General features: G+C 64.0%; 206 protein-coding genes, 2 pseudogenes and 1 riboswitch (1 of these 209 running past the window's edge). Of the genes and pseudogenes, 92 read left to right on the top strand and 116 right to left on the bottom strand.

The genetic code is table 11. The annotated features are described in order from the left end of the window. The first annotated feature begins 166 nt into the window (after positions 1–166). A complete protein-coding gene (gene rimO / locus KUW17_RS08745; protein ID WP_222478083.1) occupies positions 167–1,585 on the top strand; it encodes a 30S ribosomal protein S12 methylthiotransferase RimO in 1,419 nt (472 codons plus the stop codon). Positions 1,586–1,688: 103 nt separating this feature from the next. Here rimO and KUW17_RS08740 read toward each other — a convergent pair whose 3' ends face one another. Next, on the bottom strand, positions 1,689–2,519 hold the full coding sequence (locus KUW17_RS08740; protein WP_222478081.1) for a sulfotransferase family 2 domain-containing protein: 831 nt from the start codon (positions 2,517–2,519) through the stop codon (positions 1,689–1,691). A 288-nt stretch (positions 2,520–2,807) separates the two neighbouring features. On the opposite strand from KUW17_RS08740, the gene KUW17_RS08735 reads away from it, so the two are divergent. After that, a complete protein-coding gene (locus tag KUW17_RS08735; RefSeq protein WP_222478079.1) occupies positions 2,808–3,062 on the top strand; it encodes a CDGSH iron-sulfur domain-containing protein in 255 nt (84 codons plus the stop codon). A 45-nt stretch (positions 3,063–3,107) separates the two neighbouring features. Here KUW17_RS08735 and KUW17_RS08730 read toward each other — a convergent pair whose 3' ends face one another. From KUW17_RS08730 to KUW17_RS08710, 5 genes are all read right to left on the bottom strand, one after another. Next, positions 3,108–3,383 carry a DUF6455 family protein gene (locus KUW17_RS08730; RefSeq protein ID WP_222478077.1) on the bottom strand — a complete coding sequence of 92 codons (276 nt, stop codon included), beginning with the start codon at positions 3,381–3,383 and terminating at the stop codon, positions 3,108–3,110. Then, positions 3,380–3,640, bottom strand: coding sequence for a DUF6455 family protein (locus tag KUW17_RS08725; RefSeq protein WP_222478075.1), 261 nt, complete (start codon positions 3,638–3,640; stop codon positions 3,380–3,382). Before KUW17_RS08725 ends, KUW17_RS08730 begins: the two co-directional genes overlap by 4 nt. Positions 3,641–3,670: 30 nt before the next feature. Then, complete coding sequence (locus tag KUW17_RS08720; RefSeq protein WP_222478073.1) at positions 3,671–3,934, bottom strand: DUF6455 family protein; 264 nt, start codon at positions 3,932–3,934, stop codon at positions 3,671–3,673. A gap of 89 nt (positions 3,935–4,023) precedes the next feature. Continuing rightward, positions 4,024–4,416, bottom strand: coding sequence for a YigZ family protein (locus KUW17_RS08715; RefSeq protein WP_222478071.1), 393 nt, complete (start codon positions 4,414–4,416; stop codon positions 4,024–4,026). A gap of 2 nt (positions 4,417–4,418) precedes the next feature. Then, positions 4,419–5,132: a M48 family metalloprotease gene (locus KUW17_RS08710; protein WP_222478069.1), complete on the bottom strand. Its 714-nt coding sequence runs from the start codon at positions 5,130–5,132 to the stop codon at positions 4,419–4,421. A gap of 149 nt (positions 5,133–5,281) precedes the next feature. Here KUW17_RS08710 and KUW17_RS08705 point away from each other — a divergent pair, with 149 nt between their 5' ends. Beyond that, entirely contained in the window at positions 5,282–5,518 is a 237-nt protein-coding gene (locus KUW17_RS08705; protein ID WP_222478067.1) for a hypothetical protein, read from the top strand. A gap of 3 nt (positions 5,519–5,521) precedes the next feature. Here KUW17_RS08705 and KUW17_RS08700 read toward each other — a convergent pair whose 3' ends face one another. Further along, positions 5,522–5,803, bottom strand: coding sequence for a DUF167 domain-containing protein (locus KUW17_RS08700; RefSeq protein ID WP_222478065.1), 282 nt, complete (start codon positions 5,801–5,803; stop codon positions 5,522–5,524). Between the two features lie 197 nt (positions 5,804–6,000). Here KUW17_RS08700 and KUW17_RS08695 point away from each other — a divergent pair, with 197 nt between their 5' ends. Together KUW17_RS08695 and KUW17_RS08690 are read left to right on the top strand one after the other, a co-directional pair. Further along, a complete protein-coding gene (locus KUW17_RS08695) occupies positions 6,001–6,579 on the top strand; it encodes a nitroreductase family protein (protein WP_222478063.1) in 579 nt (192 codons plus the stop codon). Then, a complete protein-coding gene (locus KUW17_RS08690) occupies positions 6,576–7,265 on the top strand; it encodes an EI24 domain-containing protein (protein WP_222478061.1) in 690 nt (229 codons plus the stop codon). Before KUW17_RS08695 ends, KUW17_RS08690 begins: the two co-directional genes overlap by 4 nt. A 318-nt stretch (positions 7,266–7,583) precedes the next feature. On the opposite strand, the gene KUW17_RS08685 is transcribed toward KUW17_RS08690, so the two are convergent. Together KUW17_RS08685 and mce are read right to left on the bottom strand one after the other, a co-directional pair. Then, positions 7,584–7,859, bottom strand: coding sequence for a DUF1467 family protein (locus tag KUW17_RS08685; RefSeq protein WP_222478058.1), 276 nt, complete (start codon positions 7,857–7,859; stop codon positions 7,584–7,586). 56 nt (positions 7,860–7,915) lie between these two features. Then, the gene (mce, locus tag KUW17_RS08680; protein ID WP_222478056.1) at positions 7,916–8,320 is read right to left on the bottom strand and encodes a methylmalonyl-CoA epimerase; all 405 of its coding nucleotides are present in this window, start codon (positions 8,318–8,320) and stop codon (positions 7,916–7,918) included. Positions 8,321–8,508: 188 nt separating this feature from the next. On the opposite strand from mce, the gene KUW17_RS08675 reads away from it, so the two are divergent. Then, complete coding sequence (locus KUW17_RS08675) at positions 8,509–9,228, top strand: response regulator (protein WP_222478054.1); 720 nt, start codon at positions 8,509–8,511, stop codon at positions 9,226–9,228. Between the two features lies 1 nt (position 9,229). After that, positions 9,230–9,373 carry a hypothetical protein gene (locus KUW17_RS08670; RefSeq protein ID WP_222478052.1) on the top strand — a complete coding sequence of 48 codons (144 nt, stop codon included), beginning with the start codon at positions 9,230–9,232 and terminating at the stop codon, positions 9,371–9,373. 264 nt (positions 9,374–9,637) lie between these two features. On the opposite strand, the gene KUW17_RS08665 is transcribed toward KUW17_RS08670, so the two are convergent. From KUW17_RS08665 to KUW17_RS08645, 5 genes are all read right to left on the bottom strand, one after another. Next, positions 9,638–10,870 carry a DUF1501 domain-containing protein gene (locus KUW17_RS08665; RefSeq protein WP_222478051.1) on the bottom strand — a complete coding sequence of 411 codons (1,233 nt, stop codon included), beginning with the start codon at positions 10,868–10,870 and terminating at the stop codon, positions 9,638–9,640. A 15-nt stretch (positions 10,871–10,885) separates the two neighbouring features. Continuing rightward, positions 10,886–12,271 (bottom strand): DUF1800 family protein, encoded by a 1,386-nt coding sequence (locus tag KUW17_RS08660; protein WP_222478049.1) that lies wholly within the window; start codon positions 12,269–12,271, stop codon positions 10,886–10,888. A gap of 231 nt (positions 12,272–12,502) precedes the next feature. Beyond that, entirely contained in the window at positions 12,503–14,287 is a 1,785-nt protein-coding gene (aspS, locus tag KUW17_RS08655) for an aspartate--tRNA ligase (protein WP_222478047.1), read from the bottom strand. A gap of 318 nt (positions 14,288–14,605) precedes the next feature. Further along, positions 14,606–15,259 (bottom strand): aminotransferase class IV family protein, encoded by a 654-nt coding sequence (locus tag KUW17_RS08650; protein WP_222478045.1) that lies wholly within the window; start codon positions 15,257–15,259, stop codon positions 14,606–14,608. Further along, positions 15,202–16,407, bottom strand: coding sequence for an aminodeoxychorismate synthase component I (locus KUW17_RS08645; RefSeq protein WP_222478043.1), 1,206 nt, complete (start codon positions 16,405–16,407; stop codon positions 15,202–15,204). The genes KUW17_RS08650 and KUW17_RS08645 overlap by 58 nt, the downstream gene beginning before the upstream one ends. A 199-nt stretch (positions 16,408–16,606) precedes the next feature. On the opposite strand from KUW17_RS08645, the gene carB reads away from it, so the two are divergent. Then, a complete protein-coding gene (gene carB, locus KUW17_RS08640) occupies positions 16,607–19,978 on the top strand; it encodes a carbamoyl-phosphate synthase large subunit (protein WP_222478041.1) in 3,372 nt (1,123 codons plus the stop codon). Between the two features lie 184 nt (positions 19,979–20,162). On the opposite strand, the gene KUW17_RS08635 is transcribed toward carB, so the two are convergent. The 3 genes from KUW17_RS08635 to KUW17_RS08625 all read right to left on the bottom strand — a co-directional run bounded on the left by KUW17_RS08635 (position 20,163) and on the right by KUW17_RS08625 (position 22,693). Beyond that, positions 20,163–20,867 (bottom strand): trypsin-like serine peptidase, encoded by a 705-nt coding sequence (locus KUW17_RS08635; protein WP_222478039.1) that lies wholly within the window; start codon positions 20,865–20,867, stop codon positions 20,163–20,165. A 640-nt stretch (positions 20,868–21,507) separates the two neighbouring features. Then, positions 21,508–22,236 carry an arsenical resistance protein ArsH gene (gene arsH / locus KUW17_RS08630; protein ID WP_222478037.1) on the bottom strand — a complete coding sequence of 243 codons (729 nt, stop codon included), beginning with the start codon at positions 22,234–22,236 and terminating at the stop codon, positions 21,508–21,510. Continuing rightward, positions 22,229–22,693 (bottom strand): hypothetical protein, encoded by a 465-nt coding sequence (locus KUW17_RS08625; RefSeq protein WP_222478034.1) that lies wholly within the window; start codon positions 22,691–22,693, stop codon positions 22,229–22,231. The genes arsH and KUW17_RS08625 overlap by 8 nt, the downstream gene beginning before the upstream one ends. A 371-nt stretch (positions 22,694–23,064) precedes the next feature. Here KUW17_RS08625 and KUW17_RS08620 point away from each other — a divergent pair, with 371 nt between their 5' ends. Continuing rightward, positions 23,065–23,670, top strand: a complete 606-nt coding sequence (locus KUW17_RS08620; RefSeq protein WP_222478032.1) for a thymidine kinase — start codon at positions 23,065–23,067, stop codon at positions 23,668–23,670. 37 nt (positions 23,671–23,707) lie between these two features. Here KUW17_RS08620 and KUW17_RS08615 read toward each other — a convergent pair whose 3' ends face one another. The 7 genes from KUW17_RS08615 to KUW17_RS08585 form a co-directional block, all read right to left on the bottom strand. Continuing rightward, a complete protein-coding gene (locus tag KUW17_RS08615; protein ID WP_222478030.1) occupies positions 23,708–24,661 on the bottom strand; it encodes a 2-hydroxyacid dehydrogenase in 954 nt (317 codons plus the stop codon). Between the two features lies 1 nt (position 24,662). After that, positions 24,663–25,001 carry a tRNA-binding protein gene (locus KUW17_RS08610; protein WP_222478028.1) on the bottom strand — a complete coding sequence of 113 codons (339 nt, stop codon included), beginning with the start codon at positions 24,999–25,001 and terminating at the stop codon, positions 24,663–24,665. Beyond that, on the bottom strand, positions 24,994–25,809 hold the full coding sequence (gene proC, locus KUW17_RS08605) for a pyrroline-5-carboxylate reductase (RefSeq protein WP_222478027.1): 816 nt from the start codon (positions 25,807–25,809) through the stop codon (positions 24,994–24,996). The genes KUW17_RS08610 and proC overlap by 8 nt, the downstream gene beginning before the upstream one ends. Before the next feature lie 40 nt (positions 25,810–25,849). Beyond that, positions 25,850–26,350, bottom strand: coding sequence for a YbjN domain-containing protein (locus tag KUW17_RS08600; RefSeq protein WP_222478024.1), 501 nt, complete (start codon positions 26,348–26,350; stop codon positions 25,850–25,852). 291 nt (positions 26,351–26,641) lie between these two features. Beyond that, the gene (locus tag KUW17_RS08595) at positions 26,642–27,718 is read right to left on the bottom strand and encodes a DUF2652 domain-containing protein (protein WP_222478022.1); all 1,077 of its coding nucleotides are present in this window, start codon (positions 27,716–27,718) and stop codon (positions 26,642–26,644) included. Between the two features lie 154 nt (positions 27,719–27,872). Next, positions 27,873–28,424, bottom strand: coding sequence for a 2OG-Fe(II) oxygenase (locus KUW17_RS08590; RefSeq protein WP_222478705.1), 552 nt, complete (start codon positions 28,422–28,424; stop codon positions 27,873–27,875). A gap of 266 nt (positions 28,425–28,690) precedes the next feature. Continuing rightward, the gene (locus tag KUW17_RS08585) at positions 28,691–28,936 is read right to left on the bottom strand and encodes an accessory factor UbiK family protein (RefSeq protein WP_174146461.1); all 246 of its coding nucleotides are present in this window, start codon (positions 28,934–28,936) and stop codon (positions 28,691–28,693) included. Between the two features lie 97 nt (positions 28,937–29,033). Here KUW17_RS08585 and lgt point away from each other — a divergent pair, with 97 nt between their 5' ends. The 5 genes from lgt to KUW17_RS08565 all read left to right on the top strand — a co-directional run bounded on the left by lgt (position 29,034) and on the right by KUW17_RS08565 (position 33,223). Next, positions 29,034–29,933, top strand: coding sequence for a prolipoprotein diacylglyceryl transferase (lgt, locus tag KUW17_RS08580; protein ID WP_222478020.1), 900 nt, complete (start codon positions 29,034–29,036; stop codon positions 29,931–29,933). Then, on the top strand, positions 29,930–30,997 hold the full coding sequence (locus KUW17_RS08575) for a class I SAM-dependent methyltransferase (RefSeq protein WP_222478018.1): 1,068 nt from the start codon (positions 29,930–29,932) through the stop codon (positions 30,995–30,997). Before lgt ends, KUW17_RS08575 begins: the two co-directional genes overlap by 4 nt. Next, positions 30,994–31,749 carry a peptidoglycan editing factor PgeF gene (gene pgeF, locus KUW17_RS08570; protein WP_222478016.1) on the top strand — a complete coding sequence of 252 codons (756 nt, stop codon included), beginning with the start codon at positions 30,994–30,996 and terminating at the stop codon, positions 31,747–31,749. Before KUW17_RS08575 ends, pgeF begins: the two co-directional genes overlap by 4 nt. A gap of 289 nt (positions 31,750–32,038) precedes the next feature. Continuing rightward, a complete protein-coding gene (locus KUW17_RS23320; RefSeq protein ID WP_261397115.1) occupies positions 32,039–32,173 on the top strand; it encodes a hypothetical protein in 135 nt (44 codons plus the stop codon). A 267-nt stretch (positions 32,174–32,440) separates the two neighbouring features. After that, a complete protein-coding gene (locus tag KUW17_RS08565; RefSeq protein WP_222478014.1) occupies positions 32,441–33,223 on the top strand; it encodes a Hint domain-containing protein in 783 nt (260 codons plus the stop codon). A gap of 40 nt (positions 33,224–33,263) precedes the next feature. On the opposite strand, the gene KUW17_RS08560 is transcribed toward KUW17_RS08565, so the two are convergent. Continuing rightward, positions 33,264–33,698, bottom strand: coding sequence for a CBS domain-containing protein (locus KUW17_RS08560; RefSeq protein WP_222478012.1), 435 nt, complete (start codon positions 33,696–33,698; stop codon positions 33,264–33,266). Between the two features lie 161 nt (positions 33,699–33,859). After that, the gene (locus tag KUW17_RS08555; protein WP_174146456.1) at positions 33,860–34,360 is read right to left on the bottom strand and encodes an Lrp/AsnC family transcriptional regulator; all 501 of its coding nucleotides are present in this window, start codon (positions 34,358–34,360) and stop codon (positions 33,860–33,862) included. A gap of 252 nt (positions 34,361–34,612) precedes the next feature. Between KUW17_RS08555 and trxB the strand changes: the two genes are divergently transcribed. The 8 genes from trxB to KUW17_RS08515 all read left to right on the top strand — a co-directional run bounded on the left by trxB (position 34,613) and on the right by KUW17_RS08515 (position 44,690). Further along, positions 34,613–35,554 carry a thioredoxin-disulfide reductase gene (gene trxB / locus KUW17_RS08550; protein WP_222478010.1) on the top strand — a complete coding sequence of 314 codons (942 nt, stop codon included), beginning with the start codon at positions 34,613–34,615 and terminating at the stop codon, positions 35,552–35,554. Between the two features lie 5 nt (positions 35,555–35,559). Continuing rightward, a complete protein-coding gene (locus tag KUW17_RS08545; protein WP_222478008.1) occupies positions 35,560–35,898 on the top strand; it encodes a ribonuclease E inhibitor RraB in 339 nt (112 codons plus the stop codon). 80 nt (positions 35,899–35,978) lie between these two features. Further along, complete coding sequence (locus KUW17_RS08540; protein WP_222478006.1) at positions 35,979–37,658, top strand: adenylate/guanylate cyclase domain-containing protein; 1,680 nt, start codon at positions 35,979–35,981, stop codon at positions 37,656–37,658. Between the two features lie 599 nt (positions 37,659–38,257). Next, positions 38,258–39,967, top strand: coding sequence for a bifunctional sulfate adenylyltransferase/adenylylsulfate kinase (locus tag KUW17_RS08535; protein ID WP_409996773.1), 1,710 nt, complete (start codon positions 38,258–38,260; stop codon positions 39,965–39,967). Positions 39,968–40,219: 252 nt separating this feature from the next. After that, positions 40,220–40,885, top strand: a complete 666-nt coding sequence (locus KUW17_RS08530; RefSeq protein WP_222478002.1) for a hypothetical protein — start codon at positions 40,220–40,222, stop codon at positions 40,883–40,885. A 352-nt stretch (positions 40,886–41,237) separates the two neighbouring features. Then, the gene (locus tag KUW17_RS08525; protein ID WP_222478000.1) at positions 41,238–41,954 is read left to right on the top strand and encodes a hypothetical protein; all 717 of its coding nucleotides are present in this window, start codon (positions 41,238–41,240) and stop codon (positions 41,952–41,954) included. Positions 41,955–42,195: 241 nt separating this feature from the next. Then, positions 42,196–42,387 carry a hypothetical protein gene (locus KUW17_RS08520; RefSeq protein ID WP_222478721.1) on the top strand — a complete coding sequence of 64 codons (192 nt, stop codon included), beginning with the start codon at positions 42,196–42,198 and terminating at the stop codon, positions 42,385–42,387. 320 nt (positions 42,388–42,707) lie between these two features. Beyond that, positions 42,708–44,690 (top strand): acyltransferase family protein, encoded by a 1,983-nt coding sequence (locus KUW17_RS08515; protein ID WP_222477998.1) that lies wholly within the window; start codon positions 42,708–42,710, stop codon positions 44,688–44,690. 136 nt (positions 44,691–44,826) lie between these two features. On the opposite strand, the gene KUW17_RS08510 is transcribed toward KUW17_RS08515, so the two are convergent. The 3 genes from KUW17_RS08510 to KUW17_RS08500 form a co-directional block, all read right to left on the bottom strand. Beyond that, positions 44,827–45,711 carry a PhzF family phenazine biosynthesis protein gene (locus KUW17_RS08510; RefSeq protein ID WP_222477996.1) on the bottom strand — a complete coding sequence of 295 codons (885 nt, stop codon included), beginning with the start codon at positions 45,709–45,711 and terminating at the stop codon, positions 44,827–44,829. 132 nt (positions 45,712–45,843) lie between these two features. Continuing rightward, positions 45,844–46,068 carry a DUF1150 family protein gene (locus tag KUW17_RS08505; RefSeq protein WP_222477994.1) on the bottom strand — a complete coding sequence of 75 codons (225 nt, stop codon included), beginning with the start codon at positions 46,066–46,068 and terminating at the stop codon, positions 45,844–45,846. A gap of 5 nt (positions 46,069–46,073) precedes the next feature. Further along, the gene (locus KUW17_RS08500) at positions 46,074–46,487 is read right to left on the bottom strand and encodes an Hsp20 family protein (RefSeq protein WP_019298576.1); all 414 of its coding nucleotides are present in this window, start codon (positions 46,485–46,487) and stop codon (positions 46,074–46,076) included. Between the two features lie 181 nt (positions 46,488–46,668). Between KUW17_RS08500 and KUW17_RS08495 the strand changes: the two genes are divergently transcribed. Continuing rightward, a complete protein-coding gene (locus KUW17_RS08495) occupies positions 46,669–46,893 on the top strand; it encodes a YdcH family protein (RefSeq protein WP_174148795.1) in 225 nt (74 codons plus the stop codon). Positions 46,894–47,082: 189 nt separating this feature from the next. On the opposite strand, the gene KUW17_RS08490 is transcribed toward KUW17_RS08495, so the two are convergent. Further along, a complete protein-coding gene (locus tag KUW17_RS08490; protein WP_222477992.1) occupies positions 47,083–49,122 on the bottom strand; it encodes an NADH:flavin oxidoreductase in 2,040 nt (679 codons plus the stop codon). Positions 49,123–49,360: 238 nt separating this feature from the next. Here KUW17_RS08490 and KUW17_RS08485 point away from each other — a divergent pair, with 238 nt between their 5' ends. Then, entirely contained in the window at positions 49,361–50,644 is a 1,284-nt protein-coding gene (locus KUW17_RS08485; protein ID WP_222477990.1) for a uracil-xanthine permease family protein, read from the top strand. Between the two features lie 44 nt (positions 50,645–50,688). Here KUW17_RS08485 and KUW17_RS08480 read toward each other — a convergent pair whose 3' ends face one another. Continuing rightward, positions 50,689–51,003 carry a DUF1272 domain-containing protein gene (locus KUW17_RS08480; protein WP_222477988.1) on the bottom strand — a complete coding sequence of 105 codons (315 nt, stop codon included), beginning with the start codon at positions 51,001–51,003 and terminating at the stop codon, positions 50,689–50,691. A gap of 210 nt (positions 51,004–51,213) precedes the next feature. Here KUW17_RS08480 and purE point away from each other — a divergent pair, with 210 nt between their 5' ends. Beyond that, positions 51,214–51,702 (top strand): 5-(carboxyamino)imidazole ribonucleotide mutase, encoded by a 489-nt coding sequence (gene purE / locus KUW17_RS08475; protein ID WP_222477985.1) that lies wholly within the window; start codon positions 51,214–51,216, stop codon positions 51,700–51,702. Beyond that, a complete protein-coding gene (locus KUW17_RS08470; protein ID WP_222477983.1) occupies positions 51,695–52,771 on the top strand; it encodes a 5-(carboxyamino)imidazole ribonucleotide synthase in 1,077 nt (358 codons plus the stop codon). Before purE ends, KUW17_RS08470 begins: the two co-directional genes overlap by 8 nt. A gap of 189 nt (positions 52,772–52,960) precedes the next feature. Here KUW17_RS08470 and KUW17_RS08465 read toward each other — a convergent pair whose 3' ends face one another. From KUW17_RS08465 to KUW17_RS08430, 8 genes are all read right to left on the bottom strand, one after another. Then, entirely contained in the window at positions 52,961–54,109 is a 1,149-nt protein-coding gene (locus tag KUW17_RS08465) for an alpha-D-ribose 1-methylphosphonate 5-triphosphate diphosphatase (RefSeq protein ID WP_222477981.1), read from the bottom strand. Beyond that, positions 54,106–54,882 (bottom strand): esterase/lipase family protein, encoded by a 777-nt coding sequence (locus KUW17_RS08460; RefSeq protein WP_222477979.1) that lies wholly within the window; start codon positions 54,880–54,882, stop codon positions 54,106–54,108. Before KUW17_RS08460 ends, KUW17_RS08465 begins: the two co-directional genes overlap by 4 nt. Positions 54,883–54,927: 45 nt before the next feature. Next, positions 54,928–55,785 (bottom strand): DMT family transporter, encoded by an 858-nt coding sequence (locus KUW17_RS08455; RefSeq protein WP_222477976.1) that lies wholly within the window; start codon positions 55,783–55,785, stop codon positions 54,928–54,930. A gap of 58 nt (positions 55,786–55,843) precedes the next feature. Beyond that, complete coding sequence (locus tag KUW17_RS08450; RefSeq protein ID WP_261397114.1) at positions 55,844–57,157, bottom strand: alpha/beta hydrolase; 1,314 nt, start codon at positions 57,155–57,157, stop codon at positions 55,844–55,846. A gap of 94 nt (positions 57,158–57,251) precedes the next feature. After that, positions 57,252–58,145 (bottom strand): HNH endonuclease, encoded by an 894-nt coding sequence (locus KUW17_RS08445; protein ID WP_222477974.1) that lies wholly within the window; start codon positions 58,143–58,145, stop codon positions 57,252–57,254. 88 nt (positions 58,146–58,233) lie between these two features. Next, positions 58,234–59,883 (bottom strand): chaperonin GroEL, encoded by a 1,650-nt coding sequence (gene groL / locus KUW17_RS08440; protein ID WP_222477973.1) that lies wholly within the window; start codon positions 59,881–59,883, stop codon positions 58,234–58,236. A gap of 75 nt (positions 59,884–59,958) precedes the next feature. Then, on the bottom strand, positions 59,959–60,246 hold the full coding sequence (locus tag KUW17_RS08435; RefSeq protein ID WP_019298592.1) for a co-chaperone GroES: 288 nt from the start codon (positions 60,244–60,246) through the stop codon (positions 59,959–59,961). Between the two features lie 226 nt (positions 60,247–60,472). Continuing rightward, positions 60,473–61,168: a DUF2161 domain-containing phosphodiesterase gene (locus KUW17_RS08430; protein ID WP_222477971.1), complete on the bottom strand. Its 696-nt coding sequence runs from the start codon at positions 61,166–61,168 to the stop codon at positions 60,473–60,475. 150 nt (positions 61,169–61,318) lie between these two features. On the opposite strand from KUW17_RS08430, the gene KUW17_RS08425 reads away from it, so the two are divergent. The 3 genes from KUW17_RS08425 to KUW17_RS08415 all read left to right on the top strand — a co-directional run bounded on the left by KUW17_RS08425 (position 61,319) and on the right by KUW17_RS08415 (position 64,356). Beyond that, entirely contained in the window at positions 61,319–62,302 is a 984-nt protein-coding gene (locus KUW17_RS08425) for a TraB/GumN family protein (RefSeq protein WP_222477969.1), read from the top strand. Between the two features lie 34 nt (positions 62,303–62,336). Further along, positions 62,337–63,317: a TraB/GumN family protein gene (locus KUW17_RS08420; protein WP_222477967.1), complete on the top strand. Its 981-nt coding sequence runs from the start codon at positions 62,337–62,339 to the stop codon at positions 63,315–63,317. Positions 63,318–63,435: 118 nt separating this feature from the next. Beyond that, positions 63,436–64,356 (top strand): manganese-dependent inorganic pyrophosphatase, encoded by a 921-nt coding sequence (locus tag KUW17_RS08415; protein WP_222477965.1) that lies wholly within the window; start codon positions 63,436–63,438, stop codon positions 64,354–64,356. Between the two features lie 76 nt (positions 64,357–64,432). On the opposite strand, the gene KUW17_RS08410 is transcribed toward KUW17_RS08415, so the two are convergent. Then, complete coding sequence (locus KUW17_RS08410) at positions 64,433–65,125, bottom strand: hypothetical protein (RefSeq protein ID WP_222477963.1); 693 nt, start codon at positions 65,123–65,125, stop codon at positions 64,433–64,435. A 157-nt stretch (positions 65,126–65,282) separates the two neighbouring features. Between KUW17_RS08410 and KUW17_RS08405 the strand changes: the two genes are divergently transcribed. From KUW17_RS08405 to KUW17_RS08380, 6 genes are all read left to right on the top strand, one after another. Then, entirely contained in the window at positions 65,283–66,158 is an 876-nt protein-coding gene (locus KUW17_RS08405) for a TIGR01459 family HAD-type hydrolase (RefSeq protein WP_222477961.1), read from the top strand. A gap of 211 nt (positions 66,159–66,369) precedes the next feature. After that, positions 66,370–66,813 carry a MaoC family dehydratase gene (locus KUW17_RS08400; protein WP_222477959.1) on the top strand — a complete coding sequence of 148 codons (444 nt, stop codon included), beginning with the start codon at positions 66,370–66,372 and terminating at the stop codon, positions 66,811–66,813. Between the two features lie 688 nt (positions 66,814–67,501). Then, positions 67,502–68,434, top strand: a complete 933-nt coding sequence (locus tag KUW17_RS08395; RefSeq protein ID WP_222477957.1) for a bifunctional riboflavin kinase/FAD synthetase — start codon at positions 67,502–67,504, stop codon at positions 68,432–68,434. Then, on the top strand, positions 68,431–68,913 hold the full coding sequence (locus KUW17_RS08390) for a YcgN family cysteine cluster protein (RefSeq protein WP_222477955.1): 483 nt from the start codon (positions 68,431–68,433) through the stop codon (positions 68,911–68,913). Before KUW17_RS08395 ends, KUW17_RS08390 begins: the two co-directional genes overlap by 4 nt. A gap of 154 nt (positions 68,914–69,067) precedes the next feature. Then, positions 69,068–69,274, top strand: coding sequence for a hypothetical protein (locus KUW17_RS08385; RefSeq protein ID WP_222477953.1), 207 nt, complete (start codon positions 69,068–69,070; stop codon positions 69,272–69,274). A gap of 90 nt (positions 69,275–69,364) precedes the next feature. Next, positions 69,365–70,399, top strand: a complete 1,035-nt coding sequence (locus KUW17_RS08380; RefSeq protein WP_222477951.1) for a threonine aldolase family protein — start codon at positions 69,365–69,367, stop codon at positions 70,397–70,399. Positions 70,400–70,417: 18 nt separating this feature from the next. Here KUW17_RS08380 and KUW17_RS08375 read toward each other — a convergent pair whose 3' ends face one another. Further along, entirely contained in the window at positions 70,418–71,011 is a 594-nt protein-coding gene (locus KUW17_RS08375; RefSeq protein ID WP_222477949.1) for a 2-hydroxychromene-2-carboxylate isomerase, read from the bottom strand. 201 nt (positions 71,012–71,212) lie between these two features. Here KUW17_RS08375 and soxC point away from each other — a divergent pair, with 201 nt between their 5' ends. Continuing rightward, entirely contained in the window at positions 71,213–72,496 is a 1,284-nt protein-coding gene (soxC, locus tag KUW17_RS08370; RefSeq protein WP_222477947.1) for a sulfite dehydrogenase, read from the top strand. Next, the gene (locus KUW17_RS08365; protein ID WP_222477945.1) at positions 72,483–73,001 is read left to right on the top strand and encodes a c-type cytochrome; all 519 of its coding nucleotides are present in this window, start codon (positions 72,483–72,485) and stop codon (positions 72,999–73,001) included. The genes soxC and KUW17_RS08365 overlap by 14 nt, the downstream gene beginning before the upstream one ends. 13 nt (positions 73,002–73,014) lie before the next feature. On the opposite strand, the gene KUW17_RS08360 is transcribed toward KUW17_RS08365, so the two are convergent. Together KUW17_RS08360 and KUW17_RS08355 are read right to left on the bottom strand one after the other, a co-directional pair. Beyond that, complete coding sequence (locus KUW17_RS08360; RefSeq protein WP_222477943.1) at positions 73,015–73,773, bottom strand: nuclear transport factor 2 family protein; 759 nt, start codon at positions 73,771–73,773, stop codon at positions 73,015–73,017. Positions 73,774–73,851: 78 nt separating this feature from the next. After that, on the bottom strand, positions 73,852–74,646 hold the full coding sequence (locus tag KUW17_RS08355) for an alpha/beta fold hydrolase (protein WP_222477941.1): 795 nt from the start codon (positions 74,644–74,646) through the stop codon (positions 73,852–73,854). Positions 74,647–74,818: 172 nt separating this feature from the next. Between KUW17_RS08355 and KUW17_RS08350 the strand changes: the two genes are divergently transcribed. The 3 genes from KUW17_RS08350 (at position 74,819) to KUW17_RS08340 (ending at position 77,332) form a co-directional block, all read left to right on the top strand. After that, positions 74,819–75,841 carry a ribose-phosphate pyrophosphokinase gene (locus tag KUW17_RS08350; RefSeq protein ID WP_222477939.1) on the top strand — a complete coding sequence of 341 codons (1,023 nt, stop codon included), beginning with the start codon at positions 74,819–74,821 and terminating at the stop codon, positions 75,839–75,841. Positions 75,842–76,229: 388 nt separating this feature from the next. Then, a complete protein-coding gene (locus tag KUW17_RS08345) occupies positions 76,230–76,772 on the top strand; it encodes a hypothetical protein (protein WP_222477937.1) in 543 nt (180 codons plus the stop codon). 281 nt (positions 76,773–77,053) lie between these two features. Then, positions 77,054–77,332 (top strand): hypothetical protein, encoded by a 279-nt coding sequence (locus tag KUW17_RS08340; RefSeq protein ID WP_222477936.1) that lies wholly within the window; start codon positions 77,054–77,056, stop codon positions 77,330–77,332. A gap of 350 nt (positions 77,333–77,682) precedes the next feature. On the opposite strand, the gene KUW17_RS08335 is transcribed toward KUW17_RS08340, so the two are convergent. Both KUW17_RS08335 and KUW17_RS08330 read right to left on the bottom strand, forming a co-directional pair. Beyond that, positions 77,683–78,440 (bottom strand): IS5 family transposase gene (locus KUW17_RS08335; RefSeq protein ID WP_222477934.1). Its coding sequence is split into 2 segments (ribosomal slippage): positions 77,683–78,104 and positions 78,104–78,440, totalling 759 coding nucleotides; the frame shifts between segments, so codons are not numbered across the junction. Between the two features lie 81 nt (positions 78,441–78,521). Next, positions 78,522–79,544, bottom strand: a complete 1,023-nt coding sequence (locus tag KUW17_RS08330) for a LacI family DNA-binding transcriptional regulator (protein WP_222477932.1) — start codon at positions 79,542–79,544, stop codon at positions 78,522–78,524. Between the two features lie 113 nt (positions 79,545–79,657). Here KUW17_RS08330 and KUW17_RS08325 point away from each other — a divergent pair, with 113 nt between their 5' ends. From KUW17_RS08325 to KUW17_RS08300, 6 genes are all read left to right on the top strand, one after another. After that, positions 79,658–81,169 carry a tripartite tricarboxylate transporter permease gene (locus KUW17_RS08325; protein ID WP_222477930.1) on the top strand — a complete coding sequence of 504 codons (1,512 nt, stop codon included), beginning with the start codon at positions 79,658–79,660 and terminating at the stop codon, positions 81,167–81,169. Next, positions 81,166–81,621: a tripartite tricarboxylate transporter TctB family protein gene (locus KUW17_RS08320; RefSeq protein WP_222477928.1), complete on the top strand. Its 456-nt coding sequence runs from the start codon at positions 81,166–81,168 to the stop codon at positions 81,619–81,621. Before KUW17_RS08325 ends, KUW17_RS08320 begins: the two co-directional genes overlap by 4 nt. Before the next feature lie 41 nt (positions 81,622–81,662). Further along, on the top strand, positions 81,663–82,622 hold the full coding sequence (locus KUW17_RS08315; protein WP_222477927.1) for a Bug family tripartite tricarboxylate transporter substrate binding protein: 960 nt from the start codon (positions 81,663–81,665) through the stop codon (positions 82,620–82,622). A 72-nt stretch (positions 82,623–82,694) separates the two neighbouring features. Then, positions 82,695–84,116, top strand: a complete 1,422-nt coding sequence (gene sauS, locus KUW17_RS08310; RefSeq protein WP_222477924.1) for an acylating sulfoacetaldehyde dehydrogenase — start codon at positions 82,695–82,697, stop codon at positions 84,114–84,116. Then, complete coding sequence (locus tag KUW17_RS08305) at positions 84,113–85,627, top strand: AMP-binding protein (protein WP_222477922.1); 1,515 nt, start codon at positions 84,113–84,115, stop codon at positions 85,625–85,627. Before sauS ends, KUW17_RS08305 begins: the two co-directional genes overlap by 4 nt. Positions 85,628–85,860: 233 nt before the next feature. Further along, on the top strand, positions 85,861–86,262 hold the full coding sequence (locus KUW17_RS08300; protein ID WP_222477920.1) for a helix-turn-helix domain-containing protein: 402 nt from the start codon (positions 85,861–85,863) through the stop codon (positions 86,260–86,262). Here KUW17_RS08300 and KUW17_RS08295 read toward each other — a convergent pair. Continuing rightward, positions 86,259–86,609 (bottom strand): H-type lectin domain-containing protein, encoded by a 351-nt coding sequence (locus KUW17_RS08295; RefSeq protein WP_222477918.1) that lies wholly within the window; start codon positions 86,607–86,609, stop codon positions 86,259–86,261. The genes KUW17_RS08300 and KUW17_RS08295 overlap by 4 nt on opposite strands. 345 nt (positions 86,610–86,954) lie before the next feature. On the opposite strand from KUW17_RS08295, the gene KUW17_RS08290 reads away from it, so the two are divergent. The 3 genes from KUW17_RS08290 to KUW17_RS08280 all read left to right on the top strand — a co-directional run bounded on the left by KUW17_RS08290 (position 86,955) and on the right by KUW17_RS08280 (position 91,259). After that, positions 86,955–88,451 (top strand): methyl-accepting chemotaxis protein, encoded by a 1,497-nt coding sequence (locus KUW17_RS08290; RefSeq protein WP_222477916.1) that lies wholly within the window; start codon positions 86,955–86,957, stop codon positions 88,449–88,451. 280 nt (positions 88,452–88,731) lie between these two features. Further along, positions 88,732–90,162 carry a Na+/H+ antiporter NhaC gene (gene nhaC / locus KUW17_RS08285; protein ID WP_222477914.1) on the top strand — a complete coding sequence of 477 codons (1,431 nt, stop codon included), beginning with the start codon at positions 88,732–88,734 and terminating at the stop codon, positions 90,160–90,162. 74 nt (positions 90,163–90,236) lie between these two features. Then, the gene (locus tag KUW17_RS08280; protein ID WP_222477912.1) at positions 90,237–91,259 is read left to right on the top strand and encodes a GlxA family transcriptional regulator; all 1,023 of its coding nucleotides are present in this window, start codon (positions 90,237–90,239) and stop codon (positions 91,257–91,259) included. 2 nt (positions 91,260–91,261) lie between these two features. On the opposite strand, the gene KUW17_RS08275 is transcribed toward KUW17_RS08280, so the two are convergent. Together KUW17_RS08275 and KUW17_RS08270 are read right to left on the bottom strand one after the other, a co-directional pair. Further along, a complete protein-coding gene (locus tag KUW17_RS08275; RefSeq protein WP_222477910.1) occupies positions 91,262–92,479 on the bottom strand; it encodes a PAS domain-containing protein in 1,218 nt (405 codons plus the stop codon). A gap of 128 nt (positions 92,480–92,607) precedes the next feature. Continuing rightward, positions 92,608–94,203 (bottom strand): class I SAM-dependent methyltransferase, encoded by a 1,596-nt coding sequence (locus tag KUW17_RS08270; protein ID WP_222477908.1) that lies wholly within the window; start codon positions 94,201–94,203, stop codon positions 92,608–92,610. Positions 94,204–94,361: 158 nt separating this feature from the next. Between KUW17_RS08270 and KUW17_RS08265 the strand changes: the two genes are divergently transcribed. Further along, the gene (locus KUW17_RS08265; RefSeq protein ID WP_222477906.1) at positions 94,362–94,877 is read left to right on the top strand and encodes a hypothetical protein; all 516 of its coding nucleotides are present in this window, start codon (positions 94,362–94,364) and stop codon (positions 94,875–94,877) included. A 374-nt stretch (positions 94,878–95,251) separates the two neighbouring features. Then, positions 95,252–96,289: an alpha/beta hydrolase gene (locus KUW17_RS08260; protein ID WP_222477904.1), complete on the top strand. Its 1,038-nt coding sequence runs from the start codon at positions 95,252–95,254 to the stop codon at positions 96,287–96,289. Positions 96,290–96,507: 218 nt separating this feature from the next. Here the strand turns inward: KUW17_RS08260 and KUW17_RS08255 are convergent, their stop codons facing one another. From KUW17_RS08255 to KUW17_RS08230, 6 genes are all read right to left on the bottom strand, one after another. Then, positions 96,508–96,921, bottom strand: coding sequence for a F0F1 ATP synthase subunit epsilon (locus tag KUW17_RS08255; protein ID WP_222477902.1), 414 nt, complete (start codon positions 96,919–96,921; stop codon positions 96,508–96,510). 56 nt (positions 96,922–96,977) lie between these two features. Next, positions 96,978–98,402 carry a F0F1 ATP synthase subunit beta gene (gene atpD, locus KUW17_RS08250; protein WP_222477900.1) on the bottom strand — a complete coding sequence of 475 codons (1,425 nt, stop codon included), beginning with the start codon at positions 98,400–98,402 and terminating at the stop codon, positions 96,978–96,980. A gap of 21 nt (positions 98,403–98,423) precedes the next feature. Then, positions 98,424–99,299, bottom strand: coding sequence for a F0F1 ATP synthase subunit gamma (locus KUW17_RS08245; protein ID WP_222477899.1), 876 nt, complete (start codon positions 99,297–99,299; stop codon positions 98,424–98,426). A 15-nt stretch (positions 99,300–99,314) separates the two neighbouring features. Beyond that, positions 99,315–100,853 (bottom strand): F0F1 ATP synthase subunit alpha, encoded by a 1,539-nt coding sequence (atpA, locus tag KUW17_RS08240; RefSeq protein WP_222477897.1) that lies wholly within the window; start codon positions 100,851–100,853, stop codon positions 99,315–99,317. Continuing rightward, positions 100,854–101,414: a F0F1 ATP synthase subunit delta gene (locus KUW17_RS08235; protein WP_222477895.1), complete on the bottom strand. Its 561-nt coding sequence runs from the start codon at positions 101,412–101,414 to the stop codon at positions 100,854–100,856. Between the two features lie 373 nt (positions 101,415–101,787). Further along, positions 101,788–102,534 (bottom strand): methyltransferase domain-containing protein, encoded by a 747-nt coding sequence (locus tag KUW17_RS08230; RefSeq protein WP_222477892.1) that lies wholly within the window; start codon positions 102,532–102,534, stop codon positions 101,788–101,790. 55 nt (positions 102,535–102,589) lie between these two features. Here KUW17_RS08230 and gloB point away from each other — a divergent pair, with 55 nt between their 5' ends. From gloB to KUW17_RS08215, 3 genes are all read left to right on the top strand, one after another. Then, positions 102,590–103,363, top strand: coding sequence for a hydroxyacylglutathione hydrolase (gene gloB / locus KUW17_RS08225; RefSeq protein ID WP_222477890.1), 774 nt, complete (start codon positions 102,590–102,592; stop codon positions 103,361–103,363). Positions 103,364–103,539: 176 nt separating this feature from the next. Next, positions 103,540–105,864, top strand: coding sequence for an ATP-dependent Clp protease ATP-binding subunit ClpA (gene clpA, locus KUW17_RS08220; protein WP_222477888.1), 2,325 nt, complete (start codon positions 103,540–103,542; stop codon positions 105,862–105,864). Further along, positions 105,864–106,853, top strand: a complete 990-nt coding sequence (locus tag KUW17_RS08215; RefSeq protein ID WP_222477886.1) for a M23 family metallopeptidase — start codon at positions 105,864–105,866, stop codon at positions 106,851–106,853. The genes clpA and KUW17_RS08215 overlap by 1 nt, the downstream gene beginning before the upstream one ends. Positions 106,854–107,162: 309 nt before the next feature. Here the strand turns inward: KUW17_RS08215 and KUW17_RS08210 are convergent, their stop codons facing one another. The 3 genes from KUW17_RS08210 to KUW17_RS08200 form a co-directional block, all read right to left on the bottom strand. Further along, positions 107,163–109,004, bottom strand: coding sequence for a peptidoglycan -binding protein (locus tag KUW17_RS08210; RefSeq protein WP_222477884.1), 1,842 nt, complete (start codon positions 109,002–109,004; stop codon positions 107,163–107,165). A 3-nt stretch (positions 109,005–109,007) separates the two neighbouring features. Then, the gene (locus tag KUW17_RS08205; RefSeq protein WP_222477882.1) at positions 109,008–110,198 is read right to left on the bottom strand and encodes a biopolymer transporter ExbB; all 1,191 of its coding nucleotides are present in this window, start codon (positions 110,196–110,198) and stop codon (positions 109,008–109,010) included. Positions 110,199–110,276: 78 nt separating this feature from the next. Beyond that, entirely contained in the window at positions 110,277–110,807 is a 531-nt protein-coding gene (locus KUW17_RS08200; protein ID WP_222477880.1) for a gamma-glutamylcyclotransferase, read from the bottom strand. A 67-nt stretch (positions 110,808–110,874) separates the two neighbouring features. On the opposite strand from KUW17_RS08200, the gene KUW17_RS08195 reads away from it, so the two are divergent. Next, complete coding sequence (locus KUW17_RS08195) at positions 110,875–111,873, top strand: DUF2125 domain-containing protein (protein ID WP_222477878.1); 999 nt, start codon at positions 110,875–110,877, stop codon at positions 111,871–111,873. Between the two features lie 82 nt (positions 111,874–111,955). Here KUW17_RS08195 and KUW17_RS08190 read toward each other — a convergent pair whose 3' ends face one another. The 5 genes from KUW17_RS08190 to KUW17_RS08170 form a co-directional block, all read right to left on the bottom strand. Next, a complete protein-coding gene (locus KUW17_RS08190) occupies positions 111,956–112,774 on the bottom strand; it encodes an extensin family protein (protein WP_222477876.1) in 819 nt (272 codons plus the stop codon). Beyond that, a complete protein-coding gene (locus KUW17_RS08185; protein ID WP_222477874.1) occupies positions 112,771–113,691 on the bottom strand; it encodes a prephenate/arogenate dehydrogenase family protein in 921 nt (306 codons plus the stop codon). The genes KUW17_RS08190 and KUW17_RS08185 overlap by 4 nt, the downstream gene beginning before the upstream one ends. Then, positions 113,688–114,773: a histidinol-phosphate transaminase gene (gene hisC / locus KUW17_RS08180; protein ID WP_222477872.1), complete on the bottom strand. Its 1,086-nt coding sequence runs from the start codon at positions 114,771–114,773 to the stop codon at positions 113,688–113,690. The genes KUW17_RS08185 and hisC overlap by 4 nt, the downstream gene beginning before the upstream one ends. A gap of 123 nt (positions 114,774–114,896) precedes the next feature. Beyond that, positions 114,897–116,543 carry a peptidoglycan-binding protein gene (locus KUW17_RS08175; RefSeq protein ID WP_222477870.1) on the bottom strand — a complete coding sequence of 549 codons (1,647 nt, stop codon included), beginning with the start codon at positions 116,541–116,543 and terminating at the stop codon, positions 114,897–114,899. A gap of 170 nt (positions 116,544–116,713) precedes the next feature. Next, positions 116,714–118,138: an aminotransferase class V-fold PLP-dependent enzyme gene (locus tag KUW17_RS08170; RefSeq protein ID WP_222477868.1), complete on the bottom strand. Its 1,425-nt coding sequence runs from the start codon at positions 118,136–118,138 to the stop codon at positions 116,714–116,716. A 104-nt stretch (positions 118,139–118,242) separates the two neighbouring features. Here KUW17_RS08170 and KUW17_RS08165 point away from each other — a divergent pair, with 104 nt between their 5' ends. Beyond that, on the top strand, positions 118,243–118,704 hold the full coding sequence (locus tag KUW17_RS08165) for an Lrp/AsnC family transcriptional regulator (RefSeq protein ID WP_222477866.1): 462 nt from the start codon (positions 118,243–118,245) through the stop codon (positions 118,702–118,704). Positions 118,705–118,747: 43 nt separating this feature from the next. On the opposite strand, the gene KUW17_RS08160 is transcribed toward KUW17_RS08165, so the two are convergent. The 4 genes from KUW17_RS08160 to KUW17_RS08145 form a co-directional block, all read right to left on the bottom strand. Next, positions 118,748–119,320 (bottom strand): PA14 domain-containing protein, encoded by a 573-nt coding sequence (locus KUW17_RS08160; RefSeq protein ID WP_222477864.1) that lies wholly within the window; start codon positions 119,318–119,320, stop codon positions 118,748–118,750. 164 nt (positions 119,321–119,484) lie between these two features. Continuing rightward, the gene (rpsD, locus tag KUW17_RS08155) at positions 119,485–120,105 is read right to left on the bottom strand and encodes a 30S ribosomal protein S4 (RefSeq protein ID WP_222477862.1); all 621 of its coding nucleotides are present in this window, start codon (positions 120,103–120,105) and stop codon (positions 119,485–119,487) included. Between the two features lie 218 nt (positions 120,106–120,323). After that, positions 120,324–121,385, bottom strand: a complete 1,062-nt coding sequence (locus tag KUW17_RS08150; RefSeq protein ID WP_222477860.1) for a Hint domain-containing protein — start codon at positions 121,383–121,385, stop codon at positions 120,324–120,326. A 198-nt stretch (positions 121,386–121,583) separates the two neighbouring features. Next, positions 121,584–122,501, bottom strand: coding sequence for a LysR substrate-binding domain-containing protein (locus tag KUW17_RS08145; protein WP_222477858.1), 918 nt, complete (start codon positions 122,499–122,501; stop codon positions 121,584–121,586). A 208-nt stretch (positions 122,502–122,709) separates the two neighbouring features. Here KUW17_RS08145 and katG point away from each other — a divergent pair, with 208 nt between their 5' ends. Beyond that, positions 122,710–124,911 (top strand): catalase/peroxidase HPI, encoded by a 2,202-nt coding sequence (gene katG / locus KUW17_RS08140; RefSeq protein ID WP_222477857.1) that lies wholly within the window; start codon positions 122,710–122,712, stop codon positions 124,909–124,911. A gap of 185 nt (positions 124,912–125,096) precedes the next feature. On the opposite strand, the gene KUW17_RS08135 is transcribed toward katG, so the two are convergent. The 6 genes from KUW17_RS08135 to KUW17_RS08110 all read right to left on the bottom strand — a co-directional run bounded on the left by KUW17_RS08135 (position 125,097) and on the right by KUW17_RS08110 (position 132,905). Beyond that, positions 125,097–126,920 carry a BCCT family transporter gene (locus KUW17_RS08135; protein WP_222477855.1) on the bottom strand — a complete coding sequence of 608 codons (1,824 nt, stop codon included), beginning with the start codon at positions 126,918–126,920 and terminating at the stop codon, positions 125,097–125,099. A 77-nt stretch (positions 126,921–126,997) separates the two neighbouring features. Beyond that, positions 126,998–128,008, bottom strand: a complete 1,011-nt coding sequence (locus tag KUW17_RS08130; protein WP_222477853.1) for an Ldh family oxidoreductase — start codon at positions 128,006–128,008, stop codon at positions 126,998–127,000. 12 nt (positions 128,009–128,020) lie between these two features. Next, positions 128,021–128,650, bottom strand: a complete 630-nt coding sequence (locus KUW17_RS08125) for a DUF3726 domain-containing protein (RefSeq protein WP_222477851.1) — start codon at positions 128,648–128,650, stop codon at positions 128,021–128,023. Further along, entirely contained in the window at positions 128,647–130,335 is a 1,689-nt protein-coding gene (locus tag KUW17_RS08120; RefSeq protein WP_222477849.1) for a hypothetical protein, read from the bottom strand. The genes KUW17_RS08125 and KUW17_RS08120 overlap by 4 nt, the downstream gene beginning before the upstream one ends. 3 nt (positions 130,336–130,338) lie before the next feature. After that, positions 130,339–131,322, bottom strand: coding sequence for a membrane dipeptidase (locus KUW17_RS08115; protein ID WP_222477847.1), 984 nt, complete (start codon positions 131,320–131,322; stop codon positions 130,339–130,341). Between the two features lie 137 nt (positions 131,323–131,459). Beyond that, complete coding sequence (locus KUW17_RS08110; protein WP_222477845.1) at positions 131,460–132,905, bottom strand: aldehyde dehydrogenase family protein; 1,446 nt, start codon at positions 132,903–132,905, stop codon at positions 131,460–131,462. Positions 132,906–133,009: 104 nt separating this feature from the next. Between KUW17_RS08110 and KUW17_RS08105 the strand changes: the two genes are divergently transcribed. Further along, complete coding sequence (locus tag KUW17_RS08105; RefSeq protein WP_222477843.1) at positions 133,010–133,894, top strand: LysR family transcriptional regulator; 885 nt, start codon at positions 133,010–133,012, stop codon at positions 133,892–133,894. Positions 133,895–134,164: 270 nt separating this feature from the next. Here KUW17_RS08105 and KUW17_RS08100 read toward each other — a convergent pair. From KUW17_RS08100 to KUW17_RS08010, 19 genes and pseudogenes are all read right to left on the bottom strand, one after another. Further along, a pseudogene (locus tag KUW17_RS08100) lies at positions 134,165–134,675 on the bottom strand (ABC transporter ATP-binding protein); the annotation flags it as partial. Further along, a complete protein-coding gene (locus KUW17_RS08095; RefSeq protein ID WP_222477839.1) occupies positions 134,672–135,721 on the bottom strand; it encodes a FecCD family ABC transporter permease in 1,050 nt (349 codons plus the stop codon). The pseudogene KUW17_RS08100 and the gene KUW17_RS08095, both read right to left, overlap by 4 nt. Continuing rightward, complete coding sequence (locus tag KUW17_RS08090) at positions 135,718–136,728, bottom strand: ABC transporter substrate-binding protein (protein WP_222477837.1); 1,011 nt, start codon at positions 136,726–136,728, stop codon at positions 135,718–135,720. Before KUW17_RS08090 ends, KUW17_RS08095 begins: the two co-directional genes overlap by 4 nt. 142 nt (positions 136,729–136,870) lie before the next feature. Further along, positions 136,871–137,064: riboswitch (cobalamin riboswitch) on the bottom strand. A gap of 266 nt (positions 137,065–137,330) precedes the next feature. Further along, positions 137,331–138,944: a chemotaxis protein CheW gene (locus tag KUW17_RS08085; protein WP_222477835.1), complete on the bottom strand. Its 1,614-nt coding sequence runs from the start codon at positions 138,942–138,944 to the stop codon at positions 137,331–137,333. Then, on the bottom strand, positions 138,941–139,432 hold the full coding sequence (locus tag KUW17_RS08080; protein WP_222477833.1) for a chemotaxis protein CheD: 492 nt from the start codon (positions 139,430–139,432) through the stop codon (positions 138,941–138,943). Before KUW17_RS08080 ends, KUW17_RS08085 begins: the two co-directional genes overlap by 4 nt. Then, complete coding sequence (locus KUW17_RS08075) at positions 139,423–140,277, bottom strand: CheR family methyltransferase (RefSeq protein WP_222477832.1); 855 nt, start codon at positions 140,275–140,277, stop codon at positions 139,423–139,425. Before KUW17_RS08075 ends, KUW17_RS08080 begins: the two co-directional genes overlap by 10 nt. A 28-nt stretch (positions 140,278–140,305) precedes the next feature. After that, positions 140,306–141,838, bottom strand: a complete 1,533-nt coding sequence (locus KUW17_RS08070) for a PAS domain-containing methyl-accepting chemotaxis protein (protein ID WP_261397111.1) — start codon at positions 141,836–141,838, stop codon at positions 140,306–140,308. Between the two features lie 316 nt (positions 141,839–142,154). Further along, on the bottom strand, positions 142,155–143,204 hold the full coding sequence (locus KUW17_RS08065; RefSeq protein ID WP_222477830.1) for a permease: 1,050 nt from the start codon (positions 143,202–143,204) through the stop codon (positions 142,155–142,157). Positions 143,205–143,259: 55 nt separating this feature from the next. After that, positions 143,260–143,577 (bottom strand): ArsR/SmtB family transcription factor, encoded by a 318-nt coding sequence (locus KUW17_RS08060; RefSeq protein ID WP_222477827.1) that lies wholly within the window; start codon positions 143,575–143,577, stop codon positions 143,260–143,262. Between the two features lie 158 nt (positions 143,578–143,735). Continuing rightward, positions 143,736–145,751 (bottom strand): putative 2-aminoethylphosphonate ABC transporter permease subunit, encoded by a 2,016-nt coding sequence (locus KUW17_RS08055; RefSeq protein ID WP_222477825.1) that lies wholly within the window; start codon positions 145,749–145,751, stop codon positions 143,736–143,738. A gap of 5 nt (positions 145,752–145,756) precedes the next feature. Further along, positions 145,757–146,863 (bottom strand): putative 2-aminoethylphosphonate ABC transporter ATP-binding protein, encoded by a 1,107-nt coding sequence (locus tag KUW17_RS08050; protein ID WP_222477823.1) that lies wholly within the window; start codon positions 146,861–146,863, stop codon positions 145,757–145,759. A gap of 137 nt (positions 146,864–147,000) precedes the next feature. After that, on the bottom strand, positions 147,001–148,020 hold the full coding sequence (locus tag KUW17_RS08045; protein ID WP_222477821.1) for a putative 2-aminoethylphosphonate ABC transporter substrate-binding protein: 1,020 nt from the start codon (positions 148,018–148,020) through the stop codon (positions 147,001–147,003). 222 nt (positions 148,021–148,242) lie between these two features. Further along, entirely contained in the window at positions 148,243–149,814 is a 1,572-nt protein-coding gene (locus tag KUW17_RS08040; RefSeq protein WP_222477818.1) for an SGNH/GDSL hydrolase family protein, read from the bottom strand. A gap of 172 nt (positions 149,815–149,986) precedes the next feature. Continuing rightward, positions 149,987–150,979 carry a C45 family autoproteolytic acyltransferase/hydolase gene (locus KUW17_RS08035; RefSeq protein ID WP_222477816.1) on the bottom strand — a complete coding sequence of 331 codons (993 nt, stop codon included), beginning with the start codon at positions 150,977–150,979 and terminating at the stop codon, positions 149,987–149,989. Between the two features lie 5 nt (positions 150,980–150,984). Further along, positions 150,985–152,436 (bottom strand): biotin carboxylase, encoded by a 1,452-nt coding sequence (locus KUW17_RS08030; RefSeq protein WP_222477814.1) that lies wholly within the window; start codon positions 152,434–152,436, stop codon positions 150,985–150,987. Between the two features lie 39 nt (positions 152,437–152,475). After that, positions 152,476–155,220, bottom strand: a complete 2,745-nt coding sequence (locus tag KUW17_RS08025) for an aminotransferase class I/II-fold pyridoxal phosphate-dependent enzyme (protein WP_261397110.1) — start codon at positions 155,218–155,220, stop codon at positions 152,476–152,478. A 50-nt stretch (positions 155,221–155,270) separates the two neighbouring features. Then, on the bottom strand, positions 155,271–156,239 hold the full coding sequence (locus KUW17_RS08020) for a carbon-nitrogen hydrolase family protein (RefSeq protein ID WP_222477812.1): 969 nt from the start codon (positions 156,237–156,239) through the stop codon (positions 155,271–155,273). A gap of 278 nt (positions 156,240–156,517) precedes the next feature. Continuing rightward, entirely contained in the window at positions 156,518–157,096 is a 579-nt protein-coding gene (locus tag KUW17_RS08015; RefSeq protein ID WP_222477810.1) for a UbiX family flavin prenyltransferase, read from the bottom strand. Next, positions 157,093–158,601: a UbiD family decarboxylase gene (locus KUW17_RS08010; RefSeq protein WP_222478699.1), complete on the bottom strand. Its 1,509-nt coding sequence runs from the start codon at positions 158,599–158,601 to the stop codon at positions 157,093–157,095. Before KUW17_RS08010 ends, KUW17_RS08015 begins: the two co-directional genes overlap by 4 nt. Positions 158,602–158,814: 213 nt before the next feature. Between KUW17_RS08010 and KUW17_RS08005 the strand changes: the two genes are divergently transcribed. The 7 genes and pseudogenes from KUW17_RS08005 to KUW17_RS07980 all read left to right on the top strand — a co-directional run bounded on the left by KUW17_RS08005 (position 158,815) and on the right by KUW17_RS07980 (position 164,477). Next, a complete protein-coding gene (locus KUW17_RS08005; protein WP_261397108.1) occupies positions 158,815–159,279 on the top strand; it encodes an SCP2 domain-containing protein in 465 nt (154 codons plus the stop codon). Further along, positions 159,279–160,256 carry a peptidase U32 family protein gene (locus KUW17_RS08000; RefSeq protein WP_222478695.1) on the top strand — a complete coding sequence of 326 codons (978 nt, stop codon included), beginning with the start codon at positions 159,279–159,281 and terminating at the stop codon, positions 160,254–160,256. The genes KUW17_RS08005 and KUW17_RS08000 overlap by 1 nt, the downstream gene beginning before the upstream one ends. Before the next feature lie 4 nt (positions 160,257–160,260). Continuing rightward, on the top strand, positions 160,261–161,166 hold the full coding sequence (locus tag KUW17_RS07995) for a U32 family peptidase (protein WP_222477808.1): 906 nt from the start codon (positions 160,261–160,263) through the stop codon (positions 161,164–161,166). Then, positions 161,163–162,401, top strand: coding sequence for an NnrS family protein (locus tag KUW17_RS07990; protein ID WP_222477806.1), 1,239 nt, complete (start codon positions 161,163–161,165; stop codon positions 162,399–162,401). Before KUW17_RS07995 ends, KUW17_RS07990 begins: the two co-directional genes overlap by 4 nt. Positions 162,402–162,728: 327 nt before the next feature. Then, a pseudogene (locus tag KUW17_RS23495) lies at positions 162,729–162,926 on the top strand (helix-turn-helix domain-containing protein); the annotation flags it as partial. Next, positions 162,927–163,325, top strand: a complete 399-nt coding sequence (locus KUW17_RS07985) for a cupin domain-containing protein (protein ID WP_409996772.1) — start codon at positions 162,927–162,929, stop codon at positions 163,323–163,325. A 42-nt stretch (positions 163,326–163,367) separates the two neighbouring features. Then, positions 163,368–164,477, top strand: coding sequence for a CaiB/BaiF CoA transferase family protein (locus KUW17_RS07980; protein WP_222477802.1), 1,110 nt, complete (start codon positions 163,368–163,370; stop codon positions 164,475–164,477). Positions 164,478–164,735: 258 nt separating this feature from the next. Here the strand turns inward: KUW17_RS07980 and KUW17_RS07975 are convergent, their stop codons facing one another. The 5 genes from KUW17_RS07975 to KUW17_RS07955 are packed head-to-tail and all read right to left on the bottom strand — an operon-like array spanning position 164,736 to position 169,451. Then, positions 164,736–165,287 (bottom strand): DUF3833 family protein, encoded by a 552-nt coding sequence (locus KUW17_RS07975; protein WP_222477800.1) that lies wholly within the window; start codon positions 165,285–165,287, stop codon positions 164,736–164,738. Then, positions 165,284–166,510, bottom strand: a complete 1,227-nt coding sequence (locus tag KUW17_RS07970; protein WP_222477797.1) for an MFS transporter — start codon at positions 166,508–166,510, stop codon at positions 165,284–165,286. Before KUW17_RS07970 ends, KUW17_RS07975 begins: the two co-directional genes overlap by 4 nt. Continuing rightward, entirely contained in the window at positions 166,510–167,019 is a 510-nt protein-coding gene (locus KUW17_RS07965; protein WP_261397107.1) for a hypothetical protein, read from the bottom strand. The genes KUW17_RS07970 and KUW17_RS07965 overlap by 1 nt, the downstream gene beginning before the upstream one ends. Further along, positions 167,000–168,169, bottom strand: a complete 1,170-nt coding sequence (locus KUW17_RS07960) for an SAM-dependent methyltransferase (protein WP_222477795.1) — start codon at positions 168,167–168,169, stop codon at positions 167,000–167,002. The genes KUW17_RS07965 and KUW17_RS07960 overlap by 20 nt, the downstream gene beginning before the upstream one ends. After that, complete coding sequence (locus KUW17_RS07955) at positions 168,108–169,451, bottom strand: NAD(P)/FAD-dependent oxidoreductase (RefSeq protein WP_222477793.1); 1,344 nt, start codon at positions 169,449–169,451, stop codon at positions 168,108–168,110. Before KUW17_RS07955 ends, KUW17_RS07960 begins: the two co-directional genes overlap by 62 nt. Positions 169,452–169,597: 146 nt before the next feature. On the opposite strand from KUW17_RS07955, the gene KUW17_RS07950 reads away from it, so the two are divergent. Both KUW17_RS07950 and KUW17_RS07945 read left to right on the top strand, forming a co-directional pair. Then, entirely contained in the window at positions 169,598–170,371 is a 774-nt protein-coding gene (locus KUW17_RS07950; protein ID WP_222477791.1) for a DUF1365 domain-containing protein, read from the top strand. After that, on the top strand, positions 170,368–171,093 hold the full coding sequence (locus KUW17_RS07945) for an SDR family NAD(P)-dependent oxidoreductase (RefSeq protein WP_222477789.1): 726 nt from the start codon (positions 170,368–170,370) through the stop codon (positions 171,091–171,093). The genes KUW17_RS07950 and KUW17_RS07945 overlap by 4 nt, the downstream gene beginning before the upstream one ends. An 18-nt stretch (positions 171,094–171,111) precedes the next feature. Here KUW17_RS07945 and KUW17_RS07940 read toward each other — a convergent pair whose 3' ends face one another. The 3 genes from KUW17_RS07940 to KUW17_RS07930 form a co-directional block, all read right to left on the bottom strand. After that, positions 171,112–171,747: a ChrR family anti-sigma-E factor gene (locus KUW17_RS07940; RefSeq protein ID WP_222477786.1), complete on the bottom strand. Its 636-nt coding sequence runs from the start codon at positions 171,745–171,747 to the stop codon at positions 171,112–171,114. Next, the gene (locus KUW17_RS07935; RefSeq protein ID WP_222478690.1) at positions 171,744–172,262 is read right to left on the bottom strand and encodes a sigma-70 family RNA polymerase sigma factor; all 519 of its coding nucleotides are present in this window, start codon (positions 172,260–172,262) and stop codon (positions 171,744–171,746) included. Before KUW17_RS07935 ends, KUW17_RS07940 begins: the two co-directional genes overlap by 4 nt. 184 nt (positions 172,263–172,446) lie before the next feature. Beyond that, positions 172,447–173,337, bottom strand: coding sequence for a LysR family transcriptional regulator (locus KUW17_RS07930; protein ID WP_222477784.1), 891 nt, complete (start codon positions 173,335–173,337; stop codon positions 172,447–172,449). A gap of 114 nt (positions 173,338–173,451) precedes the next feature. Between KUW17_RS07930 and KUW17_RS07925 the strand changes: the two genes are divergently transcribed. Together KUW17_RS07925 and KUW17_RS07920 are read left to right on the top strand one after the other, a co-directional pair. Further along, positions 173,452–175,002 carry a proton-conducting transporter membrane subunit gene (locus tag KUW17_RS07925; RefSeq protein WP_222477782.1) on the top strand — a complete coding sequence of 517 codons (1,551 nt, stop codon included), beginning with the start codon at positions 173,452–173,454 and terminating at the stop codon, positions 175,000–175,002. A gap of 11 nt (positions 175,003–175,013) precedes the next feature. After that, on the top strand, positions 175,014–177,428 hold the full coding sequence (locus KUW17_RS07920; RefSeq protein WP_222477780.1) for a YbcC family protein: 2,415 nt from the start codon (positions 175,014–175,016) through the stop codon (positions 177,426–177,428). A 165-nt stretch (positions 177,429–177,593) separates the two neighbouring features. Here the strand turns inward: KUW17_RS07920 and KUW17_RS07915 are convergent, their stop codons facing one another. Next, a complete protein-coding gene (locus tag KUW17_RS07915; RefSeq protein WP_222477779.1) occupies positions 177,594–178,613 on the bottom strand; it encodes an AraC family transcriptional regulator in 1,020 nt (339 codons plus the stop codon). Positions 178,614–178,773: 160 nt separating this feature from the next. On the opposite strand from KUW17_RS07915, the gene KUW17_RS07910 reads away from it, so the two are divergent. From KUW17_RS07910 to KUW17_RS07870, 9 genes are read left to right on the top strand one after another with little or no spacing between them, the layout of a single operon-like run. Further along, complete coding sequence (locus KUW17_RS07910; RefSeq protein ID WP_222477776.1) at positions 178,774–180,138, top strand: NAD(P)/FAD-dependent oxidoreductase; 1,365 nt, start codon at positions 178,774–178,776, stop codon at positions 180,136–180,138. Beyond that, a complete protein-coding gene (gene peaA, locus KUW17_RS07905) occupies positions 180,114–181,634 on the top strand; it encodes a quinohemoprotein amine dehydrogenase subunit alpha (RefSeq protein ID WP_222477774.1) in 1,521 nt (506 codons plus the stop codon). Before KUW17_RS07910 ends, peaA begins: the two co-directional genes overlap by 25 nt. A gap of 16 nt (positions 181,635–181,650) precedes the next feature. After that, positions 181,651–183,075, top strand: a complete 1,425-nt coding sequence (peaB, locus tag KUW17_RS07900; protein WP_222477772.1) for a quinohemoprotein amine dehydrogenase maturation protein — start codon at positions 181,651–181,653, stop codon at positions 183,073–183,075. Continuing rightward, positions 183,072–183,395, top strand: a complete 324-nt coding sequence (qhpC, locus tag KUW17_RS07895) for a quinohemoprotein amine dehydrogenase subunit gamma (RefSeq protein WP_222477770.1) — start codon at positions 183,072–183,074, stop codon at positions 183,393–183,395. Before peaB ends, qhpC begins: the two co-directional genes overlap by 4 nt. Positions 183,396–183,408: 13 nt before the next feature. Next, a complete protein-coding gene (gene peaD / locus KUW17_RS07890) occupies positions 183,409–184,488 on the top strand; it encodes a quinohemoprotein amine dehydrogenase subunit beta (protein WP_222477768.1) in 1,080 nt (359 codons plus the stop codon). After that, positions 184,485–186,224 carry an ABC transporter ATP-binding protein gene (locus tag KUW17_RS07885; RefSeq protein ID WP_222477766.1) on the top strand — a complete coding sequence of 580 codons (1,740 nt, stop codon included), beginning with the start codon at positions 184,485–184,487 and terminating at the stop codon, positions 186,222–186,224. Before peaD ends, KUW17_RS07885 begins: the two co-directional genes overlap by 4 nt. Continuing rightward, complete coding sequence (locus tag KUW17_RS07880) at positions 186,221–186,877, top strand: S8 family serine peptidase (protein ID WP_222477764.1); 657 nt, start codon at positions 186,221–186,223, stop codon at positions 186,875–186,877. Before KUW17_RS07885 ends, KUW17_RS07880 begins: the two co-directional genes overlap by 4 nt. Further along, positions 186,874–187,866, top strand: coding sequence for a helix-turn-helix domain-containing protein (locus KUW17_RS07875; RefSeq protein WP_222477762.1), 993 nt, complete (start codon positions 186,874–186,876; stop codon positions 187,864–187,866). The genes KUW17_RS07880 and KUW17_RS07875 overlap by 4 nt, the downstream gene beginning before the upstream one ends. 15 nt (positions 187,867–187,881) lie before the next feature. Further along, positions 187,882–189,285 (top strand): aldehyde dehydrogenase family protein, encoded by a 1,404-nt coding sequence (locus KUW17_RS07870; protein WP_222477760.1) that lies wholly within the window; start codon positions 187,882–187,884, stop codon positions 189,283–189,285. Positions 189,286–189,414: 129 nt separating this feature from the next. Here the strand turns inward: KUW17_RS07870 and KUW17_RS07865 are convergent, their stop codons facing one another. Genes KUW17_RS07865 through KUW17_RS07855 form a run of 3 tightly spaced genes read right to left on the bottom strand, consistent with a single transcriptional unit; the run spans position 189,415 to position 192,931 of the window. Beyond that, the gene (locus KUW17_RS07865; RefSeq protein WP_222477758.1) at positions 189,415–191,592 is read right to left on the bottom strand and encodes a xanthine dehydrogenase family protein molybdopterin-binding subunit; all 2,178 of its coding nucleotides are present in this window, start codon (positions 191,590–191,592) and stop codon (positions 189,415–189,417) included. 1 nt (position 191,593) lies between these two features. Continuing rightward, the gene (locus KUW17_RS07860) at positions 191,594–192,055 is read right to left on the bottom strand and encodes a (2Fe-2S)-binding protein (protein WP_222477756.1); all 462 of its coding nucleotides are present in this window, start codon (positions 192,053–192,055) and stop codon (positions 191,594–191,596) included. Between the two features lie 36 nt (positions 192,056–192,091). After that, complete coding sequence (locus KUW17_RS07855; protein ID WP_222477754.1) at positions 192,092–192,931, bottom strand: SDR family NAD(P)-dependent oxidoreductase; 840 nt, start codon at positions 192,929–192,931, stop codon at positions 192,092–192,094. A 164-nt stretch (positions 192,932–193,095) separates the two neighbouring features. On the opposite strand from KUW17_RS07855, the gene KUW17_RS07850 reads away from it, so the two are divergent. Beyond that, complete coding sequence (locus KUW17_RS07850; RefSeq protein ID WP_222477753.1) at positions 193,096–193,989, top strand: AraC family transcriptional regulator; 894 nt, start codon at positions 193,096–193,098, stop codon at positions 193,987–193,989. A 144-nt stretch (positions 193,990–194,133) separates the two neighbouring features. On the opposite strand, the gene torT is transcribed toward KUW17_RS07850, so the two are convergent. Beyond that, a complete protein-coding gene (torT, locus tag KUW17_RS07845) occupies positions 194,134–195,186 on the bottom strand; it encodes a TMAO reductase system periplasmic protein TorT (protein ID WP_222477751.1) in 1,053 nt (350 codons plus the stop codon). Positions 195,187–195,280: 94 nt separating this feature from the next. Between torT and KUW17_RS07840 the strand changes: the two genes are divergently transcribed. Continuing rightward, positions 195,281–198,208, top strand: coding sequence for a response regulator (locus tag KUW17_RS07840; RefSeq protein ID WP_222477749.1), 2,928 nt, complete (start codon positions 195,281–195,283; stop codon positions 198,206–198,208). On the opposite strand, the gene KUW17_RS07835 is transcribed toward KUW17_RS07840, so the two are convergent. Further along, positions 198,189–198,881 carry a response regulator gene (locus KUW17_RS07835; RefSeq protein ID WP_222478688.1) on the bottom strand — a complete coding sequence of 231 codons (693 nt, stop codon included), beginning with the start codon at positions 198,879–198,881 and terminating at the stop codon, positions 198,189–198,191. The genes KUW17_RS07840 and KUW17_RS07835 overlap by 20 nt on opposite strands. Positions 198,882–199,070: 189 nt before the next feature. Between KUW17_RS07835 and KUW17_RS07830 the strand changes: the two genes are divergently transcribed. From KUW17_RS07830 to KUW17_RS07815, 4 genes are all read left to right on the top strand, one after another. Beyond that, the gene (locus KUW17_RS07830) at positions 199,071–200,015 is read left to right on the top strand and encodes an ABC transporter substrate-binding protein (RefSeq protein ID WP_222477748.1); all 945 of its coding nucleotides are present in this window, start codon (positions 199,071–199,073) and stop codon (positions 200,013–200,015) included. Between the two features lie 70 nt (positions 200,016–200,085). Beyond that, positions 200,086–201,117, top strand: coding sequence for a glycine betaine/L-proline ABC transporter ATP-binding protein (locus KUW17_RS07825; protein ID WP_222477746.1), 1,032 nt, complete (start codon positions 200,086–200,088; stop codon positions 201,115–201,117). Continuing rightward, positions 201,114–203,078: an ABC transporter permease gene (locus KUW17_RS07820; protein ID WP_222477744.1), complete on the top strand. Its 1,965-nt coding sequence runs from the start codon at positions 201,114–201,116 to the stop codon at positions 203,076–203,078. Before KUW17_RS07825 ends, KUW17_RS07820 begins: the two co-directional genes overlap by 4 nt. A gap of 4 nt (positions 203,079–203,082) precedes the next feature. Further along, a complete protein-coding gene (locus tag KUW17_RS07815) occupies positions 203,083–204,105 on the top strand; it encodes a GlxA family transcriptional regulator (RefSeq protein ID WP_222477742.1) in 1,023 nt (340 codons plus the stop codon). Between the two features lie 75 nt (positions 204,106–204,180). Here the strand turns inward: KUW17_RS07815 and KUW17_RS07810 are convergent, their stop codons facing one another. After that, entirely contained in the window at positions 204,181–205,704 is a 1,524-nt protein-coding gene (locus tag KUW17_RS07810) for a PLP-dependent aminotransferase family protein (RefSeq protein WP_222477740.1), read from the bottom strand. Between the two features lie 132 nt (positions 205,705–205,836). On the opposite strand from KUW17_RS07810, the gene KUW17_RS07805 reads away from it, so the two are divergent. Then, complete coding sequence (locus tag KUW17_RS07805) at positions 205,837–207,420, top strand: ABC transporter substrate-binding protein (protein WP_222477738.1); 1,584 nt, start codon at positions 205,837–205,839, stop codon at positions 207,418–207,420. An 81-nt stretch (positions 207,421–207,501) separates the two neighbouring features. Here the strand turns inward: KUW17_RS07805 and KUW17_RS07800 are convergent, their stop codons facing one another. Beyond that, a complete protein-coding gene (locus KUW17_RS07800) occupies positions 207,502–208,419 on the bottom strand; it encodes a LysR family transcriptional regulator (protein WP_222477736.1) in 918 nt (305 codons plus the stop codon). A gap of 268 nt (positions 208,420–208,687) precedes the next feature. Here KUW17_RS07800 and KUW17_RS07795 point away from each other — a divergent pair, with 268 nt between their 5' ends. The 4 genes from KUW17_RS07795 to KUW17_RS07780 all read left to right on the top strand — a co-directional run bounded on the left by KUW17_RS07795 (position 208,688) and on the right by KUW17_RS07780 (position 211,988). Then, entirely contained in the window at positions 208,688–209,488 is an 801-nt protein-coding gene (locus KUW17_RS07795; RefSeq protein ID WP_222477734.1) for a hypothetical protein, read from the top strand. A gap of 97 nt (positions 209,489–209,585) precedes the next feature. Beyond that, on the top strand, positions 209,586–209,738 hold the full coding sequence (locus KUW17_RS07790; RefSeq protein ID WP_222477732.1) for a hypothetical protein: 153 nt from the start codon (positions 209,586–209,588) through the stop codon (positions 209,736–209,738). Between the two features lie 266 nt (positions 209,739–210,004). Further along, the gene (locus KUW17_RS07785) at positions 210,005–211,222 is read left to right on the top strand and encodes an NfeD family protein (protein ID WP_222477730.1); all 1,218 of its coding nucleotides are present in this window, start codon (positions 210,005–210,007) and stop codon (positions 211,220–211,222) included. 1 nt (position 211,223) lies between these two features. Continuing rightward, positions 211,224–211,988 carry a slipin family protein gene (locus KUW17_RS07780; RefSeq protein WP_222477728.1) on the top strand — a complete coding sequence of 255 codons (765 nt, stop codon included), beginning with the start codon at positions 211,224–211,226 and terminating at the stop codon, positions 211,986–211,988. 102 nt (positions 211,989–212,090) lie between these two features. Here the strand turns inward: KUW17_RS07780 and lpdA are convergent, their stop codons facing one another. The 8 genes from lpdA to KUW17_RS07740 form a co-directional block, all read right to left on the bottom strand. After that, positions 212,091–213,449, bottom strand: coding sequence for a dihydrolipoyl dehydrogenase (lpdA, locus tag KUW17_RS07775; RefSeq protein ID WP_222477726.1), 1,359 nt, complete (start codon positions 213,447–213,449; stop codon positions 212,091–212,093). Beyond that, the gene (locus KUW17_RS07770; protein WP_222477724.1) at positions 213,450–214,724 is read right to left on the bottom strand and encodes a dihydrolipoamide acetyltransferase family protein; all 1,275 of its coding nucleotides are present in this window, start codon (positions 214,722–214,724) and stop codon (positions 213,450–213,452) included. 3 nt (positions 214,725–214,727) lie between these two features. Beyond that, positions 214,728–215,741: an alpha-ketoacid dehydrogenase subunit beta gene (locus KUW17_RS07765; RefSeq protein WP_222477722.1), complete on the bottom strand. Its 1,014-nt coding sequence runs from the start codon at positions 215,739–215,741 to the stop codon at positions 214,728–214,730. Position 215,742: 1 nt separating this feature from the next. Next, positions 215,743–216,978: a 3-methyl-2-oxobutanoate dehydrogenase (2-methylpropanoyl-transferring) subunit alpha gene (locus KUW17_RS07760; protein WP_222477720.1), complete on the bottom strand. Its 1,236-nt coding sequence runs from the start codon at positions 216,976–216,978 to the stop codon at positions 215,743–215,745. A 775-nt stretch (positions 216,979–217,753) separates the two neighbouring features. Next, positions 217,754–217,903: a hypothetical protein gene (locus KUW17_RS07755; protein ID WP_222477718.1), complete on the bottom strand. Its 150-nt coding sequence runs from the start codon at positions 217,901–217,903 to the stop codon at positions 217,754–217,756. A gap of 129 nt (positions 217,904–218,032) precedes the next feature. Next, positions 218,033–219,073, bottom strand: a complete 1,041-nt coding sequence (locus KUW17_RS07750) for an ABC transporter substrate-binding protein (protein ID WP_222477716.1) — start codon at positions 219,071–219,073, stop codon at positions 218,033–218,035. Further along, a complete protein-coding gene (locus tag KUW17_RS07745; RefSeq protein WP_222477714.1) occupies positions 219,070–220,461 on the bottom strand; it encodes a sensor histidine kinase in 1,392 nt (463 codons plus the stop codon). Before KUW17_RS07745 ends, KUW17_RS07750 begins: the two co-directional genes overlap by 4 nt. Beyond that, positions 220,454–221,125, bottom strand: coding sequence for a response regulator transcription factor (locus tag KUW17_RS07740; protein ID WP_222477712.1), 672 nt, complete (start codon positions 221,123–221,125; stop codon positions 220,454–220,456). The genes KUW17_RS07745 and KUW17_RS07740 overlap by 8 nt, the downstream gene beginning before the upstream one ends. Positions 221,126–221,280: 155 nt before the next feature. Between KUW17_RS07740 and KUW17_RS07735 the strand changes: the two genes are divergently transcribed. The 3 genes from KUW17_RS07735 (at position 221,281) to KUW17_RS07725 (ending at position 224,328) form a co-directional block, all read left to right on the top strand. Next, on the top strand, positions 221,281–222,258 hold the full coding sequence (locus KUW17_RS07735) for a Bug family tripartite tricarboxylate transporter substrate binding protein (protein WP_222477710.1): 978 nt from the start codon (positions 221,281–221,283) through the stop codon (positions 222,256–222,258). Between the two features lie 87 nt (positions 222,259–222,345). Continuing rightward, positions 222,346–222,777 (top strand): tripartite tricarboxylate transporter TctB family protein, encoded by a 432-nt coding sequence (locus KUW17_RS07730; protein ID WP_222477708.1) that lies wholly within the window; start codon positions 222,346–222,348, stop codon positions 222,775–222,777. A gap of 12 nt (positions 222,778–222,789) precedes the next feature. Continuing rightward, positions 222,790–224,328 (top strand): tripartite tricarboxylate transporter permease, encoded by a 1,539-nt coding sequence (locus KUW17_RS07725; RefSeq protein WP_222477706.1) that lies wholly within the window; start codon positions 222,790–222,792, stop codon positions 224,326–224,328. A gap of 462 nt (positions 224,329–224,790) precedes the next feature. Here the strand turns inward: KUW17_RS07725 and nuoG are convergent, their stop codons facing one another. After that, a protein-coding gene (nuoG, locus tag KUW17_RS07720; RefSeq protein ID WP_222477704.1) for an NADH-quinone oxidoreductase subunit NuoG crosses the window boundary here: on the bottom strand, positions 224,791–225,703 show its final stretch. It continues 1,499 nt past the right edge of the window; 913 of the gene's 2,412 nt are visible here — the last part of the coding sequence; its start codon lies beyond the right edge, outside the window; the stop codon is at positions 224,791–224,793.

Genomic DNA, 225,703 nt, shown 5'->3' with positions numbered 1-225,703 from the left:
TTTGCCGGAGGCAAACCTTTGGTTTGACGGGGAGGGTCGGGCGCTGCCCGGCCTGCGGCCGGGCAAGGGGAACTGCCCCCCGGTGCACAGAGGGTGCACAGGGGGTGCACGGCCAGCACCCCCCGTTTTCCTTGCCTCCTGCCGCATTCCTGATATATGCGCGCGCATGACCAGTACCCCGTCCAGCAACCCGCCCAGCCTCCGCCCCGACCTTGCCCCGGAACCGCAGTTCCGCGAGGCGCCCCGTGACGGCCAGCCGACCCTCGGCATGGTGTCGCTCGGCTGCCCCAAGGCGCTGGTGGACAGCGAGCGCATCCTGACCCGGCTGCGCGCCGAAGGGTACGGCATCTCGCCCGATTACGCCGGCGCCGACGCGGTGATCGTCAACACCTGCGGCTTCCTCGACAGCGCCAAGGCGGAAAGCCTGGAGGCGATCGGCGAGGCGCTGAAGGAAAACGGCAAGGTGATCGTGACCGGCTGCCTGGGGGCAGAGCCCGATTACATCCGCGAGCATCACCCGCGCATCCACGCGGTCACCGGCCCGCACCAGTATGAGCAGGTGCTGGACGCGGTGCATTCCGCGGTGCCGCCCAGCCCGAATCCTTACGTGGACCTGCTGCCCTCAGCCGGTGTGAAACTCACCCCGCGGCACTTCAGTTATCTCAAGATTTCAGAGGGTTGCAACCACAAGTGCAAATTCTGCATCATCCCGGACATGCGAGGGCTACTGGCGTCGCGCCCGGTGCACGCGGTGCTGCGCGAGGCGGAAAAGCTGGTGGAGGCCGGGGTGCGCGAAATCCTGGTGATTTCGCAGGACACCTCTGCCTACGGGCTCGACCGCAAGTATTCCGCGCATCCCTGGAAGGGGGAGGAGGTGCGCAGCCATATCCTCGACCTTTCCCGCGAGTTGGGCAAGCTAGCCCCGGCGGAGGACCTGTGGGTGCGGCTGCACTATGTCTACCCCTACCCGCATGTGCGCGAGCTGATCCCGCTGATGGCGGACCCCGAGAATGCGCTTCTGCCCTATCTGGACATCCCCTTCCAGCACGCCCACCCGGACGTGCTGCGCCGCATGGCCCGGCCTGCAGCGGCAGCCAAGACGCTGGACGAGATTAACGCCTGGCGCGCGACTTGCCCGGATATCACCCTGCGCTCCACCTTCATCGTCGGCTTCCCCGGCGAGACCGAGGCGGAGTTCCAGCACCTGCTCGACTGGATGGACGAGGCGCAGCTGGACCGGGTCGGCTGTTTCAAATACGAAAACGTTGACGGCGCCCGCTCCAACGACCTGCCGGACCACGTGCCGGAAGAGGTGAAGCAGGAGCGCTGGGAGCGCTTCATGGAAAAGGCCCAGGCGATTTCCGAAGCCAAGCTGGCGGCCAAGGTCGGCCAGACCATGCAGGTAATCGTGGACGACATCGACGAAGACGGGATCGCCACCTGCCGCACCAAGGCCGACGCGCCGGAGATCGACGGCAACCTGTTCATTGACGAAGGAACAGAGAGCCTCCAGGCGGGTGATCTGGTCACGGTCGCCGTGGACGAGGCCGGCGAATATGACCTGTGGGGGCAAATCGCCGGATAGGCGGCTTGTTCAAGGCAGTCTGCCCCACCTCCACCTATGGCTTGGTTGCGATATGCCTGACGGCTGTCACTGCCGAGCCCCCCGGCACAGGTCCTATTGAAAGCTACGCGCCGGCGCTGCCTGCGCCGAACACGGATTCATAAATTCTGACATCGTGCTCACAGGACGCTTCCAGCAATGCTTGAATGTGCTTCGGCTGCTCGCGAAACTTTGGGTAGCCCGATTTGGGAGACCTGCGCAGATGGTCAATGCTGACCGAAAGCCCTGATTTCCTTGACACTTCCCCGGCGAACCCTGCCATGTCCGACACATTTCCCACGACATCAAAGGTACGAAGGTTTTTTATTGCTGCGTCGACCCGGCCTTTAACGAACTGCCCATCCGTTTCATCGGCTCCCCGCTCCAGCCGCACATTGCCGCAGAAGTACCGTGTGTAAGAACCGGGGTTAGTGGATTCGATCGATTTTTGAAGCCAGTCTTCCAGGCTCAAATCGGTTCCGAAATGTGCCTGGTGATCCGCCTTGTGCCGGTTGTAGTAATACTGGGACAGTTTCCGGTCAAACGGATCCCGGATCAGCGTGATAAAAAGGTCATTTTTCGTTTTGGCCTTCGCAACGGAATCCGAATAGGGGAAATGCCCGGTCAACAGAAAATACCTTCGGAGCATGAATTTATACATGAAAACATGCTCCCTGTGGACTGCAAGGTTTTCGTCCATCAAATCCGAAGACGATTTGCTCGTATGCGAGTCCAAGTGAAATACGATGTTTCTCGCGGTGAGGTTTTTCTTCCGGTATGCGCTCTTCAGCGCATCTCTTACGCTTGAGCCCCCGCATTTCGGGACGTGAAAGAAAACGATACGCTTCAGGTCAGAGGAACCGCTGACTTCGCTCTCGCTCTCTTCAGGTTTTTGGCTAAAGAGTCGTGAAAGCACTTCCCACTCCGTTCAAATCTTGATGCCCTGGCACAAGCGCCTGCTGACGGCACTTTGCAGAAGCGGCTATAGCAAAGTCCGGCTGATGTCGACAGTTCGGTTCGCGGGTCTTTTGCGGTGCCGGGCGCAGTGTGGACTATTGCAAACACCTGGCAGCGGCCTGAACCGCAACCGCATCCGCGTCATTCCTGGCCGGCCGGCGCGGAAACCAAACGGGCAACTTGACCAAACGCCTTAGCGGGGCAAAGTTCGGATACAGACCCCAACCAGCCAGGGAGAGCCCCAGCCATGCCGAATGACAGCACTCCGGAACCGGAGATCGCGCAGAAAGCCCCCTTCCCCGTCGAGGTGAAGGAGGGAAAGACCTATTTCTGGTGCGCCTGCGGCAAATCCAGCCGCCAGCCGTTCTGCGACGGCTCGCACAAGGACACGGCGTTCGAACCGGTCAAGTACAAGGCAGAGAAAGACGGCAAACTGTTCTTCTGCGGCTGCAAGCATTCGGGCAAGAAACCCCTGTGCGACGGCACGCATTCCAAGCTGTAGTGAAGCGCCGGCAGGCGCAGCGCGCGACAGAAGGCCGCGCGGCTCCTAGGGCATCAGCCGCTTGAAGACATCCGCGCTGGGGCAGAACTCCGGCACCGCGGGCGCATCATCGCGGCGGGAGGAGAGCCACAGGGCGCAGGACTTGCTGCAGCCGGCGCCGCGGCATCCGGTGACCATCCTGGCATAGTCCAGCCCGCTGAGCCGCCCGTCCTGCACCGCCCGGTCCAAGTCGACGCCCGCAGCCTCGGCCACCGACCGCATCAGCCACAAGTGGCGGAAGATGTTTCCGAGGCCCTCTGCCTCCGCTGCCATGTCCTTCATCGGGCCAGTTCCTTGAGGCGCTTCAGCTCTTCGGCATTGCGGCAGCCTGGCATCGGGGCGCTGGCACGCTCATGCTCCGCCAGAAACGCCGCGCATTGCTCCGGCGCTTCGCAGCCCCGGCAGGCGGTGACCATTGCCGCCCATTCCTGGTGCCCGATCCGGCCCGCGGCAAAGGCGCCGGACAGATCGGCGCCGACGGTGTCGCCCATCTTTGACAGCAGCCGCAAATGGCGCAGCGGCTCACCCAATGGATTCATGGTTTGCACTCCTTGGCTGGGACAGCGCGCTCAGGCCTGCTGCTCATTCAGATAGCCGAGCAGGTCGCGGTTGCGGCAGAAATCCGGCGCGTCTGCGCCCGGGCGCAGCCCCTCGGCCAGCCACTTGCGGCAGGCGCCGACGCCGCCGCAGCGGGTGCAGCGCAGCACCGCTTCGGCGATCTCGTCAAAGCGCAGGGTGCCGGCCACGGCCTCCTCTTCCAGATCCAGGCCCACGGCGCAGGCCATCCGGTCGAACAGTTCGGCGTGGGTTTTCAGGTCGGCTTCGGCGGTCATCGCGCAGTCCCCCGTAATCATGCATTGCCGGGGCAGCTTAGCGATTGGGAACAGCCAGGAATTTGACCCAGGTCAACCAGACGAAATTTTCACGCAGGTTTCCCGCCCTGGTGGTCCAGATAGGCGCGCACTGCATCCTGCACCCGGCGGAAACGGTCGCCGCCGAGCTTCTTGCCGCCGTACCAGCGGGTGACGATGATGACGTGACCGGTGATGCCTTCGCGCTCCATCATCCGCAGAATCACCATGCCCGCGCCGCTTTCGCCGTCATCGGCCTTGAGCCCGCCGCTGGGCAGCACTGCCGCCCAGGTGTTGTGGGTCGCCTTGGCATAGGCGCGGTCGGTTTTGAGGTCCGCCAGGACCGCATCCACCTCCTCGCGCGAGGAAACCCGCGCGCCCGTTACCGCGTATTTCGAGCCGCGGTCGGTCAGCACCACGCCAAGTTTCTCCAGCGCGGGGGCAGTGCGGTCCTTGGCAGCCACGGTCAGTTCAGGCCGTTGCGCGCAATGGTCGCCTGCACCACCCGCACCCGGTCCGGGTTGGCCGGGTGGGTGCCCAGAAAGCGGTCGCCCGGATCCGGCAGCCGGTTGAAGAAGCGCACGCCGACGCTGGGCCGGTAGCCGGACTTGTGGGTGATGATGGTGCCCAGCTCATCCGCCTCCAGCTCGAAATCCTTGGAATAGGTGCGGGCGCCGACAAAGCCGCCGATATCCTGCGCGGTGGAAACGCTGGCAGAACCGCCCCCCGCCAGCGCGGTGATCAGCCCGGCGCCGGCGCTGACCAGCGCCGAATTCGTTGCCTGCCGCGCCAGGTGGCCGCGAATATGGTGGGCCGCCTCATGCGACATCACAAAGGCCAGTTCGTCGTGGTTGGCGATCTGCCCCAGCATCCGCTGGGTGAAGGTGATCACCGGGCGGCCGTTGCGGTCCAGGCTCTGATAGGCATTCGGCGCGGCCTTGGGGTTCGGGTCGATGCGGATCAGGAAGTCGCAGTTCAGGCCCTGGGTGCGCTTGCGGCACTCGCGCTCCGCCACCGGCTCCACCCGGCGGCTGACGGTGGCAAAGGCGCTGCGCGCCTCGCCCGGCGCCATCCCCTGCACCGGCTGCCGCTGCGCAGCGGGAACAGGCTGGGATGCAGGCTCAACCACCATGTTGCAGGCGCTGGCAGCAAGGGCAAACAGACACAGAAAACGGCGCATGGCACATCCTTTTGCAATTCGTCCGCACATTATCCCGCAAGCTCCGGGGATGGCAATTGCCCGGCGGCGGAACCTTGCCGGTAGATTGGAATGATCGCCTGTGTTTGCAAGGTCTTGCCAGCAGCCGGGCCGCGGTGCAGGCTGGGGCCATGTTTACCATCGAACATGAATTCGACTCGACGGTGATCACCCTTGTTGACGAGAAGGGAACTCCGCTCAACGAGGATGTGACCATCAATTCCTTCGCCGAATGCGTGACGGTCGAGCAATACGATCCCCGCACCGACAGCGTGCAGAAAATCACCCTCTCGCACCTGCAGGTGCGGGACCTCGCAGCAGCGCTTGACCTGCCCGAAGGCGTCTACCGTCTGGTCGGAGAGGAGTAACCCTCAGCCCGGCCCGGTGTAGACAAAGATCTTGTCGCGGGAGGCTGCGCCGCGGCGCAGCTCAAGGTTCGACGCCGCGGTGCCCATCGCCATGGCCAGCAGGCTGCGGATGGCCTCGGTCGCCTTGCCGTTTTCCGGCGCCGTAGTGACAGAGATTTTCAGCACGCCCTCCGCCTGCACAATGGCATTGCGCGCCGCCTTGGGCGTGGCGCGCACGGCAATTTCCGCGCCCGGCACGCGCAGATGGCCCAGATCCGGCAGGTCTTTCTTCCTTGGCTTTCCCATGGCGCCACACATGCCCTGTGCGGGCTGCAAAGGCCATAGACTTTGCCGCCCTTCCGCGGCTATCACCCTGCCAGCGAAACCCCAGCCCCGCCGCCTGCTGCATTTCCGGCACAGATGGCACGCAAGGCCCAATGGCTCTTGAAAAAACACCCAACGCCGCCGAGATAGGCAGCAACAGATGTAAAAAGGTTTCACATATGCCTGCACGCAATGACGCCGCCCTCGAATTCCTGCTGTCGCGCCGCTCGCGCCCGGCCAAGACGCTGGTGGCGCCCGCCCCCACCCGGGACGAGCTGCTGCCGATCCTGACCGCCGCCGCCCGCTCCCCGGATCATGGCAAGCTGGAGCCCTGGCGCTTCATCGTGGTGGAGCAGCCCGCGATGGCGCGCCTTGCCGCTCTGACAGAGGACGCAGGCAAGCGCCTCGGCAAAAGCCCGGAGGACATCGCCAAAGGCCGCAGCCAGTTCGACCAGGGCCAGCTGGCGGTGGTGGTGGTCGAGGTGCAGAAGGACAGCCCCAAGGTGCCCGCCGTTGAGCAGACCTATTCCGCCGGCGCGGTCTGCCTGGCGCTCTTGAACGCGGCGCTGGCCTCCGGCTGGGGCGCCAACTGGCTGACCGGCTGGGCCAGCCATGATGCGGGCTTCTGCGCTGCCGCCTTTGGCCTGGCGGAAAACGAGCGCGTCGCCGGCATCATCCACATCGCCACCGAAAGCGCTGCCCCGCCCGAGCGCCCGCGCCCGGACCTGGACGCCATGACAACCTGGATGAGCGCATGATCTTCACCGCCTTTTTCAAGACCCTCGGCCAGACCGGCGACCCGCGCTTCCGCAAGGTGCTGTTCCTGGGGCTCGGCCTGTCTGTTGCGCTGCTGTTTGCCGCCTATGCGGTGTTCCTGATGCTGATCCAGTGGCTGGCCGGACCGGAGGTCACCCTGCCGGTGCTGGGCGAGGTCACCTGGGTCGATGACCTGCTGTCGATCGGCTCGCTGTTGCTGATGCTGCTCTTGTCGGTGTTCCTGATGGTGCCGGTGGCCTCTGCCATCACCTCGATGTTCCTCGAGGAGGTCGCCCAGGCGGTGGAGGACAGGCACTACCCCGCCCTGCCGCCGGCGGCCAAGGTACCGTTCTGGGATGCGGTCCGGGACACGGTGAACTTCCTCGGCCTGCTGATTGCGGCCAACATCCTGGCGCTGTTCCTCTATGTGCTGTTCCCGCCTGCGGCGCTGTTCATCTTCTGGGGCCTCAACGGCTTCCTGCTGGGGCGCGAATATTTCACCCTTGCCGCCGCCCGCCGCGTCGGCACCGCCGAGGCCAAGCGGCTGCGCCGCCGCCACTCCACCACCATCTGGGCGGCCGGCACGCTGATGGCGGTGCCGCTGTCGGTGCCGCTCTTAAACCTGGTGATCCCGATCCTGGGCGCCGCCACCTTCACCCACATCTACCACGCGCTGGCGCGCCGCTAGGCCGGCGCCAACCTCCCGGCCGCAGCCGGGTCAAGGCCGGCGCCAGCCGCCCGCGCGGCACGCGCGGGTTGCCTTGACGCGGCGAAGGGCGGAATACACTCGAACGGGCGTCTTTAAGTGCAGACCTGCACTTAAAGCGCTTCTCAGCAAATCTCTTCTGACTGCCTGTTGGCACCCCGGCCCGCTCCGGCCCGGCGGGCTGGCCGCCCCCGCGCCGCGCGCCAGCGCGGCGCCATGCCCAACCGGCGCAGAGGCATTGCAAAGCCTCAATGCAGGACGGGAGTGTCTGTTGACTTGTTTGCCGGATGTCCGGACGGTTCACTGCCGCTCCGGCAGCATCCCCATCCAGTCGAAATCATGCACCGAGACCGCGCCGGAAATGATGATCCCGGCAATGACCGCCCAGAGCACGGCCGCCACGCCGGTGGTGATCCAGGCTTTCTGCTTCAGGAAATGCTTCTCCGGCGCGCCTGCATGGGTTCCGGGCACCACGTCGCCCTTGTCGCCCTGGGTCTCCAGCCGGATCGGGATGATCACCAGGAAGGTCAGGAACCAGATCACTGCATAAAGCACGATCGCTGATGTAATGCCCATGGCGCCGGCCTTTCGTTATTGCCCTGCCCCGCAGCCGGGGCAGGACGCTCATAACGTCAAACCTGCTCGAGTTCCACCAGGCAGCCGTTGAAATCCTTCGGGTGCAGGAACAGCACCGGCTTGCCGTGGGCGCCGATCTTCGGCTCGCCGGTGCCCAGCACCCGCGCGCCCTGCGCCTTCAGATGGTCGCGCGCCGCCAGGATGTCCTCCACCTCGTAGCAGACGTGGTGGATGCCGCCCGCCGGGTTCTTTTCCAGAAAGCCGTTGATCGGCGAGTTCTCTCCCAGCGGATAGAGCAGCTCGATCTTGGTGTTGGGCAATTCGATGAACACCACGGTGACGCCGTGATCCGGTTCATCCTGCGGCTCCCCCACCTTGGCGCCCAGCGCGTTGCGGTACTGGGCCGAGGCCGCCTCCAGATCAGGGACAGCAATGGCAACATGGTTCAAACGGCCGATCATCTTTTTCGTGCTCCTCTCACAAACGGTCCTTGGCCATGGTTATGGGGCGGATGCTGCGCCGCGGCAAGTGCGCCAATCCGCGCGCGGCCTGCCGCCCGGCTGCCGATCTGGGCCGGCGCGCGCGCCGTTAACCTGTAATTAGCCTCGATTCCCTAGCGTGGAGGCCTATCCCGCAAGGAGGATACGTTATGGATGATTCGGAACTGTTTGCGGCGGCCCAGCGCCTGCCGACCACACGGCGCCCGCTGCTGGGGCTGACCATCCTGGTGGTCGAGGACAGCCGCTTTGCCTGCGAGGCGCTGCGGCTGCTGTGCCTGCGCAGCGGCGCCCGCATCCGCCGTGCCGATTGCCTGAAGTCCGCCCGCCGCCATTTGCAGGTCTACCGCCCGTCGGTGCTGATTGCCGATGTCGGGCTGCCCGACGGCTCCGGCCTCGACCTGATCCGCGAGCTGGCGGACGCCAGCCCGCGCCCCAGCGTGATCCTTGCCACTTCCGGCGACTCCAGCCTGGCGGATGCGGCGATCGAAGCCGGCGCCGCCGGTTTCCTGGAAAAGCCGATCACCTCGCTTGCCGCCTTCCAGCAGGCGGTGCTGTCCAGCATGCCACCCGACCGCCGGCCTTCCGGCCCGCGCGCGCTGGCCGACGAAACGGTGGAACCGGACCTGATCGCCTACCGCGACGACATGGCCCATGCCGCCGATGTGCTGAACATGGGGCAGGAGGAAAAGACCCTGGCCTATCTGGCCCAGTTCCTGGGCGGCGTCGCCCGCAGCGCCGGCGACAACCCGCTGGCCGAAGCCGCCGACCGGCTTGCCCGCTCGCGGCAAAACGGGCGGCCGCTGACGCAGGACGCGGCCGCCCTGGCCGGGCTCGTGCAGGAGCGGCTGGAACGCCGCGCGGCGATCTGACATGGCCGAAGCCTGCATCATCGCCCTCGCCACCCTGATCATCGTGCTCTACGGCCAGGTCCGGCTGGAAGCCCGGGCCATCCGCCGGAACCGCAGCAGCGATGCAAACACCCGCCCGCTGATCCTGCATTCGGGCAGACCCTGACGCTTACCCGGGCCGCGGGTCCAGGCCGCCAGCGGCCATCGCAGCCAATAGCGGCCCTGCCGCATGCAGAAGCCGCATCATGCCCCCCCGCGCCTGACGCGCCGCGCTTGCTTGCACCGCCGCTCCCGCCACCATCCAGCCCGGAAAATCTCCCGCGCCCGCAACGCAACCGCACCGCTTGCGCCGTACTGCTTGGCGGCCTTGGGCCCGCGCCCTGAACGGGCCGGACCGGCGGGAGCCGCTGCCTGACAGCCTGCCGGGCTGCTAGAGCAGCAAACCGGGATCCCTGCCCATGGCCAAACCGGGGAACACATCGGTTTCCAGCCCGCTCTTGCCAGCCCCGGTCAGCCCGTGCAGGAGCCAGGCCAGCTGACCGCGCACATCCGCGGTCGGCATCAGGTCGCGGCGGTCATAGAGATCCGCCTCTGCCAGCCCCGGCCAGCGCCCCAGAACCCGGCCGCCGCGGACCGCGCCGCCCGCCAGCAGCATCGCGCCGCCGGTGCCGTGGTCGGTGCCGCCGGTGCCGTTCTCCCGCGCGGTGCGGCCGAACTCGGTCACCGCCGCCACGGCGGTCTTGCCCCAGATCTCCGGCCCCAGGCCGCTCTGCAGCGCCAGAATGGTCTCCGCCAGCCGCCCCAGCGCCCCCTTCAGCGCCCCGGCCTGGCGGAAATGGGTGTCCCAGCCATTGATGGAGAAGGCCGCAATCCGGCTGTCGCCGCGCAGCTGCTGCGCCGCATAGGCGGCAACCTCGCTGTGCGCCTTGCCTTTCGGTGCCGTCATCATCGACGCCATCATGTCTTCGCCGGCTTCCGCGCTGTCGCCCTCGCCGCCGTCCTCGCCGCCCAGGGCCATGTCCTGCCGGGTCAGCTCCAGCGCCTCGTTCAAAGCGGCATGGAACAGCGGATCGTCCTCCATCAAGAGCCCCGCCAGCCGCTCCGCCTGCGGGCTCATCAGCAGCCCGGCCCCCGGCGCCCACTGCGACACCGGCGCGCTGCCCTCCAAGATCAGCATCCGCTCCTGGCCTATGGCAAAGGCGGTGCGCGCCTCCACTCCCGGCATCTGCTGCAGCAGCCGGTTCAGCCAGCCGCCTTCCGCCTGGCCCAGCCCCGCGGTGCCGGCCTCCAGCAGGTCCTGGCCGTCGAAATGGCTGCGCCGGTCGCGGTAGGGCGTCGACACCGCCTGCACAAAGCCCAGCTCGCCCGCGCGCCACAGCGGCAGCAGCGGCGCCAGGCCGGGGTGCAGCGCATAGAACCCGTCCAGATCCGCGGCCCCCGCGGCCGGGCCGCCGGACAGGCTCTGGCGCAACCCGGCATACTGCGGGTCGCCATAGGGCTGCACCACGTCCAGCGCGTCCATGCCGCCGCGCAGGATGATCACCACCAGCCGGGTGTCCCAGGGGGCGGCGGCAAAGGTAACCGGGGTCAGCAGCGGGCTGGCCGCCAGCGAACAGCCCAGCACGGCGGAACGGGTCAGAAGGGAACGGCGGGTCAGCTGCATCTGCAAGGTCTCCTGTCAGCGGCGCTGGAACGCGGGAGAGGACAGGATCAGGCCGATCCCCTCGGTTTGGGTTTCCGCCGCGCGGGCGGCAAATTGCACCCGTTCATTGGCGTATCCGCCCAGGGCAGCATCCGCAAAATCCCGCGGATCCGGCAGCCCCTGCGCCAGCCGCCGCGGCGCCGCCATGGCCCAGCGCAGACGCGCGGCCAGCGCCTGCGGCGTGATCCAGGCCGCGTCTTCCTCTGCCCAGCCGTCCGGGCCGCTGGAAAACTCCCAAGCCTGCCCCATCGGCGTCAGCGGCGCCAGCAGCAGGCGGTTCAGCTGCCGGGGCTTCAACGCATCGATCCGCTCTGCCGGCACCGCCAGCGCCCGGCAGGCAGAGGCCACGAAATCAAACGGCGGCTTCACGTTGCGCAGCTCAGGCGCCCAGGCGGCGTTATGGCCCAGAAGCGCTTCATAGACCGCCATCAGGCCGCCGCCGCTGGCCTGATAGCGGTCCGCCAGATAGTCCACCAGCGCCGCATCCGGTGTGTCCGAGACAAAATGCACCGCCAGCTTCCAGGCGATATGGCGCGCAGTGGCGGGATGGCGGGCCAGGTCGCGCAGGGCGCTCAGCACCTGCTGCAGCTGCGGCTTTCCGCCGCCGTAGGTTTTGCCCAGCACGGTCTCAGCCCCGGGCTCAGCCATCCCGGGCCGGAACACAAACCCCTTTTCGCGCGAAATGCTCAGCCCGGTGAACAGCTCCGCCAGCTGCCGCACATCTGTCTGGCTGTACGGCCCGCCGACGCCCAGCGTGTGCAGCTCCAGCACTTCGCGGGCCAGGTTTTCGTTCAGCCCCTCAAGGCGCTTGGCCCGCTTGGCGGCGCGGCTGCCTTCCCCGGCAGAGCGGAACTGATCCAGATAATGCAGCATCAGCGGGCTGGTGACGGCGGCGATCAGCAGGTCCTCGAACCGCCCGCTGACATGCGGCCGGATCACGCTTTCGGCATAAGGCGCGGCCAGAACCCGAAGTGCCGGGGTCTTTCCCTGCGCGGTGAAATGGTCGGCCCAGAACAGCACCAGCCGCTCGCGGAACCCGTCGCGGGTGTGGATATGGCGCAGCAGGCGCTGGCCGTGCCAGCCGATCCGGGCCTGATTCTGCGCCCGGCGGAAATCCTTGAACGCCTTGTCCGCGGCCTCATAGCCGGACTTCCCCGCCAGCCGGTTGCGCTGCCGCCGCAGCTTCTGGAAGGTCCCGGCGCCGGCCGCAGCTGTGGCAAAACCGCTGACCGGGAAGCGCTCGGCGGCCTCATCCGGGCCTTGCAGGCGCTCCAGCATCTCCGCAGCCGAGGCCGGGGGCGGCAGCAGCGGGGACAGCCCTGCACCAAAGCGGATCTCTGCCAAATCTCCGTCAAACCGCATCGTTCCGCTTTCCCTCTGCCCTGCTGCTGCGCCTGCAGGTTAGAGCATCGCCGCCCCTGCCCACAGGTGAATTTCAGGTGATACGCAGATCTCCGCGTGTTCCGTCGCCGGCCCGGCAGATTTTTGAAACCCGGTTCTTCCGGCCGGAAATGCTAAAGCGCCCGGAAAGACCCCGGCTCAACAGAAAAGGCCCGGGCAACTGCCCGGGCCTGTTCAGGAAACATGCGGAGATTACTGGTCCTGCGGGATCAGCCGCAGCCCCAGTTCCATCAGCTGCTCAGCCATCGGCTCCGACGGCGCCGACATCATCAGGTCCTCGGCGCGCTGGTTCATCGGGAACATGATCACTTCGCGGATGTTGGCTTCATCGGCCAGCAGCATCACCATGCGGTCGATGCCGGCCGCGCAGCCGCCGTGCGGCGGGGCGCCGTACTGGAAGGCGTTGACCATGCCGCCAAAGCGCTTCTTCACCTCGTCTTCGCCGTAACCGGCAATTTCAAAGGCCTTGAACATGATCTCCGGCTTGTGGTTCCGGATCGCGCCGGACACCAGCTCATAGCCGTTGCAGGCGAGGTCGTACTGGTAACCCTTGACCGCCAGCGGATCGCTCAGCAGCGCGTCCATGCCGCCCTGCGGCATCGAGAACGGGTTGTGCTCAAAGTCGATCTTGCCGGTTTCCTCGTCCTTCTCGTAGATCGGGAAGTCGACGATCCAGGCAAAGGCAAAGCGGTCCTTGTCAATCAGGCCCAGTTCCTCGCCGATGACGGTGCGGGCCTTGCCCGCGACGCCTTCAAACGCCTTCGGCTTGCCGCCCAGGAAGAAGGCCGCGTCGCCGACGCCCAGGCCCAGCTGCTGGCGGATCGCCTCGGTGCGCTCAGGCCCGATGTTCTTGGCCAGCGGGCCCGCGGCCTCGATCCCCTCGCCCTGGTCGCGCCAGAAGATATAGCCCATGCCCGGCAGGCCTTCGCCCTGGGCGAACTTGTTCATCCGGTCGCAGAACTTGCGGGAGCCGCCGGTCGGCGCCGGGATGGCGCGGATTTCGGTGCCTTCGTTTTCCAAGAGGTTTGCGAAGATCGCAAACCCGGAGCCGCGGAAATGCTCGGAGCAGTCCTGCATCTTGATCGGGTTCCGCAGGTCCGGCTTGTCGGTGCCGTACCATTTGGCGGCATCCTTGTAGGAGATCTGCGGCCACTCATGCGCCGGGTCCACCTTGCGGCCCTGCCCGAATTCCTCGAACACGCCCGCCATCACCGGCGCGATGGTGTCAAAGACGTCCTGCTGGGTGACAAAGGACATTTCCATGTCCAGCTGGTAGAAGTCCGCGGGCGAGCGGTCGGCGCGCGGGTCCTCGTCGCGGAAGCAGGGCGCGATCTGGAAATACTTGTCAAAGCCCGACACCATCATCAGCTGCTTGAACTGCTGCGGCGCCTGCGGCAGCGCGTAGAACTTGCCCGGGTGCAGGCGCGACGGCACCAGGAAGTCGCGCGCGCCTTCGGGGGAGGAGGCGGTGATGATCGGGGTCTGGTATTCGTTGAAGCCGATGTCCCACATCCGCTTGCGGATCGACTGGATCATGTTGGCGCGCAGCACCATGTTGCGCTGCATCTTCTCGCGGCGCAGGTCCAGGTAGCGGTAGCGCAGGCGGGTTTCCTCCGGGTATTCCTGCTCGCCGAACACCATCAGCGGCAGTTCCTCGGATTTGCCCAGCACCTCGATGTCGCGGATGAAGACCTCGACCTCGCCGGTCGGGATCTTGGGGTTCACCAGGCTCTCGTCGCGCGCCAGCACGTTGCCGTCGATGCGGATGCACCATTCGCTGCGGACCTTCTCAATCTCGGCAAACACCGGGCTGTCCGGATCGGCCATCACCTGGGTCACGCCGTAGTGGTCGCGCAGGTCGATGAACAACAGGCCGCCGTGGTCGCGGACGCGGTGGACCCAGCCCGAAAGGCGGACGGTTTCACCGACGTTGGATTTGTTCAGTTCGGCGCAGGTGTGGCTGCGGTAGGCGTGCATGGCTCGGCCTTTCGTTATGCGGGTCGCGGGTCCTTCGGGACCGTCATTCGGGAGTAGCGCAAAAGGGCGCTTGAATTCGTCCGGGGTGGTACACAAGGTTGCAGCCCGCTTGTCAAGCAAACAGGGCCATTTCCGCGCACACTGACGCCTGAAATCGGCGGTTCCTGACGCCGGCGGCGATCTCCCGCCCCGCCGCTGGCGCGCCGGGACCTCCAGGGTTGGGCCGGGCGCCGCGCACCGTCAGGTGCGCTGCCGGGCCCAAGGGCAACGGCCCGCAGGCGCCAGCCAGGGGCCTGTTGCCCGCGGGAGCGCTGCCTGTCAGACCAGCCGTGCCGGGATCAGTCCGCGCAGGGAATTACCCATATGAATGGCTTTTGCGTCCTTCAGGTCCAGCAGTTCCAGAACAGCCTCCTGGCACTCCCCCCGCTCCAGCAGAACCTGCCGCAGGATGCCCGGCAGCAGGCCGCAGGAAAGCGGCGGCGTCACCATCCGGCCATCGGCACGGGTCACGAAGAGATTGGTGATGGTGCCCTCGCAAACCTCGCCGCGCCGGTTCAGGAACAACAACTCGTCCACGCCTTCCGGCAGCGCTGCCCGTGCAGTGTCATAGAGCGCGCGGCGGGTGGTCTTGTGCTGCAGCCAGATATCCCCGGCCTCCAGCCGGGTCTCCGCGATGCCGAGGCGCCATTCAGACGGGTTGTTTCCCAGCGGTGCCGTGGTCAGCTCCAATTGGCCAGCCGCATCCAGCGTCAGGCGGCAGCGCAGCCGCGCATCTCCGGCGGCCTCAGCCAGAACCTCCTGCGCCTGCTCAGGTTCAAAGGGAATGCCAAACGCCGCCGCGCTGCGCCCCATCCGGGCCAGATGCGGCTGCAGGTGCCGGAACTCTTCGCCCGGATGCCAGCCCAGCGTCTCGATCAGGCGGAAAGCGGGATCGTTCTGGACGGCGTCACGCGGGCGAACCGGGCTTTCCATAGCGCTTCCTCATATTCGGAGTCCGCGGTGCTGTCCCAGACCACGCCGCCGCCCACATTGAGCGTCGCGCGGCCGTCTTCCAGCATCAGCGTGCGAATTGCCACGTTGAACTCGGACGCGCCATCCGGCGCCGCCCAGCCGATGGTGCCGCAATAGATGTCGCGCGCCCAGGGCTCCAGCTCCGCCAGGATCTCCATCGACCGGATCTTGGGCGCGCCGGTGATCGAGCCGCAGGGGAACAGCGCCGCAAAGATCTCTGCCAGCCCGGCATTAGGCCGCAGTTTCGCCCGCACCAGCGACACCATCTGATGCACGGTGGCATAGCTTTCCACCGCAAACAGCTCCGGCACATGCACCGAGCCTGTCTGCGCCACCCGGCTGATGTCGTTGCGCAGGAGGTCGACGATCATCAGGTTCTCGGCGCGGTTCTTCTCGTCCTGGCGCAGGAAGTCGCGGCGGCGAGCGTCCTCGACCGGATCGTCGCTGCGCGGCTGAGTGCCTTTCATCGGGCGGGTTTCGATGACGCCCTCGGCATCGGTGCGGAAGAACAGCTCCGGCGAACGCGACAACAGGTCCGGCAGCCCGTTCTGTTCGACCAAAGCGCCGTGGCCCACCGCCTGTTTGGCCTGCAAGGCAGCATAAAGTTCTTCGGCAGTGCCATAGGCGTCCGCATCAATCGGGAAGGTCAGGTTGGCCTGGTAGATGTCGCCCTTGCCGATGTTGCGGTTCACCTCAGTGAAAGCTTCGGCGTAGCGGTCATAGGACCAGCGCGGGGTAATGCCCTCCAAACCCGCTCCGCCCGGCTGAAGGCCGGGCAGCGCCCGACCCTCCCCACGGGAGGGCGCTTTCGCACCCTCCCAGGGCCGCGCGCTGCCCTTTGTGTTTTGCGGCAGCGGCTCATCATAAACCCCGAAGCAGATCAGCGGCAGCCGCCGCTCCTGCGGCATCCTCGCCGCCAGTTTCGGTTCCAGCGCATAGCCCAGTTCATAGGACGCATAGCCCGCCAGCCAGTGCCCGGCGTCCCGCGCCGCATCCAGCGCCGCCAGCGCAGCAGGCACCTCTTCCGGCCCGTCCGCGCGGATCATGCGCAGCGGCTGGTCAAAGCATGTGCCGGCCCCCTTGGGGCCCCGGTCAAAGCGAATCCGCACTGAAAAAGTCTCCGCGAGTTTCTTGCCCCCACATATATCTGTTCGCTATGCGAACAAAAGGGGTGGATGCGGCATTTCCAATTCCGTTTCCGATACCCCTTGAACCTTTCGGCGCGGTCCCTATAACGCAGGACAATTTGGGCGCACGCCAGCGCCCGTGATTCAAAGCTGCCCGCGCGTCAACCAAAGGAATATGGCCATGCCCAAGAGAACGGACATCCAGTCGATCATGATCATCGGAGCCGGTCCGATCGTCATCGGGCAGGCCTGCGAGTTTGACTACTCCGGCGCCCAGGCCTGTAAAGCGCTGCGCGAAGAAGGCTACCGGGTCATTCTGGTGAACTCCAACCCGGCCACCATCATGACCGACCCGGGCCTGGCGGATGCCACCTATATCGAGCCGATCACGCCCGAGGTTGTCGCCAAGATCATCGAGAAAGAGCGCCCCGACGCACTGCTGCCCACCATGGGCGGGCAGACCGGCCTCAACACCTCGCTGGCGCTGGAAGAGATGGGCGTCCTGGAGAAATACGGCGTTGAGATGATCGGCGCCAAGCGCGACGCCATCGAAATGGCCGAAGACCGCAAGCTGTTCCGCGAAGCGATGGACCGGCTCGGCATCGAGAACCCCAAGGCCACCATCGTCACCGCGCCGAAGCGCGAAAACGGCACCGCCGACCTGGATGAAGGCGTCCGCATCGCGCTGGAAGCGCTGGACGAGATCGGCCTGCCCGCGATCATCCGCCCCGCCTTCACCCTCGGCGGCACCGGCGGCGGTGTGGCTTATAACCGCGACGACTACATCCACTTCTGCCGCTCCGGCATGGATGCCTCGCCGGTGAACCAGATTCTGGTGGATGAAAGCCTGCTCGGCTGGAAAGAATACGAGATGGAAGTGGTCCGCGACAAGGCGGACAATGCGATCATCGTCTGCTCCATCGAAAACGTCGACCCGATGGGCGTGCACACCGGCGACTCGATCACCGTGGCGCCGGCGCTGACGCTGACCGACAAAGAATACCAGATCATGCGCACCCACTCGATCAACGTGCTGCGCGAGATCGGCGTCGAGACCGGCGGCTCCAACGTGCAGTGGGCGGTGAACCCCGCCGACGGCCGCATGGTGGTGATCGAAATGAACCCGCGGGTGTCGCGCTCCTCGGCGCTGGCCTCCAAGGCGACCGGCTTCCCGATTGCCAAGATCGCGGCAAAGCTGGCGGTCGGCTACACCCTGGACGAGCTGGACAACGACATCACCAAGGTGACGCCCGCATCGTTCGAGCCGACCATCGACTATGTCGTCACCAAGATCCCGAAATTCGCGTTTGAGAAATTCCCGGGCTCCGAGCCGTATCTGACCACCGCAATGAAATCCGTGGGTGAGGCGATGGCCATCGGCCGCACCATCCATGAATCGCTGCAAAAGGCGCTGGCCTCGATGGAATCGGGCCTGACCGGCTTTGACGAGGTGATGATCGACGGCGTCGGCGCCGGTGCGTGGGAACCCGCAGGCGACAAGGCCGCGGTGATCAAGGCGATCGGTCAGCAGACCCCCGACCGGATGCGCACCATCGCTCAGGCGATGCGCCACGGCCTCAGCGACGACGAGATACAGGCTGTCACCAAGTTCGACCCCTGGTTCCTGGCCCGCATCCGCGAGATCGTCGAGGCCGAGGCGGAAATCCGCGCGGGCGGCCTGCCGTCGGACGCAGCCGGCCTGCGCGCGCTCAAGATGCTGGGCTTCACCGACGCCCGCCTCGCCAAGCTGACCGGCCAGAAAGAAGCAGACGTCCGCAAGGCCCGCCGCGCGGCAGGCGTCAACGCCGTGTTCAAGCGCATCGACACCTGCGCCGCAGAGTTCGAGGCGCAAACGCCCTACATGTATTCGACCTACGAGGCCCCGGCCTTTGGCGATGTGGAATGCGAGGCGCGCCCGTCGGACAAGAAAAAAGTCGTCATCCTCGGCGGCGGCCCCAACCGGATCGGCCAGGGCATCGAGTTCGACTACTGCTGCTGCCACGCCTGCTTTGCGCTGACCGATGCGGGCTATGAGACCATCATGATCAACTGCAACCCGGAAACGGTGTCGACCGACTATGACACCTCGGACCGGCTGTATTTCGAACCGCTGACGTTCGAGCACGTGATGGAAATCCTGCGGGTCGAGCAGGACAACGGCACCCTGCACGGCGTCATCGTGCAGTTCGGCGGCCAGACCCCGCTGAAACTGGCGAACGCGCTGGAGGCTGAGGGCATCCCGATCCTGGGCACCTCCCCCGACGCCATCGACCTGGCCGAGGACCGCGAACGCTTCCAGGCGCTGGTCAACCAACTGGGCCTGAAGCAGCCGAAGAACGGCATCGCCTCCACCGACGAGCAGGCGCTGGAAATCGCAGGCGAAATCGGCTTCCCGCTGGTGATCCGGCCGTCCTATGTCCTAGGCGGCCGGGCGATGGAAATCGTCCGCGACATGGACCAGCTCAAGCGCTACATCGCCGAGGCGGTGGTGGTTTCCGGCGACAGCCCGGTGCTGCTCGACAGCTACCTGGCCGGCGCGGTGGAGCTGGACGTGGACGCGCTCTGCGACGGCAAGAACGTGCATGTGACCGGCATCATGCAGCACATCGAAGAGGCCGGCGTGCACTCCGGCGACAGTGCCTGCTCGCTGCCGCCCTACTCGCTCGGCAAGGACGTGATCGAGGAGATCAAGGCGCAGACCAACGCCCTGGCGCTGGCGCTGAACGTGGTCGGCCTGATGAACGTGCAGTTCGCGATCAAGGCCAACGAAAACGGCGAAGAGGAGATTTTCCTGATCGAGGTGAACCCGCGCGCGTCGCGCACCGTGCCGTTTGTCGCCAAGGCCACCGACAGCGCCATCGCCTCCATCGCCGCCCGCGTGATGGCCGGCGAGCCGCTCACCAACTTCCCGATGCGGCCGCCCTACGGCCCCGATGCCGGCTATGACGTCAACACCCCGATCGCCGACCCGATGACCCTGGCCGACCCGGACATGCCCTGGTTCTCGGTCAAGGAAGCGGTGCTGCCGTTTGCCCGTTTCCCGGGCGTCGACACCATCCTCGGCCCGGAAATGCGCTCCACCGGCGAAGTCATGGGCTGGGACCGCTCCTTTGCCCGCGCCTTCCTCAAGGCACAGATGGGCGCCGGCATGGTGCTGCCGTCCAAGGGCCGCGCCTTCATCTCGATCAAGGACGCCGACAAGGGCAAACTGATGCTGGAAGCGGCGCAGATCCTGGTCGAACAGGGCTTTACCCTGGTCGCCACCCGCGGCACCCAGGCCTGGCTCGACAGCCAGGGCGTCGCCTGCGACCTTGTCAACAAGGTCTACGAAGGCCGCCCCCATGTGATCGACATGCTGAAGGACGGCGACGTCCAGCTGCTGATGAACACCACCGAGGGCGCGCAAGCCGTTGAGGACAGCAAGGAAATGCGCTCCGTCGCGCTTTATGACAAGATCCCCTATTTCACCACCGCGGCCGGTTCCAACGCCGCCGCCCGCGCCATCAAGGCGCAGGCCGAAGGGGATGTCGAGGTGAAGTCTCTGCAAGGCTAAGCCCTGCGCTGACGCCCTGCCGTCACGGATTGAAACAGGAAAGCCCCGGAACTTCCGGGGCTTTTTGCTGTGCGGTGCGGCCCTGACGCCGGAAACGGAAACAGCCCCGAAGGGAACAGAGCGGGGCTGTTTCGCATTCTGATGCCGCGCTCCGGCAGCAACAGTATCTGTGCGCGGTCCTGTGTCAGCCCGCCTGGCGGATCAGCGCCTGCAGTTCATGCCCCAGGGGCGCCGCCAGCGACACGCCCTTGCCGCCCATCCGCGCCTTGGAGGAAATCACCGACACCAGCTGCGGCAGCCGCCCGGGCCGGGTCTGCAGCACCGGCGAGCCGGACGCCCCGAAATCAACCCGGCAGCTGGTCACGACCGAGGTTTGCCGGGCCGCGATCACATGGCAGGCGCTTTGCAGCCGGGGCGAGGTGGCATTGCTGTGCGAATAGGACATCACGTCCACCCGTTCGCCCTTTTCCGGCGCCGCGGCCAGCGACAGCGGCCGCACCAGATCGCCGCTGATCGCCCGGTCCAGGCGCAGCACGGCAATATCGGTGCCGGTCTGGAACTGGCCGGTCTGGCCGTGCCGGTAGCCGGGGTGGATGACCGCCTTGGCGACCCGCCGCGCGGCCTTGGACTGGCGGCCGTTGAGACCCGCCTCGAAGGTGATACTGCGCGGGCTCACCGCCCGGCCATGGCGGATATCATACATGCAGTGCGCGGCAGTCAGCACCAGGTCCGGCGCAATCAAAGTGGCGGTGCACATGGCCCGGCCGCCGATGTTGAGACGGCCCACTGCCTCCCAGCCAGGCACCCCCTGCACAGCGCCCTGCCCGCCTGCGGCTGCGGCGCTGCATCCGATGGCGATAGCGGCGGCAATTCCAAGTAATCGTCTCATGACTCACACTCCATGTTCCCACACCGCCATGTTCGGTGAGTCCTGAGGCTGGAATGCGGCCTGCTGCGGTGCCGCGCTGGCAGAAAGATGCGCAGAATGAGACAGGCTTAACAGAGAGTTAACAGGCACCCGTTTCGCCGCGGCAGCGGCGCGGAAACCCCTTATTTACTTAACGGACGCGCTCAATTTTCGGAAAAACCATATAAAAACAACGGAAAATCCTTCCTGTTCCGTTAGGAAAGAAATTCAGGATTTTCGCTGGTTTTACGGCGCAAGCGGGCATCGCCGGTAACTTCACGATCCAATTGCGGCGGAAATGAGCCTTAACAAATGGCTAAACACCGGCGCCCGGCTCCGCCCAATTGCTTAACCGCAGCCCGCAGCTTTGGGGAGAACAGGCGGGAACCGGCTCACCCGGCGCCTTGCGAAACCCGCGGCTTGCCCCCGCAAACGGCGCACGGCACAACTGAAAATCCCGCTCCCTCGCAAATGGACCCCGTGCATGCGCCTCACCCTGATCCTGACCGCCCTGCTGGCCGTTGCCGCCTGCGATGTGCCGCTGATACCGCTGATCTGAAGCAAAAAAGCCCCGGCATCTGCCGGGGCCTCGATTAACTTTCCTCGGGCAAACACGCCCCGCTTATTTCTGCGACACCCGCTTGTGCACCTCTTCGGCGCTCTCCACCCGCTCCGAATAGCGGTCCACCAGGTAATCCTTGCGGCCGCGCACCAGCCAGGTGAACTTCACCAGCTCTTCCATGACATCCACCAGGCGGCGGTAGAACGGGCCTTCGGGCAGGCGCTCGCCCTCTTCAAACTCCAGCCACGCCTTGGGGATCGAGCTTTGGTTCGGGATCGTCACCATCCGCATCCAGCGGCCCAGGATGCGCATCTGGTTGACCGCGTTGAAGCTTTGCGACCCGCCCGACACCTGCATCACCGCCAGCGTCTTGCCCTGGGTGGTGCGGATGCCGCCCTGCAGGGACAGGGGCAGCCAGTCGATCTGCAGCTTCATGATGCCGGTCATCGCGCCGTGGCGCTCCGGGCTGGACCAGACCATGCCCTCGGACCAGACCGCCAGCTCGCGCAGCTCCGCCACCTTGGGATGCTCCGCCGCGCCCGCATCATCCGGCAGCGGCAGGCCGGAGGGATCGAAGATCCGCGTCTCGCAGCCCAAGGCCCGCAGCACCCGCGCCGCCTCCTCCGCTGCCTTGCGGGAGTAGCTCACCGCGCGCAGGCTGCCGTAAAGCAGCAGGATACGCGGCGGGTGGCGCGGATCACCCGGCGCCGCCAGCATGTCCACGTCAACCGGATGCAGCTGATCCGCCGCTATTCCGGGCAGTTCGCTCAGGTCGGGGCTGTCAGGCACTTTCTTCTTCCAGATGCAGTTTCATATCCAGCAGCACCTGCTGCAGCAGCACCGTCTCGCGCAGCAGCCGCTTGGCCTCATTGACGGTGATGATGCCGTCTTCCATCGCGGCCTGGTATTCGCACATCAGCTGGGCAAACCGCTGGCTGAGGGCAATCACATCCGAATTGACGCCGCCGCTGCGGCCGGTTTCCTCGGCGCTGCCGTTGCCATTGTAGGACAGGGTGATGTTCTTCAGGTCCGCCAGCGCCGACGTCACATGCGGAAAGGACGACGCGCTTTCCAGCTTGGCCACCGCATCCACCGGCATGAACCGGTCCGCGTGTTCGGCGTTATCCGAATAATAGCGCCCCAGCGTCGCCTTGGATTTCCCGGTGATCTGGCAGGCGGCTTCAATGCCCACATCCTTGACCAGCGCTTCCGTGTGCTTCTTCAGATACGTCCCGATTTCAGCCATATGCATCCTACCTGGCGTGACCGCCGCCCCCGGTTAGGGGAACGAAGCGGTTAATTTCCCATGTCCGAGTTGTAGAGGAATTGCGATACCTTATCCATCCCTCAGGTTTTCAGGGATTTAGCTAGTGACATGATGCGATTGGCATCGGTTGTCCAGCGAAGCAGGCGGGTGAGTGACGTCCTGCTTTCAGGGTAATTGGTCTGCCCGGTACTTGCGCTCTCCGGGGCATCTGGCGTTGGCCGTCAAAGGGGTTTTGTTCCGCCCCGGCCGCGCCTGCCCCGGGAGCCTTCCTGTTGCCGAATGCAACCAGGCCCGCACTTCCCGCACGAATCCGGTTTTCCCTGCCCGGCAGGGCGGCTAAACCCGCCGCCATGGCCAAGCTCTATTTCAATTACTCCACCATGAACGCGGGCAAGTCGACGGTGCTGCTGCAGGCCTCGCACAACTACCGTGAAAACCGCATGGACACTTACCTGCTGACCGCGCGGCTGGATGACCGGGCCGGCAGCGGCAGGATCGCGTCGCGCATCGGCATCGGCGAGGACGCGGACATGTTTGCTGCGGGCGACGACCTCTATGCCCGCATTGAACAGCGCCTGGCCCGCGGCCCGCTGGCGGCGATTTTTGTCGATGAGGCGCAGTTTCTGGAGCCTCAGCAGGTCTGGCAGCTGGCCCGCGTGGTCGATGACCTGCGGGTGCCGGTGCTGGCTTACGGGCTGCGGGTGGATTTCCAGGGCAACCTGTTCCCCGGCTCCGCCACCCTCTTGGCGCTGGCCGATGAGATGCGCGAGGTGCGCACCATCTGCCACTGCGGCAAGAAGGCCACGATGGTGGTGCGCCAGGACGAACAGGGCCGGGTGATGACCGAGGGCGACCAGGTGCAGATCGGCGGCAATGAGACCTATGTCTCGCTCTGCCGCCGCCATTGGCGCGAGGCCACCGGCGACACCCCGAAAGACAGAACAGCCGCCCTCTAGGGCGGCTGCGTCTTTCCGGTTGGCGGATCAGCCGGGGTTACACCCGGTTCGGCAGCACCTCGCCGGCCAGATAGGCGGCAACGTTGTCCAGCGCCATATGGCCCATGTTGCTGCGCACCTCCTCGGTGGCGGTGCCCAGATGCGGCAGCAGGGTGGCGTTATCCAGATCAATCAGCGCCTGCGGCACCTTGGGTTCGAACTCATAGACGTCCAGACCCGCGCCGCCGATGCGGCGGTTTTGCAGCGCGTCGATCAGCGCCGCCTCCTCCACCACTTCGCCGCGGGCGATGTTGATCAGATGCGCATGGGGCTGCATCGCGTTCAGCACCTCGGCGTTGATCAGATGCGTGGTTTCGGCGCCGCCCGGCACCGCCACCACCAGGAAATCCACCTCGCCCGCCATCGCAATCAGGCTCTCGGCGCGGTCCGCGGGGAAGTCCAGATCCTTGGGGGAGCGCGCCACATAGGACACGTCCATGCCAAAGCCGAAATGGCAGCGCCGCGCAATCGCCTGGCCGATCCGGCCCATGCCGGCGATGCCGACGCGCTTGCCGGTGGCGTGCAGGCCCAGCATCTGGGTCGGGTGCCAGCCCTCCCAATCGCCCTTGCGCAGCATCCGCTCGCCCTCGGAGGCGCGGCGCGCCGACATCAGGATCAGCGTCATCGCGATATCGGCGGTGGCATCGGTCACCGCGCCCGGCGTGTTGGTCACCTCGACACCCGCCGCCCGCGCGGCCTCGACGTCGATGTGGTTGTAGCCGACGCCGAAGTTGGCCAGCAGCTTGCAGCGGGGCGTGCCCGCCTTGGCAAAGATCTCCGCCGTGAACCGGTCGCCCAGCGTCGGCACCACGATGTCGAACTCGGACAATGCGCGCAGCATCTCCGCCTCGCTCATCACCGCGTTGGTCTCGCGGATTTCCAGATCAGCAAACGCCTCCCGCGCCCGTGCCGTGACCGCTGCCGTCATCGGCCGCGCAATCCAGATTTTCATTTCAGTGCATCCTCCCGCCCAGCGGTACCGTTCCATCGGGACCCGCCAGGAATATCTCTCCGTTTTCATCCGGCAGGCCCAGAACCAGGATCTCTGACATGAACTTGCCGATCTGCCGCGGCGGGAAGTTTACGACGGCCAGAACCTGCTTGCCCACCAGCGTTTCCGGCATGTAATGCGCCGTAATCTGCGCTGAGCTCTTTTTTACGCCAATATCCGGCCCGAAATCGACCCAGAGCTTGATTGCAGGCTTGCGCGCCTCGGGAAACGGCTCCGCGCGCACAACTTCGCCGACGCGGATGTCGACCTTCATGAAGTCATCAAAGCTGATCTCAGCCACGCGACAGCTCCTTGGAGCGGTTGGTTGCCGCCGCCACCGCGCGGTTCAGCAAGGCCGGGAAACCGTCGTCATCATCCATCAGCACCTCCAAAGCGGCCTGGGTGGTGCCGTTGGGGCTGGTCACATTGATGCGCAGCTGGCTTGGGCTTTCCTCTGCCGCCTCTGCCAGCGCGCCGGCGCCGGCAACAGTTGCTTTGGCGAGCTTCATCGCCAGTTCCGCAGGCAGCCCCTGCGCCTCGCCCGCGGCGGCCAGCGTTTCGATCAAGTGGAACACGTATGCCGGGCCGGAGCCGCTGACGCCGGTGACGGCATCCATCTGCCCCTCGTTTTCCAGCCGCACAACCTGGCCCACGGCCTGCAGCAGCCCCGCGGCGCGGTCCAGATCCGCATCGCCCGCATGGGCATTGCCGATAATCGCGGTAATGCCCCGGCCCACGGCGGCCGGCGTGTTCGGCATCGCGCGGACAATGGGCGACTGCGCGCCCAGAACATCCTCAAAAGTTGCGATCGAGGTGCCGGCGGCAACGGAAATAAACAATGTGGAACCATTGCCGTAGCTCTGCAGCGTCGGCAGTGCTTCACCCATCATCTGCGGCTTCACGGCGATCAGAACGATTCCCGGCGCCGCGGGCAGCTCTGCGTTGATGTGAACGCCGGTGCCCTTCAGCCAGTCCGACGGGTTCGGGTCGATCACCCAGACCGAGGATGCGGGCAATCCGCCCTCCAGCCATCCGGCCAGCATCGCCGATCCCATCTTGCCGCAGCCCAGCAGCACCAGGCCGCGTGCAGCAATATCCTGCATATCCATCTTAAGCCCCTCCCCTTGGTGTCAGGTTCAGGGCTCAGGTTTACGCCCGGCCGTAAGCCTCTGCAATGGCGACCTGCATCGCATCCTGCGGGCTGCGCTGGCCCCAGACCGCCAGCTGGATCGCCGGATAGTAGCGCTCCGCATTGGCCACCGCGGCGTTCAGCATCGCGTCGATCTGCTGCGGGCTGGCCATCTGGCCGCCGGACAGCATCAGCCCGTAACGGAACAGCATCAGCTTGTGGTCCTCCCAGTAGGTGAAGGAGCCTTCCCAGCACTGGTCGTTCATCCGGTTGATCAGCTCGTAAAGCCGCGGCAGCTCTGCCTCCGGCGGCTCCATCTCAAAGCTGCAGACCAGCCGCAGGCATTCCTCATAGCCCGACCAGGCCAGCGTCAGCGAATAGGTGCGCCACTGCCCTTCCACCGACATGGCGATCTGATCGTCCCCGACCCTGTCGAAATCCCAATCATGGTGCGACGCCAAAGTCTCAACGATGTCGATCGGATGGACGTCTTCTTCCAGGTGAAGCTCGGATAGTGCCATGATGCCACCTCTCTGATTGCCTAGCTAACCGGGCACAGCGGCACCCTATAGCTGGTTTTTTGTGCTATGGGCCGGGGAGGCATCCCCGCTCCCATACTAGATATGGTGGGCCTGAATTGATGTTCTGGCAACCTTTATTTTGGGGATATCTGCAATAACTTGTGGATGAACTATCCACAGACCCCCAAATGCCGGCATCGCGACTATGGGGCGGGCAAACCCAAAGGTAAACCCCGGACGGCCTTGGACGGGTCCGGAAATTGCGGTCTCTGAAAGCCTGCGCAGCCCGCCTCAGGACGGTTCCGCCAGCTCCGCATCCAGTGCGTCAAAAGAGACAGGCCAGAACTCCGACAGGAAACCCACCGCCTCCTGCTCCGAGACCTCCGACCGGTTGCCTGCACCGTCATAGGCCCGGCCCATGGTATAGCGCAGCGCGGTGCCGTCCCCGTCTGGCGTCAGATGGTAGGTTTCGGGCAATTCGATGCCGTCGCGGCCCGGGTCCTTGATCCGGGTCGAGAAATACTCGAACGGCTGCCAGTCGGTGACGCGGTAGACAAACTCCGCCAGGGAATGGCCGCAGTGGTAGACCGACCCGGCCCCCAGGCGGCCGTCCGGATTGTCCATCTCCATGGTGCTGACCTGATCCATCCAGCGCAGTTTGAACTCGGGCGCGGTCAGCGCCTCCCAGACCAGCTGCGGCGAGGCCTTGAACCGGCGCCGGTAGGTCCAGATCCCGTCCGCCTCCTCCAGGAAATCCCGCTCCTGCCCGGCCCGGAACCGGTCCCAGGCGCGGGCCAGGTCATAGACCTGCATGGACACGTCGCCGAAATGCTCAAACGGCTGCGAATAGGGCTCCATCGCCGCCTGCAGCTGCATCGCCTCTACCGCCGCATCGCTGAACAGCGCATAGCTGCGCACGCCGGTTTCCGCCGCCGCCTCTGTCTTGGTCATCCGGTGCACCAGGATTACGTCGGCGCCGGACAGATCCTTGACCGGCCCCACCTGCATCTCGTCAAAGGCGCCGTAGTGGACGATCACCTTCAGGTCCAGCCCGCCCGCATTGGCGCAGGCGCGGCAAGGACAGGTGGTGTTGGCAACGATATCCTGCCGCCGGGCGGCAAAGGCGTTATAGAGGTTCTCGCAGAACGTGAGCAGCAGATCGCCGGAGACCAGCTCAGCCTGGGTCGAATAGGCCAGTACCGCGTCGCCTTCCAGCTTCCAGAAGTGCAGCGGCTCGCCGACCTGCTCCGCCACCGCCTGCAGCAGCGACTGCAGGATCGGGTTGGCATGGTCCAGCTCCGACGAGGTCAGGAATTGCGTGTACCCGGAAATATCCGCAATCAGCATATAGCCGTTTTGTGCCGTCATCGTACCTGTCCCCTGCAAATCACACATGGGCGCCGCACGGCTGCCCCGGGGCAAGTATAGCAGAACACATCACAAATTGCGCATAGAAGACGGATTGGCGCCGCCTAGGCTGCCAGGCGCAGCCCGGCCGGCCCTGGCCGGGCCGGCGCAAAGTTCAGCGGAAGGCCGGCCCGTGCGCCCAGACGGTCAGCGACTTGCGCTCGCCGCGGGTGACCGGTGTCACCTGATGCAGCAGGAAGCTGGGGAACACCGTGGCGCTGCCCTGCACCCGGCTGGCCGCCACCACATGGGCGCCCGGCATGATCTCCAGATCGCCGCCGTCATAGGAGCCGGGCTTGCTCAGCTGCACCACCAGGCTCAGCTTGCGCTTGCCCGCCACCGGCCCGTCGCCGATGTCGGAATGCCAGGCGAAATGACCGCCGTCCTTGGCCTTGTAGCTGGCCGCCTGCGGGCTTTCGGCAAACTCGCGCAGGTCGAACCCGAACCGCTCCTTGTTGGCGCGGCGCACCACAGAGATCAGCCGGTCCATCACCCAGCTGGTGCCCGGCACATCGTCCAGCCACACCACGCTGCCCCGGCGCAGGTTGTGATCCCGGGTCTGCCCGACCAGCAGCGCCTCGCTGTCCGGCGCCTCTTCCGCCTTGCGGATGATTTCCGCGCACTCCTGAGTGCTGAACGCCCCCGGCACCGTATAGACAGACACCATGCTGTGATCCCTCTGATGAAGCTGAGGCAGCATGTACCGCGCGGCCTGCAAACCGCTGCGCAGTTTTCGACCCCGCGGGCGGAAAGCGACCTGTTTTTGCGTCCGGCCCGGCAAGGCAGCCATGCGCGGAATACAGACCCTGCCTGCGGGCGGACACCCCGCCCCCGCCCAAGACGCCCAGGACACGAAAAAGCCCGCCGCAGCATCACGCCGCGGCAGGCTCTGTTTCACCGCAGGGCGGGCAACCCGCCCGCCAGCGCCTTGGCTTACTTCTGCGCTGCCTCCAGCGCGTCCAGCCGCGCCTTCAGCGCCTCGTTCTCCTCGCGCGCCTTCTGCGCCATCGCGCGCACCGCGTCAAACTCCTCGCGGGTGACGAAATCGCGGTCGGCCAGCCAGCGGTCGATCATGCTTTTCATCGCGGTCTCCGCCTCGTCCTTGGCGCCCTGGGCCACGCCCATCGCATTTGTCATCAGCTGCGAAATATCGTCCAGGATCTTGTTGCGGGTCTGCATGTTCTTCTCCGTCTCGGGGTCAGCACCTATATGGGCAAGCAGGCGACCGGCTGCAAGCCGTTGACTTCCCCCAAAGAGCAGAGGCATTCAGACGCACATGCAGGCCATGATCCAATTCCCCGACCTCTCGCCCGAGATCTTCTCGATCGCCATCGGCAGTTTCGAATTCGCCCTGCGCTGGTATGCGCTGGCCTATATCGCGGGCATCGTCATCGCCTGGCGGCTCGCCGTCGCGGCGCTGCGCCGCCCCGCGCTGTGGCCCGCCGGGCAGCCGCCGATGAAACCGCAGCAGGTGGAGGATCTGCTGACCTGGATCATCATCGGTGTGATCGCGGGCGGGCGGCTCGGCTTCGTTCTGTTCTACCAGCCGGCCTATTACCTGGCGCACCCGGGCGAGATCCTGAAGATCTGGCAGGGCGGCATGGCCTTTCACGGCGGGTTGATCGGCGTGATTCTGGCCACCCTGATTTTTGCCGCCCGCCACAACATCCCGAAACTGCAGATCTCCGACCTGGTTGCCCACACGGTGCCGCCGGGGCTGCTGCTGGGACGGCTCGCGAATTTCGTCAACGCAGAGCTCTGGGGCCGCCCGACGGACTTGCCCTGGGGCGTGGCCTTCCCCGGCCAGGCGGCACAGGACTGCGGCCAGGCGCTGGGAGAGCTTTGCGCCCGCCACCCGTCGCAGCTCTATGAAGCGCTGATGGAGGGGCTGATCCTTGGCGCCGTGCTTCTCTATCTCGCCTGGCGCCGGAACGCCTTCCACACCCCGGGCCGCCTCTTGGGCGTGTTCCTGGCGGGCTACGGGCTTGCGCGGTTCATTGTCGAGTTTTTCCGCCAGCCGGACGCCCAGTTCGTCACCCCCGGCAACCCGCTGGGGCTGGCCTGGCACATTGACGGCATCGGCCTCACCCAGGGCCAGGCGCTGTCGCTGCCGATGATCGCGGTCGGCCTCTGGTTCCTGATCCGCGCCCGCCACGCGGCCCGGAGCACGGCATGAGCCTCAGCGACCACCTCGCCGCCCGCATCCGCGCCGATGGCCCGATGTCCGTCGCCGACTACATGGCGGACTGCCTGCTGCACCCGCAGTTCGGCTATTACACCACCCGCGACCCGCTGGGCGCCAAGGGCGATTTCATCACCGCGCCGGAAATCAGCCAGATGTTCGGCGAGCTGATCGGCCTCGCGCTGGCGCAGGCCTGGCTCGACCAAGGGTCGCCTGCGCCTTTCACGCTGGCAGAACTGGGACCGGGCCGCGGCACCCTGATGGCGGACCTCTTGCGCGCCACCCGCGGCGTGCCCGGCTTCCACGCCGCCATGCAGATCCATCTGGTCGAGGCCTCGCCACCCCTGCGCGCGGCCCAGGCCAAGGCGCTGGAGGGCTACGCGCCGCAATGGCTCGGCACGGCGGACGCCCTGCCCGCCCAGCCGCTGTTCCTGGTGGCAAACGAGTTTTTCGACGCCCTGCCCATCCGCCAGTTCATCCGCACAGGCGGCCACTGGAGCGAAAGACGCATCGGCCTCGCGGACGGCGCGCTTGCCTTCGGCCTCAGCCCCGCCGCGCCGCAGCCCGCGCTGGCGCACCGGCTGCAGGACACCAGCGAGGGCGATCTGGTCGAACTCTGCGAACCCGCGGTTCCCGTCACCCAGGCCATCGCCGCCCGAATCGCTGCCCATGGCGGCGGCGCCCTGATCGTGGATTACGGCGACTGGCGGGCGCTGGGGGACACCCTGCAGGCCCTGCGCGCGCATGAACCCGCCGGCCCGCTGCAGGATCCCGGCCAGGCCGACCTCACCGCCCATGTGGATTTCGAGGCGCTGGCGATGGCCGCAAAAACCAAGGGTTGCGGCTTCACCCGCCTCACCCCCCAAGGTGTGTTCCTCGAACGGCTGGGCATCACCGACCGCGCCCGCGCCCTGGCCGCCCCGCTGCAGGGCGCGGCGCTGGACTCCCTGATCGCCGCACATCGGCGGTTGACGCACCCGGAGGAAATGGGAAACCTGTTCAAAGTGCTCGGCCTCTACCCGCCTCAGGCCGCCCCTTTGCCAGGATTGAACCCATGACGCTTGAAATTCTCACGTCCGATCTGCTTGGCCCGGTGCGGCACGGGTTCTTCACCCGCAGGGGCGGCGCATCCTCCGGCATCTACCGGGGTCTGAACTGCGGCCTCGGCTCCACCGACCAGCGCGAGGCGGTGCAGATCAACCGCAACCGCGTGGCTGCCGCGATGGAGGTGCCGCCGGAGAACCTGAGCGCGGTGCATCAGGTCCACAGCGCCGATGTGCAGGTGGTGACGGAACCCTCGCAGGACCGGCCGCAGGCGGACGCAATGGTCACCAATGTGCCCGGACTGGCACTTTCGATCCTGACCGCCGACTGCCAGCCGGTGCTGTTCTGCGACCCCGGGGCGGGCGTCATCGGCGCCGCCCACGCGGGCTGGCGCGGCACCCTCGACGGGGTGCTGGAAGCCACTTTGGAGGCGATGGAAGGCCTCGGCGCGCGGCGTGAAAACACCGCCGCGGTGATCGGCCCGACGATTTCCCAGCGCGCCTATGAGGTCGGACCGGAGTTCTTCGAGGACTTCATGATGCAGGACGACGGCTATGCCCGCTTTTTTGCCAACGGCGAGGGCGACCGCTACCTGTTCGACCTGCCCGGCCTCGGCCTGCACAAGCTGCGCCAGGCCGGTATCGGCGCCGCGGAATGGAGCCGCTACTGCACCTATTCCGACCCGGAGAAATTCTTCTCCTACCGCCGCGCCACCCACGCCAAGGAGGCCGACTACGGCCGCCTGATCTCCTGCATCCGGCTTTAAGGCCCCGTTAACCAGCGCAATTGTGGCGGTTTTGAATAAATTCCGCCCCATTCCCGGCCGCCGTCCCGGCACCGGCACGCGCCAGTCCCGCATTTCCCTGTGAAATCAGATGCTTGAAAAAGACCCCGGATCATTCCCGGCGGGGCAGCTCCATGCGCCGCCGGGGCGCAAAATGCCCCCGCCACGCCATAATCAGGGCGCAAAGATTACCCATAAAAAGGTCAGACCAGCAAGAACAGCAGCCGCCCGGCGTCAGGGTGCAGCTGCCGGGCGAAGGACAGACCTGATTATGAAAATGAACAAGCGCTTCATTGCCTCCATCATCCGCTCCGCCAAGAGCGAAACTGCCCCCCTGCCCTGGGCCGCCGCCCGGCGCGGCGCGGGCCGGGCGCGCAGCGGCGGCGCGATGCGGAAACTGGGTTAACGCCGGGGACGGATGCCCCGGCAGCGGCAACCCCTGGCGCAGCCGCGCCAGCCCGGCCTGCCGCCTAAGGGGCATCCAACCGGCCTTGTCCGATACCGTGCGGCGGCGGCTCCGGCACGCCGCCCCGCATTAACCAGTTTGCTTCAGATTTTTTGACAATTCGAATTAAATCCTGCCAATTAGGGCGCATACATATCGTTCAAGCACGTCTGTGTTGCCGGTGGGGGCCGATGCATGCGGGCAGTTTGAAAGGAGAGGTCTGCTGTCATGACCATCCCCCAGTCGCTGCAGCGCGCTGCAGCCAACGCCGTCGAGGCCACTGCGATCCTGCAGGATCCCGCTGCGCTGCGCAGCGCCAGCAAGCCGCAGCTGCGCCGCTATGAGGTCAGCTGCCTGCTGCCCGGCGGCGCCATCGCCGAAACCCGCCACATTGCCCCGGCCCTGCCGCTGTTCGAAAACGCTTTCTGCGCGTTCTCCCGCGGCTCGCTGGTGGACACCGCAAGCGGCCCCATCGCGGTTGAGGACCTGCTGCCCGGCGACGAAGTCCTGACCGAGGACGGCGGCAGCCAGCCGCTGGTCTGGGTCGGCCGCACCTGCGTGCTGCCCGGGCGCGCCGGCGGCAGCCCCCGCAGCTGCAGCCTGACCAGTTTCATGGCCGACAGCCTGGGCCTGCAAAAGCCCGCCGCCAGCCTGGTGGCCGGCCCCGCCGCACGGCTGCTGCGCACGCCGCCGCACATGCAGGGCAGCGGCAGCAGCAAGCTGCTGACCCTGGCATCGGAATTCCAGGACGGCATGAGCATTTTCGAGACCGCACCGCCGGCGCCTGTCGACCTCTACCACCTCTGCCTGCCGCGCCATGCGGTGATCACGGTGGCCGGCCTGCCGTTTGAATCCTACCACCCGGGGCCGGACGCGCTGAAGCTGGCGAGCTATGCAATCAAGACGCTGTTCCTGAACCTGTTTGCCCATACCGACAGCATCCAGGGCTTCGGCCCGCTGGCGCACCCCCGGGCCGACAGCATCAGCCGGCCCGGGCCGGCAATCCTGTAATCCGGGACCGGCGGCCCCCTCATCGGGCCGCTGCGGCCGCTCAGTTCATGCCGCGGACGTAGCGCACCAGCTGGTCGGCGTTGAAGTGCTCCTCTTCGATGATCGCCTTCATCAGGTCGCCGATCGACACGATCCCGGCCAGCTGCCCGTCCTTCAGAACCGGCAGATGCCGCACCCGCTTCTTGCTCATCAGGGCCATGCAGGCCTCGGCGCTCTGGCCGGGGTCGACACAGGTGAAATCGGTGGCCATGACATCCGCCAGCGGTGTCGCGGGCGAAGTCTTGCCCGCCAGGAAGACATTGCGGGTATAGTGCCGCTCGGTGAAGATGCCGGCCAGCTCCCCGCCGGACACCACCAGCACCGAGCCAACGTCATGCTCTGCCATCAGCTCCAGGGCATCGACCACCATGGCCTCGGGCGGAAGCGTGTGGAGCGTCTTGCCCTTGCCATCAAGAATTTGCTGAACAATTGCCATCGCCGCACCTCCAGTCGGCGGAACAACGGCCGGCTCAAACCGATTGCACCGGCAAGCCCCGCCTTACCAGCATCCCGGGTTTCCCCGTTCTGTCAATGACTTGGATCAAGATGCGGGGCATCAGCCCCCGGAACGGGCAGCCTGCCGGCAGCGGCTTTGGCTCAGGCCTCGCGCGCCAGCCGCTCCTCCAGCACCTCAAACGGCACGCCGGGCTCATCCTTGGCGCCGCGGATCACCAGCGAGGTCTTGACGCTGGCCACATTCGGGGTGGTCAGCAGATCGCCGGTCAGGAAGCTCTGGAAGGTGCTGAGATCGGGGGAGACGCATTTCAGGATGAAATCCACCTCGCCGTTCAGCATGTGGCACTCGCGCACCAGCGGCCAGCTGCGGCATTTCTCCTCAAAGGCGCTCAGCTCCGCCTCGGCCTGGCTCTCCAGCCCCACCATGGCAAAGACCTGCACCTCGAACCCCAGCTCGCGCGCGTTCACATCCGCGTGGTAGCCGTGAATCAGACCGGCCTCCTCCAGCGCCCGCACCCGGCGCAGGCAGGGCGGTGCGGAAATGCCGACCCGCTTGGCCAGCTCCACGTTGGTCATCCGCCCATCGGCCTGAAGCTCCGACAAAATCTTGCGATCAATCGGATCAAGACGGGTTGTGACCATGCCGGAAACTCCTGTGAACTTTGCGTTTCTTATAGCACCGCCGCCGGGCTGCGCAATATTGTTTCATCGCCGCGCAATATTCTTTGCAGAGCGGGCGCGCAAGCCACAAATCCGCCCTGCCGCCGCAAAACCGCATCCCGCGGCATACCGCGCCAGGGATGACAGCCGGGGGTTTAAGCCTGCGGGTCCTGCCGCTATATGCATTGCCTGACGGCGGCAAGCCCGCCAGGCTGCATTACGTGGGGAACACACATGAGCGAGACGCGCCACACCAAGGTTCTGATCATCGGCTCCGGGCCTGCCGGCTATACCGCGGGGGTCTATGCCGCCCGGGCCATGCTGGAACCGGTCCTGGTCCAGGGGATCGAGCCCGGCGGCCAGCTGACCACCACCACCGAGGTCGAGAACTACCCCGGCTTCACCGAGGTGCAGGGCCCCGACCTGATGATCAAGATGCAGGAGCACGCCCAGGCGATGGGCTGCGAAGTGATCGGCGACTACATCACCTCGCTCGACACCTCCGCCCGCCCGTTTGTGGCCAAGGCCGACAGCGGCACCACCTACACCGCTGACGCGGTGATCCTGGCGACCGGCGCCCGCGCCAAGTGGCTGGGCCTGGAATCGGAAGAGAAGTTCAAGGGCTTCGGCGTCTCGGCTTGCGCCACCTGCGACGGCTTCTTCTACCGCGGCCAGGAGATCGTGGTGATCGGCGGCGGCAACACCGCCGTGGAGGAGGCGCTGTTCCTCACCAACTTCGCCTCCAAGGTGACGCTGATCCACCGCCGCGACGAGCTGCGCGCCGAGAAGATCCTGCAGGACCGCCTGTTCAAGAACGAAAAGATCGAAACCCTGTGGTTCCACACCCTCGAAGAGGTCGTCGGCACCGACAACCCGCTGGGGGTCGAGGGCGTCGTGGTCAAGAACGTGCAGACCGGCGAAGTCAAGGAAATCCCCTGCAAGGGCGTCTTTGTCGCCATCGGCCACGCCCCCGCCAACGAGCTGGTCAAGGACGTGCTGGAGCTGCACAACGGCGGCTATGTCAAGGTGAAGCCCGGCTCCACCGAGACCTCGATCCCCGGCATCTACGCCGCCGGCGACCTGACCGACCACAAGTACCGCCAGGCGGTCACCTCGGCCGGCATGGGCTGCATGGCGGCGCTGGACGCCGAACGCTTCCTGGCCGAGCAGGAGTAACCGGGATGCCGCACGATTTCGACGCGCAGCGGGCCGGAACCGTTGCGGCATTCAACGATCTGCAGGCCGAACACGGCCTGCCGGAGGTGGCGGACGTGGATTATTTCTTCGTCCCCGCCCGCACTGGCGCCGACTGGCGCCCGCTGGCCGAGGAGCTGAGCCGCGAGGGCTACAGCTGCAGCTGGGTCAGCGCTGATGAGGCCGAAGGCGGCAGCCCCTATCTGGCCGCCACCCTGCCGGACCAGATCATCTCTGCCACCGGCATCTGGATCGGCGAGGAAGTCGCCACCCGCGCCGCCCTCTCCCGCGGTTTTGCCCCCGACGGCTGGGAGCTGGAGGGCTGAACCCGCCCGAAACCCGCCATTGACCCCGGCCCCGCCGCCCCGCAGTCTGCATCCCGGAAACCGCGAACAGGAGGACCGGGGTGGCAAGCGCGCTCTGGCAGGGCAACTGGATCACCCGCACCCGGATCACCACCGGGCTGGTGCTGCTGGCCTATGCCTTCTTTCACTTCATCAACATCGGCCTGGGGCTGCTGTCGCCGGAATGGATGGATGACTTCCAGGACGCGCGGCAGGTCATCACCCGCAGCCTGCCGGGCAGCCTGATCCTCTATGCCGCGCTAATCCTGCATCCGGGCCTGGCGCTCTGGAATCTGGCCAAGCGGCGGACGCTCAAAATGCGCTGGGGCGAGGCGCTGCAGACCGTGCTCGGCCTGCTGATCCCGCTGCAGCTGCTGGCGCATGTGGTCTTCACCCGCTACTCGCACGAAATCTACGGCGTCAATGACGAGTACCCCTATCAGATCGTGCTGATGTGGGCCTCGCCCGAGGCCTGGCAGCAAAGCCTCTTGCTGCTGGCGGTCTGGATCCACGGCTGCATGGGGCTGCACTACTGGCTGCGGCTCACCCGCTGGTGGCGCCCGCTGATCCCCTGGATGGCGGGGCTTGCGGTGTTCATCCCCGGCTTCGCCCTCGCCGGCTTCCTGACCGAGGGCCGCCGCATCCACGGCCTGTTCGTCGAGGGCACCGAACGCGCCGCCCTGATGGAGGATTTCAACTGGCCCAGCCAGCAGGCCTTTGCCGAACTGTTCGAGGCTGAGCGCCTGTGGCTCGCCATCTTTCTCCTGCTGCTCAGCCTCACCGCTGCCGCCTTTATCCTCCGCAAGCTTGTGCGCCGCCGCCGGGCGGTCGCCATCCGCTACGCCTTCGGCCCCGAGATCCGCGCCGAGCGCGGCATGACGCTGCTGGAGATGTCGCACGCGGGCGGCGTCCAGCACACCTCGCTTTGCGGCGGCAAGGGGCGCTGCACCACTTGCCGGGTGGTGGTGGATCAGGGCGGCGAGACCCTGCCGCCGCCCGCCCCGCCCGAGGCCCGCAGCCTGGCCCGGGTCCAGGCGCCCGCCAACATGCGGCTCGCCTGCCAGATCCGCCCGCAGGCGCCGCTCACCGTCACCCGCATGTTCCGCCCCGACGGCCGCAAGGGCCGCGCCCATGCCAGCCAGGGCACAGAACAGCAGCTGGCCATTCTGTTCCTCGACATCCGCGGCTTCACCGCCCGCGCCGCCGGCCAGCTGCCCTATGACGTGGTGTTCCTGCTGAACCGCTTCTTCGACGCCATCGTGCCCGCCATCACCAGCTGCGGCGGCACCGTCGACAAATACCTGGGCGACGGGCTGCTGGCCCTGTTCGAGGCCCCCGCCCCGGCCCGTTCGGCCGAGGCCGCGCTGGAGGCCGCCGCCGCCATCGGCAGCGCGCTGCAGGAGTTCAACGCGCAGCTGGCCGCGGACGGCGAGCCGGAAATCCGCATCGGCATCGGCGTGCATCTGGGCGAGCTGGTGCTGGGCGAGATCGGCAGCGCAGGCCACGCGCCGCGCACCATCATCGGCGGCAGCGTCAACGCCGCCAGCCGGCTGGAAGCCAAGACCAAGGAACTGGGCGTCGAACTGCTGATTTCCGCCCGGGTGCTGGACGCGGCCGGCTACGACTCAGCCCGCCTGCCGCTGCAAACCTTCCAGCTGCGCGGCGTTTCGCGGCCGCTGGCCGCCCTGCCGGTGGCCCATGCGGCGGCGCTGCCGCGGACCCTGGCCGGAGAACAGAATTAGGCGCCCGGCCCGCCGCGCAAAACGAATGTTTCCCGCAACGCCCCCGCCCCGCGCCAGCCATCCGGCGCAGCCGGCAAATGGCGGACAACCGCCCCCGCCGCCGCATCCGTGGCAGCCCTGCAACGCAGCAAAAAATCGCCAATTCTCGGCAATTCACCCTTTGCATCCGGGCCGAACCATGCAATGCGTTCACGCGTGAACACACTTTGACCTGCTGACTGCTGCCTGAAACCGTGCCTGAAACCGCGACCCTTTCCACCCCGGACGAGGAAGACCTGCTCTTCCGCCTCCTGCGCCAGCTCGACGCGGCGCCGGACGCCTCGCAGCGGGTGACGGCTGCGGCGCTGGGGATTTCGCTGGGGCGGCTCAACACCCAGCTGCGGCTGGCGGCAGAGGGCGGCCTGATCACCGTCAGCGCCCGCCCCGGCCCCGACAAGCGGCAGCGGTTCGCCTATACGCTGACCACCCGCGGCGCTGCGGAAAAAGTGCGGCTCACCGATCAATTCCTCGCCCGCAAGCTCGCAGAATACAACGCGCTGCATGCGGAACTCACCGGCTCCGCTAGCGGCCTCCCCCCTCTCAAACACAGGACCCATCCGATGCAAAGCAACCTGGCTCCCATCCCTGAGCTTTATGTCTCCTACGAAAGCGCCCAGAAACTGAAGGTCGAAGCAGCCGACCTGGTCAGCTGGGACCTGACCCCGCGCCAGATCTGCGACCTGGAACTGCTGATGAACGGCGGCTTCAACCCGCTCAAGGGCTTCCTGTCCGAGGCCGACTACAACAGCGTCGTCGACACCATGCGCCTGACCGACGGCTCTCTGTGGCCGATGCCGATCACCCTGGACGTCTCCGAAGACTTCGCGTCCAAGCTGGAAGCGGGCCAGGACATTGCCCTGCGCGACCAGGAAGGCGTGATCCTCGCCACCATGACCGTCACCGACAACTGGCTGCCGAACAAGGCGCGCGAGGCGGAGAAGGTGTTCGGCGCCGACGACGACGCCCACCCGGCGGTGAACTACCTGCACAACACCGCGGGCAAGGTCTACCTGGGCGGCCCGGTCACCGGTATCCAGCAGCCCGTCCACTATGACTTCCGCGGCCGCCGCGACACCCCGAACGAGCTGCGCGCCTACTTCCGCAAGCTGGGTTGGAACAAGGTTGTCGCCTTCCAGACCCGCAACCCGCTGCACCGCGCCCACCAGGAGCTGACCTTCCGCGCCGCCCGCGAAGCCCAGGCCAACCTGCTGATCCATCCGGTGGTCGGCATGACCAAGCCGGGCGACGTCGACCACTTCACCCGCGTGCGCTGCTACGAAGCCGTCCTGGACAAATACCCGGCCGCCACCACCTCCATGTCGCTGCTGAACCTGGCGATGCGCATGGCCGGCCCGCGCGAGGCGGTCTGGCACGGCCTGATCCGCAAGAACCACGGCTGCACCCATTTCATCGTCGGCCGCGACCACGCAGGCCCCGGCAAGAACTCCGCCGGCGAAGATTTCTATGGCCCCTATGACGCGCAGGACCTGTTCCGCGAGTTCCAGGGTGAAATGGGCATCGAAATGGTCGACTTCAAACACATGGTCTATGTGCAGGAGCGCGCCCAGTACGAGCCGAACGACGAGATCGCAGACCGCGACAACGTCACCATCCTGAACATCTCCGGCACCGAACTGCGCCGCCGCCTGGCCGAAGGCCTGGAGATCCCCGAGTGGTTCTCCTTCCCCGAGGTGGTTGCCGAGCTGCGCAAGACCAAGCCGCCGCGCTCCAAGCAGGGCTTCACCGTGTTCTTCACCGGCTTCTCCGGCTCCGGCAAATCCACCATTGCAAACGCTCTGATGGTCAAGCTGATGGAAATGGGCGGCCGCCCCGTGACCCTGCTGGACGGCGACATCGTGCGTAAGAACCTGTCGAGCGAGCTGGGCTTCTCGAAAGAGCACCGCGACCTCAACATCCGCCGCATCGGCTATGTCGCCTCCGAGATCACCAAGAACGGCGGCATCGCCATCTGCGCCCCGATCGCGCCCTACGCGACCACCCGCCGCGCCGTGCGCGAGGACATCGAGCAGTTCGGCGCCTTTGTCGAAGTGCACGTCGCCACCTCGATCGAGGAATGCGAGCGCCGCGACCGCAAGGGCCTCTACAAGCTGGCCCGCGAAGGCAAGATCAAGGAGTTCACCGGCATCTCCGACCCCTACGACGTGCCGGTCAACCCGGAACTGTCGGTCGAGACTGAAAACGTCGACGTCGACAACTGCGCCCACCAGGTTCTGCTGAAACTGGAAAGCATGGGCCTGATCAAGGCCTGAGCCTGACGCCGGCATGAAACAACAGCGGCCCGCCAATTGGCGGGCCGTTTTGCGTTTGTCAGACCGGAGGCATTCCGAGCCGCCACACCACTGCCCTATTTGGCTCGGCGGGCAGCGCCTGCACCACTGGCAATTAAAAAGCCGACGATAGCCCGCACCTCTCGAACGGCCTCTGTCTCCGGCCAATTTCCGCCATATTTTCGAGGCAAACCGGCGGCAGCGTTTCCATTACGAACCTTAGAGACTCGCCTTATGTCCAAAGCAGATTTTCAAAGTCGTTTGCAGCGCATTAACGCCGCCCCGCCGCTGCGACAGCCCGCTGATCTGTCCATCCCGCAAACGGAGCAGGCCCGGGTGCAGAAGACGAACTACGGCCTTCTGACCTTGGGCGGGGCTGTCGTGTTGCTGGGGGTTCAAGCCATCAAATACACGAATGCGAACTACATACCTATTGAAGACAGCATAGGGACCGCAGCGTCGATTGGGCTTTGCTTTGCAGCATATGTTGTTTTCCTGGCCGGGATCGTTGCAGTGGCGCGCGCAATAATCAAAAGACGCATTGCGCAACCCGTGCTGCAGTCCACAAAAAGGGCGCGTGCGTTCACCTCGCTTTCCGGCTTCATTCTTGGCACAATCGCGTGTCTCATTATGTTCATGTCTGCGGCGGCACGGTTCATCGAAACAGAAGCAGCTGAGCTTTTTTCCCTTGGCAGCAGTCTGATTGCCTTTCTTCTCTTTCTTCTGTCCGCGCTGCTGGGTCTGATTGGACTGTTTTTCCGCGGCTACACGCTTCACCGATACGCGCTCTGGCGCTTCCCGGTCTATTTTCTGTATGGCGGGGTGCTGACCTATGCCGCTGTCCGGGTTGCCGGGATCAATTTGCTCAAATGGCCGTCTTTCATTGCTATGTTGCAATGATCCATTTCGCCGGGGCTTGCTGCGAGCCGTAAACTCCGGAACTGTCGGTCGAGACCGAAAACGTCGACGTCGACAACTGCGCCCATCAGGTTCTGCTGAAACTGGAAAGCATGGGCCTGATCAAGGCCTGAGCCTGACCGGCACAGCAAGAAACAAGAGCGGCCCGCCATCTGGCGGGCCGTTTTGCTGTGGAGCACGCGATAGCCAGTTATGAGCCCAGCGCCGGAAATGCTGTAATATGCAGGAAAGAACTCATGACTAAGAAACCATGAAAACGTTGCCGCCTCACAAGTTTTTGCACTGTCCTGGCCTGGCGTCACTCGCCGCAGGGCTTTCGAAGCGGAGGGGTGTCATGCAGAGGCTTCCAGGCATTTTGGGCTTTTTCCTCCTGGCTGCCGCGCTCGCAGCCGCAAGCGCCTCTCCGTCCGATGCAGGCCCGCGCAACAAATGGTCTGTCTCGTGCGGTACCGACAAGGGTGCAATCACGCGCTCCGGCAATACCTGGACATTCAAAACGAGTTCAAATCATTGCGTCGGCGGCACGTTCAACCAGCGTGCCGAAATCAACACCAGACGCTTTTCTGCAACAACCCGCGGGACGTACCGCGTTCAAACTTTTGTCTCGATGCGCGCAAACCCTCCGGGGCGGTTTGACATCATGCAAATCCATGACGGACGAAATGGCTGCGCGCCCCCCTTGAAAATTCAAGTCCAAAGCTCTGGAGAGATCACATTTGACAGTGCCTTTAAGTCCGGGAGCGGCGGGACGAAAAACTGCGTGAAGAACCGTGCACTCCTGAAAGGCGGCTCGCCGGACCGCATGCGGCAGGACGGCACGGAGTACAAACTGGACGTGATTTTTGATTTCGACGGAAATGGCGGGTTTGATGTAATCGTGTTTTTGGATGACCGCCTGCAAATCAGCGGAACCTACAGTTTCGTGGCAGGCAAGGGCTACCGCGAGGCGACCCATTTCCGGATCAAACACGGCGTGTATTCAAAGCAGGTCTTCCAATACGAAATGCGGTCACGCGACCTGTCTGTTAAACGGGTGCGGTTGGCCAACTGAAACGGCAGTGTCCATGGTTGTCCCCCTGCCTGCGGTCCAGCCACCAAACGGGCACCGGTTCCAGGACTTCGCCCCCCCGCACCGCCCTCCGCCCCGCACCCCTGATGGCATCCGGCGTTGAAGCCCGCCCGAGGCCGGAGCAGCCGGGGCCAGGTCTCCTATGCCGGAGGGAAGGTTCCCGGCCGTAGATGCGGTGGACACTTGCCCCCGGCGAGCCCCGCACACATCAGAAAGCTCCGGCATGCCGCAACGCCCCGCTCCGCCCGCGCCCAGCCGCGAAGATCCGGCAGATGTTCCCTCCGGCGGTTTCGCCCAGGCAATCCCCGTCCTGCGCACCGGGTACGCCGGGCGCGGGCCGGTCTATCTGCTGGTGGCCGGGGTGTCGCTGCGGCCGATCCGGCACAGCGGCGAGGCCGCCTGTTCCGCTTCGTGAATGCCGCCTGCCGGATCGTGCCGAAGGCCGGCGACCGCGGCACCAGGAGCCTGCGTGGCGCCCTCAGCAGCTGACCGGCTGCAGTGCCCGCCAACTGCTGCTGCCGGCCACGGAACTGGCAAAATACTGCGCAGCCGCCGCAGCCGGGCCGTCTGTTTCTCAGTCCCGGCGTGGAAAGGGTTCTTTCGCTGTTTCCCGTTTTCGCATAAATGATCCGGCAACAACACGGCGCTGCCGGGCGGTCATGGTGCGTCCTGCCATCCAGGCTTGCCGTTGACAGTTTCGCCCGGCTTGCGCCCGTACGTTCTGGAGGCCTTCCCTTGCACGGCATTTCATACCGCCCCGACATCGACGGGCTCCGGACCATGGCGGTGCTGCCAGTTGTCCTGAACCATGCCGGCATCCCGGGGTTTCCGGGCGGCTTCGTCGGCGTTGACGTGTTCTTCGTGATCTCCGGCTTTCTAATAACCAGAATCCTGGCCCGTGAAATAGTTGAAGAGCGGTTTTCCATCGTCGCGTTCTACGAGCGCCGTGCGCGCCGGATCCTGCCCGCCCTCTTCGCGGTCATCGCGGCGTGCCTGATTGCCGGCTGGTTCCTGCTCTTCCCCTTCCAGTACGAAGCGCTAGCCAGGTCCGCGCAGGCAACTTTGCTTTTCTCCTCGAACATCTGGTTCTGGCTCGGGGCACAGGATTATTTCGGGGACGGCGTAAAGCTAGACCCGCTTCTGCACACGTGGTCGCTTTCGGTCGAGGAACAGTTTTACGTCTTCTTCCCCCTGCTTCTGTTTGCAATGGCATCGCGGTCCCGTCGCACCTGGATCCTGGTGATCGCAGGCTTGTCGCTCCTGTCAGCGGGCCTGTCTTTCGCCGCCACGGAGCACGCCCCGATTGCTGGGTTTTTCCTGACGCCGATGCGCATCTGGGAGCTTGGCATCGGCGCTTTGCTGGCCATCGGCGCCGTGCCCGCCGTGCGCAGCAGGGCCGTTGCGGAGATCGCGGGGGCTGCCGGCCTTCTGCTGATTGCTGCCAGCATCGCTCTGATCACCGAAGACACACCCTTCCCCGGCCTGACGGCCCTGTTTCCCTGCCTCGGCGCCGCAGCGGTGATCTGGGCCGGGATGAGCGGCCAGTCGCTTGCGGGGCGCCTGCTGTCCCTGCCGCCGATGGTCTGGATCGGCCTGATTTCCTACTCGGTCTACCTCTGGCACTGGCCGGTCCTGGTGGCCGCACGCCTGGTCCACAACACGCCGAACCTGCCGATGCCGGTTGCGCTTGCCTGCGTTGCGGCCTCCCTTCTGCTGGGCTGGGCAAGCTGGCGGTTCATCGAAAGGCCGTTCAGAACCTCGCCCGGAAAAGGGCTTTCGCGCCGCGGCATCTTTGCAGCCTCCGGCGCCGGTGCAGCGGTTTTGTTCGGTGCGGCGGTGTCCGTTGCCCAGCTGGACGGGCTGCAGTCGCGTTTCTCGGACGATATGGCCGTGATTCTGGAAGCGAAGGAGAGATCCCCGCTGGAGGTGGACTGCTTCGCACGCGACGCAGAGCAGCCGCCATGCCGCCTCGGCGCAACCGCTGGGGAGGAGGAAATCGACGTCATTGTCTGGGGGGACTCGCACGCCGGGGCCATGCTGCCGGGAATTGACAGCTGGCTCAGCGCAAACGGCCTGGCCGGCGCGGCCTTCACCAAGTCGGCGTGCCCGCCCCTGCCCGGGGTGCTGCGCGTGGACAAGGAGCCCGGGCATCGCTGCGACGCGCACAACGACAAGGTTCTTGCATTCATCAAGGATCAAAAGGGACCGCAGACAGTCATCATCGCCGCGCGATGGGCGCTTGCGGCAGAGGGCAGCAGGGCGCCCGGCGAGGATGGCAAACCTGCCATTCTCGCCGCTTCGGACGGCACAGTACAGGGCGCCGGAAACGCCGCGGTGCTGAAGAAAAGCCTCCTGCGCCTTCTGGATGACTTGCAGTCGTCCGGCAAAAAGGCGGTGATCGTGCAAGGTGTTCCCGAAATCGGTTTCCGCGTGCCGGAGGCAATCGTGCGGCAGAGCATGTTCGGGGACCAGCTGCCGGATGCCGTCACCCTGGCTGGCTATGAGGAACGGAACCGGCGTGCCAACGCAATCCTGGCGGAGGCCGCCCGCGGCCGCGGCGCGGAGCTGGTGAGCCTTTCCGGCATCATGTGCCCGTCCGACTGCCTGATCGAAAAGGACGGAGCCCCGCTCTACCGGGACGACGACCACCTCAGTGTCGCGGGCGCGCAATGGCTGATGCCGCTGGTCCTGGACATGCATCTGAGACCCGCAAGGTAGCAGTTGCGGGCAAGAGGCGCCGAGTACGTACTGGCTGGCGCACTCTGTCCCCGCACCCCGCTCAGCTGCCTGACACAAGGTCTGAGGGGAGCTTGCGGCAGTTCCCGGAGGGACCGCGTGCGGGCGGTGCCCGGTCTCAGGTATCCTCCGGCAGATCCACCGTGCCGCGCATCAGCACAAAGCCCTCGCCGGCAACCCGCACGCCTTCGATGGCATCCGCCGGGCCGACCCGCGCCACCCGCGCCTGGCCGGGGCGGCCGAGGCCATGGCCCTGCTCGGCGGTGAACTCCGCCTTCTCCATCAGCCCGTGCTTCCACAGGTAAGACGCCATCGCGCCGGTGGCGGAGCCGGTGAAGGGATCCTCCGGCGGGCTCGGCGGCGCCATCAGCAGGCGCGAGAAGGTGTCGCCTGCCGCGGTTGCCCCCTCCAGCGTCACCAGGAACGGCTCCATCATGTCGATGCCATCGGCGCCCAGCGATGCGCCCAAGGCGGCCAGCGCCTCCAGGTTCAGCTCCGCCGCCTCCAGCGCCGCGCGGTCCTTCAGCACGGTGATGCAGAACGGCAGCCCGGTGGAAACCTTCTGCGGGTGCCCCACGATCGCCGCCACCGGCAGCGACACCGCCGCCGCCACCAGTTCCGGATCGGCGAAGGGGCCGAATTCCGGCGCAACCTGCGTCATCTCGATCAGATCGCCGTCCAGCTTCACCGGCACGATCCCGGCGCCGGTTTCCAGGGTGATGCTATCGCCCGCAATCAGCTCCCGGTCCCGCATCGCCGCCACCGTGGCAATGGTCGGATGGCCGGCAAAGGGGATCTCGCGGCTGGCCAGGAAATAGCGCACCTTGACATCCGCCACCTTTGACGGGCCGGTGAAAGTGCATTCCACCAGCGAGGTCTCCCGCACGTAAGCGGTGCAGACCGCCTCCGGCAGATGCGCCCCGCTATGCACCACCGCACAGCCGTTGCCGCCAAACGCGCGGTCCGAGAACGCATCCACCCAGTCGAAATCATAGCGCGCCATTTGCATCTCCAGGCTTTGAAGGCATCAAAAAAGGCGGGCCCGCGCCCGCCTTATCCATCTTGTTGGACATATGGCCGAAGTCAATCCGCTGGACCTGCAACTGGCAGCGGACTGGACCTAAGAACCGGTGCCCTAGTGCACCGGCACCGGCGTCATGTCGTTCTGCCGCGCCAGCACAAAGGCCAGGCGGCGGTCGGCCACCAGCGCCAGCTGGCTGCCCTCGGCGTCGTGCACCGCGTAAAGCTGCTCGCGATCGCCGGCGCTGTCCTGCACCTCCTTGGGAAGATCCGCCACCGCAACCGCCTTCACATAGACGGTCCGGCTGCCGGCATCCTTGAAGTCAAACGGTGTATGCATTGCTCTTACCCCTTTCTGATACTGATCGTCTGGACCACGGTTTCGGGACGCGCACGGGTCAGATCCACATGCAAGAGCCCGTTCTCCATCACCGCCTCGCCCACTTCGACGCCGTCGGCCAGCACGAACATGCGCTGGAACTGGCGGGCCGCGATGCCGCGGTGCAGGAACACCCGCCCCTCGCTGTCGTCGCGCTGGCGGCCGCGGATCACCAGCTGGCGGTCCTCGACGGTGATCGCCAGATCCTCTTCGGCGAAACCGGCCACGGCCAGGGTGATGCGGTAGGAATGATCGGATGTCTGTTCGATATTATAGGGGGGATAGCCCTCGTTGCCCGACTTTGCCGAGCGTTCCAGGAGGCGTTCCAGCTGCTCGAACCCCAGCATATGCGGGTAGGAGCCCAAGGTTAGTTTCGACACGCTGTTCGTCCTTTATGCCAAAGCGACGGTAATCCGCGGCCCCGCTTCCGGCAGCCGCTTCCCGAAGAATATGGGAAGTTCCTGCTGGATTCACAAGAGCATGTGTCCACAGGTCTAGCGGAAAAGCCCTTAACGAAGTATCTTCAGCCTCACTTCATTCATAAGCCCGATTGAGTCTCCCATGAATGCACCCACAGATGTGTCGATGAAGACCGATGAGGTCCTGAAGGTCGAGCTAGAGGTTTTCCGCAGGCAGCACCGCGATCTGGACGAAGCCATCTCCGCGCTGGAAGAGCGCGGCACCGCCGATCAGCTGACGATCCGGCGGCTGAAAAAGCAGAAGCTGATCCTGAAGGACAAGATCGCCCTGATCGAAGACCGGCTGACCCCGGACATCATCGCCTGACCCCGCACCGGGTTTCAGGCACCCCGCCCCGCGCCCAAGCCGCGCGGGTTTCAGCTGCAGAATGCAGCGGTTTCAGATATATCTGCGGGGCCTCCCGCCTCCTTCTCCGCGCAGTCGGCTGCGCGGCCGAGGCGTTGGGCATGGCAGCGCGCCCGGTGGCGCGCTGCCATGCCCCGCTCAGCCCGCAGGTTACAGATCCTTGCACAGCCGCAGCGCGTCATAGATGGCGGCGTGGATATTGCGCCCCGCCACCGCGTCGCCTGCGCGGGCCAGCCAGAATTCCCCTGCGGGGTTCACCTGCGCATAGGGTCTGCGGCCTGCAATCATCTCATGATGGTCCAGCTGCCCCAGATTGTGCGACCTGGGCTTCAGAGCGTGGTACAGATCTTCCGCCGGCGTGATCCCGTGCTCCGAGACCACATGGTCCGCGAGCCGCTCCTGCACATCTCCGGTCAGAACATGGCGCAACCGGATGCGCTTGCGGCTGCCCTCGGCAGCAACGGACACCGGCTCCAGCAGGCTCTCGAACGCCACCCCCTGCCGCGCCAGATCGCGTAAGCCAACGGCGGAGTTCGTCGGCCCCAGGTCATGCGCCGCCATCCGGTCCGGCGTCGCCAGCGTGACCGCGCAGCCCATCCGCGCCATCACATCCGCGCAGACCAGTGCTGCGTGGTCGCCCACCTCGTCCAGCAGCAGAACCTCTCCCGCGACCCGCGCTTCGCCGGACAGCACCTCCCAGCTGGAGGTGATCAGATGCCCGCCGGGAATGTCCAAACCTTCCGGCCAGCCGCCGGTGGCCACGATCACCGCATCCGGGGCCTCTGCCAGCACGTCCTCCGCCTCGGCGTAAGAATTGAGGCGCAGATCCACACCCAGACGCTCCACCTCACAGATCAGCCAGTCAGCCACGCCCCAGATCTGGCGCCGGGTCATGCCCTTGGCTGCCAGCGCAATCTGGCCGCCAAGCCTGCTGCCGGCCTCAAACAGCACCACCTGATGGCCGCGCTCCGCCGCAACCCGCGCGGCCTCCAGGCCGGCCGGGCCGCCGCCGGCCACCACCACCTTGCGCCGCTTGGGCGCGGGTGCGACCACATGCGGCATCACCGCCTCCCGGCCTGTCGCCGCGTTGTGGCCGCAGACCGCGGGCTTGCCCTGGTTGACCCGGTCGACGCAATAGCCCAGCGCCACGCAGGGCCGGATGCGCTCCTCCTCGCCCTGCCGCAGCTTGGCGACCAGATAGGGGTCGGCCATGTGGGCACGGGTCATGCCGATCATGTCGGCCTGCCCCTCGCGGATGGCATGGCGGGCGGTGGCAGTATCGGCCACGCCCCCGGCATGGAACACCGGCAGATTCACCGCCGCGCGGATCGCGCCCGCCACATTCAGATCCGGCGCCGCGGGCATCCCCATCGGCGCCACCCAGCCGGCCAGTCCCAGATCGTCGTAAGGCGCACCCGCCAGCACATTCAGGAAATCCACTGCGCCGGTGGCGGCAATCTTCTGCGCTGCCTCAATACATTCCGCCGCGCCGAGGCCGCCCTCCACCAGCTCATCCCCCGTGACCCGCATGCCGAGGATCAGGTCCGGCCCCACCGCCGCGCGCACCGCCTCCAAGACCTGCAGCGTCAGCCGCAGCCGGTTGTCGAGCGAGCCGCCGTAATCATCCTCCCGTGTGTTCACCAGCGGCGACAGGAACTGCCCCAGAAGATGCGAATGCGACAAGATCTCGATGCCGTCGAACCCGCCCTGCCGGCAGCGTTCCGCCGCAGCCGCGAAGTCCTTGATGACACGCGAGATATCCTCCATCTCCATCACCTTCGGAAACGCCCTGTGCGCCCGCTCCCGCCGCCCCGACGGTCCCAGCACCGGCAGCCAGTGGCCGTCGTCCCAGGCGGTGCGCCGCCCCATATGGGTGATCTGGCACATCACCGCCGCGCCATGCTTGCGCACCCCGTCCGTCAGCCGCTGGAACCACGGGATGATGCTGTCATCGCCCGCATAAAGCTGCCCGAAGACGGACGGGCTGTCCGGCGCGATATTGGTCGAGCCGCCGATCATCGTCAGCGCAATGCCGCCCTTCGCCTTCTCCTCGTGATAGAGCCGGTAGCGGTCGCGCGGATGGCCGCCCTCCTGGAACGAGGGCGCGTGCGCCGTGCTCATGATCCGGTTGCGCAGGGTCAGGTGGCGCAGCTGCAAGGGCTGGAGAAGCGGGTCGATCTGCTGGGTCATGAAGAAGGTTTCCGGGCAACATTTCCCCAACAGAACAGCCGCCCGTCGCCCCCGCGGCTTGCAGAAAACCGGCATCCGCCCGGCCCTGTTGCGACACCCTGTCCGCAAGCCCCGAAAACCCTTCCTGACCGGATGGTCAAAGCGGGTTTTTCCGTTTAGGAGCACTGCAATTTTGCCCGCACCCCCGGCAGTTGCCCGGTCCGGGCCGCAATGCAGACCTGAGATACGAGCGAGAAGAATGACCGCCACCAGCGACCACACTCCGGCGCCCGCCGCCCCAAGCGCCGACTATAAATTCACCCCGAAACAAGCCCTTGTCGGCGCCCAGATGCTGTTTGTCGCCTTCGGCGCGCTGGTGCTGGTGCCGCTGCTCACAGGGCTTGATCCCAGCGTCGCGCTGTTCACCGCTGGGCTTGGCACGCTGATCTTCCAGATCGTGACCCGCGGCCAGGTGCCGGTGTTCCTGGCCTCCTCCTTTGCCTTCATCGCGCCGATCATCTACGGCGTGCAGACCTGGGGCATGGCCGCCACCACCGGCGGCCTTGCGGCGGCGGGCCTGCTTTACGTCGCGCTCTCCTTTGCCATCCGCGCCTTTGGCGCCGGCTTCCTGCACCGGCTGCTGCCGCCGGTGGTGGTCGGCCCGGTCATCATGGTGATCGGCCTGTCGCTGGCGCCGGTGGCGGTCAACATGGCCACCGGCCTGGCGGGCGACACCCAGGTGATGCCCCGCAACACCGCACTGCTGCTCGCCGCCATCTCGCTCGGCGCCACCATGCTGACGGCGATCATGGGCCGCGGCATCATGCGGGTGGTGCCGATCCTCGCAGGCGTCGCCGCAGGTTACATTGCCGCGCTGGTGCTGGGTGCCGTCTCTGGCGAGGCGCTGGTCAACACCGCGCCGCTGGCGGATGCGCCCTGGTTCAAGGTGCCGGGCTTTGTCGCGCCCGAGTTCAACCTCGCCGCCATCCTGTTCATCCTGCCGGTTGCCATCGCCCCCGCAATCGAGCACTTCGGCGACATCATGGCGATCTCCAGCGTGACCAAGCGCGATTACATGGAAAGGCCCGGCATCCAGAACACCATGCTGGGCGACGGTCTTGCCACCGCCGCCGCGGGCCTTCTGGGCGGCCCGCCCAACACCACCTATTCCGAAGTGACCGGCGCCGTCACCCTGACCCGCGCCTTCAACCCGGCGATCATGACCTGGGCCGCCATCTTCGCCATCGCGCTTTCTTTCGCGGGCAAGCTCTCCGGCGCACTCTCCACCATCCCGATGCCGGTGATGGGCGGCATCATGATCCTTCTGTTCGGCATGGTCACCGTGGTCGGCCTGTCGGTGCTGGCGAAGCTTGGCGAGGCGCTGTCGGAGGCACGCAACATGGTGATCATCTCCACCGTGCTGATCATCGGCCTCGGCGGGCTGACGCTGCAATTCGGCGAAGGCTTCACCCTCGCAGGCATCGGCCTGTCCGGCGTCGCCGGCCTCTTGCTGAACCTGGTCCTGCCGCAACAGCGGGACTGATCCGCCCCTTGCCTGCGCTGCCCGGCGGCGGCGCAGCCCCCTCTCTACCGCTCTTCCGGCTTCAGGTGGCGGATGCGCGCCACATGCGCCTCGATCTCGCCGCCGGTGAACTGGCAGTACCGCCGCTTTTGCGAAGCCGGGTGGTAGGCCAGCCCCAGGTTCAGCCCCTCCCGCCAGGACCGCCGCGGCCGCACCGGGCGCGGCGCAAATCCGCCGCCGCAAGTGGGGCAGATATTGTGCAGCACGGTTTCCACGCAATCGGCGCAATAGGTGCATTCATACGAACAGATACAGGCATCAAGCGCATCGGGCGGCAGATCCTTGTCGCACAGCTCGCAGTTCGGGCGCAGTTCCAGCATCGAATCTTCCTCTCCTGCCCCACCATCTACCTATGATTGAGTTAACAGTCTATTTCCGTACCGCAGGGAGGCAAGCCCCTGTCCTGCGGCAAAGCGCCAAAGCCCTTGAAACAGGGCAAATCCCGCTGTTTTCCATCCCAAGCCGGATTGCGCAAAACCCAAGTTTCCCTATAGTGCGCGCTCCACAAGCCGCGACAGGAGCCACCAGCCATGGCCGACATCAAAGTGGGCATCATCATGGGCAGCCAATCCGACTGGCCCACCATGAAGGAAGCCGCGAATATTCTGGACGAACTGGGCGTTGCCTACGAGGCCAAGATCGTCTCTGCCCACCGCACCCCGGACCGGCTGTGGAGCTACGGCAAGAGCGCGGCTGACCGCGGTTTGCAGGTGATTATCGCAGGCGCCGGCGGTGCTGCCCACCTGCCCGGCATGGTCGCATCGAAAACCCGCGTGCCGGTGGTCGGCGTGCCTGTCCAGACCCGCGCCCTCTCGGGCGTCGACTCGCTCTATTCCATCGTGCAGATGCCCAAGGGCTTCCCGGTTGCCACCATGGCGATCGGTGCCGCCGGTGCCGCCAACGCGGGCCTGATGGCCGCTGGCATCCTGGCGCTGCAGGACCCCGCCCTGGCCCAGCGCCTCGACGACTGGCGCGAGGCGCTCTCCGCCTCCATCCCCGAGGAGCCTTCCGATGACTGATACCCTCGCGCCCGGCTCCACCATCGGCATCCTCGGCGGCGGCCAGCTTGGCCGGATGCTCTCGGTCGCGGCCTCCCGCCTCGGCTTCAAGACCCATATTTTCGAGCCCGGCGCCAACCCGCCCGCAGGCCATGTCGCCGACCGCGTGACCACTGCAGGCTACGAGGACGCCGAAGCGCTGGCTGCCTTTGCCGCCTCGGTCGACGTGATCACCTATGAGTTCGAGAACATCCCGACCTCCGCGCTCGACCTGCTGGAATCGCAAAAGCCGATCCGCCCGGGCCGCGAGGCGCTCAGGATCAGCCAGGACCGGCTGACCGAAAAGAGCTTCCTGCAGGAGCTGGGCCTCAAGACCGCGCCTTTTGCCGATATCACCGACCAGGCCAGCCTCGACGCGGCGCTGTCCGGGATCGGCACGCCCTCGATCCTGAAGACCCGCCGCTTCGGCTATGACGGCAAGGGCCAGGCCCGCATCAAATCCCCTGAAGACGCCGGTGAAGCGCTCGCCGCAATGGCTGGCGCGCCCTCGGTCCTCGAAGGCTTCGTGAATTTCACCCACGAGGTCTCGGTCATTGCCGCCCGCGGCGTGACCGGTGAGATCGCCTGTTTCGATCCCGGCGAGAACGTCCACCGCGACGGCATCCTGCACACCACCACTATCCCTGCGCGCCTCAGCACCGGCCAGCGCATGGATGCGGTGCTGATGGCGGGCAAGATCCTGAACGCGCTGGAGTATGTCGGCGTCCTCGGCGTCGAGCTGTTCGTCACCGCCGACGGCCTGATCGTCAACGAGATCGCCCCGCGCGTCCACAACTCCGGCCACTGGACCCAGAACGGCTGCACCGTCGACCAGTTCGAACAGCACATCCGCGCGGTTGCGGGATGGCCGCTGGGCGACGGGCAGCGCCATTCCGACGTGGTGATGGAAAACCTGATCGGCGATGACGTGGACCGCATCCCGGAGCTGGCGAAAGAGGCGGACTGCGCCATCCACCTTTACGGCAAGGCCGAGGCCAAGCCGGGCCGCAAGATGGGCCATGTGAACCGGGTGCAGAAGCCGCAAGGCTAATCCCTGGCCGGGAAAGCCGGGAGCCCAGCCCCCGGCCCCTTCCCAACTTGGGGCTCTGCCCCCAGACCCCCGGGATATTTTCAGCCGGATGAAGCAGTCGGCCCATAAAAGAAACGCCTGTGAAAGCGGCCCCGCCGGTTTCACGCGCCGCAAAGAGGGCCATCCGGCCTGATGCGCGGCGCCGCTCCGCTAAGCCAGGAAGCGGCCCGCAATCTCTCCCGACATATAGCTGACCCGCCCGCCGGACAGCGTTGCCGCCACCCGCTGGGTGGCCTTGTCCAGCACCAGAATATCGGCGCGCTTGCCTGCCTCCAGCGTGCCCCGGTCGTTGAGGCCCAGCAGCTGCGCGGGCCCTTCAGAGACCAGCCGCCAGGCCCCTTCCAGATCCAGCAGGCCGGAGCGTTCCAGCATCAGCGCGGCGCGGCGCGGGCTGGGGTAGTGGTAATCGGAGGCCAGCGCATCGCAGAGCCCCATGGCGATCAGCTCAACGGCGGAGGCATTGCCCTTGTGCGAGCCGCCCCGCACCACGTTGGGCGAGCCGAGGATCACCGGATCGCCTGCGCTGCGCGCGGCCTCCGCCGCCTCCAGCGTCTCGGGGAATTCGGCAATCCGGGCGCCGCGCTCGCGCCAGACGGCGCGGTCCTCTGCGGTCTGGTCGTCATGGCTGCCCAGCCGCACATCCAGCGCGGCCAGTTCGCGGCACAGCGCATCCAGCCTGCCCGGCACCTCATCCCGGCGCGCGTGCATGTCCTTCAGCATCTGCCAGTGCACTTCCGGGTTGCGCCCCGCCTTCAGCGCCTGGCCGGTCAGCCGCGGCGGCTTCTTGCCCTCAGCCAGCCGGTCATGCGGCAGGTGGTCGTTGAACACCACATAGGGCACCTGCCACTCGGCGACCTTCGCAGCCAGCCCGGCGTAATCCTCCAGCATGTGGATCTCGAACCGCAGCTGCGGCAGCAGATCAGTGACGACAGAGCCGCGCACCGTCTTGACCGCCTCGAACACCTGCGCCGCAAACTCAGGGCCCCGAAGGCCGCCTTCCCAGGAATAGAACTGCGCCAGCACCGCGGTGGTGATGCCATTGGCAGCCAGCTCAGCCTCCGCTGCCACGACGCCCTCCGCCATCTGCTTCATCGCACCCCGGCGCGGCGCCAGGTGGCGTTCAAAGCCGTCGCCATGCGCATCCACGATCCCCGGCAGCACCAAGTAGCCCGACAGGTCCACCGCGCGGCCCACAGGCGCATCCGCCACCAGCCCGTCCGCGATGGCGATCTTGCCGCCCTTCTCCAGCCCGCCGGGGCGCAGCACATCGCCGCCCTGCAGGGTCAGTTCCAACGTCATTCTTCCGCCTCTTCACAGCCGCCATTCAGCTGGCAGGCCTCGCCAATGATCTCTTCCACCGCTGCCAGCCATGTCTGCGGCGGCTCGAACCGGCCTTCCTCCAGGAAATGCAGCGCCTGCGCCATCACCCGCGGGTTGTTCATCATGTAGGTGTGAGTGACCGGCAGCGTCAGATGCGCCGCCATGCCCTCGACCCTGGTGCTGGCGACCGAGACCTTGCCGTCATCCGGCCCCGGGATCAGCGACGAAAACAGCGGGTTCAGCGTCTCGTTGCCCGCAATCACCCCCAGCTCGAAACCGACCGGCGGCAGGCGCTTGGGCAGGCTCTCCGCCCCGGTGCCCAGCTGCAGCCCGGCAGGCCCGTTCAGCAGGCCGAACACCTCCCAGTCGCCCAGCTCATCCACCAGCTCGCTGCCCTGGTTGGGCGGCCCCATCATCACCACCCGGCCCAGGTTTGCAGGGCTGTTGTCCTGCAGCCAGTACCGCAGCAGGATGCCGCCCATAGAGTGGGTGACCACGTGGGTTGCCTCCTCGCCGCAGGCGGCAAAGGCCGCGGGCAAGGTCTGTTCTGCCAGAACCTGGATGGTCTCCTCGGTCGAGGCATAGCCGGGCCGCACCACGGCCAGCCCGCGCGACTGCAAGACCTCTTCCATCACCGCGAATGAGGTCTCGGAGCGCGCCAAGCCGTGCAGCAGGATCACGCAATCGGCCGCCGCAGGCAGCGGCAGCAGCGCCGCAGCGGCGGCAAGGAGGGGTTTCAGAACATCACGCATGACGCCCAGATAAGCGCAAGCGGCGGCACAGGGAAGCCCCTGCGGTTACTTGGCCGCCTGCACCTTGCGCCCGGGCGCCAGCCGCACCACCAGCGCGATGCCGCCCAGCACCGCGGCGCTGCCGAAGACCAGCCGCAGCCCGATGCTTTCGCCCAGCAAGGCCGCGCCGGCAAGGATCGCAATCACCGGCACGCTCAGCTGCACGGTGGCGGCCACCGCGGGCAGGATCTGCGGCAGCAGCCGGTACCACAGCGCATAGCCCATGCCGGAGGTCACCGCGCCGGACAGCACCGCCAGCACCGCGCCGTAGAGGCTGACCGTGCTGCCGCCCAGCCACAGGGCCACCGGCAGGAACATCGCCGTGGACCACAGGAAATTCACCGCCGTCGCCGCCAGCGGCTGCGCCGCGCCGCGGCCCAGGATGCTGTAGATCCCCCAGCCCAGGCCAGCCGCCGCCATCAGCAGAGACGCGCCCAAGGGCACCGCGCCGGAGCCGTCGGGCCAGACCACATAGGCCAACCCCAGAAACGCCAGCACCGCGCCCGCCACCTGGCCCGCGCTGACCGGCGTGCCCCGCACCGCGCCCCACAGGAACATCGACACCTGCACCACCCCGAACAGCACCAGCGCGCCAAGGCCCGCGTCAAGCTGCTGATAAGCCAGCGAAAACCCGGCGATATAAAGCGTCAGCGCCGCCCCGCCCTTCAGGCTCGCCGCCAGGCCCTGCCGCACCGCCAGCCCCTGCACCCGGCACAGGATCACCAGCATCGCCGCGCCGGAGGCCAGCCGCAAAAGGCCAAAGCTGCCCGCATCCATATGCCCGTCCCCGATGGCCAGCCGGCTGAGGATGGAGTTCGCGGCAAAGGCCGCCATGGTGAGGGAGACGAGAAGAAACAGGCGCATTTCCAACGGCTACCGCGGCTGCATACGGCACACCAGCGGTTTTTCGGCGTCTGCCCCCTCAGCGCCGCTCCTGCACAAAGTCCAGGTCCAGGTCTGGCAGACGATCCAGCGGGTAGTCCGGGTGCAGGGTCCAGATATTGTCGTGGTCGAGTTCCAGCGGGCGCAAGGTGCCGCCGGGAAAAGCCCGCGTCCTCAGCGCCAGCGCGATGTCCGACATCGCACCGGGATTATCGCGGAAATAGGAGTGGCCCGACCCGCCCGCGCCTTCGACCCGGATGAAATGCACAAGCCCCACCTTCTTCAGCGACGCCAGTTCGCCCGGGGCGAAATCGGTGGCATCCAGCCGCCCGAACCGCGACTCCCGGGTCAGAACCGAGGCCAGGGCCAGCGCCTGGTCTTCAGGGTTGATGTAGACGTTGACCTGTTCGAAGGCTGCAAATACCCGCTCGCTCATCAGCCGTTGCCGCACGAAACCGACGTCAATGTCGGGCGCAGCCAGGATCAGGGTGCCGGTCTTCAGCGTAAGCTTCGGCTGCAGGCCCCGCCCCCGCTCGCGGATCACCAGCTCGCGCAACGCCGTGGTGGCCAGATCGCTGCCGCGGGAGTGGGCAACGATGTCAATGTCCTCCACCTCCGGAACCGAGGCCAGCAGGTCCAGTGTTTCCTTCAGGTGAAACACCGAAAAATCCCCGGCCTCCCGGTCCCGGAAATACTTGAACAGGCCGGAATTGCCCGCGGGCCAGGAAAACATCATCGGCACCGAGCGGCGCCCGGCATAGTGCCAGATATTGGCCAATGTGGTCAGCGCATCGTCAAAGTCGTTGTTGAACCCGTGCACAAACAGGAGGATGCGGCCGGTTCCAGCCCGCCTGACTTCTGCCGCCACCGCTTTCCGGAACGCAGCCGAATAGGCGGCATATTCCCGCTCTGCCCGCGCCTCGGTCACGACCCGGCCGTCCCGCCGCTCGGCCGGCAATGGCGTCTTGGAAAAGCGGATGCCGTCGCGGTATCCCGCCACTTTGAGCCGCGGCAGCCGCCCCTTTCCATCGGCATGGGTCAGCGCCACCAGTTCCGGCCAGTCCTGCACCCTTGTGAACTGCACCTGCGCCGCGCCAAAGGCCATGGAATCCGACCGTTCCGCCAGATAGGTCACGGACCCGTCGCCGTTCAGCCGCTGCGACCGGTTGGTGACATAGAGCAGCCGCGGCGCCACCGTGCGCTGCGCCTCGGGCACCTTCTCCGCCTGATAGTTAAGCCCAGTTGCATAAAGGTTCGGCGGCTTGGCCAGCCGGTCCACCGGTGAAACCGCACATCCGGCGATCAGCAAGGCAAGCAGGAGACGGGCCAGCATCGGCCCTGCCGGTATCGCCATTTGCCGGACCCTTTCCTGTTGCGCGTCTCTCAAAAAGCTAGCCCGCTCCCTCACGCCCGGCCACTGAAATCTGCATTTGCTATCAGACAGGATCTTATCCCTTAAACCGGTTTTCCCGATGCCATCGCAGGTATGATTTGTGTGGCTTAAAAACTGGGTTTTCCGGCTCCAGCAAACGCCGCTCTGGCAGAAGCAGCCTGCTGAGCGTGCTTTCATCAACAGCCTTCTTTGCCACCAGGATTTCATAGTCATCGCTGATGGACAAAAGCCCCCTGTCGAACATCCAGTGAACGGTTCCCGAAAGAGCAAGACCGTTTCGCACCGTGTCAGGACCTCTTTCCGAAACTGGAATAATATGCGCTGCCTCCACTTCGGGCCGCCCTCCTCCGTTCCTCAGTTCGAGCCCGGACATAGAGCAACGCCCTCCATAGGCATGTTTCACCTGCCGCGCAAAGCTCCTGTCTCTAAAGGCACGCTGAGATAGAAGCATTTCCCGCGGCTGATCCGGCGGCGAAAAGTCCGCCTGCGCTTCGGCAAACCCGCTTTCATAATGCTGCTCCCCTGTTCTCGGAATGGTATTAGGCTCGTCCCTGGCAGCAAGCCCCGCGTTAATGATGCGGGCGAAATCCTCATCAGAAATGAGCCGGACTGAACTCGTATTGTTTCCCCGCGATCTAGGCAGCCCTGTTTCGTAAGGCCCCTGCCCTTCCACCCAACGGGGGACAAAGTTCTCGAAAGACAGTTCGCTGCCCTGATCCAGGACTGCATATGCCATCTCCGGGTTCTTCGGATCGTCCAGAACCTGCAGAACGCGCTGAACTCCGTAGTAGCCTCGGCCTCCGCCCCTCTTTCCCTCATAAAAGATGACCCAGTCGCCGACGGTTTGCTCAACCCGGCTCAGATACTGCTTTTTAGGAAAGTGATAAGCGCTCCCAGGCTGATCGTCGTAGCTGGAATGGGAGGATTGAATGAAAACCGCTTTGGCCATGCTTTAGGTTGTAAGTCACTAAACTCAAAACGAAAAGGGGCTGCCCGTCCAGGCAGCCCCCAAAGTCATCCGGATGGATGGCTGATGCTTACATCATGCCGCCCATGCCGCCCATGCCGCCCATGTCGGGCATGCCGCCGCCTGCCGCGCCTTCTTTGGCGGGCTTGTCGGCAACCATGGCTTCGGTGGTGATCAGCAGGCCTGCAACCGATGCCGCGTCTTCCAGAGCGGTGCGGGTCACTTTGGCCGGGTCGATCACGCCGAAGGAGAACATGTCGCCATATTCGCCGGTCTGCGCATTGTAGCCGAAGGCGCTGTCCTTGGATTCGCGGATCTTGCCGGCCACCACGGCACCGTCAACGCCTGCGTTCTCGGCGATCTGGCGCAGCGGCGCTTCGATGGCCTTGCGGACGATGTTGATGCCTGCGTTCTGGTCGGCGTTGGCGCCTTCCAGGCCTTCCAGGCCCTTGCCGGCCTGCACCAGGGCAACACCGCCGCCGACGATCACGCCTTCCTGCACGGCTGCGCGGGTGGCGTTCAGCGCATCGTCCACACGGTCCTTGCGCTCTTTCACTTCCACTTCGGTCATGCCGCCGACGCGGATCACGGCAACGCCGCCTGCCAGTTTGGCAACGCGTTCCTGCAGCTTCTCGCGGTCGTAGTCAGAGGTGGTCTCTTCGATCTGGGTGCGGATCTGGGCAACGCGTGCTTCGATCTCGGCCTTCTCGCCAGCGCCGTCGACGATGGTGGTTTCGTCTTTGGTGATGGAGATTTTCTTGGCGGTGCCCAGCATGTCCATGGTGACGGACTCGAGCTTCATGCCCAGATCCTCGGAGATCACCTGGCCGCCGGTCAGGATCGCGATGTCCTGCAGCATGGCCTTGCGGCGGTCGCCGAAGCCCGGTGCCTTGACGGCTGCGATTTTCAGGCCGCCGCGCAGCTTGTTGACAACCAGGGTTGCCAGCGCTTCGCCTTCGACGTCCTCAGCGATGATCAGCAGCGGTTTCTGCGACTGGATCACCTGCTCCAGCAGCGGAACCATCGGCTGCAGCGAAGACAGTTTCTTCTCGTGCAGCAGGATCATGCAGTCTTCCAGATCCGCGACCATCTTGTCGGGGTTGGTGACGAAGTAGGGCGACAGGTAGCCGCGGTCGAACTGCATGCCCTCGACCACGTCGGTCTCGGTTTCCATGCCTTTGTTCTCTTCGACGGTGATGACGCCTTCGTTGCCGACTTTCTGCATCGCGTCAGCGATCTGGCGGCCGATTTCAGCTTCGCCGTTGGCGGAGATGGTGCCAACCTGCGCAACCTCGTCGGAGTCTTTCACTTCGCGGGCCATGTCCTTGATGCCCTGCACGACTTTGGCGGTTGCCAGGTCGATGCCGCGCTTCAGGTCCATCGGGTTCAGGCCGGCTGCAACCTGCTTCAGGCCTTCTTTGACGATCGCCTGGGCCAGAACGGTTGCGGTGGTGGTGCCGTCACCGGCTTCGTCGTTGGTGCGGGAAGCAACTTCCTTCACCATCTGGGCGCCCATGTTCTCGAACTTGTCTTCCAGTTCGATTTCCTTCGCCACGGACACGCCGTCCTTGGTGATGCGCGGTGCGCCGAAGGATTTGTCCAGAACCACGTTGCGGCCTTTCGGGCCCAGGGTCACTTTCACGGCGTCGGCCAGAATGTTGACGCCTTTCAGCATGCGGTTGCGGGCATCGGTGTCGAATTTGACGTCCTTAGCAGCCATTTTTCACTCTCCTAGAGAAATTCTGTGTGTTTCAGCGATCAGGGATCAGAGCAGACTTGGGATAATCCCGGGGTCTTACTCGATGATGCCCATGATGTCGCTTTCCTTCATCATCAGCAGCTCTTCACCGTCGACGGTGATCTCGGTGCCGGACCATTTGCCGAACATGATGCGGTCGCCAGCGGACACGGCCATCTCGATCAGTTCGCCGCTGTCCTTGCGGGCGCCTGCGCCGCATGCAACCACAACGCCTTCGCTCGGCTTTTCCTTGGCGGAATCGGGGATGATCAGGCCGCCCGCGGTTTTCTCTTCGCTTTCGGTGCGGCGCACCAGCACGCGGTCATGAAGCGGTTTCAATGCCATCTTTGCAGCTCCTTGAAAGGCTCAAAGGTTGTTATCTATGGGACCTCCGCCTCCCCGGCGGGGCCGTTATCACTCAACAGGGCTGAGTGCTAACGAGGGGAAGCTAGGCATCGATCCGGGCCGAGTCAACATCTTCATGCAAGAAAAATTGCTGGATTTTCCGCGGCGCTGGCAGCACCAGAGAGAACACGTTCAAGCTTTTGTTTTTACTTCGAAAAACAAAAAATCAAAATTGCTCCGGGCCGGAGACTGCCGCGTCTTCCCAGCTTTCCGCCCAATGCACCAGCCCGTCGCGGCCCGCGTCTGTCAGCTGGTAAACCCCTGTCTCCACCCGCTCGAACCAGCCGTAATGGTTGCTGGCCATCAGCCGCGTGGCCCGCGCGACGCCGGTGGCCCTGGCGACCTCCGCCCCCTTGCAGGCGCCCGCCCCGGCCAGATGCGCGGCGCAGGCCAGCGCGTCCTGGCGGTAGGCGGTGACAATGCCGTGCCGTGTGGCGCCGCCCGCGTTGGGATCGCCGCGCAAGGTTTGAAACTCGCGCAGCAGCCGCGCCTGCTTTTTCTTTGATTTGCGGGGGCTGTAGGGGCCGGGATCGCAATGGACCTCCGCCCGGCCGTCCGCCAGCACCGTGATCAGCCCCAGCCCCAGCCGCCGGCACATCGCCAGATTGTCCTTCATCATCCGCCGCGCCTGCCGCCCGCCGGGCCGCGGCACCGCGATATAGACGTGATCGGTGATCGCCAGCCGGGCGATCGCCTGATGAAACAGCGACAGCGAGAACTTAAGCTTCAGCTCGACAATCACCGGCGGTTCCGCACCGCGGACGCCCACCACATCGGCAGCCCCCACCTCGCCCTTGACGGCATAGCCCTGGCCTTCCAGCAGCGCCTTCACCGGCGCATACAGCTGATCCTCGCGTTCCATGCCCCATGACTGGCAGGAAGCGCCGCCGATGGCAATCCGCCGCCGGGTATTGCCGGCCGCCGCAGGGTTTTACGTTGCCGCACCCCCTGCCCCGCCCTAGGGTCATAGGTCCAGGCCATCGTTCCGGAACTCCCGGGGAAAGGGCACCTGATGAAATCCATTGCACTAGCCCTTGCGCTGATGCTGCAGGCCACCGCCGGCTTTGCCGCCTGCCGCGGCATCGACTACCGCGCCTATCTGCCGCCCGCCACCCAGGAGCGGCTCGACCGCGCGATGGCCGCCACCCCGTTTTCCGAGGGCAACCACTGGGTCGCCACCAAGGGCAGCCGCAGCATTCATGTGATCGGCACCATGCATGGCGGCGATGCCCGCATGGCCAAGGTGATGCGCACCCTGCGCCCGGCGCTGGCGTCGGCACAGGCGATCTATCTGGAGACCTCGGACCAGGACATGCAGCGGCTGGACCGGATGCCGCCCTCGGTGGCGCGCAGCTTTTTGCTGCCGCAGGGGCGCGAGCTGCGGCAGCTGCTGCCGCCCGAGTCCTGGGAGCAGTTCGAGCTGACCGCCCGGATCTCCGGCGCCAACCTGGACACCGTGAACCGGATGCAGCCCTGGGCGATCTCGATGTTCCTGGTGCAAAGCGGCTGCCGCCCCTACGGGTTCGGCCTGCGCCGCGGGCTGGACGACCGGATCTCCGATTTCGCCCGCCGCAACCGGATTCCGCTGGGGGCGCTGGAAACGCCCGAACAGGCGCTGGCGGCGGTGTCCAGCCTGCCGCTGCGCGATCAGGCCCGGATGCTGCAGCTGGAACTGGAGCTGATCCAGTCCGACAAGCCCGAGGACGCCACCCCGGTGGAGGCCTATTTCGACCAGAGCGTCTGGACCTCTTTCGTGCTGGCGCCCTGGATCAGCGCCCAGTACAGCAGCTTCTCCGCGGCTGAGACGGAACGGCTGTGGGCCCAGTACAACCGCCGCCTGCTGGACCAGCGCAACATCCGCTGGATGAAGGTGATCCAGGCGGCGCAGCAGGAGCGGTTCGTGGTTGCCGTGGGCGCCGCCCATCTGCCCGGCAGGAACGGGCTGCTTAACCTTCTCAAGGCCAGGGGCTTCAGCCTGGCCCGCGCCCCGTGGTAAAACGGCGCGGAAGATTTCATTCAGGGATATTTCGATGCGACTGCTTTTGACCGTGTTTTTCCTGCTGCTGCCTGCATCGCTCTGGGCCGCCTGCACCGGCACCGACCTGCGCACCGCCCTGACAGAAGAGGAGCGCGCCGGCTTCGAGGCGCGCATTGAGGCGGTGCCGTTCTCCGGCGGCAACCACTGGATCGCCCGGCGCGGCAGCCGCAACGTGCATGTGATCGGCACCCTGCACATCAATGACCTGCGGATGGAGCGGATCAGCGCGGATCTGGCGCCGCTGGTCCGGCAGGCGGACCTTTTGCTGATGGAGGCCAGCCCCGCCGACAAGGCCGCGTTTGAGGCGGAACTGGGCCGCACGCCCTCGCTGATGCTGATCACCGAAGGCCCCACGCTGATCGACCGGCTGCCCGCTGCGGAATGGGAGGCCCTGGCCGCCAAGGTCCGCGACAACGGCATGCCGCCGTGGATGGCGGCCAAGATGCGGCCCTGGTTCCTGGCCCTGTCGATGGCGTTCCCGCCGTGCCTGCGGCAGGACAAGGACGTCAAGCGGGGCCTGGACCTGCGGCTGGGGGAAATCGCCGAAGCGGCGGATGTGCCGGTGCAGTCGCTGGAGGACCCGATGACCATCATCCGGATGATGGACGCCGATCCGCTGGAGGAACAGGTCCGCCAGCTGCGCGCCTTCACCGCCCTGATGGGCGGCGGCACCGACGGGTTCATCACCACGGTTGAGGCCTATTTCGACCAGCAAGCGCTTTATGCCCTGCTCCTCAGCGAACGGGATTTCCTGCAGAGCGGCGCCCTGACACAAGCCGAGCGCGAGGCGCTTTGGGCGGAGTCGATGGAGATGCTGATGGACCAGCGCAACCGCAGCTGGATCTCGGTGATCGAGGCGGCCGGGGGCGACCGTATCGTGGTGGCCGCAGGCGCGCTGCATCTGCCCGGTGAAAACGGCGTGCTGAACCTGTTGCAGCAAGAGGGCTACACGCTGGAGCGTGCGCCGTTCTGAACCCCGCCCTGAACACAACGCCGCATTGCAGCATCAGCGGGGTGACAAGCCTGCGCGCCAGCCCTATAAGGCGCGCAAATCTCCCCTTTCTGACCTTTTGCATGAACAGGACAGCCCCATGACCATCCAAGTTTTCGGCCACAAATCCCCCGACACCGATTCCACCGGCTCCCCGATCGTCTGGGCCTGGTACCTGAACGAGGTGAAAGGCGTGGCCGCCGCCCCGAAACTGCTGGGCGAGCCGAACACCGAAGCCGCCTTCATGCTGCAGCGCTGGGGCCTGGAGAAGCCGGAAATCATCGCTGACGTGGCCGACGATGCGGCTGTGGTGATTGTTGACACCAACAACCCGGCAGAGCTGCCCGCCAACATCAACGGCGCCGACGTGCAGGCGATCATCGACCACCACAAGCTGGTCGGCGGCCTGGAGACCAAAGGCCCGATCGACATCACCATCCGCCCGCTGGCCTGCACCGCCACCATCATGCACGACCTGATGGGCGACGATGCCGCCAAGATGCCGGAAGCCATCAAAGGCGCGGCGCTGACCTGCATCCTGTCCGACACGCTGGAATTCCGCTCCCCCACCACCACCGCGCATGACAAGGCCGTGGCCGAGAAGCTGGCGGGCGAGCTGGGCATCAACATCTCCGAATACGCGGCGGAGATGTTTGCCGCCAAATCCGACGTCTCCTCCTTCTCCGATGCGGAGCTGATCCGCATGGATTCCAAGGAATACGAGGTCGACGGCACCAAGTTCCGCGTCTCCGTTCTGGAAACCACCGCGCCGGGCGTGGTTCTGGACCGCAAGGCGTCGCTGATGAACACGATGACCTCCGTCGCGGCCGAGGACGGCGTCGATCAGGTGCTGCTGTTCGTGGTCGACATCCTGAACGAGGAAGCCACCCTGCTGGTGCCGAACGACCTGGTGAAAACCGTGGCTGCCAAGTCCTTTGGCGCCGATGCGGAGGGCGACACCGTGGTGCTGCCGGGCATCATGTCCCGCAAGAAGCAGATCATTCCGAACCTGAAAGTCTGATCGCAGCCGCAGCCGGAAACAAAAGGCGCCCCTTGGGGCGCCTTTTCAGTTTGCGCCGGCACGGCTGAGGCTGTTCTTAGTCCAGCCCGAAAACTGTCATCCATTCGCTGCCCGCCGGGCGGAATCCCGCATAGTCCGACAACATCCGCGACACAGCCGGCATGTGATTTGCACCAAAAACAACGGCTATGGATAACTCTTCTGTCCGGTCCAAGACAGCAGTCAGCTTTTCGCACAGCCGCATGTCACGCCGGGTCCGGATGACGTTCTGCAGTGCGGCACTGTCCGCATCCCAGAACAAGCTGCTCTCCCGTGTGCGGAGATCGTCCACATCGAGCCCTTGCGACAGGCTGTCTCGTGTTGAAAACCATCGGCGGCGCAACCCGGTCCACGGCGCATAGGCAACGCAAAGGATGCGCAGCGCAAGCGGCAGCGTTTTCCAGGCCGCCTCGAATTCCGCTTGGCTGACATCAGCGTGAATGCGTTCCGCCCCGCCCGCTCCGGCCGGCATCCTGGGCTGTGCCACCAGCCCCAAGCGGCCGCTGTCCAGCCAGCGGTAGGAACGGGTCAGATGTCCCACGACCGGTGACTTTACCCCCTCGAACAGCAGCACATCGTGATCCAGAGCATCCCTGTACACTTCATCAAAGAAACGGGCCTCGCCGATATGCACCATCGGAAACAGGGTCACCTGCGCAGGGTGAGAGGGGCTTTCGAATACATGGCGGGCGGATCTCAGCCCGATAATAGATCGTTCGACAAATTGCATACGGCTTGTTTGCCTGATTGAATATCAGCTTCCAGACTATGCTGCCGGTTGCAGATTGGGAATACCCGGCGGCAAGTAACGCCCGCCCGCTGGCCAATCCCGCCGCTCTCTGCCATAGCTGTGCGCGCACCAGATCCCTATGCGCGAAGGCCCGGCCATGACCCAGATCATCACCTCCCTTTCCGACATTTCCAGCCGCTACAAGGCGCTGTTCGTGGACCTTTGGGGCTGCGTGCACAACGGCATCACCGCCTTTCCCGAGGCAGTTGCGGCGCTGCAGGCGTACCGGGCGCAGGGCGGGGTCGTGGTGCTGGTGACCAATTCGCCGAAGCCGCGCGCGGGGGTGGCGGCGCAGCTGGGGCAGTTCAATGTCCCGGCGGATGCCTATGACACGATCTCCACCTCCGGCGATTCGGCCCGCGCGGCGATGTTCACCGGCGCGGTCGGTAACAAGGTGTATTTCATGGGCGAGTGGGAGCGCGATGCGGGCTTTTTCGAGCCGCTGCACGTGATCCATGACCCGGTGGAGATCACCCGGGTGCCGCTTCGGGAAGCCGAGGGCATCGTCTGCTGCGGCCCGTTCGACACGATGGCGGACCCGGAGGTGAACCGGCCCGATTTCCTTTATGCCAAGCAGATGGGCATGAAGCTCTTGTGCGCCAACCCCGACATCATCGTCGACCGCGGCGAGACGCGGGAGTGGTGCGCGGGGGCGCTGGCGCGGCTTTATACGGAGATGGGCGGCGAGAGCCTCTATTTCGGCAAGCCGCACCCGCCGATCTATGACCTGGCCCGGCTGCGGCTGCAGGAAGTCAGCCCGGGGATTGCCGATTCCGAGATCCTGGCGATCGGCGACGGGCCGCACACGGATATTGCCGGCGCCATGGGCGAAGGCATCGATTCCCTGTTCATCACCGGCGGCCTTGCGGCCAGAGAGACAAAAACATCGGTCCAGCCGGACCCGGAGGCGCTGCAGGCCTACCTGGCGCAGGAGCAGTCCGCACCCACCTATGCCATTGGTTTCCTGCGCTAAAACTGCCTGCGGCACCCCTTGAAATTGCACGGGGTCCCCCTTGCTCCGGTCACACCCCGCCCCACCCGGCGGGGTTTTCTTTTGTCAGAAATCTCTTGATTTTCTGCAGTTGCAAAGTAATAAAGTTGCGCAAGCGGCCATTTCGGCGCGCAAAAGTTACAACGCCAAGCGGCCGAACCACGCAACAAGGGCCAGGCGAACGGAGGATGAGATGTTGGACAACATGCCGCGCGGGACCATCTGCATCGAGGACATCGAGATGGGCATGGTGCGCTACCTGCGCAAAGTCATCACCGATGAGGACATCGAGAAGTTCGCCGAGGTCTCCACCGACCGCAACCCGGTGCATCTGGATGACGCCTATGCGCAGGACACCATTTTCGAGGGCCGGATCGCGCACGGGATGCTAACCGCCGGGCTGATCTCGGCGGTGATCGGCGAGCAGCTGCCCGGCCATGGCACCATCTACATGAGCCAGTCGCTGAAATTCCTGGCGCCGGTGCGCCCGGGCGACCTGGTGCTGGCGGAGGTCGAGGTGACCGACATCGTGATCGACAAGCGCCGGGTGAAGCTGGACTGCCGCTGCATCGTCAACGGCAAGAAGGTGCTGGTGGGCGAGGCCATGGTGATGGCGCCGTCGCGCAAGTTCGACTGAGACGGGCTGCATCCGCACAGCCTGCAGTTTGCAGCAGTTTCAGCCGCCGGGGGCCTCTGCCCTTGGCGGTTTTGCCTTGGTAGTCTCTGTTGTTCCGGTCTTTCCGTTCCGTTGTGCCAGTATCCCAATTAAGGGGGCGGCGCCGCCGGGTGGAGGTGGACAGACCCCGCCGGGGGCCTGCTCGGACAAGCTCGCTTGGACGACCCCCTTTTTATCAGGGCCGGTCTCCGGGATGTCGCGCAGGCAGCCGCACAGATGCCTGCGCCTCGTATCATGGCCCCGCGCGCGGGAACCATGGCGGGGGATCGCGATCTTCTGGGAGTATGGCAGAGGGGCGTGAGGATCGCGTGAATGGGGCGTACGGTGGGTGCGCAACGCCCCGGTGGGAGTGGGCCATCCCGCCCGGAATCAAGGCGCGCAGCGCCGCCGGGCGAGCGCCTGCCTCTCGGCGATTGCTTGCAATCGCCTGCCGGCAGCGCATTGCCTTGCAATGCGCGAGAGGCCGCCCCACCGGGCTGGCGCTTTGGCAAGTGCGGTAGTCCCATGATGAGTTGTACGGACGTTGCAGCGATAAACTGCCATGCATAGCCGTTGCAGCGCCACCCCGCGGGCAGGCGCTCGCCCGGCTCTCGCCCTCCCCCGCCACTGGCCGCTTGAACCGCCGCCGCGGTGCAGGTACGGATGCGCCATGCGTATCGTCAGAGATTATGAATTCGTCGAACATCAGGACCGGGGCGCCACTGTCGCCATCGGCAACTTTGACGGCGTGCATCTGGGCCATCAGTCGGTGATCGAGCTGGCCCGCATGGCCGCGCCCGGAGCGCCCTTGGGGGTGATGACGTTTGAGCCGCACCCGCGCGAGTATTTTGCGCCCGATGCGCCGCCCTTCCGCCTGATGCGCGCCGACACCCGCGCCCACCGGCTGGAAAAGCTGGGGGTGGAGCGGCTCTACGAGCTGAACTTCAACACCGCGCTGTCGAGCCTGACGCCGGAGGAGTTTGCCCGCGACGTGATCTCCGAAGGGCTGGGGCTGGCGCATGTGGTTGTCGGCGCCGATTTCTGTTTCGGCAAGGGCCGGGCCGGCAATGCCGAGGACCTGCAGCGGTTTGGCGAACAATACGGCTTTGGCGTCACCATTGCGCCGCTGATGGAATATTCCGAGCACGCGGTCTCCTCCACCGCGATCCGCAACGCATTGAGCGAAGGGCGGCCTGCGGATGCCAAGGAGATGCTGGGCCATTGGCACAGGATCGAGGGTGTGGTGATCGGCGGCGAGCAGCGCGGGCGGGAGCTGGGCTTCCCCACTGCCAACATGTCGATCGACGGGCTGCACCAGCCGCGGTTCGGCGTCTATGCGGTGCTGGTCGATGTGCTGGACGGGCCGCATGCGGGCAGCTACCACGGCGCGGCCTCGATCGGGGTCAGGCCGATGTTCGGCGGCGTGGTGCCCAATATCGAAACCTTCCTGTTCGATTTTTCCGGCGATCTTTACGGCGCGACGCTGTCGGTCGGGCTGGTGGAATTCCTGCGGCCGGAGCTGAAGTTCGACGGGCTGGAAGCGCTGACGGCGCAGATGGATGCGGACTGCGCCCAGGCGCGTGAAATTCTGGCGGCGCTATGAAACCTGCAAGAGACGTGATTGACCGCTCCGGTCTGGGCGAACGCTTCTGGGAGAAGAAGCCGCTGGAGAAGCTGAGCCAGAAGGAATGGGAAGCGCTGTGCGACGGCTGCGGCAAATGCTGCCTCAACAAGCTGGAGGATGAGGACAGCGGCGAGGTCGCGCTGACCCGGGTGGCCTGCCGCCTGCTGGACGACAGCACCTGCCGCTGCGCCCAGTATCCGATCCGCCATCAGTTCATCCCCGAGTGCATCGTGCTGAAGCCGGACAACCTGGACACCCACGCCTATTGGATGCCGCAGACCTGCGCCTATAGGCTGCTGTGGCAAGGCAAGCCGCTGCCGGACTGGCACCCGCTGCTGACCGGCACGCCGGAAAGCGTGCATGAGGCGGGGGTTTCGGTGCGCGGCTGGACGGTGTCGGAGTTCGAGATCGCCGAGGACGAGTGGGAAGACCACATCATCGAAGAGCCCACCGGCTGACCGCTGCCTGCCCGGCGGGGCGGGTGTGGTTTCGTTAAACATCAATACAATTCAAGGTTGCACGGCGTGCTGCGCCGCCCGCATGCTGCGGAAACCCCGGGCCTGCGCCGCGCCGGCGCCGGATCCGGGCGGGTTCCCATGAGGAGGGCGGCAAATGCCATTCGAGCACGGCACCTACTTCAGCGAAAGAGAAGCCTACAAGGCCAAGGAATACCTCTCGACCCTGGGCCTCAGCAGCAAGCAGGCGGCGGAAATCCAGGCCTGGCACCAGTATCACCTGGGGCGGCAGCTGACGGTCTGGGCCTCTCTCGGCACTTGCACCGGCATCGGGCTCGGCTATCTGTTCGCCCAGATCTTCTGAGCGCGCGCCTGCCCGGAACCGCCTTGGCATCGGCGGCGGAGTTGCCTACTGCTTGGGGGTAAGACCCTGGCAGATCAAGGACCCTGACCGATGCATTTCGCCTCCGACAACTCCGGCCCGGTGCCGCAGCAGATCCTCGACGCGCTGGCGCGGGCCAACCAGGGCTATGCCATGGGCTATGGCGCAGACGCGGAAATGGCCGAGGTGACGGAACGGATCAGGGAGATTTTCGAGGCGCCGGAGGCGGCAGTTTACCTGGTGGCCACCGGCACCGCCGCCAATGTGCTGGCGCTGTCGACCCTGGCGCAGCCCTGGCAGACGGTGTTCTGCACCAAACCTGCCCATATCAACATGGATGAATGCAACGCGCCGGAGTTCTATACCGGCGGCGCCAAGCTGACGCTGGTGACGGAGGCAGACAAGATGACCTCCGAGGGGCTGCGCGCGGCCATCGAGGGCGAGGAAACCCGCGGCGTGCACGGTCCGCAGCGGGGGCCGGTGTCGCTGACGCAGGTGACGGAGTTCGGCACCGTCTACAGTCTGCAGGAACTGCAGGCGGTCTGCGGAGCGGCCAAGGAATACGGGCTGCCGGTGCATATGGACGGCGCGCGGTTCACCAATGCGCTGGTGTCGCTGGGCTGCACGCCGGCCGAGATGACCTGGAAGGCGGGTGTCGATGCGGTGTCCTTCGGCGGCACCAAGAACGGCTGCCTGGGGGTGGAGGCGGTGATCTTCTTTGATCCGCGCCATGCGCAGGAGTTCGAGTACCGCCGCAAGCGCGGCGCGCATCTGTTTTCCAAGCACCGCTATCTGTCGGCGCAGATGCTGGCCTATCTGAGTGACGATCTGTGGCTGGAGAACGCCCGCGCGGCCAATGCCAAGACGGCGCTGCTGGCCGAGGGGCTGAAGGCGGCGGGCGCCCATTTCACCCATCCCGCCCAGGCCAACATGATCTTTGCCGCCCTGCCCCGCCGCAAGCATCAGGAATTGTTTGCAGCGGGCGCTATCTATCACCTGTGGGACGGGCTGCTGCAGGGGCCGGAGAACGAGATGGTCACGGCGCGGTTTGTGTGCGACTGGTCGGTGCCGGAGGAAGACATCCGGGCGTTCCTGTCACTGCTCTGATCTGTTGCAGGGCGGCGCCTAGCGTTTGCCCTGCGCCCAGAGGAGCGCGTCCTCCAGCCGGTCGTCGCCCCAGAACACCTCGCCCGCCACGACGAAGCTGGGGGCGCCGAAGATGCCCAGCGCCATTGCTTCCTCGGTTGCGTCCGCGAGCATTTTGACGGTTTTGTCAGACACCGCCTCTGCCAGCACTCGGGCCGGGTCCTGGCCCGCGGCCTGGAGGCTGGCGGAAAGGTTCGGGTCCTCGCCCGCGGGCTGGCCGGCCTCGAACCAGCAGCGGTAGGCTGCCTGGGTATAGGCCTCGCCCCAGCCCTCTGCCGCGCCCAGCGCCGCCACCTGGTTGGCCAGCACCAGTTCCGGCAGCGGGTACGGCGCGGGCAGCCGCACATGCAGGCCGTAGCGTCCGGCGCGGCGTTCGATGTCGCGCCACATGTAGGCGGTCTTTTCCGGCTTATCCTTGAACGGGATGTTGTTCTGCACCGTCATCACATGGCGCACGTTGAAGGGGCGCCAGCGGACCGGAATGCCAGCCTGCGCCGCCGCATCCGCGATCCGCATCACCGTCAGGTAGGTGTATGTGCTGCCGATCGAATACCAGAAATCCAGTCCGGGCATGGGGGCCTCCTGTCAGTCATTGCTGATGAAGAGTGTAGGCGCAGGCGCCGGATAGTCCAAAGGCCGTCCGCAGCCGCCCCAGCCCCCGCCCCTGCTGCTGCGGCCCGTTTTGTGATAGTCTTGCGGAAGCAGCGGGTGGCAAGACCCGCGTCCTGAGGCCCTGTGCGAGCAGCATTTGCCAGCGAGGGAGGGGACATTCAAATGACACGATCCGACATTGACGGCGCGGCGCTGGACTATGCCGCGGGCGGCGGGCTGCTGAGCCGCCGGATGCTGCTGGTCTCGGCCGCGGCCGGGACCGCTGCGGGCCTGGCTCTGCCAAAGGCGGCGCGGGCGGAGGCCGAAATTCCCGAGTGGACCAAAGCCGCCGGGGCGCGGGCGCGCGGTTACGGCATGCCGGCCGCAGCCGAATCCTCGGTGCAGCGCGCCATCATCGAACCTTGGCAGGACGTGGCGCCGGCCTTCAGCCTGTCGGGCACGCCGCACCACAAGCTGCGCGGCACCATCACCCCCAACGGGCTGCATTACGAGGTGCATCACGGGGGCCGCCCCGACATTGACCCGGCCCGCCACCGGCTGATGATCCACGGGCTGGTGGAGCGACCGCTGCAGTTCAGCCTGGAGGCGCTGGAGCGCTATCCGATGGTGACCGCCACGCATTTCCTGGAATGCGCCGGTAACAGCCTGTTCAACGCGGTGATGCCGGAGCCGATGCAGGCGGGCTGCGACATGCTGCATGGGCTGGTGTCGAACACCGAATGGACCGGCATTCCTATGCGCGTTCTGATGGAGGAAGCGGGCGTCAAGCCTGAGGGCAAATGGGTGGTGGCCGCGGGCGCCGACGGGCCGAGCCTGGCGCGCTCGATCCCAATGGAGAAGGTGATGAGCGACGGAATGCTGGCACTGTACCAGAACGGCGAGCGGATCCGGCCCGAGCAGGGCTATCCGATGCGGCTGCTGCTGCCCGGGTTCGAGGGCAACATGAACATCAAGTGGCTGACCAGCCTGTGGGTGACGGAGGCGCCGGTGCATACCAAGGATGAATCGGGCGAATACACCGAGATCCTGGCTGACGGCTCCTCGGTGCAGTTCACCTTTGCGATGGGGGTGAAGAGCTTCATCACCCATCCGTCCGCGACCATGACCATGAGCGGGCCGGGGTTTTACGAGATTTCCGGGCTGGCCTGGACCGGCGCGGGCAAGGTTGCCAAGGTCGAGGTCTCTGCCGATGGCGGTCAGAGCTGGGCCGAGGCGGCGCTGGCCGGGCCGGTGCTGCCGCAAGCGCTGACCCGCTTCAGCCTGCCCTGGCACTGGGACGGATCGCCCTTGGTGCTGATGAGCCGCGCAACGGACGAGACCGGCGCGGTGCAGCCTGCGCGCGCCGACTGGAAGGCGCGCTATCACGCCTCGAACTTCCTGCATTACAACGCCATCCAGCCCTGGCAGGTCACGGCAGAAGGAGCGGTTCAGAATGTCTATCTTTAAACTCACCGCCGCCGCCCTGCTGCTGACCGCCGCAGCCGCCCGGGCCGAAGGGCCCGGTCTGGGGCAGCCCTTGGAGGCCTCGGATATCCCGTTTTACGCCACCTATGTAACGCCTGAAGGTGCCGGCCTGCCCGCAGGCAGCGGCACTGCAGCACAAGGCGCGGAGATCTATGCCGCAAAATGTGCCACCTGCCACGGCGCAACCGGCAGCGAAGGCCCGGTAATGCCGCCGGTTGGCCCCAATGATGTCTGGGCCAAGCCCGCAGGCAGCTACTGGCCCTATGCCACCACGCTGTTTGACTACATCCGCCGGGCGATGCCGCTGGAGGCGCCGAAGTCGCTGAGCGATGACGAGGTTTACGCGCTGGCGGCCTTCATCCTGGAGCGCAACGGGGTAATTGATGCACAGACCGCGATGACGGCAGAGACCCTGCCCGCGGTGCAAATGCCGAACCACGGCAATTTCCTGGACGTCTGGGCCAAGCAGGGCGCGAAACCCTGGTGAGGACGGGCCGGGCTTAGAATTTGCCGTTGTCGTTCTTCCACTCGCTGCGCGGGGGGATGGCTTCAATGGTGTCCCAGTGCTCGGCGATCCTGCCGTCCTCGATGCGGTAGAGATCGTAGAAACTGGTGTGGATGCCGCCCCGCTGCCCCTCGCTGGCGCAGAGCACGAAATTACCCTCTGCCAGCACCCGGTGGAGATGCTGGTACTGGATAGCGGGCACGCCTTTTTCCGTGGCCGACAGCGCATCGCGCAAAGCGGGCAGGCCGTCGGCCAAGTCCGGGTTGTGCTGGATGAGGTCCGCGCGGACATAGTCCGGCAGCTGGTCCAGCTGCCGCCGGATCAGCACCTGCTCGGTATAGCTGCGGGCCAGGGCGCGGTTCTCTTCGGTCTTGTCGAGGTCCGTGATCTCCGTGGCACCGTCCTGCATCCCCCGCCCCGACGGATTGGGGCCGCGCAGGGTTTGGATGTTGTCCCAGTGCTCCACTGCCTTGCCATCCTCGAAGCGGAACACCTCGAAGGCCGCGCGAAGGGAGGAGAAATCGTATTCGATATGGGCAAAGGCGAAATCGCCATCCTCGAACACCCGCTTGAAGGTGACGCGGGGCGAGGTCTTGGCGAGGCGCGCAAAGAGCACCGCCAGCCCCTCGCTGCCCTCATGGGTCTGCGGGTTGTGCTGGATGTACTTGTCCTCGTTGACGACGGCGGCGGAGGCCGGGTCGCCTGTCTCCAAGCCTTTGAGGAGGGTTTTCAGCAGGTCCTTTTTCGATGCCATCTGTGCCGTCTCCTCTGTGTTGCCTGAAATGCGGCCTGTGCTGCCATCCTGCCCTGCCCTTGGCGGCAGCGCAAAGGGTCAGAGCAGCTGCCAGAAGCGGCGCAGCAGGGCGGCGGTTTCCACCGGGTGCGTGATTGGCAGCATGTGGGCGGCGCCCGGCACCGCGGTGTGCGCGGCGCCGAGGCGGCGGCAGAGGCTGCGGGCAATGGCGGGAATTACCGGCGGGCTGTCCGCGCCGGTCAGGATCTGCACCGGCATCGTGACCATATCCAGCGCGCCGGGCGCCAATGTGCCGTTTTCGTCGTCGTAAAGCGTGCCGTGGCTGCCGATCACCACCGGCATCGCCCGCATCATCGCGGCGCGGGCGGGGGCTGGCAGATCGGGCCATTTCACGCCCCCTGCCCCCCACATGCGGTTGAAAAGCCGGGTTGCCAGCTCCCGGTCGCCTGCGGCCCAGGCCGCTTCGGCGGGGCGGCTGGCCTCCTGCAGCGCGGTAAAGGCGACGGGGTCCTCGGCCTTGGCAGCGGCAAACAGCACCGGTTCGATCAGAGTCAGGCTGCGCACCAGATGCGGGCGGGCCATCGCCATCCTGAGCGCCACGGTGGCGCCGAAGGAGTGGCCCACAAGGTCCAGCGGTTCGGTCAGCAGCCCGAGCCCCGCCTGCGTGTTCAAGAGCTGGTAGTTGCCCTGCCCGTCCCAGTCCGGGCTGCGGCCGTGGCTGAGCATGTCGAAGGCGGTGAGGGTGATCTCCTCTGCCATCTGCTCTGCCACACCGCGCCAGGCGCCGGAATGGGCCAGCGAGCAATGCACCGCCAGAACGGACCGGGGCCCCTGGCCGAAGCTGCGGCAGAAAACCTGCGGTGCGCTGCTCATCCCATCCGCCCCAACGGCAAGGCGAAGGCGCACAGGGTTGAGAGGCCGTGCCGTGATGCCACCAAAAGCTGTTTCTCCCGCTTAGAACTATGCGCGAGGGTAAGTGCATGATAAGCGGGGTTCAATATCACGAATCTGACACATTGCCATTGCTGCCTGGGGATCACAGCCAATGCCGACCTTGAACGAACCCAAGCTGATTGCTGGGAACGCCAATCTTCCTCTTGCCCAAGCCATTGCCCGCCGGATGAGCATGCACCGCGGTGTCGACCAGGGGCTGGTGGACGCCCGCGTCGAGCGGTTCAATGACGGCGAGATCTTCGTCGAAGTCTATGAGAACGTCCGCGGCGAAGACATGTTCATCATCCAGCCGACCTCGAACCCGGCCAATGACAACCTGATGGAGCTGCTGATCATCGCCGACGCGCTGCGCCGCTCCTCTGCCCAGCGCATCACCGCGGTTATCCCCTACTTCGGCTATGCCCGCCAGGACCGCCGCACCAAAGCGCGCACTCCGATTTCGGCCAAGCTGGTGGCCAACATGCTGACCGGCGCAGGTGTCGAGCGGGTGCTGACCATGGACCTGCACGCGGCGCAGATCCAGGGCTTCTTCGACATTCCGGTGGACAACCTCTATGCCTCGCCGATCTTTGCGCTGGACGTGAAGGACCAGTTCAAGGACCAGATGGGCGACCTGATGGTGGTGTCCCCCGACGTCGGCGGCGTGGCCCGCGCCCGCGAGCTGGCCAAGCGCATCAACGCGCCGCTGTCGATCGTCGACAAGCGCCGCGAGAAGCCGGGCGAAGTGGCGGAAATGACCGTGATCGGCGACGTGAAGGACAAGATCTGCCTGATCGTCGACGACATGTGCGACACCGCCGGCACCCTGTGCAAGGCGGCGCAGGTGCTGTTGGACAACGGCGCCAAGGAAGTCCACGCCTATATCACCCACGGCGTGATGAGCGGCCCGGCGGTGGAGCGCGTCACCAACTCGGTGATGAAATCGCTGGTGCTGACCGACTCGATCCAGCCGACCGAAGAGGTGAAGGCCGCGCCGAACATCCGCATCGTGCCGACCGCGCCGCTGTTCACCCAGGCGATCCTGAACATCTGGCACGGCACCTCGGTGTCGTCGCTGTTCGAGGACAAGACGCTGGTACCGATCTACGAGAGCCTTTATTCCAACGGCGGCTGAGGCGGCTGTTATCCAGATTTGAGAAAGCCCCGCAATTCGTGGGGCTTTTTTTAACGCCTGCGGCTTCAAGCGAGATTGTCTGCCTGGTCTGCTTTGCGGGACATTTCCGTCATTGGCGGCACAGCAGCTTAAAGATGTTCTCGTCCGAGTATCGTTTCCTAACCATTCTCCGTCACCCGTTTTTGGCTATCGTAGCGGCTCAGTTCTAGGGGGATGGACTTAGTACAACTCGCGCTACTAAGATATCGGACACCGTCTCTTGACTGAAATGTGCGTGTGAGCAAAACATCAGGAAGCCAATGTGATTGTACCAGTTATCCTTTTTTCAATAGACCTTTTCATAATCGGGCTTTTCGGATTGCATCTTGCTTTGGGCGGCAGGCCCACAATGTTCGATCTCGACGGCGAACTGATACTCGGCGCCTGGTGGGGAGGGGGCAAGTTCTTGCTTGCCTCTGCTGCAGTTGCATCGATGCCGCTGTTTTTTAGCGAAAAACGCGTTGTCCATCCAGCTTTGTACTGGACGGTTGCAGCCGGATTTGCATGGTTATCCGCAGATGAGATCCTTGCACTGCACGAGAAAATTACGAAATACAATAAACTCTTAGAAATCGGTTTGCCGATGTTTCAAGGTGCCAACGGTGCCTGGATCGGTGTATATGCAGCTCTTTTTGCACTCTTAGTGCTGATTTTCTTTCGCCCGCTTCTCACTTCTGCAAGGGCTGACCCAAAATCCGCGAAATTGATTGCGGCTGGTTTCGTAATTCTTGTGTCTGGCGCTGTTGTTGTTGAGGTGATGGGTTATTTTCAACTGCTCGGCGGTATGGGTTCGCCCTTGCAAGTTTTCATTGAAGAGAGCTTGGAACTCTTCGGTGCAAGCGTAGTCCTCCTCGGATGCGTGGGGCATGCTCTTTGGGTATCCAGGCAGTAGCTTCAACACACAATAATATTCGCAGATTTGAGTTTTGGACGGCAGTCCGCGCCGTCGGAGAGCAATGGCCGATTTGGGCTCACTGCTGCCTTGCGGCGGCGCAGCGCCTGGCAGCACGCCCTATTCTAGAGGCCATACATGTGTCCGCTGCGTAGACCACCAACGCCTTGGCCCATAGCGGTCGATACAATCGGACCTGCCAGTTCCCCCGAAGCTTGTGCCAAATCAATGCGCCGCACCACTCGGATGGTTACAGTTCTTTGGCTGGGAGGGTAGGAAACATGATTTCAATTGAAGATCTCGAAGACATGTCCGCGCTTACGCGGGCAGAGATCGATGCACTCGCTGAACACGAGCATTCTACTACATATGACGCCACGCTAATGGGGAATTACCTCATGCAGGTTCACCACGGGCCACAAAGAGTTCATGAAATGATCTGCGACGATATTCGCGCTGCCCTGCACGCTGACGATGTTCAGCATGCGCGGACGCTCTTTGCCGTTTTGAGGGGTTTCCTGGCAGAGCGTCCTGAGGCCGCACGCGGCGCCAGCGGATAGAGAGCGTGCTCGGGATTGGGTAAGCCGGCCGTGCTTTTGCTGTTGCCGGATTGCGGCGCCGCTACACAAGGCTTGCTTTGTGTGTGAGGGTTTTGTGTTTCCTTAGGAAGGCGGACATTGAGGTCCGATGCAGAGAATTTTCGCTTCGAGCCCAACCCAGACCTTCGACTTTTTTGCTGCGCGCGCTCGCAGTGTGAAATCTTCTGCGATTGCACGATTTCCGGTGTTGTCCGCGGCGGAAAATACGGCCGTTCATGCACATCGCAGCATCTCAGGCGCCACCAATTCACAAGGAGCGGACAAACCGGTCCTTTACCAGGGGTCCCTTAGGGTCAGGACTCGTTCTTATTTCATGGCCAGAACATGATGGTTGCGGCGAGAGCGATGGCAGATAGAAAGACCTTTGGACACCTGTCGTACCGGGTTGCTACCCGACGCCAATCCTTAAGCCTGCCGCACATGGTTTCGATGCGGTTGCGCCGTTTGTATCGGCGCTTGTCGTATCTGATAGCTCTCTTTCGTTGCTTCCGGCCAGGGATGCAGGCGCGTATCCCTTTGTCTTTCAGAGCTTCTCTGAACCAATCTGCGTCGTAGCCACGATCCCCCAGCCGCCAATCAACGTCTGGCAAGCTGCACACCAATGCCCGTGCGCCGATGTAATCGCTGACCTGACCGGCAGTCACAAATAGATCGAGCGGTCGACCCTGGCTGTCGCAGACCGCGTGCAGGTTGGTGTTCATCTCACCTTTGGTTCGACCTATCAGGTGTCCGCGCCCCCGTTTTTGACACCCATACTGGCCGCTGTCCGGCGGGCCTTGAGGTAGGTAGCGTCGATCATCACGGTCTTCTCTTCGCCGTGTTCCGCCGCCAAGCCTGCCATGATCCGCGCAAAGACCCCTTTAACGCTCCACCGCTTCCAGCGATTGTACAGGGTCTTGTGCGGGCCGTACTCTTTGGGCGCATCCCGCCACCGCAAGCCGTTGCGATTGATAAAGATAATTCCACTCAGGACGCGCCGGCCATCAACGCGCGGTTTGCCGTGGGATTTCGGGAAAAAGGGTTCCAAACGGGCCATCTGCGCGTCGGTCGGCCAGAAAAGATTAGACATGTCACCGCTCGATTTTCGGCCTGTGAATCATGCTGAAAGCCTGAAATCAATGGGTCCTGACCCTAACTGAAGTTGTTCAATTCATGCAACCGCAGTCGTGCCCCGAACGATCTGCTCCAGTTCACAGCAAAGCCTGAATGGTTCCGGTTCATCCGATGTTATGAACGCAGTAAAGCGATCACCCGCAAGCGTTCCAATGGTTTCGGCTGGAATCCTGACTGTAGACAGGCCAGGTACAATATCCACTGACCCCTTGAAGTCGCCGATCCCCATGATTGAAAGCTCTTCCGGGACACAGACGCCGCAACTCTGCGCGCCGTAAAGCGCTCCTTGGGCGATCACGTCGTTTCCACACAGCAAGGCTGTTGGCCGCGAAGAGCCGGAAAGTAGATCGATTGCCGCCTGCTTGGCCAGGGAAACGCTGTATGGCGCTTCCGACTTACGCCCCTCGGGCACCTCCGCTCCTGCGGCGTCAAGCGTTTCCAGAACCGCCTCCAGCCGGTGCCGCGCCCGGTCGTTGCCTCGGGTGTCGGGAAAAATTAGGCCGATGTCCCGGTGCCCTAGCGCTACCAGATGCTCCGCTGCCATCCGCCCGGCCAGCCGGTTGTCGGCGCCGACGCAGGGCAGTTCGGATTCCTCAGCATAATTCCAGATCGCCATCGCAGGCGTTTCCTGCTGGGCTATCAGCCGCGAGGTAGCTTCGGAATGCTCCAACCCGATCAGCGCCACACCATCCACACGGTGCTCCATCAGCTTGCGCACCATCTCGTATTCGCGCTCCAGATCATAGCCGTGCGAGGCCAGCAGCAGGGTAAAGCCTGCCCGGTCGATCGCATCCGAGAACGCCTGGATCACCTCGGCAAAAATCGCGTGGTTGATGGTCGGCACCACCAGCCCGATGGTGCCTGACCGCTTGCCATGCATCATCTGCGCCGCGCGGTTCCGGACATAGCCCAGTTTCTGCACCGCCCTGGTGATCTTCTTGCGAGTCGCCGGGTTCACCAGATCGGGGTGATTGAAGGTGCGCGACACCGTGGAGGGCGACACTTTGGCCGCTTTTGCCACAGCGACGATATCCACGTTACCCTTTTGTTTTGGCGCCATAATCTTCCCTCCTCCGGCAAGATTTATGAAAACGTTTGCAATACTATTTTCATGGCCTAACCTGTTTTGTCAACAAAAGTAAAAGCGCGATCAGCCGGGTTGGGAGGCCCTGAATGGAGTTCATTTATTACTTCGGAGACGTGTTCTCGCCGCTGTCATTCCTGCTGCTCCTTTGCGGCACAATCGGCGGGCTGATCCTGGGGGCAACCCCGGGGCTTTCCCCCACCATGGCAGTGGCGCTGCTGATCCCATTCACCTTCCATCTGGAGGCGGTTCAGGGCCTGATCCTGCTGGGTGCCGCCTATACCTCTACCGTGGCCGGCGGCGCGGTCAGCGCGATCCTCCTGAAGATCCCCGGCGCGCCCGCCAATATCGCCACCACGCTGGACGGCCACAAGATGGCCAAGCAGGGCCAGGGCGCCAAGGCGCTGCAGCTGTCCTTCCTGGCCTCTGCCGCGGGCGGCATCTTCGGCGTCCTTCTGCTGATTTTCCTGACCCCGCTGCTGGCTGAGTGGGCGCTGGCTTTCGGCCCCTCGCACCTGTTCTGGCTGGCGATCCTGGGCGTTACGGTGATCGGCTCGCTGGACTCGGCCTCCGTGGTCAAGGGGCTGCTGTCCGGCTGCATGGGGTTGTGGTTGGCGACCATCGGCTTTGACGACATCATGGGCGCCCAGCGGTTCATATTCCACCCGTCACTGGGCGGCGGCATCAACATCATCGCGGCCCTCATCGGCCTCTTTGCCATCCCGCAGGTTCTGACCATGTTCGCCAAGGGCCGCCGCACGACCGGCGCCGAGGTGATAGAAGTGCAGAAACATTCGGTCCTTGACGCGACAAGGGAACTTTTCCGCCGCCCGCGCGCCTTAGGCATCGGCACCATCACCGGCTCGATCATCGGGCTGATCCCCGGCGTTGGCGGCCAGATCGCCGGGCTTGTGGCCTATGATCAGACCAAGAAGTTCTCTTCCGAGAAGGAGAAATTCGGCAAGGGCCACAGCGAAGGCGTGATCGCCGCAGAGGCCGCCAACAACGCCATGGTCGGCCCGTCGCTGGTGCCGCTCTTGACGCTGTCGATCCCGGGCAGCCCCACCGCTGCGGTGCTGCTCGGCGGCCTGCTGATCCACGGCATTTTCCCCGGCTCTGATCTGTTCGACAATCACCCGGATGTGGCCTGGACCTTCATCAACTCGATGCTGGTGGGCCAGGTCCTGATGTGCCTCTTCGGCCTCTATGTCGCAGGCCTCGCCGCCCGCGTCGCCCAGGTGCCGCAATCGGTGATGGCCGCCATCGTGCTCGCCCTCTCCGTCTTCGGCGCCTACTCGGTGCAAAGCTCGATGGGCGACGTTTATGTCATGGCCTGCCTGGGTATCGGCATGTATTTCCTGGAACGTTTCGGCTTTTCCGCCGCGCCGCTGGTGCTGGGCCTGATCCTGGGCCCGATTGCCGAGGCAAACTTCATCCAGGGCGGCATGATCGCCGACGCCACCGTTGGCAAGGCCAGCTATTTCCTGACCGGCGGCCTCAACATCATCCTGATCGCCGTGGTCGTCGCGTCCATCGCCTACTCGGCCTGGATGGAGCTGCGCAGCCGCCGCTACACCACCAAAGAGGAGGCGCAGGCATGAACCGGTCTCAGCACATTCTTGGCTCCGGCCTCGTGTTCGCAGTGGGCATCTGGGTTACCTGGGTCAGCTACACCCAACAGCCATCCGAAGCCTTCCTGTTCCCGCGCCTGATCGCATCCGTCTTTTTGGTGCTGGCGGGCTGGACCTTTGGCAAAGCCGTGATGGGCCTCAGCAAGGTCGGCTCCGGCGTCTCCCGGACGATGTTCCTCAACATGGTTCCGGGGCTGGCGGTAATGCTGGTCTATGTCTTCTGGGCCGCCAAGGCGCTGGGGTTCTACACCGCCACCGCCATCGGCTTTTTCATCCTGCTGTCACTCTACGATCCCGCGCCGCATTCCGAAGGCAAGACCTGGATCCGGCGCGCGCTGATCACCGCGGTGTTCGTGGCGGTGATGTACGGCCTCTTTGCCAAGCTGCTGAGCGTCTACACGCCGCGGGAAATTCTGTTCTGACCGCCTGAACCCGGTCCGATACCAATAGGGAGGAGAAGAAAATGAAGAAACTGATTGCAGGCGCTGCGATGGCGCTGATGGGTCTGGCAGGCGCTGCCATGGCCGAGGACTACCCGGAGCGCCCGATCATGATGATGGTGTCCTACGGGGCCGGCGGGGCGACCGATTTCCAGGCCCGGATCGTTACCATGACCGCGGGCAACGAGGATGCGCTGGGAATGCCCATCGCCATCATCAACAAGCCCGGCGCCGGCGGCCGTGTCGGCTGGAACTGGTTTGCCACCCAGGCCGATGCCGACGGGTATACCCTCGCAGCCTACAACGTGCCCCACTTCATCGCCCAGTCGATCAAGGGCGGTGTCCAGTATTCCGCTGAGAGTTTCGAACCCATTGCCAACTGGGGTGCCGACCCGGCGGTCTTTGTGGTCGCCGCCGACAGCCCCTTCAATTCGATGGCGGATGTGGTTGCCCATGCCAAGGAAAACCCGGGCAAACTGACCTTTTCCGGCGCGGGCCTGTTCGTTGGCCATCACATCGCTGCGCTGCAGATCGAAAAGGCTGCAGGCGTCAAGATGGCCTATATCCCGACCAAGGGCGGCGGCGCAGCGGCAATGAAGGCGGTGATCGCTGGTGAGGTCATGGGCGGCATCAACAACCTGTCCGACGCTTTCCGCGCGCAGGAAGCGGGCAACGTCAAGATCCTGGGCGTCGCGGACCTGCAGCGCTCCGACTTCCTGCCCGACGTGCCCACCATGCAGGAGCAGGGCCTGGACGTGGACAACTCCTCCGTCAATTTCCGCGGCGTGATGGTGCCCAAGGACACCCCGCAAGAGGTGATCGAAAAGCTGGCGGCCACCGTGCCCCAGATGTTTGCCAATGACCGGGTCGCCAAGAAAATGGAGGCTGGCGGATCGCCCATGCACATCATGACCCGTGATGAGGTCAAGGAGATGTGGGCCGCCCGCGAACAGACACTGAAAGAGCTTCTGGCCGGGCTCTGATCCCAGCCGAAACTCCTTCGGGACGCGCACACTTCCGAAGCGCGCGTCCCGGCCAAGATATCGAGGTAAGACATGAACGCTCAGGACGCACTCGCCTCCGGCACCGCCGAGGTGGAACAAATCGTGGTGCGCGCCCGCACCGCCCAGCAGGATTTTGAGGCCAGCGGAAGCCAGGCACTGTATAACAAGGCCGCCCTGGCGGCAGGCTGGGCCATCATGGAACCCGCCCGCAACCGTGCCTTGGCAGAGCTTGCCGTGGAAACCACGGGCCTGGGCAACGTGGCGGACAAAATCACCAAGAACCACCGCAAGACGCTGGGCCTGCTGCGCGACATCGCGGGCGTCCGGACCCACGGCATCATCAGCGACGACCCGGCTACCGGCATCACCGAGATCATGCGGCCCATCGGCGTGATCGGCGCCGTTGTCCCCTCGACCAACCCGGCGGCGACGCCTGCCAACAACATCATCAACGCGCTGAAGGGCGGCAATGCCATCGTCGTAGCCCCCTCACCCAAGGGCGTTGCCTCCTGCGAGCTGCTGCTCAGCTATATCCACGCCGAGTTTGCCAAGCTGGGCCTCAATCCTGACCTGGTGCAGATGATCCCCGCTCCCGGCTCCAAGGCAAAGACCCAGGCGCTGATGGAGGCCGCCGACCGGGTGATCTGCACCGGCAGCCAGAACAACGTCCACCGCGCCCAGTCCTGCGGCACGCCTGCCGTGGCTGTCGGCGCCGGCAATGTGACCGTGATCGTGGATGAAACTGCGGATCTGGCCGACGCCGCGGCCAAGATCACCGCCTCCAAATGCTTTGACAATGCCACCTCCTGTTCCTCGGAAAATTCCGTTGTGGTGGTGGATGCCATCTATGACCAGTTCATTGCAGCGCTCGCCCAGGAAGGCGGTGCGCTGGTGCCCGAGGCAGACGCCGCAGGCATCACAGCCAGGCTCTGGCCCAACGGGCAGCTGAACCGTGAAGTAATTGCGCAGGATGCCGATAAGATGCTGGCCGCATTGGGCATGGCCGGCAAAGTCCCCTCAGACACCAAATTCCTGGCGTTGGAGACCAAGGGCATCGGCCCGGATCACCCTCTGTCCGGTGAAAAGCTGAGCCGCATCCTCGCCGTCTACCGGGCCGCGGATTATGCAGAAGCCAAGACCATCGCCGCCCGCATCCTTTCCTACCAGGGCGCCGGTCATTCCATCGGCATACACACCGCCCAAGATGAGCGCGCGGTCGAACTGGGCCGCGAAACGCCCACCTGCCGGGTGATCGTCAACCAGGCCCATACCTTCGCCACCGGCGGCGCCTTCACCAATGGGATGCCGTTCTCTCTGTCTATGGGTTGCGGCAGCTGGGGCGGAAATTCCATCGACACCAACCTCAACTGGCGCCATTTCGTGCAAACTACCAAGATCGTGCGCGAGATCCCGTCCCGCGAACCCGCGCTGGAAGACATTTTTGCCAGCTATTGGGCGGAGGCGGGACAATGATGGAACCACCCAAGGGAACCATCCGCGACTGGCTGGATACACGCGCAGCTGAGGGCGGCACCGGCTTTGTCTTCCCTGACGGCAGTTCCGATCTGAGCTGGGCAGAGCTGCGCCAAACGGCGGAGGCCATCGCCCGCTACCTGACCGCCAAGGGAATCGCCAAGGGCGAAAGCATCGCCATCCTGCACCCCAACGGCCGCGAAGCGCTCGAATGCCTGTTCGGGGTACTCTACGGCGGCTTCCGCGCCACGATGATCAACCTGGTTGCGGGCAACAGTGCGGTTTCCTACGCCCTGCAGAACAGCGGCGCCCGCTTTGCCTTTGTCCACCACAGCCAGACGGACCTGTTTCAAGAGACTGCCAGCCTGCCCTTTCTCTCCCCTTTGGACCAGGCGGCAGCAACCGGCGGGTCACCGGCAGAGCTGCATCCGCTTTCCGCCGGTGACCACGCCTTGCTGATGTACACCTCCGGCACCACCGGCCAGCCCAAGGGGGTGGTGCATACGCACGCCAGCCTGCTGGCGGGCGGGTGGACCACCGCCGTGGCGCATGAGCTGACACCGCAGGACCGCGGCCTCTGCGTGCTGCCGATCTACCATATCAACGGGCTCTGCGTGACAGTAATGGGCGCGCTGATCTCCGGCGGCTCCCTGGCGATGTGCGCCCGGTTCTCCGCCAGCCGCTTCTGGGCCCATGTCGGCTGGTCAAAGGCGACCTGGTTCTCGGTGGTGCCGACCATCATTTCGCACCTGCTACACTCGGACCTGGACCCCGCCGACAGTACCAAGGCGCGGCTGCGCTTCGGCCGTTCGGCGTCATCGGCACTGGCCCCGGACGTGCAGCGCGCGTTTGAGAACAGGTTCGACGTCCCTATATTGGAGACCATGGGCTTGACCGAGACGGCGGCCCAGATCCTGTCAAACCCGCTGCCCCCCGGTATCCGCAAGATTGGCTCGCCCGGCATCGCCTTCGGCAATGAAGTGACGATCCTTGATGCCAAGCTTCAGCACATCACTGACGGCAGCGAAGGCGAACTGGCCGTGCGTGGTCCCAACGTGATGCTGGAGTACCTGAACAACCCGGAGGCCACGGCCGCCACCTTCACCCCGGATGGCTGGCTGCGCACCGGTGACCTTGGGCGGATCGACTGCGACGGCTATGTCTTCGTTACTGGGCGCCTGAAGGAACTGATCATCAAGGGTGGCGAAAATATTGCTCCGCGTGAAATCGACGAAGCGCTTTACTCCCATCCCGACGTGATCGAAGCCGCCGCCTTTGGCCGCCCCTGCAAGAGCTACGGCGAGACGGTGGAAGCGGCTGTAAAAATCCGCAACGGTTCCAGCCTGACCCCTGTGGAATTGATTGAAATCTGCCAGGCGCTGCTCGGAAAATTCAAAGCGCCGGATAAGGTTCATTTTGTACACGAACTTCCAAAGGGACCATCGGGGAAGATCCAGCGCAACAAGGTTCCTGACGAGATTGAATACCGGTCGACCCGTCGGCACAGATAAGCTGTGTTGGCAAAGTCCCATACGGATTCGGTGCGAGGATCAGAAGATTTCGCATTGGCAGCAACTATGGCATGCGCCGCCATGTCGATGTCCGCTTAGGGCTCAAAGCAGCCGGTGGTCCCAAGGCGGCTTGTCAGAGACGATGGCCGCACTTGATGGTCCACCCGGCAAGGGTCTTGCCTGGCAACTGCTGCACTGGCAGCCTGAAAATTCAAGCCGGCTTGAGGTCAAGGATGAAACTTCTGGATATTGGCGAAGTGGCCGAACGCTCTGGCGTGGCGGTATCGGCGCTGCGGTATTACGAGGATCTGGGGCTGATCACCTCCATAGGCCGCAAGGGTCTGCGGCGGCAGTTCGGGACGGAGGTCCTGCTGCAGCTGTCGCTGATCACCCTGGGCAAGGCGGCCGGGTTTTCGCTGCAGGAGATTGCGGGCATGTTCACAAAGGACGGCCAGCCGGATCTGCCGCGCGGCCAGCTGCATGCGCGCGCCGATGCGCTGGAGGCGCAGATCCGCGAGCTGACCGTTCTGAAAGACGCGCTGCGCCATGTGGCGGACTGCCCGGCGCCGAGCCATCTGGAGTGCCCGAAGTTCCGCAAGCTCTTGCGGGCCGGGTCCGTTACGGCTGAGGTTTAATCGACGTCCCAGTCATCGGCATGGGGCAGTTCGCCGATTGCCAGCCAGGATGCGCGCAGGCGGGCGGCGCGGCTGTCGGCCCAGGTGCGGAAAACGATCTCGAACCCCTCGCAGGTGATATTCTCTGCCACCAGCACCGCCCGGACCGCGGCCGACGTCTCCATGTCCCAGAGCGAGACCGACACATGCACTGCAGGCGGGCTGGCAAAACCCGCGCTGAATGAAACCGTGCGGCGGCGTTCGCGGGGGCCGGAGCCGGTCCACATCTCGCCCCCGTCCTCGAAGTCCGAGAAGACTTCTGTTTCGCCCTGATCGACCCCTGTGCGGGGATTGCGCAGTCGTTTCATTCCTGGCCTCAAGCATTCCGGTTGCGCCAAAGGTGGCCCAGGCCGGCAGCGGATGCCAGACCGGATCCGCAGGGCAGGCGCAGAGAGCTGGCGCGGTATGGGGCATCTGCACCATCGGCGCAGGGGCGGCAAGCGGGAGAATCACCCTTTCTGCGGCCCGGACCGGAAACTGGAAACACCATTCACGTGTTCAACATACGACTACTTGCACCCCTAAGATGCACTTCACCCCGAAATCCTGCAGTAAAAGCAAAGTCAAACGGGCGCAATAAGGGAAAATTAATCTCCACATACACGAAACTGAATGTGTGACGTTATTCGAAAACCTGATTTGGAGACCGCAAAATGGGCATTGACGGGACTACGCAGACGATTTCGAAGTTCAATCTGGACGGAGACCAGCGAAGGGATCTGGAGCAGGCCGGCAAACTTGTGGTGCCGAAGCTGGATCAGGTGCTGGACCGGTTCTATGCCTTTGCCAAATCGGATGACGAGGCGTCGCTTTTCTTCCGCAGCCAGGACACGCTGGACCATGCCCGCGGCGCCCAGAAGCGCCATTGGGAACTGCTGCTGCGGGGTGATTTCTCGCAGGACTACTTTGACTCTGCCAACCGGATCGGCCGGGTGCATTTCCGCATCCAGCTGCCGTTCGACTTGTATCTGGCGGGGTATGCGCGGGCGACATCCGATCTGCAGCTGGTGCTGGCAGAGCAGTTCGGCGCCACCATCACCCCGATGGCGCGCAAGCGGATGGTGCGGCTTCTGGGGGCGCTGAACCGGGTGTTTGCGCTGGATACCTATCAGGTGATCGACGCCTATTTCGCGGCTCAGGGCGAGGAGCAGGACACCGCGTTCCGCCATCTGACCGACGGGATACAGCGGATGTCGGCGCGGGATCTGACACAGCCCATCCCCAGCCCGCAGGACAGCGACTTCCCGGCGCGCTATGACAATGTGCGGCAATCCTTCAACACGCTGATGGACAGCATCGGCGGGGTGATCGGCACCATGCAGGACTCGGCGGTCAACCTCAGCAGCTCTGCCGATGAGATTTCGGATGCGGCAGAGGATCTCTCCAGCCGGACCGAAACCCAGGCAGCCACGCTGGAGGAAACCGCAGCTGCGGTGGAAGAGATCACCGCCAGCATGAAGCAGTCGTCCGAGGCGACCACGGAAACCAGTTCGGTGGCGCATGAGGCGCAGGGGATTGCCGAAGATGGGCGGACAGTGGCCGCCGACGCGGTGGAGAAGATGAACGAGATCTCCGCCTCCTCCCACCAGATTTCGCAGATCATCAGCGTGATCGACGACATCGCCTTCCAGACCAACCTCTTGGCGCTGAACGCGGGCGTCGAGGCGGCGCGGGCCGGCGAGGCGGGCCGCGGCTTTGCGGTGGTGGCATCGGAGGTCCGGGCGCTGGCGCAGCGGGCGGCGGTGTCGGCCAAGGAGATCAAGGATCTGATCAATGTCAGCGCGGGCCATGTGGACGCGGGCGTTGATCTGGTGAGTAAGGCCGGCGCAGTGCTGGAGCGGATCGTGGGCCATGTGAAACGGGTGACGGAGCTGTCCTCGGACGTTGCCTCCTCGGCGCAGGAGCAGTTCACGGGGCTGTCCGAGATCAACACCGGCGTATCGCATATGGACAGTGTCACCCAGCAGAACGCGGCGATGGTGGAGCAGACCACGGCGGCAACCATGACCATGCGGCAGGACACCAGGGTGCTGGCCGATCTGGTGCAGACCTTCCGGGTGTCCGGCGCGGCCCCGGCCGCGGCGGCGCCTGCCAGCAGCGCCGGGGACTGGGAGCATGAGCTGACCGGACGAGACGCATCCGCCGCCTGACACGCCCTGCCCTGCCGCAGCTGAACCGTGCCGCCGGTCTCCGGCGGCGCAGTTGTATTGAAGCGGGGTGAATACGCCCTCCCCGATCGGAAACTTTTCCCCAATCCGCTCCGTTCTCCCCTGTTGTCGCAAAAACTGTGGATTCCGGCGCGCTGGCATCGAGTCTGCCGCGGCGATCTCTGGTGTGTTTCCGCATCCGCCTGACACAGGCGTCCTGACCAAAGGGAGGAGAAACCCCGTGTCACCAACTGATCCGAATATTGCAAAACCCGGTCTGGGAATGGCGTTGCTGCCGATCCTGCTGACCCTCTTGGTGCTGGGCATCCAGCTGTTCTATTTCGGGGATTTCACCCCGCATATCCCGCTGGCCATCGGCATCGCCATCACCGCGCTGGTCGGCCTGAAGCTGGGCCACAAATGGGATAATATCGAAGAAGGCGTGTTCCACGTCATCAACATCTCGCTGCCGTCGGTGTCGATCCTGATCACCGTGGGCATGATCGTCGGCATCTGGATTGCCAGCGGCACGGTGCCGACGCTGATCTATTACGGGCTCAAGATCTTGTCGCCGGAGCTGTTCCTGGCTGCAGGCATGGTGCTGTGCTCGATCGTGTCGGTGTCGCTGGGCACCTCCTGGGGCACCGTCGGCACCGTCGGCCTGGCGCTGATGGGGATCGGCGCGGGCTTTGGCATTCCGATGTACTGGACCGCAGGCGCGGTGGTTTCGGGCGCATTCTTCGGCGACAAGATCTCGCCGCTGTCGGACACCACCAACCTTGCCCCGGCCGTCACCGGCACCAACCTGTTCGACCACATCCGCAACATGCTGCCGACCACCATCCCGTCGATGCTGATTGCGCTGGCTATTTACCTGGTGGTGGGCTTCACCCTGATCGACACCTCGCAGGTGTCATTCGAGCGTATCGACGCGATCACCGCGGCGCTGGACAATGCCTTCTGGATCTCGCCGCTGATGCTGCTGCCCGCACTGCTGGTCATTGTGCTGGCGGTGAAGAAGCAGCCCCCCATTCCGTCGCTGTTTGCCGGTGCGGTTGTCGGCGGCATCATGGCGATGGTGTGCCAGGGCGCGGGCCTGCATGAGACCTTCACCTTCGCCAACAGCGGCTATTCCATCGACACCGGCGTGGCGGAAATCGACCCGCTGCTGAACCGCGGCGGCATCCAGTCGATGATGTGGACCATCTCGCTGGTGCTGCTGGCGCTGGGGTTCGGCGGCGCGCTGGAGCGCACCGGCTGCCTGCAGGCGATCATCGAGGTGATCATTGCCCGGGTGAAGAGCTTTGCCGGCATCCAGACCTCGGCGATCCTGACCTCGGTTGCAACCAACACCGTGGCGGGCGATCCGTATCTGTCAATTGCCCTGCCGGGCCGGATGTATGCGCCGGTTTACCGCGGCATGAAATATTCGCCGCTGAACCTGTCGCGCGCCATCGAGGAAGGCGGCACGCTGGTTTCGCCGCTGATCCCCTGGAACGCGGGCGGCGCCTTTGTGATCTCGGCGCTGGCACTGGGGATTGCCGACGGCAACTTCGAGAACCTGCTGTACATCCCGCTGGCCTTTGCCTGCTGGCTGTCGCCGCTGATCGGCATCTTCTATGCGATGACCGGGCTGTTCTCGCCCAAGGCCAGCAATGACGAAGTTGCGGCCTGGGAGGACAGCGGTGAGCCGGTGCAGGAGCTGACCGCCTGATCCTCCCTCGCGCGCCGGAGCCTCCCCTCCGGCGCGCGTTTCAAAGTGAACGTCCCATCTGTTAGGTTAGCGATATGACATTCCGCAGCTTTGTCCCGAAGGGTGCGGCCAGTTTCCGGGTTGATTACGACGGGCCGCCCAAAGACATCTACTTTCTGCTTCTGCCGAAGCTGACCATGCTGGCGTTCAGCGCCGCGGTGGAACCCTTGCGGATTGCCAACCAGGTCACCGGCAAGGAGCTGTACCGCTGGTTCCTGCTGAGCGAGGACGGCGCACCGGTGCCCTGCTCCAACGGCATCGAAATCAACACCGGCATGGCGCTGGAGGATTTGCCGCGCGGCAGCTTTGCGCTGGTCTGCTCCGGCATCGAGCCATCGGACAGCGCCAGCCCCAAGGCGCTGGCCTGGATGCGGCGGCAGAATGCCCACGGCAGCCGGTTCGGCGGCATTTGCACCGGCGCCTTTGCGCTGGCCCAGGCCGGGCTTTTGCAGGGGCAGCGCTTTACCCTGCACTGGGAGAACCAGCCGTCGTTTTCGGAGCATTTCCCAGGGCTGGAGCCGACCGCGAACCTTTATGAAATCGACAAGGGGCTGATGACCTGCGGCGGCGGCAATGCGGCCACCGACATGATGCTGGAGATGATCGAGACCGACCACGGCAAGGACCTGGCGGTGATTGTCTCTGACATGTGCATCCACTTCCGTTCCAACAACCGCGAGGCGCTGCAGAAGTCGGCCTACTCCGTTGCACTCAGCAGCCGCAACCAGCATCTGATCAACGCGATGCAGTTCATGCATGAAACCATCGAGGAGCCGGTGGAGGTCGGCGTGGTGGCGGAGCACGCGCAGATCTCGCGGCGCCAGCTGGAACGGCTGTTCCAGCGCTATGTCGGCACCTCGCCGGTGCAATTCTATATCGACCTTCGGGTGGGCCGGGCGCTGGCGCTCTTGAACGAAACCAACATGACGGTGGCAGAAATATCAGCCGCCACCGGCTTCAGCAGCGCAACCCAGCTGTCGATCCGCTTCAAGAAGCGCTACGGGCAGTCGCCCGCGTCCTTCCGCAAGAGCTGGGCGGAAAAGGCCGCCGAGGCGTAGGCTCAGGCCTCGTCCGCGGCGAGGGCGGCGCTGAGTACGGAGATCTTTTCCAGCCGGGCGGAGATCCGGTCCTGAAACTGGCCCAGTTCGTCGATGATCGAGTTCAGCGACTCCCCGACGTTGCCCAGCCGGGCGCATTCGATCTTGCACAGCACCCGGGTGGTGGTCAGCGCCATGAAGTGCCGGTGCAGGGTCTGGCAGGCCTTCTGGATGCGCTCCGCCTCGAAGCGGACATCCTGCAGGCTGGCGCGGGCCTTGGCGAACTGGACATCCGTGAGATCATTCAGAATGCCCTGCTCGCGGGGGATGTCGGCGGCTGCCGTGGCGCCTTCCTGCTCCAGCTGGTGGCCGCATTCGGTCAGGATGCGGGCCAGGCCTTCGACAAAGATGGCGGCGGTCACCGTGCCCTTGATGGCGCGGAAGTTGCTGTCCTTGCCCCAGACGTGCGCTTCGAACCAGCTCGACATGTCGCGCGACATGGAGCTGTAGTTCTGGGACAGCACCGTCACCGGGCCGCCCGCCGGTTCGATCCGCGAGGCGATGACCCGCAGGTTGTGGGGGATGGTGCGCATGGATTCGAATTCCTGCACCAGCGCCTCGGTTTCCTCGACCAGCTGCCCGGCGGTCGCATGCATCGCCCGGCGTTCCGCCAGACGGGCGCAGGGCGGGCGGCTGAGGCCGGTATCGCGGGCCAGCAGCTCCTCTGCCAGGGCGTGGCCGGCAAAATCATTGTAGGTGGCAAAGCCCAGTTCCCGCAGGCGGGCGAGCAGCCGCGCGGCGCTGTCCTGCGGGCTCAGTTCCTCTGCCTGCTCGGCCTGGCGCAGCCGGGTGTATTCCTGCTCCACCGTCTTGAGCAGCGGGCTGGTCGGTTTTATCCGGGCCGAGAGATAGCCGCCGTCGCAGGGCGTGACCACGGCGAACACCCAGTAAAAGCTGCCGTCGCGGGCGCGGTTCTTGACATAGGCGCCGACGGTGCCGCCGCCCTTGATCGTGTCCCACAAGAGCTGGAACACCGCGCGCGGCATGTCCGGGTGGCGGATGATCTTGTGCGGCGCGCCCAGCAGGTCCTCCAGCGGGTACTTGGCGACCCGGCTGAACACTGTGTTGCCGGCCAGGATAACGCCGCGGGGATCGGTGCGGGAAAAGAACACTTCATCAAGGGCAAAAGGAGACTCCCTGCCCGAAGATTGTGCGGCCAGCGTGCGGTCTTCGAAGGACACGTTTCACTTCCAGTTCAGTTTGATCTCGTGCAGGTCCGTTGTACCGGCCAGTGCTTGTCAAATCGCTAATGAGGAGCGGATGGTGCAGGTTTTTCCCGGCCCCCGCCCGCCCCCTTCATCTGCCCTGCTCAGGCCGCGGCGTGCTGCGCGTTTTCCAGTCCAGGCGCCTGCCGGCTGTCCTCCAGCGCCAGGCCCAGGCTATCGCAGAGCGGCAGGCGGCGGGCGGCGAAATTGCCGGCCCGGGCGCGCAGAAGCGCGAGGTTCTCCTCCTCGCTTTCCAGCACCCGCCCCTCGTGCTGCAGGCGCTGGCCCTGCGGCGCCAGGATGCGCCAGACCAGATCCGCCCACTCCGCGGGCGTTTCCAGCCCCTCGCTGCGGGCCAGCAGGAACAGCTGCTCGAAGCGGTCGAGCTCCACCCCGCCACCGGTGACGGGCGAAGCAAGAAAGCGCAGGGCATCGCCCTCCTCGGCGCGTTTGCAGACCGCCAGGTTGAAGGCGCGGCAGGCGGCGGCGCGGCGCTCCAGCCCCTCTTGCGGCAGGCAAGGAGTGATGCAGCCGCTGCCGGCCAGCACCGTCAGCATCCGGGTGATGCCGCCCCACGCCAGGGTGCCGAACACGCCCTGGTCCAGCAGGCTGCGCACCGTGGCCGGCCCGTTGGCGAGCGCCTGCAGCACCGGCGCGTACTGTGCCTGCTCCAGCGGCACCTCCTGCCCGCGGTGGTGGAAGCGGAGCGCGCCGCCGCCATAGGGCCGGGCCAGGGCCAGGGGGGTGGCAAACCAGGCGCCGATTTCGCCGCGCGGCGTATGGGCGAGCCGGCCCTTGACGAAAATGTCGGTGCGGAAGTGCTCGTTCAGCAGCACGTCGCGCAGGCCCTCGCGGCGGACCGGATCGCTTTCGCTGTCCAAGAGGGCGCGCTGTGCGGCAGTGAACCGCACCTCGTCGAGGTTGTCGAGCAGGCTTGCCGAGGCGGCGAAGCTCAGCTTGGCGCCGGCCAGCTCGGCGGCCAGGTCCTCGAAGAAGAAGGGCGTCCAGTCCTTGTTGAAATACTCATGCGCCAGATAGTTCGGGGGCATCGATTTCATATGCTCCAGCCGGTCTGCAGCGAGCGGGTTGCGGCCGAAATAGCCGGCGCCGGCCCCGGCCAGCTGGCGGGCGAACTCCAGCGCCGCGCCGATCCGTTCCGGCAGCGGGCCGCTGCCCTGCTCTGCCCGCGCGGCGAGGATCCGGCGCAGCGGCAGGGCCGCGGCCCAGCCGGGCTGGGTGTTGCAGCTGACATAGACCAGGCCGCCCGGTTTCAGACGGTCAGCGATGAAGCGCAGGATGTGCTGGCGGTTTTCCTGCGAAACCCAGCTGTAGACGCCGTGCAGCGCGATGATGTCGAAGGCCGCAGGCAGGTCCGGGGTTTCGCCGAAATCCTCGAAACTGCGCTCGTGGAAATGCACGTTCTCCAGCGCTGCCTCCTGCGCCAGATCGCGGGCGCCGGCGATATGCGATGGGCTGAAGTCCATGGCGTGAAACTCGATATGCGGGTTGGCAGCTGCCAGCAGATTGGCCGAGAACCCCTGGCCGCAGCCCAGCTCGCAATAGGTGAGGTTTTCCCCGTCCAGCCCGTGCCGGAGACCCTGCGCGGTAGCAGTAAAGCCCAGCAAGGCCGGGGTCAGCTGGCGGTGAAAGTCGAAGGTGTAGTCGATGCCGGCGACATAGCCGGAGGTCCAGTCGGTCACGGGGAATCCTGCAGGTTAGGTAAAGGTCATGCAGGGGAATTTCGGAAAATTTGATGAGAATAGGGTTAAGGCCCGGGTGATTCATGCGGTGCCGGGCACGGTGCGGACAGGCGGAGTGCCCTATGCTACACTCAGCCGGTGCTTTTGGGGAGGGATTGATGAGGAATGCACTTCTGGTCTTCGCAGCCGTGATGGCCATGGCCGTACCAGTGAGCGCTGCCGGTCAGGACGGTTCAGACGCCCCGCCTGCCGCGCAACTGATCACAGCCTATGAAACCATCGTTGCGGTCGAGCATGATTCCCGCCACCTCTACCACCTGCAGACAAAGGCTCTTGTTGCGCATCTCGGTGGTTGGGCGCGCCCGGCCAATGAAGACGGCTCTGAGATCGACGTGTTCTCCGGCGTGTCCGAACAGGTCATCCCCCTCAATCTCAACCGGATAAAGGCACAGCTGCGCAGAGGCCGCACGGATAAGCAAACGGCGCCGGAACTGGCCGAAATCATAACCCTATTCGAGGCCGCGATTGCAACCGGGCTGGAAATATCAAGGCTGCTGGAAGCGGGGAATTTCGAACAGGCCAGTGAGTTCTACCGGACCCGGTCGGTGCCGGAGTATGAAAAGCTCTGGCGGCGGACGTTCACGCTGATGCGCGGAATTGAGCGCAGGCTTTAAAGCCGGGCAAGGCCGGGATTGGCTGGCAGTGGAAGCCGAATTTGAAGCCGATCCCGGTGGCACAGCCGGAGGTCCAATCGGTCACGGGGAACCCTGCAGGCTGGGGAATCGTCCTGCAGGGCGGTTTCCGGTATGTTTGGTGAGAATTGGGTTAAGGGCGGAGAAATTGGCGCTGCAAGTTCCGGAGACGGTTCTGGTGAGGGAAGGCTGGATGCCCCTCAGTTCAGCAGGGTCTTCTCAGCCCAATGCCGGGATTGAGCCCAATGGAGCCATTGGTTTCTGCAACAGAATTTGGCCAAACGACGCTTTGCGCGCACAACGCCCCATGCCATAGTCGAATTGTTATTTAACCGGCATTGTCAAAGGGTATCGTTATGGAAATCGGAAAATGCACGCGTCGGATAACTTTGGCTTTGTTGTCGACCTTGGGCTTTCTCATAATATCGGTAGGTGCTGCATCTGCTGAAACGTCGCTTGGATACCGCGCTGAACTTGATGTCGTTTACGGCCGGGCGGTCATCGCGCCTGACGGTGTAGAAGTCGAACGCGATCTAAGGATGGACGTTTACTATCCGAATGAGGAGAACGCGGATTTCTCAAGCGATGCGTACAAGCCGAGCACAGCCCGTCCAGCGGTCATCTATGTCCACGGAGGTGCGCACCATCGCGGCGGACGCAGGCAGGCCCCCTTCCGGTTGGAGGCAGCGGTCCATTCCCGTCCCGAAGACTATGCACGCCTGCTGGCTCCTCTGGGGTACGTCGTATTTGTTGTGGAGTACCGTTTAGCGCCCGAAAACCCTGTACCGACTTTATTGCCTGGAGAAGCAAATCTCCTTGAGGACATTGACACCTACGTCACGCCTGAGGTGTTCGAAGCAACAGTTCGCGCGCGCGGTGCCATGGGCCTGCCACCTCTTCCAGATACACCAGAGGGCCGGCAGTTTTTGTGGGATGCCGGTGTTTCTGCCGCTGAAGACGTGCGGATGGCGTTCGACTTTGTGGTAAAGAACGCTGATCGGTTTGGAGTTGAGCCTTCTCGGATTGCGATGGGCGGTCATTCAGCCGGCGGCGGGATCACCATGAATGTCGCCTTCGGTTTGCAGACACCATTGGCGGCAGTGTTTCCGCTTTCCGGAACGGACGTTCTGTTTGAGCATGATGCCGTTGCTCAGTTTGGCAACCTGCCGCCTGCGCTGCTGGTGTACTCACAGTTTGATGAGCATACGCAGCTGGGGCAGTTGCCGGGCATCATAAACCTTATGCAAGACGCGGGCGTTGATTACCAGTTGGCCTGGGTTCCGGGTTTTGCCCACTTTTACCCGCATGGCGCAGTATCGCTGGCCGACGACGGCACGCGAAGTGCCTTGAGCGACCGGATCATCGGCTTTCTGGAAGAGCACCTAAGCGAGTGAGAGGGAGCGAAGTTGATCCATTCAGCACCTGCTGTCGTTAACGACGGCCTTCTCACGCTAATTGCCCCAGGTTCTCAGCTCTAATAACAAGGAATTGAACAAGGCCCCCTGCACAGGTCAACCAGCGCCCCTGCCCTCCTTCGCGCCCCGCCTGCTCCCAACAAAAAAACCGGCCCCCAACGGGAGCCGGTCTCAAATTCGTCCAATCCGCGTTTGGATCAGAGGGACATATGGGTGCCCAGGGCTTCCATGTCGGCGAGCAGCTTGGCTGCGTCCTCGACCAGGCCGTGCGGCTGGTCTTCCTCTTTCGCGGTCTTGTACATCTCGCGGGCTTCCTCGATCAGGGTGTTCATCTGATCGCGGGTCATCTCGGCCATCGGGATCGCGCGCTCGGCCAGAACCGACAGGCTGTCGCCTGCGATTTCGGCAAAACCGCCGGTCACCAGATACTCCGAGTTGCCTTCGGGGCTTTCGACCTTCAGCACGCCGGGGCGCAGGGTGGTGATGGTCGGCGCGTGCTGAGGCATCGCCGTCATGTCACCCTCGGACCCGGGGATCTGAACCGCGCTGGCCTGAAGCGACGCCAGGGCGCGCTCGGGGCTCACGAGGTCGAATTGCATCGTTTGTGCCATTGGGGCCTCCTTTCAGGGTCCCCCCGCACCGCGAGGGCGCGGGGGAAAATCCGTTCTTAGGCGGCTTCCGCAGCCATCTTCTCGGCTTTGGCGATCACTTCGTCGATGCCGCCAACCATGTAGAAGGCGCCTTCGGGCAGGTGGTCGTATTCGCCGGCCACAACAGCCTTGAACGACGCGATGGTGTCTTCCAGCGGAACCTGGACACCGTCGGAGCCGGTGAAGACCTTCGCAACGTCGAACGGCTGGGACAGGAAACGCTGGATCTTACGCGCACGCGCAACGGTCAGCTTGTCCTCTTCCGACAGTTCGTCCATGCCGAGGATCGCGATGATGTCCTGCAGCGACTTGTAGCGCTGGAGGATCTGCTGAACGTCGGAAGCCACTGCGTAGTGCTCTTCGCCAACGATCTGCGGGTCCATCAGGCGCGACGAGGAGTCGAGCGGGTCCACAGCGGGGTAGATGCCGAGCTCGGAGATCGCGCGGTTGAGAACGGTGGTCGCGTCCAGGTGGGCAAAGGTGGTTGCCGGTGCCGGGTCGGTAAGGTCATCCGCGGGAACGTAGACGGCCTGGATCGAGGTGATCGAGCCGTTCTTGGTGGAGGTGATGCGTTCCTGCATCGCGCCCATGTCGGTGGCCAGGGTCGGCTGGTAGCCCACAGCCGACGGAATACGGCCGAGCAGAGCGGACACCTCGGAACCGGCCTGGGTGAAGCGGAAGATGTTGTCCACGAAGAACAGAACGTCGGTGCCGGACTGGTCGCGGAACTGTTCGGCCAGGGTCAGGCCGGTCAGCGCAACGCGGGCACGGGCCCCCGGAGGTTCGTTCATCTGACCGTAAACCAGCGCCACCTGGGATTCTTCCAGGTTGTCCGGCTTGATCACGTTGGATTCGATCATTTCCCAGTACAGGTCGTTGCCTTCACGGGTCCGCTCGCCAACACCGGCGAACACGGAGAAGCCCGAGTGCACCTTTGCGATGTTGTTGATCAGTTCCATGATCAGAACGGTCTTGCCCACGCCGGCGCCGCCGAACAGGCCGATCTTGCCGCCCTTGGAGTACGGCGCCAGCAGGTCGATAACCTTGATGCCGGTCACCAGAACTTCCGACTCGGTCGACTGTTCGCTGAACTCGGGTGCGGGCTGGTGGATGGCGCGGGTCTCGGTTGCGTTCACCGGGCCCTTTTCGTCCACCGGCTCACCCACGACGTTCAGGATGCGGCCCAGGGTGGCGTTGCCGACCGGGATCGAGATCGGCGCGCCGGTGTCGGACACGGCCTGACCGCGGACCAGGCCCTCGGTTGCGTCCATTGCGATGGTGCGGACGGTGTTTTCGCCGAGGTGCTGGGCCACTTCCAGAACCAGGGTCTTGCCCTCGTTCTCGGTGTGCAGCGCGTTCAGAATTGCGGGCAGGTGGTCGTCGAACTGGACGTCCACAACGGCGCCGATGATCTGGGTCACCTTGCCTTTTGCTTGTGCCATTTGTTGGTCTCCGGTTGTCTCTTAGAGCGCCTCAGCGCCCGAAATGATTTCAATCAGCTCGTTGGTGATCACGGCCTGGCGGGAGCGGTTGAACTCGATGGTCAGCTTGTCGATCATCTCGCCCGCGTTGCGGGTCGCGTTGTCCATTGCGCTCATCCGGGCACCCTGCTCGGATGCGCCGTTTTCCAGCAGGCCAGAGAAGATCTGGGTCGCCACGCCGCGCGGCAGCAGGTCCGCCAGGATCTGCTCTTCGCCCGGTTCGTAGTCGTAGACGGCGCCAGAGCTTTCACCTTCCTCGGCTTCGAAGGAAGCCGGGATGATCTGCTGCGCGGTCGGGATCTGGGTCACGACGTTGACGAACTCCGAGTAGAAGATCGTGGCGACGTCGAATTCACCAGCATCGAACCGGGTCAGGATGTCCTTGGCGATCTCCTGCGCATTGGCATAGCCGATCCGCTTGAACTCGCTGAGGTCCACATGGCCGACGAAATCACTGCCGAGGTCGCGCTTCAGGGCGTCGCGGCCCTTCTTGCCGACGGTCAGAACCTTGACCGTCTTGCCCGCGGCCTTCAGCTCGGCCGCCTTGTGGCGGGCGAGCTTGGCAATGTTCGAGTTGAAGCCGCCGCACAGGCCGCGCTCTGCGGTCATCACGACGAGCAGGTGGGTCTGGTCGCTGCCGGTGCCGCGAAGCAGCTTGGGAGCCGACTCGCTGCCGCCGACCGAGGCCGCCAGCCCCGCCATCACGGCGTTGAACCGCTTGGCGTAGGGACGGGAGTCCTCGGCAGCTTCCTGGGCGCGGCGAAGTTTCGCCGCGGCCACCATTTGCATGGCTTTGGTGATCTTGCGGGTCGATTTGACCGACTCGATCCTGGTTTTAAGGTCCTTGAGAGAAGGCATGTCCCGACTCTCTCCTTATGCGAAGGTGGCGGCGTATTCGTCGATCGCAGCCTTGAGTTTGTCAGCGGCGTCGCCCTTGATCTTGGGATCTTCGTTGGTGATCCAGTCCAGGGTCTCTTTGCCTTTGCCGCGCATGTGCGACAGCAGGCCCGCTTCCCAGCGGCCGACGTCCTTGAGCGCGATCTTGTCGAGGTAGCCGTTGGTGCCGGCGAAGATGACGCAGACGATTTCAGCGTTGGTCAGCGGCGAGTACTGCGGCTGCTTCATCAGCTCGGTCAGGCGCGCACCGCGGTTCAGCAGCTGCTGGGTGGCGGCGTCGAGGTCGGAGCCGAACTGGGCGAAGGCCGCCATCTCGCGGTACTGGGCCAGCGACAGCTTAACCGGGCCTGCAACGGTCTTCATCGCGTTGGTCTGGGCCGAGGAGCCCACACGCGAAACCGACAGACCGGTGTTCACGGCGGGGCGGATGCCCTGGTAGAACAGTTCGGTTTCCAGGAAGATCTGGCCGTCGGTGATCGAGATCACGTTGGTCGGAATAAATGCGGACACGTCGCCGCCCTGGGTTTCGATGACCGGCAGAGCGGTCAGCGAGCCGGCGCCGAAGTCTTCGTTCAGCTTTGCCGAACGCTCCAGCAGGCGGGAGTGCAGGTAGAAAACGTCGCCCGGGTAGGCTTCACGTCCCGGCGGACGGCGCAGCAGCAGGGACATCTGGCGGTAGGCCACGGCCTGCTTGGAGAGGTCATCATAGATGATCAGCGCGTGCTTGCCGTTGTCGCGGAAGTATTCGGCCATCGCGGTTGCGGCATAGGGGGCCAAGAACTGCAGCGGCGCCGGGTCGGACGCGGTTGCGGCCACGACGATGGAGTATTCCATCGCGCCGGTTTCTTCCAGCTTCTTCACCAGCTGCGCCACGGTGGAGCGCTTCTGGCCGACTGCGACGTAGACGCAGTACAGTTTCTTGGACTCGTCGTCGCCGGCGGCGTCGTTGTAGACTTTCTGGTTCAGGATGGTGTCCAGAGCCACGGCGGTCTTGCCGGTCTGACGGTCGCCGATGATCAGCTCGCGCTGGCCGCGGCCGATCGGGATCATCGCGTCGACCGACTTGAGGCCGGTTGCCATCGGCTCGTGCACCGATTTACGCGGGATGATGCCCGGCGCCTTGACGTCAGCCACCTTGCGCTCGGATGCGTTGATCGGGCCCTTGCCGTCCAGCGGGTTGCCCAGACCGTCGACAACGCGGCCCAGCAGCTCGGGGCCGGCCGGAACGTCCACGATCGAGTTGGTGCGCTTGACGGTGTCGCCTTCTTTAATGTCGCGGTCGGAGCCGAAGATCACGATACCGACGTTGTCGGCTTCCAGGTTCAGCGCCATGCCCATGATGCCGCCCGGGAATTCGACCATTTCACCGGCCTGAACGTTGTCGAGGCCGTAAACGCGGGCAATACCGTCACCAACGGACAGCACGCGGCCGATTTCTGCCACCTCGGCTTCTTGACCAAAATTCTTGATCTGGTCTTTCAGGATCGCAGAAATCTCTGCTGCTTGGATACCCATTTATCCGACCTCTTTCATTGCATTCTGTAGGGAGTTGAGCTTGGAGCGGATCGAGCTGTCGATCATCTTCGAGCCCACTTTAACGACAAGACCGCCGATGATGGAGGCATCGACGGAAGCATTGATGGTAACTTTCTTGCCCACGCGCTCGGCCAGGGTCTTGGCCAGCTTTTCGCTCTGGGTCTTGGTCAGCGCCTTGGCGGACACCACCTCTGCGGTGACCTCGCCGCGGGCTTCGGCCAGGCGGTCGCGCAGCGCGCTGATCAGCGCGGGCACCACGAACAGGCGGCGCTTGTCGGCCATCAGAGCCAGGGTGTTGCGCAGAACGGGGTCCAGGCCCATCTTGTCTGCCACCGCGGTGATTGCGGCGCCTTGCTCTTCGCGCGACACCAGCGGCGACTGGATCAGGCTGTTGAGATCGTCGCTGTCAGCCAGGGCGGCTGCCAGGTCATTGATGCTGGTTTCAAGGCTGTCGAGCGCCTTGTTCTCTTCCGCGATGTCGAACACCGCCGTGGCATAGCGCGCAGCAATGCCTGCAGAAATCGAAGCTGGTTCGGACACGTCCACCCTTCCGATATGTTTTTGGCCCCGGTTGGCATACCTGGCCTCAGGCGGCGTCCGGGGGCGTGAGTCATCCCCCATTGGCAGCGGGGCGTTGAAATCAGCGTGGGTCTAGCAGAGCGGATGCGACCTATCAACTGCCTATAACGGTAACAGAAGAAAGCATGTTTCCTGCGTTTTCAATGACTTGCCCCAAGTGCGGCCCTTTGACCACAGTCGATAAATAAAAAAGTGCGGGTGAACTGCAGGATTTTGCGATTCCGGAAAGCGGCATTTGCGCCAAAAAACGTCACACTCGGGTGTAAAACCACCCGAACGGGCAGTTCCGGTCATTTTCGGGAATCGAAATCCGCCGCCTTTGCGCGGCCCCGCGTCAGGCCGGTTCCGGCATCGGGTTGGACAGGCCTTCCAGCACCCGGATGCGGCTGGGCGTCTTGGTGCGGATCATGTGGCCCTTCTGCGGATAGGTCTGCTTGCTGACCTCGACCATGAACACCCCGCCGGCCAGCATCGCGGGCAGCTTGCGGCCCATCTTTTCCAGCATGGCGCCGGATTTCAGCCAGAACCGCTTGTGGCTGGGCAGCCGGTAAAGCGCGGCGGTGTGCTGCTCGATGGCGAACTGGTGCTCGCGCAGCTGGCCCTCCAGCTGGCGCAGCGTGTAGGGGCGGCCATAGCCGAACGGCGTCAGGTCCGAGCGCGCCCAGAGGCCGGCCCGGTTCGGCACGATGAAAATCGCCCGCCCCCCCGGCCCCAGCGCCCGCCAGCATTCCTCCAGCAGCCTGCTGGGCCGCTCCGAGGTCTCCAGCCCGTGCATCACCACCAGCCGGTCGGCCCGCCCGGTGTCGATTGGCCAGCTGGTCTCCTCGCACAGGACTGAGACGTTGGGCATCCCCGCGGGCCATTGCATCACCCCCTGCGGCCCGGGCATCAGCGCCATCACCCGGCGCGCCTCCGGCAGGTAGGGGCGCAGGAGCGGCGCGGCAAAGCCGAAGCCCGCCACCGTCAGCCCGGCGGCCTCCGGCCACAGCTCCAGCAGGCGGCCGCGGATCGAGGCCTGCGCCGCGCGCCCCAGGGTGCTGCGGTAGTAGAAGTTCCTGAGATCCTGAACATCAAGATGCATTGCGGGCGCCTGCTGCTTCGGCCAATCTGGGCGCAGTTTAGCAATGTAAAGGCGAATGACCATGCCTGTCGAGATCATCACCCTGCCCTGCCTGTCGGATAACTATGCCTTTTTGATCCATAATCCGGCGTCCGGGGAAACCGCGCTGGTGGATGCGCCCGAAGCCGGCGCCATCAAGGCGGCGCTGTCGGAACGCGGCTGGGGGCTGGACTGGATCCTGCTGACCCACCACCACTGGGACCATGTGGATGGGGTGGCCGAACTGCAGGCGGCCTATGGCGCCAAGGTGATCGGCGCCAAGGCGGATGCGCACCGGCTGCCGCCGCTGGACATGGCGGTGGAGGACGGCGGCGCCTTCACCCTCATGGGCGAAGAGGTGCAGGTGACGGATGTTTCGGGCCACACGGTCGGCCATATCGCCTATTACCTGCCCGGCGCAGAGGCGGTTTTTACCGCCGACAGCCTGATGGCGCTGGGTTGCGGGCGGCTGTTTGAGGGCACGCCGCAGCAAATGTGGGCCAGCCTGTCGCAACTTGCCGCGCTGCCGCCGCAAACTATGGTTTATTCTGGACATGAATACACCCAGGCTAACGGTGCTTTTGCGGTGACGGTAGACGCCGGCAACCCCGCGTTGCAGGCGCGGATATCCGATATCGCATCGGCCCGGGACAGCGGCATCCCGACGGTGCCGTCGTCCCTGCAGCTGGAACTTGACACCAACCCGTTCCTGCGCGCGGGCGACGCGGCCATCCGGGCGCACCTTGGCATGGAAGGTGCTGAAAATGCAGAGGTTTTTGCCGAAATCCGCAAGCGGAAGGACAATTTCTGAGCAATTCAAGCGCAGCGGGGTGCAACAGGGGAAAAATAATTGTGACCCCAAAATGAAGAAAAGACCTTGAAGCCGGCGCGCTATCAACCAAACTCTAACCTTATAAGCACATGGTTGAACTGAGGGGTTGGTTAATACCGCCCCACCGGCCAACCCAAGATCAGAGGAGCACGCCCGTGCCTTCATTCTCGAGCACCCTGGAACAGGCCATTCACGCAGCGCTGGCGCTGGCGAATGAACGCCGTCATGAATTCGCAACCCTGGAACACCTGCTTCTGGCCCTGATCGACGAGCCCGACGCGGCCCGCGTGATGCGTGCCTGCAGCGTCGACCTGACCGAATTGCGATCCTCCCTGGTGGAATTCGTGGATGAGGATCTTGCCAACCTTGTGACCGACATCGACGGATCGGAGGCGGTGCCGACCGCCGCCTTCCAGCGCGTCATCCAGCGCGCCGCGATCCACGTCCAAAGCTCTGGCCGCACTGAGGTAACGGGGGCGAATGTGCTGGTCGCCATCTTTGCCGAGCGCGAGAGCGACGCCGCCTATTTCCTGCAGGACCAGGAGATGACCCGCTATGACGCGGTGAACTTCATCGCCCACGGCGTTGCCAAGGACCCGGCCTACGGGGAATCCCGCCCGGTGTCCGGCGCGACCGAGCAGGAAGAGGACAACCTGACCACCGCGCCCGAGGGCGAGAAGAAGGAGTCGGCGCTGGCCAAATACTGCGTCGACCTGAACGCCAAATCCCGCGACGGCGACATCGACCCGCTGATCGGCCGCGACCACGAGGTGGAGCGCTGCATCCAGGTGCTGTGCCGCCGCCGCAAGAACAACCCGCTGCTGGTCGGCGACCCCGGTGTCGGCAAGACGGCCATCGCCGAAGGCCTGGCGCGCCGCATCGTGTCCGGCGAAACCCCGGAAATCCTGTCGGAAACCACCATCTACTCGCTCGACATGGGCGCGCTGCTGGCGGGCACCCGCTACCGCGGCGATTTCGAGGAGCGGCTGAAGGCCGTGGTCTCCGAACTGGAGGACCACCCGGACGCGGTGCTGTTCATCGACGAGATCCACACCGTGATCGGTGCCGGCGCCACCTCCGGCGGCGCAATGGATGCATCCAACCTGCTGAAACCTGCGCTGCAGGGCGGCAAGCTGCGCACCATGGGCTCCACCACCTACAAGGAGTTCCGCCAGCATTTCGAGAAGGACCGCGCGCTGAGCCGCCGGTTCCAGAAGATCGACGTGAACGAGCCCTCGGTGGAGGATTCCATCGAGATCCTGAAGGGATTGAAGCCCTATTTCGAGGAGCATCACGGCATCAAGTTCACCGGCGACGCCATCAAGACCGCGGTGGAGCTGTCGGCACGCTACATCAACGACCGCAAGCTGCCGGACAAGGCGATCGACGTCATTGACGAGGCCGGCGCCGCGCAGCATCTGATCATCGAGAGCAAGCGCCGCAAGACCATCGGCGTCAAGGAGATCGAGGCTGTTGTGGCGAAGATCGCCCGCATCCCGCCAAAGAACGTCTCCAAGGACGATGCCGAGGTGCTGAAGGACCTGGAACGTTCGCTGAAGCGCGTGGTCTTCGGCCAGGACGATGCCATCACCGCCCTGTCGAGCGCCATCAAGCTGGCCCGTGCCGGCCTGCGCGAGCCGGAAAAGCCGATCGGCAACTACCTGTTTGCAGGCCCCACCGGCGTCGGCAAGACCGAAGTGGCCAAGCAGCTGGCGGACCAGCTGGGGGTGGAACTGCTGCGCTTCGACATGTCGGAATACATGGAGAAACACGCGGTTTCCCGCCTGATCGGCGCGCCTCCGGGCTATGTCGGATTTGACCAGGGCGGCCTGTTGACCGATGGTGTCGACCAGCATCCGCACTGCGTGCTTCTGCTCGATGAGATCGAGAAGGCGCACCCGGACGTCTACAACATCCTTCTGCAGGTGATGGACAACGGCCAGCTGACCGACCACAACGGCCGCACCGTGAATTTCCGCAACGTGATCCTGATCATGACCTCCAACGCGGGCGCCTCGGAGCAGGCAAAGGCCGCCATCGGCTTTGGCCGCGACCGCCGCGAGGGCGAGGACACTGCCGCCATCGAGCGCACCTTCACGCCGGAGTTCCGCAACCGCCTGGATGCGGTGATCTCCTTCGCGCCGCTCGGCAAAGAGGTGATCCTGCAGGTGGTCGAGAAGTTCGTCCTGCAGCTGGAAGCGCAGCTGATGGACCGCAACGTCTCGATCGAGCTCACCCGCAAGGCGGCCGAATGGCTGGCCGACAAGGGCTATGACGACCGCATGGGCGCGCGTCCGCTGGGCCGTGTCATCCAGGAGCACATCAAGAAGCCGCTGGCAGAAGAGCTGCTGTTCGGCAAGCTGACCAAGGGCGGCGTCGTCAAGGTCGGCATCAAAGACGGCAAGCTGGACCTGCGCCTGGAAGGCCCGGGCAAGCCGCGGATTTCCGGGGACAAGCCGCCGCTCTTGACAGCGGACTGATGCGCCTCGCAGCGCTACTGGCCCTGATACCGCTCGCCGCGCCTGCCGCGGCGGGCGATTTCCGTTTGCAGTTCCCGCTGGACTGCACCCTGGGCGAGACCTGCCATATCCAGCAGTTTGTCGACCGCGATCCCGGCCCCGGCGCACGCGATTTCACCTGCGGCACGCTCAGTTATGACGGCCACAAGGGCACCGATTTCGCCCTGCCCTTCCTGTCGGACATGCATGCCGGCGTCCAGGTGCGCGCGGCGGCGGACGGGGTTGTGCGGGGCACCCGGAACACGATGGCGGACCAGTATGCCACAGCGGAAAATGCAGACAGCATCGATGGCAAGGAGTGCGGCAACGGGGTGGTGCTGCGCCACGGCGGCGGCTGGGAAACCCAGTACTGCCACATGAAGCGCGGCTCGGTCCGGGTGGAAAGCGGCCAGAAGGTGAAAGCCGGCGATGTGCTGGGCGAGGTTGGCCTCTCGGGCAAGACCCAATTCCCGCATCTGCATTTGTCGGTGCGCAAGGATGGCGCGGTGGTGGACCCCTTTGCCCCGCAAGCGCTGGAGACCTGCGGCACGGCTGAGGGCGAGACACTCTGGGCGGATCTGCCGGCCTACCAGCCCGGCGGGGTGATGGGCGCGGGGTTCAGCACCGCCGTGCCGGACTACGGCGCAGTCAAGTCCGGCCTCGCCGATGAGGCTCCGCTGGCCGCGGACGCGCCTGCCTTCGTGTTCTGGGCCTATGCCTTTGGCGGCCAGGCCGGCGACGCGCTGGAGCTGACCGTGACCGGGCCCGGAGGCGAGTTCGTCTCCCACAGCGAAGCGCTGAACAAGAACCAGGCGCAGTTTTTCCGCGCCGCCGGGCGGCGCCTGCGCGGCGGCCAGTGGCCCGCGGGCAGCTATACCGGCATTGCCCGGCTGCTCAGGGACGGGCAGGAGATCGGCCGCCTGGTCCGCAGCATGGAAATCACCGCGCCTGCGGCCCCGGACACCCAGTGATCCACGCCCCTGCAGCCGCTGCGCGGCTGCGCGGCCCAACGGGCGCTGCCGCCCTGGCAGGGCGGCCTGGCGCCGGGCGGGAGCCGCCGCGCCCGCTGCGGCCAGCCGCGCCGCGGCCGGAAATCCGGCAGCCGGATTTGATTATACCCGCATCTGCAATAGTTTAAAGCTAGCCCTACTGCCCGGTGGGGCCGCAACCCGTGTGTAACTAGTAGCTTGTCTCCATTAGTGAAGCGGGTTGCACCCCGCGATGGCTGCCGGACTGGCCGTTTCAGGCTGAAGCGCGGCCTGACAGGGCGGCTGCCCCGATCATTTCTCGGTGAACTTCAGCTCGATCCGCCGGTTCTGGGCGCGCGCCTCAGGCGTGTCCGCCGGATTCACCGGCTGGTATTCCCCAAAACCGTTGGCCGCCAGCCGCGAGGGCGGCACCCCCAGCGCCTCGACCATGTAGCGCACCACCGACAGCGCCCGGCCCTGGCTGAGCTCCCAGTTGTCGGCAAATTTCGGGTGCGCCCCCAACGGCGTGTTGTCGGTATGCCCGTCCACCCGGATGATCCAGTTGATCTCCGGCGGGATTGCCGCCACCACGCTTTGCAGGATCGACACCACCTTGGCGATCTCCACACGGCCTTCCGGCGACAGGGTGGCGCTGCCCGGGGTAAACAGCACCTCGGAGGCAAAGACAAAGCGGTCGCCCTGGATCCGCACGCCCTCCTGCGTGCCCAGCAAATCGCGCAGCCGCCCGAAGAATTCGGAGCGGTAGCGCTCCAGGTCCTGGGCCTTGGCAGTGAGCGCCTCAGCCTCAGCCTCAAGCCTCTTGCGCTCCTGTTCTTCCAGAATCCGCCGCTTGCGCTCTTCCGAGGCGGCGCGGGCCAGGGCTGCGTTCAGGTCCTGGCCGAGGTTCTGCAACTGCACCTGCTGCGCCGCGTCGCGGGCCTGGTAGTCGTCCAGGATGGCCTGCAGGCCGCCAAGCTGCTCGCGCAGGGCTGCGACCTGCTGATTGAGCAGCGCGGTTTCGCGGCGGGCTTCCTCCGACACCGCCTGCTCCTGCGAGAGCGCCTCCCGCGCCTGCGCCAGCAGGGCGGCACGTTCCTCGGCCCGGCTGAGCTGCTCGGCGGCGCCGGCTTCAGCAGTCTCTTGCGCAGCCACGGCGGCCAGCAGCCGCTGGCGCAGGACATCCAGATCCTCCGCCTGGGTTTCCGCCGCGGCCAGAGCTGCCCTGGCCTCGGCCAGCTCAGCTGCCAGCCGCCCGGCCTCGGCGTCTGAGCCTGCACGGGCGGCTTCCAGTACCGAGAGCTGCGCGTCCAGCTGTTTCTTTGCCGCCTCTGCCGCCGCCAGCAGGGTCAGGGTGTCCTCTGCCTGCTGCCTCTGCGCCTCCAGCGCCAGTGTCATGGCGGTCAGCTCCGCATCTGCTGACTGCAGTCTTTCGCGCAGGGCTTCAGCGGCGGCGGCCTCCACCATCCGGGCCGCTTCCTCGGCACTCAGCTGCTCCTGCAGGCCGGCGATTTCTTCGGCCTTTGCGGCTTCTTCCGTCTCAAGGCTGTCGATCAGCGCCTCCATCGCTTCGCGCTCGGCTGCTGCCAGCCGGGCCGCCTCGGCCTGGGCGTCGATCTCGCCGCGGGCCTGCGCCAAAGCCAGGTTCAGAGCCTCCTGCTCGCTCAGCAGCGCGGCACGGGCCGCTTCGAGGTTTTCCCGTTCAGCGCTCAGGTCCGCGACCCGCGCCTGGGCGGCGTCGCGGCTGGCGATCAGGGCAGCCACCTGGGCCTCGAAACCGGTAATGCGGCTGGCGGCTTCCTCCAGCTCGCCGGCCTGACGGTCGCGTTCCGCGGTCAGCGAGGAGATCAGGCTGCGGGCTTGCGCCAGATCCTGTTCAGCCGTGTTGAGGGTCGAGGTCAGCGCCCCCATCCGGGCGTTCAGGCGCCGGTTCTCGCGTTCCTCCAGCCCCAGGGCAGAGGCCAGCGCGCTGACTTCAGCCGAGAGCTCATCCAGCTGGCTTTCCTGGCCGGTGATGGTTTCGCGCAGCACAAACTGCACCACCATGAAGATGGTCAGCACAAACATCAGAACCAGCAAAAGCCCGGTCATCGCATCGACGAAGCCGGGCCAGATCGAGGCCTGGAACCGCTGCCCTGTGCGCTGGGAAAGGGCCATCGGTTATTCCCCCGCGTCCCGGCCCGGCAGACCGCCGCGCGAGAGGCCGCGCGGGCGCGCGAAGGCCTTGATCATCAGATCGATGTCCTTGCGCAGCTCTGCCAGGCTTTCCTGGCGGCCCGCTGAAATTTCCTCGAGAATGCGCAGCATCTGAACGTCGATGGAGCGCAGCCGCATCCGGCTTTCGGCGTCTATGCCGCCGTGCTCGCCCTGGGCGCGCAGGATCTCGGTCAGCGCCTCCTGCCCCACTGCAACCCGGTCCAGCGCTGCAGTGATGGTGCCGGTCTGCTCCTGGCGGCGGTTCATCTCCTGAATGGTTTCGACCAGGTCCGAAAGCCGCTGATCCACCGCCGCGCGGCCTTCGGCAGTTTCTGCGAACATCTCCTGCAGCATCTCCATCTGCTCGGCCATGGTGTCAAGCACTTGGGAAACCACGCCGCTGTCGCCGGCGCCGTCCTCGCCCGAAGAGAAGCTGACCCGGGTGATGGTGGACAGCCATTCCTCCAGCTCGCGGTAGAAGCGGTTCTGGCCGTGGCCCGCAAACAGCTCCAGCAGGCCGACGATCAGCGATCCTGCAAGGCCCAGCAGCGACGAGGCAAAAGCGACGCCCATGCCGCCCAGCTGCGCCTCCAGCCCGGTCATCAGGCGGTTAAAGACAGAAAGCCCCTCCTCCCCCTCCTGCGGTGCCAGGCTGCGTATGGTGTCGACAACGGCGGGAACGGTGGTGGCCAGCCCGTAGAAAGTGCCAAGAAGGCCGAGGAAGATCAGCAGATTGACGATGTAGCGGGTGATCTCGCGGTCTTCGTCGATGCGGCTGGCGACAGAGTCCAGGATGGAGCGGGTCGAGGCCGACCCCAGCTGCATCCGGGCGCTGCGCGAGCCCAGGAGCGAGGCCAGCGGCGCCAGCATTGACGGCGGGCGGCGGTGGTCCTGATTGTCGCCGGCGGCGAAGCGTTCGATCCAGCGCACCGAGCCGATCAGCTGCACCACCTGCCAGAAACAGGCCAGCACCCCGATCACGAAGACAAAGACGATGAACCCGTTTAGCCAAGGGTTGGCCTGAAACACCGGCAGCACCCGCGGCAGCGCCACAAAGGCGCCGAACCCCGATAGCCCCAGCGCGATCAGCATCATGATGATCTGCCGCACCGGCTGGGAGAACTGCGGCCGGGTCTTGCGGTCTGGCTGCGCCATTTCTTGTGGCTCCTGACACTTTTGACTGCTCGTATTGCGTTCGCAGCCTATAAGCAAAGTGTCAAAAGCGCCAAGGCTTTATGCGGTGATTTCCCGCACCCGGCCCGCCAGCCAGTCCAGATCGCTGTCGTGCAGACCGATCTCGGCCAGATGCTCGGCGGTGTTGTAGAGGTATTCTGTATTGGGGCCGCGGCCGCCCACCGCATGGGCGATGATCTGGGCCTGCTCCTCGAGGCTGAGGCCGCCGCAATACTGCACGTGGTGCGGGTCGATCACATAGGTGACCGCCGTCACCATTGAACCGTCGCCCAGCTCCACCTCCAGATCGCGCTCCAGATAGGCGGACGAAATGAGCTCGCGCTCGCGCAGGTCTGCCAGGGTCTGCTCCTCGTGCCCCCCCTCAACCGCCAGGGCGATGCCCTTGCAATGGGCGCCCTCGACAGCGTCCAGCGCCAGCACCAGGCCGGGCTTTTCCTCGCTGCCGCGGTGGTGGATCGAGGACATGCAGAAGGAGCGCGCATAGCCGTGCAGCACTGCCACCTCGCGCCGGGCCACCGGGAAGCCGGGGTTCCAAAGCAGTGATCCGTATCCGAATACCCACATGGTCATGTCTTCTGGTCCTTTCTGCTCTCCCCCTATAAACAGCAATCCTGATCCGGACAAAAGAGGCTATCCTATGCGCCTGGCAAAACTGATGATTGCCGCCTTGCTGGTGTGGAGCCTCTACTGGGCGGCGGCGGCCTGGGGGTTGAAGAACGGCATCACGGCCTGGTTCGATGTGCAGGAAAACCGGGGCTGGCAGGCCGAGTACGCGGCGCTGGAAACGCAAGGCTACCCGTTCCGGCACCAGACCCGGATCAGCCGTCCGGCTCTGGCGGATCCCCGCACCGGTGCTGCCTGGCGGGCGGACTGGCTGGAGCTGGACAGTCCCGCCGCCTGGCCCGGCCGGCTGGAGCTGCACTTTCCCGCCACGGCGCAGCGGCTCTCGTATTTCGACCAGACCGTGGTGATTGCCGCGGACGGGCTGCAGGCCAGCCTGCACCTGAAGCCGGGCGTGGCGCTGGAGCTGGAGCAAATGGCCGCCGTGGCGGACAGCTGGCAGATTGCCCGCGGCGGCGAAACGGTGCTGAGCGGCGCCGCGCTGGACCTGCGTATGGCGCAGACGGACCGACCCGAGGCCTATCTGATCACTGCAGACGCCAGGGAATTCGCGCCGCGCGCCGCCTGGCGGCGGCTGCTGGCAGCCAGCGCGCCGCTGCCGGAGCGGTTCGACACGCTGGCGCTGCAGATGACGGTTGCCTTTGACACGCCCTGGGACCGGACCGCGCTGGAGCAGAGACGGCCGCAGCCGCGGCGGATCGATCTGAAGCTGGCCGATGCCCGCTGGGGCGATCTGCGCCTCAAGGCCACCGGCGCGCTGACGGTCGATGAACAGGGGCTGCCGGAGGGCGAGATTGCGCTGCAGGCGGAGAACTGGCGCGGGCTGGTGCTGATGGCCGAACGCAGCGGTGCCCTTGCCCCGGCGCTGCGCGGCACGGTGGAGCGGGTGCTGGGGCTGCTGGCCGAAGCCAGCGGCAACCCGCGCAATCTGGATATCACGCTGGGATTTTCGGATGGGTATGTCTCGCTTGGCCCGCTGCCCCTGGGCCACGCGCCGCGGCTGATCATCCGCTAAAGTGTTTTCCACAGGACGCCCTTCGCGCTCCGGGATACTTGAGGCCAGATGAACAGGGGGATCTGGATTGCCCTCTGCACCGTCAGCGGCAATAGGTGCCGCCGCGGTGGCGCGCCACGTCCAGGTGGATATGGTCCTTGTGATAGCGGTCGGCCTCCGGGCCCAGAACGGTGCCGAAGGGGCCGCAGGCAGCGCGCCAGATCTTTTTCAGCTTCTTGCGGGTCTTGCGGTTCTGCCAGCCGTGCAGGACGGACACGGTCTCGCCGCTGGCCAGGGTGAAGCCGGAAATGTCGATCGCCCGCGCCTTGCCGTGCTCAGATATCTTGGCGCCAGGGCGGTTGTTGCGGGTGCGGCAGGCGTAGTGGGCAGCGACGCGCAAGCCGACCACCTTGTTGCGGCGGCCAAAGGCGGTTTCGACCTCGCGGTTGATCCAAGTTTTCAGCGCCCGGGCGGTGTTGCAGGTCATCAAAGAGGACTGGCTGAGGCGGACGCCGGCAATCTCGCGCACCCGCACCGCGTCCTTGGCGCCGCAGCCGGGCAGCGTGCCGGAGACGTGGCCGACGCTGTCGCCCTGGATTTCAATGTCGCCGCAGACCGAGCCTTCACGCAGCTTGCGGCGCTTGAACAGAACCTGCTCTGCCAGGCTGTCGGGCCGGGCCGAAGGCATCAGCGAGGCACCGGGGGCCAGCAGCGGCAGATTTGCGGGGCGGGCTGCCGCCGCCAGGCGCTGCTCAGATTGCGGGCGGGACACCGGGCGCATACCAGGCACGGGCGCCAAGCCGGTCTCAAGCCCGGTCTCTGCCGCTGGGCGCACGGGAGGCTCCAGCGAGGCATCCGGCGTTGCGGCCAGGGCCGCACCGCTGATCACCGCCGCCAGCAGCAGGGCGCCCGGGCGGATCATTTCTTCTGCCCCCGGCCGAAGTCCGGCGCGTCAGTGTCCTGGCCTGCTTCGATAATGCCGCGGCGGATGGCGCGGGTACGGGTGAAATAGTCGTGCAGGTGCTGCCCGTCGCCGGTGCGGATCGCGCGCTGCAGGGCAAACAGTTCTTCGGTGAAACGGCCAAGAATTTCCAGCGTGGCGTCCTTGTTGGTCAGGAACACGTCGCGCCACATGGTCGGATCGGAGGCCGCGATGCGGGTGAAATCGCGGAAACCCGCGGCGGAATACTTGATCACCTCGCTGTCAGTGACCCGGCGCAGATCGTCGGCGACCCCCACCATCGTGTAGGCAATCAGGTGCGGCGTGTGCGAGGTGACGGCCAGCACCAGGTCGTGGTGGTCGGCGTCCATCACATCGACATGCGCGCCCATGCCCTCCCACAGCTTGCGCAGGCGGTCTACGGCTTCAGGATCGGTGCCCTCGACCGGCACCAGCAGCGACCAGCGGTTGTCGAACAGTTCGGCAAAACCGGATTCGGGGCCGGAATGCTCGGTGCCTGCCAGCGGGTGGGCGGGCACGAAATGCACGCCCTCGGGGATATGCGGCTGCACCGCCTCGATCACATGGCGTTTGACCGAGCCGACGTCGGACACGGTGGCACCGGGCTTCAGCACCGGCGCGATGTCTTCCATCACCGGCCCCATGGCGCCGACCGGCACGCAGAGCACCACCAGATCGGCGTCCTGCACCGCCTCCTGCGCGCTGTCGCAGACGCGGTCGCAGAGGCCGATGCGGCGGGCGGTTTCGCGGGTCTCAAGGCTGCGGGCATAGCCGGTGACCTCGCCTGCAAGGCCTGCGCGTTTCATCGCCCAGAACATCGAGGATGCAATCAGGCCAAGGCCGATCAGCGCGACGCGGCCATAAACATGTTCGCTCATGCCTGCCCCTCTTTGAATGCTTTCACCCCTTGCGCGATCCGGCGGCAGGAGTCCTCGTCGCCGATGGTGATGCGCAGCGCGGTTGGCAGGTTGTAGCCCGCCACCCGGCGCACGATCAGGCCTTGCGCCTGCAGGTACAGATCACAGGCTTCTGCTTCAGCCTGGCTGGAAAAGCGGGCCAGGATGAAGTTGGTGCTGGAAACATCCGAGGGAACGCCAAGTTCGGCCAGCGCATTGGCCAGCCAGGCGCGCCATTTGGCGTTCTCGGTTCGGCAGTGGTCCACGTAATCCGTGTCGCGCACCGACGCCTCGGCCCCGGCCAGCGCGGTGCTGGAGACGTTGAACGGGCCGCGCACCCGGTTCAGCACGTCAATGATCTCCCTGGGGCCGTAGCCCCAGCCGATCCGGGCGCCGCCCAGGCCGTAGATCTTGGAGAATGTGCGGGTCATGAAGACGTTGCTGCGGGTGCCGATCAGCGCGGCGCCGGCGTCAAAGCCTTCGACATATTCGGCATAGGCACCGTCCAGCACCAGCAGCGCGCCGTCGGGCAGGCCATCTGCCAGCCGAGCCACCTCGGCCTCGCTGATCATGGTGCCGGTGGGGTTGTTGGGGTTGGCGATGAACACCAGCCTGGTCCTGGCGGTGCAGCCCGCCAGCAGCGCGTCCACGTCGGTGACGCGCTCGCGCTCCTTCACCTCCACCGGGGTGGCCCCGGCGGCCAGGGCGCTGATGCGGTACATGGCAAAGCCGTGTTCGGTATAGAGCACCTCATCCCCCGGCCCGGCATAGGCCTGGCACAGGAAGGCGATGATCTCGTCGCTGCCGGCGCCGCAGATGATCTGCTCCGGCTCCAGCCCGTGAACCTCGCCGATCGCCTGCCGCAGCGCCGCGTGGTCCGAGCTAGGATAGCGGTGCATATTGGCCGCCGCGTCCTGCATCGCCTGGACGGCACGCGGGCTGGGGCCAAAGGGGTTCTCGTTCGAGGAGAGCTTCACAACATTGCTCACCCCTTTCACATGGGCAGCCCCGCCCTGATAGAGGGCGATGTCCATGATACCGGGCTGCGGTGTGAGTTGGGTCATAATACGGGCTCCTTAATTCCAACCCGTCATAACGGCCCAATCGCTGGCGGGGAAGCACCAAGATGACGCTTCCCCAGTGCTGCCGCCCCCCAGCGGCAGCCTGCCGCAGCAAGCGTGCCCGCGTTAATGCGCGGCCGCGCCCTTGGGCATCTTGCGCTTGGCCTCGGCCATGATGATCTTCTGGATCTGCTTGCGCAGCTCCATATCCTTGCGCATCGCCTCATTGGCCTGTTTCTGCATGGTCGAAGCCGACTGCGAGCCGTCGGCGCCGGCCAGGGCCTCGCCCGCGTATTTGCTGAGCGTCTTGCCGGAGATCTGCTTGGCGATCTCGCCGTAGATGGCGTCGCCGTGCAGCTTGATGAAGTCCTCGGTGGCCTTGGTGCCGTATTTGGCGATCAGGTCCTTCTTGACCGCACCCTCCATTGCGGCGGGCGCCAGTTTGGTCTTGAGGAACTTCTCGGCGCCCGAAGTGAAACCGGACGAGAATTTGTCCAGCGCCTTGCCGGCGCCTGCGGACATGATGCCCGCGGTCAGGATTTTGGCGATGCTTTCCTTGATCTCCTTGGTGTTGGGCGGACGGCCCTTTTCGATTAAGGGCTTGGCCAAGCCGATGGTTTCCTTCAAAGCCTCTGTCACCATGGCTTCGCCGGCCTTGGATTTCAGGAACTTCTCGAAGAACAGCTTGACCGCCTTCTTGGGCATCTCGCGCGACAGCTTGGAGGCGGCGGCCTTGGCCAGGTCGTCGGCAAGCCCTGCTGACAGCTTGGAAGTCAGCTTGCCGCCGGCAGCACCCGCAAGCCCCGCGATGAAGCTGTCGATGAAAACCTTCTTGGCAGCGCCGTCCCAGGTCACGTTGTTGCCCGCCAGATGCTCGCCCAGCTGGCCGGCGCTGGATTTCAGCGCCTCGGTGCTGGCGGCGGCGATGGCGTGGGCCTTGGCCGGTGACATTCCCTTGGTCGCCACCAGGCGCGCGGTCATGTAGGTCTCGACCACGGCAAAGGAGACCTCGCGCACCACCTCCAGCTTCCAGACGATGGCGCCTGCGGTGCTGATGCGCTGGTCGATGAATTTCTTGAACGCCTTGCCGCCCTTGTTATAGGCCTTGGTCGCCTTGACGTCCTGCTTGTAAACCTTTTTCCAGTCCGGTTTTTTCTTGCTGACCAGTGTCTTGAGCAAGCTCGACTCGGAGCGCGCGTTCAGGATCGGCGTCCAGGGCGGATCGGTCTTGTCGTTGACCATGCTGACAGCAAATTCGGTCAGCGCATTCAGGAAGGTCTCGTTGCCCTGGCGGGTGTTCTCCACCTCGTTGCAAAAGTCGACCCAGGATTCCGCCTGGCCGTACATCATGTTGGCCTTGGCCAGCAGCTTGCGGCGCAGCTCCTCCTGCCCGGCTTCAAACTCCGCCACGGTGATCATCTTGGTCTTGCCGTTCTCGACAACCTCGACCCGTTCGATCTTGGTGTCCGCCGCATATTGGGCGGCCAGTTTGGGCAGGCCCGCGTTCCAGGTCCGCATCCCAGGATCGACAATGCCGTCAGGCTTCTTGAAGCCCAGTTTCTTTTTCTGGAAATCCCGGATGGTCTTGATCAGCCCAGCATCGCATTTGGTGCTTATCTCGACGGAATAGCCGTTCGCCTTGAGCATCAGGCGGACCAGCTCGACATCTGCCGGGGCGTTCTTGACCGGTTTGAATTTGCTTTCGCCAGTCTTGGGGTCCGGTTTGGTGATACGTTTCTTGTCACCAACGGGTGCGGAAAGCTTGAGAGCCATGACTTTGCTCCAACCAATTAACTACTGGTTCCAGCCTGCCATGTGCGAGCGGTTCCGTCGCGGGGGATTTGGAATAGACATTCCCCCTTTAAATGCAGGGGGCGGCTGCCTACATAACACAAGCATGCAAGGTGCTCTCCCGCTGCGGGAAAGCACCCGGCGCGATTGTCCTAGGCGGCCTGTGCCTTGAACCGCGCAGTCTGCGGGTCGGCGTCGTATCGGGCTGCAATCTCCCCCGCCTTGATCGTCAGCTCATTCACGCAATCGATGATGTACTGGGCTGTCTCCTCCTCCATCAGGTAAGAGAAGTTGAGCCGCACCCAGCCGGGTTTCTTCATCTCTTCACCGGCCTGCAGGTCGGCGAACAGGGTTTCCGACTCCGGCTGATTGATGCCCAGCAGACGGTGCGCGTAAGGGCCTGCACAGGCGCAGCCGCCGCGGGCCTGGATGCCGTAGACGTCGCTCAGCATACGGGTGAACAGCTGCTGATGAACCGGCTTGCCTGCCGCGTCTGTCACCAGGAAGGAGAAGATCGGCAGCCGGTGCGCGTCGCGGTGGCCGAGGATGCGCAGCCGCGGGTTGGCGGACCAGCCCTGCCAGGCCATTTGCGCGAATTTGGCTTCGCGGGCCTCGATCTTCTCCTGGCCCACGGCCTCCTTGACCAGAAATGCCAGCGCTGCGCGGATGTCGCCGATCACGTTGGGGGTTCCGGCCTCCTCGCGGGTGGCCAGGTCCTGGCTGTATTCGTGCCGCCAGGGCGAGACGAAGCTGACGGTGCCGCCGCCGGGCCAGGACGGGCAGCGGCGGCGCACAGCAGCCTGGTTGACGATCAGCACGCCGGAGGCGCCGGGGCCGCCCGGGAACTTATGCGGCGAGACCACGACGGCATCTTTGCGCGCGGCGCCGCCCTGCCCCATGTCGATGGGCAGGTAGGGGCCGCCGCCGGCATAGTCCCAGACCGCCAGCGCGCCATGCGCATGCAGCAGGCGGCTGATGGCGTCGGGACCGGTCACGATACCGGTCACATTGGACGCTGCTGAGAAGCTGCCGATCTTCAGGTCGCTGTCCGCGTGCTGTTTCAGCGCCAGCTCCAGCACTGCCAGGTCCGGCCCGCCCTCTGCTGCTTCGGGGATTTCCACCACCTCCGCCTTGCTCTCGCGCCAAGGCAGGATGTTGGAGTGATGCTCGTAAGGGCCGATGAAGACGACCGGACGTGCGGCCTCGTTCACGCCGAACAGGCTGACCAGGCGGTTAAGCCCCGCGGTGGCGCCTGAACCCGTGAAGATCACCGCGTCCTCTGCGGTGGCGCCGGTGATGCGGGCAATCTCAGCGCGCGCCTCGCGGCGCAGGCGGGTCATCTGGGTGCCGCAATAGGACGCCTCGGTATGGGAGTTGGCGTAGAAGGGCAGCACCTGGCCCGCCACGAAGTCCTCCACCTGGCGCAGCGCCCGGCCGGAGGCGACGTAGTCGGCATAGACCAGCGGCACCTCGCCATCGAGGCCGGGGATCATCACCCCGTCGCCGATCACGCTGCGGCCAAGGGATCCGTCCTGTGCGGCTTGCCGGATTGTCTGTTTGAATGCTGCCAGGGTCATGTCGCGCCTCCGAATTCTGTGGAAGCATGATGAACGGTTCTTGGCGCGGAAACTTAATCAATTACTGAGTGGATTGCTGAATTTTTGTGTCATATGATCGCCCAATGAGCAAGAATGCAGACAAGATTGACCGCGCCATTCTGCGCGCCCTGCAACGGGACGCCAGCCTGTCGCAGCGGGAGCTGGCGGACCAAGTGGGACTGTCGCAGAACGCCTGCTGGCGGCGGCTGAAAGCGCTGAATGAAAGCGGGCTGCTGAAGGGCTCCACCGCGCGGCTGGACCGCAAGCAGCTGGGGCTGGATCTGGTGGTGTTCGTGCTGTTGCGCACCCGGCATCATTCCGCGGACTGGCTGCAGAAATTCCGCCGCCATGTGCTGACAATTCCAGAGGTGGTGGATTTCCACCGCATCGGCGGCGATTACGACTATCAGCTGAAAGTGGTGACCGAGGACATGGCCAGCTATGACAAGGTCTATCAGCGGCTGATTTCAGGCGTGGAACTGGACAGCGTGACCTCCTATTTCGCGATGGAGGCCATCGCGGAGGGCCGGCCGCTGCCCTTGTGAGGATGCTGGCAGGGGTTAGCCCCCTGCCCCGCGGCCAAGGCTGTCAGTGCCCGAAGGCGCTGTTTTTCATCCACTTCGGGCGCTTGCCGTCCGGCCCCATGCGCATGTGCAGGCAGGCGGTGCCAAGGCGCTGGAAGTAGAGAATGTCGACGGGATACCAGCCGGCCGAGGGCACCTCGACCTGGGTGAGGATGGTGCTGTCGCAGGACTGGCGGCCGTCGAATTCGCCAACCACCTGGCCGCCGATTTTGGCCAGCAGCCCGTCATTGGTCAGGAAGTCGATGTTGTGGACGCCCGGCGTGTCCAGTTTCACATAGCCGGTGATGCGTGCGGCCACATGCATCGGCCGCTTGGAGGTCAGCGTATTCTGCCCTTCTTCGGTGTCGCGGTTGTCCAACCCGGCAATCGGGCGGCCCCGCTCGCTGCTGATCTTCAGCGCGGAGGAGGCTTCGGCCAATGACTTCACATCCTGGGGGTAGGCGTAGACCACCGCGAGGCCGGGCTTGACGCCGGAGGGCTGCGGATTCGCAGGTGTGAGTTTCAGCGGTGCGGCGCCAGCCGCCGCCGCGAGGACCGTGAGCGCGGCCACGGCAGTTGCTTTCATCAAGAACTTCATTGGTCACTCCCTGTCGTTTTAGAGACAGGATAGACCCAATACCTCCGCCGGACCACCGCTTTTGGAACTGCCCGGCCAATGCGGTTCCGGCTAGGCAGGCCGGCAACGAAAAAGGGCTGCCCGCGAGGACAGCCCTTCCGCCAGATGCCCCAGGGGCAGCAGGCTTAGTTCTTGGCGTAGAATTCGACGACCAGGTTCGGTTCCATCACAACCGGGTACGGCACGTCGCCCAGAGCGGGGGTGCGCACGAAGGTTGCGGTCATCTTGGAGTGGTCGGCTTCGATGTAATCCGGCACATCGCGCTCAGCCAGCTGGACGGCTTCCAGAAGCGCGACCATCTGCTTGGATTTGTCGCGGACCTCGATCACGTCGCCTTCTTTGACGCGGTAGGAGGGGATGTTCACGCGCTTGCCGTTGACCAGGACGTGGCCGTGGTTGACGAACTGACGGGCTGCAAAGACGGTGGCCACGAACTTGGCGCGGTAAACGACCGCGTCCAGGCGGCGCTCCAGCAGGCCGATCAGGTTTTCACCGGTGTCGCCGGTCACACGCACGGCTTCGCCGTAGATGCGGCGGAACTGCTTTTCGGTCAGGTCGCCGTAGTAGCCCTTGAGCTTCTGCTTGGCGCGCAGCTGGATGCCGAAGTCGGACAGTTTGCCCTTGCGGCGCTGGCCGTGCTGGCCCGGGCCGTAGTCGCGGCGGTTGACCGGGGACTTCGGGCGGCCCCAGATGTTTTCGCCCATGCGGCGGTCGATTTTGTACTTGGCAGACGTGCGTTTGGTCACGGCTGATCTCCTTCGTATATGGTTTCGAAGGGCGTTGTCCTCTTGAGGTTTCCCCCATGACAGGCATCCCCTTGCGGGGGCCACCAACACCAATGAAGCCGCGCTTATATAGGGGGATGGGGCAGAGTCAACACGGTGAATGCCTGTTCGGCAGGAAATCTGCAGCAATCCCCGGCCATGGGCGCCAAATAGCACCCGACCCCCGCCGGGAAAAGACGTCAGGCTGCCTCGTGACCGAGAATCGCGGCCTCGGACGTGTTCAGGTTGCGGCGGGCATAGGGGCCATAGGACAGCGGGTCGCGCTCCAGCCCCGGCTCAAGCTGGAACAGACGCGCCCTGTCCGCATCGCTGAGCGCGGTGAGCGATGCGTTCGACGGGTGGAAGCTTTCGGTTTCCACCCCGTTGGCCCAGAGCACCTGATGATTGGCCAGCATCAGGTGGATATAGGTAACTTCGCGCACAGAGGTATCGGGCAGGATGGTGCGGCCATTGACCAGGTCGCTGGCTGCGACCAGAACCTCCGGCGTGTTGAACAGCTCCCGCACCCGCGCGCCGCGCAGCAGCATCCGGTGATCAGGGGAGACCAGCAGCTCCTGTTCCGGGCGGTCGATGCCCAGGGCGCCGGCATGGATACGGATCGGACGCAGCCGCGGCATCACGTAAAGCCGCGCGCCGCTGATCCGGCGAGAGCCGATCCAAAGGATCTCCCGGGCGCCGTTGTCGCGGGTCTGAACCCTTTCGCCTTCGCGCAGCTGCTCCACCGGTTTCGGGCCGCTCGGGGTGGCGATCAGGGTTCCGGGTGTAAAGCAGATCACCCCGCTGTCCCCCTGGGGCTGGCCGGACCGGTCCGCGCCAAGGGCATGGCTTACCACCCACAGGTCGGTGCCGCGCGGCGGCAGCTCATCCAAGAACATCAGGAGGGGGCATTGGCCCCGCCCGGTCTCGATCAGGGTGATTGTGAAACTTTGAACGCCATTGGTCACCACAAAGCTGCGGTCCATCAGCGGCTCGTCCACGTGAACCGCATGCACATCGGTGCGGTTCTGGACGGCTGCCCCGACCAGCCTGCGCACCGAGCGCGCGGCCCTGCGCCGCAAGTCTTCTGCACCGCCTGCCAAATCCTGACGCAACAGCCCAGCCGGGCCATCCACCCGCACAGCATCGCCATGCCAGCACCACGACGCCCCCACATCCAAAGCGTTTACCGGCGCGGCAGGAAGGCCGTCGATTTCGGTCTGCGACCAGGAAACAACAAACGTGCCACGGAAGCCCGTTTTCATCTGCCTGTATGCCTGTTTCAATCTTATTATTTACGGAACGCTAACAAATTAGCCCCGATCCGGAAACAACAGCCCGGCCAAACAACAGTGAGCGTGCCCAATGCGCACCAATCTCCGCATGATTGTGCCGACCAAAGGGTGCTCAATTCAGCACCGCAATTGCAGGCGCCGCCAGTGCCGCCTTTGCGCAACGGCCCTTCAGCCCATCGGGCGGTAGCTGGAGCGCAACCCGTCCGCCGCCTGCCGCACCACTTCAGCCACCTGGATCAGCTGCCGCGCCAGCGGGTTGCTGCGGCGCCAGATCATGCCGATGGTGCGCGCAGGCTGCGGGTCGCGGAAGCGGGCCACCGACACCTCCGCCGAGCGGGTCTCCACCGGCACCGCCATTTCGGGGATCAGCGTCACCCCGATCCCGGCGCTGACCATCTGAACCAGGGTGGACAAGGAACTGCCATCCAAAAGCTCGCGCGGGGCAGCGGACTGCATCTTGCAGAACGACAGCGCCTGATCGCGGAAGCAGTGCCCCTCTTCCAGCAGAAGAAGCCGCATCTGGCGCAGCCCTTCGGGGCCTGGAACGGGTGTTCCGCCGTCTTCGCCGGGGCGCACCAGAACAAAGTTCTCGGAAAACAGCGCGACCTCCTCAAACGAAGGCTCGGAGACCGGCAGCGCCACGATTGCGGTATCTAGACGCCCCTCCCCCAGTTCCTCCAGCAGCTTTGGTGTGACGGTCTCTCGCACGCGGATGTCAGCGTCAGGGTACTGGCGGGTCAGGTTGCCCACGATGGAGGGCAGCAGATAGGGCGCGATGGTGGGAATCACCCCGATGCGCAGCCGCCCGGCGAGCCCGTCGCGCGAGGCCCGCGCCAGCTCTCCCAGCTCATCCACCGAGCGTAGGATGCCGCGCACCCGCGCCGCCAGATCCTCGCCCAGGCTGGTAAGCCGCACCTGGCGGGCGCCGCGTTCCACCAGCTGCACCCCCAGAGCCTCCTCCAACTCCTTGATCTGAACAGACAAAGCCGGCTGCGAAACGGCGCAGGCGTCGGCCGCGCGGCCAAAATGGCGATGCTGGGCCAGCGCCTCGAAGTAGCGCATCTGGCGGATGGTCACGTTTATCATAGGATTTCATTATCACTGCGATGAATAAATGCAACTTATCCCAATGATTTTTCCCTGCTAGCCTCATCTGCAGGAAGACAGGGAGACCCGGCACAGGCGGCCACCGCCCCGCTTGCATTTTCAAGCGGCGCGCGGGCTGCTGGAGCGGTTCCGGGACGCTTCCGCCGCGACGCAGTTCAACCATTTGAAGCCACGATCGGAGAACGTAATGGACGGAAATACCCCCGCAGGAAAATGCCCGGTGATGCACGGCGCAGCGCTGAACACCGATGCCGGCGGCACTTCGAACCAGGATTGGTGGCCGAACCAGCTGAACCTGAAAATCCTGCACCAGCATTCCCCCAAGTCGAACCCGATGGGGGCCGGCTTCAACTACCGGGAGGAGTTCAAGAAGCTCGACCTGGAGGCGGTGAAGAAGGACCTGTTTGCGCTGATGACCGACAGCCAGGACTGGTGGCCCGCGGATTATGGCCATTACGGCGGCCTGTTCATCCGCATGGCCTGGCACAGCGCGGGCACCTACCGCACCGCGGACGGACGCGGCGGCGGCGGCACCGGCAACCAGCGGTTTGCGCCGGTGAACTCCTGGCCGGATAACGGCAACCTGGACAAGGCGCGCCGCCTGCTGTGGCCCATCAAGCAGAAATACGGCAACAAGATCTCCTGGGCGGACCTGATGATCCTGGCAGGCAACTGCGCCATTGAATCGATGGGCGGGCCGGTGTTCGGCTTTGGCGGCGGCCGCGAGGACGTCTGGGCGCCAGAGGAAGACATCTACTGGGGCACTGAGACCGAGTGGCTGGGCGACAAACGCTATTCCGGCGACCGCGACTTGGAGAACCCGCTGGCCGCGGTGCAGATGGGCCTGATCTATGTGAACCCGGAAGGGCCGAACGGCAATCCGGACCCTGTGGCCTCTGGCTATGACGTGCGCGACACCTTTGCGCGGATGGGCATGAACGACGAGGAAACCGTAGCGCTGGTGGCAGGCGGCCATACCTTTGGCAAGGCGCATGGCGCGGGCGACCCTGAGCTTGTGGGCGCAGAGCCGGAAGCCGGCGCGATGGAGCAGATGGGCTTTGGCTGGGCCAATGCGCATGGCTCTGGCAAGGGCGGCGACACCACTACCTCGGGCATCGAAGGTGCGTGGAAGCCGAACCCGACCACCTGGGACATGGGCTATTTCGACGTGCTGTTCGGCTATGAGTGGAAGCTGGTCAAGAGCCCGGCAGGCGCCAACCAGTGGCAGGCGCAGGACGTGAAGCCGGAGCATATGGTTGTGGACGCCCATGATCCGAGCAAGAAACACGCCCCGATGATGACCACCGCGGACATGTCGCTGCGGATGGACCCGGAGTACGAGAAGATCTCGCGCGATTTCCATGCCAACCCGGAGAAATTCGCAAATGCATTTGCCCGTGCCTGGTTCAAGCTGTGCCACCGCGACATGGGGCCGAAATCGCGCTACCTGGGGGCGGACGTGCCTACCGAGGACCTGATCTGGCAGGACCCCGTGCCCGCCGTCGATCATGCGCTGGCGGATGCTGGCGATGTGGCAGACCTAAAGTCGAAAATCCTGGCCACCGGGCTTTCGGTTCCGGAGCTGGTCTCCACCGCCTGGGCCTCGGCCTCAACGTTCCGCGGCTCCGACATGCGCGGCGGCGCCAATGGTGGCCGTATCCGGCTGGCGCCGCAAAAGGATTGGGAGGTAAACGAGCCTGCGCAGCTGGCCAAGGTGCTGAAGGCGCTGGAGCAAGTACAGAGCGATTTCAACGCCAATGCGTCCGGCGGCAAGAAGATCTCGATGGCTGACCTGATCGTGCTGGCGGGCTGCGCCGGTGTTGAGAAAGCTGCCAAGGCGGCAGGCCACCCCGTCGATGTGCCCTTCACCCCAGGCCGCACCGATGCCTCGCAGGAGCAGACCGATGTCGAGGGCTTTGCGGTGCTGGAGCCGGAGGCCGATGGCTTCCGCAACTACCAGAAGGCGGACTATGCCGTGCCGGCCGAGAAGATGCTGGTGGACCGGGCACAGCTGCTGACACTTGGCGCGCCGGAGATGACCGCGCTCATTGGCGGGCTGCGGGTGCTGGGCGCCAATCACGGCGGCTCCAAGCACGGGGTCTTCACCGACCGGGTTGGCGTGCTGAGCACAGACTTCTTCACCGGTATCACCGACATGGGGGTGGAGTGGAAACCGGCCGGCGACGGCACCTATGAGGGCCGCGACCGGGCCAGCGGCGCGGTCAAATGGACCGGCACCCGCACGGATCTGGTGTTTGGCTCCAACTCGCAACTGCGGGCGCTGGCGGAGGTCTATGCCCAGGATGATGGCGCCGCTGCCTTTGTCCGCGACTTTGTTGCGGCCTGGGTCAAGGTGATGAACGCCGACCGGTTCGATTTGGCGGCATAAACCGCCACAAGCAAGACATAGAGGCGCCCCGGATATCCGGGGCGCTTTTTTGTGCGCGGTTTTCCAGCCCGCCGCTGCACGGCAAAAAAAGAAGCCGGAGTATCTCTCCTCCGGCTTCTCAACCCCATCAGGGGCGGTTCGAAAACGGCCGGGCAAACGCGGCAGCGCTGCACGGTGTTTTTTTATTATTCGGCGGGCGCCGCGGCCTTCTCACGCTGCCCGTCGCGGAACAGCGCCTTGGCCAGCGACACGCACATCAGGCCCATCACCATAGTGAACGGCAGCGCACCGATGATCATCGCGCTTTTCAACGCTTCCATCGGATCCGCACCGCCATTCTGCTTGCCTGCGAACAGCAGGGTGCCGATAACTGCTGTCAGGATCAGGCCCCAGACGATCTTGTGCTTGTTGCCGATGTTCTGGTCGCCGCCGGACATGATGGTGTTCATCACCAGGATGCCGGAGTCCGCCGAGGTGACCAGGAAGGTCATGATCAGCACCACGCACATGATGGTGATGCCGGACAGCAGGCCGCCGTCGATCATGCTTTGCAGGGTCACGAACAGCTTGGCGGTGTTGGAAGCGCCGATGATTGCACCCTCTGCCGCGCCGGACAGTTCCAGGTCCATGGCGGTGCCGCCCAGGATGGTCATCCAGGCAAAGCAGACCAGCGCCGGGGCGAACACGCAGCCAACGATGAACTCACGCACCGAGCGGCCGCGGGAAATGCGCGCCAGGAACAGGCCGACGAAGGGCGAGAACGCGATCCACCAGGCCCAGTAGAAGGTGGTCCAGCCTGCCTGCCAGCCGAACTGGCGCTGCGCCTCGCCAGCGGCGTAGGTTGCGGCCAGCACATCGTCGGACAGGGCGGCTGCTTCGCCTTCCAGGCCGGATTTGAAGCCATCGAAAGAGCCCCAGGCATTGGTTGCACCGCCGCGCAGAGCATCGGCGTAGGGTGCAGCCTCGGCCGGCAGAGCCGCCGCGAAGTCAGACGCCGACTGCGGGCCGTAGGCACCGAAGCTCAGCGAGGTGAAGTGCAGGATGTAGTCCACGAACGCCGAGGCATAGGTGGTCATGGCGAACATGAAGGAGCCGAAGACCACGAAGGTCAGCAGCAGGATGATCGACAGAACCAGGTTCAGGTTCGACAGATACTTCACGCCGCGGCCAACGCCGGACACCGCCGAGATGATCGACAGGCCCATGATGGCGAACAGGCCGGCCAGCAGGCCAACGGTGCCCGGTGCCGGAGCCTCGCCGCTCATGTCCATCATCCATTCCATGCCGGTGATGGCATAAACGCCGTCCACGAACTGGGAGACGCCGAAGCCGATGGTCACGGAGACGCCCAGGATGGTGGCAACAACGCCCAGCACGTCAACGACGTGGCCCAGGAAGCCGTTCATCAGCTTGCCGAACAGCGGCGTCAGCGCGGTGCGGATGGTCAGCGGCATGTCACGGGTATAGGCGTAGTAGGCCAGCGACAGGCCGGTCACCACATAGATCGCCCAGGCGTGGAAGCCGTAGTGCAGGAACGTGTAGCGGAAGCCGGACTGGATGGCTTCTTCGGTGTTCGGTGTCACCTCCTGCGCCAGCACTACCGGGTTGGAGCCCCAGAGACCCAGCGGCTCGGCGGTGGCGAAGACCATCAGGCCAACACCCAGACCGGCGCCGAACATCATCGAGAACCAGGAAAAGTCCGAGAATTCCTTGCCCTGCTCCGGTCCCCCCATGATCCGCTTACCGGTTTGCGGCAATGCGGCGACCACAAACAGGAAAAAGGCGAAGAAACCGACGATGATGATGTAGAAGGCGTTGAAATCCTCAAGGATACGCCAGTTGAGGCTGCCCAGAACGCCCGTGGCGTTTGCCGGCCAGACCAGTGCCCAGAGAACCAGGGCGACCATGATCCCCTTGCTGAGCAAGGCGATCTCGACGCTGTGCCCCTTATAGAAGCCCTCGTCGGAGGTCTTGATCTCCAGATCCGTAAAAGGTTGCTTTATTGACATGCGTTTCCTCCCGTTTCGCACGTTCCGCACCGGGGTGCGGGTTGTCCGGCGGTTCGCGCAACCGCCGGAGTCTGGCGTCAGCCCAGCAGGGCTTCGATCCTTGCCAGCGTTGCAACGCTGACAGCGACGCCGTCTTGGCGGGCCTGCAAGCGTTTTGCCCGCCGCCCGTCTCCGGGCAGATGTGCGCCGGCTTGCCCGCGCACCGCTTCCACGATCCCGGCCATTCCAGCACTAAAAGCGTCATTTGCTGTCGCAGCCGGGTCGATTGCGATGAACATCTGGCCGGTTTTCGGCGGCCCGCCCGCGGTGCCGGAAAACGGCGATGCGTTGATGCCGAGGGTGGCACCTGTCAGCGCGGCGGCCATGATTTCGGTCAGCAGCGCCACGCCGACGCCCTTGTAGCCGCCCGACGGCGCCATCGAGCCCTTGAGGCCCGCGTCCGGGTCGGTGGTCGGGTTGCCGTCAGCGTCCAGCGCCCAGCCCAAGGGGATTTCCTTGCCTTCGCGGGCGTGCTTCATCACCTCGCTTTTGGCGATGGTGCTGGCGCTCTGGTCGATCAGCAGTTCCGGCTCGCCATCCTCGCCCGGCACTGCAACGGAGAACGGGTTGGTGCCGACAACCGGCTTGTTGCCGCCCGAGGGCGCGATCGAGGCCGGCGCGTTGGTAAAGCCCAGCCCCACCAGCCCGGCGCGGGCCAGGCGGGCGGTGTGGTAGCCAAGAACACCGCAGTTGTAGCTGTTGCGGATGGCAAGGACCGCGATGCCCTGCTCCCGTGCTGCCGGGATCAGGGCCTCAAAGCCCTGATCAATGGCGGAATGGGCAAAGCCGGTGGCGGCATCCACCGCCACGACGCCGGGGCGCGGGCGGGTCAGAACCGGTGCCGCCTGCCCGTCCACCTTGCCGCACTGCACGTGCTCGGCATAGATCGGGATATAGGCGAGGCCATGGCTGGCCACGCCATCGGCCTCGGTCGCGGCGGTGGCAACCGCCAGCGGGCGGGCGTTGGCCTCGGAGGTGCCAGCCGCCACCAGGGCGCGGAAGGACAGGTCCTCGATCTCGGCAAGGGTCATGGTTCTGGTTTCGGTCATGTCGGTGCCTCTTCAGTCGTTGTCCGACAGCCCGGCGCCGGCGCCCAGCAGGCGCGACTCCTCGGTGGCCGGAGCGTAGGTTTTATGGGCAAAGCGGTTCAGGACGGCCCAGGCCGCCTCCTCCGGTTCGGCCCGGGTGTGGGTCGGGTATGGGTTTGACAGGCTGCCGGCCGCGCGGATGGTCAGCCGGGCTGCCGCATCCGGCAGGTCGCCCACGCAATGCAGCGCGGCGCCATCGGTGACGGCCTGGAATCCCTCGCACTCCACAGTGACGCAGGCATCAAGCTGGCGTGCGGCCATCGCCGCAAAGGGCAGGATCATTGCAGGCTGTGAGACCTGTCCGAGCGACAGCGGCGCGTCCTGAAGCCCTGCCGCACAATCGGAAATGGCCGCACCGGTGGCCAGCGGGCAAAGCGGCGCCTGAGCCGACCAGCTGCCGTCCAGCGATTGCGGCACGTGGGCGGAGAGCTCAGCGGCGTACCCAGCCTCCAGAAGGCCTGCCAGCACCGCGGCCCCGTCCAGCCCCTGCGCACAGAGCCAGCGGGTGGCTTTTGCAGCTTCCTCGGACAGGCCCCAGTCATAGCCAGCCCCGCGGGCGGCGCGTTTGGCGGTGGCTTCCACTTCGTTCAGCGCATAACTCATTGGTCTGCCTCCGGATATACCCACAGGTCGGCGTTGGCGGCGGTCAGGTCCTCCGGATACGGCGCGCCCGCATACATGCAGATCCGCACCCAGCGGTCGGATCGCGGGTCGAAATGCGTTGCCCCGAAGAACGAAAGCTTGGCCCGCAGCATGTCGACCGGCAGTACCCGGTCGCTGATGGTATTGCTGCGGATCTCGCCATAGGGCGCCACTTGGCTCATCTGCGCCCGGCGCACGGTGTGGCGGTGTTCCGGGTGGCGCAGCAGGAAGGCTGCGACGGGTTCATCCCCGTCCCAGTCTGCCAGCGCCGCATGGGCCGCAGCGGCGTCGCGGGCCGGGGCCAGCGGCTGCTCATAAGCTGCAATCGGCTCATCGAAGCGTTCGCCCATGCGCGGCTCCAGCTTCTCCTCCGAGACATACCAGGCCCGGGCGCAGTTTTCGCGGGCAGCCCAGTCCAGATCCAGCGCCCAGGCAAAGCTGGCCTCAATCAGCTGCCGCACCTGCGACACCGGCATTGCGCCGTCGATAATGAAGGCGTCCTTGTTGGCATCGGCCATGCAGTCAGACAGCCCGTCCACAAGGTCCGCATAGGGTTCAAGGATCAGCGAAGCTGCCAGTTCCTGCCCCTCCAGGCCCAAAGCTGTCTCGCTCCAGCGGATCAGGCGGTCCCAAGGATGGTCGTTGAGCAGATCGTCTGCTGCCGCCCAGGCGGCCAGGGCCTCAAGATCCTTGTGAAGGCTTGCCAGCTTTTCGATCTGCGCCGGGTGTTCTGAATGCCAGCGCGCTGCCGACAGTTCGCTCCGCCGCAGCATACGGCGGAAACAGGCGGCTTCCTCAGCCGAGGCGGTTTCGACCGAGCGCACTCGGGCAATCGCCTCTTCCCGTGCCGCAATCCAGTTGTTGAACAGCACCGGGTGGTTGACGATGTAGGGCGCCATGCCAAGACCGGTGGAGTTGCCGATGCCCAGCCGCCGCGCGGTCTCCGGCGCCAGCGGCACGGCGTTTTCGCCGCCCTTGGCACGGGCCATATGCTCCACCAGATCGCGGACAAAGGCACGGGTCAGATAGACCGAGAGCATCTCTGCCTGGAATGGCGCGTTGAGTTCGGGCCGGTCTGCAATTGCCTCCCGGTCCGCAGCGCCCAGCTTGCCGGAGCCGTAGACGGCGGTGGTGCGCATCAGGTAGCCGACAGCGTCCACCTGCGCGGGGTCCGGCTGCTGTCCCTGCGACAGCGCGTCGGCAAAATGCGCCCAGAGGCGCACCGAGCGGTTGGCGCGGGAGACCGACAGGGATTTCTCGTTGACCCGGCCCGCCTCCTGATAGGGAACGTTCTTCGACAGGCGTTCGATGTCCGCATCCGTCGGCACCCCGTCGAACAGGGTGAAAGTCGCGTCCCAGGCGGTTGCGATCACCCGGTCTGAGCGCATTTCCGGCGGCAGGTCGTGGGCAAAGGCAATCAGCGAGTAGGTCCGCGCAGGGCCGGCGGCGGTGTAGACCGCCACACCGACGCCGTTGCCGTCGATATCGAACTTGGGGCGTGCAAAGCTCCAGTTTTCCCGGGCCATGCGGCGTGTCAGCACCCGCATGAAGCTGAGGCGGCACTGGTGCAGGGAGCCCAGACGGCTGAGGCGCATGACCTGAGCCGGGTCCCGTCGTGATATCGTTGTCTGCGCGGTTGTTTCCATGACCTATCCCTTTGGGCCAAAGTTTTCGGCAAAGAACCGGTACCAGTTCCCGCCCATGATGCCGCTGACCTCGTCATCGTTCATGCCCGTCGCGCGAAGGCCTTCTTCGATGTTTCCAAAGTCGCGGTTGTCGTTGAACCAGCTGGGCATTGCCGGGAAGCCCGGCGCGGCGGCTGATCCTTCGCCGTAGTCGATTTCCTTGGTCCAGCGGCCGACGCGCATCCATTCAACGACGCTGTCGGGCTGGTCCTGGCAAAGGTCGGTGCCGATGCCGAGGTGCTCTGCCCCGTATTTTTCTGCGGTGCGTGCAATCATCTCGCAGAAGCTTTGCAGGGTGCAGTTGGACTTGTCCCTCAGATGGTGCGGATAGACCGAGAAGCCAAGCATGCCGCCGTGGCCGGTCACTGCGCGGATCACATCGTCCTTCTTGTTGCGCAGGGCGGGCGACCACTCATGCGGGTTGGCATGGGTGATGGCGATCGGGCGTGTGGAAATCTCCGCCGCCTCGATGGTGGAGCGGTCGGCGGAGTGGCTCATGTCCACCACCAGGCCCACCCGGTTCATCTCCTTGATGACCTGCTTGCCCATGCGGGTGATCCCCATATCCTCGGCCTCGTAACAGCCAGTCGCCAGCAGCGACTGGTTGTTGTAGGTGAGCTGCATGAAGCGGGCGCCCAGGGTGTGCAGGATCTCCACCAGGCCGATGTCGTCCTCCATCGGCGAGGGGTTCTGAAAGCCGAAGAACACCGCGGTGCGGCCGGTTTCGCGGGCCTTGTCGATGTCAGAGGCCCACTGCCCCTTCATGATCAGGTCCGGGTACTGCTCGAACCAGCGGTTCCATTTCTCGAAGTTGAGAACCGTCTCGCGGAAGTTCTCATGGTAGGCAATGGTGACATGGATCGCGTCCACGCCGCCCTCGCGCAGCTGGCGGAATATCTTTTCCGACCAGTTGGCATATTGCAGGCAGTCGATACGGTATCCGGTCATTCAAGCACCTCGGTTTTCAATGTCACACGCCCGGCCTTCTGGCGGCGGGCAGGAAGCGCCCGCCACAGGGAAAACTAGGAGGGCGGGCGCTTCCGCAAACTGGCAGGCCGGTGTCCGGCGCTGCCACGGTTTCAGTCTCAGACCGGCTTGCCGGCGCTGATGTAGGCGGTCTTGACGGTGGTGTAGAATTCCGCCGCCGCCTTGCCCTGCTCGCGCGGGCCATAAGAGCTGTCGCCGCGGCCGCCGAACGGCACGTGATAGTCAGTGCCTGCAGTCGGCAGGTTGACAGTGACTACACCGGTGCGCGCGTTGCGGCGGAAATGGGTGGCGCGGGCCAGCGACTGGGTCACGATGCCGGAGGTCAAGCCGAAGTTGGTGTCGTTCACCACGGACAGAGCCTCGTCATAGCTGCCGACCTTGATCACGCTGGTCAGGGGCGCGAACATTTCCTCGCGGTTGATGCGCATATCGTTGGTGGTGTTCAGGAACACGCCCGGGGACATGTAGAACCCCTCGTGCGGCATCTCCAGGCGCTGGCCGCCGCAGGCCAGCTCAGCACCTTCGGATTTGCCAAGGTCAGCATAGGCCAGGTTCTCGTTCAGCTGCTGCTCGCTGACCACCGGCCCCATCTGCACGCCCTCTTCCAGCGCGTGGCCCACTTTCATGGCCTGAGCCCCGGCGACAAGCTTGTCGACAAAGGCATCATGAACAGCCGCGTGGACCACGAGCCGGGAGGAAGCGGTGCATTTCTGGCCGGTGCCGCCGAAGGCGCCGCCCAGCGCCAGCGTGACGGCCAGATCCAGATCGGCGTCGTCCATCACCGCCAGCGCGTTCTTGGAGCCCATCTCCATCTGTACCTTGGTCAGATTCTGGATGGCGGCGGACGCGATGCCCTTGCCCACCGGCACCGAGCCGGTGAAGGAGATCGCGTTCACCTTGGGGCTTTCGACCAGACGCTGGCCAATCGAACGGCCGGACCCCATGACCAGCGAGAACAGGCCCTTGGGGATGTCCTGGCGCGCGATGATCTCGGTCAGGGCAACGGCAGAGGCGGGGGTGATGTTGGCGGGTTTCCAAACCACGGCATTGCCGTAGCAAAGCGCCGGCGCGATCTTCCAGGAAGCGGTCGCGGTCGGGAAGTTCCAGGGCGAGATGATCGCCACCACGCCCACGGCCTCGCGGCGCACGTCCACTTCGATGTCGGGGCGCACGGAGTCGGCGTTTTCACCGATCTGGCGCAGGCATTCGGCGGCGTAATAGGTGAAGAACTGGCCTGCGCGGTAAACCTCGCCCTTGCCTTCGGCCAGCGGCTTGCCTTCTTCGCGGCTCAAGAGCGTGCCCAGCTCCTCGGCGCGGGCCATCAGCTCATTGCCGATGTTCATCAGCACCGCCTGCTTGCGCTCCAGCCCGTATGCCGCCCATTCGCGGTGTGCGATTTGCGCCTGATCAAGGGTCGCCTCCAGCTGATCGGAGCTGGCCTGGGCAAACATGCCGACCAGATCGCTCAGGTCCGAAGGGTTGCGGTTTTCGATTTCGCTTTCGCCCGCCAGCCATTCGCCGGCAATCAGGTTCAGTTTGGTCACGGAGAAGCCCCAGATGCTGAATTTCAGGTTTGCAACAGGATGGACTCCGCAGCCCGCATCAGTCAAACTCAATAAACTGTAAGCAACTTCAGAAAAATTGAAGCATGGCCTTGAAAATAGAAATGCTGCGCGCCTTCTGCACTGTGGCGCAGACCGGGAACCTGTCCGAAGCCGCCAACCGGCTGGGCCGGACCCAGTCCGCCGTTTCCATGACGCTCAAGCAGATGGAAGATCATCTGGGCAAGCGGCTGTTCGAGGGCGAGCGCAAGAACCAGCTGTCGCCGCTGGGCGAGCAGGTATTCGAGCTGGCCCAGAAACAGGTGCGGCAGTTTGATCAGACATTGCAGAGCATCGAGATGGCCGCTGAGGCGGCGCACGGGCTGCTGCGGATTGTCTCGGTCCCATCGGTCGCGGCGCTGGTCTTTCCTTCGGTGCTGGAACACATGACGGCGCGGCATCCGGGCCTGAAGGTGGAGCTGCGCGACACCGACACCCAGCAGGTGCTGGACGCGCTGGCAGAGGGCAAGGCGGATATCGGCATCGCCTCCGGCCACCACCCGTTGAACGGCGTGAAAGCGGTGCCGCTGTTCGAGGACCGGTTTGGCCTGGTCTGCTCCACCGACCACCCGCTGTTCACGCGGGAGCAGCCGCCCGCAATTGCTGATGTGATCAACGCGTGTTTTGTCCGCAATGCCCTGTGCGATCTGATCCGCAATGAACGCTTCGTCGAGGCCAGCAGCACGGCAGATGTAACGATCCACAACACCCATTCGCTAATCACCATGGTCCGCACCGGCAAGTGGGTTACCGTGCTGCCGCAGACTGTTGCCCGCTTCATGCCGGAGACAACGGCCTTTCGCCCGATCGCCGACTTGCCCGACAAGCGGGCGGTTTACCTTTACCAGCGCGAACGGTCCCGTTTTGCCGCGCTGACCGAGGAGTGCTGCGCCTTTATTCAGTCCTGCGATCTGTCCGGCGAGCCAGGCTGAAACAACTGGCATGGCTGTCTCAGGCCAATTGGAAGGACAGGAAGGGATCCGCGCCCTCGGCGTCCCGAACCCAGCGGGCCTGGATGCCGAAAATCTCAGATACGGTTTCCGGAGCCAATGCCTGGCTGGGCGCGCCGCAGGCCACGAGGCGACCACGTGACAGCACCGCCACCTTATCGCAGGTCAGCGCCTGGTTCAGGTCATGCAGGGCCACCACGGTGGTCACTTTCAGGTTCCGGATGCAGTTCAGGATCGACAGCTGATGGTGGATGTCCAGATGGTTCGTCGGCTCATCCAGCAGCAGGAGCCCCGGCCGCTGCGCGAGGGCACGGGCAATGTGCAGCCGCTGCCGTTCACCGCCGGACAGAGTGGCCCACTCGCGGCTTGCGAAGCCTTCCATCTCAACGGTGCGCAGCGCCTTGTCCACCAGTTGCGTGTCCTGCCCGTTCCAGGGTTTCAGCGCCGACAGCCAGGGGGTGCGCCCCAGTTCCACCACGGAGCGCGCGGTAATGCGCTCGGCGGTTTCGGCCTGCTGTTCGACAATGGCGATCCGCTGGGCGATCTCCCGGCGGGTCAGGCTGGCCAGCGGCTTGCCTGCCAGCAGCACTTCGCCACGCGAGGGTTTGGCCAAGCCTGACAACAGCCGCATCAGGGTCGACTTGCCGGAGCCGTTCGGGCCGACCAGCGCCAGCGTTTCGCCGGGCTGCACTGCCAGCGACACGTCCTGCAGCAAGGTCTTGCCGCGCACGGCAAACGACAGGTTGCGGGCTTCGATCTTCATCGCGCAGCCTTTTGCCCGCGCACCAGGATCACCGCAAAGGACGGCGCCCCGATCAAGGCGGTGACAACGCCGATGGGCAGCACCTGGCCGGGGATGATGATTCGGGACACGATGTCGGCGGCGACCAGGAACACGGCGCCGGTCAGCGCCGCGGCAGGCATCAGCCTGCGGTGGCCGGGGCCGACCAGGAAGCGTGCGGCATGGGGGATCACCAGGCCGACAAAGCCGATGGAGCCGACGATCGACACCATCACCGCGGTCGTCAGCGCAGTGGCGAAGATCAGCACCACCTGAACCCGCCGGACCGGGATGCCAAGCGAGGCTGCGGAGTCGCTGCCAAAGGTGAAGGCGTCCAGCGCACGGGCATGGAACCGGCAGATCATCCAACCCGCCAGCGCCAGCGGCACCGCCAGCCACACATCCGGCCAGCGCACGCCGCTGAGGTTGCCCATCAGCCAGAACATGATGCCGCGGGCCTGATCGGCATTGGCGGACTTGGCGATGATGAAGGCTGTCAGCGCGTTGAACAGCTGCGAGCCGGCGATGCCCGCCAGAACGATCTGCGCCGCTGCTGCACGGCTGCCCCCTGCCCCGGCCGCGCGGGCCAGAATGGCGACAAAGCCAAAGGCCAGCAGCGCCCCGTTGAAGGCGCCGAAGGACAGCGACAGGGCGCCGCCGCCCAGCCCCGCAATGGTGACCGCCACCGCCCCGGTCGAGGCGCCGGCCGAAATACCAAGGATATAGGGGTCTGCCAGCGCATTGCGCAGCAAGGCCTGCAACACCACGCCGGCCACCGCCAGCGCCGCCCCGCAGGCCGCAGCCACCAGCGCCCGCGGCAGCCGGTAGCTCCAGATGATGCCCTGGTCCACCGGGTCCACCGGCAGGCCCGCCCCGGCCAGCTTGTTGGCCAGAACGGACAGGACAAGGTCAGGCGCAAGCGAGGTTTCCCCGATCATTGCGCCTGCCAGTACCGCCGCAGCCAGCACCGGCAGGGCCAGGCATGCGCCCCGGAGGCCCTGCCAGGCCAGTGCGGCGGCTGCGCTCATTCGCCGTTGCCGATCGCGCTGAGCTCAGCGGCAAGATCCTCCAGCGCCGGGATGGCGCGGATGGTGGCATCCATGGCCTGGGCGTCCATCACCACGATGCGATCATTCTTGACCGCCTCCATCTGGCTGGCGACCGGATCATTGCGCAGGAACTCCAGCTTCTTCTCGTAGTCATCCGCGGCAAAGCGGCGGCGGTCCATACGGGCAATCACGATCACCGTCGGGTTGGCCTTGGCAATGGTTTCCCAGCCGACGGTCGGCCATTCTTCGTCGGTCTCGATGACATTGCGCAGGCCCAGCTGCTGCATCATGTAGCCCGGTGCGCCCTTCTGGCCGGCCACGAACGGGTCGCTTTCCATCTCCGGCGAAGAGAACCAGAACACGGCGGAGGCGTCGTCCAGCGCGACCTCCTGTGCCTTGGCCACAGCTGCAGCCTCGCGCGCCTTGTAGTCTGCGACCAGCTCTGCGCCTTTTTCGGACTCGCCGAAGATCGCTGCCAGTTCCTCGATGCCCTGATAGAGGCTTTCGGTGGTGAACATCTGGGTGCGGGTGCCGTCGCCGCCGGTGGTGTTGTCCTTGCCGACGCAATCCGCGGGCATCACATAGGTCGGGATGCCGAGGTCATGGAACTGCTCGCGCTTGGCGACTACGCCTTCGGGGCCGACATGCCACTCATACTGGGCAGCCACCAGGCCCGGGCGCTTGGCCACAACGCTTTCAAAGCTCGGGTCATTGTCGGCCAGCCGCTCGACCTTGCCGTTCAGCTCGGCAAATTCGGGCAGCACGTCGTTGAACCAGACCGAGGTGCCCAGCACCTTGTCGCCCAGCCCCAGCGCATAGAGCACCTCTGTCGCGGCCTGGCCGACGGTCACGGAGGACGCAACCGGCGCCTCGAAGGTGACGGCCTCGCCGCAGTTTTGAATGGTCAGCGGAAAGGTCTCGCTGGCTGCTGCGGCCTGAGCTGCCGCAACGAAGGAAAGGCCCATCAGGCCGGAACGCAGAAACATGATCTTCGATCTCCATGTGTCAATGACCGGAGAACGGGTGAAAGGGCATTGACCGCTAAGGCGGGAGCCTGGCCCCCTTCATGCGGCACCAGACAGCGGCGGCGCATCTTATCGGCAACCTCCCCGGACAACCCCGTCCGGTGTGTTTCGGTTTCGCACCGGCAGGTCTCCTGACTGGCGGGTCACTGTCTGTCCCGTCTTCCCGGGCCGGTCAGGCCCAGTGACACGATGGGACAGCACTCGCCGCCTACAGTTGCGGGGGCAGTTCCGTTTGGCACCGTACGGCGCCGCGGATTCCCTCTTAGCCCTTACGGGACCGGTGAAGCGCGGGTAGCGCATCACTTACCGTGCGGCAAGAAAAAGTTCGTCCGGATTGCTGAATTCTTGCCAGCCAGCCGCGGGAGGGCGGGCTGCAACGGCTCGGGCCGGCGTTGATTTTTCACCCAAGAGCGGCGGCAGAAACAGGTGGCCGTTTGCACGCCGCCCCGCCCCCCTGCGCAGGTGGCCGCGGGCAATCACACCGGCACACAATGGTCTTGAACTCGCCCGGCCGCGCCTGCCCGGCGCTTTCCCGTCCGGGAGTGCTGCCCTGCCAGCGCCTGTTACGCAGCCTTGAAGCAGCGTTCCACGAGAGCGCTGGTATCCAGGATCAATATCGACTCGTACTTGCCGTCCGGCGAGGTGTGCTGCAGGCAACCGGCCACATCCTCAGCAATGCTTTTGGAGGTGTTTTGCTGATCCAGCGGCTTGAGTTCGGCCACGCGGCTTTCGGTCGTAATGATGATTTCGTCGACGGAATCCACAAGAATTCCAAACTTCTGCGCGCCTTGCCTGAATATCAGAACCTTCTGATCCTGGCAGGGCTTCACCGGCAAGCCGTAAAGCACGCGGGGATTGAACACGGTAATCAAGTCGCCTCTCAGATTGAGGATTCCTTCGACAAAATTCAGCGAGAATGGCGGCTCCAGAAGATCCGTGGGGCGATTGATCACTTCGCTGACATGCGACGTATCCAAGGCAAATCTTCTCTCGAAGGTGAACTTGATGAAGGTGCGCCGCGCCGCTCGCGCTTCCAGTTCCGCCGCCTCGCCGTCAGGCGCTTCGGGCGGGAATATCTCCTGGCAGGACTTTGCAGCCGCCAGAAAGCTCGGCTCTTGCATGAGCTTCTCTGGATCCAGCATCATGACAATCTGGTTGTTCTTACCGATCAGGCATCCGTTCACGAGATCACCGCGCGGCAGCGCCAGTTTGGCAAACGGCAGCACTTCATCCCCATAGTAGGACAGGATGCTGTCGATGGAAAAAACCATAAGGCCGACCGGACCTTCCGCGGTATCGATCACCAGCATTCTGCGTTCCTTGGGGAGGGTTTCCCCAAGCACGAACTTGGCGTCGTCCCCCATGAAGCCGCGGAAATCTATCACAGGCAAAATGATCCCCCGCAGGTTTGCGGTGCCGATCACATTGCCTCCTGCCAGCAAGGATTGCTCCAGCTTTGGAACGGTTTTGACCTCTTTCACGTAGCGCAGATCGATTGCGCATACCGTATGGCCGGTTTGAAACGACACGCAGGCGAGTTTCTTGCCTCTGCTGAATTTGACGGTTTCCTGCCCGGATCCATTGTCAGCTCTCGGCACCTTTTCCAGATTCAGCAATTCATGCGGATCGAGTATCTGAACCAGCCTTTCCCCGCTATCGAACTTCAGCACGCCGCTGATAACAACATCCCTGACGCCTTTGCCATTGGGACGGAAATCCACCCGCGCCACGCCCCTTGCGTTCAAAACTTCGCCGGTCCGGTCAAACAGCAGGCCAATACAGTGTTCGCCGTGTTCAATGATGGCCACCTTGCGGGATTGCCCGCTTTCGGCAGCCGGAAAATCCAGCAGCTTGCGCAGGTCGACAACCGGGACAATCATACCCCGCAAGTTGAACAGGCCCAGCATGTAAGGCGGCGCAAGCGGCACCGGTGAAATGTCCCCCGGTTCATTCACGACCTCCTGAAGCACGGAAACAGGGATGGCGAATTCGCTGTCGCCGATCAGGAACGAGCCGTATTTCTCGGCCAAGCCTTGCCCCGTCCGGCCACCGGGCCGCATTGCGGATCTCTGCCGTACAGCATCACCCTCCTGGCCGCTGGAACCGGCGCAATCCCCGCCGTCAACGGTCAGAGCGTGCGACCCCGGGATCAGCGGGTCTGAAATGTCCGGTTTCATGTGCGTGCCCCCAAGCGCGGGATGGATTTCACTGTGAACTCGCCGCTGGTGCAGTCGATGGCCACCTGCCTGCCCTGCACGCCCCCGACGTCCTCGTGAATGTTGCGGACGCCGGCATCCCGCAAGGCGCGGTAGGCGGAGCGCGCATTGATGCTTCCGACGAGCCGTCCCGGATCCGTGTCCGCAGGCATTGTCATGTTGGCACCGCCGACAACGATCGCCTGAATTTTACGCAAGTCCTTGCCGGAAATGTCCATCAGGGACTGCAGCGATCTGAGTGCCTGATCCACGTGCCTGCCGCTGATCGCGTCACTTGTTTCCGGCGACTTGGACAGCAGGCAATGGGCCAGCCCGCAAATGCCCCTGGCGGGATACAGCAGGCCCAGGCCGATGCAGGAGCCGAGGATTGCATTCAGCGATTGCCCCGCCCGGCCGGTTTTCACCTGGCCGATCTGAACATGGATTTTCTGCACTTCATTCACGCACATGGGCTGCCCGCCCTGGCCGCCGGCCGGTAAATTATCGGGGCCACCTGTTCGAACCCGGTGCGCAGGTTGTTCAAAGTCTCGCTTTCACCGATGAACAGAACACCGTCAGGCTTGATCAGATCCCGGACATGGCGGAGAATCTTTTCCTGATCTTCATCGGTGAAATAAATCAGCACGTTACGCAGGAAAACCGCATCAAACGGACTGGTTCCGCCAAGCCGTTCCAACAGGTTGTGCAGCTTGAACTTGAGGCGCGCCCGGATCTGCGGTACCGCCTTGTACCCCGCCGCATCACTGCCGGCCATCTGGCTGGCGAACAGCGTGGGCTGCTCCTTGCGGAACCGGGCAATCGAGCGGCCATTGTAAACCCCCTTTTGCGCCACTTGCAGCACCCGGGAGGAGACATCCGTGCCCAGCACCGAATAGTCGAAACCCGGGTTGGCAAGGCGCCTCTGTTCCAGCATCGCACCGATGGTATGCGCCTCTTCCCCGGTTGAAGCCGCCGCCGACCAGACCCGTATCCGCCGATTCGGCCCGTTCGCCAGATACTCTGGCAGGTACACTTCCTGGAAGTAATTCCAGACCCGCGGGGTGCGGTAGAAATAGGTCTCGTTCGTGGTCACCCGGTTGGTCAGTTCCTGCATCTCCTCCGGGTCTGAAGACAGCCGCGAAATGTAGTCGGCAAAGCTAGGCTCATCAATCTCGCGCAAGCGCCGGCGCAGGCGGCTGACCAGCATCGTTTTCCGGGTTTCCCCGATGGTGATCCCGGTATTCTGGTAAACGATGGCACGGAGCTTGGAAAATTCCCCATCGCTCATGGTGACATCGGTGTCAGGCTTACTCATGCCCCCCTCCTTGTGCCCGTGCAAGGGTTCAGCACCCCAGTTTGCCGACTTCCGTCTTCAGTTCCTGCGCCCCGGTGTTCAGCTCCTCTGTCGCCGCCGCGATGGTATCGGAGGCGATGACGGCCTCCTCGGAGGCGTCAACGATGCTTTGGATCGCCTCCGCGACATCCCGCGCTGCGGTCTGCTGCTCGTTCGCGGCCACCGAAATCTGGGCGATGGAATCCGTGGTGTCGGAGATGCCTGCCTGGATCTTGGTGAAGGCCGCGCCAGCCTCTCTTGAGACCTCGCTGCCCAGGCTCACCCGTTTCACCGTTTCACTGATCAGCTTGCTGATTTCCTTGGCCGATTGCGACGAGCGCTCAGCCAGCTTGCGCACCTCGTCTGCAACCACGGAAAAGCCCAATCCGTGTTCGCCGGCCCGCGCAGCCTCAATCGCGGCGTTGAAGGCCAGCAGGTTTGTCTGGCTGGCAATCTCGCTGATGGTCTTGACGATCTCGCTGATCTCCTCGGAGGAGGCATTGATGAGATCCATCGCTTCGATCGAGCGTTCGATCGCCTTGGCGCCCAAGTCAGCTTCTTCCTTGGTCTTTTGAGCAATCTCGTCGGAATGATTGCTGTTTTGGGCAATCGAGTCGATGGAGGCGCTCAGCTCTTCGACGGAGGCGCTGATTTCCTCTGTCGTGCACCCCAGCGTCTGGGCGCCGCTGGCGACCGTCTGTGCCTGCGCTGAGATCTCCTGTGACTGCTCGGAAAACCGGGTTGCGATCCGCGTCACTTCCTGCTCGACCATTTTTTCGGCCGTAATGTCAGTGGCGAACTTGACCACCTTGAACGGCTTGCCATCGGCATTGAAAACCGGGTTGTAAGAGGCGTTGATCCAGACCTCTGCCCCGCCCTTGCCAAAGCGCTTATATTGCCCGGCTGAAAACTCGCCCGCGGCCAGGTCCGCCCAGAATTTCCGGTACTCTGGAGAGCTGGTGTATTCCGGGTCGCAGAACATCCGGTGATGCTGGCCGCGGATTTCCTCCAGGGAGTAGCCGACAGTGGCCAGAAAATTCTCATTGGCGGTCAGAATGGTGCCGTCCAGCTCGAATTCGATTACCGCCTGAGCCCGGCTGATTGCGGCCATCTTGCCGTCCTGCTCTGCCGTGCGCCGTTTTTCCCCGGTGATGTTGGTGGCGAATTTGACAACTTTGAACGGTTTGCCGTCCGCATCCAAAATCGGGTTGTAAGAGGCGTTGATCCACACTTCCGCGCCACCTTTGCCGAAGCGCTTGTATTCACCGGCAGAGAATTCGCCCATCGCCAGTTGCAGCCAAAAGTCGCGGTACTCATCCGAGGCAGCATATGCCGGGTCGCAGAACATGCGGTGATGCCGTCCCTGTATTTCCTCCAGGGAATAGCCGACCGTCGCCAGAAAATTCTCGTTTGCCGTAATAATCGTGCCGTCCAGCTCAAATTCTATGACGGCCTGAACCCGGTTGATAGCGTCAACAACCCCCGTAAGTTCTGCGCTGCCGTGATCGGAAACAGACACTGCAGCCGGTTCATTCGCACCCATGCTTTCGCCTCACTCATTTAAATAACGGTTGTCGATCAACCTGAGAGAGAGCTGTTAACAACATCATACCAATGCTCCGAATGCATGTTTCGGCCGCGGTAATTATTCGTAAAAAAGCAACCGAAGGACGCAATCACTGGTCAGGCACGAACTCAACAGGCGGCCCAACGGCGGTTTGCAGCCTTGGCAACCTGCCGCCTGTTGCCGCAGCCCCCGGCGGTCAAGGCGGCCGCGTACCCGAATGCTGTGCCTGGCTTGGCAAGGCCGCTGGGAAACGATCGCCCGGGCAATGAACAGTGCCCGGGCCGGTATTTGGTCAGACTGCGTGCCAGAGCTGGAAAAGCAGGCCAACCGCAAAGGCGCCGGAAAGTGACAGCCCGAGGTATAGAGCGAAAACCTGCAGGCGGGCCAGCGCCCAGACCGCCATCGCCGCTGGGATTGAGGTGACGCCGCCGGCCACAAGGAAGGCAAGGCCCGCACCGGGTGCCATACCCTGGTCGATCAGCCCGCCGACCAGCGGCAGCGCGGCATAGCCGTTCAGGTAAGCAGGCACACCCACTAGCGTTGCGGTGACGATCGGCAGCAGGCCCTCGCCGCCCAGGGCGGCGGTTACGGTCTCTGCCGGAATCCAGGCCAGCATCAGGCTTTCGAGAATGAACGCCAGCAGCAGCCACTTGGCGAGGAACAAGGTTGTGGTCCAGGCGGTCGCGCCGAACTTCGCGCGGCGCTCCGCCTCGTGCCAGAACCGCCAGACCACCGGTTTCGGCGCGCGCATTTTCGAGCCGCCGCAGCCGCCGTTACCGACACCATCGCGCAAAGGGTCGGTCAATGCGCCGCCGCGGCTCAGCAGGTGGACAGTCAGGCCGCCGAACAGCCCCAGACCTACAGCGGCAAGGGTCTTGGCTACGGCGAACTCAACACCCAGCACCCCTGCGGTCAGGAAAAACATCGAGGGGTCCATGATCGGCGAGGCCAGCCAGAAGGCCATGACGGCTGACAGCGGCACGCCCATCGACAAAAGCGCCGCAATCAGCGGGATCACCCCGCAGGAGCAGAACGGAGACAGCCCGCCCGCCAGCGCCCCCAGCGCTATCATCAGGAGCGGCGAGCCGGTGAAGGCCTTGGCCACCAGGTTGTCCGCGCCGGTTGCCCCGGCCCAGGCCGCGACAGCAATGGAGAACAGCAGGTATGGCGCCGTATGGGCCAAGGCCGCACCAGCAAAGACCGCGCTATCTGCGGATTGCACCGGGTCGAACAGCGCCAGCAGCAGCAGGATGGCCGCGGAGGCCGCCCAGACCCGCTGGTCCTTGAAGAGCTGCCAGACGGCAGCGCCGGGCCTTGGGGAGTTTTCTGTTGTGCTTGTCATTTCCAAATCACCAGTTTTGTAGTTATTTAAGGTCAAAGAAAAGCCCGCCAGCATCTCAAGCGGTCTCCTCCTTTGCGGTCAGGGCCACGCCCGCGCAGCATTCCGATGTCAGAAAGTTCACGACGGACAGCATGACGGGATAGTCGACCCGGCTGAACACCTCACGCCCGCGCTTTTCCTGCACCACCAGTTTGGCATCAACCAGCGTCGACAGGTGGTGCGCCAGTGTGGAGGCCGCGAGACCCAGATGCTCGGCAATGTCGCCGACCCGCAGCCCGTCCTCCCCTGCTTTGACAAGCAGCCGGAAGATGGCCAGTCGGGCGTCGTGCCCCAAGGCGGCAAGGGCGCGGGCGTTGAAACTTGATGTCGTCATCAGGCCAAAATAACCACAAAACCGGTTTTGTCAATATGGCGGCAACGCACCGCTGGCTGCCGGGGCGTGCCGCACCAGTCTTGTTGCGCTCTATTGGCAGGCAAAGCAGGTGCAGCTGGCCGAGCCTCATCTGCGGCGGCCATCTGCTTGAGATCGGGCTAGCGGCTGCGCCAGGCCTGGGTGCGGCGCAGGATGCCGCGGGAGGCCAGCAGGTGGATGATCCGCGCCAGCGCATTGGTGTAGAAGATCATCATCCCCATCGCTGCCGCAGGGGCGATGTCGCCAGCATCATCCATGTTCAGCACCGCAATCGACGCCAGCGTGGTCTTGGGTGAATAGAGGAACACCACCGCCGACACCGTCGTCATCGCGTTCACGAAGAGATAGATCGAGATGTCCAGCACCGCGGGCAGGCAGACCGGCACCGTGACGCGGGCAAACAGCTTCATGGTCGGCTGCTTGAGCGACGCGGCGACGGATTCAAACTCCCGGTCCATCTGCTTGAGGGCGGTGACCGCCGTCAGATGCGACACCGTGTAGAAGTGGGTGACGGTGCAGACCACCAGGATCGCCATGGTGCCGTAGATCGCATTGAGCGGGTTGGCGGGGTTGTTGAAGAAAAAGATGTAGGCCAGCCCCAGAACCATGCCCGGGATGGCCATTGGCAGCATCGCAAACATCTGGAAGATGGCGCGCCCCGTGCGGAAGCCCTTGGACTTTTCCACCAGATAGGCGCCGAAGAACACCACGGCAGTGCCGGCCACAGCTGTCATCAGCGCCAGCTTGATGGAGTTCACATAGGAGCCCCAGCCGCCGCCGTCCATCTTATCGAACTGGTAGTTGTTCAGGCTGAGGCTTAGATCGTAGGGCCAGAACTTGATCAGTGCCGCAAACTGGCAGACTGCCAGCAGCCCGGCGATGAAGATGCCAATCAAGGTGCAATAGGCAAAGAAGATACGGTCCATCTTCTTATTCGGCTGCGGCTCATACGGGACCGAGCGTGCCGACAGCAGCGCCACCTGCTTGGACTGCACCATGCGGTCGATGGCAAAGGCGAGGATTGCGGGGATCACCAGCACCACGGAGACCACCGCGCCCATTTCAAAATTCTGCTGTCCGATCACCTGCTTGTAGATGTCCACCGCCAGCACGTTGAACTGGCCGCCGATCACCTTGGGCAGGCCAAAATCGGTGATCACAAGGTTGAAGACCACGAAGGCTGCCGAGATCAGGCCGTAACGCGCACCCGGAACTGTTACCGTCCAGAAGGTGCGCCACGGGGTGGAGCGCAGGCTGGCGGCGGCCTCGTAAAGACGGGCGTCAGAAATTGCCAGCGCGGTGGATATGATGATGAAGGCATGCGGGAAGGTGAAGAAGACAGAACCGATCACGATGCCTATGGGGCCGTAGATACTGGCGCCGAACAACAGCTCCTTGATCATGCCCTGGTTGCCGAACAGATAGACCAGCGCGATACCCGGCAGCAGCGACGGCACCAGGATCGGCGCCATGGCAATGAGGCGGAACACGCCCTTGTATTTCATGCAGCTGCGGTTCAGCGCGTAGGCGAACCAGAAGGCAAGCGAGACGGTGACAACGGTGCTGAGGACCGCGATCCACAACGAGTTCTTGATCGAGTTGAACAGCGCAGGCGTAGAGAAATAGGAGACGAAGTTGTCCAGCCCCCGCGCCTGCACGGGGCGCAGCTGCACCCGGCGGAAGGTGTTGGAGTCGAGCGTGACCCATTCAGTGCCGGTTTGCAGGTTGGAGCCGATCAGAAAGCGGCCTGTGCCGGTGGTATTGCGGATCTGGTACATCACCGGGCTGCGGAAGCTGAAGTCCGGGAAGAAACCGGTGACTGGCAGCCGCCCGTCGGCGCCGGTGGACAGTTCGGCATCGGCAAACGTGCCGCTGCGGGCGTTCAATTCCGCGCCGGTCATGATGCTGCCGTCAAACGTCCCGGCCTCATCGCTGACCTGGAATTCATACTGTGACAGTTCCACCCGGTAGGTGGAGAAGGATTTCGACAGCATCGCATAAAGCGGAAAGACCAGCGACACGACCAGGTAAAGCGCGATGATGATCATGCTGCCGCGCATAATGATGTCGTCGCGGCTGAGCTTGCCCTTGATCACCGGTCCTGCCGGCATGATGGATTGAGTGGTATCAGTCATCTGCGTCACGCCCCCTGCCCGGCTTTCGCAAAGGCCATCAGGCGGTTGTCGGGCAGTTCGATTTCCATCTGGCAGCCGGCCTCCAGATCCAGGCGCCGCACTGCGTTGATGGAGAAGTCGGCAATCAGTTCCTTACCGCCGAAACGTTCATTGGTGAGGCGGCAGCGCCAGAATGAGCCGAGGAATTCCATTTCGGCCAGTTGGACGTCGATACAGTTGCGGTTGCCGCTGCTTTCCAGGTAGCCGGCCTCATGCGGGATCACATCCTCGGGCCGGATGGCGGCAATGACCGGGGTGCCGTCAGCAAATTCATGCGGCAGGCAGGCAAAGGTCTTTTCACCCACAGCCAGACGGCCGCCCTTGGCGACCGATGAACTGATCTGGTTCATCTCGCCGATAAAGTCGGCCACAAACAGATTGGCCGGCTCTCGGTAGATTTCCGTGGGAGAGCCGACCTGCTCGATCACCCCGTGGTTCATCACCACGATGCGGTCGGCCATCGCCAGCGCCTCCTCTTGGTCATGTGTCACCATGATAGTGGTCACACCCAGCTTGCGCTGCAGCTCCTTGATCTCGTGGCGCAAGTGGACACGCACCTTGGCATCCAAGGCAGACAGCGGTTCATCCAGCAGCAAAAGGCCGGGATTGGTGGCAATGGCGCGCGCCAGGGCAATCCGCTGCTGCTGGCCGCCGGACAGCTGGGCCGGGTATTTGCGGCCCTGGTCCGGCAGGCCGACCAGTTCCAGCAGTTCAGCGACGCGCGCATTGATTTCCTGCTTGCTGCGGCCCGCGTTTTCCAAGCCGAAGGCGATGTTCTTTTCGATCGTAAGGTTCGGGAACAATGCATAGGACTGGAACACAATACCGAAGTCGCGCTCTGACGGCGGCAGGTTGGAGACATCCTGACTGCCCTGGGTCACGGAGCCCTTGGTTTGCAGGTCCAGACCCGCAATTGCGCGCAGCAGGGTGGTCTTGCCGCAGCCGGACGGGCCGAGGAAGCAGATGAATTCGCCCTCCTTTACGTCCAGCGAGATGTCTTTCAGCGCGATGAAGCTGCCGAAGGCTTTCCAGAGGTCGCGGATGCTCAGGTAGGTTTCTTTTGGCGGGGTCATTTGAAGCACGTCGTTGGTCCTTGCATATGCCAACGCGGCACCCTGTCTGTTGTCAACGGGCGGCATGGCTCAGGGCATGGGGCAGTAAGGTTCAGGAAGGCGGAGGGGCGGAAGGCTAACCCTCCGCCCCTGAAAGCTTATTTCGCTTCCGACTTGCCGTCGTAGCGGGCTTGCCATTCCTTGAGGATCGCAGCGCGGTTGTTGGCCGCGAACTCGAAATCATTGTCGATCATCGCGTCCAGCAGCCCTTCGGGGAAATGCTCAACCGGCTTGGCGACGCCCGGGAAAGCGACAACCGCATAGCCGGTGTTGTACATTTCGTTGGCTTCCTTGGTGACGGTGAAATCGACCAGTGTCTGCGCCGCTTCCAGATTTGCGGTGCCGGCCACAATCGCAGTTGCTTCCATGTCCCAGCCGACGCCCTCGGAGGGAACAATGATCTCCAGCGGTGCGCCTGCGGCCTTGGACTTGGCGCCGCGGAAGGCGAAGGAAATACCGATCGGGATCTCGCCAGCCGCCGCCAGCTTGCAGGGTTTGGAACCGGAATGGGTGTAGCGCGCAATGTTTTCATGCAGCGCGTCCATGAACTTCCAGCCCTCCTCCTCGCCGAACATCTGCAGCCAGCTGGAGACATCCAGGAAGCCGGTGCCGGAGGAATTGGGGTTCGGCATGATCACATGGCCGGCATACTGCGGATCGGTCAGATCCTTCCAGGACGCGGGCGGTGTCAGGCCCAGTTTCTCTGCCTCAACCGTGTTGTAGCAAACCGAAGCCACCCAGGCGTCCATGCCAACCCAGCTGGGCGGGTTGTCGCCATCGACGAATTTGGGATCGAGGTCTTCAACCCCGGCCGGCGCATAGGGTTCCAGCATCCCTTCCGACTTCAACAGCAGCAGCGAGGTTGCGGCCAGCCCCCAGACCACATCGGCCTGCGGGTTGTCGCGCTCCGCCAGAAGCTTGGCGGTGATGATCCCGGTGGAGTCCCGCACCCAATTGATCTTAATGTCCGGATGGCTCTGGTTGAAGGTCTCCGCATACCGCGCAAGGTCTTCCGCCTCCACTGCCGTGTAAACGGTCAGCTCCGTTTCGGCCAGCCCGGCGGTGGCCGCCGTCATGGTGAAGGCCAGTGCGGTTAAAAATGACGCTTTCTGTTTCATGGATTTCCTCTGTTGGCTTGATGTCGTTTTCACGCGCCTTCTGACGAGGCGCTTTGGACTTATGATTTTTTAGTGACTGGCAGTTTGACAGAATTGCAGAGCAAGAAAAATCGATTATACACATCACATCATAGGCTGAACCTATGAAACCAGCCGGGCAGTACGCCTGCCGTGCTTGGGATCGTGCACGAGCTTTTGCGATGTCCAAAGCCTGCCCTTGCGTCAAGTCAGCAGGTCATCGCCGGAAGACGGGGCAGAAACCGCCCCCCAGTAATCGGCAGCCGGGAACCAGCCGAAGCTGTCAAATTCAGTTGCGATACTGCCCCTGCCCGCGATGGCGTGAATGAGCTCCACACCGAAAACGGTGATGCCAAGCTCGCTCAGAACGCCGTCAACATCGCCGCCCTCGAAAGCAAGGTAACTGGCCTCGTCCAGGACAAGATAAAGCGTGTCGTTCCCTTTCCCGCCGTGGAACACATCTTTGGACTCCCCGCCTCCCCCGATGAGCGCCGTTTCGGTGAAAATGAACGTGTCATTGCCCGCCCCGCCAAAGACCGTGTCGTCGCCGCGCCCGTCCACGATGACATCCCTGCCTGCAGCGCCGCGAAGCTCGTCCGCGCCGTCGCCGCCGCTGATGATATCGTTGCCCTTGGCGCCCTTCACGATGTCATTGCCGCTGCCGCCGAGCACAATGTCCCTGCCTCCGCCGCCATGGAGTTCGTCATTGCCCGTGCCGCCGATTACGACATCATTGCCGCCGCCGGCCCTTACGGTGTCATCTCCGCCCAGCGCAAACACTGCATTTGCCGCAGAACCGGTGCTCAGAGCCGATGCGCCGTCATCCAGAAGCGCCGTCGTGCCGCCGCCCATGACAAATTCAGCATAGGCGCCCCAGACCTGATGCGCTGTTTCCGCCGGATGAATGGCGTCCCACGCCAGCACCTGGTCGCTGTCGAATACGCTTCCGTCGATCAGGTAGTCCGTCCGGTCCGCGAGAATGCCAAATCCTGCCGGATCCTCGGTAAGGGCCTCTGAAACTGCAAACAGGTCAACGGCCCTGGCATCGATTCCGCCGCTGCGAAGATCCGCAATACTGTCAGCGAGACTGGCGTTGAACATCCCGACCAGCAGGTCCGCGAATCCCGCATGTTCAGGCGAGAGCGTGTCGAACTCCGGATAGAAACCATCGGCTGGCTGAGTTGCCAGGAAAACCGTGCCAACCCCGGCGGCGCTGGTGGTTTCGGCGGCGGAAACGATCTGCGCGATCAGCGCCTCGACCAGCGGCGACGCAAGCGCCAGGAATTCAGCCTGGCTGGTGATATTCTGTTCCTTAACTGTCCTCAGCAGATCAATGAAATCATTGCCCCCAATCAGGAAAAACGCAGCCGAGCCCGGCGGCACTCCGCCCGCGGCATCCTCCAGAAAATCTTCAACCTGGGCTTCGAGGTCGATAAGGTTCTCCAGCAGGCCATCGCCCAGGGCTGTTGCCGTCGCCACTGCATAGTTCACGGCCTTGAAACCGCCGAGTGCGGCGGCGTAGCTGGCATGGGTCAGCGCATTGGTCACAGAACCTTCCGGGCCGACTTCGCCGAAACTGTCGATCACTGTCTGCCGGGCCACAATTTTGGCTTCAGCCCGAAGCTGGTCCAGGTCATCCGAAGAAGGAAACCCGCCAAAGCTGGCAATCAAGTCCAGCAGGATGACCGGTTCGATGACTGATGCCAGCATGTCTACGGCGTTGCCCTCGTCCGTCAGGCTGTCGCCGAAGTAATAAACCTCTGAAAATGGTGTCATCATCGCCCCCTTCCGGAACTGCTGCGGCAGCTCCCAGACAGCTGGATCGAAAGAAGACGAGGCGCAGCACTTTCAATCCAGTGCCCTGCAGCATTTTTGCACGCGCGCCTCAGCTGAATATGGAGCCGATCAGCCGCCTGGCAAGGCTTCCCGGCGGCTGCCGCACCGGATGCTATGGCAAGGGCTGGCGCTGGAAATCGGGGTAATCGACGCCAAGGTGGCCCGTTTCAAACTGGCCCAGTTTATTACGCCACACGCGGTCAGGCCAGAGCAGCTCCACCGACAGATCGCAGGGGTGATAGGCCGCCGTGTATAGCGTTCCGAACCCCCTGTCGAAGGCCAGCGAATAAAGCGGCGGCTTCAGGAAGGAACCAGTGAATTTTTCCTTTGTCTCCGGATGCAGCGTCAGCCGCTGCAGCAGGAAGCGCTCCCGCTCCACCGAGGCGGTCAGCCGGGCGTGGCTGGTCCACTCGACGCGTTCCTGGTGGTTGGTGGCGACTGCCGCCCGGGTGATGACGGTTGGCCGGTCGGGTGCAAGGTAAGCGGTAAAGAAGTTCCGCGCACGGTCCAGCACCGTCACGTTGTAGCTCATGTGGCAGGGCACCCGCCGCAGCACATCTTCCGCCTCATCAAGCGCCGAACAGGTCTGCAGGATGTACCGCAGGATCAGAGGCACGCCAAAACCGTCGCCCATCGCGCGGCGCCCGCCAAAGGTGAGCGAAACCGTAAGCCCGGCGTCGTTGATCCCGTCGAGCAGCCCGAACAGCCCGTCCGTGGTGCCCATCACCTGCCGGCCGCCCCAGCCGGTTTTTAGGAATACCGCGTCAAAGGCCGAGGGGTTGTAGTCGTAGTTGCGCACCAGGAGCGGCTCCCGGCCCTGCCAGATCGCCTGGCTGCACCCGGCCAGGTAGCGCGGCGGGCAGTAAAAACTCAGGAACCGCGCTTCAAGGTCGCCGCCGCCGACCGAAGCGCACAGCTGGTCATAGACCCCCATGATCTCCGGCATGTAGGCACTCAGCGCCCGGCGGCATTCCGCATAGGTCGGCCGGCCCGACAGCCCCTCCCCCGCCCACCAGTTCAGATAGGCGGTGCGGTATTCGGAAAAGAGCCCGGACAGTTTCTGCCCAGGCTCCGCTTCTTCGACGGCGCGGAATGTCAGTTTCATGCAGCCTACATAATCTTGAACGCCGGATCCTCAAAGGCCTGTGCTGACGGAAGCGGCCGCGCGGAATAGGCGTTCTTGATGCCGTCGATCCAGCGTTTCGACTTCTCTGTCAGCTGGAACCCCTTGGTCATCGACCGGCCGCGGGTGACCAGAATGCCCAGATCGGCGCCTTCATAACGGTAATCGCCTGCGTTGGAAATGCGCAGGAAGAATGCCTCGTCCTCGCTTTCAACTGCGCGGCGGTGGTAGTCGAAGCGGTCAAACACAACCTGGCCGTCCGGCAGCATCCTGTAGATGCCGGATTCCGGGGCTTTGGTGACGATGTCCACGGTGTCCTCTGTGTGCTTGATCACCATCTGCGACCAGGAGTCGATCATGTCCGGGTCGGCCCAGCGCGCGTTCAGCTCCTCCACGTCCAGCTTGAACGGCTTTTTCGAGAACTCCAGCAGATGGAACAGGAACAAAGGCGCATCGGCATGGGCGAAAGCCGCGTGGTTGGTCATCGACGACGCCCCGGTGATCCGCGGGTTGAGCTCGCCCAGCCAGATGTCGCCGGTTTTCTTGTCGATCAGGAAATCCAGCTCGAAATAACCGCGGTAGCCCTCCTTGCGCAGCTGTTCGCCGAACTTGAAAGTCAGCTCCCGCGCCTTTTCGCGGGTTTTCGGCGGGAAGGCGGTCGCGAAGATCTCGTTGCCGCACCAGCCGCCGCGGTAGGGGGTCAGCTCCTTGAAGCCGACAAGCTCGGTCATCAGGGGGCCGACGATGGTCCCCTCGGAGGTGCAGCAGGCCTCGATCGCGGAACCGCGGCAATCGATCCGCTTCATGATCTTGATCTCGCCCTGGCCGACAATCTCATGCTCGTGCTTGCGGAAATCGCCCTCGTTCTTGATGAAAAATGTGGTGTGGCCGGAATCCCCGAAGGCGCTTTGCAGAACCAGATCGTCGCCCAGATCCGCCTTCTTGCAGATCTTTTTGAGATGGTCGTAGCTGTCCACCTTGGACAGGGTATTGGGCACCGACGGCACGCCTGCCTTGTTGCCAACGCGTACGGTCTGGATCTTGTTGTCCATGTTGGTGCGCAGCTTTGCCTTGGGAAACCAGACCTCGCCGCCGATTTCCTTGACCAGCTTTTCGGTCTTTTCGTCGAACATCAGAAACACGAATTTCGGCTTGCCGCCGCGCGCCTTGACGTAATCGATGACTTCCTTGTGCTGCAGCAGGTAGTTGTTGATGTCTTCGATCGACTGGAATTCATCGTGCGGCAGCTCGGACGGGACCAAAACATTCGGATGGCGGCCGTCGAAACAGTCCATATAGCAGATGTACTTGAAATTCTTCACCCATTCATCAAGCCCGAGAAGATTGAAGTTCGTCGCTGAGACAAAATAGATCGGGTCCGAATTGGTGTGGAAATAGCGGCGGATCTCCGAAATGTTGTTCAGAACTTTCTTCGGCATGTAACGTCTCCCTGATTTTTCTAATTGATCTTCGGACTTCTACTTTTGGACGGACTTCAAGGCCTCCTTGGTGAATACGCGCAAGCCCAGGTCGGCGCGGTAGCCGTGGATCTCGCGGACGTCGAGCGCCCGCATGAACGACAGGATCTCCGGGCTGATGACCTGGCCAGGCACCAGGATCGGAAAGCCTGGGGGATAGGGGATGATGAAACTGGATGACACTAGCTCCTCGCCTGCTTCCAGGCGCTCCATCAGGCTGTCATCGGTTGGGATGTAGTCGCAGTTGTCCTCGTTGTAAGCGAGGAAGAAGGCGGTGCGGATGTCGCCCTCCGGTGTGTCGCTGCCAGCCCTGAAGGCATCGTGGAAACGGCTGAAGTCCGGCAAGGGTGGCACGTGCTCCACCAATGCTGAGACCCGGTTCTCAAACGACCGGCGCTCCATCTTCGAGGCATCGTCCAGCAGATCATCCAGATCGTTGGCAATCTCCACCAGCACCTCGATCAGATACGCGACCGAAGAGCGCGTGGTGCCGATATTGGTCATGAACAGCACCGTGTTGCGGGAGGTCTTGTTGATCTGAATCCCGTACTTGTCCATCAGGATCTTGGTCTTGAAGGTATCGCCGTCCCAGCCGGTGCCGCCCACCGCCAGGGTGACGCGGGTCGGATCCAGCACAAACTCATCCTGGCTCCACATGTTCCAGGTGTCGGCCCAGCCGTGGTCCGGATCATAATAGGCCTCAACCCCGCTTTCCCGGAAGGCTTCGGGGATCATGTCGCCGGCGGTCAGCACCCGGAAATATTTGTTAAGCAAGGGGTTGTCGGAAATGGCTCGGCGGATCGACATCGCGGTTTCGATCTGCTTCTGGACAAATTCAAACCCTTCCAGTTCCACCTGCCTGCGGCCGACGTCCAGTGAGGCGATGATCTGGTAATTCGGGGAGGTCGAGGTATGGGTCATATAGGCCTCGTGAAAGGCCTGCTCGACCTCGCCCTTGAAGTCCTGATCGTTCACATGGATCATCGAGCCCTGACGCAGCGATGTCAGCGTCTTGTGGGTGGACTGGGTTGCGTAGGCCCGCACCCGCGCATCCGGCGGCGGCACCAGCCGGGTGTTCAGCCAAGTCTCCTCATCGGCACCCTTGAGCGCTTCCTGCTGCGCTTTCCAGGCCTCTGCCGTTTCCTCGCTGCGCAGCGTGTCCCTGAGCATGTTGGCAACGCCCATGGCAGTGCGCTGACGGTAGGTCGGGTCAAACCGCGCAAAGGCAAACCAGGCTTCGTCCCACAGGAAAATCAGGTCCTTCTTGATGGCCAGGCATTCTTCCATAACCCGCCGCACGTTATAAACGATGCCGTCAAAGGTGCAGTTGGTCAGCAAGACCATCCTCACCCGGTCCAGCTTGCCCGCCGCCTTGAGCTGCAGCAGGGTGTGTTTGATTTCCCTGAGCGGAACCGCCCCGTACATCGAATGCTCATGCAGCGGGTAGCTGTCCATGTAGGCCACGCTGGCGCCTGCCAGCACCATCCCGTAGTGGTGCGACTTGTGGCAGTCGCGGTCCACCAGCACGATATCGCCGGGGCGCACCACCGACTGCACCACGATCTTGTTGCAGGTCGAGGTGCCGTTGGTGGCAAAGAACGTATGCTTGGCCCCGAACGCCCGCGCCGCCATGTCCTGGGCTTCCTTGATCGGGCCGCGCGGCTCCAGCAGGCTGTCGAGGCCGCCCGAGGTGGCGGAGGTTTCCGCAAGAAAAATATTGGAGCCGTAAAACGCCCCCATGTCCTGGATCCAATGCGAGCGGCTGATCGACTTGCCGCGGCTGATCGGCATCGCATGGAAAACGCCGGTGGGCTGCTTTGAATATTCCTTGAGCGCGGTGAAGAACGGCGATTTGTAACGGCGATCCACCCCGCGCAGGATGTTCAGATGCAGTTCCTGAAAATCCTCCTGGTTGTAGAACACGCGGCGGCAGCGGCCCAAGTCCAGCCCGGCAATGTCCTCAGCTGACCGGTCAGTGACCAGATAGGCATCCAGCTCCGGGCGGATCTTCTCAATCAGGCGGCAGGCCTCGGGGCCGTATTCATGAGGCTCGATCGCATCGACGGCCTCCTCCTCGCTGACCCGCGTCAGATACTGGCTGAGGATCGGCAGGTCGATCTTGGACTTCAGCGACAGGCCCGGGCGCACCACCACGGCCTGCACATTGTAGTTGAACAGGATGCCGATCAGCGCGTCCTCCAGCGAGGGCACGATCACCGGCTCATAGATGAACTGATCCTCGACCCGGCGCATGCGCAGCAGGTTCTGCCGCAGGAAGCGCTCCTGCGATTCAGTCACGTCGTCAACGATCAGAACCTCGAAATAGGGACGGCCCAGCGCCCGCGCTTCCGGCGCGAGCGAGGCCTCATCCTCATAGTCCTCGTTGTCGATTTCCTCTGACGAAAGCGGAATAGACCGCCGCCGGTAGGCGCCGGAGGTCAGCGCCCTGGCAATGCGGCGGATGGACACCGACAGATCGTCGGCATTGCCATGCTGCAAAAGGCGGCGGAGATGTTCAAAAGCATGTATCCCCGGAAACGCCCAGTATTGCTCGATCGGGGCCAGCACCTCGAACAGATGCTCCGCCGTTTTCAGGAGCTTCTCGCTCTTTCGGCCTTCCTTGCGGTGCCGCGCGAGGCCTTCAGCGGCCTCCCGCAATGCGCTCCACCTGTCCGCGCGAAGCTGTGTCGCGCTGTAGTAGTCCCGGATCGACGGCAACGTCTTCTTACGCGAGTGCAAGTTCAAAACCTGCCTCCTTTCTGACGCGTCAGGACCGGTGCCGCCCTCCAGTCCGGTTAATCTGAGCCTGTCTTCCCTGGGAAGACAGAGAAATTATGCGGCGAATAGAAAGTCTGTTCCAAATTCTCCAGCGAGCTTCTGGGATCGGCGGTTTGCAAACCGCGCGGCGACCCTTGCCCCGGCGTTTCCAGCGGCCCCAGTGTCTTGAGATAAGCATCCGCGCCGCTGGCGCGGTCGTAAACGGTGAACTCGGCCTCGCGGTCGCGGAAGCTCTTCAGCACCTGCCCCAGCCCTTTCAGGCCGGTTTCACGCTGCCGCCGGACCTGGTCGAGGTCGATCTCGATCGGGAACATGTCCTCCTGGCCTGCCGACTGGTGCAGCACGGTGGCCGAAGGATCCACGACCAGCGACCGGCCGACGCCGCCTGCGCCCAGCCCGTTGACGTCAAAGACATAACATTGGAACTGCGCCGCAGTCGCGCGGGCAATTGCAATCTCCGCATCCCGGTCAGTGGTGCCGGTCAGCACCGGGTGCAGCAGCACTTCGACGCCCTGGCTGGTCAGCTGGCGGGTGGTTTCCGGGAACCAGATGTCATAACAGATCGACAGGCCGAAACGGCCCACCCCCGGCACGTCGAACACGCAAAACTCGGTGCCCGCCGAAATCCCTGCCTCATACGGGCGGAAGGGGAACATCTTGGAGTATTTGGCGACGATCTCCCCCTGCGGATTGATCACCACAGAGGTGTTGAAGATCCGGCCGTCCTCGGTCTTTTCGAACATCGATCCAGGAATCAGCCAGATGCCGAACCGGCGGGCATCCTCCTGGAACTGTTGCACCACGTCGTTGGGAAACGGCTGGGCAAAGCGGTCAAGCGGTCCGTAGGGCGCCAGTTCGGAAAACAGAACCATCTGCGTCCAGGGGAAGCGGGCCATCAGTATTTCAATCCGGTGGCGCATTGCCTCAACATTCGAGTGCAAAGCGCCAACGTGCATTTGAACACCAGCAATTGCGAAAGGTGTCATAGGGGGAGGAACTCCAGCTGTCTTTGTTCAAGCCAGTCTATGGGGGGTTCTGGGGCTTGGCTAGAGCGTATCAGCAATCCTGGCGTCCATTGCGGCTTTCTGGGCAGGCTGACCTTGGGGAAACCAATTGCTTCCCTTCCTGGGCCACCCCGCTTCGCCTCACGGATCCTGGGGCTCACGTATTTTGCTTCAAATCTAGCCCACCCGCGGCGACAGCTTCCCATCCCGGCGACCGCCATAACCGATTTGTTCAGGCGCTTCCGCCGCCGGCCGCGAGATCAGCCGCTGTGCTGCGGCGACCAGCGCTGCGCGCAGGGGGCGGACAGCGCCAGCATGTCAACCGCCCGGGCGGCAACCTGGCTGGCCGCCTGGGCCAGGGTGTCATGCGCCAGATAGAATGCCGGAACCGGCGGCATTACAATGGCACCCATTTCCGTCACCGCCGCCATGTTCCGGATGTGGGCCAAGGTCAGCGGAGTCTCGCGCGCAAGCAGAACCAGCCGCCTGCGCTCTTTGAGCTGAACACCGGCCGCCCGCGTCAGCAGATTATCATCAAACCCGTGCGCGATTGCGGCCAGTGACCGCATCGAACACGGCGCAACGATCATCCCTGCCGCCGGCACTGACCCGGATGCGATGGCCGCCCCGATGTCCTGCACCGGGTGCCAGCGCGCAGCCAGGCCCCTGAGGATTTCCACGGCGTCCGGTCCGCATTCCTGAGCCAGGGTCCTCTCTGCCGCGGCACTGGCCACCAGGTCAATCTCCACGCCAAGCTTCTGCAGGTGCCGGGCAACTGCCAGGCTGAGCATGGCACCGGAAGCGCCTGAAACCCCCAGCACAACCCGCTGCGCACTCATGCGGTCAGCTCCGGCATCAGCCGGGCCACCAGGTCGGCGGCAAAGGCCTGATCCTTGGCATCGCCCTGCATGACCTGCCCCCATTCCCTGGCCGTTTCGCTGCCAATTTTCGTGGTGGCATCGACACCGATCTTGCCTGCCAATCCCGGCTGCGGCGACGCGAAATCAAGGTAGTCCATCGGCGTATTCTCGAGCATCATAATATCGCGGGACGGGTCCATGCGGGTGGCCAATACCCAAGCGATGTCATCCCAGCTCCGCGGGTCAACATCGGCATCCACAGCGATCATCATCTTGGTGTAGCTGAATTGCGGCAGCATCCCCCACAGCGCCATCATCACCCGGCGCGCCTGGCCAGGGTAGCGTTTGTCAATGCTGACGATGGCAATGCGGTAGGAGCATGCGGCGGGCGGCAGCCACAGGTCGCGGATCTCCGGGATCTGCGCCCGCACCGTTGGCAGGGCCAGCCGGTTGAACACCTCGCCGATGATGGCAGGCTCATCCGGCGGCCGGCCGGTATAGGTGGAGAGATACAGCGGATCCTCGCGGTGCGTCACCGCGCTTATCTGCATGACGGGAAAGGGCTCTGCCGGGTTGTAATAGCCCGTATGGTCGCCAAAGGGGCCTTCGGGTGCGGTCTCTGATGCGGACACCCAGCCCTCCAGAACGATCTCTGCATCGGCGGGCACCATCAGCGGGATGGTCTTGCAGGGCACCAGACGCGGGCGGGCGCCGCTGAGGGCGCCGGCAAAGGTCAGCTCTGACACGGTTTCCGGCAAGGGCAGCGCGGCAGACAGCAGCGTGGCGGGATCCGCCCCCAGAACCACGGCAACCGGCATCGGCTCCCCCTGCCCGGCCCAGCTGCGGTGATGCGCAGCGCCGCCGCGGTGAGGCAGCCATCGCATGATCAGCCGCGAGCGGTCCAGAACCTGGGTCCGGTAGACCCCGGCATTGTAACTGTTGACGTTTTCTGCGGCGCTGCCGTGCGGGCGGGTTATCACAACCGGCCAGGTAATCAGCGGCCCGGCATCCCCCGGCCAGTGGGTCTGCACCGGAAGGCCATCAAGGCTGGCATCAGGCCCCTCGCGGGTGATGGCCTGAACCGGAGCGGTTTTCACCATCTTCGGCCTGGTCGCCAGCGCTGCCTTGAGCATGGGCCAGCGGGACAAGGCATCGCGCAGGCCGTCCGGCGGAGCAGGCGACCTGAGGGCCGCCAGAAAACTCCCCAGATCATCCAGGCCGTCCTGCGGCACCCCAAGGCCGGCCGCCACGCGCTCAGCCGTCCCGAACAGGTTCACCAAAACCGGAATGCCCGACACCTGGCCGCTGTCCAGCACCGGGTGGTCGAATTGCAGCACCGGGCCGCCGGCTTCCAGCACTGCCCGGTGCACCGCCGTCATCTGATGGCGGACGGAGACCGCATCGCCGACTTTCTGAAACTGCCCGGTTGAAGCGCACCAATCGAGGAAATGGCGGAGGCTGGGATATGGCGGAAAAGTACGAATTGGACCGCTCCAGTACTGATTTCCGCCGATCCCTAGCAAAGTTTCCGGCTGCGAATTTGTCCGCCGTCAAACTCTGGCCGCGTGCGGGGCCATACACCCGCTGCAGTCGAAGCCACCGGCGGGAAAGGATTTATTTTGCCACACGCCCAGCCACAGATCCCGAATTGCCCGGCAGCCCTTGCGCGTTTGCTGCGCGTCGCACCCCTTGCTCCTTTGTCGCTTTCGCTCACGGCCTGTTCCCGGCGCATCGCCAAGCGCCACCCGGGCCTGTTCCGCCGCCTGGGCGAGCACAGCCGCAAGAGGTTTGTCCTGGCCCCAACTGATCTGCCCGTTCTTCTTTGCCTTGATCCCAACGAGGGCCAGCCGAAAGTCCGCGCGGTGCGCGGACATTGCGACGGCGATGCCCGGATTTCCGGCCCTCTGGCAGCGCTTCTGGGGCTAGTGCATGGGGTCTATGACGGGGACGCGCTGTTCTTTTCGCGGGACCTGGTGATCGAGGGCGATACCGCCGCGGCGCTGGCACTGCGCAATGCGGTGGACGACGCCGAACTGGATATCTCGCAGGAAATCGCCGCCCTGTCCGGGCCGTTTGCACGGTTCCTGCTGCGAGCGGTTGCCTTTGCCGAGCGGCGCACGGGCGTTCCTTTGGCCCGGCCAGAGGAGGAAGCAGCATGGTGATGGAAATCGTCTGCCCGGCAGGCACCCCCGCGGCACTGCGCGCCGCCGTCAAGGCCGGGGCGCACACGGTCTATTGCGGCTTCAACGACGAGACCAACGCCCGCAATTTCCCGGGCCTCAACTTTGACCGCGCCGAAATGCGCGAAGGGGTGGCTTTTGCACATGATCACGGCGCCAAGGTGCTGGTGGCGATCAACACATTCCCCCGCGCAGGCGATCAGGCGCTCTGGCACAGAGCCATTGACGATGCCGCGCAATCCGGTGCGGATGCGGTGATCCTGGCGGACCCCGGCTTGCTGGATTACGCCGCGCGCAGCAACCCTGGCCTGCGGTTGCATCTTTCGGTTCAGGCCGCCGCCGCCAATGCCGACATCATCAATTTCTATGCCGGCACATTCGGTGTGAAACGGGTGGTGCTGCCGCGCGTTCTTTCTGTACCGGAAATCGCGGCGATCAACGCCGAAACAGAAGTGGAAACCGAAGTCTTTGTCTTTGGCGGATTGTGCGTTATGGCCGAGGGGCGCTGTTCGCTCTCGTCTTACGCAACCGGGCTGTCTCCGAACATGAACGGGGTCTGCTCCCCCGCCAGCCATGTGGAATACCGCGACGACGACGGCGCCCTGGACGCCAAGCTGGGCGGGTTTACCATCCACCGCGTGGCCAAAGACGAGCCGGCACCCTATCCAACCCTATGCAAGGGCTGCTTCTCAGCAGGCAGCCAGACCGGCCACCTGTTTGAAGACCCGGTCAGCCTCAACGCGGAACAGCTGATCCCTCAGCTTCAGAAGGCCGGTGTCACCGCACTGAAGATCGAAGGGCGACAGCGCTCGAAGTCCTATGTGGCGCAGGTGGTGCGCAACTTCCGCGCTGCCGTTGATGCGCTGGAAGCAGGCCAGCCGCTGCCGCAGGGCATGCTGGCGAGGCTGTCCGAAGGCCAGTCGATGACCACAGGCGCCTACAAGAAAACCTGGAGATAACAGAATGGAACTGACTGTCGGGCCGAACCAATTCTTCTGGCCGGCCGAAAGCTGGAGCGCGTTTTACGGCGCTTTGGCCGAGGCCCCTGTTGACCGTGTTGTTCTGGGCGAGCTGGTCTGCTCCAAACGCCTGCCCTTCTACCAGGACCGCATCCCTGAGGCACTCTCCCTGCTGGCGGAAGCGGGCAAGGAGGCAGTGCTGACGAGCCTTGCCCTTGTCACGCTCAAACGCGAGCGCAAGCTGACGGCGGACCTTGCAGCGATGGGGGTGACGATTGAAATCAACGACCTGACGGCGCTGGCGCACATGCCCAACGGCATGGGCTTTCACGTCGGGCCGCTGGTCAATGTCTACAACGAGGGCACCTTGGCGTGGCTGGCATCGCTGGGGGCCACACGTGTCTGCCTGCCGCCAGAGCTGCCGCTTGCGTCGGTTGAGACACTCACCCGCGCAGGAAGCGAGATGGGCGTTGCCATTGAGGTCTGGGGCCACGGGCGGCTGCCGCTGGCGATCTCAGGGCGCTGCTACCATGCCCGGCTTCACAAACGGACCAAGGACAATTGCCAATTCGCCTGCGAGGATGACCCGGACGGGCTTGAGGTGCGGACGCTGGAAGATCAGCCCTTCATGGCGATGAATGGGGTTCAGACCCTGTCGCACAGCTATGCCTGCGCCGACTACCAGATTGAGGCTCTGGCCGAAGCCGGAGTATCCGCCCTGCGCCTCTCGCCGCAGTCTCAGGGGTTCATCCGGCTTTGCCAAGCCTACCGCGACCGGGTGAATGGCGCTTTGCCCCCAGGTGGCATTGCCGCGAATGTGCAAGAGACTTCCCCGCAAACCCGCCTGAGCGACGGGTTTCTGACCGGGCCAAGCGGTGTGTCCTGGTCCGCCGATCCAGCACCATCGTGATCCGAGGCCGGGACCTCAGCGCATTCTGGCAGGCCCCGTACCGGCCGCTGTTCCTCTCGGCGTTCCTATGCGCGCTTTTAGCTGTCGCCTGGTGGCCGCTGGGCGTGCAACTGGGGCTGCCAGAGCCTGGTCTGGAGCCTGCCGTGCTATGGCATGTTCATGAGCTGCTCTTCGGCTTTGCGCCGGCCGCCATCGGCGGCTACCTCCTGACGGCGCTGCCGGGCTGGACAGGGCGGCCACCGTTGCGCGGCACCGGCCTGAAGGTTTTGGTTTCGCTCTGGCTGCTGGCCCGCGCCGCGACAGCAATATCCGCGGCGGCGCCGCTTGCTGTCCTTCTGTTCTTGAACGCCGCATTTTTCCTTTGCCTTGCCGGGTACATCCTGCACGAGCTGATCACGGTCCGGGCATTTCGCAAACTGGGGTTTGCTGCCGCCGTTCTGGCCCTGGGCCTGGCGGAGGCTGTTTACCTGGCAAATGCCGCCACCGGAAATGTCTGGAGCAGCCTGGCCCTTGCGCAATATACTCTGACCGGCCTGACCCTCCTTCTGTTCAGCGTCGGCTCGCGGGCGATCCCCGCCTTCACCCGCAATTGGCTGGCGCTGTCAGACCGCACAGCGGTGCAGGTCCGGGAACGCCCGCAGATGCGGGCTGTTTCCCAGGGCCTGCTGGCGCTGGTGCTGGCGTTGCAGCTGGCCGGAGCCACCGCGGCCGCAGATACCGTATTGACTGCAGCCGCCATAGCCATGTTCTGGTCCACGCTGGGCTGGCGCACGGCGGTTGCCCTTTCCAACCCGCTGCTGGCAGCACTGCACCTGGCCTGGCTTTGGCTGCCCTTTGGCGCGCTGGCCGCGGGCGCCGCCGGCCTCGGCCTGGTTGACTACCCGTCGTCTGCTGCCCTTCATTCCATCACCATCGGAGCGATGTCCGGGCTGATCATGGCCATCGCCGGACGGGCCGGCGCCCATTCCAGCGACGGCGTCATGCGCGCCCGCACTGGGTTTACCGCCGGAGCAGTTCTGATCTGGCTCACGGTCTGGATCCGGCTGTCGGTTCCGCTCTTTTCGGCATTTGCTGATGGCCTGATCGCCGCTGCAGCTGTGTTCTGGTGCTGCGGCTGGATTGCCTTCATTGTCGGCTTCCGTCACGCGCTCTGCGGCCCTGTCCCCAGACCGGTTCTGAGCGGGAAGCGAAGCGAAGCCATTCTAGCAAACACCTCAAGCACGAATACAAAGTGAAATCTGGCTCTGTGGATCGCTGGAAGCGCCCTGCGCCAACAGCTCCAGGCGCGGCCTGCACATCAGGGAACACGGTAGCGTGCTGTGTTTGCAGGAATTCCGGCGAGGCGGTTTTGAAGCCATTCGTTCGGGCTCGGCGGTGATTGCTGACATCCGTCCCGGGCCAATTGATAAGCGAAGAGTATTTACCTATGGGTCCAGGCCACCTTGGGCCGAGATCTGTTGAAAGGCATTGAAAGAACGCGCTCACCTTGCTCAAGATATTGATCGCTGATAGTGACGGATACCAAGCATCGCAGGATTCGCCCACTCAGCATCCTGGCAGTTATGGAGATGCAAAAAATGACGCAGGAATTTGACGTAGGCGCCCGCCTTAGAGAGCTCAGAACGCAATTCGGCTTATCGCAAAGACAGCTGGCAGATGCGGCGGGCGTGCCGCACGGTCAGATCTCAATGATAGAAACCAACAAAAGCAGCCCATCGGTGGCATCATTGCGCAAAATCCTGGGCGGCTTCGGGATCAGCATGTCAGAGTTTTTCGAGCCGGAAGCCGCGGCAAACCATCAGCCGTTTTTCACCCCGTCCGAATTGCGCGACCTGACGAGCCTGCTTTATCAGGACAGCGACCCGTCGCGCCGCAGGATTGCCATCAGGCAGGTTGGCGACGCCAAGGCACATGGCCTGCAAATCCTGCACGAACGGTATGAAGCCGGGGCCGACACCGGTAATTCAATGATTGAGCACGAGGCCCACGAGGGCGGCATCGTAATCCTGGGAGAGCTTGAAGTCACTGTCGGCAGCGAGATCCGGGTGCTGAAAGCAGGCGATGCCTACCTGTTCAACAGCCGGGAACCGCACCGGTTCCGCAATATCTCCGACCGCCCCGCCGAAGTCATCTCGGCTTGCACACCGCCCTACCTGTAACCTGCTTCGGCCAATTAGGACCGCACTCAAAAGGACATCCGCATGTCTCCTCTCGAAGGCCTGAAAGTTGTTGAACTTGCCCGTATTCTTGCCGGTCCCTGGATTGGTCAGTCGCTTGCCGATCTCGGCGCCGAGGTCATCAAGGTGGAAGCGGAAAGCGGCGACGACACCCGCAGCTGGGGCCCGCCCTTTATCGAACGGGACGGAGACAAAACAGCCGCCTACTACTACGCTGCAAACCGCGGGAAAACCTGTGTCACCGCAGACTTCCGCACCGAGGAAGGCCGCAGCAAGGTGCTGGAACTGATCCGCTGCGCGGATATTCTGATCGAAAATTTCAAGGTTGGCGGGCTTGCGAAATTCGGCCTCGACTACGACAGCCTCAAGGAAGTGAACCCGCGCCTGATCTACTGCTCGATTACCGGGTTTGGCCAGGATGGCCCCTATGCCGAGCGTGCAGGCTACGACTTTCTGATCCAGGGCCTGTCCGGCCTGATGTCCATCACCGGTGAACCCGGCCAGCAGCCGCAAAAGGTCGGTGTTGCGGTAACGGACGTGGTCACGGGCCTTTATGGCACCATCGGCATTCTTGCAGCCGTTGAGCAGCGGCACCGCACGGGTAAGGGGCAGCATCTGGACATGTCCTTGCTGGATTGCGCCACCGCGATGCTGGCAAACCAAGCGATGAACTACCTGGCCACCGGCGAAAGCCCCGTGCGTAAGGGCAATGACCACCCCAACATTTCCCCCTATCAGGTTCTACCAACCGCTGACGGCCACATCATTCTGGCAGTTGGGAATGACGGGCAGTTCCAGCGTTTCTGCAAAGTGATTGAGCGGCCTGATCTGCTGCAAGTACCGGACTACGCCAGCAACGGATTGCGAGTCGCAAACCGCCAAGCGTTGACAGCCGAGCTGGAAAAGTCTCTCGAATGCTGGGCTTCGGGGGACCTTTTGGCCGCGCTCGAAGCCGCCACGGTCCCGGCAGGGCCGATAAACTCGATCGGGGAAGCCTTCAACGACCCGCAGGTCCAATTCCGCGGCATGGTGATTGAACCGGAGGGCGTGAAAGGCGTGCGCGGACCTTGGAAATTCTCTGACGCAGAGCTGTCACTGGAAAAAACAGCGCCGGTTCTACCGAAGGAAATCTGACGGAAAGTCTGGAACATACCGGTTGCGCCTTTGGCCGGCTAGTACCTCCCCTTCCCCTCCGCAACCGGCCCCGTTCATAAGTGCAACTGCCGCAGGTTCCTGATCCCACCAGCGCAGCAGTGGGCTATGCTGCTGCAAGTGCAAATCATGGCGTTCCCGCACGCGGGTTTCGGCAACCAGATCCGTTTCCCGCCAGTTGAGAAAGGCCCTTCAATTCCCGGCTTGCCGCAAAGGGCGTAAGTGCAAGCAGTTTTAACGCTACCTGTCAGCCGGACGCATGGTGGCAATGAGCTCCGCTGCCTTGACACCGAACTTTCGCATTTCCGACTTGTTCAGGATAACCCCGCTTTGCGTCAGATACAGCCAGTCCGTCGCCTTCAGCCTGTGTCCGCCGGATTCCTCCGGCAGGATGATTTCATACTCCATCCGCACAGTGGAGCCGGACACCACCCCCTGCGCTTCGCCCACGATGTCCTCTGCTGTGGCGGTGAAACTGTTGCCCTCCCCCAGTGTCAGGAACCATTTGCGGCTTTGGTTACGGCCATTGGAATAGGTGAACTCTTCGCTCAACGTGCCGGTGTTTCCCTCCCATTCGCCGTGCATCCGGGCGGTGAAGCTGTTTGTCATCCGGCCGTCCGGGCCGAAGATCAGCCCTTCCGACAAAATCTCCCCCGACAAATGGGTCTTAAGCGAGAACTCTGGTCCTGAAGCCGCATAGTCCGCAGGGGTTTGCGCGCGAAAGCTGAAGAACAGGGATTTGGCAAGAATCGCAGCCAGGGCGATCAGCAGGATTGCAGCAAGTAGTTTCATGCGGTTTTTTCCTCCGTGGGAAGTGCCAGAACCAGCGCAAAGGCGCCCAGCTTCAGGACGCAAGGCACAACGGCATAGAAGATATTGAGTGTTGCAAGGGCGGAAGCGCTGTTTGCGGAACCGGGCGTAAAGCCGCTGCGCTCCAGCATCGGCAAGGTCGCAAAGGCCGCCAGTGCAAGCGCAAGCTTGCCGGCAAAGGACCAGATGCCGAATGCCAGCGACGCCTTGAGCTCCGCCCGGGCCAAAGCGATGGAAAACATGGTCGGCAGCAGAACCATATCCGCCCCCAGTGCCGCGCCGGAGGCGAGGCAGATCACGGCAAAACCTGCAAGATTGCCCGGGGCAAGCTGCGCCGCCCCGGCGAAGCTGAGGATGGCTAAAGGCATCGCCATCAGCAGAGCGGCCCTGGCCCCGATCCGGTGGCTGAGAGCAGCCCAGGCAGGCACGCTGAGACCAGCGCTCAGGAAGAACAGGATCAGCAGCGGCCCGGCCATACCAGCCAATTGCAGCCTGTCCTCGGTGAAAAACAGGAACAGGGTTGAAGTGACAGCCACTGGCAGCGCGTTCACCAGTGCCAGCACCAGCAGCCGCAGGGCGCCTGCCTGCCGCAGCCCGGCCAGCGACAGCTGCCGCGCCGCCGGAGCCGGACGCCGCCAAAGCGGCAGCGACAAGAGGCCTGCTGCCAGGGCAATCGCTCCCAAGAACAGGCCAAAGGCCGGATACCCCTGACCGCCTGCGCCCAGCGCGGCCAATGCTGCCGGGGCCGCGGCAGCAAGGATCACGCCTGCAAGCATTCCGGCCTCGCGCCAGGCGGCCAGATCCGTCAGCGCGGAAGCGTCCGGCTGGCTGGCCAGTGCGGCGGAGCGTCCGTAAAGCAGGATCATGCCAAGGCTGTAGGCTGAAAACAGCAGCACCAGCACGCCGCCCAGCCGCAACGCGGCGTGCGGCCCGGGCGCCATCATGAACAGCAGCGGAAACCCCGCAGCCAGCCCGGCCGCTGCGGCCAGCGCAAAGACCGTCTGCGCCCCCGGCCAGCGGTCGATGGCCCAGCCAAAGGCTGGATCCTGCACAAGATCCACGATCCGGACAGCCAGCAGAAGACCCCCGGCGGTGGCCAGGTCAATTCCCAGATTGACCGAGGCAAACCGCGGCAAATGGATGTACAGAGGGATGCCGGCCGCCGCCAGCATCAGCGCATATAGGCTGACGCGCGGATAGACCATCACTCCCCCTTTAAGCGCCGGGTAAAGGAGGCTGAACGGGTGTCCGGCCCCAGGAAAATCGCCATGAAACGGCCCTTGATGCCGGGATGGCTCAGCGTGCAGACCCGCTGACCGTTGTTCCAGAAGCCAATCCTGTCTGGCCCCTTGGACACGGCGGCATAGCTGTCGCCCCTCCTCACATCCCGGAAGCAGCGTTCCAGCTGCCCGCGCACCGGCGGTGCGCCGCCAAGGCGCTCCAGCTCGCGCAGGGTGCTCTCCACCAAGTCAGCACCGCTCAGATAGCGCAGGTAGGTCAGCTCCAGGGCGAAATCCCGGCTCCAGTCCAGCGGTGCGCCGCCATGGGTGAATAGCCGAGCCTTGTAGAGCGGCACTCCGACAAAGCGGAAGGTGGACTCGCCGCGCAGTTCGGCCCCTGGCAGCGCGCGCTCGATGACTGAGGCCTGCACGGCCCCCGCAAGTGCTACAGCCAGCGCCAGTGCGGGCAGGCAATTATGCATGAAGCGGGGCATGTTCCAGCTCCACCTGCACGACATTGGTGTGCCCGACAGCAAAGGACGCTGCGCAAATCTCCAGGTAGTACTGCCAATTGCGGCAGAAGGCCTCACCGTAACCCATCTTCAGGACCCGCGGCCTCAGCGCCGCGAGGCGTTCGGCCCAGATCCGGCAGGTGCGGGCGTAATCCTGGCCGAATGCGAAACTGTTGCGCACCTGCAGCCCGGCCTGTTGTGCCTGGGTGCGGATCACGCGGTCCGACAGCAGCATCCCGCCAGGAAACACGTACTGCCGGATATAGTCAGAAGAGGTCCGGTAGGTAGGGAAGAAACTGTCCTTTACCGTGATGGCCTGAAGCACGGCCCGCCCGTCACCGGCCAGCTTATGCTTGAGCACGGAGAAATAACTGGGCCAGTACCGGGCCCCAACCGCCTCAATCATTTCGATTGAGACGATATTGTCGTAGGTGCCTTCAATATCCCGGTAGTCGCACAGCCTGATATCGGCGCGCCCGTCAAGCCGGGCATCAGCATAGCTGTGCTGGTTGCGCGATATGGTGATGCCGGTCACGTCGCGCCCTTCCTGCGCCGCCTGTTCCGCGAATCCGCCCCAGCCGCATCCGATCTCCAGAACCTGCCTGCCGCTGCCCAGCCGGGACAGGATGCGGGCGTTCTTTCGAATTTGGGCGCGGGCCAGATCGCTGTCTGGCTCGTCAAACAGGGCTGAAGAGTAGGTCATCCCCTCGTCAAGCCACAGCGCATAGAACTCATTCCCGACATCATAATGCGCGCGGATGTTGCGGCGGGCGCCGCGCCGGGAATTGGCGCGCAAAAGGGTGTCGGCCAGCCGGAACCGGGCACGGTTCAGCGGGCTGGCCTGGTCGTAGGCCGCCAGGTGATCGCGGTTGCGCATCGCAACTAACATCAACGTCTCGATCGAAGGCGTATCCCACAGCCCCTCCACATAGGTTTCGCCGAGACCGACCTGGCCATGTGCGGCCATCGCCGGCACCGCTGACCAGTCCCGGATCACCATCTCCGCCTCAGGGCCGGAAGTGCCGAAATTGTAGCGCTCGCCTTCCGGTGTGCGCAGGATCAGCCGGCCTTCACGGAGACGCTCGCAGCTGGACAGAAATTTCGTCTTCAGGGCTTTGCTGGTAAAACGCATGTTCCAATCCTTCTGCTCGGGGCGGGCTGGCCAGGCAGCGCACGATACGCATGGCGCTGGCAATGCCGTCTTCGTGAAAGCCGTGCCGGTTCCAGGCTCCGGCGAACCAAGTGCGGTTCTGCCCCTGCATCGCGCGGATCCGTTCCTGCGCCCGCAGGGCCGCCCGGTCAAAAACCGGATGAGTGAACTCAGTCTGGTCGTAAATGGCCTCTGCCGGAATTTCGCTCGACGGGTTCAGGGTCACAAACAGCGGATCATTCTCGGGGATGCTTTGCAGCCGGTTCATCCAGTAGGTGACTCCAATCGCACCGTCCTGCGACCGGTAGGCCCAACTGGACCAGCAATCCCGCCGGTTCGGCATCTGGCGCGGATCGCAATGCAGCACGGCACGATTTGCCTGGTAGCGGATGCTGCCCAGCGCCTCAGCCTCCGCCGGGGTGGCATCTTCTCCCAGCAGCGCCAGTGCCTGATCCGAGTGGCACGCCAGGATCAGCTCATCATACTCCGCGGGAAGAACACCCGCCGCCGCGACGGACACCGTCTGACGGCCGCGCCATACCTGCCGGACCGGCGCGCCGGTGCGGATGCGGACACCGCGGGCCGTCAGCGCGGCTTCCAGCCGCCGGACATATTCAATGCTACCGCCCTTCACGGTCCACCACTGGTGCTTGCCAGTCCCGGCCAGCAGCGCATGGTTGCGGAAGAAGCGCACCAAGGATTTTGCCGGAAACTGATCCACTTCCGCGACCGGTGTCGACCAGATCGCGCCGCACATCGGCATCAGGTAGTGATCTCGAAACCAGCGGCCCAGGCGCAGCTCCTCCACCAGCGCGCCGATTGTCTTGACGTCATCGCGGGCCACGGCTTCCGCTTGGTTTCCGAACCGCAGGATATCCATGATCATCTTGTAGAACTGAGGCCGGATCAGGTTGCTTTTCTGAGCCGTCAGCGCACCCAGCGTGTTCAGGCCGTATTCCAGCCAGCCGTCGTCGATGCTGGCCCCAAAGCTCATTTCGCTCTTGATCACCGGCACATCCAGATCACGGAAAAGCCGGGTCAGATAAGGATACGTCGCATAATTGAATACGATGAAACCGGTATCGACCGGCTGATCACCGTTCCGGCCTGCCATTACGGTGCGGGCGTGGCCGCCCAGCCGCGGCGCGGCCTCGTAAAGGGTCACATCGTGGAAGGGCGATAGATAATAAGCTGCCGCCAGACCGGAAATGCCGCCGCCGGCGATGGCAATCTTCTTGCGCGCAATACTGGATTGATCGAACATGATGATCCCGTTTTTGGTGCAATGTTCAAGGGATACGGCCCTCCCAGGCAGCCGGATCACATTCAGTTGCAGAAATATTTTCCGCGTTTCGCGCTTTTGCTTAAGGTCCAAGTGAACCATCGGCAGAGTTTGCCCGTATTCACCGCATGACACTGGATCACGTCCAAGCTGAAACCTTCCATGCCCGCCGCGGCGCGCTGAAGAACGCGTTCACCTACGGCGTCGATTTCGTGCTGACCGATTTCAGCGATGCCCATCCGCGGCTGATTTCCCGGAACCGCTTCAATCTCTGGTCGCTCTGGGACCGTCACCACGGCGGCCGCCGCGGACAGGGACATGGTCTTGCCTGGTTCCGCGGGGTGCTGGCTGCCCGGGGCATGCCCTTACGTGGCACTCAGCTTCTGCTGCTTACGCAGCCCAGCTTCCTGTGGTTTCACTTCAATCCGGTCAGCTTTTGGATTGCCCTGCGCGATGGCCAGCCCTGCGCGATTGTCGCCGAGGTCAACAATACCTTTGGCGGCCGCCATTGTTATTTCTGCGCGCATGAAGATTTCCGTCCGATCCGTAAATCCGACCAGCTGACAGCGAATAAACTGATGCATGTATCACCGTTTCAGAAGGTCGAGGGGCTTTACCGGTTCAACTTTCACCTCAGCGAAAGCGATGTCAGCATCCGCATCGCCTATGAAAACGGCAGCCAAGGCGTGCTGGCAACTCTGAAAGGGCGCCGCAGCCCGGCCACCAGTGCCAGCCTGCTGCACGCCGCTCTGCGGCGCCCTCTGGGCGCGGCACGGGTGCTGGCACTGATCCACTGGCAGGCGGCAATCCTCGCCGTGAAGCGGGCGCCATTCCTTAGAAAACAGCCCGCGCCAAAAGTCTTGGTCTCCGACAGCAGCAACATTGCCAAGGCCCGCCAATGACCGTCTTTGAAGGCAAAACCTATTGGCTCATCGGTGCCAGCGAAGGGCTCGGCAGAGCGCTGGCCAGCGGGATGAACGCGGAGGGAGCGCATCTGATCCTTTCGGCGCGCAACACTGACCGCCTGCAAAGCCTGGCCCGCAGCCTGCCCGGTTCGCGCATACTGCCGTTGGACGTGACCGACGATGACGCCGTGGCGCAGGCCGCAGCGGGCATTACGCAGCTGGACGGGCTGATCTACTGCGCCGGAGCCTATGATCCCATGCGCACACAGGATTGGGACAGCGCGAAGGCGCGGCAGATGCTTGAGGTGAACTTTACCGGAGCCCTGCGCGTTCTGGGCGAAGTAGTGCCGCGTTTCGTTAGAGATAACCGGGGAGATATAACCCTGATCGGCTCTCTGGCGGGCTACCACGGGCTGCCCGCATCCGTGGGCTATGGCGCCAGCAAGTCGGCGCTGGTCAGCCTTGCCGAAACCATGCGCTTTGACTTGCGGAACACCGGTGTGACTGTCCGGCTGGTCAACCCTGGTTTCATCAAAACGCGGCTGACGGAGAAAAACAGTTTCAGAATGCCGATGCTTATGGATCCGGAGGACGCGGCCAGCCGGGTGCTGGCCGCAATGCACAAAAACCGCTTCCGGACCAACTTCCCCGCACTTTTTTCCTGGGCCGTCCGGAGCCTGTCCTTCATTCCCGACTGGCTGCTTTACCGTGGCAGGTGACGGGCGTTCCCCGCCTTCTCAGATCCGGAACAAGGGTTGCAGCAGCCGCGGCATGAATGCCCGAAAGCGCAGCGGCGCATCGGTTGCCGCCAGGCAAATGCAAGGTCCGCTTGCGCCCGCCACAGGTGTATGATCCACCTCCTCGTCAGCAACTTCCAAGTCGCCGGCCCCGAATTGCCCGGTTTCGTCGCTAAAGCTGCCCTGCAGAACCAGGGTCAGTTCCAGGCCGTTGTGGCCATGATCCGGAACCGCCTGCCCTGCAGGAATATACAGCAGCCGGACCGAGCCTGAGTTATCCGCCATCAGTATGTCCTGCCGCACTCCCATGCCCAGCGTCTTCCACTTTGGCTGCCGCCCCTTCATCGCCGCGACCACAGGCCCGGGGAAGATGCCTGACCGGTCATAGCAGGGCTCCGGGGTGAAAGGCGCATCCAACTGCGCCAGCACATCCTGGCGCAATCTGCCGGACACCGGCTCCGCCGCGCAGCTCTCTAGCAGCAGCCCGCCAACAGCCTGATGCGCCTCCAGCGCCGCCCGGCATTGTGCACACATCGACACATGGGCGGCCACCACAACGGAGAACGATTGCGGCAAGGTTCCTGCCGCATAAGACGCCAGCATGGCGTCCGGGATATGATGACGGATGACGCTCATGACATGAGGTCCTTCAATTCGTGCCTCAGGCGCTGCAGGCCAAGCCGGATCCGCGACTTGATGGTGCCCAAGGGAAGCCCGGTCTGGCGGCTGATCTCCTGATGGGTCAGTTCGCCCAGATAGGCTTTCTCCAGTATGTCGCGCTGCTCCGGCTTGAGCTGGGCAAGCGCCTGTTTCAGCTGCCCCGCCTCCTGCTCCAGACCCAGAATCTGGCTAGCATCGGGTTCTAGGCCCGGCTCTTCGCGCAACTCCTCGGGCACCGGGCGGTTTTCCTTGCGCGCCACGTCGATCTGCCGGTTGCGCGCGATCTGATAAATCCAGGCCGACACCTGCGCCCGGTGCGGATCAAAGGTTGCGGCCTTACGCCAAACCGTCAGCATGACGTCCTGCACGATCTCTTCCGCCTGCGGCGGCGGCGCGCCTGCGCGGATTACAAACCCCTTGAGCCGCGGTGCAAAGTAATCAAACAGCGCTGCGAACGCGGCGCGGTCTCGCCCATCGCGCACTGCGATCATCCAGACGGTCTGCTGCGAAAAACCGGGATCTTTCTGCGTCACGTATCTGCTTTCCTCGCGGCGTGCCTTCGACGCGTGGAGCGGGGAACGCAAAGGCTGGATATCTGCGGTTTCGATCAGCATAAACCGGATACGGCACTGATGGGTATATGGATCTTTTTCTTTTCTAGTCTCCTTTCAGGCGTCAGCCCGCCAAAGCCGGATCCGGCGTGCTGGCCAGAAGCTCCTGCACTAGCGGGTTTGGAAAGCGCCGGCGCAAGGTGATCGCATAGAATGTCTCCCGGATGCGCGGATGCTCCGAAGCCTCCACCAAACGCCCGGATTTCAGTTCATCCTGCACAACAATCGGGGGCACCAGCGCAAGGCCGATATCCTCCCGCGCCAGAAGGCGCATCATCGCCATGTCGTCCACCTCTGCCACCACTTGCGGGCGCACTCCCAGACGGCTCGCCAATGCGTCAAAGGCAGTTCGCATAGAATTTTCCGCAGTCGGAAGGATGAAGGGCTGGGTCTCCAGCAATTCAACGAAAGGGCGATCCGGCTGCAGTCTGCCAGGCGTGCCGACGATGCCTACTGCCTGCTCGGCGATGTGATGGGTTTCATAAGGTGTGAGCGAGTCGCTGGCCGGCTCGCGGTTCATCAGCACCACATCCAGGTTCAGGGTCTGCAGCCCCTCCAGGAGTTCGGCTGGACTGCCTGAACGCAGGATCACTTCCACATCGGGGCGTTGAAGAATTGGCCGCAGAAAGCTGATCTGAAAGTTGCGCGACAGTGTTGCCAGAGCCCCGATGCGCAGCGCCTGCCGACTCCGCCCGGTTTCCTGCAATGTTGCCACAAGCTCTTGCCCTGCCGAGAAAATCGCATCCGCATGATCCAGCGTGATGCGGCCCGCCTCGGTCAGGTGAAGCTGCCGTCCGCGCCGTTCAAACAGGTCATGGCCCAGCCGTTCCTCCAACTGCTTGATCTGCACGGACAGAGCCGATTGCGACAGGTTCAGACGCTGCGCAGTACGGGTCAGATTGCCATCATGGGCAACTGCCCAGAAGTAGCGGAGATGGTGATAGTTCAACGGCATTCATTCTAATTAATAGAACGAAATCTAATGAACAATGAATTTTTATTAACCCTCACACTCCCCTAGTTTCCGCTTCCAGACCGCCCTTGGCCGCTGAAATCAGGAAATAGCACCATGAGTTACCTTTTTCTGCCTCTGCTCAGCCCGCTTGTGCTGCTGGCTGCCGCTTACTACGCCTTCCGCAATCCAGGCCGCCGCCCCCGCCTCGTGCCTCGGCTGGCCGAATGGGCTGCTCTGGCTGCCCTCGCCGGCGCGGCAGGGTCGGCGCTGCTGCTGGTCCTGCACGGCCCTGGAACCTCGCCGCTGATCGGTCTCTGGGGTGCTGGGCTTTCAGTGCGGCTGGACGCCGTCAGCGCAGTGATGCTGGCGCTGGTCAGCTTTATCGGCTGGATCGTCCTGCGCTACACCGCCACCAGTATGGACGGCGAAGAGCGCCAAGGCGCCTTCACCGGATGGATGGCCGCAACCCTGGCTGCGGTTCTACTGCTGGTGACGGCGGGCAATCTTATCCAGCTTGCCGCGGCCTGGATCGCCGCCAGCCTGACGCTGAACCGCCTGCTGCTTTTCTACCCGTCACGCAACGGCGCCCGGCGAGCAGCCCGCAAGAAAGCTCTGGCCGCCCGGCTGAGCGAGATCGCCCTGGCCGGCGCTGTGGTTCTGCTGATTGCCGGTCATGGCACCACCGACATTGCCTCTGTCCTGACCAGTATTGATCCAGGCGCGCTGACCAGTGCAGCGGCTGTGCTGATTGCACTGGCAGCAGTTCTGGCCTGCGCGCAATTCCCGATGCACGGATGGCTGACCGAGGTGATGGAAGCCCCGACGCCCGTTTCCGCCCTGCTGCATGCAGGCGTGATCAACGCGGGCGGCTTCCTGCTGATCCGGCTTGCCGATCTGATGCTGGCCGCCCCGGGCGTGATGGCGCTGCTGGTGATGCTGGGCGGGTTCACCGCGCTGTTTGCCAGCCTTGTCATGCTGACCCAGCCTGCCGTGAAAACCTCCCTGGCCTGGTCCACCATCGCCCAAATGGCCTTTATGATCATGCAGTGCGGCCTGGCCCTGTTTCCGCTGGCACTGCTGCATATCGTGGCCCATTCGCTCTACAAGGCACATGCCTTCCTGAGCGCCGGCAGTGCAGTGCGCTACGTCGCGGCGCTGCGCCGCCCCGGGCCGGTCGCTGTGCCCAGCGCCCGCAACGTGATGCTGGCCTTTGCCACCGCTATCGCGATCTATGCTCTGACCGGCACAGTGTTCGGCTTTGACGGCAAATCGGTTCAGGCCATTGCGCTCGGCGTGATCCTGATCTTCGGTGTTGCATACTTGCTGGCCCAGGGCCTGGCCGATGCCGCACCCGGTGCGCTCACCCGCCGCACAGTGATCTATGCCGGTGCTGCCTCTGTCAGCTACTTCCTGCTGCAGATGGCCGCCGCGCAGTTGACCGCCGGGACGCTGCCGCCCGCACCTCAGCCCGGTCCGCTGGAATGGGCGCTGATCCTCCTCGCGCTGGCAAGTTTCGGTGCCGTTGCAGTGGCCCAGTCCACCTTCCCGCTCTGGGCACAACACCCCGCCGCTGCCGGGCTGCGAGTTCACCTCTCCAACGGGCTTTACGCCAATGCGGTCTTTGACAGGCTGCTGAACGGCTGGTCCAAGAAATCCCCTGCCTGAAGGAACCCGGAATGTTTGCAAAACTCGAAACCTTCCCCGCCCCGTTGCTTGAACTCGTTGCAGAGGCAACCAGGTCAGCCAAGGCTGTCCCGCCGCTGTTCCCGCTGTCGGCAAGTGTCGCGGTGAACCCCTTCCTGGGCCAGGCATCCGAACCGCTGGCTGTTACCGCCGCCCGCATGGCGCGGGTGGCCGGAACCCGGATCACCCCGGAACGTGCCCAATGGGCACATCAATTCGAGACCGGAAAGATCCTAGAGGATGACCTGCGGGCTGCGCTTGCCGCCTTTGACGGCCAGTTCGGCCGCCCCGGCTTGGCTGACGTCAAAGCTGCCCTCAGCAATCCGGCACCTGTGCCAAAGGCGCTGCCCACCGTCGCCGAGTTGGCTGCCGATGTGTCAGGTGTTGACTGGCCGGGCCTGATCGAGGACCGCATCGGTGTCTGGGCAGCCAGCCATTTCGACCAGGGTCAGGCCCTGTGGCAGCCGAACCGCTCCGGCGGTGCGTTTGCCGCTTGGCGCGAGTTTGCCTCGCGCGATCTGACACCCGAAATCCACGGGCTGACCGGCTTTGGCGCTTTCGTGGCAGCCTCCAGCCGGTCGCATTGGCGTGCCATCGGCCGCGCCTGCGAAACGCTGGGGCTGAGCACCGCAGCGGCTGAAACCGCATTCCACCGCTGGCTGATCACCCTGGGAGGCTGGGCGCAGTACGCCCGCGGCTTGCTGTGGCAGGCTGAACTGGACGGCAAAGGCGACAACACCGTGACCGAGCTGCTTGCCATCCGCATGGTTTATGACGAGGCACTTTTCGGCCTCTATGAGGAGCAAATCGCAGCCAAATGGGCAGATACCGTGACCCGGCACGAAACCGCGCTGACCCCGGACCGCGAGATGATCATCGATGCGGTGCTGCAGGATGCGGTGGAGCGGGCTGAGCAGCGGAGGCTGGCACAGACCCTTGCGGTTTCGGCTGGCCCTGCGCCGCAAGCCCAAGACCGGCCCAAGCTGCAGGCTGCCTTCTGCATCGACGTGCGGTCCGAAGTATTCCGCCGCGCACTGGAAGCTCAGGACCAGGGTATCGCCACCTTTGGTTTTGCAGGTTTCTTCGGCCTCGCCAGCGCCCACCAGGCCGAAGCCTCCGACGTGATCGAGGCACGCGGCCCCGTTCTGCTGCCTGCTGCCATCGCCTCCAATGCCAAGGAATCCGAGCCCCGCGACCTGGACCAGCGCTATGCGGCGCGGGCGAAACGCGCCTGGGGCCGTTTCAAACTGGCTGCGGTCTCCTCCTTCGCCTTTGTCGAGGCGGCAGGCCCGGTCTATGCAGGCAAGCTGCTGCGTGACTCCCTGGCTGCGGGCAGCAAGCAAGCTGCCGGCCCCGCCCCCCGGCTTGATCCGGCTATCAGGCTGGAAGACCGGATTGGAATGGCGCATTCAGTCCTTGGCGCAATGTCCCTGACGGACAACTTTGCCCCGGTGGTCATGCTGGCCGGGCATGGTGCCGGTGTTACCAACAACCCGCATGAAAGCGCGCTGCATTGCGGCGCCTGCGGCGGCCATGCCGGTGACGTGAACGCACGCCTGCTTGCCGGCCTCCTGAACGACACTGAGGTGCGGGCAGGCCTTGCGGCCAAGGGCATCAGCATTCCGGACGATACGATCTTTGTTCCGGCTCTGCACAATACCACTACGGATGCAGTCACTCTTTACGATGGTGACGTGCCGAAGGGCGCCCATGCGGAAGATCTCACCCGGCTCAGAGGCTGGCTGGACGCCGCTGGCCTTCTGGCCAGGGCGGAACGCGCGGCCCGCCTGCCGCGGGCTGACAGCGGCGGCGACCTGATGCGCCGGGCCAGGGACTGGGCGGAACTGCGCCCCGAATGGGGCCTGGCCGGCTGCCGTGCCTTCATCGCAGCCCCCCGCCACCGCACCAAGGCCAGCGGATTGTCAGGCCAGGCCTTCCTGCACAGCTACGACTGGCGCAGCGACGACGGCTTCGGCGTTCTGGAGCTGATCATGACGGCGCCCGTAGTGGTCGCCAGCTGGATCATCCTGCAGTACTATGGCTCCTCCGTCGCGCCGGCCCTGTTCGGCGGCGGCAATAAGCTGCTGCATAATGTGGCTGGCGGTATCGGTGTGCTGGAGGGAAACGGCGGAAGCCTCCGCCCGGGCCTGCCGTGGCAGTCCGTGCACGATGGCGAAGCCTTGCAGCACGACCCGCTGCGGCTCTCTGTGGTGATTGAAGCCCCGCGCGAAGCAATGACTGCCGTGCTGGAGCGCCATGCCGGGGTTCGGGAACTGTTCGACAACCGCTGGCTTCACCTGATCGCCATGGACACCGAAGGCAGGCTTGCCTGGCGCTACTGCGGCGGCCTGAGGTGGGAGCCGTTCGGGCAGGAACCCGATGCGGAACGCGCCATCGCAGCCGAGTAGCCCTCGATTGCCTCAGCGGCGATGTGCGCAGGGCTGCCCGTCCGGCAGCCCGCAATTGCCCCCGACTGTGCCGCGGGGGCGAACCGTCCGACGCGGGGCTGCTCCCGGGTTTCTCCAACCTGATCTCAGCCCCGCCGTGATGCTTGGCCGGTGTTCGACCGCTTCCTAGGAAGTGCCGGCAGAAAACTGTTTCCTGAACTGGCTGGGCGTTGCTCCCTCCTGCTGCCGGAACGCCCGTTCGAAGGCGGACACTTCCGAATAGCCCAGCCGTTCCGAAATTTCATGGAGCTGCGTCCCAGGGGTCAGCAGCATGCGTTTGGCAATTTCCATCCGGCACCCTGCCAGCAGCCGGGAAAACTTCTGCCCTTCCTCCTCCAGCTTGCGCCGTAAAGTCCGGCGGGACATGCCCAGCGCAGCTGCAACAACTGTTTGCTCGAAACTCTCCTGGCCAATACGTTTCAAAAGCTCTCGGCGTACCCGAACCGTAACGGGCGCAGCGCGTTCGCTTTGCCTGGCAGTGGAGGCAATCGTTTGCGAAACCTCCTTGAAGGCCGGGTTCACCCGGCCGGGCAAAGGCAGCCCCAGCAAGCTCGCCGGGAAGACCAGCGTGTTCGCGTTGGCCGCAAAATTAATAGGGCATCGCGGACCGGCATTGCGGGCGTCTGGCAACGCGCTTGATTCGTGCTCCAGAGTCACCAGTTCAGGGCGCCAGTCCGGCCCCGCCGCGGACCTGATCAGATTGTGGAAAACGGCCAGTGTCAGCTCCGCATCCTGTTGCCGCGGCCAGATGCCGGGGTCCAGTATTTTGTAAGCCAGCATTGCCCTGTCCGCCTCAATCGTCAGCTGCAATTCAGAGTCGCTTTGCACGATTGAAAAGCCATTGCGGAACAGTGAAAGGGCCGCACCAAGAGTTGGCGCCTGATTGATGAATTCCCCAAGCGCGCCAAGGTTTTGCAGATCGAAGACTGAGCCGACCCGCCAGCCGAAGTCGGGCAGATCCAAGTTTCCGGACGCGTGCTCGCAGAAGTCCACGAACTTCTTCAGGCCGATTTCTCCGATCAGGTCATCCGGCCCGATACCGGAAACCTGAAATAACCTGTCCGCATCACCATTCATGAATTCAACGGCCCGCAGCGGGTCGCTCAAAGTAGAGGCGGAAATCCGGGGCTGGTAAGTGTGTGGCATCGCGCAGTTCCTCAGGATTGCGCCAGAATACCGTAAAAATCCGCCATTCCAGAAAAATTGCCGCACCTTTGGCCGCAGCAGCCGATTCTGTCCGGAAATGTCGTCTTGTTGTCCGGATGTGTCCGCCACAAGGGGCAGCCTGCCGGGGCAGCCTAGGCAAATGGCACCTCAAATTGGCACCTTTGATATTGCAATCGCAGGCGGCGGCCCGGCCGGGTCGGTGGCAGCTGTGCTGCTGACCCGGGCGGGCTTCAGAGTGGCGCTGGCAACCCTGCCGCCGCGCGCGCCGCGAATTGAAGGTATGTCCGCCCGCGTGGCCGCGATCTTGGCAAGGCACGGGCTGCCGCTCGCGGGGATCGGCCCCCCAGCGCAGCGCCATGTTAGCTGGGGCCCCTTCCAGAGCATCCAGAACAGCGAGCATCTTGCAGACCGCGGCGCCTTTGACGCTGGGCTTCTGGACGCGGCTCGGGCCGAGGGCGTGAGCGTTGTTTTGGCAGCCGTGGCCAGCGTCCGGCCGGGCAACGGCGAAATCCGCCTGTCCGATGGCCGGAGCCTGCCGGCGCGGCTGCTGTTTGAGGCCCGCGGCCGCCGGGCGCCCCGCCAATGCTCGGGTTTGAGCCGGGCTGAGCTTGCAGGGCCGAACACGATTTCCGTGGCCGGTCTGGTGCCGCTCCTGGACGGAGACATGGAAACGCCGCGTATAGAAGCGCGGCAGGGCGGGTGGATCTGGTCGGTCCCAGCGGGCCAGGATCAGCTTTGGCTGCAGGCGGTGGGCAGCGCGGACTCGCTGAGCCGTGCGCAAGGCAAGGCAGCTGTAGAGACGTTGTGGAACAGAGTGCTGGGCGAAGCCGCCCGCCAGCTGCCCCGCCGCCCCAGTGTCAACGCAATTGCCCCGCGGCTGGCGGCACCGGAACTGGACCCGCGCTGCCCCCGGCTGGGCGACGCGGCCGTGGCACTGGACCCTTTGTCAGGGCACGGCATGTTTTGGGCAGTGTCCTCGGCATTGATGGCTGTGCCCATCGCGCGGGCGCTGCTGGCCGGGAAGACGGACATTGCCCGAGACTTCTACCGCAACCGGGTGGCGGAGACTTTCTGGCGGCAAGCGCGGGTGGGCCGCGATTTTTACCGCGAGGCAGGTTTTCTGACACCATTCTGGCAAGAGCGCGCGGCCTGGCCGGATGACGCCCCTGCCCATGGCACGGACATACGCCCGCACATCGGCAAGCGTGTTGTCGTGCAGGACGGCCATCTGGCTCGGCGCGAGGTGCTGATCACCCGGGACGCCCCCGGCGGTGCGGCCTTTACCGCCGGACAGGAGATCGTGCCTCTGCTGCGCCGCCTGAACGGCCAGCCGCTGCCGGATGCCGCCCGCTTTCACAGCACGGTTCTGCCCGAGGCGCCGCCGCAGGCGGCACGGGCGATCCATCAATGGCTTTTGTCACAAGGCTTCACCGAGGGGGCGCAGATCCCCTGGGACACCACAAACAGGGAGACTGATTCATGCAACTACGACCCCGCGGTCTGACGGCTGCACTTCTGGTATCAGTGGCGGGCGCCGCGCCGGCGCTGGCCAGCGAGGAGCTGCAGAATATCTGCTCCAGCTGCCACACGGCAGAGGAAAACGGGCTGAGCCGGATCAGCGGCCAGCGCAAGTCGCCTGAAGGCTGGATGATGACCATCGTTCGGATGCAGCAGTCGCACGGGCTGGAGATCAGCGCCGAGGACCGCCGCGCCATCGTGCAGCATCTGGCGGACACCCAGGGCCTCGCCCCCTCCGAAGCAGCACCTTTCCGCTATGCCCTGGAGAAGGACCCGAACGCGCAGGAGAGCTTCGACGAGCCCTTCGCCTCAATGTGCTCCCGTTGCCATACAGGCGCGCGGGGGCTGCTGCAGAACCGCACCGCGGAGGAGTGGGAGCTGCACATGGATTTCCATGTCGGCCATTTCCCAACCATCGAATACCAGGCGCTTGGCCGCGACCGGGAATGGTACAAGATCGCCCGGACCGAGATCGCAGGCTTCCTGGCGGAGCAGAATCCGCTGGAGACTGCTGCCTGGACAGATTGGCAGGCTGCGGAGAAGCAGCCGGTGGCGGGCAATTGGGTGGTGATGACCGACCTGCCCGGCATCGGCGAAGCCTATGGGAAGCTGACGGTCACGGGCGATGCCTCGCCCTATCAGGTCAGCGGCGAGTTCGTGACGGCGGACGGCACCGTGCATCCCGCATCCGGCCAGATGAACCTCTACACCGGCTATGAATGGCGTGCCAATCTGGACATTGGCGGCACCCCCTATCGCCAGGTGCTGGCGCTGTCGGAGGATGGAAACAGCCTGCAGGGCCGCCAGTTCGACCGCGGCAACGATGCCCTGGGCGCGCCATTGAGCGGTGTCCGGGAGGGGGCCGGCAGTGTCATCCTGGGCACAGTTCCTTCTGCCGTTCCGGCAGGGGAAGCGCAGGTACAGGTGGTTGGCACCGGGTTGGACGGGCTGGACGCCTCTGCTGGTGAGGCCACGGCGAACACCTTTGGCGCAGCGCTATCGCTGGCGGCGGAGGGCAACGGCGTTGTCACCTTCAGCGCGGGAGGGGCTGAAGGGCAGATCGCCCATTACACTTCTGTCGACAGCCTGCGGGTGGAGCCTGAGTTCACCATCGCTCGCGTGGGCGGCGGCAGCGATGAAGGCCCGGCAGCGGTGCCTGCCTATTTCAACGCGGTCGGCATGTGGAACGGCTCCGACGGCGAGGCTGGGACCGAGGATGACGTGCGCATCGGCCGGGTCGAGGCGCAATGGACCGTGGCCAACGCGCATGAGCATGCGGCGCATATGAAGGACACCGAATTTTCCGGCGTTATGCAGGCCAACGGCATCTTCCTGCCCGCCATTGCAGGTCCAAATCCCGACCGCCCCTTCAGCGCCAACAACGCGGGTGAGCTGACAGTGCAGGCCGAGGCGATGGGCCAGCAGGCAGAAGCCATGCTGATCGTCACCGTGCAGCGCTTCATCGACCCGCCAATCCGCTGAAACAGGGGGAGAGATCATGAAAGACTTTCACTATCAGTCGGCCAATGCACACCGGGTTGAAGTCGAGGGGCGGGAGGTGCTGTTCCACGTCCCCACCACCTCGATCTTTGAGATGGACGGAGTGGACCGCGACATCCTCGATTATGCTGCGCAAGAACAGGCGTTTTCGATGGACGAGTTCGAGGCGCGGTTTGCGGCAGAGGATGCGGCGGCGCGGCTGGATGGGCTGGTGCGGCTGGATATCGTCAACGACGGCCGCCCGCTGCAGCCGGAACGGACGCCGATCGAGATCGAGACCTTCCCGCTCACGACCATCGTTCTGAACGTCAACACCGGCTGCAACCTGGCCTGCTCCTACTGCTACAAGGAGGATCTGGCAGTGCCGTCGAAGGGCCAGAAGATGGCCTTTGACACCGCGCGGAAATCAGCAGAGATGCTGCTGGCTGAAAACCCGGACCGGGACAGCTATAACATCGTGTTCTTCGGCGGCGAGCCGCTGTCGAACCTGCCCTTGATCCGGCAGGTGGTGGACTGGGCCGAGCCGCATTTCGCAGCACTTGGCAAAGAGGTGAACTTCAGCCTCACCACCAATGCAACGCTGCTGACTGAGCCGCTGATCGACTGGCTGGACGCACACCGCTTTGGTCTGACTGTCTCCATCGACGGGCCCAAGGCGCAGCACGACCTGAACCGCAAGACGGTGGGCGGCAAGGGCACCTACGACACCGTGGCCGCCAAGGCGCGGCTGCTGTTGTCGCGGTACACATCGAAACCGGTGGGCGCCCGCGTCACCCTGACCGCAGGCATCACAAATATCGTCGAGATCTGGGACCATCTGAAGAACGATATCGGTTTCGCCGAGGTGGGCTTCTCGCCGGTCACCTCGGGCGAGATGGATGCCTTCAACCTGAACGGCGCCGAGCTGCTGGAGGTATTCGAGGGGATGAAATCCCTGGGCCGCCGCTATGTCGAAGAGGCGCTGCAAGGCCGTAACATCGGCTTTTCCAACATGCATCAAATGATGAACGACCTCTACGAGGGGCGCTCCAAGGCGCTGCCCTGCGGGGCCGGAGTTGGGATTCTGGCAGTCAACCACGATGGCGCGCTGAACCTTTGCCACCGGTTCGCCGGCTCGGAAATGGACCAGTTCGGCACCGTCGACGAAGGCATCAAGCGCAAGGAGTTGTCGGGCTTCATCAAGGCGCGGTCTGACCGCACCGAGAAGGGCTGCGCCACTTGCCGGATACGCAACCTGTGCGCGGGCGGCTGCTACCACGAGAGCTACGCCCATTTCAGCGATCCTTTGATGCCGACCTATCACTACTGCGACCTGATGCGCGACTGGATCGACTTTGGCGTCGCCGCCTATGCACGGCTGATCGCCCAGGCACCGCAGTTCTTTCACCACCATGTTGCGCCGAGGAGGGCGTTTGGAAAATGAAACCGCTCAATCAGAAAGCCGAACGCGTTCAGCAAGCCGCTGCCGATGGCCAGATGGAAGAGGTCCGCGCGATGCAGACCGTGACCGCCGGATGCGCCACCACATTCGACCCGGGCTGGGAGGTCGACCCCTTTGGCGGCCTTGCCGCGCTATGCCAGCCGATGGAGGCGGATCTTTACGGCTGCTCCGACCCATGCTGGTGGCCTGCGCAGGTGCCCGACATCATGGTCAACCACCAGAACTGGGACGAAGGCGCCCCCAACGCCGCCAAGGACTGGCGCGCGCTTGGCACCACCTATCCCACCGACGCCGAAACCTGAGGAGACCCGCATCATGAAATCCGCGCTTTTTGCTGCTGCTGCGTTTTGCGCTTCAGCCCTGCCGCTGGCCGCTGGCGACCTTCTGGTGACGGTGGCCCGGCCCTCCAACCTCTATGTCTTTGATGCCGGGGACCGCTCGGTCAAGGCCGACTGCGATCTGGGGGCGAATGTGACACCCGGCGTGATCGCCATGTCGCCGGACAACCGCATCGCATATGTGCTGCTGAACCATTGGCAGGATGTGGTCGGTGTCGATATCGAGACCTGTGAAAAGGTCTTTCACGCCGCCCAGTCCGAGGGCGATGTGACCCGCCGCTCGCTGGCCTCGCTTGCCGTCTCCAAGGATGGCAGCCAGATCTTCACGGTGCGCAATCCGGTGCATAAGAAAACCGACCGCTATGAGGTGATGCAGCCGGAATTTGCGGTTTATAACGCGAGCGCCGGGCTGGAGGCAAAACCTGCTGCGATCTATGAGGCACCGCGCCGCTCGACGCTGATGGCGAGCGACCGCAACGGCCAAGTGTACGTCGCCGGGCATGAAATCTATCGGGTTGACCCCAGCAACGGCGAGACCGAGGTGGCGATTGCAAATGCCAGCTGGGACCGTCCCACCTACAGCCCACCGGACGTGCTGGCGTTCTGGCCGACCGGTAGCCAGAACGACGAGATGCTGCTGATGTATACGGCGGCGGTGTTCACCGATGAAACCCAGCAGGAACTGGCGGATTTCGTTTGGGGCTACCAGTCGGTCGATCTGACCACCGGGGAGACCGAGATTGCAGATTTCGCTTCCTTCGAGGTGCTGATGTTCTCCGCAGTGCGCAGCGCGACAGACCCCAAGCACCTCTATGGCGTCTATACTCAGCTGTCCAAGCACAACCTGGAAACCCAGGAACTGGTCAAGCGGGTAGACCTGCCGCACACCTATTACGTCATCAACGTCTCCACCGACGGGCGTGAGATCTATGTCGCAGGCACGAATGATGACATCGGCATCTACGACAGCGAGACGCTGGAGCGGGTGGGCGAGATCCGGATGCCTTCCGGCGGGGATATGTCGGTTTCCACCCTGCATGTCGTGCCGCAGGGATGAGCGGGCCTGCTGCCAAACTCTCCTCCCAGCCGGGCGGCACTGCTGCCGCCCGGGCCTGGCCGCGCCTGCCCTCACGCGCGGGTGCGGCGCTGTTTACCGCCGCCACCGCGGACTGGCTGCTGCCCTTGCTGCGCCCGCACCGGTGGCGGCTGGCGGTGCTCTTGCTGATCAGTTTTGCCGCCGCCGGGCTTGGCTTGCTGCCGCCCTACATCAGCAAGCTGGTGATCGATCGCGGGCTGATGGCGGGGGATGCGTCGCAGCTGGTGGTCTGGTCCGCGGCACTGTTCGCAATTGGCCTCTTGGCCACCGGAACCGGCGCGCTCAGCAACATCCTGCATATGCGCGCGTCAGTGCAGATGCTGGCGCGGATGCGGCAGCGGCTTCTGTCACGGCTGGCTGCAAAGCCTTCCGGCTGGTTTGCCGCCCAGCGCGCAGGCGAGCTGCTGGCGCGGGTTGATGGCGACGCGGCGGAAGTGCAAAAGTTTGCCTTCAACGCGGTGCTGGGCGGTTCTTCGGCGCTGATCCGGCTGGCGGGCGGCTCTGCGATGCTAATGGTGCTGGATTGGCGGCTGGGGCTGCTGACGGCACTCCTGGCCCCGGCAGAGCTGCTGTTTCTGGTCTGGGCACGGCCCCGGACCGAACGCCACGCCGCAGCAGTGCGCGAGATGCAAGGACGGTATTCGGCGGGGCTGTCGGAGACCTTGTTCGGCCTGCCCGCCCTGCAAGCCGCCCGCGGCATTCGCTGGGCAGAGCGGCGCAGCCTGCGCGATCATGCCGGGCTGAGCCGCCGCCTGATCGCGCAGAACCTGTGGGGAGAGTTTACCCGCGCGGTGCCGGTGCTGCTGTCGGCGCTGATCCGCTCCGCAATCTTTCTGGTCGGCGGACTGATGGTGATACGCGGCGAGTGGCCACTGGGTTCGCTCATTGCCTTCATCGCTTATATGGGATTCATGACCGGGCCGATGCAATCGCTGCTTGGCCTCTGGCACGCGCAGGCGCGGGTCAAGGTTGCGGTGGCCCGGCTGGATGCGGTTATGCAATCTCCCCCTTCCCTTTCTGACCGTTTCTCTCCTTCCGGCTATGTGCTGCAGCTGGACAACGCAACCGTGGCCCGCGGTGACGCCGCACCTCTGGGCCCGCTCACCCTGAACATTCCCGAAGGCACCCGGGTGGCCCTCAAGGGAGCCAGCGGTGCGGGCAAGACCTCGCTGCTCTCGGTGCTCTGCGGGCGGGTTCAGCCCTTGACCGGCCGTGTCACCATGGGCGGTGCGGATCTGAGCCTTCTGAGCGGTGCTACCCTGCCAGAGCGGGTAGCCTATGCAGGTCAGCGCCCCTATACCCTGCGGGCCAGCCTTCGCGGCAACCTGTTCCAAAGCCGTGCCTTCTGGGCCAAGCCTGAGAATGAAGCGCGGGTGTGGCAGATGCTGGAACTTTTTGGCCTGGCGGACAGGTTCTGCGGGCCTGAGGGCCTTGACACGTTGCTGGGCGAAAGCGGGCTGACATTGTCGGGCGGCGAGCGCCAGCGGCTGTGCCTCTTGCGTGTTCTGCTGCCGCCGTTCGACATCCTGATCCTGGATGAAGCGCTGTCGGAAGTGGATCCGGCCACCGCAACCCGGATCCTGACCCATATCGACACGGCGTTTCCCCATGCCACCCGCATCTTGACTGCCCACGGCGGCGCTGCGGCTGGCAGGGGATTCGACCTGGAGATTGACGTGTCGGAGGCCAGCACATGAGCCGCGCCGCGCTGATTGCGCTGATCGACGGGCCGCTGGCAACCGACACCCCCGGCCTCACCGCCCGCAATGATTTGTGCAGGATACATCCCAGGGCTGCCGAAAGCCCGGCTGCACTGCACGCCAGCCACATTGCCGCCGCCATCCGCGTCAACGCGCCGGAAGCGCAGATCCTGGGGTTCAGCATTTTTCCGGGCCGTCTGTCCACCCAGCTCACAACCGTGGCGGAAGCACTGCTCCGCGCTGCCGAGTCAGAGGCGGAGATTGTCCACTGCTCTTTTGGACACGCCGGTGCCAGCCCGATGCTGGCTGAAGCCGTAACCGCGGTGCTGGAGGCGGGCAAGCTGCTCGTTGCCTCGGCTCCGGCCCGGGGAACGCCGGTCTATCCGGCTGGGTGCACGGGGGTTCTTTCGGTGCAAGGCGATGCACGCTGCGCCCCTGGCCAGTGGTCGCTGCTGAACCTGCCCGGCGCACGTTTCGGCGCCTGTCCGGGAGGGGCCGGCGTGCCGGTTCGGGGGGCCAGTCTGGCGGCCGCGCATTTTACCGGACTGCTGGCCCGGGCCTGCGCAAAAGGAGGGATAGAGAAGATGCTGCAAACACCCGCCTTCACCGGACGGGAACGCATTGGGGCGGGAGGCCCGAACGCCGCATGATCTGCTTTGACAACTGGAACAGCACCCTGCGCGCCAACTGCGGCCACTACTATGCTACTCCGGACCGGTCGGCGCCGGGCTGGACGGGATCTTTTCTGCTGCACCAGCGCAGCGGCGTCGACGTTGCCGAAATCCGCTGCCTTCCCGCCCGCATTGAACGCACCCGCCAGGGCATCCTGCGCGACGAGCAGGAGCATTTCTTTCTGCTGCACCAGCTGGATGGCGAAACCGGCATCCGGCACGCGGGCCGTGAGACCTTGCTGAGGCCCGGGGAGTTCCTCCTGCTCGATTCAACCCGCACAGCGGAGCTCAACATCACCGGCCGGCCCGCTGCCTTCCTGTCCGCGCATCTGCCGCGGGCGCTGGTGCTGGAGAGGCGCCGGGAGATGCCGCAGGCGGGCTGCAAGATAGCCAGACAGCATCCGTTGCACGCAAGCCTTTGCGGGCTGCTGGATGCGGAAGGCGCTCAGGACGGTGCTGGCTACATCTTCGAACTGGTGCCTCTGGCCTTTGCGGCCGGGGCGTACCCGGGAGGCGGCAGCCTCAGCAGCCGAAGACACCGGTTCCGGCTGGTTCGCGAGTCACTGGAGCTGCTCAGCACCGATCCGCAGTTGACGGTGGACACGCTCGCCGCCCGCACCGGGTTGTCGCGCCGCCAGTTGCAGCGTGAATTTCAGGAGAACGGCACCAGCTTCACCGATTGCCTGGCTCGCACACGTCTGGCCGCGGTGGCAGGCAAGTTGGGCCATGCGGCGCGGCAGGGCCGCCGAGTGCCGATTGCCCAGGTCGCCTATAGCGCCGGGTTTGGTGACATTTCCCATTTCAACCGCATCTTCCGACGGCACTTCGGCTGCTCGCCGCGTGGTTTCCTCAGCGCCCAGGATTACAGCGGAAATTTGGCGCAGGACGCAAACTCTTTGGCACCACTGCCCAAGACCGCGCCCGAGGGCCGTGGTTGTCTTTCTCAATCAAACCCGGCTGACGGATAAACAGGGAGAACAACCATGAACTACAGCATGCTCATCAACGGCGAGCAGGTTTCGGCGGAGCGCATGATCGAGGTGATCAACCCGGCAACAGAGGAGGTGTTTGCCCGCGTGCCGCATGCCTCCGAGGCGCAGATGAACCAGGCCGTGGCTGCCGCCAAGGCCGCACAAAGGGCCTGGGCAGACACCCCGATGGCCGAGCGTCGCGCGAAAGTGGAAGCGCTGGCCGCTGCGATCGGCGAAGAGGCGGATGAACTGGCGCGGCTGATCACCCTGGAACAAGGCAAGCCGCTGCCCGAGGCGCAGGGAGAGGTGGCCTGGTCGCAGGGTTACCTGGCCCATACCGCCACACTGGAACTGCCGGACCGCGTCATTCAGGACGACGCGGAATTTCGCATCGAGACCCGCCACAAGCCGTTGGGAGTGGTGGCAGGCATCATCGCCTGGAACTTTCCACTGCTCTTGTGCTGCTGGAAGATCGGGCCCGCCTTGATGGCAGGCAATGCCATTGTTCTGAAACCTGCGCCGACCACTCCGGTTGCGGCACTGAAACTGGGCGAGATCTGCGCCCGTATCTTCCCGGCCGGCCTTGTGAACATCATCACCGACGCCAATGACCTTGGCCCCAAACTGACGGCCCATCCGGATGTGGCCAAGATCGGGTTTACCGGTTCATCGGAGACTGGCAAGCGGATCATGGCCAGTGCCGCCGATACGATGAAACGGGTGACGCTGGAAATGGGCGGCAACGACCCCGCCATCGTGCTGCCGGATGTGGACGTGAAGGCCGCTGCGGAAAAGGTCTACGGCGGCGCCTTCCTCAACGCCGGTCAGGTCTGCCTGGCAGTAAAGCGCGCCTATGTGCACAGTGACATCTACGAGGACTTCTGCGCCGAACTGGCCGCCCTTGCCGAACAGGCGGTTGTCGATGATGGCATGAAGCAGGGCACAACTATCGGCCCGATCCAGAACAAGGCGCAGTTTGACAAGATCAAGGGTTTCCTGGAGGACGCCCGTGCCTGCGGCCGGATCATCGCCGGCGGTGCAGCCAAGGACGGCCCGGGTTATTTCGTGCCGCCCACCATTGTCCGGGATGTGACGGACGGGCAGAAGATCGTCGACGAGGAGCAATTCGGCCCGATCCTGCCGGTGATCCGCTTTGACGATATCGACGATGTGATCGCCCGCGCCAATGCCTCCGATTACGGGCTGGGCGGCTCGGTGCATTCGCGAGACACGGTCCGGGCCACGGAGGTCGCCGGACGCATCGAGTCCGGCACCATCTGGGTCAATCAGCAGCTGAACATCGGCCCGCATATCCCGATGGCCGGCTTCAAGGGCTCTGGCCTGGGTGTGGAGCAATCGGTCGAGGGACTGGCGGAATACACCCAGATGCAGGTAATCAACGTCGCCTGCGGGTGAGCAACTCTCGCCCGGGCCGCCGCTGCAGCGGCCCGGGCGCTGATTCATCAGTTTTTATCTGAGCAGATGAAAGCTGGTCCGGGTCAGAGCTGCCTGCACCGAAATCTTCCGCCCGGTGCTGGTCTGCTCTCAGGCGAAGCTGACCCCGTTCAGGTTCATCGGCAGTTCCGTCACCAGCGGGCCGTTGACTGCGATGGCATTGGCCAGTGCTGGAGCTGAGGGCGGGGTTCCAGGCTCACCCACGCCGGTAGGCATCTCGGCGGAGGGTACGATGTGCACCTCTATGGCGCCGATGTCACCGATCCGCAGCGGCTCGTAATCCGGGAAGTTGGACTGGTCCACTTCGCCTTCGGTCAGGGTGATTTCGTTGCGCATCACATGGCCGAGGCCATAGCCGATGCCGCCCTCCATTTGTGCCTTGATCACATCCGGGTTGACGGCGATGCCGCAATCCACCGCGCAGGTGACCTTCTCGATCTTCACCCCGTCATTGGCGTTGCCGGAGATCTCCACGACCTCGGCCACATAGCTGCCAAAGCTCTTGTGAACAGCGATACCCTGGCTGCGGCCTTCCGGCGCGCTGCCCCAGCCGCCCTTTTCCGCAGCCAGTTTCAGAACGCCAGCCAGACGCTGCTGATCGGCGCCGCCGCCCTCCAGAAGAGCAAGGCGGAATTCGACCGGGTCACGGCCTGCAGCATGGGCGGCCTGGTCCAGCATCGTTTCCATCACATAGGCGGTGTGGGTGTGTCCGACCGAGCGCCACCACAGAACCGTGGTTGCCTTGGCCACATCGGTAAGGCCGACATGCTGGCCAGGGATCTGGTAGGGACTGCCGGCCACGCCTTCGACCGAGCTGTGGTCGACGCCGTCATGCACGAGCATGCTTTCGAAGGCAGTGCCTTTCAGGATCGGTTGCGCGGCAATGCGGTGGTCCCATCCGGCGATGTTGCCATCCGCGTCCAGACCAACCCGCACCCGGTGCGCAACGGCGGGCCGGTAATAGCCGCCGGTGATGTCATCCTCGCGCGACCAGACCAGTTTCACCGGGCGCGAGCGGTCGGTCAGGGCAAAGGCCAGCGCCGCCTCCACCTGGTAGTCAGCCGTCGGAGTAGCGCGGCGGCCGAAGGAGCCTCCGGCAAACATCGTGTTGATGCGAATTTTTTCCATCGGCAGCTGGAATATCTGCGCCATCGCTATATGCGGCCCGGTGGGGAATTGGCAGCCGTCATGCAGGGTGACGCCGCCGTCCTCGTCTGCCTCGATGGTGCAGGTGAGCGGCTCCATCGGCGCATGCGCCAGCAGCGGGAAGTAGAAGGTCTGCTCCACCACCTTCGCCGCGCCGTCGATCTGCGCCGCGGTGGCGGCCTGGTCCGCACCGGTCACATTGTACTCCGGGTCCGTGTTGACCGCGGCCAGCAGCTCCTCGCGGATCTGGTCAGAGCTGCGGCTTTCGGCGTTCGAGAAATCCCAGTCCACGGTGATTGCATCGCGGGCCTGGAACGCGCCCCAGGTGTCCTCGGCATAGACCGCAACACCCGCCTGATTGGGCAGCACGGCAGCGCGGATGTAGCCTTTGATCTCCTTGGCGTTGGCATCGTCAAACCCGCTGGCCAGCCCGCCCATCCGCGGGCTGCGGATGATGACGGCAACCATCTGGTTCGGCAGATGCAGGTCCATAGCATACATCGCGGTGCCATTGGTCTTGGGCAAGGAGTCCTTGCGCTTGACCGAGGCGTTGCCGATCAAACGGAACTCGCTGGGATCCTTCAGCCGCGGCTCTGCCGGGGCCTCCATCTGCGCGGCGGCGGCGACGAACTCCGCCAGCGGCGCCTCCTGGCCCGCGCCCTTGAGGATGCCGTCCTCCAACGTCAGCTCCGCGGTGTCTGCGCCCCAGGCCTCGGCCGCGGCCTGGATCAGCATCTCGCGCGCAGCCGCCCCGGCCTGGCGGTACTGCAGGAAGGAATTGGCCATCGCGGTGGAACCGCCGGTGCCCTGCATCTGCCCGAACGCCAGGTTGGCATAGCGCGAGGGATCGGAGGGGGCGAATTCGTACTGGATGTCCTCCATCGAAACGCCCAGTTCCTCGGCGATCAGGGTAGTGAGGCCAGTGGCCGGGCCCTGGCCCTTCTCGAAGTGTTTGACGATGGCGGTGACGGTGCCGTCTGCACTGATCTTCACAAACGGGTTCAGCTGTGCCGGTGCGGAACCGGCCGCCAGAGCGCCGTTCGGACGGACGCCGACATACAGGACGGCAGCGGCGGCGGCAGCGGATTTGAGGAAGCCGCGGCGGGAGGTGTTCAGGGTCATATCAGGCCTCCATCATTTCGGATGCGCGCTGGATCGCGGCGCGTATGCGCTGGTAGGTGGCGCAGCGGCAGGCGTTGCCGTTCATGAAGCTGTCGATTTCTTCCACCGTCGGTTTGGGATTTTCGCTCAGCAGCCCGACGGCAGACATGATCTGCCCCGACTGGCAATAGCCGCATTGCACCACGTCCAGCTCCACCCAGGCGTCCTGCACGGCCTTGGAAACCTTGGAGTTCAGCCCTTCTATGGTGGTGATCTCGGCGCCCTCGGCGTCCTCGACAAAGGTCTGGCAGGAGCGCACCGGCTCCCCGTCCAGATGCACGGTGCAGGCGCCGCAAGCGGCGACGCCGCAGCCGAACTTGGTGCCGGTCAGCTTCAGTTCATCCCGGATCACCCACAATAGCGGAGTTCCGGGCTCGGCCTCGACCTGATGCGTCTGGCCGTTGAGTTTCAATGATATTGCCATGGCTATGGGGCCTCCCGTTGGCTGGATCGTTGCTGTTCAGGATTGTTCGAAGTCTTCAAAGGCATCGGCGTAATCGGGATGCCAGCGCGACAGCGCCGGGCGGTTTTCCAGGATGTCGCCCAGGGCCCAGGTGACCCGGCGGCGGTCGCGTTCGGGTGTCACGTCGTTGTCCGGGCACAGGATATAGAAATCATCCGCTTCCATACGGGTAAGCAGGTGGTCCACGGTCTGCTCCGGGGTCCAGGCCGCGGCGGGTTTTTCCGGAATGTGGCGGGCGATCATGCCCGTATAGGTGAAGCCTGGCACGAACAGATGCGCGCTGATCGGGGCTTCCGCCTGCCGCAGGTCGTGGGCCAGCATTTCGGTCAGCACCTTCACGCCGGCCTTGGAGACGTTGTAGCCCGGGTTGCCCGGCGGCGTGGTGATGCCCTGTTTGGAGCCGGTATTGACCACCACCGCGGGGCGCGCGGCGGCGATCATCCGGGGCAGACAGGCCTGCACGCCGTTCAGAACGCCAAACAGGTTCACCTCAATCATTGCGCGCCAAGCATCTGCGCCGTCCCAGCTGCCGGAGGGCCGGGATATGCCTGCATTGTTCATCAGCACGGCCACCTCGCCGGCGCCGAAAGCAGCATCGGCCAGGGCCGCAAGGTCCTCGGCCTTGCTGACGTCCACAGGAACCGCCAGCACCGGCGCGCCCTGCTTCACCTGACCGCGCAGCTTCTCTGCCGCTTGGTCCAGCGCCTCGCCCGGCAAGTCCGCCAGCACCACTCCCAAACCGGCTTGGGCGAACCGTTCGGCTGCCGCAAAGCCGACACCGCTGGCACCACCGGTCACCACCGCCAGGCCGCCCGCTGCAATTGCTTGCTTGTACATGATGCTTCCTCCCTGAGTTTATCTGTTCCTAAGGTAGAGCGCGCCGGAGTGTACTCCGTGCCCGATCCTCCGGATCATCTGCCTGATCCTCCGGGATGCCGGGATTTACGGTTCTTTGTCTGACTTCGCAGACTTATAGTCGGACATCAGAAGGAGGAGCGCTGATGGTACCGCAAGACCTGATTTCCGATGTCGCCGCATTCGTGCGGGAGAGAGCTGCGCTTGAGACTGGCTGCGAAACCGGAATTGATGGGCTCTTTGCCTTTTGCAGCGAAAAACGGACCGAATTTCAGGCGATGATTTATGAGCCGGTCATGTGCCTGGTCCTGCAGGGGGCCAAGGAGGCTCATCTGGACGACCGGACCGTCCGCTATGGCGCCGGCAAGTCGCTGATCGTCAGCCACGCATTACCGGTAACGGCAGGTGTAATCGATGCGTCGCCGGACAAACCCTACGTCTCGCTGGCTCTGCAGCTGGACCTGGCGACCGTACGCAGTCTTTACGACGAGATCGGCCCGTTGCAGGAACCTGAGCGAGCCTCCCACTCAATGAGCGTGGCCGAAGGCGACCCGGCTTTGTTCGATGCTGTAGGGCGGCTGTTCCGGCTCGCGCGGGATCCGGTGGAGGTGCAGGCTCTGGCGCCCTTGGTGCTGAAGGAGATCCACTTCCGCTTGCTGCGCGCCAGCCATGGCGGAATGCTGCGCCAGCTGCTGCTGCACGAAAGTCCGGCAAGCCGGATTTCCAAGGCGATTGCCCTGATCCGCGATCGGTACAAGGCCACCTTGCCGGTGGCTGACCTGGCCGCAGAAGCGGGGATGAGCCAATCGACCTTTCACGAGCATTTCAAGGCGCTTACTTCCACCACACCACTGCAGTACCAGAAGGAGCTGCGCCTGATGGAGGCGCGCCGCCTGCTGATCAGCGGCGGTAAATCAGTGGCTTCCGCGGCCTATGATGTCGGCTATGAAAGCCCGACTCAGTTCAGCCGGGAATATGCCCGCAAGTTCGGGCTTCCGCCGCGGGACGAGAAACTGGCGTCTGCACCGCTGGCACAGTAGCAGGCCCTTTAGTTGCCTCGCAGGTGCTCTGATCAAATTTGCCGCCAGTTCCGAAGTGCGCGGCCCTTTCTGACAATAGCTGCTCACCCTGTTGCGGGCGCCAGCCGCCATAGATGCCGGGTATTGCAGCAAAGAAGAAAGGACCTACTGCGGCATCCGAAGCTCGAATACCGGAGCAAAAGCTGCTGGTGCCAGAGATAAATCAAGCATGTTTGGATCGCTGGACTGCTGGTCGAAGATTTGAATCTGAGGTCCCAGATGTGAATACCGCAGCTTCTTTTCGATCGCCCGCACAGCCACCTCTATGGCCAAGCGGCCCTGCAGCACAGGCAGGTCCGTGGGCGTCGCAATGATCCGGTTTCTGAGAACTCCGCGATAGACGGCATGTGTCATATAATCCGAAACGATTTGAACCTGATCCTGCAAGCCGCGGGCGCGCAGCACCGAAACAGCGGCCTCCGCTGTTGGCGCGGATCCGGCAATGTAATCGAGGTCTGCCACCTCATCCAGAGCCTCCTCGACCAGCCGGACCTGGATTTCCCGGCCGGTGTCACCGTATTTCGTCGCTACGATCTTTGCAGAACTGCCCGCCAGGGCGTTTTGAAATCCTTGTTCAACAAACTTCACCCAGCCTGCCTCTTGCGGTCCCGGGAACCAGGCAACCTTCACCGGGGGAGAACTTTTGGGATGCCGCTCAGCGATTATGCGGGCTGCTGCGGCACCCATGTCCGTCCAGGAAACACCAACTTTTGCAGTGATCCCCGTATCGGCGATGTCGTTTACTGCGGCGATGACCGGGATTGAGGCTGCTATGCGCTCCACCGTGCTGCCAAGGCCGTTATAGGACACGGTTCCGACCACAAATGCATCCGCGCCTTCGGCTACGCAGCTCTCAGCCTGCTGAATCTGGCGCTGCAAATTCGGGTAGCCGCCCGCCTCAACAAGCTTGAACGACACACCCAGCCTGCGCGCCTCCGTCACCATCCCAAAATTGACGCTCAGCCAATAGGCATCCTTCAAATGCGGATAGGCAATGCACAACCGCCAGGGCTTCGCTGCTTTGTCCAGCGGCTGGTAATCAACGGTTTCATATCCGCTGTCGTAATCAAACGGTACCCGGGGAACTTGCAGGCGCCAGCTTTCCGCAGCGGCGCCGGAGTAAAAAAACGCCAGCCAAAGATACCAAATAATGCGCATGCTCTTCCTTTCCTGCCGCGCAAGTTAGGCATGCGGCTGGATAACAAGAAAATTCAAAATTGCGAAATTCGCAACTCCGCGCGAAAGTTTAAGAATGTTTGGGAAACTCGGATTAAGCGGAAAGCTGAGCCTGGCGTTCATCGTGATCGCCGGGCTGCCCACTCTTGCAGGGATACTGGGGGTAATTGAGCTGCGGGCGCTGGCCCGCCGCCAGGCCGAAGTTATCAGTCAAACAATTCCGGCCATCGCAGAAGTGCGCGGCATGGCAGAAGAAAGCACCCGCATTATTGCTATCGCGCCAGAGCTTTCAGAGGTCGAAACACAGGCTGACCGGGAGAACCGTGCTGATTTCCTGCTGGATCAGATCGCCGCCCTGACACGGCGGATCGACACGCTGAACCTTGAGGATGGCACTGGTACTGAGCAGCTGCGCACAACGGTGGCGGATGCTGCCAAAGCGCTGGATGAATTGAACGGGCTGGTGGAAACCCGCATCGCGCTTCACGGCGCTTTCAAGGCTCTTGCCGAGCGCAACCTTGCGGCCGCCAATGATCTTCTTGGGATGGCCGATACGCTGGTGGCAAACGCAGAAATGGGCACAACAGCCGTGATCTCCAGCCTGTATGATACGCCGGTATCCCGCGTAGAGGAAAATGCGCGCACCGATACGCTGGACAAGCTGATCGAAGTCGACCTGTTCCAGCTTGGCCTTATGTTCGAGCTGCGCTCGCAAACCGCTGAAATCGGTCTGCTGATCAACCGGATTGACGAAGCGCAGGGCGAAAACGAATTGGCTGCAAACGAAGCTTCTCTGGCAAGCCGCCTGTCTATCGTATCACGCAGGGTTAAGGCGATCAGGGATCCGGGGCGGCGCCAGCAAGCGGAAGCATATGTCGCGCAGCTTCAGTCCATTACCCGCGGAGAACCGGGTTTGTTCACGCTCAGGAACCAGATCCTGATAACCGAGGCCCGGATCACTGCTCTCAAACAGGAACTTCAGGATACAGCCCTCCACCTGGGCCGGGAAGCAGCAGCCGTGGCCGACCAGGCACAGGCAAAGGCCATCGCGTCAGGCAATCTGGCCGCAATTGAAATGCGACAGGCACAGTTCAGGAACGGTGTTGCAGCGGCCGCCGGCCTGCTTCTGTCACTCGCAGTCGTCTGGTTCTTTGTGCGCGGGCATGTGACGAGACGGCTGAACCGGCTGGCGGGAACCATGGCCGCCCTTATGCGCGGCCAGCTGGACCGCGAAGTGCGGCCCAAAGGCCGGGATGAAATCGCCCGCATGGAAGAGGCCGTCGAGGTATTCCGCAAGCAAGCCATCGAGAAGAACGCACTGGAGCGGCAGCGGGATCTCAATGAGCAGGAACTGAGAGAACACCGTAACAACCTGCAGAACATGGTCGAGGAACAGACCGAACGGCTGCGGCACGAAGTTGCAGCGCACGACAAGGCACGGCAAAAAGCCGAAGCCGCGGACCTCGCCAAATCCGAATTTCTGGCCATGATGAGCCATGAAATCCGGACACCGATGAATGGCGTTCTTGGAATGCTGCGCAGCCTTTCCGACGACGACCTTACCCCCCGGCAGATGGAACGGCTGCGGGCTGCCCTTGCCTCAGGTCAGAACCTGCTGAAAATTCTGAATGACATCCTGGACTACTCCAAGATTGAGAGCGGCGGGCTGACACCCGAAAATGTGACCTTCTCGCTCCGCGAACTGGTCACCGGCATTGTTGTTCTCATGCGCCCCAGTGCAGATGAAAAAGGCATCCACTTGTGGCTGGACGCGCCTGAAAACCTGCCTGACGCTGTAATCGGTGATATCGCCAAGCTGCGCCAGATCCTGTTCAACCTCTTGTCCAATGCACTGAAATTCACTGATGACGGTGAAGTTATCCTGCGGGTTCGCGCATCTGATGCGGGTGCGGGCCGTCATTTGGTGTCATTTGAAGTCAGCGATACCGGAAAAGGGATTTCGGCAGAGGCCAAATCCAGGGTTTTCGAAGCCTTCGAGCAGGAAGACCACGAAACGGCGCGCCGGTTCGGCGGCACTGGGCTTGGTCTCGCCGTGAGCAAGCGGTTTGCGCAGGCAATCGGCGCACGGCTGTCGCTGGAAAGCACCAAGAATGTAGGTTCGGTCTTTTCGCTTTCGGTCGAATTGAAACCCGGCGATCCTGTTGACCTAGCTCCCCGGGAAGACGAAACAGCACTTGACCCAGCCGATGTCAGCCTGTCCATTCTGGTGGTGGAAGATAATGAAATCAATCAGATGGTCGCCCAAGGCTATCTTGAGCGCATGGGTCATAGCTGCGTCTGCGTCTCCGGCGGGGAACAGGCGCTAGAACTGCTTCCGCAACACCAGTTCGATCTTGTTCTGATGGATGTGAACCTGCCGGGAATAAGCGGCACTGAGACAACGCGCCGGCTTCGAGCGCACGCCGATCCGAGACTGGCCAACCTGCCGGTGATCGGCATTTCTGCGCATGTGCAGGAAGACCAGATCGAAGCGCATCTGCGTGCCGGCATGAACGGATTTGTCGCCAAGCCGGTATCACCGGAGCGGTTGGCCAAGGCACTGGCCAGCGTTAGCGAAGGGCGCCACGGAGAGATATATCTGTCAGCACGCCAAGCCACAGGAGATGTCACCGGGCGTGTTGCTGAACTGCGCCGCTTGTTCCGCAGTAACATTCAGGAACTTGGGGAAGCTCCGGCGTTGGAAATTGCGCAGCTGTTTCTTAAGGAACTGCCGCGGAGTGTTGCTGGCATCGAGGCTGCCATGGCGGCGCAGGATATGCCTGGCCTGGCCAAAACCGCTCACCGCGCGAAGGGAGCGGCAGGCACGTTTGGCCAGAATGACCTTGCCGGGTTGCTTTCGGAACTGGAAAGCAGCGCTGCCTTGAAGAAGCACGGGCGTACTGAGCAACTGGTTCAAGACCTGAAAGACTTGGCCCCGAGAGTTTTGAGCGCGGTATCGGAAGTTGTGGGCGAACTCGAAGGCGTCAGCGCAAAGGCGCGGTAAAGACATACCCCTCACCATGAACCGTCGTTATGATGCGCGGGTGCGCAGGATCTTCTTCCAGCTTGCCGCGCAGCCGCCGCACTAGGACATCCACGGTTCTCGGATTCACACCGTACTGCCTGTGGGTTACGCGGCTCATCAGCGCATCCCGCGATGCGATCTCACCTGCCCGGCTGACCAGCATATCCAGCACCTCGAATTCTGCACGGGTCAGTGAAATGCTGTCCCCCTCCTCCGTTTGAAGATGCCGCGCTGCCACATCGAAATGGAACTTGCCGAACTTGTAGATCTGGCGGGACAGCCGCCGGATATCCTGTGTCCGCCGCAGCAGGTTCTTGAGTCGTGCGAGCAATTCACGCCTGTTGAAAGGTTTGCAGACATAGTCATCCGCACCTAGTTCCAGCCCGACGATCCGGTCAATCTCATCATCCCGGCCCGTCACCAGAATGATCCCCATCTCTGACTTGGCACGCTGTTCGCGGGTTATCTGCAACCCGTCCTTACCCGGCAGATTGATGTCGACCAGAAGCAGATCAACATCTTGCTCGTCCAGGATTTTCTCCGCCTCTTCCGCAGTCTCCGCCTGCGAAACGGTATACCCTTGCGCATCCAGATAGCTCGCGAGTGTCGCGCGGGTGACCGGCTCATCCTCAATGATCAGAATATGTGCCATGAATGCGGTGCCCCTTGGGTGATTTTCCTGCTGGTTAACAAATTTTAACAATACTGACCAGCCCATTCATCCCGCCTGGCTGACCTGTTCACATCCGTTTTCTACCCTCCTTCCCTGAAAGCGCGGCTTTCACACAGCAAGAAAGGCTCAGGCCATCAGGACCGGGGCCGCGACAACAGGGAGACAAACATGAACTACCGGCAATACCTAATGGCCAGTGCTGCGGCCATGACGATGGCTGCCCCGATGGCGATGGCCGAAGATTCCTCCGACCCCATCATAATCCCAGTCCACAACTGGTCCAGCCAGATCGTGATGAGCCACGTCGTCGGCCAGATTTTCGAGTCAATGGGAAACAACGTCGAATATGTGTCGACCGACAGCCAGGCTGTTTATGAATCCGTCCGTCTGGGCGACGTCACCCTGGAACTCGAAGTCTGGGAAGGCGCCTTCGGCAAATCCTTCAACGAGGCATTGTCGAAAGGCGGCCTTCACGATGCCGGCGACCACAATGCGGTGACCCGCGAGGATTGGTGGTACCCGGCCTGGACCAAGGATGCCTGCCCCGGCCTGCCGAGCTGGGAAGCGCTGAACGACTGCGCCGCCGCCTTTGCCACTCCGGAAACCGGCGACAAGGGCCGCTTCCTGGGCGGTCCCGTCGACTGGCTCAAACATGACGCCGAGCGTGTGGAAGCTTTGGACATGAACTTCACCGTGGTGAATGCGGGCTCTGCCTCAGCGCTTTGGGCTGAAGTGGCCGCAGCTGAAAAGACCAAGAAACCCGTGGTGATCTTCAACTGGACCCCGAATTTTGCCGAGGCCGTCTGGCCAGGTGAGTTTGTCGAGTTCCCGGCCTGGGAAGACGGCTGCGACAAGGATCCCGCAGTCGGCCCCAACCCGGATGCCACCTATGACTGCGGCAACCCTGCAAACGGTTATCTCAAGAAAGCCGCCTGGGACGGTATGAAGGACAAGTGGCCGGCGGCGTACGAGACGCTGACCGAAATCAGTTTCACCAACCCGCAGATCGCTGAAATGGCCAAGCTGGTCGACATTGACGAGATGGAGCCGGAGGACGCCGCAGCCGAATGGCTGGAAGCAAACGAAGACGTCTGGAAGCCCTGGACTGAATAAGCCCCTCACCTTCCTCCTGTGTGCCGGGGCAGTCCACTGCCCCGGCGCCTATGCAAATGAAAGTAGACTCATGACTGCCGCCTCTCCCGTCATTTCGTGCAAGAACGTTTGGAAGCTGTTTGGGGCCCATCCGGAAGAGTACCTGAAGTCTCTGACCGGAAATCCGGGTTTCGATGAAATCCGCCAAGCCGGCTACATCGCCGCGGTCCGGGATGTATCGCTGGACATCGCCAAGGGTGAGATGCTGGTGATCATGGGGTTGTCCGGCTCCGGCAAGTCAACCTTTGTGCGCTGCCTGTCCCGGCTCATCGACATTACTGGCGGCGAGGTCCGTGTCGAAGGCCAGAACATCGGAGAAATGTCCGAGAAAGAGCTGATTGATCTGCGCCGCAACAAGATGGGCATGGTGTTCCAGAGTTTCGGCCTGCTGCCGCACCGCACCGTGCTGGACAATGTCGCCTTTCCGCTGGAGATGCGCGGCCAGGACCGGCATGCACGCCGTGCCCGCGCACTGGAAGTGATTGAGCTGGTCGGCTTGTCCGGGCGCGAGGACTATTTCCCGCGCGAGCTTTCCGGCGGCCAGCAGCAGCGCGTCGGCATCGCCCGCAGCCTGGCGATCGAACCCGACATCTGGTTCCTGGACGAACCCTTCTCTGCCTTGGACCCGCTGATCCGCCGCGAAATGCAGGACGAGTTTCTGCGTTTGCAGGAAATGCTGGGCAAGACCATCGTTTTTATCACCCATGACTTCGACGAAGCTTTGCGCCTCGCTGACCGCATTGCCATTATGAAGGACGGCGTAGTCGAGCAATGCGCTACTCCCGATCAGATCGTGCTGAACCCGGCCACCGAATACGTCGCCAAGTTCACCGAGGAAATCGAGAAATCCCGAGTGGTCCATGCCGGGGTTCTGGCGCGGGACGTGAACGGCCACAGCATGACAGGTGCACCGGTTGGAGAGAAACAGACCATCTCCGAACTGGCCCGTCTGCTGGTCAATGACAGCCGCGACTTCTTTCCCGTCGCTGACGGCTCTGGCAGCCTAATCGGCGCTTTGAACCGCCAGGAAGCACTTGATGTGCTGCTGGGAGGCACGTCATGACTGACCAGACCATGATACTATCCAGCAAATCGCAGAGCTGGACACGAGCCAAGACCGGCTGGACGCTCTTTGTCGCTGCCTGCGTGCTTGCACTGGGGAACTCCCTGTTGCCCGCCGGGCTGGTGCGGCCTCCGGAATGGCTGATTTTGCCCTTCGCCGACTGGATCAACGCTATCTTTGTGTTTGTGCGAGACGACTTGGGTCTGCTCTATCTGACCCGTGCCTTTGCCGACGCGGTCGAATGGCTGCTCGATGTGACCGCCAACCTGCTTTACGGCAAGAACCGCTGGCCCCGCGTCGGCCCCATTCCGTGGACCGTGATTGCCAGCATAGGCTTCGTCATCGGCTATGCCCTCCAGGGCTGGCGGCTGTCACTGCTCACCGGCGGAACCTTTGTCTGGATTGCCGTCATGGGGCAGTGGAAATGGGCGATGGAAACGCTGTCGGTCATCGTCGTCGCCGCACCGTTTTCGATCCTGTTCGGTCTCGTGATGGGCATCCTCGCCTGGCGGTCCAAGGCCTTCGAACGGATCCTGAACCCGATCCTCAACATCGCGCAAAGCCTGCCGCATTTCGCCTACATGATCCCGGTTGTGGTCTTCATCGGCGTCGGTCCCAAGGCAGGCGCCATCGTCACCATCATCTTTTCGGTGCCGCCGATGATCCGCATGTCGCTCTTGGGCCTGCGCAAGGTTCCGCATGAGGTGATCGAAAGCGGCCACATGTGCGGCTCCACCCGCTGGCAGCTCTTGCGCCATGTCCGCATCCCAACGGCCCGCACCGAGATCCTGGTTGGCGTGAACCAGGTGATCATGCAATGCCTCGCCATGGTGGTTCTGGCCAGCTTCATCGGCATGCCTGGCCTGGGCCAGAAACTGCTGCAGCTGCTGCAGGCGTTGAAGATCGGCCGCTCGGTCGAGATTGGCATCACTATCGTGCTGTTGGCAGTCATGCTGGACCGCTGCACAAAGGCCTGGGCGACAAAGCAGCCCGAGCATTTCGAAAAAGGCACATCCTTCGCCGTGCGCAACAAGTTCCTGCTGCTGGGCCTTGGCCTGTCGCTGGCCTGCCTAGTACTGGCGCAGTTCATCCCGCTGATGGATCAGATCGGCCGCCGTGACGCCTTCACCATCTCCAAGCCCATAGACGCTGTGGCAGATTGGTTCATTGTGCTCATCGATCCCGTCACCCAATGGCTGCGCTGGTTCCTGATCACTTGGGTATTGATCCCGATCCGCGATGCCTTCCTGTGGATGCCTTACGCTGCTGTTCTGGCACTGCTTGCCGCAGCTGGCTGGGCCATCGGCGGCCTGCGTTCGGCGCTGGTATGCCTCGCGTTTTTCGGCCTCATTGCTATCTCTGGCTGGTGGGACCGCGCCATGATCACCGTCTATACCGTCGTGGTCGCCGTCTCCATTGCCGCAGTGATTGGCTTCCCGCTCGCTATCTGGGGATCCTTCAATGAGAAACGGGCCGCAATTGCGCTGCTCGTTTGCGATACCCTGCAGACCTTCCCCAGCTTCATCTACCTGATCCCCGTCGTAATGCTGTTCGGCGTGAATGATGTCGCGGTGGTCGGTGCGGTTGTCCTGTTCGCTGCTGTGCCCCTGGTGCGCTACACCATCGAAGGGCTGCGCCAGGTTCCGGAAACCCTGATCGAGGCCGCGGATATGTCCGGCGCCACAAGGATGCAGACCCTGTGGAAAGTGCGGCTGCCAATGGCCCTGCCGACCATCATGGTCGGGGTCAACCAATCAGTTATGTTCTCGCTGTTCATGGTAATTATCGCTGCCTTCATCGGCACCCAGGACCTCGGCCAGGAGATGCAGCGTGCCCTGTCCTCCACCGATGTCGGCAAAGGGCTGGTGCTGGGGCTTGCTGTCGCCTTCATGGGGCTGATGGTGGACCACCTGGTGACCACCTGGGCGCGGTCCAAGAAAGACGCGCTGGGGCTGGAGTAAGACCATGACAATTCATGCAAACAGCTTCGATCCTGCCCCGCTTACACGCATAGGCTTTCTGCTGTTCCCAGGCTTTCCCATGGCCTGTCTGACCTCGGCAATGGAACCGCTGCGTGCCGCCAATGAGATCGCCGGACACCAGGTATTTTCCTGGCATCTTGTGACCGAAACCGGCGCGGACGCAGCGGCTTCTGCCGGGGTCCTTTTTCCCGCAGAGGCCAGTCTGGCAAATGCCGAGGGGCTCGACTGCCTGTTCCTCCTGTCTGGGCCAGATGCCGAGTTTGAGGATCAGATATCGAGCCCGGGACGCCTGCGCTACCTGGCGCGGCATGGCGTGGCTGTGGGCGCGGTCTCCGGCGGAGTCTTTCCTCTGGCCCGCAGCGGCGTTCTGTCTGGGCGGCGGTGCGCCGTTCATTGGTGCTACCGCAGCGCTTTTGAAGCGGCCTTTCCCGATTGCACGGCCGTGGACCGGCTGATCGTGCGCGACGGTAATATCCAAACGGTCTCTGGTGCCACTGCAATGTTCGACCTATCACTGGAGCTGATCTGCACCGCGCTTGGCGAGGCCGCCATGAACGAGGTTGCCTGCCTGTTCCAGCACCCACTGATCCGCAATGGCAGCGCCCGTCAGAAAATTCCTGTGCTGCAAAGCGACCGGACTGTCGACCAAATGCCCCCCGCAGTCAAATCGGCGATGTCGATATTCTCAAAAAACATTGAGATGCCGGTTTGCATTCGCGATGTGGCGCAGATGTCCGGCGTGTCGCCGCGCCAGCTGGAGCGCAGTTTTCGCGCGGCAACGGGGTTGAGCCCGGGAGAGTACTACCGCAGGCAGCGGTTGAAGGCGGCACGCCAGATGGTTCTGTTTTCCTGGGACACCATTTCCAGCATTGCCAATGCAGTTGGGTATGCAAGCTCCTCCACGCTCTCCCAGCACTACCGGAAACAGTTTGGTGTCACCCCGGCGCAAGAGCGCAAAGCCACTCGGACGCATCCCAGCATCCGGACTGCGTCGGTCAGGCCATAAGGGCTTCTGTCACGGTCCCGGGCTAGACGCAGTTGGTTGCACAGGTCAGCGGCATCGGCTTGCAGCTCCGGCCCTTCACCCTTCCTTAGCGGGCAAGCCAGCGGACAGGCATGCGCAAAGTTTTTTAACTGCGGTGGGGATGTCATCTTCGTGGGTGCATCCAAAGCCCAAGAGCAGCCCGTTTAAGTCCTGCCGCTGCATGCAGTAGTACGACAGCGCATAGGCCGACAGCCCCTGCCCGTCCAGCCTGTCCAGCACGTCCATATCCCGCGTTCCCGGCGGCAGATCGGCAATCACCCGCAGGCCGCTGGTGTTCTGGCGCAGCGACACATGCGGGCTGGCGATGCGGTCAAAGCTGCTGATCATCGCCCTGCGGCGGCGCACATAGGCGCTGTGCATGCGGCGCATGTGGGTGCTCAGGTGGCCCTGACTTATGAACTCCGCCAGCACCGCCTGCAGCCAGGTATTGGGGCCGCGGTCGGTGATCGCGCTCAGCGCCATCAGCGGACGGGCCAAGGCCGGGGGCGCAATGATGAACCCCAGCCGCAGCGACGGGAACAGCGCGTTGTTGAAGCTGGAGACATAGATCGTGCGCCCCTGATGATCGTCGCAATAGATCGCCGGATCGGGACGCCCGCCGAACATGAACTCATTGTCCAGATCGTCCTCGATCAGCCAGGCATCCTTGCGGCGGGCCCAGTCCATCCACTCCAGCCGCTGCGCAATCGGCATCACCGCTCCCAGCGGGTACTGGCAGGAGGGGGTCAGATAGGCCAGCCGCGCGCCGTCGGTCTGCGGATCATCCTGGGGAACCGCGGCGCCGGTTTCTGTTACCCGGACCGGCACGACGGTTCCGCCCTGGGCCTGAAAGCTCAGCCGCACCACCGGGCTGGAGGGGTCCTCCATCAGCACCCTGCCGCCGGGGTCGAGCAACAGCGCGGCAATCAGGTTCAGCGACTGCTGCGAGCCGTTGGTGACAATCACCTGGCCGGGGCTGCATTTCAGGCCGCGCCGGTTCAGCACATGGTCGCAGATGGCCTCGCGCAGCGGCGCATAACCGCCGGGCTGGCCATAGGCCATCATGCTGCTGTCCAGCCGGTTGCGGATGCGGTTTTCTATGCGGCCCCAGATCTTGTGCGGAAACAGGTCGATGGCAGGCACATTGGCCAGGAACGGGCGCACCCGGACCGGGTCGAAATAGGTCGGATCCAGCCCCTCCGCAGCCGCCTTGCCGCGCTGCGACAGCCTGGGCGGCTGCGGCACTTGTGCGGCATTGCCGGTGCCGGGATGCAGACCGGGAAACTCCGGGTTCACAAAGGTGCCGGACCCAGTGCGGCTTTGCAGGTAACCTTCGCTTGCCAGCTGCTCGAAAGCGGCGACCAGGGTGCTGCGGGCAATCCCTTGATGCTCTTTCAGCCAGCGGGTCGACGGCAGCTTCTGTCCAGGATTGATACCGCCATCCTGAATCATCCGGCGCAGCTGCTGGACCAGCTGCAGATAAAGCGGCGTGGCCGATGCGCGGTCCAGCTGCAAAAACGGCAGCGGGGCAAAATGCTTGGTCTGCTCCGGCACTGGCGGCCCCCAAATGGTTTGCATCATTTAACCAAAATGGACGTAGCGAGCAAAACCATTTTCTGCCACCACATCCTGGCCCGCCCTGACTGGGGGGGGTGAACAGAAACAGGCTGTACTGCCCTGTCCGGGCCGTGGTGCAGCCAGCAGGGAAACAATATGTCCGACATCATCAGCCACTATGTGGAACAGGCGGTCAAAGGCTTCATGACCCGCCGCGAATTCATCGGCCGCCTCGGCGCACTGGGGGTTGCCGCCGCCAGCGCCAACAGCCTGCTGGCCTCCGCCGCCAGGGCGGAAGGCCCGAAAAAGGGCGGGCTGATCCGGTCCGGCCTGCAGGGCGGGGCCAGCACCGACAGCCTGGACCCGGCACTGGCAGCCAGTTCGGTCGCCAACAACGTGCTGACCGCCTATGGCGATCTGCTGGTCGAAGTCAGCCCGCAAGGCGAAATCGTGCCGCGCCTGGCGGAAACGGTTGAGGCCAGCGCCGACGCCAAGACCTGGACTTTCAAGATCCGCCAAGGGGTGGAGTTCCACAACGGCAAGACGCTGACACCGGAAGACGTGCTGAAAACCATGCAGCGCCACTCCAACGAGGACAGCCAGTCCGGCGCCCTGGGCATCATGCGCGGCATCGAGTCGATGAAGGCGGACGGCGATTACTTAAGCGTCACCCTGGAAACGCCGAACGCTGACCTGCCCTATCTGATGGCGGATTATCACCTGGTGGTGCAGCCGGAGGGCGGCATGGATGCACCCGCTGCCGGCATCGGTACAGGCCCCTACACGGTTGAGGTCAACGAGCCCGGCGCCCGCCATGCCTTCAAGAAATTCGCGAACTACTGGGATACGGACCGCGGCCACGCGGAGGAGATCGAGATCCTGGTGCTGAACGACGACACCGCCCGCACCGCCGCACTGCAAAGCGGACAGGTGCATTTCATCAACCGGGTGTCGCCAAAAATCGCCGGCCTGCTGGGCCGCGCGCCGGGCCTGCGGATCGAGAGCATCTCGGGCCGCGGCCATTATTGCTTCCTCATGCATTGCGACAGCGCGCCGTTTGCCAGCAACGATCTGCGGATGGCACTGAAACTGGCGGTGGATCGGCAGGAGATGGTCGACAAGGTGCTGCGCGGCTATGGCAGCGTGGGCAACGACATGCCGATCAATGCCGCCTACCCGCTGTTCTCCGGCGATATCGAGCAGCGCAGCTATGACCCGGATCAGGCCCGCCACTACTACCAGAAGTCCGGCCACGATGGCCCGGTTGTTCTGAAAGTGTCCGACAACGCTTTCCCCGGTGCGGTGGATGCCGCGGCGCTGTTCCAGCAGAGCGCAGCCAAGGCAGGCATCCCGCTGCAGATCGAACGCGTCCCCAGCGACGGCTACTGGTCCGAGGTCTGGAACAAGGAACCCTTCTGCGCCTCCTACTGGGGCGGGCGCCCGGTGCAGGACCAGATGTTCTCAACCGCCTACAAATCCGATGCCGACTGGAACGACACCCGTTTCAAGCGGGAGGATTTCGATGCACTGCTGCTGCAGGCCAAAGGGGAGCTCGACACCGCCAAGCGCACTGCACTGTATCGCGAAATGGGTATCCTGGTGCGCGACGAGGGCGGCGCCATCATCCCGATGTTCAACGACTTCATCGACGGCGTCAGCGAGCAGATCGGCGGCTGGGAGAACGATCCGGGCGGCGGCATGATGTATGACGGTGCGCTGGTGAAAACCTGGCTGCTGTGAGCTGATTTCCCGAAGACTGCGGCGGGAAGTCTCACTTGGCTGCCCGCCGAACCTTTCACACCTGGTCTTGCAGAGCTGGCTTCACACGCCGGTGGCCCGGTCCCAGGGCGGTACGTCGCCGCCAAGGTGCTCCAGGATAAAATCAATGAAAACACGCACCTTGGCAGGTAGGTAGCGGCGCTCCGGATAGATGGCATAAAGCGTCTGCGACGGCAGGTGGCAGTGCGGCAGCACCCGCACCAGCCGCCCTGCTGCCAGGTCCGGGCCGGTGGTGAAAGTCGGCAGCCGGCCGATCCCCGTCCCGCCCAGAACCGCCTCTCGCAGCGCTTCGCCATTGTTGACGCTGTAGCTGCCGCCGGGGCGGAAGGTCTCCACCTCGCCGCCGCAGTCGAAAACCCACTCCTGAAAGTCCCGGCTGTAGGAATACTGCAGGCAATTGTGGCGGCTCAGACCGCTGACCGTTTCCGGCGCGCCATGGCGCTCCAGATACGCCGGGGCGGCAACCAGCACATTGTGCAAGGGCGCGATCTTGCGGGCCACCAGCGCGGAATCCGCCAGCGTCCCGCCGCGCAGCGCCAGATCGAACCCGTCGGCAAACAGATCGGCCACCCGGTCATCCATCACCATGTCCACCGACACACCGGGATAGCACTCCAGAAACCCGGAAATCAGCGGCGCCACATGCAATCGCCCGAAGGCCATCGGCACATTCACGCTCAGGCGCCCCTTGGGCGCCTCCTGCAGCGCAAGCACGCTGTCCTCTGCCTCCTGCGCCGCCTCCTGCGCCCGCACCGCGTGGGCATAGAAATGCTCGCCAGCCTCGGTCAGGCTGACATTGCGGGTGGAGCGGTGGAACAGCTGCGCGCCCAGCCGTTTCTCAATCTGAGTGATGCGCTTGCTGACCGCGGATTTGCTAACCCCCAGCCGCCGCGCCGCCGCGGCAAACCCCTGTGTTTCGGCAACTGCCACAACCACCGGGATATCTCCCATTCCCTCCATTGGCTCCCTCCCGAATGGGTGAACTTTTCTCAACACAAGGTTTCACCATAGGCGGATTATACCACCAATGGAAACGGGCTACCTTTGCCGGGTCATTAAGGAAACGTGCCATGGCCAAAATGCTGGCAGAAAAGCCTGCCCCGTTTGGCCGGTCCGGAACCTTTCAGGGCAGGCGGCCACTGATCGGCACAGTCCGGCACGCCCAAGCCCAACAATCCGCAACCGGACCGGGGCCGCTTCCCCGGAAACTGAAATGGAGAATTCCGCAATGAAACTGCTCTCTAGACTTGCCGTGGCCGCCGCCGTGTTGTGGCTGCCCGCCCAAGGGCTTGCCGGCGCTGAGGACACCGCCGGCCTCCTGAAACTGGAATACACCGACGGCCGCCGGGCCACGATAGGTGTGGAGGACGTGAACACGGTGCTCCGCAGCGTCGGGGTTCGCGTCAGCACCATTGCGATCCCGGCACAGGCGCTGCCGGTCCTTGAGGCTTCCCGCAGCCGCGCGATCACCGCAGAGGAGGAGGCGCAGCTGATCTCCGATTTCGCTCTCAGCCGCGAGGACCTGCTGGCGGAAATCGCCGCCGCGGGGCGTGAACCGACGGTTGAAAACGGCGGCTCCCTGACCACCTCAGAGCCGGGTGTTGCGCCCTACCCCAAGGTCTATGACATGAACAAGATGGACGCGGCGACCCGGGTCTGGGTCCACAAGAAATTCGGCCCGCTGCACATCAACCACGCCGAAGACGGAACCGGCATTGACGAGGTGATGACCATTGTCTCCGGCGGCCCCTGGGTCTGGTTCTTTGAATTGCCCGGCGATGTCATCGGCAAGCTGACGCTGGGGCACGTCGGCCCTGAGGGCGAGGCCTGGCGCATCAGCTATCCGGGCATCCGCCCGCACGGCGGCTTCCTGGACCCGGAATACGGCCTGGTTGTCGCCTACGCGCACGGGCCGGAGCAGTTCGAGATCCACTTTGACGCGGACAATATCGCCGGGTCCCGCCTGAACGGCACCAACGCATGGATCGGCATGTCCGGTGACAAGCCGATGCTTCTGAATACCCGCTGAACGGCGACTGACACAACTACCGCTGCCGGCGCCTGGCCCGCCGGCAGCTTGCTGCATATGGCCGATCAACGCGATCCAGCGCGGCTTTGCGGCATTGATGCTGCACTCTGATGGATTAGACGCGAACCTATCCGGCAGCACCGAAGACAACGATAGCCCAGGGCTGGCAGGGCTGGCAGGGCTGGATCCGGTATGGATCGGCCTGGAACGCGGCCCGCCGGAGCTGAACTGGTCTGCACTGGCGGGATAGCCCGGATTTGAGGCGCAAACTCCCCGCACTACATTATGCGGTGGAGAAACCGCATGAGAATTGCGAAACGACTGCTTCTTCTGCTTTGCGTCTTTGTCCTCGGCTTGTTTCCAGCTGTGCCCCCGACAGCCCAGGCCGATGGCGAACACACAGCCGAAAGGCATGTGCTGTACACGGTAGTTGACGGCCCGATAGGCCCGGCAACCGTTCATCATGTTGCGCGGGTGCTGCAGCAGGCCCGGGCTGCGCCCACGGAGGCGGTCGTATTGCAACTGAACACTCCTGGCGGGCTGGCCGATGCCATGCGCGAAATCATCTCTCAGATTTTGCAGTCGCAGGTGCCCGTAATAACCTATGTGGCGCCGCCTGGGGCTCATGCAGCCAGCGCAGGGACCTATATTCTCTATGCCAGCCATGTCGCGGCGATGGCGCCGGGTACAAACCTGGGCGCGGCGACACCGGTCGCAATCGGCGGACTTCCCGACGGGCTGCCCGGCCGCCCGCCGGCAGAGGAGCAAGATAAGGATCAAGAGGGTGGCGGCAGTCCGGACCGCAGCCCGACGGCGCCAAAAACCGCTTTGGAGGCCAAGGCCACCAATGACGCAGCCGCGCTGATCCGCAGCTTGGCAGAGCTGCATGGCCGCAACGCCGACTGGGCCGAAAGAGCGGTACGCCAAGCCGAAAGCCTGTCCGCAACCCGGGCATTGGAGCTTAATGTCATTGATCTGGTTGCCGCAGACCTTAGCGCGCTGTTGCGGGATGCCGACGGGCGCAGCGTGGTGATGGGCGAGGCCCGGCAGCAAATCTCCACCGCTGGGCTGCCGGTCGAGCGGGTCGAAATGGACATTGTCATTCGCATTCTCAGTGTTTTGTCGAACCCCAACGTAGCCCTGGTGCTGATGATGCTTGGCGTCTACGGGCTGATTTTCGAGTTCTGGAACCCCGGTGCCTTAGTGCCTGGCGTGGTAGGGGCGATCTGCCTCACCCTGGGGCTGTTTGCTCTGAACCAGCTGCCGCTCAACTATGCGGCCCTGGCGCTTCTGGGGATCGGGGTGGCCTTTATGGTTGCCGAGGCGTTTTCGCCCAGCTTCGGTGTTTTGGGCCTTGGCGGGCTCATCGCCTTTTCGCTGGGGGCGGCGATGCTGGTAGACACGGATGCACCCGCCTTCCGGATTTCCTGGTGGCTGATTGCCAGCATGGCCGTGACCAGTGCCGCGGTATTGGTGCTGCTGCTGGGCTACACGATCCGCACTTACCGCCAGCAACCGGTGTCGGGCCGCGCGCGGCTGCTTGGCGCCAGAGCCAGAGTACTCGACTGGAAAGACGGCAGCGGGTTTGTCTGGATTGAGGGAGAGCGCTGGCAGGCAAAAGGCGCATTAGACCTGCAGCCCGGTCAGTACGTCCGCATCGGCGCGATCAAAGGTCTCACACTGCATGTTGCGGCGGAAGCCGGTTTCGGACCAGGGGCAACCAGGGGAGAATAACATGGAAGCACTCACTTTCGATTGGGCCGCTTATCTGCTGGCAGTTGTTCTGCTGGTGCTGTTTCTGCAGGCGGCGATCTACATTTTTCGCGAGTACGAACGCGGGGTGCTGTTCACCCTGGGCCGGTTCACCCGGGTTTCAGGCCCGGGATTTGTGCTGATCATCCCGGTGGTGCAGCAGCTGGTGCGGACCGACCTGCGCATGTTCGTCGAGGATGTGCCCAGCCAGGATGTGATCAGCCGCGACAATGTGTCGGTTAAGGTGAACGCTGTAATCTACTTCCGCATTGTCGACCCGCAGCGGGCGATCATCAATGTTGCGGATTTCCGGGCAGCCGTCAGCCAGCTGGCGCAGACCACTCTGCGGTCCGTCCTCGGCAAGCACGAGCTGGACGAGATGCTGGCCGAGCGCGACAAGCTCAATGCCGATATCCAGGAAATTCTGGACCGTCAGACTGATGCCTGGGGGATCAAGGTGGCCAATGTCGAGATCAAGCACGTGGATATCGACGAAAGCATGGTCCGCGCCATTGCCAAACAGGCCGAGGCGGAGCGGCTCCGCCGCGCCCGGGTCATCAATGCCGCGGGTGAATTCCAGGCGGCCTCCAAACTGGTTGAGGCAGGCAAGCTTCTGGCCACGCAGCCTAATTCCATGCAGCTGCGCTACTTCAATGCGCTCACCGATATCGCAACAGGCCGGACCACCACAGTTGTCTTCCCGTTGCCGGTCGACCTGTTGCCCATGCCGAAAAAAACGGAGGACTGACCCCGCTGCGCCAAGAGAACCGGACACACCCGCTGCATGACACAGGACAAAGGCGGGGGTAACCGCGCAGCCCGACCCGAGCCAGGTGCCGGATCCGGAGTATCAGATGTGCAGAGCCTGGCCCAACGCCCGCAGGCAAGCTTCCTGAAGGGCTTCCGACTGTGTCGGGTGGGCGTGAATTGTTGCGCCAATATCCTCCAGACACGCCCCCATTTCTATTGCCAGCGCAAAGGACGCTGACAGCTCCGACACCCCCGCCCCCACCGCTTGGAGGCCGACGACCGCATGATCGCTCTCGCGCCAGACAACCCGGATGAAACCGTCCTCGCGTTCGCCGGTCAGAGCCCGCCCGTTAGCCTGCAGCGGAAAATTTGTGGCAGCGGTGCCCTCGATTTCCCCCGGCAATGCGCCGCAGGCCACCACTTCGGGGTCGGTAAAGCAGACCGCTGGGATTGCCCGCTTGTCCCATTCAACCACGTGGCCCGCGATATGCTCTGCAACCATCTCACCCTGCGCCATGGCGCGGTGAGCAAGCATCGGCTCGCCGGTCACATCGCCGATCGCATAAATGCCGCGCATCGACGACTGACAATGGCTGTCGATTTTGACAAAGGGTCCGTCTTGAGTCAGCGCCAGCTCCTCGATGCCGATTCCGGCTGTGCGGGGGCGGCGTCCGACTGTCACGAGCACTTTTTCCGCTGCCGCATCGCCCTGATCCGTTTGCAAGCTGCCGTTTTCGTAGGCAAGCGCCCTGGTTCCGGTTTTCACGGCCACCCCCAATGCGCTCAGCCGCGCCTCGACCGGGCGCGTCAACTCTCCGTCATAAAGCGGCAGGATCCGATCCTCGGCCTCAACCACCGTAACCCTGGCACCGAGTTTGGCAAACGCGGTGCCAAGCTCCAGCCCGATATAGCCGCCGCCAACCACCGCGAGGCTTTCCGGCACCTGCGCCAATTCCATAGCCTCAGTTGAGGACAGGATGGAGCCGCCGAACGGCAGATCAGGCAGCTCAACCGGGGCAGAGCCGGAGGCAATCACGATGTATTGCGCATGAATCACCTGGCCGTCTCCGTTGCCGTTCACCGACACTGTCTTGCCATCCAGAAACCGGGCGCGGCCCTGCACGAAGCGCACCCCGGCCTTTTTCATCAGCACCGAGACGCCGCGGTTCAAGCGCTGCACGATGCCGTCTTTCCAGGCGACTGTCTTGGCGAAGTCAATCGCTGGCGCCCCACAGCTGATCCCCAGCGGCCCCTGCGGAGCCTGAGCGATCCTGTGGAACTCCTCCGCCGCATGTATCAGCGCCTTCGAAGGGATGCAGCCCACGTTCAGGCAGGTGCCGCCGGGCTTGGCCTCATCCACCACAATGGTGTCGATGCCCAACTGGCCCGCGCGGATGGCACAGACATAGCCGCCGGGGCCTGCGCCGATGATCAGAAGCTTGCATTTCAAATCAGACATTCAGCCCTCGACAAACAGCATCGCTGGAGTTTCCAGCAGGGATTTCAGTTTCTGCACAAAGACCGCGGCGTCCCAGCCGTCGACCACCCTGTGATCGAAGGAACAGGAGAGGTTCATCATCTTGCGGGGCCGGAACTGCTGCCCGTCCCACACTGGCCGGATCTGCATCTTGTTGACCCCGACGATGGCCACCTCCGGGTAGTTCACGATCGGGGTGGTAGCGATCGCGCCCAGCGGTCCCAGAGAAGTAATGGTGATGGTGCCGCCGGTCAGTTCCTCCCGCTTGATGGATCCTTCGCGGGCGGCCTCCGAAAGCCGCAGGATCTCTGCGGCATTGTCCCAGAGGCTGCCCGCCTCGGCATGGTGGACAACCGGCACATTCAGCCCCTGCTCTGTCTGGGTGGCGATGCCCACATGCACGCCGCCGTGGCGGTGAATCACCCCGTCCTCGTCATCGAAACGCGCGTTCAGGCCGGGCTGCTCGCGCACTGCCTCGACGATGGCGCGAATCAGGAAGGGCAGCAGCGTCAGCTTGGGGCGCTGGCCTTCGTGCTTCTTGTTCAGTGCCGCCCTCAGATCCTCCAGCGCGCCCATCTCCACTTCTTCGACGATGGTGATATGCGGGATCTGGCGTTTCGCCAGAGCCATTTTCTCTGCGATCTTGCGGCGCATGCCGACGATCCGGACGTCCTCGACGCCGGTGTTACGGCCGCGGGTCACACCGCCTTGCTTTATGCCGCCCGAAGCTATCCAGTTATCCAGATCCTCATGGCTGATACGCCCGGCAGGCCCGGTGCCGGGCACCTGGCGCAGGTTTAAACCCTCTGCCCGAGCCCGCGCCCGCACTGACGGCGAGGCCAGCGGCTTGGCCCCCTCAGGCCGCGGCGGTCGGCGTCCCGCCTTCCTTGCCAAAGGCGCCGGAGCCAGGCCTGGCTTAGTTTCAGCTTCCGGCTCGGTCTCAGGCTCCGCTTTCGGACTGGCCACGGGCGCGGTCTTCTGCTCGCCGGGATTGGCTGCGGCAGCATTGCCCTCGCCCGCCACTTCCAGGCGCACCAGAACACTGCCAACCGGGATCATCGCCCCGATCTCGCCGCCCAGCTCCAGCACCTTCCCTTCGGCAGAGGACGGCACCTCAACAGCCGCCTTATCGGTCATCACCGCCGCCAGGATGTCGTCCTCCCTGACGATGTCGCCCGGCTTCACATGCCATTCGATCAGCTCCGCCTCGGCAACCCCTTCCCCTACATCGGGCAAGCGGATTTCAAAAATCCCCATGGATCAGTCCTCCATGACTTTCTTCAGCGCATCGCCGACCCGGCCAGGCCCCGGAAAATACTCCCATTCCTGCGCATGCGGGTACGGCGTGTCCCAGCCGGTCACCCGGATGATCGGCGCTTCGAGGTAGTAGAAACAGGTTTCCTGCACCAGAGACATAAGTTCAGCACCGAAGCCTGAGGTGCGGGTAGCCTCATGCACGATCACGCAGCGGCCGGTTTTCTGCACCGACTCTGTGACCGTATCCAGATCCAGCGGAAGCAAGCTGCGCAGGTCAATAACCTCCGCGTCCACCCCGGTTTCCTGCGCCGCGGCTTCGGCCACGTAAACCATCGTGCCATAAGCCAGAACCGTCACATCCGCGCCTTCACGGCGGATCGCCGCCTTGCCTAGGGGCACGATACCGTCCCCGTCGGGAACATCCCCCAGCGGGTGGTTCTTCCAGCTTTCCACCGGTTTGTCGTGGTGGCCGTCGAACGGGCCGTTATAAAGCCGCTTGGGTTCGAAAAAGATCACCGGATCCGGATCGGCAATGGCCGCCAGCAGCAGCCCCTTGGCGTCGCGCGGATTTGAGGGCATGACCACCTTCAACCCTGACACATGGGTAAACAGCGCCTCCGGGCTCTGGCTGTGGGTCTGGCCGCCGAAAATGCCGCCGCCGGTGGGCATGCGGATCACCAGCGGGCAGGTGAAATCGGCGTTAGAGCGGTGCCGCAACCGCGCCGCCTCTGAGACGATCTGGTCATAGGCTGGGTAGACATAATCCGCGAACTGGATCTCGATCACCGGCTTCAGCCCATAGGCCGCCATGCCTATGGCGGCGCCAACGATGCCGGATTCATTGATCGGCGCATCAAAGCAGCGGGACTTGCCGTATTTTTCCTGGAGGCCTGCGGTGCAGCGGAACACGCCGCCGAAAAATCCGACATCCTCGCCAAAGACAACCACCCTCTCATCCGCAGCCATCGCCACGTCATGCGCCTCGCGGATGGCTTCGATCATGGTCATCTGCGCCATCTCAGAACCCCGCCTCCTGCCGCTGCCGGATCAGATGCGGCGGCATGGTTTCATAGACGCCCTCGAACATGTCGCGCGGGCTGGGCGTCTTACCGGACGTCAGTGTGCCTATTGCTTCGGCTTCCTTCTGAGCGGCCACCACGGTGGCTAGCACCTCGGCCTCGGCCTGCTTATGGCGGTCATCGCTCCATTCCCCTATGGCGATCAGGTGCTTCTTGAGCCGCTCGACCGGGTCGCCAAGCGGCCAGGCTGCAGCCTCGCGCCGGGACCGGTATGCGGAGGGGTCGTCGCTGGTGGAATGGCCGCCAGCGCGGTATGTCACGTGTTCGATCAACGTCGGCCCGTGGCCGCGCCTGGCCCGCTCGCAAGCCCATTTCGCCACCGCATGGACCGCTAGGTAGTCGTTGCCGTCTACCCGGACCGAGGCAATGCCAAACCCGTGACCGCGGGCAGCAAAGGTGCCGACCCCGCCGCGGGCGATGCCCTGGAAGGTGGAAATGGCCCATTGGTTGTTGACGATGTTCAGCACCACAGGCGCGTTGTAGGTCGAGGCAAACACCATGGCCGCGTGGAAATCGCTTTCCGCGGTGGAACCGTCTCCGATCCAGCCAGCCGAGATCCGGGTGTCGCCGGATATTGCCGATGCCATGGCCCAGCCGACCGACTGGATGAACTGGGTGCCGAGGTTGCCGGAAACCGTAAAGAACCCGTGCTCTTTGGAGGAGTAGAGGATCGGCAACTGACGGCCGTGCAGCGGGTCCTCGGCGTTGGAGTAAATCTGGTTCATCATCGTGACCATCGGATAGCCGCGGGCGATCAGCAGCCCTGCCTGACGGTAGGTCGGGAAATTCATGTCGCCCGGCTCCATCGCGCGGCTGAAGGCGCAACTGACCGCCTCCTCTCCCAAGTGCTGCATGTAAAAGCTGGTCTTGCCCTGCCGCTGGGCGTTGAGCATCCGCGCGTCAAAGGTCCGCAGCAGCAGCATGTGGCGCAGCCCTTCATGCAGCTCTTCTGTACTCAGCGCACCCGCCCATTCGCCAACCGCCTCGCCGTCCTTGTTGAGCACGCGCACGATGGAGAAGGCCATATCGCGGATCGCATCCGGATCCACGTCCACCGGCGGCCGCGGAACGGCGCCAGCGCGGGGGATTTCAAAGTCGGAAAAATCAGGGGTATTTCCCGGGCGGCAGCCCGGTTCAGGAACATTCAGGGAGAGCGGGCTGATGTCGCTGGTCATACTGCACCTTTCTGACTTGCGGCAGCCTTGGAACAATTCCAGCAGGCTGTTCATTGCCGGGCTGGCGGCCCGGGTCTTAACCCCCTGCCCGCGCCGCTAACGCTGCCTCATTTTTTATCACATAGTCCGGTAATTATTGGTTACCACGGTTGTGCTGCAGCTCTGCCACAGCGGCCCGTACCGGCCAGATGCCCGCTGCTCCCCAAAAAACGCGCGGGACACTAGTGAACATTCAGCAAACCGCCGCCTTGCCGCATCGCAGAACGGCAAAGCGGCTATTCACTTTCAACTTGGCCTGATTTTGTGCTCAGCAGAAGTTCGGGCGCATCATCACCCACAAGAATTGAAGGCGGAGACATGTTCTCTTGAGCGGTGACAGGGGTAACGCAAAAGCAGCGCGAGGACTTGGCGGCGATCGCCGTTACGCATGCGCGGACCGGCTAAAAAAAGGATCCAAATTCGCTCCTAGTGAATTGCATAGCCGTATCGCTGAAAGGAATGGCGCGTCACCGTGCCTGATACCCCGCTCACTATCCAGCGCGCTGAGACAGACACGTCACAAAGCCTTGTTTCGTTTGCCGTTTTGGCCCTACCTGTGACAGCGCAGCATTTTGGGAACAAATTTAGTGCCAATGCCAATCAAGCGTTCAAACCTGATCGGGCGGAGAAGAAGTGAGCAGATCAGAAACATTGCGCCTGGCTAGTTTCCCTAAAGCTCTACCCTTGAGAAAAGCACATTGTGCTGGCTGCTCACCCTTGGCTTGATGCAGTGTCTTCAGGCTGAGAACCCAATAAGTTTTCTGTGCCGTTTTTCAATTGCCCAGCATGCCTTCACCTGTGCAATGCAAATGCGGGCAAGCTGCAGGAGCTTGGCATACTGCATTTTCGCCTTCTGAGAAATCTTCAAAAGCTCGTCATCGCGCACTTGCGCGAAACTGCGTTCAAAGGAGCGCGGCACATGGTGAGACGCGGATGTGAATTTCGAACTGGGGCCAACAGGTCTTGTGCCCCCCTTCACAGGACGCTTACAAGGATCCTGTTGTCCCGGTGGTGGTTACGGGCCATCACTTCGGCCAAAAGCGTCGCTCCAAAATTCGAGCAGCAGTGCCCGCCTGTTGCCGTCAAGCGCAACAAGCAAAGATGGCGCAAGGGGAATGGACCTGCGGGCACTGGGAGAAAGGCCGGAGTCAATGGCATCAATCTCGGTGACAAGGCCCGCCTTGGCCAGCAATTCCTGCGCTTCCGGACTCAGAAGGAAGTCAAGAAGCTCAGCCGCCACGTTTTTTTGCCGGGCCGTTTTGGGGATCATGTATGCGCGGGACAGCACAAGCGTGTAATCCTCGGGCAGAATGGTGCCGACCTGGGGCGCTGACGCATTTGCAACATAAGATCCCAGCACGTTGTAGGCGATCAGGAAGCGGCCCTCGGCCACGCCGGCAATGATCTCAGCCGAACAGCAGGTGGCAACGGCATTGACCCGGGCAAAGCTTTCCAGAAGGGCACCGAAGGTTGTTGCTTCCAGGCTGTCGCTGTAGGCAAACAGATAGCCAAGTCCGGAGGCGGCGATGTCATAGGTTGCGATCCTGCCGCGGTAAAGACCGGGCTTGGCCCGCAGCGCGTCAAGCAAGGCAAAGCGGCTGCGCGGCACTTCGGCGCCATCTAGCAGCTGCTTGTTGTAGACGATGACCGCAGGCTCGGTGGTTATCCCCCACAGTTCGTCGCGCCAGCGGCGGGACGGTGGCAACGCCAGCGCTGCGGGCGAGCGATGCGGATGGGCACAGGCCGCATTCACCAGCCAGACCATCTGCTGCACCGCCGAAGACAGGATCGCGTCGGCTGGCACGCTGCCCTCCTGGCAATCGGCGCGGCTTTGGGCAAAGAGCGCGTTGGAGCCCCATTGCTCGAAAGTGATTGCCAGCTGAGGGTTCAGTTCTGCGAAACGTTCGATAACCGGGCGGATGATGGTGTTGTCGGTGGTGGAGCGCAGCAAGAATTGCACCGGGCCGTTTCCGTAGTGCACGGTCGCTTCCTGCGAGACAGCCGCCGCTGGGAAAAGCGCCGCAAGGAACATCAGCATCCGCCACACCAGCATCATGGCGCGCCCCCTTCTGCCGGGAGGACCAGCGCTGCGCAAAAGCCGCCCTCTTTGCGCGCCATTTCCACCCTGCCGCCAAAGGCGGCGGCCACCGAGTTGACGATCGACAAGCCGATGCCGCTGCTGCTTTCCTGGGTAGCTGCGTCGCGGTTAAACCGGCTGCCCAGCTGTGCCAGAACCGCAGGGGCCGGGCCGGGGCCGGCATCGCGCACCCAAAGGATCGCATCGCCGCCGCGCCGTTTTGCGCCGATGGCCACCGGCGGGGTGCCGTGCCGCAGCGCGTTGCCCAGAAGGTTGCCAGCCGCCTCGCCAAGGGAAAAGGCATCGGCGCGCACCATCACGGGCTCCTCGCCGATTTCCAGCCGCAGGTCGCTGCCGGGTGCCAGCAGCGCGTGGTCGTTGCGCTCCATGATTTCCAGTGCCACCTCGCGCAGGTCGACAGGAAGGCGCGGTGCGCTGTCGGTGCGGTGCACCACCAGCGCGCGGCTGAGAAGCTGATCCAGCAGGCTACCCAGCGAGCGGGTGCGCGCCAGCAGCCGGTCCAAGGCACGGTGGCGGGCGGCAGCATCGGGTTCGGCAACGGCTGTCTCCGCCTGCACCCGGATTGCGGCCACCGGGGTGCGCAACTGGTGCGCGGTGTCGGAAATGAGGTTGCGCATAACCTCAACCTGCCCGTCCAGACGCCCCATGAAACGGTTCATGGCGCCAAGCACCACCTGTAGTTCCCGCGGAAGGCGGCCGGTAGCAATCGGCGTCAGATCATAAGGGTCGCGGCGGGCCAGGTCCTCGGTGATTGCACCCAGCGGCCGCAGGGCGGTGCGGATGACCGCCCAGGCTATGACCATCAGCGCCAGCCCCGCCGCCGCCATCGGCCACAGCGCATCGAGCATCAGATCCGCCGTCATCGCTTTGCGCGCCCGCAGGGTCTGGCCGACCACAACTTCAACCGGGCCGGAGAAATCGCGTTCCGCAAAGCGGCGTGTGACCCGGACAAACCGCGCAGGCTCACCGTTGAGTGCCGCGTCGAAATACCCCGGCCCGTCAGTTCCAGGCTCAGGCGCGTGGATTTCGGTGCCAGGATCGACGCCAGTGATGAACATCTGCCCGGGTCCATGAACGGCATAATAGATGCGGTCCTCAGGCGCCTGGGCCAGAAGCTGGAAGGCCGAGACCGGCAGATCGGCGATGGGGACGCCGGCCTGAATGCGGACCGACTCCGCAATGTCGTTTGCCGCACCCAGAAGGATCCGGTCATAGGCTTGCCGGGCTGCCTGCTGGCCATTGCGCCAGGCCGATCCGGAAACCAGCAGCCCGCCCAAAAGCAGGATCATCAGCACCGCACCCAGCACCCGGGTTGCCAGGGTGAGCGGCGGGCGCGGCTCAGCCATTCAGGTGCAGCCGGTAGCCGACCCCCCGCTGGGTTGCGATGCTCACATCGCTGCCTGCGATTTTCTTTCGCAGGCGGGCGATATACAGCTCGATCGCGTTTTCGCCCACGTCGGCATCGTCAAAGCCATATAGCGAGTCATAGAGCCGGGATTTTGACAGGTAGCGGTCCTGATGGCGGATCAGCATATCCAGAAGCGCCGCCTCGCGCCGGGTCAGTTCCAGCAGGCGGCCGTTCAGCCGGGCGCTGCGGTCACTCGGCACAAAGGCCAGTGAGCCAAGAATAATCTGCTCTTCCTTGCGGTCCGCCTGACGCCGGACAAGTGCCCGCAACCGCGCCTCCAGCTCGCGCTGATCGAAGGGCTTGCCAAGGTAGTCATCCGCACCCTGATCCAGCGCCGCCACCCGGTCATCCACCGAGGTCAGAGCAGTCAGCATCAGCACCGGCGCCGGATCGCCCGCCCGGCGCATCTCGCGCAGCAGAGACAGGCCGGAACCGTCCGGCAGGTTGATGTCGAGGATAACGGCATCGTAATTCTGTACGGCGCGGCAATCGCGGGCGCTTTCGATGTCCGGAGCCAAGTCGCAGACAATACCGCAGCGGGCCAGATGGGCAATCACGCCCTCGGCCAAATCTTCTGCATCTTCCACCATCAAGACCCGCATCTTACTGCACTCCGCTTTGCTGAAACCGCGACAGGTTGATGACAGCTTCCGTGGGTAAACATGTCTAACCCGCAGAGAACAGGCTGCCAAAGCAATTTCTTACGGGGGAAATCCGGCGCTTGGGAGTGTGCCGGCCATGACCTGAGGAGGAACGCATGAAATTCACCGTCACCCGCGGCCTGTTTGCCGCTGTCGCCCTGTCGCTGTCCGCCTTTGCCGCGGGCGCACAGGAAAATCCCGAGTGCATCGCCCCGGCCAACCCGGGCGGCGGCTGGGACTTCACCTGCCGCCAGGTTGGCAAGTCGCTGCAGGACCTGGGACTGATCGAAAAGACCATGCAAGTGGTGAACCTAGCTGGCGGCGGCGGCGGCGTGGCCTTTGCCGAAGTGGTCAACAAGCGCGCGGACAACAACAGCCTGATCGTTGCCGCCTCCAGCGCCACCGCCACCCGGCTGGCTCAGGGTGCCTATCCAGGCAACAGCATGGACCAGGTGCGCTGGCTCGCGGCCATCGGCGCCGACTATGGTGTGATTGCCGTTGCTGCCGACAGCGAAGTTGAAACGCTGCCGCAGCTGCTTGATGTCATCAAGAATGATCCGTCATCGGTTTCCGTTGCAGGCGGCTCAGCGGTTGGCGGCTGGGACCACTTGAAGGTTCTGATTGCCGCCAGCGCCTATGGCATCGAAGATGTGCGCAGCGTGAAATACATCGCCTTTGACGGCGGCGGCGAGGCGGTCACCCAGCTGCTGGCCGGATCGGTGCAGGCCTTCACCGGTGACATCTCCGAGGCCAAGGGATTTGTCGACTCTGGCGATATCAAGGTGATCGCGGTGCTGTCGCCGGAGCGGCTGCCGGGCGAATTCGCCGAATTTGCAACCGCCAAGGAACAGGGCGTCGATGCCATCGGCGCCAACTGGCGCGGTTTCTACGCGCCTGGCGGCATGTCGGATGAAGCCTACGATGCGTGGGTGTCGAAGATCGGCGATCTCTACGCCTCCGACGAATGGAAAGAGGTGATGGCCGCCAACGGTCTGGCGCCTCTGGACCTGCAGGGCGCAGCCTTCCAGGAGTTTGTGGCCGGTTCAGTCGCCCAGATCCAGGCGATTTCCAAAGAGATCGGCATCATTAAATAACCTGCTCTGGGCCGGCTGGCGGATCGCAGCACAGCTTTGCGGCATCCCGCCAGCCGGCCCTGCACGACACCTGAACTGGAGACCGCCATGAGCGATCGTATCTTCGGGGTCTTCGGCATGATCCTTGCCGCCGGCTATGTCTTTGCCGCGCTTGCGATCGAGGAAAGTTTTCTCTCCGATGCCGTCGGCCCCAAGGCCTTTCCCCTGATCATTGCCGCAATCCTCGCCCTGTCGGGCGCCGTGATCGCCCTGCGCCCGGATCCCGAACCGCACTGGCCTGCCTTGGCCCGGCTGGCCGAAGTAGCTGCCGCTGTGGTGGTGCTGATCCTTTACGCCGAAATGCTGCCCGTCGCGGGTTTTGTCATCGCCACCGCCTTTGCCGCGGCCTATCTGGCCTGGCGCTTGGGCTCAGGACCGGTGGAGGCCGCTGCCGTGGGTGCAGGCACCTCAATCGGCATTTATGTCACCTTTCACCTGATCCTCGGCCTGTCGCTGGCCAAGGGTCCGCTTGGCTTCTGAGGAGGGCGCCGCATGGAGCTTCTCGCAAATCTTGGCGACGGCTTTGCCATCGCGCTCAGTTGGCAGAACATCGGCCTGGCACTGCTGGGCTGCTTCCTGGGCACAATCATGGGCGCCTTGCCGGGGCTCGGGCCGTCGAATGGGGTCGCCATCCTGATCCCCCTGGCCTTTACTCTCGGCTTGGGGGCGACGCCCTCGCTGATACTGCTGACGAGCGTCTACTACGGTGCGATGTACGGCGGGCGTATCAGTTCGATCCTGCTGAACATACCCGGCGACGAGCCAGCCATGATGACCTGCCTGGACGGCCACCCGATGGCCAAGAAAGGGCTGGCGGGCGAAGCGCTGTCGCTGTCGGGCATAGCGTCCTTTGTTGGCGCCTTCCTGGCCACCTGGGGGCTGATCCTGCTGGCGCCGCAGCTGGTGAAGATCGCCCTGCTGTTCGGCCCGGCAGAGTATTTCGCCCTCTTCGCGCTCGCCTTCATGACACTGGGCGGCGTTTCGTCGACCAACCAGGCAAAATCGGCCTTTGCCGCGGCGCTGGGGCTTGGTCTGGCGACCATCGGCGTCGATACCCAGACCGGGGTGCCGCGCTTCACCTTCGGAGAAGTGCATCTTTATGACGGGCTGGACTTCCTGGTGGCCATCGTCGGCCTGTTTGCCCTGTCCGAGGTCTTCATCTTTCTCGAAACCCGGCATGGCGGCTCGGACGCTGCAGGTCGCAAACTGACCATCGGAAAGCTCTACCCACCAATGGCAATGATCCGCCAGACCACACCGACCATGCTGCGGACCTCCTTTTTGGGCTTTATTGCAGGCGTGCTGCCAGGAGCCGGGGCCTCGCTGGGCTCGTTCATCTCCTATTCGATGGAAAAGAAACTGGTCGACAAAAAAGGCACCTTCGGCACCGGCGATCCGCGCGGGGTGGCGGCTCCCGAGGCAGGCAACAACGCCGCGGCCGGCGGTGCCTTGGTGCCAATGCTGGCGCTGGGGGTGCCGGGATCAGGTACTACTGCTGTTCTGCTGGCGGTGCTGTTAGCGCTCAATATCACCCCTGGCCCGCTGCTGTTCAGCCAGAACCCGGACGTGGTCTGGGGCTTGATCGCGGCCCTGTTCATTGCCAACTTCATGCTGCTGGCCATGAACATTCCGATGGTCGGGCTGTTTACCCGCGTGCTGATGATCCCGTCGCGGATCCTGATGCCGATTGTGGCAATGGTAAGCTTTGTCGGCATCTACGGCATCTCCGGCAGCACCTTCGACCTGCTTGTCATGATCGGTTTTGGCGTGATGGGCTGGGTCCTGCGCAAGCTGGACGTGCCGCTGGTACCGATCATCCTGGGCACGCTTCTGGGCAACGCGATGGAAAACAACCTCCGCCGCGCGGTCACAATAGATAACGGCAACTGGTGGACGCTCGCGGACAGCCCGCTGTCAATTGCGCTTTGGGCAATTGCGATCATCGGCTTTGTCCTGCCGCTGATTGTCGGTGCGCGAGTGAAAGCTAAGATGCATCAGCGCCGCGACGAGGAGGGTGCAATCAGCGATTGATCCTGTAAGCAGCCGTTCCGGGCTTTGTTCCGGAATGGCTGTGATAAGGCCGACGATTCCAATGCCGCTTAGCGCGGTCTCTGCAAGAGCACTCGGCCTCCGCCGGTCCACTTCGGCACTGAAGGTTGGAGACATCAAAGCTTCGAAAATGGCGGCAGGCCGATGCGAGTTTCTATATCAGGCGTATTGCCGTCATCAGTCCGGCAATGGAACCTTGGGGTGGCCGGATAACTAGCTGAATTAGCCCAGCGCGGTTCACAACGCTTTCAAACGACACGCCCAAGAAGTGTGCTGAACGCTCTCCGCAAAACCTGGGTTACTCCAAGGTCCGTCCCAAGGATTTAGTTCAGAACGTCCTTACCGGCCCCATACTCTTCCACAGCTATTAGCAGCGGTGTCTCGGGCGTGCCGCCATTTCGCTTTTTTGTGGTCAACTGCCGTAACTCTAGGGTGCCCTCGCACTCAATCTTCCAGAGGCAGCAACTCCACCGTTACTCTTGGCGGGTAGCCGGCATCCGCAAGCAGGCTATTTTCGCCATTCACCAGATAACATTCTGGAATAAAGACCGTCTTTTCGTCAAATGCGGTGTTGATCTTCAGGGGCGCGGTAAAGCTTGCCCCTTGGCACGAGATCCGAACTGACAGCGCACCGGCAGCTTGGGCATAACCTTCTCCTGGGTTCGACTCCACATAGGGTCCACCGCCAAGCATAGACAGGCATTCCGAACGGGTTGACAGCTGACCGGACTGGAACAGGCCGTCGCCCGTGACAAGATAGCGCTCCTGACTCTGACTGTCGCCATCATCGGGCAACAACGGCAATGCAGAAGCCGGCACTTCCCCAGCAGGAACTTCAGATGTCCCTTCCACCCCGAATGCTCCAAATCCCGGCACCTCCTCTGCAATCGCAGCCTGCACCTGTTCCGCAGAAACCGGTTGCAGTTCCTCACCCATGGCTTGCGCAATTTGCTTGAATACCTGCCGCGGCGTTGGCCCGTCATAGCCGGCGGCCTTGACCGCTTGTACCTGCTGCACCCGTCCTTCGTTGTTTGTGAAGGTCCCGTCTTCCTCGCCATATGACGGGGCTGGCAACAGCACATCCGCCAGTTCTGCCGTAGCGTTCATATGGGGTCCGTGCACAACCAAGCAACCCGCACGCCGCCCGCCCCTGTCGCCTGGTCCTGTGTCCGGCCAGGTGCGGGCCGGGTCGGCGCTCAGGACATACAGCAGCCCCGGCGCCTCGTCCGCTGGCGCTTCGGAACCCTTGCTAGGCCGCCAGCCCGGCAAAACACCCGGCAGGCAGCCCATATCCCACAAGCCCAGTTGGTTCGGCCGGTCAAAAAGGAACTGCAGTTGGACTGCCTTGCCTTGAGCC

Origin of the sequence: Leisingera aquaemixtae, from assembly GCF_019801145.1 — a bacterium.
GTDB lineage: Bacteria > Pseudomonadota > Alphaproteobacteria > Rhodobacterales > Rhodobacteraceae > Leisingera > Leisingera aquaemixtae_A.
Note: the sequence above shows the minus strand (reverse complement) of the source record. Positions and strands in the feature narration are given on the sequence as shown.

Coding starts and splice junctions, on each gene's coding strand:
- KUW17_RS08115 (WP_222477847.1), bottom strand. CDS start 131,322: ATGACCGGATACCGTATCGACTGCCTGCAATATGCCAACTGGTCGGAA.
- KUW17_RS07820 (WP_222477744.1), top strand. CDS start 201,114: ATGACTGACCAGACCATGATACTATCCAGCAAATCGCAGAGCTGGACA.
- atpD (WP_222477900.1), bottom strand. CDS start 98,402: ATGGCACAAGCAAAAGGCAAGGTGACCCAGATCATCGGCGCCGTTGTG.
- KUW17_RS08725 (WP_222478075.1), bottom strand. CDS start 3,640: ATGAATCCATTGGGTGAGCCGCTGCGCCATTTGCGGCTGCTGTCAAAG.
- peaD (WP_222477768.1), top strand. CDS start 183,409: ATGAAATCCGCGCTTTTTGCTGCTGCTGCGTTTTGCGCTTCAGCCCTG.
- KUW17_RS08080 (WP_222477833.1), bottom strand. CDS start 139,432: ATGTGCGTGAATGAAGTGCAGAAAATCCATGTTCAGATCGGCCAGGTG.
- purE (WP_222477985.1), top strand. CDS start 51,214: ATGGCCGACATCAAAGTGGGCATCATCATGGGCAGCCAATCCGACTGG.
- KUW17_RS08065 (WP_222477830.1), bottom strand. CDS start 143,204: ATGACAAGCACAACAGAAAACTCCCCAAGGCCCGGCGCTGCCGTCTGG.
- KUW17_RS07875 (WP_222477762.1), top strand. CDS start 186,874: ATGATCTGCTTTGACAACTGGAACAGCACCCTGCGCGCCAACTGCGGC.
- KUW17_RS08435 (WP_019298592.1), bottom strand. CDS start 60,246: ATGGCATTGAAACCGCTTCATGACCGCGTGCTGGTGCGCCGCACCGAA.
- KUW17_RS08615 (WP_222478030.1), bottom strand. CDS start 24,661: ATGAAAATCTGGATTGCGCGGCCGATGACGGCAGCGGTCACGGCACGG.
- KUW17_RS08520 (WP_222478721.1), top strand. CDS start 42,196: ATGCCGCAACGCCCCGCTCCGCCCGCGCCCAGCCGCGAAGATCCGGCA.
- KUW17_RS08675 (WP_222478054.1), top strand. CDS start 8,509: ATGGATGATTCGGAACTGTTTGCGGCGGCCCAGCGCCTGCCGACCACA.
- KUW17_RS08585 (WP_174146461.1), bottom strand. CDS start 28,936: ATGCAGACCCGCAACAAGATCCTGGACGATATTTCGCAGCTGATGACA.
- KUW17_RS08070 (WP_261397111.1), bottom strand. CDS start 141,838: ATGGGTGCGAATGAACCGGCTGCAGTGTCTGTTTCCGATCACGGCAGC.
- KUW17_RS08350 (WP_222477939.1), top strand. CDS start 74,819: ATGCCGACCTTGAACGAACCCAAGCTGATTGCTGGGAACGCCAATCTT.
- sauS (WP_222477924.1), top strand. CDS start 82,695: ATGAACGCTCAGGACGCACTCGCCTCCGGCACCGCCGAGGTGGAACAA.
- KUW17_RS07925 (WP_222477782.1), top strand. CDS start 173,452: ATGAGTTACCTTTTTCTGCCTCTGCTCAGCCCGCTTGTGCTGCTGGCT.
- carB (WP_222478041.1), top strand. CDS start 16,607: ATGCCCAAGAGAACGGACATCCAGTCGATCATGATCATCGGAGCCGGT.
- lpdA (WP_222477726.1), bottom strand. CDS start 213,449: ATGTCTGATTTGAAATGCAAGCTTCTGATCATCGGCGCAGGCCCCGGC.
- peaB (WP_222477772.1), top strand. CDS start 181,651: ATGAAAGACTTTCACTATCAGTCGGCCAATGCACACCGGGTTGAAGTC.
- KUW17_RS08200 (WP_222477880.1), bottom strand. CDS start 110,807: ATGACCATGTGGGTATTCGGATACGGATCACTGCTTTGGAACCCCGGC.
- KUW17_RS07840 (WP_222477749.1), top strand. CDS start 195,281: ATGTTTGGGAAACTCGGATTAAGCGGAAAGCTGAGCCTGGCGTTCATC.
- KUW17_RS08305 (WP_222477922.1), top strand. CDS start 84,113: ATGATGGAACCACCCAAGGGAACCATCCGCGACTGGCTGGATACACGC.
- KUW17_RS08660 (WP_222478049.1), bottom strand. CDS start 12,271: ATGCGGTTTGACGGAGATTTGGCAGAGATCCGCTTTGGTGCAGGGCTG.
- KUW17_RS08730 (WP_222478077.1), bottom strand. CDS start 3,383: ATGAAGGACATGGCAGCGGAGGCAGAGGGCCTCGGAAACATCTTCCGC.
- KUW17_RS07825 (WP_222477746.1), top strand. CDS start 200,086: ATGACTGCCGCCTCTCCCGTCATTTCGTGCAAGAACGTTTGGAAGCTG.
- KUW17_RS08720 (WP_222478073.1), bottom strand. CDS start 3,934: ATGACCGCCGAAGCCGACCTGAAAACCCACGCCGAACTGTTCGACCGG.
- KUW17_RS08265 (WP_222477906.1), top strand. CDS start 94,362: ATGAGGAATGCACTTCTGGTCTTCGCAGCCGTGATGGCCATGGCCGTA.
- KUW17_RS08600 (WP_222478024.1), bottom strand. CDS start 26,350: ATGGCACTATCCGAGCTTCACCTGGAAGAAGACGTCCATCCGATCGAC.
- KUW17_RS07815 (WP_222477742.1), top strand. CDS start 203,083: ATGACAATTCATGCAAACAGCTTCGATCCTGCCCCGCTTACACGCATA.
- KUW17_RS08495 (WP_174148795.1), top strand. CDS start 46,669: ATGAATGCACCCACAGATGTGTCGATGAAGACCGATGAGGTCCTGAAG.
- KUW17_RS07860 (WP_222477756.1), bottom strand. CDS start 192,055: ATGGCAATATCATTGAAACTCAACGGCCAGACGCATCAGGTCGAGGCC.
- KUW17_RS07910 (WP_222477776.1), top strand. CDS start 178,774: ATGGCACCTCAAATTGGCACCTTTGATATTGCAATCGCAGGCGGCGGC.
- KUW17_RS08195 (WP_222477878.1), top strand. CDS start 110,875: ATGCGCCTGGCAAAACTGATGATTGCCGCCTTGCTGGTGTGGAGCCTC.
- KUW17_RS08245 (WP_222477899.1), bottom strand. CDS start 99,299: ATGCCTTCTCTCAAGGACCTTAAAACCAGGATCGAGTCGGTCAAATCG.
- KUW17_RS07790 (WP_222477732.1), top strand. CDS start 209,586: ATGCTGCACTCTGATGGATTAGACGCGAACCTATCCGGCAGCACCGAA.
- KUW17_RS08410 (WP_222477963.1), bottom strand. CDS start 65,125: ATGCAATTTGTCGAACGATCTATTATCGGGCTGAGATCCGCCCGCCAT.
- KUW17_RS08210 (WP_222477884.1), bottom strand. CDS start 109,004: ATGGCCCTTTCCCAGCGCACAGGGCAGCGGTTCCAGGCCTCGATCTGG.
- KUW17_RS08125 (WP_222477851.1), bottom strand. CDS start 128,650: ATGAGTTATGCGCTGAACGAAGTGGAAGCCACCGCCAAACGCGCCGCC.
- soxC (WP_222477947.1), top strand. CDS start 71,213: ATGACACGATCCGACATTGACGGCGCGGCGCTGGACTATGCCGCGGGC.
- KUW17_RS08165 (WP_222477866.1), top strand. CDS start 118,243: ATGAGCAAGAATGCAGACAAGATTGACCGCGCCATTCTGCGCGCCCTG.
- KUW17_RS08355 (WP_222477941.1), bottom strand. CDS start 74,646: ATGAGCAGCGCACCGCAGGTTTTCTGCCGCAGCTTCGGCCAGGGGCCC.
- KUW17_RS08000 (WP_222478695.1), top strand. CDS start 159,279: ATGGAAATCGTCTGCCCGGCAGGCACCCCCGCGGCACTGCGCGCCGCC.
- KUW17_RS08280 (WP_222477912.1), top strand. CDS start 90,237: ATGACATTCCGCAGCTTTGTCCCGAAGGGTGCGGCCAGTTTCCGGGTT.
- KUW17_RS07995 (WP_222477808.1), top strand. CDS start 160,261: ATGGAACTGACTGTCGGGCCGAACCAATTCTTCTGGCCGGCCGAAAGC.
- KUW17_RS08695 (WP_222478063.1), top strand. CDS start 6,001: ATGCCTGCACGCAATGACGCCGCCCTCGAATTCCTGCTGTCGCGCCGC.
- KUW17_RS08255 (WP_222477902.1), bottom strand. CDS start 96,921: ATGGCACAAACGATGCAATTCGACCTCGTGAGCCCCGAGCGCGCCCTG.
- pgeF (WP_222478016.1), top strand. CDS start 30,994: ATGACGCTTGAAATTCTCACGTCCGATCTGCTTGGCCCGGTGCGGCAC.
- KUW17_RS07870 (WP_222477760.1), top strand. CDS start 187,882: ATGAACTACAGCATGCTCATCAACGGCGAGCAGGTTTCGGCGGAGCGC.
- KUW17_RS08555 (WP_174146456.1), bottom strand. CDS start 34,360: ATGGTCACAACCCGTCTTGATCCGATTGATCGCAAGATTTTGTCGGAG.
- KUW17_RS08480 (WP_222477988.1), bottom strand. CDS start 51,003: ATGCTGGAACTGCGCCCGAACTGCGAGCTGTGCGACAAGGATCTGCCG.
- KUW17_RS07765 (WP_222477722.1), bottom strand. CDS start 215,741: ATGGCGCAGATGACCATGATCGAAGCCATCCGCGAGGCGCATGACGTG.
- KUW17_RS08030 (WP_222477814.1), bottom strand. CDS start 152,436: ATGCCGAAGAAAGTTCTGAACAACATTTCGGAGATCCGCCGCTATTTC.
- KUW17_RS08430 (WP_222477971.1), bottom strand. CDS start 61,168: ATGGAACGCGAGGATCAGCTGTATGCGCCGGTGAAGGCGCTGCTGGAA.
- KUW17_RS08450 (WP_261397114.1), bottom strand. CDS start 57,157: ATGGCGATACCGGCAGGGCCGATGCTGGCCCGTCTCCTGCTTGCCTTG.
- KUW17_RS08120 (WP_222477849.1), bottom strand. CDS start 130,335: ATGGAAACAACCGCGCAGACAACGATATCACGACGGGACCCGGCTCAG.
- KUW17_RS08040 (WP_222477818.1), bottom strand. CDS start 149,814: ATGACACCATTTTCAGAGGTTTATTACTTCGGCGACAGCCTGACGGAC.
- KUW17_RS08380 (WP_222477951.1), top strand. CDS start 69,365: ATGCATTTCGCCTCCGACAACTCCGGCCCGGTGCCGCAGCAGATCCTC.
- KUW17_RS08135 (WP_222477855.1), bottom strand. CDS start 126,920: ATGTCAATAAAGCAACCTTTTACGGATCTGGAGATCAAGACCTCCGAC.
- KUW17_RS07880 (WP_222477764.1), top strand. CDS start 186,221: ATGAGCCGCGCCGCGCTGATTGCGCTGATCGACGGGCCGCTGGCAACC.
- KUW17_RS08595 (WP_222478022.1), bottom strand. CDS start 27,718: ATGACGGCACAAAACGGCTATATGCTGATTGCGGATATTTCCGGGTAC.
- KUW17_RS08735 (WP_222478079.1), top strand. CDS start 2,808: ATGCCGAATGACAGCACTCCGGAACCGGAGATCGCGCAGAAAGCCCCC.
- KUW17_RS08530 (WP_222478002.1), top strand. CDS start 40,220: ATGTCCAAAGCAGATTTTCAAAGTCGTTTGCAGCGCATTAACGCCGCC.
- nhaC (WP_222477914.1), top strand. CDS start 88,732: ATGGCGTTGCTGCCGATCCTGCTGACCCTCTTGGTGCTGGGCATCCAG.
- KUW17_RS08405 (WP_222477961.1), top strand. CDS start 65,283: ATGACCCAGATCATCACCTCCCTTTCCGACATTTCCAGCCGCTACAAG.
- KUW17_RS07865 (WP_222477758.1), bottom strand. CDS start 191,592: ATGACCCTGAACACCTCCCGCCGCGGCTTCCTCAAATCCGCTGCCGCC.
- KUW17_RS07980 (WP_222477802.1), top strand. CDS start 163,368: ATGTCTCCTCTCGAAGGCCTGAAAGTTGTTGAACTTGCCCGTATTCTT.
- KUW17_RS23320 (WP_261397115.1), top strand. CDS start 32,039: ATGAAAATGAACAAGCGCTTCATTGCCTCCATCATCCGCTCCGCCAAG.
- KUW17_RS07735 (WP_222477710.1), top strand. CDS start 221,281: ATGAAATTCACCGTCACCCGCGGCCTGTTTGCCGCTGTCGCCCTGTCG.
- KUW17_RS08060 (WP_222477827.1), bottom strand. CDS start 143,577: ATGACGACATCAAGTTTCAACGCCCGCGCCCTTGCCGCCTTGGGGCAC.
- rimO (WP_222478083.1), top strand. CDS start 167: ATGACCAGTACCCCGTCCAGCAACCCGCCCAGCCTCCGCCCCGACCTT.
- KUW17_RS08700 (WP_222478065.1), bottom strand. CDS start 5,803: ATGGGAAAGCCAAGGAAGAAAGACCTGCCGGATCTGGGCCATCTGCGC.
- KUW17_RS08455 (WP_222477976.1), bottom strand. CDS start 55,785: ATGCGCCTGTTTCTTCTCGTCTCCCTCACCATGGCGGCCTTTGCCGCG.
- KUW17_RS07975 (WP_222477800.1), bottom strand. CDS start 165,287: ATGAAACTACTTGCTGCAATCCTGCTGATCGCCCTGGCTGCGATTCTT.
- KUW17_RS08485 (WP_222477990.1), top strand. CDS start 49,361: ATGACCGCCACCAGCGACCACACTCCGGCGCCCGCCGCCCCAAGCGCC.
- KUW17_RS07780 (WP_222477728.1), top strand. CDS start 211,224: ATGGAAGCACTCACTTTCGATTGGGCCGCTTATCTGCTGGCAGTTGTT.
- KUW17_RS08320 (WP_222477928.1), top strand. CDS start 81,166: ATGAACCGGTCTCAGCACATTCTTGGCTCCGGCCTCGTGTTCGCAGTG.
- KUW17_RS07730 (WP_222477708.1), top strand. CDS start 222,346: ATGAGCGATCGTATCTTCGGGGTCTTCGGCATGATCCTTGCCGCCGGC.
- KUW17_RS08400 (WP_222477959.1), top strand. CDS start 66,370: ATGTTGGACAACATGCCGCGCGGGACCATCTGCATCGAGGACATCGAG.
- KUW17_RS08710 (WP_222478069.1), bottom strand. CDS start 5,132: ATGCGCCGTTTTCTGTGTCTGTTTGCCCTTGCTGCCAGCGCCTGCAAC.
- KUW17_RS08160 (WP_222477864.1), bottom strand. CDS start 119,320: ATGAAGTTCTTGATGAAAGCAACTGCCGTGGCCGCGCTCACGGTCCTC.
- KUW17_RS07770 (WP_222477724.1), bottom strand. CDS start 214,724: ATGGGGATTTTTGAAATCCGCTTGCCCGATGTAGGGGAAGGGGTTGCC.
- KUW17_RS08050 (WP_222477823.1), bottom strand. CDS start 146,863: ATGACCCCGCCAAAAGAAACCTACCTGAGCATCCGCGACCTCTGGAAA.
- KUW17_RS07795 (WP_222477734.1), top strand. CDS start 208,688: ATGAAACTGCTCTCTAGACTTGCCGTGGCCGCCGCCGTGTTGTGGCTG.
- KUW17_RS07965 (WP_261397107.1), bottom strand. CDS start 167,019: ATGCCCCGCTTCATGCATAATTGCCTGCCCGCACTGGCGCTGGCTGTA.
- KUW17_RS08095 (WP_222477839.1), bottom strand. CDS start 135,721: ATGAGCGCAGCCGCCGCACTGGCCTGGCAGGGCCTCCGGGGCGCATGC.
- KUW17_RS08625 (WP_222478034.1), bottom strand. CDS start 22,693: ATGGCTGAAATCGGGACGTATCTGAAGAAGCACACGGAAGCGCTGGTC.
- KUW17_RS07920 (WP_222477780.1), top strand. CDS start 175,014: ATGTTTGCAAAACTCGAAACCTTCCCCGCCCCGTTGCTTGAACTCGTT.
- KUW17_RS07800 (WP_222477736.1), bottom strand. CDS start 208,419: ATGGAGGGAATGGGAGATATCCCGGTGGTTGTGGCAGTTGCCGAAACA.
- KUW17_RS07955 (WP_222477793.1), bottom strand. CDS start 169,451: ATGTTCGATCAATCCAGTATTGCGCGCAAGAAGATTGCCATCGCCGGC.
- KUW17_RS07725 (WP_222477706.1), top strand. CDS start 222,790: ATGGAGCTTCTCGCAAATCTTGGCGACGGCTTTGCCATCGCGCTCAGT.
- KUW17_RS08525 (WP_222478000.1), top strand. CDS start 41,238: ATGCAGAGGCTTCCAGGCATTTTGGGCTTTTTCCTCCTGGCTGCCGCG.
- KUW17_RS07810 (WP_222477740.1), bottom strand. CDS start 205,704: ATGATGCAAACCATTTGGGGGCCGCCAGTGCCGGAGCAGACCAAGCAT.
- KUW17_RS08260 (WP_222477904.1), top strand. CDS start 95,252: ATGGAAATCGGAAAATGCACGCGTCGGATAACTTTGGCTTTGTTGTCG.
- KUW17_RS08145 (WP_222477858.1), bottom strand. CDS start 122,501: ATGATAAACGTGACCATCCGCCAGATGCGCTACTTCGAGGCGCTGGCC.
- lgt (WP_222478020.1), top strand. CDS start 29,034: ATGCAGGCCATGATCCAATTCCCCGACCTCTCGCCCGAGATCTTCTCG.
- KUW17_RS07805 (WP_222477738.1), top strand. CDS start 205,837: ATGTCCGACATCATCAGCCACTATGTGGAACAGGCGGTCAAAGGCTTC.
- KUW17_RS08425 (WP_222477969.1), top strand. CDS start 61,319: ATGAAATCCATTGCACTAGCCCTTGCGCTGATGCTGCAGGCCACCGCC.
- KUW17_RS08390 (WP_222477955.1), top strand. CDS start 68,431: ATGAAACCTGCAAGAGACGTGATTGACCGCTCCGGTCTGGGCGAACGC.
- KUW17_RS08295 (WP_222477918.1), bottom strand. CDS start 86,609: ATGAAACGACTGCGCAATCCCCGCACAGGGGTCGATCAGGGCGAAACA.
- mce (WP_222478056.1), bottom strand. CDS start 8,320: ATGATCGGCCGTTTGAACCATGTTGCCATTGCTGTCCCTGATCTGGAG.
- KUW17_RS08690 (WP_222478061.1), top strand. CDS start 6,576: ATGATCTTCACCGCCTTTTTCAAGACCCTCGGCCAGACCGGCGACCCG.
- KUW17_RS08035 (WP_222477816.1), bottom strand. CDS start 150,979: ATGAAACTGACATTCCGCGCCGTCGAAGAAGCGGAGCCTGGGCAGAAA.
- aspS (WP_222478047.1), bottom strand. CDS start 14,287: ATGCACGCCTACCGCAGCCACACCTGCGCCGAACTGAACAAATCCAAC.
- KUW17_RS08685 (WP_222478058.1), bottom strand. CDS start 7,859: ATGGGCATTACATCAGCGATCGTGCTTTATGCAGTGATCTGGTTCCTG.
- KUW17_RS08190 (WP_222477876.1), bottom strand. CDS start 112,774: ATGATCCGCCCGGGCGCCCTGCTGCTGGCGGCGGTGATCAGCGGTGCG.
- KUW17_RS07970 (WP_222477797.1), bottom strand. CDS start 166,510: ATGGTCTATCCGCGCGTCAGCCTATATGCGCTGATGCTGGCGGCGGCC.
- KUW17_RS07930 (WP_222477784.1), bottom strand. CDS start 173,337: ATGCCGTTGAACTATCACCATCTCCGCTACTTCTGGGCAGTTGCCCAT.
- KUW17_RS08460 (WP_222477979.1), bottom strand. CDS start 54,882: ATGCGTGATGTTCTGAAACCCCTCCTTGCCGCCGCTGCGGCGCTGCTG.
- qhpC (WP_222477770.1), top strand. CDS start 183,072: ATGAAACCGCTCAATCAGAAAGCCGAACGCGTTCAGCAAGCCGCTGCC.
- KUW17_RS07855 (WP_222477754.1), bottom strand. CDS start 192,931: ATGTACAAGCAAGCAATTGCAGCGGGCGGCCTGGCGGTGGTGACCGGT.
- atpA (WP_222477897.1), bottom strand. CDS start 100,853: ATGGGTATCCAAGCAGCAGAGATTTCTGCGATCCTGAAAGACCAGATC.
- KUW17_RS08340 (WP_222477936.1), top strand. CDS start 77,054: ATGATTTCAATTGAAGATCTCGAAGACATGTCCGCGCTTACGCGGGCA.
- KUW17_RS08020 (WP_222477812.1), bottom strand. CDS start 156,239: ATGACACCTTTCGCAATTGCTGGTGTTCAAATGCACGTTGGCGCTTTG.
- KUW17_RS08055 (WP_222477825.1), bottom strand. CDS start 145,751: ATGACTGATACCACTCAATCCATCATGCCGGCAGGACCGGTGATCAAG.
- KUW17_RS08650 (WP_222478045.1), bottom strand. CDS start 15,259: ATGGAAAGCCCGGTTCGCCCGCGTGACGCCGTCCAGAACGATCCCGCT.
- KUW17_RS08505 (WP_222477994.1), bottom strand. CDS start 46,068: ATGCATACACCGTTTGACTTCAAGGATGCCGGCAGCCGGACCGTCTAT.
- KUW17_RS07850 (WP_222477753.1), top strand. CDS start 193,096: ATGGTACCGCAAGACCTGATTTCCGATGTCGCCGCATTCGTGCGGGAG.
- KUW17_RS07830 (WP_222477748.1), top strand. CDS start 199,071: ATGAACTACCGGCAATACCTAATGGCCAGTGCTGCGGCCATGACGATG.
- KUW17_RS08300 (WP_222477920.1), top strand. CDS start 85,861: ATGAAACTTCTGGATATTGGCGAAGTGGCCGAACGCTCTGGCGTGGCG.
- KUW17_RS08465 (WP_222477981.1), bottom strand. CDS start 54,109: ATGACGTTGGAACTGACCCTGCAGGGCGGCGATGTGCTGCGCCCCGGC.
- KUW17_RS08360 (WP_222477943.1), bottom strand. CDS start 73,773: ATGGCATCGAAAAAGGACCTGCTGAAAACCCTCCTCAAAGGCTTGGAG.
- gloB (WP_222477890.1), top strand. CDS start 102,590: ATGACCATGCCTGTCGAGATCATCACCCTGCCCTGCCTGTCGGATAAC.
- KUW17_RS07835 (WP_222478688.1), bottom strand. CDS start 198,881: ATGGCACATATTCTGATCATTGAGGATGAGCCGGTCACCCGCGCGACA.
- groL (WP_222477973.1), bottom strand. CDS start 59,883: ATGGCTGCTAAGGACGTCAAATTCGACACCGATGCCCGCAACCGCATG.
- KUW17_RS08105 (WP_222477843.1), top strand. CDS start 133,010: ATGGCCTTGAAAATAGAAATGCTGCGCGCCTTCTGCACTGTGGCGCAG.
- peaA (WP_222477774.1), top strand. CDS start 180,114: ATGCAACTACGACCCCGCGGTCTGACGGCTGCACTTCTGGTATCAGTG.
- KUW17_RS07915 (WP_222477779.1), bottom strand. CDS start 178,613: ATGCCACACACTTACCAGCCCCGGATTTCCGCCTCTACTTTGAGCGAC.
- KUW17_RS08535 (WP_409996773.1), top strand. CDS start 38,258: ATGCAAAGCAACCTGGCTCCCATCCCTGAGCTTTATGTCTCCTACGAA.
- KUW17_RS08635 (WP_222478039.1), bottom strand. CDS start 20,867: ATGAGACGATTACTTGGAATTGCCGCCGCTATCGCCATCGGATGCAGC.
- KUW17_RS07940 (WP_222477786.1), bottom strand. CDS start 171,747: ATGAGCGTCATCCGTCATCATATCCCGGACGCCATGCTGGCGTCTTAT.
- KUW17_RS08510 (WP_222477996.1), bottom strand. CDS start 45,711: ATGGCGCGCTATGATTTCGACTGGGTGGATGCGTTCTCGGACCGCGCG.
- KUW17_RS08665 (WP_222478051.1), bottom strand. CDS start 10,870: ATGCAGCTGACCCGCCGTTCCCTTCTGACCCGTTCCGCCGTGCTGGGC.
- KUW17_RS07935 (WP_222478690.1), bottom strand. CDS start 172,262: ATGATCGCAGTGCGCGATGGGCGAGACCGCGCCGCGTTCGCAGCGCTG.
- KUW17_RS08670 (WP_222478052.1), top strand. CDS start 9,230: ATGGCCGAAGCCTGCATCATCGCCCTCGCCACCCTGATCATCGTGCTC.
- KUW17_RS07740 (WP_222477712.1), bottom strand. CDS start 221,125: ATGCGGGTCTTGATGGTGGAAGATGCAGAAGATTTGGCCGAGGGCGTG.
- KUW17_RS08420 (WP_222477967.1), top strand. CDS start 62,337: ATGCGACTGCTTTTGACCGTGTTTTTCCTGCTGCTGCCTGCATCGCTC.
- KUW17_RS08620 (WP_222478032.1), top strand. CDS start 23,065: ATGGCCAAGCTCTATTTCAATTACTCCACCATGAACGCGGGCAAGTCG.
- KUW17_RS08385 (WP_222477953.1), top strand. CDS start 69,068: ATGCCATTCGAGCACGGCACCTACTTCAGCGAAAGAGAAGCCTACAAG.
- KUW17_RS08395 (WP_222477957.1), top strand. CDS start 67,502: ATGCGTATCGTCAGAGATTATGAATTCGTCGAACATCAGGACCGGGGC.
- KUW17_RS08230 (WP_222477892.1), bottom strand. CDS start 102,534: ATGCATCTTGATGTTCAGGATCTCAGGAACTTCTACTACCGCAGCACC.
- KUW17_RS08290 (WP_222477916.1), top strand. CDS start 86,955: ATGGGCATTGACGGGACTACGCAGACGATTTCGAAGTTCAATCTGGAC.
- KUW17_RS08015 (WP_222477810.1), bottom strand. CDS start 157,096: ATGAGTGCGCAGCGGGTTGTGCTGGGGGTTTCAGGCGCTTCCGGTGCC.
- KUW17_RS08075 (WP_222477832.1), bottom strand. CDS start 140,277: ATGAGTAAGCCTGACACCGATGTCACCATGAGCGATGGGGAATTTTCC.
- proC (WP_222478027.1), bottom strand. CDS start 25,809: ATGGATATGCAGGATATTGCTGCACGCGGCCTGGTGCTGCTGGGCTGC.
- KUW17_RS08150 (WP_222477860.1), bottom strand. CDS start 121,385: ATGAAAACGGGCTTCCGTGGCACGTTTGTTGTTTCCTGGTCGCAGACC.
- KUW17_RS08365 (WP_222477945.1), top strand. CDS start 72,483: ATGTCTATCTTTAAACTCACCGCCGCCGCCCTGCTGCTGACCGCCGCA.
- trxB (WP_222478010.1), top strand. CDS start 34,613: ATGAGCGAGACGCGCCACACCAAGGTTCTGATCATCGGCTCCGGGCCT.
- KUW17_RS08215 (WP_222477886.1), top strand. CDS start 105,864: ATGCGCCTCGCAGCGCTACTGGCCCTGATACCGCTCGCCGCGCCTGCC.
- KUW17_RS08705 (WP_222478067.1), top strand. CDS start 5,282: ATGTTTACCATCGAACATGAATTCGACTCGACGGTGATCACCCTTGTT.
- torT (WP_222477751.1), bottom strand. CDS start 195,186: ATGCGCATTATTTGGTATCTTTGGCTGGCGTTTTTTTACTCCGGCGCC.
- KUW17_RS08325 (WP_222477930.1), top strand. CDS start 79,658: ATGGAGTTCATTTATTACTTCGGAGACGTGTTCTCGCCGCTGTCATTC.
- KUW17_RS07950 (WP_222477791.1), top strand. CDS start 169,598: ATGACACTGGATCACGTCCAAGCTGAAACCTTCCATGCCCGCCGCGGC.
- KUW17_RS08045 (WP_222477821.1), bottom strand. CDS start 148,020: ATGAAACAGAAAGCGTCATTTTTAACCGCACTGGCCTTCACCATGACG.
- KUW17_RS07750 (WP_222477716.1), bottom strand. CDS start 219,073: ATGATGCTGGTGTGGCGGATGCTGATGTTCCTTGCGGCGCTTTTCCCA.
- KUW17_RS08490 (WP_222477992.1), bottom strand. CDS start 49,122: ATGACCCAGCAGATCGACCCGCTTCTCCAGCCCTTGCAGCTGCGCCAC.
- KUW17_RS08375 (WP_222477949.1), bottom strand. CDS start 71,011: ATGCCCGGACTGGATTTCTGGTATTCGATCGGCAGCACATACACCTAC.
- KUW17_RS08085 (WP_222477835.1), bottom strand. CDS start 138,944: ATGAAACCGGACATTTCAGACCCGCTGATCCCGGGGTCGCACGCTCTG.
- KUW17_RS08415 (WP_222477965.1), top strand. CDS start 63,436: ATGACCATCCAAGTTTTCGGCCACAAATCCCCCGACACCGATTCCACC.
- KUW17_RS08090 (WP_222477837.1), bottom strand. CDS start 136,728: ATGTTTCTGCGTTCCGGCCTGATGGGCCTTTCCTTCGTTGCGGCAGCT.
- KUW17_RS08345 (WP_222477937.1), top strand. CDS start 76,230: ATGTTCGATCTCGACGGCGAACTGATACTCGGCGCCTGGTGGGGAGGG.
- KUW17_RS07945 (WP_222477789.1), top strand. CDS start 170,368: ATGACCGTCTTTGAAGGCAAAACCTATTGGCTCATCGGTGCCAGCGAA.
- KUW17_RS08130 (WP_222477853.1), bottom strand. CDS start 128,008: ATGACCGAAACCAGAACCATGACCCTTGCCGAGATCGAGGACCTGTCC.
- KUW17_RS08565 (WP_222478014.1), top strand. CDS start 32,441: ATGACCATCCCCCAGTCGCTGCAGCGCGCTGCAGCCAACGCCGTCGAG.
- katG (WP_222477857.1), top strand. CDS start 122,710: ATGGACGGAAATACCCCCGCAGGAAAATGCCCGGTGATGCACGGCGCA.
- KUW17_RS08330 (WP_222477932.1), bottom strand. CDS start 79,544: ATGGCGCCAAAACAAAAGGGTAACGTGGATATCGTCGCTGTGGCAAAA.
- KUW17_RS07885 (WP_222477766.1), top strand. CDS start 184,485: ATGAGCGGGCCTGCTGCCAAACTCTCCTCCCAGCCGGGCGGCACTGCT.
- KUW17_RS08470 (WP_222477983.1), top strand. CDS start 51,695: ATGACTGATACCCTCGCGCCCGGCTCCACCATCGGCATCCTCGGCGGC.
- KUW17_RS08175 (WP_222477870.1), bottom strand. CDS start 116,543: ATGGCTCTCAAGCTTTCCGCACCCGTTGGTGACAAGAAACGTATCACC.
- KUW17_RS08445 (WP_222477974.1), bottom strand. CDS start 58,145: ATGGCCAAAGCGGTTTTCATTCAATCCTCCCATTCCAGCTACGACGAT.
- KUW17_RS08560 (WP_222478012.1), bottom strand. CDS start 33,698: ATGGCAATTGTTCAGCAAATTCTTGATGGCAAGGGCAAGACGCTCCAC.
- KUW17_RS08205 (WP_222477882.1), bottom strand. CDS start 110,198: ATGGCGCAGCCAGACCGCAAGACCCGGCCGCAGTTCTCCCAGCCGGTG.
- hisC (WP_222477872.1), bottom strand. CDS start 114,773: ATGACCCAACTCACACCGCAGCCCGGTATCATGGACATCGCCCTCTAT.
- KUW17_RS07760 (WP_222477720.1), bottom strand. CDS start 216,978: ATGACCAGCGACATCAGCCCGCTCTCCCTGAATGTTCCTGAACCGGGC.
- KUW17_RS08315 (WP_222477927.1), top strand. CDS start 81,663: ATGAAGAAACTGATTGCAGGCGCTGCGATGGCGCTGATGGGTCTGGCA.
- KUW17_RS08590 (WP_222478705.1), bottom strand. CDS start 28,424: ATGGTGTCTGTCTATACGGTGCCGGGGGCGTTCAGCACTCAGGAGTGC.
- KUW17_RS08575 (WP_222478018.1), top strand. CDS start 29,930: ATGAGCCTCAGCGACCACCTCGCCGCCCGCATCCGCGCCGATGGCCCG.
- KUW17_RS08170 (WP_222477868.1), bottom strand. CDS start 118,138: ATGACCCTGGCAGCATTCAAACAGACAATCCGGCAAGCCGCACAGGAC.
- KUW17_RS07985 (WP_409996772.1), top strand. CDS start 162,927: ATGTCAGAGTTTTTCGAGCCGGAAGCCGCGGCAAACCATCAGCCGTTT.
- KUW17_RS07745 (WP_222477714.1), bottom strand. CDS start 220,461: ATGGCTGAGCCGCGCCCGCCGCTCACCCTGGCAACCCGGGTGCTGGGT.
- KUW17_RS07960 (WP_222477795.1), bottom strand. CDS start 168,169: ATGCGTTTTACCAGCAAAGCCCTGAAGACGAAATTTCTGTCCAGCTGC.
- KUW17_RS08185 (WP_222477874.1), bottom strand. CDS start 113,691: ATGAGCGAACATGTTTATGGCCGCGTCGCGCTGATCGGCCTTGGCCTG.
- KUW17_RS08545 (WP_222478008.1), top strand. CDS start 35,560: ATGCCGCACGATTTCGACGCGCAGCGGGCCGGAACCGTTGCGGCATTC.